The sequence below is a fragment of the Achromobacter sp. EB05 genome (genome assembly GCF_044232075.1).
GTDB lineage: Bacteria > Pseudomonadota > Gammaproteobacteria > Burkholderiales > Burkholderiaceae_B > Achromobacter > Achromobacter dolens.
In genome coordinates this window covers 4,533,905-4,756,903 of record NZ_CP155917.1, presented here as the reverse complement: position 1 = coordinate 4,756,903, position 222,999 = coordinate 4,533,905, and the positions used below count along the sequence as shown (strand labels likewise).

The window sequence follows — 222,999 nt, the reverse complement described above, 5'->3', positions numbered from 1 at the left end:
TCTGAAATGAGAGTCGAGCCCGCATCGAGTTTGGCGAGTTGGGGAAAGATGGCCGGCGCCGCCCAGGCCGCGCATCCCGACTGGACGTTGCTATCGTTCACCGCGCCTTACGCCTCACGCTTCGCCGCAAGGGCGTTGATGCGCACGCCGCAGGGCGAACAGCGGTTTGTGTGGGTGGATCCTTACCGGGCGGTCGTGACGGGCGACACGTCCTGGTTCAACATCCAGCGCTGGTTGCGCAACACGCACCGGCATCTGTTCTTGCCGACCCAATGGGGGGTGCCGTTGGTGTCGGCGCTTTCGCTGTTGCTGATCGCGCTGGTGGTCACCGGCCTAGTCATCTACAAGCGCTGGTGGCGCGGCTTTCTGGCGTGGCCGCGCTGGGGAAAGCGCCGGTTGGCCTGGGCCGACGTGCATCGGCTGGTTGCGGTCTGGAGCTTGTGGTTCACCTTGCTCATCGCCGTGACGGGCCTGTGGTACTTGATCGAGTCCCTGGGAGGGCATGCGCCGCCGTTGCCGGCGCTGTCGTCCAAGGAACCCCGCTCTGCATCTGCGCCGCTACACCCAAGCGAGATTGACGCGGCCGTGGACGAAGCGCAACGTGCGTGGCCCGGGCTGACCATCCGCGTCCTGCGTCTGGAGGCGGGGGGCAGGGCGGTGCAGCTTGAAGGGCAGACAGACGCCTGGCTGGTGCGTGACCGCGCCAACGCCATTCGCATTTCTTTGCCTAGCGGGGCGTCCACCCGCCGCAGCGCGGACGAGCTCGACGTGCATCAGCGCATTTCAGAGCTGGCCGACCCGCTGCATTTCGGTGCTTTTGGCCCCTGGCCCGTACGCGCCATCTGGTTCCTGTTCGGTTCCATGCTGACCGCGCTGAGCGTGACGGGTGCCTATCTCTATGGGCTGCGCATCGCGGGCGCCAGCGCCAAGATCCGCGCCAAGGCGGGGCATGACGGGCCGCCGGCCTTGCCGCTGCGCGAAGCCTGGGCGGGCATGCGGCAATGGCGGTGGGTGGCCGTGATCCTGCTGGTGATGTCGCAAGGCTTGTTTCTGGGGGAGGCGATGGGCTGGCTGCATCTTTTCTGACCGCCGGAATTTGAAGGGCTGCGACGCGCGCGGTGGGGCAAGCGCCAAGGTTTCCAGTATTATTAACGGCTCTCATTCGCAATTAGATTTGTTTGCAGATCCTGGTGCCATGTCTCAATCTTGCGCGTCCCGTCCTTCGGCCTTGAACGGTCTGTATGTCGATCATCATCAATGGCTGTGTGGCTGGTTGCGTAAACGGCTGGGCAACGCATGGGATGCCGCGGATCTCGCGCATGACACGTTTCTTCGCGTGTACGCCAGCAACCGCTCGCTGGAAATGCCGGAACCCCGGGCATTCCTGACCCATGTAGCCAAGGGGCTGGTGGTGGATCTGTGGCGGCATCGCAATGTTGAAAAAGCCTATGCCGAATCGATCGCGGCCTTGCCTGCCGACACCGTTCCCTGCGCAGAAAAGCGCGCCCTTATTCTGGAAGCGCTGTCCAGCATCGACCGCATGCTGGACGCCATGCCCGTGCGGGTGCGCAATGTGTTCCTGCTGGCGCAGCTGGACGGCTTGAACTACGCCGATATTGCCGCTGAGCTGGGCGTGTCCGTGCGCACGGTCAACCGCCACATGCAGCAGGCCTACCTGGCGTGCCTGACCGCCATCGATGCATGACGGCCGGACACATTCCTGATGCGCTGCTGGCCGAAGCGGCAGGCTGGATGGCCCGGTTGCACGACGCGCCGGACGATGAAGCCAACTTGCGCGCCTTGCATCGCTGGATGGCAAGTAGTCCCGCGCATGCCCAGGCGTGGGAGAAGGCCGAGCGTGTCATGGGCACCTTCGGCCAGGTGCCGCCGGCCATGCGCGCACAAGCGCTGCAAGGGCTGGCCCGGCCGGACCGCCGCCGGATGGCGCTACGGCTGCTGGGTCTGATCGCCGTTGCGCCCGTATCGTATCTGGCCTGGCGTACCCAGCAGTCCGATCTGGAAAGCGGCACCGGCCAGATCCGCCAGGACACGCTGGCGGATGGCACGACGTTGACGCTGGATACCGGCACACGTCTGGACATCCGGTACACCGACACCCTGCGCGCCGTCTGGCTGCGGGCAGGGCGCGTGTATGCCGCCACGGCGGCAGACGCCGGCGGGCGCGCACGACCCTTCATCGTCCAGACGCCGATGGGCGCCGTGCAGGCGCTGGGCACGCAATTCACGGTCAGCCTGCAAGATGACGGCGTGGGGGTGAACGTGTATGACGGCGCCGTACGGGTGAGCCCCAGCGGCAGCGCTGGCAGCCAGATCGTGCCCGCCGGACGACGGGTCCGTTTCAATGCGGGGGGCATGCTCAGCGAGGCGGGCTTGTCCGAGTCGGCGCCTGCTTGGACTTCTGGCGTGCTGACGGCCGATGACATGCGGCTGACGGACTGGGCAGCGGCCATGGCGCGATATCGCGCGGGCGTCATCCGATGCGCGCGCGACGTTGCGGACCTGCGCGTATTCGGCTCGTTTTCGGTGTTGGATACCGATACCAGCCTGGCGCTGTTGGCGCGGACATTGCCGGTGCAGATCGTGTTCAGGACCCGCTATTGGGTGGAGATTCAGGGGCGCAGCGCTTGACGCGCGCATAGGACCGCCGCAAGCCGTGTTGCCGCCATGGCATGTTTTCCGGCGTCCTACGGTGTACAGGATATAGGCCTTGAAACCGCATCGGTATCAGGCCGGGTCCTACCCGGACCATTACCTGCCTTCTCCCTGATATTTCTCTCTTGCGGCGTCTTCCTCATGTCCCATTCCCGTTCCTTCGTGGTTCGCACCACCACGATGCTTTGTCTTTCCGTCCTGCTGCCGTTGACCGGCACCGCCGCGCATGCGCAGCCCGCCGCTGAACAGGCGGCCACGCGCGACTTCCGGCTGGCGCCGGGCACGCTTGGGTCGGTGCTGGCGCAGTTTGCGACGCAGGCGGGCGTGCGCTTGTCGTTTGGCGGCGGCATGGTGCAAGGCTTGCAGTCGCCCGGCTTGAATGGCAGCTACACCGTGGAAGCGGGCTTTGCCGCGCTGCTGTCCGGCACCGGTTTGAGCGCCGTGCGCGCGGGCGCCAATGAATACACCTTGTCTGCGGCCGCTGCGCCGGTCGCGCAGCTGGAAGCGGTGACGGTCACGGCGGCCTACTCGGGCGGGCTGATGCCGGCCTTCGCGGGCAACCAGGTGGCCAGCGGCGCCAGCGCGGGCATGCTGGGCGAAAAAAGCATCATGGACACGCCGTTTTCCATCACCGCCTACACCAGCGCGCTGATGCAGCAACAGCAGGCGCAAAGCGTGGCGGATGTCGTGTCCAACGATGCGTCGGTGCAGAACACCAACCCGCGCACCAGCCGCTTCGATCAGTTCTCAATTCGTGGCTTTCCCGTGTTGAACAGCGACATCGCGCTCAATGGGCTGTACAGCGTATTGCCGACCTACGCCCTGGCCGTGGAAAGCCTGGAACGCGTTGAAGTGCTGAAAGGCCCCAACGCGCTGTTGAACGGCATGCCGCCCTCTGGCGGCGTGGGCGGCGCCATCAACGTCGTGCCCAAGCGCGCAGGCGATACGCCGACCCGGCAGGTGACGGCCAGTTATGGCACTGACGATGTCGCGGGTGGCCACGTTGACCTGGGCCAGCGTTTTGGGGACAAGGGCGAGCTGGGCATCCGCGTCAACGGCGCGTACAAAGGCGGCGACACGGGCGTGGGGTCGCAGCATACGACGCGCGGCCTGATGACGCTGGGCATGGACTATCGCGGCGAACGCACGCGCTGGTCCGTCGATGTCGGCCATCAGGACCGCAAGGTGGACGCGCCGCAGGAGCGTGTGGGCGTGGCAGCCGCCGCACCCGTGCCTGACGCACGCCGCGTGGATCGCGGCTACGCGCCTGACTGGACGTATTCCAACTCGCGAGACAGCTACATTGCGCTGCGCGCAGAATACGACGTGACCGACAGCACGATGGTGTACGGCGCATTCGGTGCGCGCGATGGCGACTACAAATTCCTGCGCATGAACGTCACCGTGCGCGATGCGGCCGGCAACTTTGGGTCCAGCCCCAGCTACTTCCTGCGCGACGAAAACGTGCAGACGGGCGAAATCGGTGCGCGGACGCGCTTTGCCACGGGCGCGATCTCGCATTCGGTGGCGTTCAGCGCCACGCAGTTCGAAAAGACCTTCGGCAACCTCAGCTACGATTTCGCGCCGGTTCAATCCAACCTTTTCTCGCCCTTGCCGACGACGGCGCCGTCGCTGGCGGGCTTGAGTTCTGACATCCCCCGGTCCGGCAAGTCTCGCCTGACCAGCATCGCGCTGGCCGATACCTTGTCCGCGTGGGACGAGCGCGTGCAGCTGACGGTAGGCGGGCGTTCGCAGCGGGTCGTGACGGATCAATACGATGAAAGCGGCAGCCTGACCAGCCGCTATGACGAGCGCAAGATCACCCCGGCCATCGCGCTGCTGGGCAAGCCGTCGCAGCACGTTTCCCTGTACGCGAACTACGTCGAAGGACTCAGCGAAGGACCCACGGCGCCGTTGACCGCCGTGAACGCCAACACGGTGTTTGCGCCGATCAAGTCCAAGCAGATCGAAGCCGGCGTGAAGGTGGAATACGGTGACGTGGGCGCGACCCTCAGCGCTTTCCAGATCCGGCGTCCCAGCGGGCTGACCGATCCGGTGACCGGCATCTACTCCGTGAACGGCATGCAGCGCAATCGCGGGCTGGAACTCAACGTGTTTGGCGAACCCGTGTCCAATGTGCGCCTGCTGGCGGGCCTGATGTATCTGGATGGCCGACTGACGAAGACAGGCAATGCGCTGACGGAAGGCAATGTGGCGCCGGGCACGCCGCGCTACAGCATGAACGCGGGCGTGGAATGGGATACGCCGTTCCTCCCCGGGTTGACGGTGACGGCGCGCGCCTTGCGCACCACCTCGCAGTATCTGGACGCTGCGAACAACAAAGAGATTCCTGGCTGGACGCGGGTTGACGTCGGCGCGCGTTATGCGTTCCGCGCAGGCAACACGCCGGTCACACTGCGCGCCACGGTGGAAAACGTCTTCAACAAGGCTTACTGGGCCTCAGCATCTTCCAATGGACTGACGATCGGTGCGCCGCGTACGGTGCTGTTGTCTGCGACCGTGGACTTCTGACTGACGAGAGTTTCCAGGCCGGATCGGGGGGGGCACGAACGCTGATCTCGGTGGCGGTAATCAGCATGGGCAGAAGGAAAAGGGCGTAAATGGTGGGACATCGTGGTCCGCCGCGCGAAGTTAAATTTGCATCGCTGGTGACAGTCCACTTCTGGCGCGAGCTCCCGTTGATGACGGGCCCTTCCCGTGCGGCGCAGTCGGGCCGAAGAAAGGTAAGAAGGTCGAGAAGCAGCCAGCATTCCCGGGCAAAGGAAAGGAGCGCGAGGGTTTTCTCACTGCCGGTCAGTGGGACGCGCTCGCTTCAGGCGGCCGAGCATGAGCACTGGCTCCGTGTGGTGGGCTCCAGATAATTGCCATTGGCCATTGACCAGAACTAACAGCGCATGGTGACGCCAGTCTCGCCACCTTCCGATGTTGACGACTGATCGCCATTGAGTTGGTAGGCGATCATCGCTTTGGGAGAGAGCAATGCAACTAAGTTTCAGTAGTGCGTGGGCAGGAGAAAGGCGGATGCAGGACGACGTCCAAGACGCACCGGTGGTACGTGAGGTGGGCGGCCTCTATCGAGCCGCTACCCCCCAAGAGTTGCTACGCGCGGCTGCGCATCAATTGGAGGGGGCGCTGAATAGGCGGTTGCCAGTGGCCAAACCATCGGCCGCGATCGACTATATCGTGACGCGGCTGGCGCTGTCGGACGTCGAGGTGTTCGGCGTAATGTTCCTTGATGCGCAGTTGAGAATGATCGCCTTCGAAGAAATGTTCAGAGGCACGCTGTCTGAGACGAGCGTGTATCCACGCGAGGTCGTCAAGGCGGCTATTCGGCACAACGCGCATTCCATCTTGATTGCCCACAACCATCCTTCGGGTTCGTCACAGCCAAGCAAGGCGGACGTTGAGGTTACGCGGCGCTTGAAGGAAGCCGTGGCTCTGGTGAATGTCACATTGGTCGATCACGTGATCGTGGCGGCAGGTAGCGGCCACTCTATGGCGAAGATGGGCTGGATCTAGACTTGCCTGTATGCGTCCAACAGCCGAAGACCGAACGGTCTTCGGCTGTTTTTTTACGCGGCTAGTAGCTGCTTGGCGGTTAGCCTCTTTTGAAGCTCCGCCGGCGCCACGGCTCCCGAAAGCAGTCTTTCCAAATATTCGCCCAGCTTCGCCCATGCTGCTTGTTTCTCGTCGGCGTAGTCGTAGAGCTGGTAGTGCCGCCTGACTCGGTTCTTGCCCGTGTGAATAACGTGATTTTGGCAGCGGTCGATGATGTTTGGATCGATTCCTAGCGACTCCATGATCGTCGACCCCGTCCGCCGTAAATCATGAGGCGTCCAATTGCCGTTTTGGCCTTTGCCGAGAACCAGGGAGTTGTCCGAAGCGCGACGTGCTTTGGGCTTTCCGTTGAACATGGCTTGCCGATCTTTGATTTGCTTAGTAAAGGCCTGCTTGTACATCGGTTGGTCCACCTCCGCGTCATCATTGTCGCGCGAAGGTAGGAGCCAGCGGGATGATCCTGCCAGGCTAACAAGGGTCTTGAAATGCTTGACTGCGAAGGGTGAAAGGAAAACCAGATGGTCGCGCTTCTGTGATTTTCTGCCCTTTACGTTCGCCTTGGGAATGAACCACGTGCCTTCTCGGAGATCGAGATGAGTAATTTCAGTTAAGTGCAATTCCCCTATCCGGCATAGCGTGCTCAAACAGATCCAGGAGACTGCCTGCAACGCCTTGGACGGAGGCTTCCTCTTTCGCTTGTCATCCGAAGCGAGATACTGCTCCTCCAACTCGCGGTATCGAGTCTGGAGCTCGACAATCTCGATGGGAGGGAGAACGCGTTCGCGCGCGTTATCCGGGTCGTAATCGTCCGCCAGGAGCACCCCGAGTTCAACCAGCTCAACCGGATTTCCTTCCGAAAGCAGCTTTCGCCATGGTTGGCGCTTCTCTGCCCAATGGAACATCTGACCCAGTATTTGGTAGGTCACCTCGGCAAGCCGATTGCAGCCGCGACCGACAATCGAGCGGATTACTCGCTCAATATCCTTCTCGCGAATTGATCGCACGGGAGTATCACCGATCAAAGGAAGCACGTCTTTTTCAATGATGCGCTTCACTTCGGTGTTGCCATCTGCTCGCTTCACTCCCGATTCCAGCCACCTTTTATACATCTCATGGAACAAAAGGGCGTCGGTCGTGGCCTCTTGTTCAGCGGCGGTTACCGCGGCAGATTCCGCTGCCATAGCTTCCTGCACCTGGGCTTTTTCCAAGTCGCGGACGGCCGACGGATTGCGGCCCGCCTTGATGTCCGCCCGCGCTTTGTTCCTGGCGGAGCGGATCTCGTCGAGGGTGCGTTCTGGCCATGAGCCGCAGTAGAATCTCTTTACCTTGTCGCCCATGCGGTAGGCGTATCGCCACACCACGGCCATCGTGCCGCGCTGAATGCGGATCTCCCCAGTCAGGCCGTCTCCATCGGCCAGGTGATCACCGGCCCATTCCGCCGGCACCGCTTCCAGTTCTTTGACGGTCCACCGCGCACCTTTTCCGCGTTTTGGGTATCTCGTCATATTTCCTCGAATCTCTCCATTCTTCTGTCTCAAGCGCCATATGGGACAACATATGGGACAACATTTTTGCGGCTGTCAGCGTACATTAGCGAACGTCGACGAACAAGGAGATTTGTATAAATCCTTATGAATCAGTTGGTTATTCGTTCGCTGACGTTCGCTGACGTTCGTGCGTTTCTAATTTGGGAGCAGAGGGTCGCGAGTTCGAATCCCGCCGCCCCGACCATATTCAAGTGATGCCAGCCGTCCGGGCATCTTTCCCACCATGCAACGGGTGGGCCGGCGGAGGATCCACGGCAAAAATGCCCTCTCATGTGTCGCATGAGAGGGTTTTTTTGCGCCATCTCATGGTGGGGATGATCCGGCATCGCGGCGCCGCGAATGGCCCGCGTCAGCCTGGCGCGCCGACCCATCTTCAAACCTGGATGCACAAGTCACATTTTGACGGGTGGCTAACGGTCAGGCGTCGGTAGAATTTCAGGGTCACATTGAATTCGCGGTGTTGCCATGGCCGAATCCCCGTCCTCTTCTTCGCAGGAAACCGTGCGCCCCTGGCGCAGCGGCGATGTCACCGTCATCGATAACACCAAGCTGAAAAAGGCGGTGACGGCCGCGGCGCTGGGCAATGCGATGGAGTGGTTCGATTTCGGCGTCTATGGCTTTGTCGCCTTCGCGCTGGGCAAGGTGTTCTTCCCCGACGCCTCGCCGGCCGTGCAGACCATCGCGGCGCTGGGCACGTTCTCGGTGCCCTTTCTGGTGCGGCCGCTGGGCGGGGTGTTCTTCGGGGTGATGGGAGACAAGTTCGGACGGCAGAAGGTCCTGTCGCTGACGATCATCATCATGGCCATCAGCACATTCTGCATCGGCTTGATTCCGTCCTATGACTCCATTGGTCTCTGGGCCCCGTTGCTGTTGCTGCTGTGCAAGTTGGCGCAGGGTTTCTCGGTGGGCGGGGAATACACCGGCGCCGCGATTTTCGTCGCCGAGTATGCGCCCGATCGTCAACGAGGATTCCTGGGAAGCTGGCTCGACTTCGGATCGATTGCCGGTTTCGTGTTGGGGGCCGGCCTGGTGCTGCTGCTGCAGACCGCGATGTCCGAACAAGCCTTCCTGGACTGGGGCTGGCGCGCGCCGTTCTTCATCGCCGGTCCGCTGGGCCTGCTGGGCCTGTATCTGCGCCACGCCGCCGAAGAAACGCCGGCCTTCACGCAACAGCTCGAGAAAATGGAGCAGGACGACCGTGATGCGGTGCAGGAACGGCCGAAGGTCTCGGTGCGCGAGATCTTCGCCAAATACCGCAAGGCACTCCTGGTCTGCATCGGCATGGTGCTGACGACCAACATCACCTATTACATGCTGCTGACCTACATGCCGACCTATCTGTCGGGCAGCCTGCACTATCCGGAGCAGCACGGCGTGTTGATCGTGGTCGTTGTGATGGTCGGCATGCTGTTCGTGCAGCCGGGCGTGGGCTTCGTCAGCGACAAGATCGGCCGCAAACCGTTCTTCATCACCGGCTGCCTGGGGTTGATGGTGGTGGCCATTCCGGCCTTCATGCTCCTGGGTAGCGACAATATCGGACTTATCTTCCTTGGCCTGCTGTTGATCGCGATCGTGCTGAACTGCATGATCGGCGTGATGGCCGCCACCCTGCCGGCGCTGTTTCCCACCCGCATCCGCTACAGCGCGCTGGCGGCCTCATTCAACGTGGCCATCATCATCGCCGGCCTGACGCCGACCGCCGCCGCCTGGATCGTCGAGGAAACCGACAATCTCATGATGCCGGCGTATTACCTGATGGCGGCCGCGGTCGTGGGCCTGATCACGGCCGTATTCATGCCCGAGACGGCCAACCGGCCTTTGCGCGGGGACACGCCGAACGCCGCGAACAAGGGCGAGGTGAAGGCGCTGCTGCAACAGGCCTACGATCACATCGAACAGAGCGTGCAGGACGTGGATGCCGAGATTGCCGACCTGGAAGAGAAACTGGAAGCGTTGAAGCAGAAGCGGCAGCGCCTGGCGGATCGGCATCCGCACATCGAATGACCCGCGTGGCAGGCGCACATGGCCCAATCCGGAACCCGCTTCTTGGCCCTTCCGGAATAAACCGCGCCGGCGCAACATGGAGTCTTCGACAGCCATCTATCAGGACTCTTTCATCATGAGCCAGCGCATCGACTATGCCCGCGCCGCGCCCGAAGGCTACAAGGCTTTTGGCGCCGTTCACGCCTACCTGCGCCAGTGCGGCCTGCCGGAGGCGCTAGTCAATCTCGTGTACTTGCGGGTTTCGCAGATCAACGGTTGCGCCTACTGTATCGACATGCATTCACGCGACCTGCTCAAGCAGGGCGTGACGGTGGACAAGCTGGTGCTGGTGCCGGTGTGGCGCGAAGGCGGCGCGTTGTTCAGCGCCCGCGAGCAGGCCGCGCTCGCCTGGGCCGAGTGCGTGACGCGGGTGGCCGAAACGGGCGTGCCGGATGCCGATTATGCCGCCGCCGCGGCCGAGTTCAGCGACAAGGAACTGGCGGACCTGACCTACGCGATCGGGCTGATGAACGCCTTCAACCGCTTGGGCGTCACGTTCCGCAATATGCCGGCCGCCGTCAGGGCCGGAGCAGCTTGACCGCGATTGCCAGCATGACCAGCCCGACCAGTGCGTCCAGCACCCGCCAGGCGGCCTGACTGGCGAACACCGGCCGCAGCAGCCGGGCGCCGAAGCCCAGCGTGAAGAAGAAGACGAACGAGGCCGCCATGGCGCCGAGCGCGAAGGCGACCTTGCGGCCCTCGTACTGGCTGGAGATCGAGCCGAGCAGGACCACGGTGTCCAGGTAGACGTGCGGATTGAGCCAGGTCAAGGCCAGGCAGGTCGCCAGCGTGGCGCCCAGCCCGGCGGCCTGGCTCGAGGACGGCGTCAGGCCGCCGTGGTTGCGCAACGCCGAGCGGAAACTGCGCGCCGCGTAAATCAGCAGGAACAGCGCGCCGCCGTAGCGCAGCACCGGCTCCAGCCAGGGCAGGGCGTTTGATGCCAGGCCGAATCCGGCAACCCCCGCGGCGATCAAAACGGCATCCGACAACGCGCACGTCATGCAGACGGCAAAGACGTGTTCCTGGCGCAGGCCTTGCCGCAGCACGAAGGCATTCTGCGCGCCGATCGCGAGGATCAGGCTGAGGCTGAGGAAAAAACCGGGGAAAAAGGCGCTGGTCATGTCGTACCCTGAGTCAAGGGCGACAGACTAGCGGTTGCAGCCTGATTAGAGAATCTAAAGATCCTAATCCATCTTTAGAAATGCTGAATATTTTCCGGCGGCGTCATGGCGCCGCCCCGCCTCAATGGCGCGGACCGTCTTGGCCGGGTTGCAGCTTGGCCAACTGCGCCTGCAGCGAATCGAGCAGCAACTGCAGTTGCTCGGACGTCACGGCATAGACGCGGCCTCGTTCGCTGCGCGTGGCCGCCGCGGGCGACGGGGCGGCCAGGAAGTCCAGCCGCAGCAGCAACGAATCGTGTTCCACCAACGGCATCATGGCCCAGCCTGTCACCGGCGAGACGGCCTCGCCGGCCTTGAAATCTCTGTCTTGCACCTTTGCATCCTGTTCACGCGGTCGGCAGGCGACCGTATCCCGGGATTTTATTTATTCAGCTTATTGTCAGCAAGTGCGTTGAAAAGGAGACTTCCGCGGACTGGTGATCGAAACTCGGACCGAAAGATAGGCGCCTGTGCGGAAAGCGGGCAACAAAAAGGCGCCCCGGAGAGGGCGCCTGTTGTCAGGCGAGTGCGTGAAACCCGCCTAGCCGGCGTTCTGGTCCGCCGCGCGCAGCAGGCTGTACAGCTTGTCCTTGAGCAGCAGTTTTTCCTTTTTCAGGACTTCGACGCTGGTGTCCGAGGCCGGCACGATGCCCGCCTCCATATTCTTGATTTCCTGGTCCAGGTCGTTGTGACGCTGGAACAGGGCGGAGAAATGTCCGTTTTCGGCTTTCAGGCGGGTAATCAGTTGGCGGTACTCAGGGAACATGACGGCCTCTTGCGTGATCCGGTTGAAGGGGGGCTGCGCGGGGCCGGCGGGCCGGCCCGTAAATGAGCTGTCGGTTCCATGACAGCCCAATGGCCTGCCAAAGTCAACCCGCCAGGTGCCGCGCCGCAGGGCGGACTTGATGCCACGCAAAAGGCGCGTCAAGAGGAGCGCCGCGGGGGAGTTGCTTGGTCTTATCTTTTCACGTTTATTTACATGGACCCTTTTGGGCCGGGGATACACTCGCTTCCCCGTGGTCTGCCATAAAAGTGACATGAATCAGCGCGCGCCCATCTATCGCCGAGTCCTGGCGTTGTTCCAGCAGGAGGGCCGTATTCATCCGGGCACCGGAATGATCACCGGCGTGATTGCGCTATTCCTCGCGATCCTGTCGGTGCTCGGCGTACTGGCATTTCACTTTCCGGCGTATCTGACGACGCCCGAACTGCGTACTTTCTACACCGTCGACGCGATGCGCACGTTGCTGTTCGCCGCCTTGCTGGCGTCCGGCACCATCGCCCTGACCAACATCGTGTTCGGCCGCCAGCGCTGGCTCAACATCGCCGCGTTCGTGCTGGTGTGCGGCGCGGTCGCCGCCGGCGGCAGCCAGGTGGTGGTGACGACGTCCAACACCGGCCATCATCCCTACCTGGGGCTGGACTGGTTCATCCTCGACCTGCTGGCCTCCAGCACCGTTTTCATCATCTTCGAAAAGCTGTTTCCGCTATACCCGGGCCAGCCGGTGTTCCGCGGCGAATGGCAGGTGGACATGAAGCACTTCCTCTTCAACCACCTGTCGGTGGGCGCGGTGCTGCTGTGCATCAACTTCTTCGTGCACCGCTTGTTCTCGTGGGCCGCGTACGAACCGCTGCAGCAGGCGATCCAGTCGCTGCCTTACCTGGTGGAGTTGTTCGTGGCGGTGCTGGTGGCGGACCTGGTGCAGTACGCCGCGCATCGGGCGTATCACGAGGTGCCCTTCCTGTGGCGCATCCACGCGGTGCACCACAGCACCCGCACGCTCGACTGGCTGGCCGGTTCGCGCCTGCACATCGTCGAACTGCTGATCACGCGGGTGGCGGTGCTGGGCGTGCTGTTCGCGCTGGGCTTTTCCAAGCCGGTGCTGGATGCCTACATCATCATCGTCGGCTTCCAGGCGGTGCTGATCCATTCCAACGTCAAGCTGCCGTGGGGCTGGCTGCGCTATATCATCGTGACGCCGGACTTCCACCACTGGCATCACTCGTCCGACACCGAGGCGATCGACAAGAACTATGCTGCGCACCTGTCGTTCATCGACTACCTGTTCGGCACGGCGGTGCGCGGCACGGGCAAGCGCCTGCCGGAAAACTACGGCATTCTCGATAACGACATGCCCGGCACGTTCCTGGCGCAGCAGGCCTACCCCTTCCGCAAGAAGTAGGCCGTCCGGCGCTACATCATCTTGACCGCGCGGCCGATGAACTGGATCGGTCCGGTAGGCCTGCCGATGGGAGACCCGGTGGCGGGCTCCAGCGTCAGTTCGAACAACTGATTGGGCTCCAGCGGCGGCAAGGCATCCAGCGGGATGCGCACCGGTTCGCCGGGCTTGACCAGGCCCAGGGACACCGGAGCGGACCAGCCGTCGGCCTTGGTCCAGAATTCCAGGGCGCGGTCCGGCGGCACCTGTACCGCGGCAATCGGGACGAGCTGCACGTCGTGGCTTCCTGCCTGGGCCTGTATCACCCAACCGGGCGCCTGCGACTGCGGCGCCACCAGCACCACCATGTATTGCGTGGCCGCGGGCGTCGACACCGGACGCAGCGACAGGGCGACCGCCAGGGTCAGCGCCGCGGCCAGGCCGCAAGCGGCTGCGCCGCGCCAGAACGGCAGGCTATCCCAGAGCGTGGCGCGCGTTTGCCGGGGCTTGGGCGCGGGCGCGGCCTGGCCCGCGTCCAGCGTGGCCGCGATGCGCGGCCAGAGGCCGGGCGACGGGTCGATCGGGGTGGCCAGATCGGCCAGCGGCAGCAGTCGCGCTTCCCAGCGGTCGACGGCGGCGCGCAGCGCGGCGTCGTGCTCCAGGCGGGCCTCGACTTCGCGCCGGCGGGCGCCGGGCAAGATGCCCAGCACGTATTCGCCGGCCAGTTCGTCCAGGCCTTCCGGGGTCGTCGGCAGCGCGCTCATGCCAGACATTCCTTCAGCGCTTTGAGGCTGCGCTTGATCCAGGCTTTGACGGTGCCCAGGGGGGCGCCGATACGTTGCGCGATCTCGCTTTGCGACAGGCCCTCGACGTAAGCGTGCAGCAGGCAGTTGCGACGCACCGGCTCCAGTTGTTCGAGGCACGGGCCGATGCGGCCGGCGCTGTCACGCCATTCGAAAGCGTCGCGGGTGTCGTGCCAGGCCTGCATCGAGTCACGGATATCCAGGGCCGCGGCGGTGTCTTCGTCCATGCCGGTTTCGTGGCGGCTGTCGCGCACGGCGTTCAGGGCGAGGTTGCGGGCGATGCGGTAGAGCCAGCCGCGCGCCGAGCCCCGCGTGGCGTCGAAGCCGCCGGCCTGCTTCCAGATATTGACGAAGGCGTCGTGCACGATGTCTTCGGCGCGGGCGCGGTCGCGCAGGATGCGCTGGGCCACCCCCAGCAGGCGTGGCCCTTCTTGCCGATACAGCGCCTCGAGCGCCGCGCGGCGGCCCGCCGCGCACTCCTTGAGAGCCGCTTCGTAATCGAAATCCGGGGCGGGGCGTTGCGGCATGTGCGCGGGCCTGGCGACGGTGGGTGCGGACCCGGGCCGGGCCCGGGCGGGTGACAGCATATTACCGGAGTCCGCCCGCCCGCCAAGCCCCGCCGTGTCAGTCCGCCTTCCAGAAAATGTAGTCGGCCTGGTAGGCGACCTGGCTGCGCTGGCCCAGGGTCGCGGTCGTGCACGGCGTCTGTGGCGCCACGCCGCCCTTGAGCGCCGTGCGCTGGATATAGGCCACGCCCGTCAAGGCGCCCGCGCCCATGGCGGGATTGGCCTTGACCAATTGATAGGGCAGGTTGCCCGCCCCGGCCGGCGCCACGGCGACCTGGGTGCCGGTCAGCTTGGAGCCGTCCGCCGCTTCCCAGGTGGCGGGAGGCCCGTAGTACGTGCCGACCTGCTTGCCCTGGCGGTCGTTCAGGACGGCCTTGGGACCGGCGAAGACCCATTCAGCCTGGTCTTTCGCGTCGGCCTTGGCGCGGCACTCGTAGGTGATTTCACCCTTGCCTACGGTTTCCCAGGCCACTTTGTGGCCGCCGGGCACGCGGACGTCGGCGGGCAGCGCGTCTTGCGAGTACGCCATGGCCTGGAAGGCGCCAAGCGTGCCGCACGCGGCCAGCATGGCGGTGGCGAACAGGCCGGCGCCAGGGCGGCGGAGGGGGAGGCGAGTATTCATGAGCGGTCTCCTGCGGGTAGAGGGGATCTGTCTGCAACGACACACGGAATGCGCGCCGTTGCAGGTACTACACGCGAGAGATGGATTTGGATGCAGGGCGAACTGGCGCCGCAATGGCGGCGGCCGCGCGTCGGAGGATCAGGCAGTTGCCAGCGCCTCGTCCTTCCAGCGTCGCTTGTCGCGCAGGGGCGGGGTGCCGAACAGGCGGCTGTATTCGCGGCTGAACTGCGACGAGCTTTCGTAGCCCACGGCATGGGCCGCCAGCGCCACGCCTGCATCGTCGGTCAGCATCAGCCGCCGCGCCTCCTGCAACCGCAGGTGCTTCTGGTATTGCAGCGGGCTCATGGCCGTGGCCTGTTTGAAGTGATGGTGCAGCGACGATACGCTCATGTGGACGTCGCGGGCGATTTCCTCGACCCGCAGCGGCTGGGCGTAGTTGTCGCGCAGGATGCGGATGGCCTTGGCGACGCGGTTGAGCTGGCTGTCCTGCAGCACGGTCTGGCGCAGCACCACGCCCTGGCCGTTCATCAGCAGGCGGTACAGCAGCTCACGCTTGATCATGGGCGCCAGGATCGGGATATCGCGCGGCGTGTCCAGCAGCCGCAGCAGGCGCAGCATCACGTCCAGCAGCGTGCCGCCCAGCGGGTTGATGCACAGCGCGCGCGAAGATTCGGCCGGCACCAACGGCGGCAGGTTCTCGTCGCTGATCAGCTCGGTGATCTCCTCCGGGTTCAGGTCCAGCCGCAGGCCCAGGTAGGGCAGGGTCGGGCTGGCCACGGACACCTTGGCCACCACCGGCAGGTCGACCGACGAGATCAGGTAGTGGAAGGGATCGTACTCGTAGGTCTCCTCGCCGATCAGCAGCCGCTTGGAGCCTTGGGCGATGACCGCCAGCGCGGCCTTCTGCAGGCCGGGCTTGGGGCCGGTCGGCTGTGACAGGCGATGCAGGTACAGGCCCTCGACGGGGGTGTCGATGGATCCTTCCTGCGTGCCGGTCATGCGTTCCAGCAGGCACAGCAGTTCGTGCCGTGCGGGCTCGAAGACGGGGTTGGGGGTGTGGTCGGCGGGAGGCATGGACGGGCTCCGGGCAAGGCGGCCTTGCGCGCGCGTGGCGCGGGCCGCTGGAGAATCAGGCGATGTCCAGTGTAGACCCAGTCAGCACACGTTCGGGGGCATGCCGGAGGGGGGGGCGGAGAAATAGGCAAAAAATGCGGAGGATCGGGCGCGTCTCCCGCTGTCGGGTGCGATGGCCAGAGAATCGGGCAAAGAAAGGGCAGGATCGAGCATCCATCCCCCGGCGCTGGCGACGCATACTGTTTTCACCCCGGCCATGCCGGCGCCGTCCATCCCGGGACGGCCGCCGCGCCGCGCCCAGGAAGGAGTGCAATGATGCGGTACAAGAAATTCGGTAGCACCGGCCTGTTCGTCTCGGAACTGTGCCTGGGCACAATGACCTTCGGTGGCGAAGGCGAGCTGTGGAGCAAGATCGGCGCCTTGCAGCAGGAAGACGCCAACCGCCTGGTGGGACGCGCGCTTGAAGCGGGCGTCAACTTCATCGACACGGCGGACGTGTATTCGGAGGGCCGTTCCGAGGTCATCACCGGCCAGGCGCTGCGCGACCTCAAGGTGGCGCGCGACGACGTCGTCATCGCCACCAAGGTGTTCGGCCAGACCGGCGCCGGCGTCAACGCCCGGGGCAATTCGCGGGTCCACATCATGGAGGGCGTCAAGAAGAGCCTGGCGCGCCTGCAACTGGACCATATCGACCTCTACCAGATCCACGGCTTCGATCCGGCCACGCCGATCGAGGAAACCGTTCGCGCGCTCGACAACCTGGTGCAGCATGGCCACGTGCGCTACGTCGGCGTGTCCAATTGGGCGGCCTGGCAGATCATGAAGGCGCTGGGCATCGCCGAGCGGCTGGGACTGGCCCGCTTCGAATCGCTGCAGGCCTACTACACCATCGCCGGGCGCGACCTGGAGCGCGAGCTCGTGCCCATGCTGCAAAGCGAGGGCGTAGGCCTGATGGTGTGGAGCCCGCTGGCGGGCGGCCTGCTCAGCGGCAAGTACAGCCGCGATGGCCAGGCCGCCGCGGGTGATCGTCGCGCCCAATTCGACTTTCCGCCGGTCAACCGCGAGCGCGCCTTCGACAGCATTGACGCCTTGCGCCAGGTGGCCGACGCGCGCGGCGTCTCTGTGGCGCAGGTGGCATTGGCCTGGCTGCTGCACCAGAAGGCGGTCACCAGCGTCATCATCGGCGCCAAGCGCGTCGATCAGCTTGACGACAACCTGGCGGCCACGGATATCCGCCTGACGGCCGAAGAGCTGGCGGCGTTGGACCAGGTCAGCGCCCTGCCGCCCGAGTACCCGGGCTGGATGTTCACGCGCCAGGGCGAGTTTCGCCGCAAGCAGTTGAGCGAGTCCGACGCCGCGTGAGCGGGCAGGGACTTGGACCGGGAATGGACGGCGGTGGCGGCAAACCCCGCCGGCCAGGGCGATGAGGCGGGTAGAATCCAGGAACCGGGCGCGGCCCGTTCGCCGGCCGCGCTGCCCTTTTTCCGGGAGTTCCCGCTATGAAGCGCTATGCGCGCGCCGCCGGCCTGGCGGTCGTCATGCTGGTTGCAGGCGTGGGCGCCGCCTCTGCGGCGGCCCGGCCCTCTTTCGATAGCGCCCGCGCCAAGAGCGGCGCCGAGAAAGCCATTTGCGGCGATCCAACGCTGGCCTTGGCGGCGGAGCCCTACAACGCCCGCTGGCTGTGCGATATGTCGGGCAAGGCCGAGGCGCGCGGCGCTACCCTGGTGGTCCAAGAAAAGGACGCGCCCGGCTGGACGCTGGTGCTGCGCCGCAAGGGCGCGGGCCTGGTCGCCCAGGAGGCGCGGCCGCCGGGCGGCAAAAGCGGTGACTCCACGCCCAACTGCGGCTCGGGCGGCTCCATGGACGGCTTCTATTTCGCCGTGCACTAGCGCGCCGCCATGACCATTCCCTTCCTGCGCCAGCTCACCGCGGTCAGCCGCACGCCGCAGGCCAACCGGCGGCTGGCGTATTTCCTGACTTTCATCGCGGGGGCCGTCAACGCGGGCGGTTTCCTGGCCGTGCAGCAGTACACCTCGCACATGTCGGGCATTGTCTCGATGATCGCCGACCACATGGTGCTGGGCGGCCTGGCCGTGGTGGTGCAGGGGCTGGCCGCTTTGCTGTCGTTCGTGGCGGGGGCGGCCACCTCGGCCTCGCTGATCAATTTCGGCCGGCGCACGCACCTGGCCAGCGAGTTCGCCCTGCCGCTGATGGTCGAGGCGGTATTGCTGCTGGCCTTCGGCCTGCTGGGGGCGAACCTCGAGAACCTGCGCTGGTTCTACGTGCCCGGCACCGTGATGCTGCTGTGCTACATCATGGGCCTGCAGAACGCGATGATCACCAAGGTGTCCAAGTCCGAGATCCGCACGACCCACGTGACCGGCATGGTCACCGACATCGGCATCGAACTGGGCAAGCTGTTCTACTGGAACCTGGCGCACGAAGACAGGGCCGGCGCGGCCCCGGTGCGGGCAGACCGCGGCAAGCTGATCGTGCTGAGCACGATGGTCACGCTGTTTTTCGCCGGCGGCGTGACGGGCGCCTATTCCTTTTTCCACTACGGCTTCGGTTCGACCGTGCCGCTGGCGCTGTTCCTGATGGTGCTGGCGGCGGTGCCGGTGGCCGACGACATCCGCCATTTCTTCGCGCGTCCTTAGCGCGCCCGCTTCGGCGCGCGGTTCAGGTCTTGGCGTGCGCCAGCACGACCTGCAACGCCGCCGCCGTCTGCCAGTGCAGTTTTTCCAGGCGGGAATCCGTGGCGGGATCGGTGATGGCACGGCCATTGGCGCCCACTGGATAGGGTTTGCCTAGCAGTTGCGCCATGTCGATCTGGTAGTGGCTGCTGTCGCCATACGGGCGCTTGCCGTCGATGAAGGGCATCGGCCAGAAGGCGTCGCCTTCGCGCAGCACGGCTTCCAACTCGCCCTTGCCGGCCTCGCGCCAGTTCGCCGCGCGCAGCAGGGTCAGGTGTTCGGGGCGAAGCTGGAAAAACCCCTGCGCATCCACCCCGCTGTCGGGAAAATCGAACGCCTCGCGCCGCGGCGCCGGCAGGGCGTAGCGGCCGGGCGCCAGGCGTGCGATGTCGCGCACGTAGGTCGGCACCAACCGGCATGTCTCGGCCAGTCGTCGCGTCGCCAGCGGCCTGTCTGACGTGCCCAGCAACGTCATCGCCGCCGCAACGGTGTCCCTGCCGCCCAGCGGATGTTCGAACTCGATGCCCGGCGCGCCGGACTCCACCGGAATCCAGATCACTCCCAGCCCGCCCATCAATTTGGCGTGGTCCTTGCCATAGCGAATGCCCGCCAGGTCCGTCTGGAAGACCTGGCGGATGATGGCGTTCCGGTCCGTCGGCGCCGTGGCGTTGGCGGCCGCCGCAAGGCGCAGCGGCGCGCAGGCCAGGGCCGTCAGGCCCAGCGCCAGCGCCCGCCGGGGCGGCGATGCGAGAGGCGCTTGCATGTCGGGCGGCAGAATCGGTTCGGACGGCATGCGGGGCATGGGGGTGGCTCCTCTGGTGGATTTCCTTGTCGGGGCAGAGCCGGGCGACAAGCATAGGAAAGAACGCCGCTATCGCGGTAACGATGCCAGTTCGGCCTGCGCTCGGGAGTAGCCCGGCTGCAGTCGCAGTGCCGCCTCGTAGCTGGCGCGGGCCTCGGCCTGGCGCCCGAGCCGACGCAGCAGCATGCCGTGGTTGGTCAGGATCTGGGCGCTGGGCGGCGTTGCCGCCGCCGCCCGTTCATAGGCCTTGAGGGCCTCCTGGGGGCGCTCCAGGCCGTCCAGCAGGGCGGCTTCCAGGTTCCAGCCGATGCTCCATTGCGGATAGCGCTGGGTCAGGGCGCGCGCCGTGGCCAGCGCATTGGGCAGGTCCCGCTGTTCGGCCTGGATGCCGGCCTTGTTCACATAGAACCAGGGATTGTCCGGATTCAGCGCGATCGCTTCGTCGAACAGCTTGGCGGCCGCCGCCGGCTGGCCGTTGACGGATTGCAGCTTGCCCAGGAAGTTCTTGACGTCGGCATTGCCGGGATCGCGTTGCGACAGGGCCTCGGCGATGAGCTGCGCCTGCGCCGGATCGTTGGCGCGCAGCGCGGCGGATATCTGCTGGTTCATCTCCCGCAGCGGGGCCGGCCATTGCTGGATGCGGGCGCGCAGGGCCGCGCTTTCAGTGGCCAACTCGGCCTTGTAGGCGTTGTCGAACTCCAGCGGCGCCTGCGCTTGCGCGCTTGCGGCGGGGCCCGTCAGCAGCAGAACGGCAAGCAGGCCGCGGGACAGGGTGCCGGAGAGCCCTGCGTGTTGGCGCTGACCGGGCGCGGCGCCGGCAGTGGGGGCGCGCAAGCCGAACATCACTCGAACAAGGCGGGATAGCGTTGCGGTCATGAGGGGGGACGCAGGGGCTGGAGCCCCTACGATATCCCGAAACCGCGCCGGCGGCCCTTAGATGGAAAGAGCTCGCCGGCGCCGGGCCGTTCCAGGCCTCCAGGTGCACGGGCGGCACGCGCAGCGGCTGGAACTACTTGGGCATCAGCACGCTGTCGATCACGTGGATCACGCCATTGGACTGGTAGACGTCGTAGGTGCTGATGTTGGCGACGCCGCCTTTCTCGTCCTTGACGATGAGGTTGTGCTTGCCATTCATCATCACCCACAATTTGCCGCCGCTGGCGGTGGCCAGCTCGGTGACCCCGCCTTTCCTGGCCTTGGCCGCCAGCGCATCGAAGTCCAGCTTGCCCGGCACGACGTGGTACGTCAGGATCTTGGTCAGGGTGGCCTTGTTCTCGGGCTTGACCAGGGTGTCGACCGTGCCCGCCGGCAGCTTGGCGAAGGCGGCATTGGTGGGGGCGAACACCGTGAACGGACCCTTGCCCTGCAGCGTGTCCACCAGGCCGGCGGCCTTGACCGCGGCCACCAGGGTGGTGTGGTCGGCGGAGTTGACCGCGTTTGCGACGATGGTCTTGGCGGGCATCATCGGTTGGCCCCCGACCATCACGTCGGCCGCATAGGTGGGCGCCAGGGTCAAGGCGGAGCTGGCGATGGCAATCGAAGCTAGCAATTTCATGACGATCTCCTTTTTGGTTGGCCGTCGCTAGCAGATACGGGACGGGGTGGGGGTTGGATGCAGCCTGCGCGCTGGGATAAACCCTGAGAGGCAGTCGTCGACGCCTCGGGTATGCCGCGCCGCCCGGGGCCCATGGCGGTCGCATCACTACAATGGACCCAGCCGAGTCAGGCGGTGGCGTTGACACAGCCCGACGCCGGTATGCACGCCTTTCGGGCGCTTGTTCGCAACGTTGGTCCGGCAGCGCACGAGTAGTATCGGAAGGCGTGATCAGCAGGCCGCGCACCGGCGCGCGGCTTCCCCGCGAATCACGCGATTTGCTATTTTCCGGAGGACAAGAACAAACATGGACGCGGAATTCTGGTTGGAACGCTGGCGCGACGGGCGCACGCATTTTCATCAAACACGAGTGACGCCGCTGCTGCAGAAATACTGGCCGACACTCTCGGTGCCCGCGGGCGGCAAGGTGCTGGTGCCGCTGTGCGGCAAATCCCTCGACATGGTCTGGCTGGCGGCGCAAGGCTTCCAGGTGCTGGGCGTGGAACTGTCGCAACTGGCGGTCGAGCAGTTCTTCGTCGAGAACGAGCTCAAGCCGGTGATCCAGGAAAGCGTTTATGGCAGGCACTACGTGGCCGGCAACATCGAGATCATCTGCGGCGACATCTTCAAGCTGGACGCGCCGCTGCTGTCGCACTGCGTCGGCGCGTATGACCGCGCGGCCCTGGTCGCCCTGCCGGCGCAGATGCGCGGCGAGTACGTGCGCCACGTCTACGGGCAACTGTCGCCCCGCTATCGTGGTCTGCTGATCACGCTGGACTATCCGCAGGAAGAGATGGACGGACCGCCGTTCGCGGTGGTGGATGCCGAGATGCGGACGTTGTTCAGCGGCGTCTCGCCGGCGGTCATCATCGACCGGCGCGATATCCTGTCCAAGGAGCCCAAGTTCGCGGAGCGCGGCGTGAGCCGGCTCGACACGGTCGTCTACCGGCTGGGCGCGCAGGGCTGAGACGGGGGCGGGCCGCGCGTCGATCCCGCCGGGGCCGCTTCCGGGACACCGGTTCAGAAGAACCAGCCGCCGCGGGTCAGGTCCTTTTCGCAGCTCTTGTACTGGCTGGCGAATTTGTCGGCGCGCGCCTGCACCTTCTTTGACACCGTCTTGAGCCACGCCTTGCGGTCATAGCTGCGGTTGCGGTAGCCGGTCCAGCCCTCGTGGTAGTTCAGGTACTGGCCGTAGGCGTCGGACTTGGAGATGCCGTTCAGGCGCTGGGTCTTGTTCATGTACCAGCCCATGAAATCCAGTGCGTCGGCGAAGTTGTCGCGGCTGGAGCCCCAGCCGCCGGCGTCCTTCTTGTAGTCGGCCCAGGTCTCGTCCTTGGCCTGCGCGTAGCCGTAGGCGGAGCTGACGCGGCCCCACGGGATGATGCCCAGGAAGTAATAGCGCGGCGGCACCGCGTCCTGCTTGAAGCTGGACTCCTGGTACATCATCGCCATCGGCACTGGCACCGGGGCGCCCCATTTTTTTTGCACCTTGAGCGCGGCATCGTGCCAGTCCGGCTTTTCGCGGAAAATGGCGCAGATGTTTTCCGGGTTCGAGGGCGGGGCGGTGGCGCAGCCGGCAAGCGCGGCCAGCAGCGGCAGCGGCAGCAAGAGCCGTGTCATGGGCGGTCTTCTCCTGGTGCCGGCGGGCGGCGGTTACGTTTTGCATGTCACGATTTGCAGTGATTGTATGAAAACGTATCGATGGAAAAGTTCCGCCCCCGATTTTTCCCCGGCGTCGCGCCGGTCACGCCCGGGCGCGCTGGCGGCTTGCCGCCATGGCGCCACAAATGAAAACGGCCCCGGATCGCTCCGGGGCCGTGTCGCAGGCGAGCCTACGTGGCGAGGTTTACACCTCGATCACGTCCGCCACGTCCTTGTAGTCGGCGATCTTGTCGAAGTTCAGGTACTGGTAGATCTGGTCGCCGCTCTTGTTGATGACGCCCATGTCGGCCATGTACTCGTCCTTGGTCGGGATGCGGCCGAGTTTCGAGCAGATCGCGGCCAGTTCGGCCGAACCCAGGTACACGTTGGTGTTCTTGCCCAGGCGGTTCGGGAAGTTGCGGGTGCTGGTGGACATCACCGTCGCGCCTTCGCGGACCTGGGCCTGGTTGCCCATGCACAGCGAGCAGCCCGGCATTTCGGTGCGGGCGCCGGCGGTGCCGAACACGCCGTAGTGGCCTTCCTCGGTCAGTTGCGTGGCATCCATCTTGGTGGGCGGGGCCACCCACAGCTTGACGGGGATGTCGCGCTTGCCTTCGAGCAGCTTGGATGCGGCGCGGAAGTGACCGATGTTGGTCATGCAGCTACCGATGAACACTTCGTCGATCTTGGCGCCGGCGACTTCCGACAGCGTCTTGACGTCGTCCGGGTCGTTCGGGCAGGCCACGATGGGCTCGTGCACGTCGGCCAGGTCGATTTCAATGACGGCGGCGTACTCGGCGTCGGCGTCCGGCTCCAGCAGTTGAGGATTGGCCAGCCAGGCTTCCATTGCCTTGATGCGGCGGCCCAGCGTGCGCTCGTCTTCGTAGCCGTTGGCGATCATCCACTTGAGCATCACAATGTTGCTGTTGATGTACTCGATGATCGGTTCTTTGTTCAGGCGCACCGAGCAGCCGGCGGCCGAACGTTCGGCCGAGGCGTCCGACAGTTCGAAGGCTTGTTCGACCTTCAGGTCGGGCAGGCCTTCGATTTCGAGGATGCGGCCGGAGAAGATGTTCTTCTTGCCTTGCTTGGCGACCGTCAGCAGGCCCTGCTTGATGGCGTACAGCGGGATCGCGTTGACCAGGTCACGCAGGGTGACGCCGGGCTGCAGCTTGCCCTTGAAGCGGACCAGCACCGATTCCGGCATGTCCAGCGGCATCACGCCGGTGGCGGCGGCGAAGGCGACCAGGCCCGAGCCGGCCGGGAACGAGATGCCGATGGGGAAGCGGGTGTGCGAGTCGCCGCCGGTGCCGACGGTGTCGGGCAGCAGCATGCGGTTCAGCCACGAGTGGATCACGCCGTCGCCCGGACGCAGCGAGACGCCGCCGCGGGTGCTGATGAACTCGGGCAGCGTGTGGTGCGTCTTGACGTCCACGGGCTTGGGGTAGGCCGCGGTGTGGCAGAACGACTGCATCACCAGGTCGGCCGAGAAGCCCAGGCAGGCCAGGTCCTTGAGTTCGTCGCGGGTCATGGGGCCGGTGGTGTCCTGGCTGCCGACCGAGGTCATCTTCGGTTCGCAGTAGGTGCCCGGGCGGATGCCGCGGCCTTCCGGCAGGCCGCAGGCGCGGCCGACCATCTTCTGGGCCAGCGAGAAGCCCTTGCCGGTGTCGGCCGGGTCCTTGGGCAGGCGGAACAGCGTCGACGGCGCCAGGCCCAGCGCTTCGCGCGCCTTGGCGGTCAGGCCGCGGCCGATGATCAGCGGAATGCGGCCGCCGGCGCGCACTTCGTCGAACAGCACGTCGGACTTCACTTCGAATTCGGCGATGACTTCGCCATTCTTGATGGCCTTGCCTTCATAGGGGCGCAGTTCGACCACGTCGCCCATTTCCATCTTGGAAACGTCGAGTTCGATCGGCAGGGCGCCGGCGTCTTCCATGGTGTTGTAGAAGATCGGGGCAATCTTGTTGCCCAGGCACACGCCGCCGAAACGCTTGTTCGGGACGAAGGGGATGTCTTCGCCGGTGAACCACAGCACCGAGTTGGTGGCCGACTTGCGCGAGGAGCCGGTGCCGACCACGTCGCCGACGTAGGCGACCAAGTGACCCTTTTCCTTGAGCGACTCGATGAACTTCACGGGACCGCGCTTGCCGTCTTCTTCCGGTTGGAAGGCGGCGCCGTCGCGCTTGTTCTTGAGCATCGCCAGGGCGTGCATCGGGATGTCGGGGCGGGTGGTGGCGTCCGGGGCCGGCGACAGGTCGTCGGTGTTGGTTTCGCCGGGCACCTTGAAGACCGTGATGGTCAGGCTTTCGGGCAGTTCCGGGCGGCTGGTGAACCATTCGGCGTCGGCCCAGCTCTGCATCACGGCCTTGGCGTTGGCGTTGCCCTTGTCGGCCTTTTCCTTCACGTCGTGGAAGGCGTCGAACATCAGCAGGGTCTTTTTCAGGGCGTCGGCGGCGATGGTGCCGATTTCCTTGTCGTCGAGCAGTTGGACCAGCGGGCCAATGTTGTAGCCGCCCAGCATGGTGCCGAGCAGTTCGGTCGCCTTGGCGCGGCTGATCAGGGCACAAGCTTCGGTGCCCAGGGCCACGGCGGCCAGATACGAGGCCTTGACCTTGGCGGCATCGTCCACGCCGGCCGGAACACGGTGGGTCAGCAGATCGACCAGGTTCTGCTCTTCGCCCGCGAGCGGGTTCTTCAGCAGTTCGATCAGTTCAGCGGTTTGTTTTGCCGTCAGGGGCAGCGGGGGAATCCCCAGGGCCGCGCGTTCGGCAACGTGTTGGCGGTAAGTATCCAGCATGTGAGGCCTGCTCAAAGTCGGGTTGGAAGAAGGGTTGTCGCCGGAATTGTAGAGGGAAGAGGGGGGCGCAAGCAAATGTCTTATATCTTATATAAGACTTGGGTTGATAGCCGTTGCCTGCGGGCCACGCCGGGCGAGGGGCGATGTGGAGCGGGGCGGTCCATCAGGGGTAAAAACGGGGTCGATTCAGGTCTCGGCACGCCGGTGCGAGACTGCGGCAGGGCAGTCGCGGGCGGGGCTGCCAGCCCCGCATCCGCGCTCGCGCTTGGGTGAAGCAAGCCTGCGCTGATAAATGAGAAGGCTCTGGCGGCGGACCGCCGGGCGCGCGATCAGTTGGCCTTGGCGTCGTACACCACGCCCACCCGGGCGAAGTTGGCGCCGTACTGCTTGACGTCCAACTGGAACGGGGCGCTTTCACCCGGCTTGAGCTTGGGCAGGCGCAGCTCCGAATAGCGCGCGCCGGTCAGCTTGTCCTGGGCGTCGTAGAGGCTGACCCAGACCTTGACGTTGTCGATTTCGGCGCTGTCGTTGTTGCGCACCCGGCCATGCACCGTGACGTACTTGTAGCGATAGCGATAGGTGAAGTTCAGGGTGCCGGTGCCGATGCCGGCCTCGGTGTTCTCGACGCTGATGTCCAGCGCCGGGCGCGAGCCAGGCAGGGCCGCGCGCTTGGCCGGCTTCCAGTGGGTCTTGACCTCGGAATAGCGCTCGAAATTCTCGCCGTTCAACAGTACCGGAATGCGCTCGCCGGGATAGAGCATGGCCGGCAGCGACCATTCCTGGCGCAGACGCAGGGGGCGCGATCCGTCGAACACCGAGATCTCCATACCCGGCGACAACGCTACGTACTTGTCGCTGCGGTTGACCACCTCGGCCAGCAGCAGCGGGCGTTCGATCTCGTCGAGCAGGCGGCGCGGCGGCGACAAGGTCAGCGCCGCCGGATCAAAGAGGGCGAAGTCAGGATCGAGCAGTTCGGCCGTGGTCAATCGCACGTCGTCAATGATGCGCGGGTTGGCGGGGCTGACACGCACGATGCGGCTGGCGGGGCCTGCGGGAACCGGCTCCGAGGCGGCAGGCGCCGGCGCGGCCTGGGCGGATTTGGGCGCGTCCCAGGGCAGCAGGCCGTTGTATTTGGCCAGGGCATAACCGCCGGCGGCGAGGATGATCAGCACCAGGCCGGCCCGGGCGGGCCGCGACATGGGCCGCGCGGGAGAACGGTCAGCCTTCACTTTGCACCATGTAATCGTAGGATCCGACCTTGCCTTCGGCCAGCATGTCGCAGCGCACGTCGAACGAGGTCAGAGCGCCGGGGGCGAGCGGACTGGCCGAGCCGTAACCGTTGCCCGTGCCGATCAGCTTGCCATCCTCGCCGTACAGCATCACCGTGACCTGCGTGCTGCTGGCAGCGACCGCGCCCTTGTTGCGCAGCAGGCCGACCAGCCGGTAGGCGCCGTCGTTGCGCACCAGTTGCACCTTGTCCGCGGCCACGTCGCGGGCGGCGCTGTGCGCCAGCGACGGCGTGGCCGGCTTCAGGACGTAGCGGCTGTAGGCGGTGTCGGGCAGCGAAATCGTCACCGGCGTGTATTCGCCCGGCAGCAGCGTGCGAGCCATCGGCGAGCCCGAGCTGGACGACAGTGTCAGTTCGCCCTGGTAGAAGGTGGCGGTGACCCGCGGCGCATCGATCTTCTTGCCGGTCTCGTTGCGCATCAGCATCACCAGTTGGCTGCGGCCGCGCGAACGCACTTCCTGCACGTCGGTCAGCTTGACCAATGCCGCGTCGATGGGAGGAGGCGCGGGGCGCGAAGGCGAGCGCGTCGAGGAGCCACTCGTGAACAGCGAGGCGGTGATCGGCACCAGGATGGCGGCAAGCACCACCAGGACGATTGCGACGACCGCGCCCGGCTGCAGCTTGGCGGCGGGAGCCGGCTGCTGCATGCCGCGCAGAATCTTCTCCAGGCGCTGGGCGACGTTGTCCTCGACCAGCGTGACGGCGTGGCAATGGCCGCACTGGTACTCGTTGGTGTCCAGCTTGGTGAACTGCGCGCTGCCGCAGGTCGAGCAGGTCAGCGTCACCGTGTTGATCGTGGTCTGTTTGGGCGTCATGCGAGGGGACGGTGCCGCTTTCGGGTGGGGCGCCGGGATGGCGCTGCCTGGCCGGGCGCGGCGGGCATACTGGGCGGCAAGGATAGCGGCCGGGCGCGGGCGCCGGGGTGCATGAGCGCATCTGATTATTACAAAATGTAGACGAAAGCCCCGACCCCTCCCGAGCCCGGTGCTATGATCGCCGCCGTCGAACGCCTCTCTTGATACGCCGTTTCCCCCAGTCGTTCCGCTCCAGGCCCGCGAGACTTCGCGGCGGGGCCGAGCCGAGGCAGGTCAGGCTCTCCCCCAGCATGAGCATTCTCCAACACCTGTTGTTTCTCGCCTGCGTGGCGCTGGCAACCTACGCCCAGACCATGACCGGCTTCGCCTTCGGACTGGTGCTGCTGGGCCTGTCGGGCGTGTTCCAACTGGCGTCCGTGCCGGAGGTGGCCAATGTGGTCAGCGTCCTGTCGCTGGTGAACGCCGCCGTGACGCTGGCCCGCGCCAAGCCGCAGGTCAACTGGCCGTTGATGGCGCCGGCGCTGGTCAGCAGCCTTGCCGGCGTGGCCGTCGGCGTGACCGCACTCGCCTGGATCAGCGGCGCCATGGCGGTGTTGCTGCAATTGCTGCTGGGGGTCACCATCATGGCCTGCGCCGTGTTGCTGGTGGCGCGTACCCAGCCCCTGGCGCGCCTGTCGTCGCGCGCGTCCTTCCTGTTCTTCGGCGGGGTTTCGGGCGTGCTGGGCGGCTTGTTTTCGAGCGCCGGTCCCCCCATGGTCTATCACCTGTACCGTCAGCCGCTGCCGCTGGCTTCCATCCGCAACAGCCTGTTGGTGCTGTTTTCGCTGAATGCCGTGGTGCGCCTGGCGCTCGTGACGGGCCAGGGCGCCTTCATGGCGAGCTCGTTCTGGCTGAGCCTGCAGGCGCTGCCCGTGGTGATCGGGGTGACGTGGGTGGCGCGCCGCTATGCCACCGCCGGGTCGATGAAGACTGTCAAGCGGATGGTGTTCGTGCTGCTGCTGGCGGCCGGGCTGGGCCTGGTGGTGCCGGCGTCGCGGCTCCTCGCGGCGGGTTAGCCGCGAGGGATCCTCCGCCGCTGCCGCGGGCGCTCAGCCGTGTTCGCCCGAGATGTAGCGCTCGAGTTCGGTGATGATGAACTTCTGTTCGCTCATGACGTCCTTGACCAGGTCGCCGATGGACACCAGGCCGACCAGTTTCTTGTCCTGGATGACGGGGAGGTGGCGGAAGTGGCGCTCGGTCATCAGCGCCATGCAGTGTTCGCGCGTGTCTTCCGGACGCACGTAGAAGACCGAATCGGTCATGATCTCGCGGACCTTGGTGGTGCGCGACGAGCGATCCTGCAGCACGATCTTGCGGGCGTAGTCGCGCTCGGTGAGCATGCCCAGCACCTCGTCGCCGTCCGCCACCACCACGGCGCCGATACTGCGCTCGGCCATGGTCTTGATGGCGTCGTACACGGACGAGTCCGGCGAGACGGTCACGACGGGCGGGTTGGCCTTTTCCCTCAGAATCTCAGCAACTTTCTTCACGATGTGCTCCCGAATCGCTGGCAAGGTTCAAGCGCCGGCTAGAGCCCGCGCCCGACGCCTGGCGCCGGCGCACGGTCTGGCCGTGACTCCATCCTAAGCCCGGCGGCGGGATTGCCGCAAGTTTCCGGTGGGTTCTCAGGCGGTATGGCCTGGCAGGTTCGTGGAGCAGGTGGCTATAGTCGCGGCCGCCATAGAACACGCCCATAATGGTCACGGACCCGTCATCGTTCACGGAGTAGGCGATGGTGCATCGCTTCTGATGATGGAGGAAGCGAAGATTGGGGTTGGCGGCATGGCGCCGCGCTCCGCGTCTTGGAAAATGGGCCAAATCCAGGCAGGCTTGGATCACGCCGTCGACATAGCCGTCCGCTCTTGCGGAAGTTCCGGCCGGGCTGAAATACCGTTGCATGTTGACGATGTCGCGGAGCGCGTCCGGCGTGAACACGACGCGGAACATGTCAGCGGCCTGAAGGTCGTCTGGCGCGCTCCGCGGCGAGCGCGGCCAGAACCTCGCCAGGGGTGAGCAGGCGGGATGGATCCGCCTTGCTGGCCCGGCTTATCGCTTCGAGCCGCTTGAGCCAGGCGTTTTCGTCCCGCTGATCGACGCTGGGTAGATAGGGAGGCGGCAGCTCCGGGGCAGGATCCGATTGGCAGTGTTCCCGTATGGCGGGCCGTTGGGGTGGCGTTGGACGGCGTGGCATGTAGAGGATTCCAAAGACGTGGGCGACCTGGATAGCCTATGTGCGGCACGACGACGCGACAAGTCCTTTAGGCCATTCCTCTCGTCCTATCTTTCGCCAAGCGCGCGCCGGTGGTCGGCGGCCAGCCCACGCCGGCCGCCGCACCTTCTCAGCGGATCAGGAACCCGGCGCCCACCGGATCATTCTTGTCGATCACCCAGCGCGCCGTGCCCAGGATGCTGGCCGTGCCCTTCACCGTCGGCCGCACCGCGCGGGTGCCGTTCAGGTCGACCTCGCCCAGCAGGCAGCCCTCGAAGGTGCCGCTGCCCAGCAGGCCCTCGGACTTGATCGGCTGGTTCAGCCCCATCTTGCCGCGGGCTTCGAACATGGCCATCATCGCGCTGGTGCCGGTGCCGCCGGGCGAGCGGTCGAGCTGGCCGGCGCTGAACACGTGCACGTTCTTGTAGAACGCGCCCTCGATCGTCGGCTGGTGCCAGAACGTGATGAAGTTCAGGTTGTTGATGTGCGCTTCGGTCGGATGCTGGATGCGCTGGCGCGCGTTGAGTTGGTCGCGCACGATCAGGCCCATGCGCGACAGCTCGGTGCCGTTGTCCGGCGAGATGCGCAGTTCGCAGTTCGACAGATCGACGATGCCGAAGTAGTTGCCGCCCCAGACGATGTCGGCCGACAGCTTGCCGTAGCCCGGCAGCTCCACCGGGATGTCCTGCGCCGCGACATACGCCGGCACGTTCTCGAAGCGCGTCCACAGCACGTTGTCGCCTTCCGAGGCCACTTCCGACACCACCAGGCCGGCGGTGGTCTCGAAGCGGATTCGGGTGATGCCGTCCTTGCCGCGCGGCACCAGGCCGTTGGCCACCATGGCCATGCTGACCGCGATGGTGCCGTGGCCGCACATGTGCGAATACTCGGTGCCGTCGATGTAGATCAGGCCGGCGTCGTACTCGGGGCTGGACGGCGGCGTCAGGAACACGCCGAACATGTCCTTGTGGCCGCGCGGCTCGCGCATCAGTGCCTTGCGCAGCCAGTCGTAGTGCTGCTCCAGGAACGCGCGCTTTTCCAGGATGCTGGAACCGGCGGGGTACGGAATGCCGCTGTGGACGATACACAGGGGCTCGCCTTCCGTATGGGTATAGATGACATCGAACGCGTCTTGCTTGCGCATGACAGTGACTCCAGGCGGTAGATAGGGGGAAGAGGAAAGTTATTTGCCGCGTTCGGACAGCATGTCCAGCCCGACGGTCAAATCCAGGATCACGATGGCGACGACCGCAGCCACGATCGTGGCGCCCGATACGGCTGCGATGGTCGGATCAATCGTGTATTGCACGTAGTTGAAAAGCTTCACGGGGATGGTGTTCAGGTCCGCCGTGGTGTTGAAAATCGACAGCTCCACATTGATCCATGACGAGATGAAGGCGAAGATCGAACCGGTCACGATGCCCGGACGGATCTGCGGCAGCACCACCAGGAAGAACGTGGTCCAGGGGTTGGCGCCCAGGTCGGCCGAGGCTTCCTCCAGCGCGCGCTGTTCCGGCGTCAGCAGCGTCAGGGTGGAGCGCAGCACGAACGGCGCGATGATCACGACGTGGCCGATCAGGAGCGAGAGGAAGCTGCGGGTCAGGCCGAAGTACGCGCCGAATTGCAGCAGCGCCGCGCCCAGCACGATGTGCGGCAGCACCAGCGGCGACATCAGTACCGAGGTCAGCGCGGCCTTGCCCGGAAACGCGTAGCGCGCCAGCGCCAGCGCCGCCGGCACCGTCAGCAGCACCGCGGCCACCGTGGCGGCCAGCGCCAGCACCGTGCTGGTGGTGAACGCGGCCACATAGCCGGCCTCGACCAGCAAGGTGCGGTACCACTCCAGCGTCCAGCCTTGCGGCGGGAACGCGAGATACGGCGTGGCGGTGAACGACGCGCCCAGGATCACCACGAGCGGCAGCGCCAGGTAGGCCAGCACGGCCAGCGCGGTCAGGCGGATCAGGTGGCGGGCGATCATCGCGCGGCTCCCGGCAAGGTGGCGGCGCGGTTGGCCAGCGCCACCAGGATCAGGGTGAAGACCAGCAGCACCATGCTCAGCGCGCCGCCGTAGTGGAAATCGAACACCGTGCTGTACTGCTGGAAGATCAGCATCGACAGCACCGTGACGCGGCCGCCCGACAGCAGCGCCGGCGTCACATAGGCGCTGACCGCCAGCGTGAAGACGATGATGGCGCCCGACACCACGCCGGGCAGCGTCAGCGGCCAGGTCACGTGCAGGAAGGTCGCCGCCGGGCTCGCGCCCAGGTCGGCCGAAGCCTGCTCGCAGGCCGGATCGACCCGCGCCAGCGCATTGCCCACCGCCAGCACCACGAACGGCAGCAGCACGTAGACCATGCCGATCAGGATGCCGAGTTCGGTGCCGATGAAGCGCATCGGCCGGTCCACCGCGCCGGTCGCCATCAAGCCCTGGTTGACCAGGCCGTTGCGGCCCAGCAGCACCATCCAGCCGAAGGCGCGCACGATGTTGCTGGTGAACAGCGGCACCACCAGCAGGATCACGCAGGCGCGGCGCCAGGCCTGCCAGCGCACCACGCGCACCAGGTACCAGGCCAGCGGATAGCCCAGCACCAGGCAGGCGAGGGTGGTGAACAGGGCCAGCCGGAATGTCACCAGGATCACGTCCCAGTGGTACTGGTCGGCCAGCACCTTGGTGTACTGCGCGAGCGTCGGCGTCAGGCCGTCCGGCCCGCCGGTGGCGCTGGCCAGCGCCACCACCGCCAGCGGCGCCAGGAAGAAGGCCGCGAAGAACAGCACCGGGGCCGCCAGCAGCAGGCCGGGGGGGAGCCAGGCGCGCCGCGTCATGGCTGGCCGCCGATCAGGTGCAGGTGTTCGGGTGCAAACGCCAGCGTCACCTCGCCGCCGGCATGCAGGCCGCCGGGCGCGAGGCCGCCGTGGCGCGCCACCAGCGTCTGGCCGCCGATGTCGACGTGGATCATGCAGTGGCTGCCCACATTGATCACGTCGCTCACGGTGCCGGTCAGCATGGCGTCGGCGCGCTCGCACAGCTTCAGGTCCTCGGGCCGCAGCACGGCCAGGCCGCGCGCCGTCGCCGGACGTTGGGCGAGCGGCACGCGCAGACCCTGGGCATCCAGCATCAAGGCGCCGTCATCGGCCACCGTATAGGCGATGAAGTTGGCATCGCCGATGAACTCGGCGACGAAGCGCGTGGCCGGCTGGCGGTAGATGTCGGCGCCAGCGCCGACCTGCTCGATGCGACCGGCGTGCATGACCACGACGCGGTCCGCCATGGTCATCGCTTCTTCCTGGTCGTGGGTGACGAAGATGAAGGCGATGCCGAGGCGGGCCTGCAGATGCTTGAGTTCGAGCTGCATGCGCTTGCGCAGCTTCAGGTCCAGCGCCGACAGCGGCTCGTCCAGCAACAGCAGCTTGGGCTGGTTGACGATGGCGCGCGCCAGCGCCACGCGCTGCTGCTGGCCGCCCGACATTTCGCGGGGATAGCGCGGGCCGAAGTCGGCCAGGCCGACCATGTCCAGCGCATCCCGGGCGCGTTCCGCCGCCTGCGCCTTCGAGGCGCCCTGGCGCCGCGGACCATAGGCGACGTTCTCCAGCACCGTCATGTGCGGGAACAGCGCATAGTTCTGGAACACGGTATTGAGCGGGCGGCGATGCGCCGGCAACCGGCTGACGTCCTGGCCGTCGATCAGGATGCGGCCAGATTCCGGCTGCAGGAAACCGGCGATCGACTTGAGCAGCGTGGTCTTGCCGCAGCCGCTGGGGCCCAGCAGCGCCACGAACTCTCCCTGCTGGATCGCCAGGTCGATGCGATCCAGCGCCTGGTAGGCGCCGAAGCGCATCGACACGCCTTCGATGGTGAGCAAAGCGGACATGGGGAACGGACCTTGCTCAGCGCTTGCGGGCGACCTGCCGGTTCCACGCGTCGGTGACCTCGGCGCGGCGGGCGTTGATGATGTTCCAGTCGAACAGGCTCAGGTTCTTGACCGAGCCTTCCGCGCCCCAGGGCAGCTTGCGGGCCACGTCCTTGGAGACCTGCACGTCCTTGACCGCCGGGCCCAGGTACAGCTTGGTCGCCAGGCAGGCGGCCGCGTCCGGCGTCAATGCGGTGTCGATGAACTTCTGCGCCGCGGCCTTGTTGGGCGCGCCCTTGACCAGGTGCAGGCGGGCGTCGGTGGCCCACACGCCTTCCTTGGGCACGCTGAAGCCGATGGGCAGGCCCTTGTCGATCAGGTCCCAGGCGCCGACGTTGAAGTGCGCCCCGATCACCGCTTCGCCGCTCTGGAAGGCGTTGGTGGCCGCGCCCGAGCTGTCGAAGAACAGCGCGGTGTCCAGCGAGGCCAGCTTGGCATAGAGCGGGGCCAGGTTCGACGGATCGATCGCCCACACCCGCGCCAGGAAGAAGATGAACGGCACGCCCGACGAGTTGGCGGGCGAGGGCACCGCCACCGCGCCGGCATACTCGGGCTTCCACAGGTCCTTCCAACTGGTCGGCGGCTGCGTCACTTCCTTGGTGCTGTAGGTGATGCCGAGCGAGTAATAGCCGGTGCTGACCGCGAAGGCGGCATTGCCGTCGCGGTACACGCCCTGCTCGATGACGTTCTTCAGGTTGGGAATGGCGCCGCCGTCCAGCGCATCCAGCACGCCGGCCTGCTGCGCCAGCTCGCTGATGCCGCCGTCCATCCAGGCCACGTCAATGGTGGGCGCGCCCTTCTGCTGCTGCAGCTTGGCCAGCGTGGTGGTGGAGGTGCCGACTTCCGGCACCACGGTGACGCCGGTGGCTTTGGTGAAGGGCTCGGCCACGCAGGCGCGGAACGCGTCGCCCCAGTTGCCGCCGTACCAGGCGACGGTGATTTTCTGCTGTTGCGCCAGCGCCGCGTGCGAAGCCAGGAGCAGCCCCGCGCCGAGCGCAGCCGCGCCCAGCGCGCTGCGGGTGTTTGTTGCCATGTCGGATTCCCCTTGTAGATTTGTCGATCCGCGATTCATTGACTCAAGTACCACAGGCGCATCTTGGGCGATGCTCGGGAAAACGAGCTTGAAGGCGCGGGACATAAACTTGAATAATTGCGTCATGTCCGCCGTCGCGCCACCCTTGTCCTCGCCGCTCTCCTATGAAGACGGCGACGTGCTCCTGCCTCAGGGAAAACCCGCCCTGACTGTCGGCATCGTGCTGCTGGACCAGTTCACGCTTGCGGCGTTCGCCGGTTTCGTCGACGTGTTGCGGCTGGCTGGCGACCATGGTGGCCGCAGCCGCCAGATCCACACCGCGTGGCGGGTGATGAGCTGGGACGGCAAACCGCGCTGCTCCAGCGCCGGCCTGACGATCGAGGTGGAGGCCGGGCTGCCCGACGACCCGGCGCAGTTCGACTACATCGCCATCTGCGGCGGCAACGACTATTCCAGCGGGCGCATGCCCGAACCGCTGCGCGATTGGCTGCGGCGGGCGGCGGCGCTGCGGGTGCGGCTGCTCGGCATCTGCACGGGCACCTTCGCGCTGGCGCAGGCCGACGTGATCGGACCGCGCACGGTGTGCGTGCACTGGAATGTGCTGGAAACCTTCCGCGAGCGCTTTCCCGCGACCCGCGCGGTGGTCGACCGCCTGTTCGTCGACGAAGGCGACCTGATTTCGTGCGCCGGTTCCACCGCCGCCATCGACCTGGGACTGTATCTGGTGGCGCGCCATTGCGGCCGCGACAAGGCGCAGCAGGCCATGCGCCACATGATGCTGCAGGGCGCGCGGCCGGGGCGCGTGCCGCAGGCGCATTTCCGCACCGACCTGTCCGGCATCCAGGATTTGCGGGTGAGGCAGGCGGCACATTTCATCGAGCAGCGCATCGATAACCCGCCGCCGCTGGATGCCATCGCGCGTTATGTCGGCGTCGGTCGGCGCCAACTCGAAAGGGCTTTCCGTGTGGCCACGGGCATGTCGCCAATGGCGTTCCAGCGGCAATTGCGGCTGGAATATGGCAGTTGGTTGTTGCTTAATAATGCCTGCAGCATCACGCAAATCGCGCTGGATTGCGGATTTGCCGACGGCGCGCATTTTTCACGCGACTTCCGCGCGCATTTCGGACTATCTCCGCGCCAGTATCAGCAGAGCCATGGGCAGCACGCCGCGCGGCACGAGGGCGAGATCAGCGTCTTTCCCGCGTAGTCTTGCCCCGGCAAGGAGAACGCATGACATACGACCTTTGGTATTGGGACGGCATCCCCGGCCGCGGAGAATTCGTGCGCCTGGCCCTGGAAGCGGGCGGCATTGCCTACCGCGAGCGTGCCCGCGAGCCGGGCGTCGGCGAAGACGCGCTGATCCAGGACATGCTTTCGGACCGCAAGCAGCCGCCCTTCGCGCCGCCTTATCTGGTGGCCGGGAAAATGACCCTGGCGCAGACCGCCAACATCCTGCTGTTCCTCGGAGAAAAACATGGCCTGGCGCCCGCCACGGTATCGGGACGCCTGTGGGTGAACCAATTGCAGTTGACCATCGCCGACATGGTGGCCGAGGCGCACGATACCCATCACCCGATTTCGGCCAGTGATTATTACGAGGACCAGAAGGAAGAGGCGGCGCGGCGCGCCCGCAGTTTTCGCGAGGAACGCATTCCGAAATTCCTGGGATATTTCGAGCGGGTGCTGGCAGGGCCCGATGCGTGGCTGGCCGGTGGCAAACGCTGGAGTTATGCCGACCTGTCTTTGTTCCATCTGGTCGACGGGCTGCTGTTCGCCTTTCCCCGGCGCATGGGCACACAAGCCGTGAAATTCCCCAAGGTCATGGCCTTGCACCGGCGCGTCGCGGAACTGCCGGCATTGCAACCGTATTTCGCCAGCGGCAGGCGCCTGCCGTTCGGCCAGGGCATATTCCGCCATTATCGCGAGCTCGACGCGGAATAGAGGCCACGCGGAGAAGAGGTTGGCGCATCGGATGCTCGGGATCCGGTACGCATTTTTTGTCTTGTTAAATAAATTGGGGTCGTCGCCAATGCGGGCCCATTATTGCTTCGCCTCATTTATGAAAATAAGGGGGCGGATTCGTATTAACCCTGATTAATAACGAAATTCACGCTCGCGTTATTCCTGGAGCGCGCTGAGGTATCCGTCGCCGCGTTTTTTTTATGGGTTTCCTCAATGAATATATTGAGCGCGGCTCATTTTTAGGATTAAATATTTTCGAATGGATACATTCTTCCGTTTTTCTTATTCCTGACCTGCCGTCGCTACCCGGGCGACGGAACTGCAGGCAAGCGTGTGCATGCGGCGCGGCATGCGACGTTTGATTCCTGGGGCGCGCCAAAGCAACTGCTTCAGACAAGCCAAGGTTTCTCCATCGGTTTTCAGCACACTCGTCCCAATCCCTGCGGGAGACGTCAACATGCAATGGCTTACCCTCAAACGCCTGCTGCGCGGCGAGCGCGGCATGCAGAAAGCGGATCTATACGGACAGATCGCGGCCATCCATAAAGCGCAGGCGGTTATCGAGTTCGATCTCGAAGGCCATGTGCTGATGGCCAATCAGAATTTCCTCGACACCATGGGTTATGAACTGGACGAGGTGCTGGGGCAGCATCACCGCATGTTCGTGGTGCCCGAGGACCGGGAATCGGCCGAATATCTCGCCTTCTGGGACAAACTGGCCCAGGGCGCGCACGATGCGGGCCGTTACCGCCGCATTCGCAGGGATGGCGGCGACGTCTGGCTGCAGGCCAGCTACAACCCCATCTTTGATAAACACGGCCGTCCCTTCAAGGTGATCAAGTACGCCATCGACATTACCGAGCAGCAGCGGCGCCAGGCGGATACCGAGGGCCAGCTCGAGGCTATTTCCAAAGTGCAGGCCATTATCGAGTTCGAGCTGGACGGCACCATCATCCGCGCCAACGACCTGTTCCTGAATGCGGTCGGTTATCGCGAGGACGAAGTGCGCGGCCGCCATCACAGCATGTTCGTGCTGCCCGAAGAGGCGCGCAGCGGCGCCTATGCGGAATTCTGGCGCAAACTGCGCGGCGGCCAGCACGACACCGGCCAATACCTGCGCATCGGCAAGAATGGCCGGCATGTCTGGATCGAGGCCAGCTATAACCCGATCTTCGATGCCGAGGGCCGGCCCTTCAAGGTGGTGAAGTTCGCCACCGACATCACCAAGCGGTTTACCGCGGCGCAGACGCTGCGGGTGGCGGTGCAGGGCCTGACCGAGAACGCCGAGCGCGCCAGCCAGGCCAATTCCCTGGCGCAGGACGCCTGCCGCGTGGCCGAAGAGGGTGGCAAGACCGTCGCGGGCGTGGTTCGCACCATGGGCGCCATCACAGACAGCTCCAAGCGCATTTCGGAGATCATCGGCGTGATGGACGGCATCGCGTTCCAGACCAATATCCTGGCGCTCAATGCCGCGGTGGAGGCGGCGCGCGCCGGCGCGCATGGCAAGGGCTTCGCCGTGGTGGCGGCGGAAGTGCGCAGCCTGGCGCAGAACAGCGCCGCCGCGGCCAAGGAGATCAAGGGGCTGATCACCACGTCGGTCGAGCAGATCGGCAGCGGCGCCCGCCAGGTGCAGTCGGCCGGGACCACCATGGAAGACATCGTCGCGTCGTCGCGGCGGGTCACCGAGATCATGGGCGAAGTGGTGGAGGTCTCGCTGGCCCAGTCGGCCAAGCTGGGCGAAGTCACCGAGGACATCACCCAGATGACGGCCGAGGCGGCGTCCGCGCTGCAGGCCGCGCATGAATTGCACGGGGGCAGCCCCACGCTCAGGCCGGCGCTCAAGCCGGTGGCGCCGTCGGTGCGGACCCGTCCAGCCGCCAATACGCCGTTGCCGCCCAAGCCGGTGCTGGAGTACGTGCGCTATTGAGGCTCGGGCGGCGACGCGCCCGCCGCCCGAGTGCGCTATAAATACGGTCTTGTACGAACCCGTCGGCCCTGGCAGGAAGTTTCCGGCCCGGGCCGTGTTTTTTGCGGCAATTCTCCATGACCGAATCCGAAGCCCTGGCCCTGGCCACCCATCGCCATTACAAGGGCGGCCTGTATCGCTACATTGATACCGCCCGCCATTCCGAGACCGAGGAATCCATGGTGGTCTACGAGCACCTGTGGCCGCATGCGCGCGGCCTGTGGGTGCGCCCGGCCGACCTGTTCTTCGGCCAACTGGCCGACGGCTCGCCGCGGTTCGCACCGCTGCCTGCGGCGCGGTAAGGCCATGGCCTTCTACTATCGACGTGCGCGGCCGGCCAGCGCGGCGCCACGCGCTGCTTCCGCCCGGCCGTCCGCGGCCGTTTCCGCCGCCCTGAACGCCCTGCGCGGCCCGTTCGTCGTGGCCGACCTGGAAACCACCGGGCTGTCGACCGCGTCGTGCGAGATCCTGGAATTCGCCGCGGTGCGCGTTGGCGAGGGTGGCGCGGCCGAGCAGGAGTACGCGCAGGTGGTGCGCACCCGCGCCTCGGTGCCGCCCTTCATCACTCGCCTCACCGGCATCACCCAGTCCGAGGTCGACCGCCAGGGCGTGCCCGTGGCGCAGGCCTTCGCGGCGTTCCTGGCGTTCGTCGGGGACCTGCCGGTGTTTTTCCACAATGCCTCGTTCGACCGCCGCTTCCTGGACGCCGCCGCGCTTCAGACCGGCCTGTCGTTCGCCAACGCCACGCATTGCACGCTGGTCCTGGCGCGACGCGCCTGGCCCGAGTTGCCCTCGCACAAGCTGGATGTGCTGGCGCGGCACGTGGGCGCATCGGAGCCCACCCACCGCGCGCTGGCCGACGTGCGCACCACGGTGGCCGTCGCGTTGGCGGCCAGTTCGAGGTTGGCCGCGGTCTGAGGGCCGCGCCACATTTCAACGGAGCCCTCATGTCCGACCTGGAGCATATCCGGCAGGTGGTGCGGGCCTTCGCCGCCGAACGCGAGTGGCAGCGGTTCCATTCGCCCCGGAACCTGGCGATGTCGCCGACGTGCACAGGTACCTGGTGGCGCTGGCGGATCAATTGGGCCTGGACATCGCGGCCGCGGTCCAGGCCAAGATGGCATGGAACGCGGCGAGATATCCCGCGGATCGCTTTCGCGGCGGGGCGCGCAAGTATGACGACCCGCCGGATGCGGCCTGAACCTCAGACCACCTTTTGCTCGTGGTGCACCTGGGGCGGCTCGACGAAGAAGCCCGCCACGAGTTTGCGCCACTCCTGAAAATCGGAAGATTCCCGGAAATCCACCATATGGTTTTCGACGGTTTCCCAATCCACCACAAGCGTATAGCGCTGCGGCTGCTCGATGCTGCGGTACAGTTCCATGCCGTGGCAGCCGCGGGCCCGCAGGAACAGCGGCCTGGCTTGCGCCACGCCGGCCTCGAACAGGGCTTCCTGTCCTTCGCGGACATGGATGCTGGCAATCTCCTGGATCATGATGGTGTCTCCGGATAAAGAGGCCGGGCAGGGGCCGGCCGGGCGGAGTAGTATGGCCCAAAACTCAGCCCCGATGAACCGCCCCGTCCTTTCGCTGCCGCGCCTCGTCGCCGCCCGCCTGCTCTGGTACATCGGCGTTGCCGCGCTCGCCCTCATGGCGCTGGCCTCGCCGACCCAGTTCAGCGTGGTTGCGGTGCTGTCGGCCATTGCGATCTACATTCCGCTGTCCATGCTGGGCCTGCCGCTCATCGCCTGGCTGGTGCTGCGCCAGGCCAGCGTCGCCGCGCCCGCCGCCTTGCCGCCAGCCTGGCCCTGCTTGCTGGCGGGCGCTGCCGGCATCGCGCTGTTGGCCTGCTATCACCTGTGGGCCGAGATGGAGCTGGCCGAACTCGGCGTGCTGCTGCTGCTCGTCGCGGTGGATCTGGCGCTGGCGCGCTGGGAGTCGGCGCGTCTGCTCGAACGTATCGTCGCGCATCGTCCGCGTTGAACCCGCGCCGCGCGCGTCGGCCGCCACGCTCTCCTGACAGTCAGCCTAAAGGTTGCCTCCCTGTCGCCCGCCGCCGTGCGCGCTAGGTAAATCGCGCGAGAGCGGGCCTCGCCGCCCCATCCCATGAGCTGAGATGCGGCGCAGCAATTCCGCCCGACGCGCGTGGCGTCTCCCCCATACGCATGGCCCGCGCGGCGGTGCTCGCAGATTCCACGCCAACTTTTACGTCTTCGCGCTCCCACTCTGGGAGGCGGTCGCCCGTTTAACCGATATCGACGTCCGTAGTCCGGAGCAATCATTCCGTACCAATACGAAAGTCCCAAACGCCACGTTGCCGTATGGGCGTACTGCGTCGGGGTGGTAAAGGTCCGCGCCGGTCGGCCACCGGCACCTGTCCATCCGCATCGAGCGGATCAGGAGGAGCTCAAATGAAAAAGCTCGCAGCAGTCGCAACGTTGTCCCTCGTCGCGGTTTCGGCCGCTTACGCGAGCGGACCCGGCCAGCCCAGCATTTCCGCGTCTGGCCATGTCGGCACCATCACCGGGACGGTGTCCTCGGTCTCCACGGGCACTTCCGTGGTCTCGACTCAGATCAACGGCTATGGCTCGTCGAGCCAGACGTCGTTCGGTGAAACGGGGGGCGTCGCCACCGCCGGCGGATCGTTCAGCCGGGATGGCACCACGGTGGTCACGAGCACGCGTCAATACGCCACCAGCGAAACCTACGGCCATATCCATGGCAACGCGCCGATCATGGTGGGCGACAGCATCGCCAACGGCGGCGCCACGTTCGGCAGCACCACCACCAACGCGACGGCCACCGGCACGTTCAACGCCGGTGCGATCGGCGCGACCGCGTCGATCCATGGCATCGGCCCGGTGGGCGGTTTTGGTCACTGAGCAGCACGCAATCCGGACGGCTTCGGCCGTCCGGTCGAGAGGACATCATGAAAACCCTTGCGCTTGCCTTATCCCTGTCGCTGGTGGCCTTTTCCGCGGGCGCCCAGACCAGTTCTTCCGCCGCGACCACCTCTGCGTCGTCGGGGTCCACCAACGCCGGCAACAACCAGGGCATCACGCTCAATTCCAACAACAGTGGATCGAGCACCCTGCGGACCGCGCCGCCGATCGGCGCACAGAGCTTCTACGGTTCGTTCTCCTCCGACAGTTGCATGGTGTCGGCGGGCGGGGGCGGCTCGGTGGTCGGCTTCGGCATGAACGTGGCGTTTCCGGTCGAGGACCAGAAGTGCAGCCTGCGGCGCAATTTCGAGCGCACCATGCAGGCAGCCGCCTCCACCAAGGATCCGGACCGGTCGCGCCGGCTGGAAACGGCCGCCGTGGACATCCTGTGCCAGACCGATGATCGGACCAAGGCGGCGCTCACCGCGCAGGGCCTGTGCACCAATCCCTCGCTGACCACGGCGGATCACCGCTTCGAGAATCCCTCGCAGAATGTCGCCCAGACCGCGCCAGTCGCGCCACCGCAAGCGCAGTACGCGCCCGCCCAGCCGCAGTCGCCCAGCGCCCAGTACATGGCGCCGGCGCCGGTCGCGCAGGCCTACCCGGTGATGTCGGGGCAGAACGCCATGGTCAACGCGCCGACGCTGCGTAATCCGCGCATGGACCGGCAGGGCCTGGCCGATTTCTATTCGCCGGGCTGACGGATCGTGCGCGGCGATCGCGGTTGCTGGCGTTCAGGGCGTTGTGGGGGGCGAGGACGCGGCGCTCGGCCCCTCGGCCGCGCCAGGCTGCTGCAAGGCGGAGGCCTGGGGCGCGGATGCCAGCAGCATCGTGGGCGGCGACGACACCTCCAGCCCGGCGTCGTGCAGCCTCTGCAGCAGCGTGAACAACAACGCGCTGCGCACGCTGTACGCCGAGCGCGGCGACGAGACATAGCCCTTGGCGTTGAACATCAGGTTGCCGCCTTCGATGCCGTCCAGGAACACATTCGGCGCCGGCGTGTCCAGCACATCCTCATGGTCGGCGAAGGCCTGCAGGATCAGCTCGCGCACCCGTTGCGCATCGGTTGACAGCGGCAACGGCAACTTGATCTGCACCAGCCCCAGCGGGTTGGAGCGCGTGACGTTTCGTACCGTCTTGGTCACGAACTCCGAATTCGGCACGATCACCGTGGAGCGGTCGCCCATCTGGATTTCGGTGGCGCGCACGTTGATGCGCAGGATGTCCCCTTCGACGCCGCCCAGCGACACCCAGTCGCCCACCTTGACCGGTCGCTCGGCCAGCAGGATCAGGCCCGAGACGAAGTTCTGCACCACCGCCTGCAGGCCGAAACCGATACCCACGGACAACGCGCTGGCGATCCATGCCACCCGTTCCAGTCCGATGCCGGCGGCCGACAGCGACAGCGCCACCGCCAGCACGAAGCCGGCATAGCCGAACAGCGTCGCGGCCGAGAGCTGCATGCCCGGATCCAGTTCCGTCGTCGGCAGATAACGGTTCGCCAGCCAGCGCTTGAGCATCTTCACGCCCAGCAGCGACAGGCCCAGCACCAGCAGCGCCTGCAGCACCGCGCCCGGCCGGATCTGCGCCTCGCCGATGGCCAGGCCCTTGCGCAACTGGTCGAAGCGCTGAAGCAGGTCCATCGGTCCTTCGCCGAACGGCGCCAGCAGCAGGATCAGTGCCAGCAGGCCCACCGCCACGCGGCCCACGCCGGACAGCAGCACGGCGGCCTGGTCGCGCAGGCTGGGGCCTTCGCTGTCTTCGCGGTGCGACGTGCCCAGCAAGGTGCTGAAGCCGTCCTCGATCAGCACGGCCAGCAGATAGGCCGATGCCAGGATGATCACGACCCACAGTATTTGCTTGGTCAGGAAACTGCCGAAAGCCACATAGCCCGCCAGCAGGCTGGCCAGGCTGATCACCAGGACCGTGCCGGTCGCGGTCAGCAGCAGCGAGGTCCAGAAGGGCGGGGGCGGGCCGTCTTCCCGCAGCGCGCGGCGCCGCAGCCGACGGCCGATCGACAACGCCACCGCCATCGTCACCATCACAAACACGGCCACGATGCCGGTCAGGGTGATGGTGGTGGTCAGGCTGGCGTTCAGCAGCACCGGCAGCCGCTCGGCCAGCCAGATCAGCACGACGATCACGCCCAGCACGCCGGGCAGCCAGCGCAGGCGGTGCGCCACCTTATCGGACACCGGTGGCAGGCGCCAGGACGGCCGGTTGGCCGACAGCAGCGCGTAGCCCAGGCCCGACACGTAGCCGCCGAAACAGACCGTGGCCACCAGATTGGCCAGCAGGGCGCTGGTGTTCTCCGACAATTGGGAATTCCAGTCCAGGCCGATGTGGATCAGCAGGGCGATGACGCCGGGCGTGGCGACCGCCAGCGTCAACAACGCCACCGCCAGGAACGAGCGGCGCAGTCGTCCGGGCGGCACGCGCGTAGCCGTGAGCCGCAGCAGCACCCGGCCGATCCAGACGCGCAGCGCGATCACCAGCGCCGCCGCCGCGGCCAGCAGCAGCCAGCCCCATGTCGGCGTCTGGCCGACCGCGGTGACCAGATCGTCACGAAGCGCCACCAGGCGCTCCAGGTCGCCCGGGAATTCCTCGCGGAATTCGGCCCAGAATTGGCCGGACAGGAATGAGTCGCGCCGTTCGCCCAGCCGCGCCTGGAATTGTGTGCGGCGCAATCCCGATATCTGCTCCGCGGTCTGCGCGGCGTCGACCGACAGCAGCCGCGCCAGTTTGATCTGCGCATCCAGCGCGCGGCTGTTCTTTTCCAGTTGCATGCGTTGCGCCGCCACGTCGGGCGCTTCCTTGACGCCCTCGGGCGGCGCGCCCAGTTCGCTCAGGCGCGCCGTCACGCTGGTCAATTGCGGCGTCAGGGCATCGGCGGTGGCGTCTGCCTTGGCCTGGATGTCGAGGGCATCGCCGCGCTGCTTGAGCAGATCGGCGTCGTCCGTCTCGTCCGGGACGCGTTTGCGGATGTCGTCGAGCTGCTTGCGGGCGCTGGCCAGCATGGCATCGGTTTCGGCGGGCGAAGCGGGCGCGGCGGCGAACGCGGGCGCCAGGCACAGCGCCAGCAGCAGGCCGGCGATCAGCGCGACAAAAGAGCGGCGGCGCGGCAGGGCGCGCAAAAGCGGATGTTGCGGGTTCGGGATCATGAGTCTTGGGGCGATGGAATCGCGTCGAGGCGGCAGCATAACAAGCCGCGGCCCGGTCCGTTGCAACAAAAACTCAGCTATGTCCCCCGTTAGATTCCGGCTGTCGCTGGAGGCGATCGAGGGGCGCCAGAAACAAAAAATGGGGGCGGATTTGATCCGGAATTCCGGCCACGGTCGTCGGACGGGCGGCGCCCGCGGCCGAGGCTTCAGGGCTGTTGCGCGCGTTTCTCAGCCCGGGCTCGCCGGGGGACGCCCAGCACCGCGTCGCAGACCTCCAGCCATGCGCGGGCGGCGTACGACAGATAACCCGATTGCTGCCAGATGTGGCCGACCTCCCATTGCAAGCCGGATTTGGCCAGCTTGGCAGTGCTGAGTCCGCGCGTCTTCATCCGCTGCATCAGCGGTTCGGGCAGCAGCGCCACGCCGAGCCCGGCCGATGCCATCGCCACCAGGAAATCCCAGTGCGCGCTCTGCGCCGCGATCCCGGGTTGCAGCCCGGCATCGGCAAACGCCTGGCGCAGCCGCCGCGTCATGGCGAAGTCGTCCGTGGGAATCAGCAGACGGGTGTCGCGCAGCGCACTCAAGGGCAGCGAGGTCTTGCCCGCCCAGGCCGCGTCGGGCGGCCCGATCACCCAGATGGGATAGCTGCCGAAGGCCTGCGTCGCCAGGCCGCTGTCGGGCGCGATCGGCAGGATGGTTGCGCCCACCTCCAGTTCGCCTCCCGCCACCAGGTCCTCGACCGCGCGGCCGGTGCCCTCCCTCAGGGTCAGGTGGATGCCGGGGTGCAGTTCGCGAAAGCGCTTCACCACTGGCGTGAACAGCAGGTTGATCATGGGCGGGATGCCCACCTCCAGCGAACCGCGTTGCAGTTCTGCCGTCTGGCGCATTTCCTCGCTCAACTGGCGCATGGTCTCCAGCACCTGCAGGCCGCGCTGATACATCACGCGGCCGGTATCGGTGGGGCGGGCCGTGTGGCCGTCGCGCACCAGCAGCGGCGTGCCGGCTTCCTCTTCCAACTGGCGGATCATCTTGCTGACGGTGGACTGCGTCACGAACAGCGCCCTGGCCGCCTGCGTAAAGCTGGCATGGCGGACCGTTTCGACGAAGTACCGCAAGGCGCGCACGTCCAAGGCTCATCTCCTGCGCAAGGCGCGGAACATTCAAATAATGAAAAAAACGAATTGATTGGATGATTTTAAGTCATTACGAGATTTTGCTCGCGCTTCCTATACTGCGGAAAATTCGTCCCGAGGCCAGCCTGCCAGGCCTCTCGGGCGTAAGGAAACGCCGCGCTAGACGGCGCCTGGATGCGAGCGGCGGCGCCGCCACGTCCGGCCGCGAGCCGCCGGCTTTTGAATCTGGAGACACCATGCATACCGACCGTATCCGCCATCCCGGGCTACGCGCCAAGATTACGTCCGCTGAACAGGCGGCCCTGCTGGTGCAGGACGGCATGACCGTCGGCATGAGCGGCTTCACCCGCGCCGGCGACTGTAAGTCGGTGCCTGCCGCGCTGGCCGAGCGGGCCGGGCGCGAACCGCTCGCCATCACCCTCATCACGGGTGCCTCGCTGGGCCACGACACCGACAAGATGCTGGCGCAGGCCAACGCGCTGGCGCGCCGCATGCCGTTTCAGGTCGACACGACCTTGCGGCGCAAGATCAACCAGGGCGAGATCGCCTTCATCGACCAGCATCTGTCGGAGACGGCAGAGCAATTGCGCGCCGGCCACATCGGCCCGGTCGACGTGGCCATCATCGAAGCCGCCGCCATCACGGAGACCGGCGCGATCGTCCCGACCATGTCGGTGGGCAACTCGGCCTCGTTCGCGCAACAGGCGCGCTGCGTCATCATCGAGCTGAACCTGGGCGTGCCGGCCGCGATCGAAGGCCTGCACGACATCTACGTGCCGGCCGATCGCCCCAACCGCGAGCCCATGGGCCTGGTGTCGCCCGACCAGCGAATCGGCCAGCCGTTCATCGAGGTGGATCCCGACAAGATCGCCGCCATCGTTATCACGCACGAGCCCGACAGCCCCTCGAACGCCTTGCCCCCGGACGCCGAGACCAACGCCATCGCCGCGCACATCAATGCGTTCCTGCGCCGCGAAGTGGACGCCGGCCGCCTGACCAATTCGCTGCTGCCGCTGCAGGCCGGTATCGGCACCATTGCCAACGCCGTGCTGCATGGTTTTGAATCGTCCGATTTCGACGGGTTGACGATGTACTCCGAGGTGCTCCAGGACAGCGCCATCGAGCTGCTCGACCAGGGCAAGCTGGCCTTCGCCTCGGCCTCGTCCATCACGGTATCCAAGCCGGTGTACGAGAAGATCCTCGCCAACATCGATCACTACCGCGAACGCATCCTGCTGCGTCCGCAGGAAATCAGCAACGCCCCGGAGATCGTGCGCCGCCTTGGCATCATCGCCATCAATACCGCGCTGGAGTTCGACATCTATGGCAACGTCAATTCCACCCATGTCGGCGGCACGCACATGATGAACGGCATCGGGGGCTCCGGCGACTTCGCCCGCAATGCGCACCTGGCGATCTTCGTGTCGAAGTCCATGGCCAAGAACGGGGACATCTCCAGCGTCGTGCCGATGGTGTCCCACGTGGACCACACCGAGCATGACGTGGACGTGCTCGTCACCGAGTGCGGGCTGGCCGACTTGCGCGGTCTGGCGCCGCGCGAACGCGCCCGCGCCATCATCCAGCATTGTGTGCACCCGTCCTATCGCCAGGCCTTGCAGGACTATTTTGACCGGGCCTGCGAGCGCGGCGGCCAGACCCCCCATCTGCTGGAAGAGGCGTTCGCGTGGCACCAGCGCTTCAACGAGACCGACACCATGCGCGCGGTTTCCCCCGCGACCCGCAAGGTCGCCTGACCTTGCGCCTGTCCGCCGCCGGACGCTCATGCCGGCGGCAGCCTACGCCCGCTCGTCCCGCGCCGCCTTGACCGCGTCATGGCGCGCGGCGGTCACCAGGCCCTTGCTGGAGCGTTCCAGTTCGTCGCGCAGCCATTGTTTCAGCGCCACCAGTGGCGCCCAGTCGCGCAGGCTCGGTCGGTAGACCAGGTGATAGGTCTGGGCCTGCTCATAATGGACCGTTACGGGCGAAACCTGCACCAGCCGTCCGGCACAGATCGCGTCCGCGGCCAGCAACTCGCGGCCGAGGGTGATGCCCAGGCCCTGCTCGGCCGCCTGCAGCATCATCCCCGCATCATTGAATGTGGCGACCGGCGTCACCGGCACGCTCAGTCCGGCCGCGTTGAACCAGTGTTGCCACATATCGCGTTCGCCCAGCAGGGGCTGCCGCGCCAGCGTCTCGGGCGTGTTGTCGGGCAATGCAGCCGCCGTTTCCGGCGAGGCCAGCGCGATCAGCGGCAACGGCATGTCGAACAACGGCTCGGACTCGACGCCCGGCCACGGGCCGCGGCCGAATCGCAGCGCCGCGTGGAAGCCGTCGCGCAGCAGGTCCACGACCTGTTGCGAGGTCTCGATCTGCAGCGACAGGTCCGGGTGGCGCTTGTGCCAGCGCGTCATGCGCGGCAATAGCCAGCGCTGCGCGAACGAGGGCAGCACCGATACGCGCAGCCGCTGCGCGCTGCCGGTCGCGGCGGCCGACGCCGCCATCAGGCCCTCGTCCAGCAACGCCATGGCGCTCTGCACACTGCACAACAGCGCGGCGCCGGCGGGGTTCAGCACGATGCCCCGCCCGCTGCGCTCGAACAAGGCGAAGCCCAGTTGTTCTTCCAATCCCTTGATCTGTTGGCTGACCGCGCTGTGGGTCAGGTGCAGGCGCTCGGCCGCGGCGCGCAGATTCTGTAGTTCGGCGACGGCGCGGAAGGCGGGCAGGGTATTCAGGGGCAGGCGCATGGGAAAGGGGGCGGGACGCCAGGGAGTTTCACGGGCACTCCGTCCAGGAAGGCGAGTCCGCCCCACGGAGGGAATGATTCGATTGGTTAGCTTAGCTGACCGTCCTGGGTAAAACAATTCGATTTTCAGCGCCGGTTTGGGCGAATACGCTTACCAAAACGGACTGAATCGAGGAGCCAAGCCATGTCCGCCCAAACCTGCATCCAGACCTCTCCCGCTTTCGGCGCCGCTTGCCCGGCGCCTACGCGGACTCACGCGCCCGAGATCACGCCGTCCGTGGCGCCGGCTATCCCGGTTCCCCAACCGGTGGCGCGCAACCTGCAACCCCCCGTCGCCGCCCTCAACGGCGCGACCGCGCCGTCGAGCGGCTTCATTGCCCGCCTCTGGCACGCCTATCGCGCACGGCGCGCCGACCGGATCCTGCGCAATCTCGCGGACGAGATGGACGTCCACATGCTGAAGGACGTGGGCGCGCCGGAATGGCTGGTGAATCAGGCCACGGTTGAGCAATCGCTCAAGCGGATCACGCGCATCGACAGCCTGCGCTGGTGATGTGGACGCCTGGCCGGGAAGGGGGCGATGAGACCATCAGCCCCGATTCCCGGCCTTATATCTATATAGAGAGGCGGTCCCCATGGCGGATGGCCGCCGCCAAGAGATGAAGCATGAGTGAGACACCCACAAAGAGCGCGCAGGTGTCTTCGAAGGGAGCGAGACGTCTGTCTCCGGGCGCCATTGCCCCGCCCCAGCCATCTGAACGTATCGCGCCCTTCCCTATATAGAGAGAAGAGAGCTTTCTCTAGAGAGGAGATAGCTCTCTCCATATATAGAGGAAGGCGAGGGGGGAGCCGTTCCCCTCCAGGCTGCCGTGGCCGGCAACCCTTTCGCATTCTCGTAGGAGAGGGAGGGGATCAGGGCCATACCCCTTCGCCACGGGGGATCCCCGGGCCTTGCCGCGTGGAAATCATCATCTTTCTGCAAAATGGCTGTCATGCCGGCGTGACAGCCCAAAATTCTGTGCTATAGTCTCGCTCCTTCGCAGTTCACGCAGTCTTGTGAGCCGCGAAGCCAGGCAAGTGCAACGGATTTGACGCCACGGCGACGAATCTGCCGCAGGGCAGCAAGGTGGTGAGTCAGCGATGATTCTCTCGAACCGGCGGTCAGCGAATTTTGCGTAAGTCGGTGCAAATCAGGCAGAAGCCAGTTGCACGATCTGCAAAAATTGTGCTATAGTCTTGGGCTTGGCTGGTGGCGGCGAATCAGGGTTTACCCGATAGGGTGGTCTGAGCAGCGTTGCAAGCCGACTGGGCGGTAACCAACCTCTGGAGCGATCTGGAGCTGCTGCGAAGTGAAGTGATTCACAAAGCGGCGGGGTTGCAAGATAGGATGCAAATTAGGCAAAAGCCGGTTGCATAATCTGCAAAAGTTGTGTTATAGTTTCAGGCTTGGCAGTTACCGAAAACTTAGGGTTAACCCTGATATTTCGATAGCTGCTAAAGAGAAAGCCGGGTGCGAACCTGGTGAGACCTGAAGAGGTCGTAGGCAAGGCAGCGAAGTGAAGCAAGCAACGCTGACTTGACAAACGATAAAAACTTCTTCATAATCTCGTTTCTCTGCTGCTGACACAGCGATCGACGCGAAAGCGAAATCGCCGAAGAAAGCAGAAGATGCAGTAAGTAGTACAGAATTTGGCAGTACCGCTCTTTAACAATTAAACAACCGATAAGTGTGGGCGCTTGATGCGAGTGCACAGTGGCTGGTTTTTAAAACCCGTCACAAGCACAATGAAATCAAGTGCTCACTAGAAGTGAAGTACCTTAGATGTCAAGTCTAAGCACATACCTCACTTCCTTTGAGTAGCGACGTATGACTCGGTTCTTCGGAACTAAGAAATACGAAACAAATACAGAGATTAAACTGAAGAGTTTGATCCTGGCTCAGATTGAACGCTAGCGGGATGCCTTACACATGCAAGTCGAACGGCAGCACGGACTTCGGTCTGGTGGCGAGTGGCGAACGGGTGAGTAATGTATCGGAACGTGCCCAGTAGCGGGGGATAACTACGCGAAAGCGTAGCTAATACCGCATACGCCCTACGGGGGAAAGCAGGGGATCGCAAGACCTTGCACTATTGGAGCGGCCGATATCGGATTAGCTAGTTGGTGGGGTAACGGCTCACCAAGGCGACGATCCGTAGCTGGTTTGAGAGGACGACCAGCCACACTGGGACTGAGACACGGCCCAGACTCCTACGGGAGGCAGCAGTGGGGAATTTTGGACAATGGGGGAAACCCTGATCCAGCCATCCCGCGTGTGCGATGAAGGCCTTCGGGTTGTAAAGCACTTTTGGCAGGAAAGAAACGTCGTGGGTTAATACCCCGCGAAACTGACGGTACCTGCAGAATAAGCACCGGCTAACTACGTGCCAGCAGCCGCGGTAATACGTAGGGTGCAAGCGTTAATCGGAATTACTGGGCGTAAAGCGTGCGCAGGCGGTTCGGAAAGAAAGATGTGAAATCCCAGAGCTTAACTTTGGAACTGCATTTTTAACTACCGGGCTAGAGTGTGTCAGAGGGAGGTGGAATTCCGCGTGTAGCAGTGAAATGCGTAGATATGCGGAGGAACACCGATGGCGAAGGCAGCCTCCTGGGATAACACTGACGCTCATGCACGAAAGCGTGGGGAGCAAACAGGATTAGATACCCTGGTAGTCCACGCCCTAAACGATGTCAACTAGCTGTTGGGGCCTTCGGGCCTTGGTAGCGCAGCTAACGCGTGAAGTTGACCGCCTGGGGAGTACGGTCGCAAGATTAAAACTCAAAGGAATTGACGGGGACCCGCACAAGCGGTGGATGATGTGGATTAATTCGATGCAACGCGAAAAACCTTACCTACCCTTGACATGTCTGGAATGCCGAAGAGATTTGGCAGTGCTCGCAAGAGAACCGGAACACAGGTGCTGCATGGCTGTCGTCAGCTCGTGTCGTGAGATGTTGGGTTAAGTCCCGCAACGAGCGCAACCCTTGTCATTAGTTGCTACGAAAGGGCACTCTAATGAGACTGCCGGTGACAAACCGGAGGAAGGTGGGGATGACGTCAAGTCCTCATGGCCCTTATGGGTAGGGCTTCACACGTCATACAATGGTCGGGACAGAGGGTCGCCAACCCGCGAGGGGGAGCCAATCCCAGAAACCCGATCGTAGTCCGGATCGCAGTCTGCAACTCGACTGCGTGAAGTCGGAATCGCTAGTAATCGCGGATCAGCATGTCGCGGTGAATACGTTCCCGGGTCTTGTACACACCGCCCGTCACACCATGGGAGTGGGTTTTACCAGAAGTAGTTAGCCTAACCGCAAGGGGGGCGATTACCACGGTAGGATTCATGACTGGGGTGAAGTCGTAACAAGGTAGCCGTATCGGAAGGTGCGGCTGGATCACCTCCTTTCAGAGCTTAGTGCTCGTGTTAAGCGTCCACTCTTATCGGTTGTTTGATATAGCTGGGATCGGTTGTGGGCTTGGGTAGAGGGACTCCTCCCTGTGTCCATGACTTCTGACTACTGATCCGAGAAGGTTTTGGGTCTGTAGCTCAGTCGGTTAGAGCACCGTCTTGATAAGGCGGGGGTCGTTGGTTCGAATCCAACCAGACCCACCAAGTATTCGCAGGTAGAGATGCCGTGAATATGGGGGTGTAGCTCAGCTGGGAGAGCGCCTGCTTTGCAAGCAGGATGTCATCGGTTCGATCCCGTTCACCTCCACCAAGACCTGTGCCTGGTGGGATGTAGAGGCTAACTCATAGCGTCGTGCGGATAATATCTGCCCGGTCTTATGAGTTGGGTTTTACTCAACAGCTATATTCGTTCTTTAACAATCTGGAAGAAGCACAACGAAATGTGCTCATCGAGTAATCAGCTTGCTGATGAAGATGGGTACGGGTTGTGATTGCATTAATTTTGTTCCAAGTTCTCAAGACTGGGGTGAATAACCTCAGACTGCTTTGAAACTTATGAACGGCACAAACGCTAATACTCAGGTCCTATAGCCTACAGCGTTATAGGATCAAGCGACTAAGTGCATATGGTGGATGCCTTGGCGATCACAGGCGATGAAGGACGTAGTAGCCTGCGAAAAGCTGCGGGGAGCTGGCAAACAAGCTTTGATCCGCAGATATCCGAATGGGGAAACCCACTCCGCAAGGAGTATCCCTGACTGAATACATAGGTCAGTGGAAGCGAACCGGGTGAACTGAAACATCTCAGTAGCTCGAGGAAAAGAAATCAACCGAGATTCCGAAAGTAGTGGCGAGCGAAATCGGAAGAGCCTTCACGTTTTAGCATGCAAGATAGTCGAACGGAATGGAAAGTCCGGCCGTAGCAGGTGATAGCCCTGTAGACGAAATTTTGTGTGTGGAACTAAGCGTGAGAAAAGTAGGGCGGGACACGTGAAATCCTGTTTGAAGATGGGGGGACCATCCTCCAAGGCTAAATACTCGTGATCGACCGATAGTGAACCAGTACCGTGAGGGAAAGGCGAAAAGAACCCCGGAAGGGGAGTGAAATAGATCCTGAAACCGTATGCATACAAACAGTAGGAGCCTCCTTGTGGGGTGACTGCGTACCTTTTGTATAATGGGTCAGCGACTTACATTCAGTGGCAAGGTTAACCGAATAGGGAAGCCGTAGCGAAAGCGAGTCCGAATAGGGCGATTCAGTCGCTGGGTGTAGACCCGAAACCAGATGATCTATCCATGGCCAGGTTGAAGGCACGGTAACACGTGCTGGAGGACCGAACCCACTAATGTTGAAAAATTAGGGGATGAGCTGTGGATAGGGGTGAAAGGCTAAACAAATCTGGAAATAGCTGGTTCTCTCCGAAAACTATTTAGGTAGTGCCTCAAGTATTACTGCGGGGGGTAGAGCACTGTTATAGCTAGGGGGTCATGGCGACTTACCAAACTATGGCAAACTCCGAATACCCGCAAGTACAGCTTGGGAGACAGAGCACCGGGTGCTAACGTCCGGACTCAAGAGGGAAACAACCCAGACCGCCAGCTAAGGTCCCAAATTATCGCTAAGTGGGAAACGAAGTGGGAAGGCATAGACAGTCAGGAGGTTGGCTTAGAAGCAGCCATCCTTTAAAGAAAGCGTAATAGCTCACTGATCGAGTCGTCCTGCGCGGAAGATGTAACGGGGCTAAGCGATAAACCGAAGCTGCGGGTGTGCACTTTGTGCACGCGGTAGGAGAGCGTTCTGTAAGCCTGCGAAGGTGGCTTGTAAAGGCTGCTGGAGGTATCAGAAGTGCGAATGCTGACATGAGTAGCGATAAAGGGGGTGAAAAGCCCCCTCGCCGTAAGTCCAAGGTTTCCTGCGCAACGTTCATCGGCGCAGGGTGAGTCGGCCCCTAAGGCGAGGCAGAGATGCGTAGCTGATGGGAAGCTGGTTAATATTCCAGCACCATCGTACAGTGCGATGGGGGGACGGATCGCGGAAGATCATCAGGGTGTTGGATGTCCCTGTTGACGTATCGAAGATGGCGCTTAGGCAAATCCGGGCGCGTAAATCAAGGGTACGGCACGAGCGAGCATTGCTTGCGAAGTGATTGGAAGTGGTTCCAAGAAAAGCCTCTAAGCTTCAGCTGTACGAGACCGTACCGCAAACCGACACAGGTGGACGGGATGAATATTCCAAGGCGCTTGAGAGAACTCAGGAGAAGGAACTCGGCAAATTGATACCGTAACTTCGGGAGAAGGTATACCCCGGTAGTGTGAAGCGCCTGCGCGCTTAGCATGATGGGGTCGCAGAGAATCGGTGGCTGCGACTGTTTATTAAAAACACAGCACTCTGCAAAGACGAAAGTCGACGTATAGGGTGTGACGCCTGCCCGGTGCCGGAAGGTTAAGTGATGGGGTGCAAGCTCTTGATCGAAGCCCCGGTAAACGGCGGCCGTAACTATAACGGTCCTAAGGTAGCGAAATTCCTTGTCGGGTAAGTTCCGACCTGCACGAATGGCGTAACGATGGCCACACTGTCTCCTCCTGAGACTCAGCGAAGTTGAAGTGTTTGTGATGATGCAATCTACCCGCGGCTAGACGGAAAGACCCCATGAACCTTTACTGTAGCTTTGCATTGGACTGTGAACCGGCCTGTGTAGGATAGGTGGGAGGCTTTGAAGCGTGGTCGCTAGATCACGTGGAGCCATCCTTGAAATACCACCCTGGTTTGTTTGCGGTTCTAACCTTGGTCCGTTATCCGGATCGGGGACAGTGCATGGTGGGCAGTTTGACTGGGGCGGTCTCCTCCCAAAGTGTAACGGAGGAGTTCGAAGGTACGCTAGGTACGGTCGGAAATCGTGCTGATAGTGCAATGGCATAAGCGTGCTTGACTGTGAGACTGACAAGTCGAACAGGTGCGAAAGCAGGACATAGTGATCCGGTGGTTCTGAATGGAAGGGCCATCGCTCAACGGATAAAAGGTACTCTGGGGATAACAGGCTGATACCGCCCAAGAGTTCATATCGACGGCGGTGTTTGGCACCTCGATGTCGGCTCATCTCATCCTGGGGCTGTAGCCGGTCCCAAGGGTATGGCTGTTCGCCATTTAAAGAGGTACGTGAGCTGGGTTTAAAACGTCGTGAGACAGTTTGGTCCCTATCTGCCGTGGGCGTTGGATACTTGACGGAGCCTGCTCCTAGTACGAGAGGACCGGAGTGGACGTACCTCTGGTGTACCGGTTGTCATGCCAATGGCATTGCCGGGTAGCTAAGTACGGAAGAGATAACCGCTGAAGGCATCTAAGCGGGAAACTCGTCTGAAGATTAGGTATCCCGGGGACTTGATCCCCCTGAAGAGTCGTTCGAGACCAGGACGTTGATAGGTCGGGTGTGGAAGCGCAGTAATGCGTTAAGCTAACCGATACTAATTGCTCGTGAGGCTTGATCCTATAACACTGATGGTTATGACCTGGTGGTATAGTGTTCCAAGTGTCGTTCAATACAAAATCTGGCTGCCCCGTCAGCAGCCAGCCAACACCAATTACACCCACTGTGCGTTGATCATCGAGTCATACTCTGATCACCACACGTTGCGCTTCTTCCAAGATTGGAGCGGTTGTCGTCAAAGACAATCTCTCAACCAGTTACGCCTGACGACCATAGCAAGGTGGTACCACTCCTTCCCATCCCGAACAGGACAGTGAAACGCCTTTGCGCCGATGATAGTGGACGGACGTCTGTGAAAGTAGGTCATCGTCAGGCTTTTATTGCTCAAAACCCCGCAGGCTAACGCCTGTGGGGTTTTGTCTTTGTATGAAAGGCCCGCTTTTGCGCGTGGCACGATCATTGAGCCTGGCTCTGATCGTGGCCAGCCATGCGGTCCATGCAGTGCACAGGATTGGAGCGTTCGCCCTCGTAGCGGAATGCTCGGCAGGTCAAGCCTGATACCCATAGCAAGGTGGTACCACTCCTTCCCATCCCGAACAGGACAGTGAAACGCCTTCGCGCCGATGATAGTGGACGGACGTCTGTGAAAGTAGGTCAGTATCAGGCAGTTATTCGAAAAGAAAACCCCGCAGGCTAGCGCCTGCGGGGTTTTTTGTTTTATCCGGGGTTACAGCGCCTTGGTGCAACGCGTGGATGCAGATCTTGGCAGCGACGTCATCGCGGGTGGAGCATCTGCGTCAGGCCGCTGGCGGCGCATGCAGACATCAACTGGCCTGGCGTTGTGCGGTATCGGGCAGTTGGCGCCGCAGTGCGGCGAAGAACAATTCCGACTGCAGGCGTTCGCTCTGGATCTGCTCAGCGACCTTGGCGGCGATTTTCGGATCCACCGGTGCCATTGGTCGGCCAGTGGATTGCGCCAGCACCTGGGCGGTACAGGCGCGCTCGAGGAAGAACAGGTCATCGTAGGCGTAGTCGAGGCGCTCGCCGCAGACCACCACGCCGTGATTGCCGAGAAATGCGATGTCGGCGCCTTGCATGGCGTGAGCGATGCGTTCGCCTTCGCTGGCATCCAGGGCCAGCCCGTTGTATTCCGCATCGACGGCGATGCGGCCGTGAAAGCGCATGGCATTCTGTGACAGCGTGGTATCCAGCGTCCGATCGACCGTCAGCGTCAGGGCCGTGGCGTATGGCATGTGGGTGTGCAGCACACAGGCCTTGCCGGCGACGCGGTGGATCGCGGCGTGAATGAACATGGCCGTCGGCTCGACTTCATGGCGTCCGGCGAGCTTCTGGCCCTGGGCGTCGACCAGCACGATGTCGTCTGCCTGGACCTCGTTCCACATCAGGCCGCGGGGATTCAGCAGGAAATGATCGCTGTCGCCGGGCAGCGCCACGCTGAAGTGGTTGCAGACGCCTTCGCCGAGGCCGTGCGCGGCGGCCGCGCGCAGGGCCAGGGCCAGGTCGGCGCGCAGGGCGGCAACACGATCGGCGTGGAAGAGCGCATCCGCGAAGTGGGGATCTTTGTTCATGGGCAACCCGAGGTCAGAGGTCAGCGTTCAGATCCAGCCAGCCTGCTGGAACAGGCCGGGGACTTTGTCCAAACTCGATACAGTAGCGTCGGGGCGATAGTCCGGCAAGGGCTGGCGGCCGGTGCCGCGGTCGATCCAGACGCAACGGAAGCCGATGTCGCGGGCGGCGGCGTGGTCCAGATGCGGACTGGCGCAGATGTGCACGACCTCGTCGGGCGTGATGCCCAAGCTGTCGTGGGCGTGGGCGAAGATGCGCCGTGACGGCTTGTAGGCGCCGGCCTGCTCGGCCGTGATGACGCGGTCGATGTGGCCGCCCAACTGCGCCACGTTGCCCGCGATGATGGCGTCGTCGGTGTTGGAGATGATGCAAAGGCGGAATCCGGCGCGCTTGAGGGCGGCCAGGGTATCGACCACTTCCGGAAATGGCGGCATCGCCGAAATACTGCCGGTCAGCAGCTCGGCGTCCTGCGGCCGGTAGTCCAAGTCGAGGTCGCGCATGGTAAGCCGCAACGACTCGCGGGTGACGTCGACAAAGCGCATATGGGGCGGCGTCCGTTCCAGCCGGTGTTCATGCTCGTCGTAGACGCGCAGGAATTGTGCGGGTGTCGGCATATGCTGACGCGCTTCGTCCCCTGCCAGGATACGGGCGACCGCGGTTTGCAGGCCTTCGTCCCATTGGATCAGCGTGCCGTAGCAGTCGAAAGTGAGCCATTGCGGGCGTGGGAGGTGGTCCAGGGGCATGGGATTCCTTGTCGGAAGTCGAGGGGGATGAAGCCAGCTTAGGGCTGAGCCGCCTGAGTCGTAAAATTAATAATTAAACTCCTCTTAGTGGAATAATAAATATCCACGTTCATACCACACAGTCACACAACCCAGGACACGCCATGCTTGATCTCGAACTGTTGAAGACTCTCGTCTGCGTGGTTGACGAGGGCAGCTTCACGCGCGCTGCCGGACGGGTGCATCGGACCCAGTCAACGGTGAGCCAGCAGGTGCGCAAACTGGAGCAGACGGTCGGCAAGACGCTCTTGCTGCGCGACCGGGCCGGCAACCAGGTGCAGGCCACCGAAGAGGGGGAGCTGATGCTGGCCTATGCGCGCAAGCTGCTGGCAATGGCGGACGAAGCCGAGTTGGTATTGTCGGCGCCGCGTCGGGTGCAGGTGATCCGCCTGGGCATTCCGGAGGATTTTGACGTGGCGCGCCTGACGACGCTGTTGGCCGGCTTCGCCGCCAGCCATCCGGATATCCGCCTGGAGACCGGCAGCGGCATGAGCACGGATCTCAAAGCGGGGCTGGCCGCGGGCGAATTGGACTTGGCGCTGATCAAGCGCGAACCGGGCGACGGGCCCTGCCTGGCGTCATGGCCCGAACGCCTGGCGTGGGTGGGAGACCGGGCGCTACTGAAGGGCTCGGAGCCGGTTCCGCTGGTGCTGTTTCCGCAAGGCTGCATCTATCGCAAGCGGATGATCTACGCGCTGGAAAGCGCCGGGCGGCCGTGGCGCGCGGCGTATCACAGCCAGAGTCTGGCAGGCGTGCAGGCGGCCGTGTCGGCGGGGCTGGGCATCTCGCTGCTGCCGGCGTTTGCCTGTCTGCCGGGGCATGGCCTGCTGGGACAGGCGCAAGGCCTGGCGCCGGCGCCGGCCACGGAGCTGGCGATCGTGGGGGATGCGCGAGGCGCGGCCCGCGAGGCCGTGGCAAGTCTGGTCGCGGTGCTCAAGCGGGCCGTCGGCGAGGACGGCGATACGCCGCGCCGCCGGCTGGCGTCAGCTTAGGTCGCCGTCCAGGTAGTACCAGCGTCCGCCTTCGCGCACGAAACGGCTGACCTCATGCATGCGGCTGGCGCGTCCGGCCAGGCGGCTGCGCGCGACGAATTCGACCGTGGCGTGATCGGCATCCTGTAAGCGCGCCTGCTTGACCGTCAGCCCCAGCCATTTCAGCCCGGGCGGATTGGGGTCGAGCGAAGCCGGCCGGGTGCTGGGATGCCAGGTGTCGAGCAGGTAGGCGAGCCTGTCCAGCACGAAGGCGCTGTAGCGCGAGCGCATCAGGTCTTGCGCGGTAGGGGCCTGCAAGGCCTGCGAGCCCTGGTGCCAGCGGCCGCAACAGGTGGCGTAGGGCTTGGCCGTGCCGCAGGGACAGGCAATCGGGTCTGGCGTGGTCACGATGGCAATCAGGCGAGCAGGTCGTTGTATTCGGGATGGCGGCGCATGTAGACATCGGCGTAGGAGCACTGCGGGCGCACCTTCCAGCCCTGCGCGCGGGCCGTCTCCAGCGCGACGCGGGTCAGTTCGGCGGCGATGCCGCGGCCGCCGACCTGGCCGGGCACGCCGGTGTGCGTAATGGTCATCACGCCGTCGCGCAGATGGTAGTCGAGCACGCACAGCACGCCGTCGACGGTGGCGGTGTAGCGCGAGTGCTCGGTATCGTGGATGACGGAAACCATGGGGGCATTCCTGCGTGAATGAGTGGGGAGAGCCTGCGCGGCAGGCTATCGACATAGGATACCAGTGGCGGCAGGCGCTTCTGGTCAGCGCTGCAGGATCTTCAGCAGCGCCGTCAGTTGCGCGTCGCGTGTCTCGACCAGGTCGGCGATGCCGCGCGCGCCCGCCTCGGCGTTGACGCCGTCGATCAGGCGGCGTTGCAGTTCGGGCGTGACCTCGGGCGAGCCGAGGTCGTCCCACCAGGTCTGCACCGGGCCCAGCAGGTGGTCCATGAAATGGGCCAGGCCGCCGGCGCCACCGCCCAGGTTGAAGGTCATGTGTGGCCCGAACAGGGCCCAGCGCAGGCCGGGGCCTTGCGATACGGCGGCGTCGATGTCGGCCACGCTGGCGACGTTGTCGGCGGCCAGGTGGATCGCTTCGCGCCAGAGAGCGGCCTGCAGGCGGTTGGCGATGTGGCCGGGGACCTCTTTGTTCAGGCGGATCGGGTATTTGCCCAACTGGCGGTAGAAGGCGATGCAGCGTTCGATGGTGGCCGCCGAGGTCTGCTTGCCGCCGACCACTTCCACCAGCGGGATCAGGTGCGGCGGATTGAACGGGTGGCCGATGACGAAGCGCGATGCATGCTGGCAACGCGATTGCAGCCGGGTCATGATGAGTCCGGACGAGCTGGAGGCGACGATGGCGTGGGGCGCGAGCAGCGCATCCATGCGCGCGAACAGGTCGGTCTTGAAGTCCTCGCGTTCGGGCGCGTTTTCCTGGACGAAATCGACGCCTTGCAGCGCGGCGGCCAGATCGGGCTCGAAGCGCAGGGCATCGGGCGTGGCGCCGGCGGCGACGCGTCCGAGTTCCGCGAGCACCGGCCAGGCAGCGGCGACGCGCGCGCGCGTCAGCGATTCGGCGTCGGCGGCGGGATCGCAGACCACGACGTCGAGCCCATGCGCGAGGAACAACGCGGCCCAGCTAGCGCCGATGGTGCCAGCGCCGACAATCGCAACGCGGCGGATGGCTGGATGGGGGGACGAGTCGGTCATGCGGCGCTCCGGAGGATGTCGATGGGAGGGCCCATTGTGAAGCAAAGCGGGCGGGGTTGCCACGCGCGGGGTCGGCGGGCAAGATAGCGAGGCCTTGCGTCATCGAGGCCGCTGCGCGGCCTGTTTTTCCGCATCGCGGCTCGGCGCGGGCTGGCCGCGCGTATCCTCACTGCTGATTGGAGAGCTTCATGGAGTCGTCCCGATCCGGCGAACGGCGAGCGGTGCCGTACTTCTGCCAATGGGAATCGGCGCATCGGGCGGGCGAGATCATCCGCAAGGAACTGCGCCTCGAGGATGACCCGGCGTGGCGCGCATCGGGCGCGCGTGACGTTGAGGAATATGCGCGCTGGACCAGCCATGTCTGTGGCATGGCCTGCCTGAAGATGGTGCTGGCCGCCGAGACTGGGCAGGTCCATCCGACGCTGGAACTGGCGCGCCGCAGCCTGCCTTATGGCGCCTATACAGAGAATTCCGAGGGGCACATCAAGGGAATGATCTATGCGCCGTTCGTGCGCTTCGTGGGCGAGCAATTCGGGCTGCGGGCGCAAGTGCGGGTGGACCTGCGCGCGGACGAATTGCCGGCGCTGCTGGGCGACGCGGCTTATTTCATGGCGTCGGTGCATCCGTGGATCCGCTGGCCGGACCGGGAGCCGCCGGCCAAGGGCGGGCACCTGGTGCTGGTGACGCGGGCCACGCCGGAGCATGTGACCTTCCACAATCCTTCCGGCGAGCCTGGCGCGCAGGCCGATGCTTGTGTGCCGATGGCGGCGTTCGATCGCGCGTTCGCCGGGCGTGGCGTCGCGATCCTGCGAGCGGCCTGAGGGCCTCGGGGGCTCAGGCGTTGCGCGCGCGGCGCAGATAGCGCCACACCAGCGCCGCGGCGCCGAGGTAGCCCGCCGCAATGATGGCGTAGGCGGCGGGCAGGCTGGCGTGCCAGTCGGGCAGCAGGTGCAGGACGGTGCCCATCAACGCCACGCCGACCAGCGCGCCCGATTGGCGGTTGGCGTTCAGCGCGGCCGCGGCGCTGTTGGCGTGGTGCTTGCCCGAGACCTGCATCACCACGCTGGTCATGGCGGGCACCGCGATGCCGACGCCGAGGTTGGCCAGCGCCACGATCACCGCGAATGGCCAATAGCGCATGTCGGGCGCGAAGCTGAACAGGCCGACCGCGCTCATTGCGGTGGCCAGGCAGATGCCGCCCAGCAACGCGGCCGAGACGTTCCAGCGCGCCGACAAGCGGCTCGACAGCAGATTGCCGATCGAAAACACGGCCAGCATCGGCACCAACTGGATGCCGGTCTGCAGCGCGTCTGCGCCGCGCGCATGCTGCAGGAACAGGCTGAGCAGGAATAGCTGGCCGTAGGCCGCGAGGTTGATCAGGAAGCCCACGCCGTTGGCGGCCGCGAATTGCGGGGTCTGGAACAGCGGACGCGGCAGGATCGGCTCGGCATGGCGCCGCTCGCGCCGCACCAGCGCCAGCGTGGCCGCCGCACACAAGGCGATCGCGCCCAGGATGGGCGCCGACGACCAGCCGTAGGCGTTGCCCTGTATCAGCGCGAAACACAGCGCGGACAGCGCCACCACGCCGAGCGCGTGGCTCAACGGGTTGAGCGCGCGCGGCCGGCGCGGCGCGGCCTGGATACGGCGCCGCGCCAGCCACAGGCCGGCCAGGCCCAGCGGCAGGTTGATCAGGAAGATGCCGCGCCAGCCGAATTGGTGGATCAGCACGCCCCCCAGCAGGGGGCCCGCGGCGCCGGCCACCGCCACGATGGCCGACCATGCGGCGAGCATGCGGTTGCGCACCTGCTCGTCTTCGTAGGCGTGGGCCAGCAGGCTGAGCGAGCTTGGCATGAACAGCGCCGCGCCCAATCCCTGCAGCATGCGGGCGGCGATCAGCAGGTCGCCGCCGGGCGCGATGCCGCAAAGCAGCGAGGCCAGCGTGAAGACGCCCAGCCCGGCCAGGTAGATGGTCTTGGCGCCATAGCGGTCGGCCAAGGCTCCAGCCACCAGCAGCAGCGCGGCGAAAGTCAGCGTGTAGCCGTCGACGATCCAGACCAGATCGGTGAGCGGCACGGTGAATTGCTGCGCGATGCTGGGCAGGGCGACGTTGACGACGGTGACGTCCAGCATCGCCATGACGAAGCCAATGGCCAGCGTGACGAGGGGCAGCAGGCCGGTGACGGCGGGACGCGGGACGGGATCCGCCGGGGCGGGCGGGAGGGGAGCGGTGGGGCAGGCGGTGCGCATGGCGGGGACTTCCGGGGACTATCCGAGGCGCACAGCTTAGGAGGTTTCCGTGATGCAAAAAATAGGAGAAACTGCTCTATAGTGATGCAAAATTGCATCGCATCGACGAGCTACGCTCTGATGGTTTCCTGAGGGCATTCGCGGCCATGGATTGGGACAACGCGCGCATTTTCCTGGCGATCTACCGCAACGGCACCCTGCGCGGCGCCGCCGCGCTGTTGCAGATTGACCAGGCCACGGCCGGCCGCCGGCTGGCGGCGTTGGAAACCTCGCTGGATGCCCGGCTGTTCCTGCGCACCCCGTCGGGCTACGTGCCGACCGCCGCAGGCGAGCAGGCCTTCGCCGCCGCCGAGCGCATGGAGCAGGCCGCCGACCAACTGCAGCGGCAGATGCAGGGGCTGGATCACCGGTTGTCGGGCGTGGTGCGGGTGGCGACGTCGGAGACGGTCGCCAGCTATTTCATCATGGAGGCGGTGCGCCGCCTGCATCGGCAGCATCCCGATATCCGCATCGCGCTGTCGACTTCAATTCAAATCAGCAACCTGACGCGGCGCGAGGCCGACCTGGCGATCCGCAACGTCAAGCCGGACAACCCCGATCTGATCCTCCGTCACCTGGCCCGCAGGGATGTCGGCTTGTTTGCATCGAAGTCGTATATCGCCGCGCGCGGCGAGCCACGGCAGGGCACGGCGTTTGCCGGCCACACGCTGGTCACCTATCAGCAATCGGTGCTGCCGGGATGGTCGGATACCTTTTGCGGCGAGCCGACGGGCAATGGCCATATCGCGATGGAAGTGAATTCGGGGCTGATGATCATCGAGGCGGTGGCGGCGGGACTGGGCATCGGCGAATTGCCGGTCCACATGGCGTCGAAATATCCCGACCTGGTGCGCATATGGCCGCATCGCAGCGAACCCTATGACCTGTGGCTGGTGATGCACGGCGACCTGAACCGCACGGCGCGGGTGCGGGCGGTGGCGGACGCCATCGTCGAGGTGTTTGAAGAGGACTGAGACGCGGGCCCTGGCGCAAACCGCAGCTTGTAGCGGCGGGCCGGCGGCGCTAAGGTTGACCGTCCGGCGGCGCTGGCGCGCCGGCTCTGTTCCATGACCTGAACGAGGAGTTCCGCGTGTCCGATCTTTGGCGTTTGTCCGCAGTTGAACTTGCCGCGCGTGTCCGCCGGCGCGAGGTATCCGCGGTCGAGGCCGCGCAAAGCGCGCTGGCGCGCCTGGATGCGGTGAATCCCCGCATCAACGCCGTGGTCGACCATCGCGCCGAAGACGCGCTGGCGCAGGCCGCCCGCGTCGACGCGGCGCTGGCGCGCGGCGAGGATCCCGGCGCGCTGGCGGGCGTGCCGGTGACGGTCAAGGTCAATGTGGACCAGGCGGGCTTTGCCACCACCAACGGCGTGACGCTGCAGAAGGACGTGATAGCCGCCGTCGACAATCCGGTGGTGGCCAACCTGCGCAAGGCCGGCGCGGTGATCGTCGGGCGCACCAACACGCCTGCGTTTTCGTTGCGTTGGTTCACCGGCAATCTGCTGCACGGCGATACGTTGAACCCGCGCAATCCGGCGTTGACGCCCGGTGGATCCTCCGGCGGCGCGGCGTCGGCCGTGGCGGCCGGCATTGGCCATCTGGCGCACGGCACCGACATCGCCGGTTCCATCCGCTATCCCGCCTATGCTTGCGGCGTGCACGGTCTGCGGCCGTCGCTGGGCCGTGTGCCGGCCTACAACGCGTCCCTGCCCGAGCGCACCATCGGCGGGCAGATCACGGCGGTGTCGGGGCCGCTGGGCCGCAGCATCGCCGACTTGCGGCTGGGCCTGGCGGCGATGGCCGCGCCCGATCCGCGCGATCCTTGGTGGGTGCCGGCGCCATTGGAAGGTCCGGCCGCGCCGCGCCGCGCGGCGCTGTGCCTGAACCCGGATGGCATGCAGACCGAGCCCGCGGTGGTCAAGGCCCTGCAGGATGCCGCCCGACGCCTGAGCGAGGCCGGCTGGTCGGTGGATACGGTCGACACCCTGCCGCCATTGCGCGAAGCCGCCGACCTGCAGATCCGCATGTGGATGGCCGACGGCTACGAGGGCATGGTCGAGGCCGCGCGTAAAGAGGGCGACCGCGGCGCGCTGGCGGCGCTGGAAGGCCAGCGCGAGCACGTCGCCGGCATGGACCTGGCGAAATTCTCGGCGGTGCTGACGCGCCGCGCCACGCTGACGCGCCTGTGGGAGCTGTTCCTGGCCGACTATCCGGTGCTGCTGCTGCCGGTGTCGGCGGAACTGCCGTTCGAGGACAACCTGGACTTGCAGGGCGAGGCCGCCTACCGCCGCGTGTGGCGCGCGCAGATGACCCAGATCGGGCTGCCCTTCATGGGCCTGCCGGGGCTGACGGTGGCAATGGGCAGCGCGGGCGGCAGCCCCGTCGGCGTGCAGGTCGTGGCCGGACGTTATCGTGAAGACCTCTGCCTGGCGGCCGGCGAGGTGATCGAAGCGGCCGGGCCCGCGGTCGAGATCGCGGAGCCGGTCGCGCGCTAGGCGCGGCGCGGTCCGATGCCCGGCTGGCTGAAGGGCCGGATCGTGAACGGAATCACGGTCCGGGCCGCGCAGCGGCAAGTCACCCCGCGTTCGGCCGCCATTCGGCCCGCAGCAGTCCCATCATGCCGGTATCCCAGCGCGCCTCGCCGGCACGGGTGGACGACCGGCGCACGCCTTCGAGCGTGAAGCCCAGCGCCTCGTAGGTGCGGATCGCGGGCGTATTGAACATGTAGACGTTCAGCTCCAGGCGCTCGATGCCGGGCGTGCGGAAGGCCTCGTCGATCATCAGCGCCACCATCGGCCGCGCCAGGCCCTGACCGCGCGCGTCGGGTGCGATGGCGACACGGCCCAGGCGGGCATTGCCGTCGCGCCATTCGTAGGCCAGTTGGGCGTGGCCCACTGGCGCGCCGTCGCGGCAGGCCATCCAGCAGCGCCGCGAGGGCGGTTGCGACAGGCCCTCGCGCAGCATGGCGTCCATGTCGGCCGCGGTCAGCGGATACGACACATGCGAACCGCCCCATTGCACGACCTCGGGCAGGCTGTTGAACCAGCTGGCGAGCAGCGGATAGTCCGGGGTCGAGAAGGGGCGCAGGGTGAGCATGGAAAGGGCCGCGGCAGTGAACGGCCCCCAGCTTAACCGGCGCGGCTGCGACGTTTCAAGGCGCCTTTGCGCTGTGGCTGAAGCGCACTTTGAGGACGCCGAGATCGCCATAGGCGAGTTCGAGGTCGCGATCGGCCGGTACGTCCAGGAATCCGGCGTACGAGCCGGTGATGACATGCTGGCCCGCGGTCAGGCCCATGCCCTGCTCGCGCAGGAAATTGGCGAGCCAGTAAAGACCGGCCTTGGCGTGGCCGTTGGGATGGATGCCGGCATGTTGTTCGACCTCGGCGGCGTCGACCGACAGCGTGATAGCCATGCTGGCGGGGGCGGCGTCCGGCGAAGCGATGCGCGGTCCGAGCACCAGGCCGGCATTGAACATGTGGTCGGCCAGCAGCTCGGGCAGGCTGGCGTGCTCGGGCGCGGCGTAGCGGCAACCCAGCACTTCCAGCGCCAGCCGCGCGCCGCCGATGGCGGCGTCGATCTCGGCGTGGGTGTAGGGCTCGTCGCGCGCGGGCAGGTCATGCGCCAGCTCGAAGGCGATCTCGGGTTCGATGCGGACCACGGGCGTGGCCGTCGGCAGCGTGCCGGCCAGCGCCACGGTCGAGGCATAGATGGGCGCGACCACGGTCTTTTCGGGCGACGGCAGCGCGCTCTTCCAGGCGCCGATACCGTCGCGGCGCGTCTCGCGCAGCAGCCGAGCGGTGCATTGCTGGACGGCGAACGCCTGTCCCAGCGTCTGCGGGCGGCTGGCCGCGGGCAGACGCGGTCCGGCCACGCCGGAATCACGGGCCGCGATCAGCGTGCGGGCCGCGTCGACGCAGCCGGGATAGTCTTCGATCCGAATCTGCATGCGCGTCAGGCTCCCAGGAACAGCAGGGTCCACAGCACGATCATGGCGATAAGGCCGAGCCAGCACGAGCCCCAGAAACCGACGATCGGCCATTTGAGGGCCAGCGGCGTCTTCTTGGGATCGACGTGGCCCAGCAGGTCATTGGCGTTGCCGATGAGCCAGAAACGGGTGCCGGGGAACATCAGGCGGAAGAAATAATCCAGCATGATGGCGGCCTTGATCGCCAGCGGATAGCGCTCGAAGGGACGATGCTGCAGATAGGGGTGCTTGAGCGCGGCGTTGATCTGCCTGCTCTTGAAGAAGAACAGCACCAGGCCGCTCAGCGAACAGGTGATGAAGCACAGCACGAAAAGGCTGAAGGCCATGGCCATGGCGGGTGAATGCATGGAAATCCCGGTAAGGCGCGGTGTGGTCGCGAATAGAAGGTTGTAGGAAAAGGCGGTCAGCCGCGGGTCTGGCCTTCGCCGGTCAGCACCCATTTGAGCGTGGTCAGGCCTTCCAGGCCGACCGGGCCGCGGGCGTGCAGGCGGTTGGTGGAGATGCCGATTTCAGCGCCCAGGCCGTATTCGAAGCCGTCCGCGAAGCAGGTCGGCAGGTTGACGTAGACCGAGCTGGAGTCGACTTCGCGCTGGAAGCGCTGGGCCGATGACAGGTCTTCGGTGACGATCGCGTCGGTGTGGCCGGAGCCCCAGCGGGCAATATGCTCGATGGCGTCGTCGAGCGAGTCGACGATCCGGATCGCCAGGATCGGCCCGAGGTATTCGGTGCCCCAGTCTTCCTCGGTGGCCGGCTTGGCGTGCGGCAGCAGCGCCAGCGTGCGCGGGCAGCCGCGCAGTTCGACGCCGTGTTCGGTCAGCGCGGCCGCCAGGCGCGGCAGGATCGAGACGGCCGCGACGGCGTCGACCAGCAGCGTTTCCATGGCGCCGCAGATGCCGTAGCGGTAGGTCTTGGCGTTGAAGGCGATGGCGTGGGCCTTGTCGGGATCGGCGGCGGCGTCGATGTAGATGTGGCAGTTGCCGTCCAGATGCTTGATGAGCGGCACGCGGGCTTCCTGCGCCAGGCGCGCGATCAGTCCCTTGCCGCCGCGCGGCACGATGACGTCGATGTGCTCGGTCATGGTGATGAGCTTGCCGACCGCGGCGCGATCGGCCGTGGCGACGACCTGCACGGCGTCTTGCGGCAGGCCGGCGGCCGCCAGTCCCTGCTGGACGATGCGGCCCAGCGCCACGTTGGAATGCAGGGCCTCGCTGCCGCCGCGCAGGATGGCGGCGTTGCCGGACTTCAGGCAAAGCGCCGCGGCGTCGATGGTGACGTTGGGGCGCGATTCGTAAATGATGCCGATGACGCCGAGCGGCACGCGCATCTGCGCCACGCGCATGCCGTTGGGGCGCACGCTGGTGGCGGTGACGCTGCCGATCGGGTCGGGCAGGGCGGCGATCTGGCGCAGGCCCTCGGCCATGTGCGCCAGCGTCTTTTCCGAGAGGGTCAGGCGGTCGAGCAGGGCCGGCTCCAGGCCGTTGGCGCGCGCGGCGGCGACATCCTTGGCATTGGCGGCGAGCAGTTCGGCCTGGTTGGCGGCGAGCGCATCGGCCATGGCCAGCAGGGCCTGGTTCTTGGCGGCGCTGTTGGCGCGCATCATGGCGCGCGAAGCCCGGCGCGCATTGTCGCCAAGGGTCAGCATGGCTTGTTCGATGGAGGACGAGGACATGGCGGCGTCGATCATGGTGAGGGGGCGGCCAGGGCGCCGCGTGCGATTGGGATAGTTTATCCGGCCAGGGGCCGGGAGGATCAGGAGGCGGCCGGGGCCGCCTTCACGGTCGGTTGCCGGCAGCGGCGACGCGCAGGGCCAGGCGGGTCATTTCTTCCCAGGGGTCGGACAGCCGACCCGGGACGGACAGCCCCTTGATGAGGCGGTCCACTTCGTGCGCGTGTTGCACCGCGGCGGGCCAGACGTCGGGGCGGACCCGGCCCAGCGCCTGCAGCGCGAGGCGTTCGCGCGCGCCGAAAATGCGCAGGCGGCGCATCAGGCCGTTGGCGTCCTGGCCCAGGCTGCGGGCCTCGGCCACGCGCGCCAGCAGGCGGATTTCCTCGCCCACCGCCCATAGCACCAGCGGCAGGGCTTCGCCCTCGGCGCGCAGGCCGTCGATCATGCGGATGGTGCGGGCGATGTCGCCGGCCAGCATGGCATCGCGCAGGCCGAATACATCGTAGCGGGCGACGTTGAGCACGGCGCGCTCGACGTCTTCCGGCGCCAACTGTCCCTCGGGATAGAGCAGGCCCAGTTTCTGGATTTCCTGGTGCGCGGCCAGCAGGTTGCCTTCGACCTTGTCGGCCATCCATTGCAGGGTGGCGTTGTCGGTGCGCTGGTTCTGGCGCGCCAGGCGCTGGCCGACCCAGGCGGGGAGACGGCCGCGTTCGATGCTGGGGATGTCGACCGTCGTGCCGGCACGGCCCAGGGCCTGCATCCAGCGGCTTTCGCGGGTGGCCTTGTCCAGGCGCGGCAGCGCCACCAGGATGAGGGTATCCGGGTTGTCTGCCTGCTTTTCGGCCTGTTCGGCCAGGCGCGCCAAGGTATCGGCGCCGGACTTGCCGGGCTTGCCGGTGGGAATCTTGAGTTCGAGGATGCGGCGGTCGCCGAACAGCGACACGCTCTGGGTCGCGGCGATGACCGCGCTCCAGTCGCTGCGCGCGTCCATCACCATCGACAGGCGTTCGGTATAACCGGCGCCGCGCCCGGCGGCGCGCAGCGCATCCACTGCCTCGGTCACCAGGAGGGGCTCGTCACCGGACACCGTATACAGCGGGGCCAGGCGGCTGCCGGCCCGCTGCAGGTGATCGGCCAGGCGATCCGCGTCCAGGACTTGTGCCATCGGTCAGCGCGTGTAGGCAGGGTCGGTGGTGGACGGCGTCTGCCACGGGGTCGGCGTGCGGTGAGGCTGCGGTGCGGTGGGATCGTATAGCGGCGTCTCGCCGTCTTCCGCCCGCTGTTCGCGGTTTTCGAAGGCCTTGCGCACTTCAGGAGCCGTCATGCGGCGGAGCAAGCGCGAAACCAGATCACGCTGCATGGCGAGGTACAGTGTTTCGATCTGCCCTTGCTTGGCCTGGACGATCTGGTCGTCGTACGGCATTTCGCGGTAGATCGACAGGGTCGTGTCCGGGATCAGGGCGCGGCCCTTCGCATCGATCAGGCGGAAGGTGTAGTTGATGCCCAGTTCGTATTCCTCGACACGGCCCTGGGCGTTCAGCGACACCTCGCGCAAGGCGCGCGTGTTGGAGACCTCCTGCAGGATCGCCTGCGCGTCCTTGGGCGAGGTGACCAGCTTGGTGTCGGGCGAGGCCGCGCGCAGCGCGCGGCGCACGTCGGCGCCGAATTGGGTGTTGTCGGCAATGCCGACATACAACGTTTCGAACGGCAGCGGGGTGACCCCGCGCAGCGTGAAGCCGCAAGCCGAGATCAGCATGAACAGCGCCAGGCAGGCGCCGCGCAGCAGCCAGGATTGGCGGGGGGATTGCGTGTGTTGCCCGGCGAAGTACATGCTTGACCTCATCAGCCTACGACGTTGACCAGTTTGCCCGGAACCACGATGACCCGCTTGGGCGGGCGGCCTTCCAGGTAGCGGGCGACTTCATCCTGGGCGGCGGCGAGTTTCTCGATGTCTTCCTTGGCGGCCTTGGCGGCGACGCGGATCGAGCCGCGCAGCTTGCCGTTGACCTGCAGCATCAGTTCGATTTCGTCCGCCACCAGCGCGGCTTCGTCGACGTGCGGCCACGGCGCGTCGAGCAGGTCGCCCAGCTCGTGCGCGTAGCCGAGGTCGCGCCACAGGTGCCAGGTGATGTGCGGCACCACCGGGTACAGCACGCGCAGCAGCACGCCCAGCGTTTCGGCGTAGGCGGCGTCGGCGTGCTTGCCTTCGGGCAGCTTGGCGTCGTCGATGGCGTTGAGCATCTTCATGCACGCCGACACGACGGTGTTGTACTGGATGCGCTGGTAGTCGTAGTCGGCCTGCTTGAGCAGGTTGTAGACCTCGCGGCGCAGATCCTTGACGGCGGCGGGCGCGTCGGTCCAGTCGGCGCCGGCGGCCAGGCCGCGGGCGACGGTGTCGCGCTGCGCGTAGCTGATCGACCACAGGCGGCGCAGGAAGCGGTTCGAGCCTTCGACGCCGGAATCGGACCATTCGAGGGTCTGCTCGGGCGGGCTGGCGAACATCACGAACAGGCGCGCGGTGTCGGCGCCCAGCGTGTCGATCAGCGATTGCGGATCGACGCCGTTGTTCTTGGACTTGGACATCGTGCCGACGCCGCCGTAGGTCACGTCCGAGCCGTCGGACTTGAGCTTGGCGCCGATGATGGCGCCGCGCGCGTCGTAGACGTTCTCGACTTCCTCGGGCCAGAAATACTCGACGCCGCCCTGGGCGTTCTTGCGCGAGTAGATGTGGTTCAGCACCATGCCCTGGCACAGCAGCTTGGTGAAGGGCTCGTCGAAGTTGAGCAGGCCCATGTCGCGCATGACCTTGGTCCAGAAGCGCGCGTACAGCAGGTGCAGGACCGCGTGCTCGATGCCGCCGATGTACTGGTCCATCGGCATCCAGTAGTCATTGCGCGCGTCGACCATGGCAGTGTTGTTGCCCGGCGAGGTGTAGCGCATGAAGTACCAGGACGAGTCCACGAAGGTGTCCATCGTGTCCGTCTCGCGGCGCGCCGGCTTGCCGCAACTGGGGCAGGCGCACGACAGGAAGGCTTCGTTCTTGGCCAGCGGGTTGCCGCTGCCGTCCGGGATCAGGTCGTCCGGCAGCACCACCGGCAGGTCCTTTTCGGGGACCGGCACCGGGCCGCAGTCCGCGCAGTGGATGATGGGGATCGGGGTGCCCCAATAGCGCTGGCGCGAGATGCCCCAGTCGCGCAGGCGCCAGGTCGTCTGCTTTTCGCCCAGGCCTTGCGCGCCCAGGTCGGCGGCGATGGCGTCCACGGCTTCCTTGTGCGACAGGCCGTCGTACTTGCCGGAGTTGATGGTGCGGCCGCTCTGCTTGTCGCCGTACCATTCCTGCCAGGCGTCGGTGGAGTAGGCCTTGCCGGCCACGTCCACGACCTGGCGGATCGGCAGGTCATACTTCCTGGCGAAGGCGAAGTCGCGTTCGTCGTGCGCGGGCACGCCCATCACGGCGCCGTCGCCGTAGGTCATGAGCACGTAGTTGCCGACCCAGACTTCGACCTGGTCGCCGGTGATCGGGTGGGTCACGAACAGGCCGGTGGGCAGGCCTTCCTTTTCGCGCGTGGCCAGTTCGGCCTCGGTGGTGCCGCCCAGCTTGCACTGTTCGATGAAGGCGGCCAGGGCCGGGTTCGACTGCGCGGCGTGGGTGGCCAGGGGATGTTCCGGCGCCACGGCGCAGAAGGTCACGCCCATGATGGTGTCGGCGCGGGTGGTGAAGACGTACAGCTTGCCGTCCTGGATCAACTGGCCGTCCTGGCCGGCGATCTGGTGCGGGAAGGCGAAGCGCAGGCCCTCGGACTTGCCGATCCAGTTTTCCTGCATCAGGCGCACGCGCTCGGGCCAGCCGGGCAGGTCGTTCTGCACCGCGCCCAGCAGTTCGTCGGCGTAATCGGTGATGCGCAGGTAGTAGCCGGGGATCTCGCGTTTTTCGACCGGGGCGCCCGAGCGCCAGCCGCGGCCGTCGATGACCTGTTCGTTGGCCAGCACGGTCTGGTCGACCGGGTCCCAGTTCACGACCTGGGTCTTGCGGTAGGCGACGCCCTTTTCGAGCATTTTCAGGAACAGCCACTGGTTCCACTTGTAGTACTCGGGGTCGCAGGCGCACATTTCGCGCGACCAGTCGATCGCCAGGCCCATCGCCTTCATCTGCTTCTTCATGTAGGCGATGTTGTCGTAGGTCCACTTGGCGGGCGGCACCTTGGACTTGATGGCGGCGTTCTCGGCCGGCATGCCGAAGGCGTCCCAGCCCATCGGCATCAGCACGTTGTAGCCCCGCATGCGCAACTGGCGCGCCATCATGTCGTTGATGGTGTAGTTGCGCACGTGGCCCATGTGCAGCTTGCCGCTGGGATAGGGCAGCATCGAGCAGGCGTAGAACTTCGGCTTCTCGGAGCCGTCCGGGTTCTTCGCGTGTTCATGGACCAGATAGGCGTCGCGTGCCTGCCAGTCTTGGTGGGCGGCCGCTTCGACGGTAGTGGGGAGGTAACGTTCCTGCATGGGCTCGTGCGCGATGGCGAAAAATGGGTGAACCGCCCCCGCGCGCCAGGCGCGGGGGCGGTCAAAACCCCTGATTATAGGAGGTGCTAGGCGCGGATAGGGGGCGGGGCGGTTTCCGGGATGCGGGCGCTGGCCCCGAGCATGCCGTAGGCCAGGGTTATGGCCGCCAGAACCGCGCCCGCGGTGACCACGCCGGGCCAGCCGTAATGGGAGTACAGCCAGGACGATACCAGCGATCCGGTCGCCCCGCCGATGAAGTAGCTGGTCATGTAACCGGCCGTCAGGCGGCTGCGGGCTTCGGGACGGGTGCGGTACAGCGAGCTGGTATTGGTGACGTGGACGCCCTGGATCGCCAGGTCCTGGATCAGGATGCCGGCCAGCAGCGCGATGACCGAGGCCTGGCCGAAGGCCATCAGGCCCCACGACGCCAGCAGCAGCAGCAGGCCGATGCGGGTGGCCTGGTTGCCCAGGCCGCGGTCGGCCAGCCTGCCGAACCGGTTGGCGGCGTAGGCGCCGGCCGCGCCGGCCAGCCCGAACAGGCCGATGGTGGTGTTGTTGAAACCGTAGTCCGGGCCCGACAGCAGGAAGGTCAGCGGCGTCCACAGCATGCTGAAGGCGGCGAACAGCAGGCCGCCCAGCAGCGAGCGGCCGCGCAGCAACGGTTCCTCGGCAAACAGGCGGAAGATCGAGCCGAGCAGACGCGGATAGCTCATCGCGGCCTGGCTCTTGTGGCGCGGCAGCACCCGCCAGAGCGCGCACGACATGCAGAGCATCAGGATCGCGGCGACCCAGTAGACGGTGCGCCAACTGCCCAGGTCGGCCAGCACGCCGGCCGCGGTGCGGGCCAGCAGGATGCCCAGCAGCAGGCCGCTCATGACGGTGCCGACCGCCTTGCCGCGCTCGTGCGGCGCCGCCAGGGTGGCCGCGAACGGCACCAGCACCTGTGCCACCACCGACAGCATGCCGGTCACCGCGGTGCCCAGCATCAGCATCTGGATGTTGCGGGCGAAGGCCGACACCAGCAGGCCGCCGGACGACAACAGGGTCATCAGCACGATCAGGCCGCGGCGTTCGAACAGATCGCCCAGCGGCACCAGCAGGATCAGGCCGAGCGCGTAGCTCAACTGCGCGATCATGACGATGCTGCCGGCGGTGGCGTTGGACAGCGTGAATTGCTGGCTGATGGTGTGCAGCAGCGGCTGCGCGTAATAGTTGCTGGCGACCGCCAGGCCGGTGGCGACGGACATCAGCAGGATGACGGGCGCGGTCAGCGGAGCGGGTTGGGCAGGTGCGGCGTTCATGTGAGGCGGGGCGTGGAAGTGTGGCGAAAGGAAGACTCAGGCGGCGATGCCGCCGGGCGTTTCCCGGTCGTGCGGAATCAGCAGTTTCTTCAGCAGGCCGGCCATCTGGCGGCGTTCGGTGGCGTTCAAGGGGGCGAGCAGCGATTCCAGTTCGCGCAGGTAATCCTTGAGCACCTGCTTGATGACGCGCAGGCCTTCGGCGGTCAGCGCCACGATGACGCCGCGACGGTCGTCGGGGTTGGGCGTGCGCGCCAGCAGGCCGGCCTGTTCCAGGCGGTCCAGCCGGTTGGTCATGGCGCCCGAGGTCAGCAGCAGCGCCGCGACCAGCTTCTGCGGATTCATGGCGTATGGCGCGCCGGTGCGGTACAGCGTCGCGAGCACGTCGAATTCGCCCTGGTGCAGGTGGTGGCGCTTGAACGCCTGGCCCACGTCACGCGCGGCGAAGGCGTGGAAGCGGAACACGCGGCTGAGGACGCTCATCGGCGAGATATCCAGGTTGGGACATTCCTGCTCCCACTGCGACAGCACCAGGTCGACCAGATCATTCATGATGTTTTTATATAAAGTATCTTTATATAAAGATAAATTCTAGCAGGCCGTCCCGGGATCATGCAAGGCGCGCCCGCCGGCGGGTGCGGACCGCGCCGGAAAGCGCGGGCGCGCAAAAAAGAAAGGGCCCGCCCCTTGCGGGGCAGGCCCTTTCCGGCTTGACCGGATAACCGTGCGGAATTACTGCGCGGCGTCCTTCAGCTTCTTGAGCGGGCGAACCTTCACCTTGACCGAAGCCGGCTTGGCGGGGAACCAGCGCTCTTCGCCGGTGAACGGATCCTTGCCGAAGCGCTTGGCCTTGGCGGGAACCTTCTGCACGGCAACCTTGAACAGACCGGGCAGCGTGAATTCGCCAGCGCCCTTCTTGTCCACGGAGCTCAGCACCGAGGTTTCCAGGCTGGCCAGGACGGCCTTGACCGCCTTGGCTTCAACGCCGGACTGCTCGACGATGTAGGCGATCAGCTGGGTCTTGTTCAGAGCAGCCTTGATAGCCTTGGGGGCGGCAGCGACCTTCTTGGCGGCGACGGCCTTCTTGGCTGCCGGCTTCACAGCGGGTTTGGCGGCGGTAGCCTTCTTTGCGGGCGCCTTGGCGGCGGGCTTGGTGACTTTCTTGGCAGGAGCTTTAGCTTTCGTGGCCATGGTCAAAATCCGTATGTTGAGGACATGGGGCAGCGCGCGCGCCGGGTATCGGCGTTTAACGCTACGCGCCCGATGATAGCGGAAGAGTGGCGGTTGTAGCCGGTTTCGCAAGGCCTTTCGCGCAATCTTTGTTGTTTTCCAGGCAGAAAAACCCCTTCTACAAGGGGTTCTGCAAAATGCAGTGACAATCGCTGCGATTTTTTCAGTGGCACGCGCGGCATCGGAACGCGCGCGCCAGACCATTGCGCGGCAGCAGACGTTGCGCGCGCCGGGCCGTTTTGAACCATCCGGGCCAAGCGTGTTCCAATGCTTCGCGCCGCGCGTCGGCGGGCGCGGGCGGGTGGCGGTGTGGCCGCCTGCCGGCGCTGGCCCGCGTGCCATCCTTACCCCGCATGGAAGTGAAGCACCCTATGTTGATGAAGAAGTTGGCGGCGAGCCTGCTCGTTGCGACCGCGTGTATGTCAGGCGCCCTGGCGCAATCGATGCCCCAGCCAGACCTGTCGGCCAAGGCCTGGTTGCTGCTGGACGAGACCAGCGGCCAGGTGATCGCGTCGCACGCGGCCACCGCCCGGATCGAGCCGGCCTCGCTCACCAAGATCATGACGGCGTACGTGGTGTTCGGCGCTATCCACAACAAGGAGCTGTCGCCGGACCAGAAGGTGACCATCTCGACGCGCGCCTGGAAAGTGCCGCCCGGCAGTTCCAAGATGTTCCTGGAGCCGGGCTCCAAGGTGTCCGTGGACCAGTTGCTGCGCGGCCTGATGATCCAGTCCGGCAATGACGCGGCGATCGCGCTCGCCGAAGCGCTGTCGGGCAGCGTCGAGGCGTTCGTGGCGCGCATGAATGACACCGCCGTGCAACTCGGCCTGCATGGCACGCACTTCGCCAGTCCCCACGGGCTGCCGGATCCGGGCACGTATTCCACGGTCAGCGACCTGTCGATCCTGGCCACGCGCTTCATCCGCGATTACCCCGAGCTGTACAAGGCCTACGATTCGGCCAAGACCTTCACCTATAACAACATCACGCAACCCAACCGCAACCGGCTGCTGTGGCTCGATCCCAGCGTCGACGGCCTGAAGACGGGCCATACCGACGCGGCCGGTTACTGCATCGTGGCGACCGCGCACCGGCCCAACGGCCGCGACCAGCGCCGCCTGATCACGGTGGTGGTCGGCACGGCCTCGGACAAACTGCGCACCCAGGAGAGCCGCGAGTTGCTGGAATGGGGCTTCCAGGGGTTCAATACCATCAAGTTATATGCGAAGGGCCAGGCGGTGGCCACGCCCGAGGTCTGGAAGGGCCAGACCGACACGCTCAAGGCCGGTTTCGCGCGCGACGCCTACGTCACGGTGCCGGCCGGCGCCAAGGTCGAGCCGGTCTGGACGCCGCAGGATCCGCTGGTGGCGCCGATCGCGGCCCAGGCCACGGTCGGCTCGCTGCGCGTGATGGTCGACGGCAAGCCCGCCATGCAGTTTCCGGTGGTGGCGCTGGAGCCGGTGGCCGAGGCCGGATTCGCCGGCCGCGCCTGGGATTCCATCCGCTTGTGGTGGCGCGGGCATTCCTGATCCGACGGGAGGGGACATGGCGGTGAGTTTTCCGGGTGGGCCGGCCGCGGCGCCGACCACCGATGATCCTCTTGGGCTGCTGTCCGCCTGTCATGGACGCATTGCGCGGCAATGCGCAACCTTGCGGCGCCTGGCCGCGCATCTGCCTGCGCATGGCAGCGATGACGCGGCCCGGGTCGCGGCGGCGGGCGTCGCGCGTTATTTCCAGACGGCCGCGATCCACCACCACGAAGACGAGGAAGAGGACCTGTTCCCGGCTCTGATCGAGTCCATGGCGGGTTCCGACGCCGTCTGCCTGCGCGCGCTGGTCGATGGATTGATTGCCGATCATGCGCGGCTGGCAGCGCTGTGGGCGCCGTTGCGGCAAATCCTGGGCGAGATCGCGGCGGGCCGCCCGGCGGCGCTGCCGCCGGCGCAGGTTGAGGCGTTCGCGGCGGCCTATGCGGCGCATATCCAGCGCGAAGAGGATGAACTGCTGCCGCTGGCCGCGCGCCTGATCGGCGATGACGCCCTGGCCGCGCTCAGCCGGGCGATGAAGGCGCGGCGCGGCGGCGAGGCTGGCTGAACCTCGTCGCGCGCCAGGCGGCCGCCCGGCGCTTCTTTTAGTGTTAAATGGTCGCAGCCGGGGCAATCCGCGCCGGATCTCGGATCGCCACGCCATGCACCGCAACGCACGCTTTCGCCGGAAACTGCAGGATCCCGCCCTGATGCACGCCATGTCGGCGCACAATCCGCTGGCCGCCCGGCTGGCGATGGAGGCCGGGTTCGACGCGATCTGGGGCAGTGGCTTTGAATTGTCGGCCAGCTACGCCGTGCCGGACGCGAATATCCTGTCGGCCGGGGTGCACCTGGACATGATGCGCGCCATGGCCGCCACGGTCGACGTGCCGGTCATCGCCGATATCGACACCGGGTTCGGCAACGCCATCAACGTTTCCTACGTCGTGCCGCAATACGAGGCCGCGGGCGTGTCGGCGGTCGTGATGGAAGACAAGACCTTTCCCAAGGACACCAGCCTGCGGACCGATGGCCGCCAGGAACTGGTGCGCGTGGAGGAATTCCAGGGCAAGATCGAAGCGGCCTGTGCCGCCCGTCGCGATCCCGATTTCTGCGTCATCGCGCGGACCGAAGCGCTGATCGCGGGACTTGGACAGGCCGAGGCCCTGGCGCGCGCCGCGGCCTATGAGGCGGCCGGCGCCGACGCCATCCTGATCCATTCCAGGCAGGCCACCCCCGACGAGGTGCTGGCCTTCGTCGCGGCCTGGTCCGGCGGCGTGCCGCTGGTGCTGGTGCCCACCGCGTACCCGCAACTGCGCGAGCGCGACATCCAGGCGCTGGGCAAGGTGGGGCTGGTGATCTACGGCAACCACGCGATCCGAGCAGCCGTGGGCGCGATGCGCAAGGTCTTCGCCCGCATCCGCGAGGACGGCGGCATCCATGCCGTCGATGCCGGCCTGCCGACCGTGCGCGATATCATCGGTCTCCAGGGCGACGCGGACATGCGCGAGCTGGAACGCAGGTTCCTGCGCTGAGCGCGCGGGAATGCAGAAGAGAGAGACGGGGCAGGGGAGCGATGGCGGCGGGATGGAAAGCGCGGTTGGCGCGGGTGTTGGGCGATTGGGTGCCGGAAGTCGGGCCCGCGACCCTGCGCGCGGACCTGACGGCCGGGCTGCTCGGCGCGCTGCTGGTGCTGCCGCAGGGCGTGGCCTTCGCCACGCTGGCCGGGCTGCCGGCGCAATATGGCCTGTATTCGGCCATCGTGCCCTGTATCGTGGCGGCGCTGTTCGGTTCCAGCCGCCATGTCATGTCCGGCCCCACCAATGCCAATTCGCTGGCGCTGTTCGCGGTGCTGACGCCGCTGGCGGTGGCGGGCAGTCCGGGCTACATCGAACTGGCCCTGGCGGTGACGGTGCTGGTCGGCCTGATGCAATGGCTGGTGGGCGCCCTGAGGCTGGGTTCGCTGGCGCACTTCATTTCACCATCGGCGCTGTTCGGCTTCACTAGCGGCGCGGCCCTGCTGATCGCGGTGCATGCGCTCAAGGATGCGCTGGGCCTGCCTGCGCCGGATTCGCATGGCGCCGGCGCGTTGCTGGCCAGCCTGGCCGGCCATTGGGACCAGTCGCTGGCGGGCGCGCTGCTGGTGACTGCCGTGACGATCGCCGCGGCCCTGTTGCTCAGGCGGCTGGACAGGCGCAGGCCCTACATGCTGGCCGGATTGGTGGCGGGGGCGCTGGCCGCGGCGGTGTTCAATGCGCTGGCGGCGCGCCTTGGCGCCGCGCCGGTGCCGCTCCTGGGAGATCTGGCGCAGCCGTGGCCGCCCTTCCACGTGCCCAGCATCGACTGGCGCGCCTTGCCCGATCTGCTCAGCCTGGCGTTCGCATTGACCATCGTGGCGCTGGCGCAATCGATTTCCATCGCCAAGGCGGTGGCGACGCGTTCGGGACAGCGCATCGACGCCAATCGTGAATTCGTCGGGCAGGGGCTCTCCAACGTCGTGGGCGGTTTCTTTTCCTGTTATCTGTCCTGCGGCTCGCTCAACCGTTCCATCCCCAACTACGAGGCGGGCGCAAAGACGCCGCTGGCGGCGGTGTTCTCGGCGCTGCTGCTGATGGCGCTGGTGGCGCTGAGCGGCCCCCTGCTGGCGCGGATTCCGCAAGCGGCCATCGCGGGCCTGTTGCTGCTGGTGGCCTGGACCCTGCTGGACGTGCCCCGCTGGCGCCAGTTGATCCGCACCCAGCCGGGCGAAAGCGCGATCGCCGCGGCCACGCTGGCGGCCACCGTCACCATCCGCATGGAGGTGGCGATCCTGCTGGGCACCGTGCTGTCGCTGATGGCGTACCTGCATCGCACCTCGCGGCCGGCGATGCGCACCATGGGGTTCGATTCGCGCGGCCTGGACCGCCGCTTCGTGGTGCTGGCGCAGCAGCCCGAGGCTTTGCCGGAATGCCCCCAGCTCAAGCTGCTGCGCATGGAAGGGTCGGTGTATTTCGGCGCAGCCGCGCACGTGGCGCAGCGCCTGCAGGAACTGCGCGCGGGTGCGGATGCGCCGCGCCATTTGCTGGTGATGGCCAAGAGCATGAACTTCATCGACCTGGCCGGCGCCCAGGTCTGGGAGGACGAACTGGTAGCGCGCCGCGCCATGGGAGGCGACCTTTATTTCCACCGGCCGCGTCCCGAGGTGCTGGCGATGTGGCGCCGCACCAGCTTCCTGGAGCGGCTGGGCGCGGACCACGTGTTTCCTGACAAGGCGACCGCGCTGCACGCCATCTACGCCAGGCTGGACCGGGGCATCTGCGCGGGCTGCCAGGCCAGGGTGTTCTGGGAATGCCAGCCGGATAGCCCGCAGGCCGGCCACTGATCCGGTCTCAGGGGGGCGGCGCGTCGGTGCCGAGATAGGCGGCCTGGACGCGTGCGTCGGCCGCGATCCGGTCTGGCGGGCCCTCGGCCAGCAGGCGGCCGCGCACCAGCACGGCGATGCGGTCGGCATGTTTGAAGACCACGTCCAGGCTGTGCTCGGTGAACAGTACGGCCATGCGCTGCGTGTCGGCCAGTTCACGCGTCAGGCGCATGAGCGCGTGGCGTTCGTTGGTGGCCATGCCGGCGGTGGGTTCGTCCATCAGCAGCAGCTTCGGCCGGTGCGCCAACGCCATGGCCAGCTCGACCCGCTTGACGTCGCCGTAGGCCAGGGCGCCGCAGTGCGCGCCGGCCTGGGCGGCCATCCGCACCTGTTCCAGCAGCGCCATGGCCTCGTCGGCGCGGTGCAATGCGGCGCGGCGCCAGGGACGGAACAACAGGCGGTCGCGCGACAGCAGGGCCGTCTGCACGTTTTCAAGCACCGTCATCGAGCGGAAGGTGGCGGCGGTCTGGAAGGTGCGCCCAACGCCCAGGCGGCAGATCTTGCCCGCCGTCAGGCCCACCAGCTCGCGGCCGTCCAGCCGCACCGATCCGGTATCGGGTCGCAACTGGCCGCCCAGCACGTTGAAGCAGGTGGACTTGCCGGCGCCGTTCGGGCCGATCAACGCCAGCATCTGGCCGGCCTCGAGCTGGAACGAGACATCCGCCAGCGCGTCGATGCCGCCGAATGATTTGCGCAGTCCCTCGACCGTCAGCAAGGCGTTGGCGGTCATGCGCGCCTCCGCGTCCAGCGCGCGGCGGCGCCCGCCAGGCCCGACGGGAACGCCATCACCAGCGCCAGGATGGCGAGCCCCAGCACCGCGTGCCAGTAGTCCGTGCTGCGTGCCGCGACATCCTGCAGCCAGGTGTAGGCGGCCGCGCCGACCAGCGGGCCGGCCAGCGTCTGCAGGCCGCCCAGCAGCACCATCACCAGCCCATCCACCGACCGGCTCACGCCGAGCACGTCGGGAGCGATGCTGCCCTTGGAGAACGCGTACAGCGCCCCGGCCATGCCCGCGGCCAGCGACGACGCCACGAAGCCGGCCCACTGGATGCGGCGGATGTCCATGCCCTGCGCTTCGGCCCGCAAGGCCGAATCGCGCGCGCCGCGCAGTGCGTAGCCCAGCGGCGAGAACGCCAGGCGCCGCAGCCAGGCGATGCCGAGCGCGCAAAGCGCCAGCGTCAGGTAGTAGAACCAGGGCCCCTGCGTCAGCCAGCGCGACGGCCACAGGCCGGTCAGGCCGTTGCTGCCGCCGGTCATCGCATCCCATTGATAGGCCAGCGCCCACAGGATCTGCGCCACGGCCAGGGTCAGCATCGCCAGGTACACGCCGGACAGGCGCACGCAGAACCAGCCGAACAGCGCCGCGCCAAGCCCGGCGGCCAGCGGGCCCAGCAGCAACGCGGCTTCCATCGGCAGGGCCGCCAGTTTCAGCAGCAGCGCCGCGCCGTAGGCGCCCAGGCCGAACCAGGCGGCGTGGCCGAATGTGGTCATGCCGGCCAGGCCGGTCAGGAAATGCAGGCTCGCGGCGAACAGGGCGGCGATCAGCACTTCGGTCAGCAGGATGCCCAGATACGGCCACTGCGCGGTCGCCAGGGGCGCCAGGACCAGCAATGCCAGCAACGCGCCGTAGGCCAGCCGCAGACGGCGGCCGGCGGGGGCGATGGGCGCCTCGGCCGCCAGCGCATGCGAGGAGGGCGCCGGCGGCTGGCCCAGCAGGCCCCAGGGACGCGCCACCAGCACGACGGCCATCACGGCGAATTCGGCCAGCAGGGTGAGCTTGGACAGGTTGAACAGCCAGGGGCCGATCTGCACTTGCCCCAGGAAGACGAAGACGGCCTTGACGCAGCAGATCAGCACCGCCGCCAGGAAGGCGCCGGGAATCGAGCCCAGGCCGCCGACGACAACGACTACGAAGGCGCTGGCGATGATCTCCAGATCGAGCCCGAGCGTGGCGGGCACGCGCGGCGCGGCCAGCGCGCCGCCGAGCCCGGCCAGGAACGCGCCCAGCGTGAAGGCCGAGGTGAACAGCCAGGCCTGGTTGACGCCGAGCGCGGCCAGCATGTCGCGGTTCTCGGCGGCGGCGCGCAGCAGCCGGCCCCAGCGGGTGCGCATCAGCAGCAGCCACAGCAGGCCCAGCACCACCGGGCCGGCCACGATCAGCAGCAGGTCATATTGGGGAAAGCGCCTGCCCAGGATTTCGACCGCGCCGGAGAGGCCGGGCGCGCGGGCCGCGAACAGGTCTTCCGGGCCCCAGATCGCCAGAGCGGCGTCGCCGATGATCAGCACCAGCGCGAAGGTCGCCAGCAACTGGAACAGTTCCGGCGCGCGGTATAGCCGCTTGAGCACCAGCAGTTCAGCCGCGGCGCCGATCAGGCCGGTGGCCAGCGCCGCCAGCAGCAGCCCGGCCCAGTAGCCCGGGCCGTCACCGAAATACCGGGTGAAGCTCCAGGCGAGGTATATCCCCAGCATGTAGAAGGAGCCGTGCGCGAAATTGACGACCCGCGTGACGCCGAAGATCAGCGACAGGCCGGCGGCCACCAGGAACAGCGCGCTGGCATCCGCCAGGCCGTTGAGCAACTGCGACAGCAGCCCGGACAGGCTCATCAGTGCGGGCGCATCTTGCGAACTTGTTCGTCCGGCGGTTGCAGGCGCGCGCCGTCGATGTAGGCGAAGTCCTTCATGATGCCCTTGCCGTCCTCGACCGCGGTGACGCCGATGTAGACGCCCATGGTCGACTGGTGGTCGATCTTGCGGTACTGGATCGGGCCGTAGGGCGTGTCCACTTTCAGCCCGGCGAAGGCGTCGACGAGTTTTTCGGTGTCGACCTCGCCGGCCGCCTTCAGGCCCTGGGCGATCGACATGAGCGACGCGTAGCCGACCACCGAGCCGACCTTGGGCGTCTCGTTGTAGCGCTTGCGGTAGGCCTCGACGAAGGCTTTGTTGGCCGGGGTGTCGATGGCGTACCAGGGGTAGCCGGTGACGATCCAGCCCGACGGCGTGTCGGCGCCCAGCGGCTCCAGGTACTCCGGTTCGCCGGACAGCACCGAGACCACGGCGCGGTTCTCGAACAGGCCGCGGGTGTTGCCCTCGCGCACGAAGCGCGTCAGGTCGGCGGCGAACAGCACGTTGAAGATGGCGTCCGGCTTGGCGTCGGCCAGGGCCTGGACCACCGCGCCGGCGTCGACCTTGCCCAGCGGCACGGCCTGCTCGGCGACGAATTCGACGTCGGACTGGAACGACTTCATCATGGCCTTGAAGGTGGCCACGGCCGATTGGCCGTACTCGTAATTGGGGTAGACGATGGCCCAGCGCTTCTTGCGCAGCGCCAGCGCCTTGGGCGCCAGCGCGGCCACGTGCATCCAGGTCGAAGGCCGCAGGCGCCAGGTATAGCGGTTGCCTTCCTGCCAGGTGATCTTGTCGGTCAGCGGCTCGGCGGCCAGGAAGAACACCTGCTGCTGCTTGGCGAAATCGGTCAGCGCCAGGCCGGTGTTGGACAGGAAGCCGCCGAACAGCAGATCCACCTTTTCGCGGGCCAGCAGTTCCTGGGCGGCGCGGACCGAATCGCCTGGGTTGCCGTTGTCGTCGCGCGAAATCACCTCGAGCTTGCGGCCCAGCACGCCGCCGGACGCGTTGACTTCTTCCAGCGCCAGTTGCCAGCCCTTCTTGTACGGGCCCAGGAAGGCGGGAATCGCCTTGTAGCTGTTGATCTCGCCGATGCGGATCGGCGGTTCCTTGTCTTTGGTGTCTTTGGCGGACGCGACGGGGGTCAGCGCCAGGGCCAGGAGCGCGGGGGCGAGCGCGCGGCGCAGCAGGGTCAGGCAGGGACGGAGCATGGCGGATATCGCAGGCGGGAAAGGGCCCGGGCAGGCCGGGCCGTGTCGGACACGGGTTCGGTTCGGCCCAATTGAAGCATGCTCGCCTGCCTGGCGCCAGGAAAAATGGCCCGCCGCGGGCCTGCAGGCGGACCCCAATGGTTTGCGTCCGGTGCGTCTGGCCGGCGCGCCAATGAAAAAGGCCCCGTCATGCAGGGCCCATCAATGAAAAAGCCCCGCGAGAGCAGGGCCTTTTCGACTTTCCGGAGACCGGCTGAATTACTTCAGCTTGGTTTCCTTGTAGTCAACGTGCTTGCGAGCGACCGGATCAAACTTCTTGATCAGCATCTTCTCGGGCATGTTGCGCTTGTTCTTGGTGGTCGTGTAGAAATGACCCGTGCCGGCAGTCGACTCGAGCTTGATCTTTTCGCGGATACCTTTGGCCATGTCGTGCTCCTAGTATGTCAGATTGGCGGGGGGCCGATTAGGCCAGTTCGCCGCGGGCACGCAGGTCGGCCAGCACGGCGTCGATGCCGTTCTTGTCGATCGTGCGGATGGCCTTGGCCGAGACGCGCAGACGCACCCAGCGGTTTTCGCTTTCAACCCAGAACCGGCGCGATTGCAGGTTGGGCAGGAAGCGACGCTTGGTCTTGTTGTTCGCGTGCGAAACGTTGTTGCCCACCATCGGGCCTTTGCCGGTCACTTGGCATACGCGTGCCATGGATGCACCTCATTTATTCTTGCGCATCGCCGGGGGGAGACAGGGTTTCAGCCGCCGGGCTAAGAAATATCAGAGGCTGGGATCGTCGTGGTCTTGCCACGAGGTCTTGCCATCTTGCCGGCCACCCAGTCTTAGTGGATGAGGGGGGAATCTTTGGAATCCCGCCCAGTGCTTATACCCGCTGCCTGCCATCCGCAAAAAAATGCGCTTGGGGGTCAGAGTGTTGAACTACAAAGCATAGTAGTCCAGCACGGGAAACTTCATGTGAAGACGTAGATTCTAATACGAAAAATCCAGGAAAATCAAGTGTCGAGGCGGCGACACATGGAAAAGCGTGGCGCTCTAGCCGCGACGGGCGCCGCTGGCGGCGCCCGTCGGGCTCGATTTCGGCAGGCATATTCCGCTGCGCGGCGCGTGCGGGCTTCCGTCCCCGTGCCAGCGGCGTTATGTCCCTGCGCTCAGGCCGGGTGCGATTGCGCCACGCGTCCCGACAGCCAGGACAGGCAGGCGCAGGTCGCCAGCGTGGTCGTCAGGGGCAGGGCGCTGTCGGTCTGCCAGGCGCTGACGGCGAAACCGGCCAGCGCGCCGCACGACAGTTGAAGCGTCCCCAATAGCGCCGACGCCGCGCCCAGGCGCTTGCCCTGATCCGACAGCGCCAGCGCCGCCGAGTTGGGATTGACGAAGCCCTGGCTGCCCATGTAGCAGATCAGGCAGGCCATCAACAGCGGCAGCGTCATCCAGCCCCCCAGCGTCAGCGCCACCGCCGCCAGGCTGGCGCAGGCCAGCGCGGTCAGGGCGCGGCGCTGCAGTTGGCGCGGGGTATAGGTGCGCAGCAGGCGGGCGCTGATCTGCGAGCAGACGATGAGCGACAGCGCGTTGGTGCCGAACAGCAGGCCGTAATACTTGGGGTCGACGCCGTATAGTTCGATGAACACCCGCGGCGAGCCGATGATGTAGGCGAACATGCCCGCCTGGCCGAAGCCGCCGGCCAGGCTGTGCGCCATGAACCCGCGGTGCGCGAACAGCGCGCGATAGTTCTGCAAGATGGTGTGCCAGCGCAGCGGCACCACCCGTTCGGGCGCCAGCGATTCCTTCATGATGAGCACGACGGCCGTCATCAGCATGGCGCCGCCGGTCAGCATCACCCAGAACAGGCTGCGCCAGCTGGCGATGCCCAGCAATTGCCCGCCGGCCAGCGGGGCGAGGATCGGCGCGAGACCCATGATCAGCATCAGCAGCGACATGGCGCGCGCCGCTTCGTGGGTTTCGTAATGGTCGCGGATGACGGCGCGCGGGATCACGATGCCGGCCGCGCCGCCCATCGCCTGCACCACGCGCCAGCCGGTCAGCGCCTCGACGGAGCCGGCCAGGGCGCAACCCAGCGACGCGATCATGAATAGCGCCAGGCCCACCAGCAGCGGCGGCTTGCGGCCGAAGCGGTCGGCCATCGGACCATAGAACACCTGCGCCAGCGCCAGGCCGATCAGGTAGGCGGCCAGCGTGCGCTCGACATCGCCGCGCGGCACGCCGAGGTTGGCGGCGATCGTCGGGAACGCCGGCAGGTACATGTCGATGGCGAAAGGACCGATCGCCGTCAGCGCGCCCATGAGGATGAGCCAGCCCGGCAGCGCGCCGCGGGAAGAATGGGTAGGGGGCATGTGGATCGCGACGGGATCGCGCAATTGACAGGGTGCGTCGCGCGGCATTGCGCGTTTTGCACCAAGCCAATGACTGTATCACGCGTCGCCTTACACGCAAATTGCAAGTGATTTCCGATACAGTCTGTCCGTGTCCGTACGTATTCCAGAGGAGATGCTGTGAGTCCTTTGCTGTCTGTTGTGGAACGCAAGCTCCAGGCTTTGCCCGTCACTGTCCAGTTGGTGCTGCCCGATGGCACCGTGGTCGGGCCGCCGGATCCCCGCGTGCGGTTCGTGACGCATGACAAGACCGCGCTGGCTCACCTGGCCGAGGGCGCCGTGGGCGTGCTGGGGCAGGACTACGTCGAGGGCCGCATCGATATCGAAGGTTCGATGCGCGACGTGATGGCCGCGGCCGCGGCGCTGTTGCCGGGTTCGCCGGTGGACGCGGCGCGCGGCGGCTGGCTGACCGAGCTGGTGCGCAAGGTGATGTCGGTGTGGCGCCACTCGATGGAGCGCGATGCCCGCCAGATCGAATTCCATTACGACCTGTCCGACGATTTCTACGCCTTGTGGCTCGATCCGCGCCGGGTCTATTCCTGCGCCTACTACCGCGAGCCGGGCATGAACCTGGCCCAGGCCCAGGAAGCCAAGCTCGACCACATCTGCCGCAAGCTGCGGCTGCGGCCGGGCGAGCGATTCCTCGATGTGGGCGCGGGCTGGGGTGGGCTGCTGCTGTGGGCCGCCGAGCACTACGGCGTGGACGCCACCGGCATCACGTTGTCGCGCAACCAGCACGCGCACGTCACTCGGCTGATCCAGGAAAAGGGCCTGGGCGACCGCGTGCGGGTGGAGCTGCTGGACTATCGCAAGCTCGACGAGGCCACGCCCTATGACAAGATCGCCTCGGTCGGCATGTTCGAGCACGTCGGCCGGGCCCAGTTGGAAGGCTACTTCGCCAAGCTGCGCCGGCTGCTCAAGCCGGGCGGGCTGATCATGAACCATGGCATCACCGCGGCCGGCGTCTACAACGCCGAACTGGGCAGCGGCATGGGCGAATTCATCGAGAAGTACATCTTCCCCGGCGGCGAGCTGACCCACATCAGCGTTGTCATGGAGGCCATGACCAACGGCGGCCTGGAAGAGGTGGACGTGGAGAATCTGCGGCCGCACTATGCCCGAACCCTGTGGGCGTGGAGCGACGCGCTCGAGGCCAACCTGGCCGAGGCCGCCCGGATCCTGGGCGGCGAGCAGGGCGAGCGTTCGCTGCGCGCCTATCGTCTCTACCTGGCGGGTTGCGCCATGGGCTTCGAGCACGGCTGGATCGCGTTGCACCAGATCTTGGGCCAATACCCGGCCACGGGGCGTCCGGACGAGCTCGACAATCCGCCCGACCTGGCCTACCCGTGGCGGCGCGATTACATGTACCGGGACGCCGATCCAAGGCCCTGAAACCGGGTTTTGGAAGCGTCAAATGTATTTATAAGAACAAAATATTAACTAAATGTATCTATGTTTTCGAGGGGCGATTCCCCAGGGGAAAACGGGGAATCGCCTCTTGGGAATAAGGGTTTTTCCGAACGCTTTTCGGCGTGAATGTATCTGATTCGTTCAGGTGCGGGCTTGGGCTATGCATTAATTTCGGTTAAGATGCTGGCTTCTTCTTTCAGTTTGTTCACTATCTGTGGGTTCTCGAAAACTCTGTTTTTCGAGGCTCCTGTCTTGCAAGACCCCGCACCCTGCGGATCCTCTTGTTGCTAGTGTCGGTTTGTATTGGCGGTTCTGCCCGTCTTCCGCACAACCCCCTTAGCTCCATGGCACGGCCGGACCAGCGCCGCCGTGTCCCTGAACCTATGGAGGCAAAAGCCAATGCGTTTCACCCCCGTCAAGACCCTGGCCGCCGCGGCCATCTTGTTCGCCTTCGCCGGTTCGGCCCAAGCCGCCGATGCGCCGCAATGCGAACTCAAGCGTCCGATCAACTTCGGCGCCATGAACTGGGAATCCAATCTGGTCCTGGTCGATGTCGAACGTTTCATCATGGAAAAGGGCTACGGTTGCAAGACCGAAACCCTGCCTACCGAGACCCTGCCGGCCCTGGCCGCGCTCGAGCGCGGTGACCTGGACATCAACACCGAGATCTGGCTGAACAGCGTCGCCGACCCCTGGGAACGCGCCGAAAAGACCGGCCGCGTCAAACGGATCGGCGATCTCTACATGGGCGGCGAGGCCTGGTACATCCCGCGCTACACCGCCGAGCGCCTGCCCGAGCTGAAGTCCGCGGCCGACCTGCCGAAGTTCAAGGACAAGTTCAAGGACCCCGAGGAACCCGGCAAGGGCCGTTTCTACGGCTGCCCGGCGGGCTGGGGTTGCGAAGTCACCAGCACCAACCTGTTCCACGCCCTCAAGCTGGACGACACCTACACGCTGTACTCGCCGGGCACCGGCGCGGCGCAGAAGGCGGCCCTGATGTCGGCCTACAAGCGCAAGCAGAACGTGGTCTTCTACTACTGGTCGCCCACGCCGCTGGTGGGCGCCATGGACCTGGTCAAGCTGGAAATGCCGCCCTACGATGCCGACAAGCACAAGTGCCTGACGTCGCCCAAGTGCGCCAAGCCCGAGGCCAGCGCCTATCCCGACAATCCCGTCTTCACCGCGGTGAACACCAAGTTCTCGCAGGAAGCGCCGGTGCTGACCGAGTTCCTGTCGAAGGTCTCGGTGCCGCTGCCCGTGATGAACGAGACCCTGGCCCACATGGAGGAAACCGGCGACGAGTCCGGCGCCGTGGCCAAGTGGTTCCTGAAGAACAAGCCCGACGTCTGGACCAAGTGGGTCCCCGCCGACGTCGCCGGGCGCGTGCAAAGCGCGCTGTAACCCGCGCCGCCTTTCCGGCGGCGGGCCGCTCCGGCTTGCCGGGACGGCCCGCCGGGTTGGACTTTTTCCCCTTGGGATGACCCCAAGGGGAAAAAGCCCTCCGGCAGGCGGACTGCCCGCCATGCGGGCAATGCGCGGGAGGTATTGCTCCCGCGCCGGACTGTAAGCGTGTTTCGCCCTTGCCGACGGCCGCTCCCCGCGAGGGGCGCCGCCGCCGGCCTCCGTGCCGGATGCCGTGCTGGCGCACGGCGCGGCGCGTGGCGAACGCGCTGAAATGGAGTCAAAAACATGTTTCCTGAAATCATTCCCGCGCGTCAGGTGCGCGGGGCCATCGACGGATTCGTCGATCATCTGGTCACCAATTACGCCGACACCCTGGAGACGCTGTCCCAGCCCGTGCTGCACGCCCTGGTGTGGCTGGAGCAGGTGCTGCGCAGCTCGCCCTGGTGGGCCGTGGTCGGCGTCACCATCGTCATCGCCTGGCTGGTCAGCCGTCGCATCGGCCTGAGCCTGGCCATGGGCGCGCTGCTGTGCGTGATCGGCGTGCTCGGCCTGTGGGACGCCGGCATGCAGACGCTGGCGCTGATGATCATGGCGGCGGGGCTGTCGGTGATCATCGGCATTCCGCTGGGCGTGCTGATGGCGCGCGTCAACTGGCTGCGCTCGATCATGCTGCCGGTGCTGGACGTGATGCAGACCATGCCCAGCTTCGTGTACCTGATCCCGGTCGTGATGCTGTTCGGCCTGGGCAAGATCCCGGCCATCATCGCCACCGTGATCTACGCCGTGCCGCCGCTGATCCGCCTGACCGACCTGGGCATCCGCCTGGTCGACCGCGAGGTGCTGGAAGCGTCGCGCGCCTTCGGCGCCAATCCGCGCCAGCAGTTGTTCGGCGTTCAGTTGCCGCTGGCCTTGCCCAACATCATGGCCGGCATCAACCAGACCACGATGATGGCGCTGTCGATGGTGGTGATCGCCTCCATGATCGGCGCGCGCGGCCTGGGGTATGAAGTGCTGCTCGGGATCAACCGCCTGGAAGTGGGCCGCGGCCTGCTGGCGGGCCTGGGCATCGTGGTGCTGGCCGTGCTGTTCGACCGGATCACGCAATCGTATGGACAGCGCATGCGCATGGGAGGCCAGCGATGAGCAAGATCGAAGTCAAGAACATCTACAAGATTTTCGGGCCGCATCCGAAGAAATGGCTGGAAGCCGCCCAGGGCGGCATGAGCAAGGAAGCGCTGCTGGCCGAAAGCGGCCACACGCTGGGCCTGCGCGACATCAGCCTGTCGATCGAAGAGGGCAGCATCTACGTCATCATGGGCCTGTCGGGTTCCGGCAAGTCGACGCTGATCCGCCACTTCAACCGCCTGATCGAGCCCAGCGCGGGCCACATCCTGGTCGACGGCGTCGACGTGGTCAGCCTGAACAAGCGCGACCTGGAGACCTTCCGCCAGAAGAAGATGAGCATGGTGTTCCAGCGCTTCGGCCTGTTCCCGCACCGCACCGTGCTGGACAACGCCGCCTACGGTCTGGCCGTGCAGGGCGTGGGCCGCGCCGAGCGCGAGCAGCGCGCCCGCGAATGGCTGGAGCAGGTCGGCCTGTCGGGCTTCGAACAGCAGTATCCGCACCAGTTGTCGGGCGGCATGCAGCAGCGCGTCGGCCTGGCGCGCGCGCTCGCCACCGACGCGGAGATCCTGCTGATGGACGAGGCCTTCTCGGCGCTCGATCCGCTGATCCGTCGCGAAATGCAGGACCAGTTGCTGCAACTGCAATCCAAGCTCAACAAGACCATTGTCTTCATCACCCATGACCTGGACGAGGCGCTGCGCCTGGGCAACCGCATCGCCATCCTGAAGGACGGCGAACTGGTGCAGGAAGGCACGCCGGAAGACATCCTGTTGAACCCGGCCAACGATTACGTGCAGTCGTTCCTGCAGGACGTGAACCGCACCAAGGTGCTGAACGCGACCCATGCGGTGAACCCGGCGCGCCTGACGCTGACCATGCGGTCGCGTCCGGCCCACGCGGTGGACCGCATGCGCGCGCTCAACTACGAATACGCGCCGGTGCTGGACGGCAAGCGGCTGGCTGGCGTGCTGACGCTGGTCGCGGCCGAGCAGGCCGTGCGCGAGGGCGGGCGCGACGTGTCGCGCTTCGTCGAGGATCTGGCCTCGGTGCCGGCCACGGCGGGCCTGGGCGAGGTGCTGGCGCAACTGGTGCACAGCGACCAGCCGGTGGCGGTGACGGGCGAGAACGACGAGTTCATCGGCATGCTGTCGCGCAAGAAGGTGGTCGAACTGGTTACGCCGGTGCTGGCCGAGACGGCGCCGACGGACCCGTCCGCCGAGACGCCTGCGGAGGACGGCCAGGCGGCGCAGGCCGAATTGCAGGGCCAGCCGCAACCGGCGCCGCGAGGCGAGGCGGCCTGAGGCCCGATCGCCGCCAGGCAAGGCGGGCGGCGGGTGCCGCCCGTCATGACGAGCCGATTCCGGCGCGGCCAGGCTTGCGCCTCGGGCCAGTCCGGATATGATGGCTGGCCGGCGCCGACTGCCGGCGTGCCACTATTCGGAATATCGGAATCCGTCATGCCAATCTTGAATGTCCAGATCATGCAGGGCCATTCGGCCGCCCAGAAGACCACGTTGCTGAAGGCGGCCTCGCAGGCGGTCGTGGAAAGCATTGCCGCGCCGCTGTCCAGCGTGCGCATCGTGCTGCAGGAAATCCCGGCCGAACACGTCATCGTGGCGGGCGAAATCGGCAAGGCCATGGCGCGCGTCGACGCGGCGCTGATCGAGGGCCGTGACGAAGCCAAGAAGTCGGCGCTGATCGCGGCGCTGAACCAGGCCGTCTGCGACAGCATCGGCATTTCGGGCGAAGACGTGCGGGTGCTGATCCGCGACGTGCCCAAGACCGACATGGGCGTGGCCAACGGCCTGAGCGCCAAGGCCGCGGGCCGCTGAGCGGGGCCCCGGCATGGCGACCGGCAAGGACAGGGGATCCGTCACCGTCGATGACGTGGCGGCCCAAGCGGGCGTGTCGATCAAGACCGTCTCGCGGGTGCTGAACAACGAGCCGAACACCAGCGAGAAGACGCGCGCCAAGGTCATGGCCGCGATCGAGTTGCTGAAGTACCAGCCCAATCCCTCGGCCCGCCGGCTGGCCAGCAAGCGCTCGGATCTGATCATGCTGGTCTACGACAACCCCAGCGACAACTACCTGATCAATATCCAGCACGGCGCGCTCGACGCCTGCAAGCGCTATTTCTACAGCCTGCTGCTGCATCCGTGCTACTATCGCGCACCCGACCTGGCGGCGCAGATCGTGCAGGCGGCGCGGCAGCACGCCTGCGCCGGGCTGGTGCTGACGCCGCCGTTGTCCGACGTGCGCGCGCTGATCGAGGCGTTGGACCATGGCGACGTGCCCTACGTGCGGCTGGCGCCGGGTTCGCCCAGCGCCCGGGGGCTGGAAGTCAGCACCGACGATCGCGCCGCGGCGCGCGACATGACCCGTTACCTGCTCGGCCTGGGCCATCGCCGGATCGGCTTCGTGGCCGGGCATCCCGACCACGGCGCGGTGGGCGAGCGCCTGCATGGCTACCGCGATGCGCTGGCGGAGCTGGGTGTGGCCTACGATCCGGCGCTGGTGGAGCAGGGCCTGCATTCGTTCGATTCGGGGATGCAGTGCGGCCAGCGTCTGCTGGACCGCGCGCAGCGCCCGACCGCGATCTTCGCGGCCAATGACGACATGGCGGCCGGCGTGCTCTACACGGCGCACGCGCGCGGCCTCAAGGTGCCGCAAGAGTTGTCGGTCGCGGGCTACGACGATACGCCGCTGTCACGCCAGACCTGGCCCAAGCTGACCACGCTGCGCCAGCCCATCCGCGAGATGGCCTATGCGGCGGTCGAGCAGTTGGCCTCGCGCGAACCGCAGGCGCGGGTGCGCACGCTCGGCTATGAGCTGGTGGTGCGCGATTCGACCCGCTCGCCCGGCTGAGCCCGGCGCGCGGGCGCTCAGCGCAGGCGCTTCTGCACGTCATCCTGCGGCGCGTAACCAATGCTGTCGCGGGCCTCGGCCACGTCCCAGGCGCTGCCCTGGTTGGCCGACACGCCGTTGACGGTCACGCTGCCGTCCGGCCAGTTCGACGCATCCGCGGTCAGCGCGGCAAGCAACAGCCGTTCGAAATCCCCATTGGATAGCCACATATCGTGGAACCACGCCAGCGCGCGGCGGGCCGGCTCGTCCCGCGCGGGGGGCGCCGGCGCGCGCCGATGCGCCACGCCGGAATAGGTCATGTCGCGCGGATCGTTGTCGTCCGGCAGAATCCAGCCGATGCGCGCGATCACGGTGGACAGCTTGCCGTGCGTGACGGCGGAAAAGGCGCGGCACAGCCGCTCGCCCATCACCTTCGAGGTGCCGTAGGCCAGCGAATGCACCTCGCGCTCGCCGTCGAACCAGCGGGTGCCGGGCGCGGGCTCCGTGCGCGCGGTGAGCTTGCCCGGCCCGATCGTGGCGGCCAGCGGCAGGTCCTTGTAGCCGCCCATGGCGTGATTCGATGACGAGAATAGCAGCCGGCGCACGCCCTGCGTGGCGGCGGCCGTCAGGACGTTCAGCGTCATGTCGTAAGAGCCCAGCGCCTCTTCCCAACTGGCGTCGGGCGTCGAGTGGCGTGCCGCCAGGTGCAATACCGCGTCGGCGCCGGCGAAGTGGCGGGTCCAGCCGGGATCGGGCCGTTGCAGGTCGGCGGCCACCAGGGTCAGGCGGTCGCGCAGCTCCGGGCTGAAGACGCTGGCGTCCGCCTGCAGGTCGATGCCGGTCAGGTGCTCGCACCAGGGCTGGCGCGCCAGGATGGCCAGGGCCTTGCGGCCGAGCTGGCCGGTGGCGCCGGTGACGATGATGCGGGTGGGGGGCAGGGTAGAGGTCACGGTGGATGTTTCCGGTTCAAGGCAGAGGGCACAGGCAGGCGGGAGAGCGCAGCGGGTAGGGGGCGCCGTGCGACTGCGCCAGGCCGGTGGCCGGATCGATGCGCACGGCGCGAAGGAGGTGATCGTCCTGGGCGGCCAGCAGCAGGAATTCGCCATCGGGCGTGAAGGCGATGTCGCGCGGCGTGCGGCCACCGACGGCGATGAAACCGAGCGGTTCGAGCCACGGCGCCGCGCGGCGCAGCCGGAAGACCGCGATGCTGTCGTGGCCCCGGTTGGCGGCATACAGCAGGTCGCCGCGCGGATGCAGGCGCAGCGCCGACGTGGTGTTGGCGCCGCGCCAATCGGGCGGCAGCGTGCTGGCGCGGGCCAGGGCGTCGCCGGCGCCGTCCAGCGCGTACAGCGCCAGGGTGTTGGACAGTTCTTCCACCACCACCGCCAGCGTGTCGCCGGCCGCCAGCACGAGATGGCGCGGTCCGGCGCCGGGCGGCGTGCGCCATTGGCGTATCGGCATGGCCTCCAGGCCGTCGGGCAGGACGCGGTGGCAGGCAATCGTGTCGGTGCCCAGATCGCAGAGGTAGACCCGCGTGCCGTCGGCCCCGGGGGCCGCGTAATGCACGTGCGGACCTTCCTGGCGGTCGGCGCGCGGCCCGGAGCCGCTTCGCGTGATGACCTGGGGCGCGGCGCTTGGCAGGCCGTCGGCGTCGAGGGCGTAGCACAGCAGTTCGCCGGAGCCGTAGTTCGACACGTACAGTTGCCGCGCCGCCCGGTTGATGCTGACGTGGCAGGGCGCGGCGCCGGGTATGGCGACGCGCCCGATGGGGCGCAGGGCCGCGGCGCCGTCCTCGATCTCGAAGACCTCCAGCGCCGCGTCCCGCTCCTGTTCGCTGACGCTGTAGAGGCGGCCGGCCGTCGCGCACAAATAGGAGGGGTTGACCGGGCCGGACAGCACCTGGCGTTGCCGGAACGATGCCGTCGCGCCATCGAACGCGAGCAGGTGGATGCCCTGGCCGCGGCCCTGCACGTGGGGCAGGATTTCGGTATAGGTGCCGACGGCGAGCACGCAGGCGCCGGGTACGCGGGAAAGGATGTCGTTATGCACGTTCGGACCTCGTCGCCACGTCGATCCACACCGCCAGCACCAGCACGGCGCCCTTGACGATCATCTGCCAGGAGGCGTCGACGTTCATCTGCTGCATGCCGTTGTCCAGGCTGGCCATGACCAGCGCGCCGATCAGCGCGCCGTACACCGTGCCGGAGCCGCCGCGCATCGAGGTGCCGCCGATGAAGCAGGCGGCGATCGCGTCGAGTTCGCCGCCCACGCCGGCCGACGGCGAGCCGGCCGCAGAACGCGCGGTGGTGACAATGCCGGCGAACGCGCACATCAACCCCATCAGCATGAACACCATCAGCTTGACGCGCTGGACGTTGACGCCGGACAGGCGGCTGGCCTCGACGTTGCCGCCAACCGCGTAGACGTGGCGGCCGAACACGGTCTGCGTGGCGATCCACGAGAACGCGCCCAGCAGGGCCAGCAGGATCAGCACCGGCAGCGGCACGCCGTGGGCCTGGTTCAGCACCAGGACGAAGCCGACGGCGGTGGCGGTGATGGCGCCGATGCGCAGCGCGTCGATCCAGCGCGGCGCCACGGCCAGGCCCAGGCGGCGATGGCGCCGCCGGCGCGCCAGCGTCAGGCCGCAGGTCAGCGCGACGATCAACGCGGCGAACAGCCAGGACAGGGCGGGCGGCACGAACGCCTGGGCGATGGCGCCCAGGTCGTCGGGCACGGGCGCGATGGTGACGCTGTCGGTGCTCAACTGCAGCAGGCCGCGGTAGGCCAGCATGCCGCCCAGGCCGACGATGAACGACGGCACCCGCAGCCGGGTCGTGAGATAGCCATTGACCAGGCCGAGCGCGGCGCCGGCCGCCAGCACCACGGCGACCGACAACCAGGTGTTCCAGCCCAGGTTGACCGTCAGGATGGCGACCAGGCCGCCGAGCAGCCCGAGCAGCGAGCCGACCGACAGGTCGATCTCTCCGGCGATGATGACCAGCACCATGCCGCAGGCCAGCATGCCGGTCACCGACATCTGCAGCAGCAGGTTGGAGATGCTGTTGGGCCGCAGGAAGCTGCCATGGGTCTGATGCCAGAAGAACAGCCAGATCAGGGCGAGCGCCAGCAGCATGGCCAGCAGCTTGTGGCGCGCGAACAGTTGCCGCAGCGGCGGATGTCCGCCGCGCCGGCGCGGTTCTGAAGAGGAGGAGGCGAGTATCTGGGTCATGGCGTTCAGGCGGCGTGCCGCAGCGGGTCGGTGTTGAGGGCGGCGGCGAGCACGCGTTCCGGCGTCAGGCCCTGGATGGGAAAGTCTGCCGCGATGCGGCCGGCATTCATGACCAGCACGCGATCGCTCATGCCGAGGATCTCCGGCAGTTCCGACGACACCATGATGATGGCCACGCCGCGGTCGGCGAGATCGAAGATCATCTTGTAGATGTCGTACTTGGCGCCGATGTCGACGCCGCGCGTCGGTTCGTCCAGGATCAGGACTTTGGGTTGCCTGAGCGCCATCTTCGCCAGCACCACTTTCTGCTGGTTGCCGCCTGACAGGCTGGCGACCGGCAGGCCGGGGCTGGCCGTCTTGATGCGCAGGCGCGCGATTTCGCGCTCGACCGTGGCCAGTTCCGAATCGCCATCCACCCGCGTGGCGCGGGCATGGTCGGCCAGGCTGGCCAGCGTGATGTTCTCGGCCACGCTCATCAGCGGCACGATGCCGTGGCGCTTGCGGTCCTCGGGCACCAGGCACAGGCCGTGCGCGATGGCGTCGGCCGGGGATGTGATGCGCACCGGCTGGCCGGCCACCTGCACCCGCGCCTGGTAGCGGCCGGCGTAGGCGCCGTAGATGGCCGAGACCAGTTCGGTGCGGCCCGCGCCCACCAGGCCGGCGATGCCGAGGATCTCGCCGGCGCGCACCTGCAGCGCGACGTCGTCGACCCGCTTGCGCCGCGGATTGGTGACGTCCCAGCAGGTCACGCCGCGCGCCTGCAGCACCACCGCCCCCGGTTGGCGTTCGGTGCGCGGAAAGCGCGATTCGAGCGCGCGTCCCACCATCAGGCCGATGATGCTGTCTTCGTCGAGCGCGTCCGCCGGCTGGGTGGCGATGTGCTGGCCGTCGCGGATCACGGTGATGGTGTCACAGAGGCGTTTGACCTCGTCGAGCTTGTGCGAGATGTAGATGCAGGCCACGCCGGCGCGCTTGAGGTCTTCGATGATGGCCAGCAGCACCTCGATCTCCCTGGCGCTGAGCGAGGAGGTCGGCTCGTCGAAGATCAGCAGGCGCGCTTCCTTGGCCAGCGCCTTGGCGATCTCGAACAACTGCTGGTGGCCGTTGCCGTAGTTCATGACGGGTGCGGCCACGTTGACATCGGTGAGCTTGAGCCGGGCCAGCAGCTCGGCGGCGCGGCGGTGCATGGACGGGTAGTCCATGCGCCCGCCCGGCAGGCGCATTTCGTTGCCCAGGAAGATGTTCTCGGTGACGCTCAGTTGCTGCACCAGCATCAGTTCCTGGTGCAGGATGACAATGCCGGCTTCCTCGCTGTCCCGGGTCGAGCGTGCGCGCAGCTCGCGCCCTTGCCACAGGATCTGGCCCTGGTAGCTGCCGTGGGGGTAGACCCCCGACAGCACCTTCATCAGGGTCGATTTGCCGGCGCCGTTTTCGCCGCACAGTCCGAGGCATTCGCCGGGCCGCACGCTCAGGCTGACGCCCGAGAGCGCGCGCACGCCGGCGAATTCCTTGACGATGCCGCGCATTTCGAACAGCGGTTGCTGTTGGTCCATGGTGCGCCTCCCGGCTACTTGCCCGCGATCTGGTCTGCCGTATAGAACCCGTCCTTGACCAGGATATCCAGATTGTCGCGCGTGACCAGCGTGGGCTTGATGAGGAGGGCGTTGACCTCGCCCTTGCCGTTGTCGAGCTTGGCGTTGAAAGCGGGCGTCTTGCCCTGCACCAGGTTGACCGCCATCTGCGCGGCCGCCTCGGCGATGGCCTTGATCGGCTTGTAGACCGTCATGGTCTGCGTGCCCGCCGCCACCCGGCGCACGCCGGCCAGGTCGGCGTCCTGGCCGGATACCGCGACCTTGCCCGCCAGCTTCTGGCTCGTCAGCGCCTGGATCGCACCGCCGGCGGTGCCGTCGTTGGAGGCGACGATGGCCTGGATGTCGTTGTCGTTGGCGTTCAGGGCGTTCTCGATGATGGTCTGGGCCTTGGACGGATCCCATTCGGGCGTCCATTGCTCGCCGACGATGGTGATGTCGCCCTTGGCGACCAGCGGCTTGAGCACGTTCATCTGGCCCTCGCGGAACATGCGCGAGTTGTTGTCGGTCGAGGCGCCGCCCAGCAGGTAGTAGCGGCCCTTGGGCACGGCGTCGACCATGCCCTGGGCCTGCATTTCGCCCACCTTGATGTTGTCGAACGACACGTAGCCGTCCAGCGGCGCGCCAAGGATCAGGCGGTCGTAGGCGATCACCTTGATGCCGTTGCGGTGCGCCTTGGCGATGGCGCTGCCCAGCACCTTGGAATTGAACGGCACGATGACCAGCGCGTCCACGCCCTCGGCGATCAGGTTCTCGACCTGGGCGATCTGGCGCGATTCGCTGGCGTTGGCCGACTGCACGTTGACCTTGGCGCCCAGCGCGGTGGCGGCCTCGACGAAATAGTTGCGGTCGCGGGTCCAGCGTTCGACCCGCAAGTCGTCGATGGAAAAGCCGATCACCGGCGCGTCCTTGCTGGCGTGGACGGCGGGGCTGGCGAGCAGCGCCGCGGGCAGGGCCAGCGCGCAGGCCAGGCGGCGAAAGAATGGGGTCATGTCGGTCTCCTAGTGGCGCGTCGCGCTCAGAATGTGATGCCGGTCTTCAAGCCTGCGATGAAGGCGTCGTGGTTGGCGCTGGTGCCGCCAGGATGCCTGATGTACTGCAGATTGGGGCGCAGGTAAACGGACGGGATCGGCGACCAACTGTAGTAGGCCTCGGCCACGTACTCGTAGCCGTCGCCCACCTTGGTGCTGGTGCCCAGGCGCTGGTCCTGCTGGCGCGCGTAGTCGGCATAGCGGCCGTTGTTGTGGGTCGCGCCGATCGCCACGCCGATGACGTCGCGCGCCAGGCCGAACGGTCCTTTGTACTGCAGCCCGAGCGCGATCTGGTGATCCTGCGCGGCGGTGGCGCGGTCGGCCTGCGACACGTTCAGGAACACCGAGGCGCCGCGGCCGCCGGCGGCGCCGCTGACCTGCTGCTCGAAGTTGATGTAGAAGCCGTACTGGCCGTTGCGTTCCCGCGGCGCGAGCCCGGTCTGGCCGCGCGGCGCGTGGTTGATGTCCTGGTACAGATCCTTGCCATCGGAGGTGTTGTACCAGGCGCCGAACTTGTACGAACCGGGCAGGCCGTTCCAGGCCGGCAGCCAGCCGACTTCGAGCGGGATCAGGGCGCCGGTGGTGCCGTCGGGATTGTCCAGCGACAGGCCGTGGCGGCGCGCATAGCCGTCGTCCACGTAGTTCGGATTGACCTGGTAGACGCCTGCCTGCACGTAGGTCTGCTCGGACATGTTGACCTTCAGGCGCGTGGCCCACTGGCTGGTCGGCCAGTTGACCCAGTAGCTGCCCACCAGGTTGCCGGGCTGCGAGCCGCAGAAGGTCAGGTTCTGGAAGTCGCAGGAAAAGCTGGCGAAGTCCTCGCCCACGGTGAGGCGGCCGATCTTCCACTGCACCCGGTTGTCCAGGAAGGCCTGGTTCAACCAGAACTGCGTCATGTGCCAGGTCTGGCCCCGGCCGTAGACCTCCTGGATCAGCATGTTGTTGCCGATGCCCGCGTCGGCGCCCAGGTTGCGGCCGTTGCGGTCGGTGATGGTCATCTGGAACGTGCCGCCATGCCAGCCGAGCAGCTTGTCCAGATCCATCGTGGCGCCGATGACCCACTGGTCGGTGTAGCGCGTCAGTTTGTCCTGGCCGCCGCTGAAGTTGTGCGCGGCCTCGCCGGTGTAGCCCAGATTCAGCGTCACGCCGCTTTCGGCCAGGCGGGTGCGCAGGCCGCCCCAGTCGCCCAGCAGGTAGGGGCTGGTCTGCAGGTCGTAGGCCCGGGCCGCGCCGGCGGCCGACAGCAGGCCGGCCATCAGCAGCCAGGGCAGCCAGGGCAGCCAGCGGTTGGATCGCGCGGGGTGGGACGGGAAACGCAGGGGCCGCAGGTGCACGCCGGTCCCTGCCGCTGCCGCGAGGCAGGGAGGTATTGCCATGACTTTGTCTCCTGATGCCGCCCGTGCCGAGGGCCGTCGCGGCTTGTTTTTCGTTGACCGGCAGATACCGGCGAAGCTAGTGTCTGCAAAAATGACAGCGCTGTCAATTGTGGTCGCGATTAGGGATTGCCCGGGGAGCGCGGGGTTTTTTACGGCGCCGGCAAGGCGACTTTCGCCTGGCGAGAAGGGCGCGCCGAGGGGCGGCGGGAGGCGCCGGGCGCGCGAGTATGATGGACAGATAACCAGGAGGAAACATCATGAATGAAGTCATCGTCGCGTCCGCCGTCCGTACCGCCATCGGCGACTTTGGCGGCGCGCTGAAAGACGTGCCGCCCTGCGATCTGGGCGCCACGGTCATCAAGGCGGCGTTGGAGCGCGCGGGCGTCAAGGGCGACGAGGTCGGCCACGTCGCCGTGGGCCACGTCATCAATACGGAACCGCGCGACATGTACCTGTCGCGCGTGGCCGCGATGAACGCGGGCATTGCCAAGGAGACGCCGGCCTTCAACGTCAACCGCCTGTGCGGCTCGGGACTGCAGGCCATCGTCTCGGCGGCGCAGACCATCCTGCTGGGCGACGCCGAGATCGCCATCGGCGCGGGCGCCGAGAGCATGAGCCGCGCGCCCTACATCGCGCCGGCGCAGCGCTGGGGCGCGCGCATGGGCGACAGCGTGATGCAGGACATGATGACCGGCGCGTTGTCGGATCCGTTCGGCCGCATGCACATGGGCGTGACCGCCGAGAACGTCGCGGCCCGGTTCGGCGTCAGCCGCCAGGACCAGGACGCGCTGGCCGCCGAATCGCACCGTCGCGCCGCCAACGCCATCGAGGCCGGCTATTTCCGCGACCAGATCGTGCCGATCGTGCAGAAGACCCGCAAGGGCGAAGTGGTGTTCGACACCGACGAGCACGTGCGCCGCGATGTCACGGCCGACAGCCTGGCCGCGCTCAAGCCGGTATTCCAGAAGGAAAACGGCACCGTCACCGCCGGCAATGCTTCGGGGCTGAACGACGGCGCCGGCGCGCTGGTGCTGATGAACGCCTCGGTGGCGGCCAAGCGCGGCGTCAAGCCGCTGGCGCGCCTGGTGGCATACGCCCATGCGGGCGTTGATCCGACCATCATGGGCATCGGTCCCGTGCCGGCCACGCAGGCCGCGCTCAAGCGCGCCGGCCTGACGGTGGATCAACTCGACGTGATCGAGGCCAACGAGGCCTTCGCCGCGCAGGCGTGCGCCGTGACCCGCGAACTGAAGCTGGACCCGGCCAAGGTCAACCCCAACGGCAGCGGCATCGGCCTGGGCCACCCGATCGGCGCCACCGGCGCCATCATCACGGTCAAGGCGCTGCATGAACTGCAGCGCGTGCAGGGCCGCTACGCGCTGGTGACCATGTGCATCGGCGGCGGCCAGGGCATCGCGGCGATCTTCGAGCGCATCTGAGCGACGCCTCATCGAGGCGCCGTCATCGACGCGCCGTCGACGGCGCATCGGTGCCCCGGGGGCGGGCCGCAAGGGTCCGCCCGCGGCGGCCCTACAATCGCGCCATGTACAAATCCAAATTCCCCTCCGAACTCGACCAGCCGACCCTGTCGGAAGTGGACGGCGTGCGCTATCTGCACTTCAACACCGAATGGGTCCAGGGCGCCATGCGCATCAAGAACCCGGCGGAACTGGTACTGGAATACACCAGCCAGATGATGGCCTGGCTGCTGTTCCTGGAGCCGCCCAAGGACGAGGCCATCGGCATGTTCGGCCTGGGCGCCGGTTCGCTGGCGCGGTTCTGCGCCAAGCAGACGCGCGCGCCGCTGCTGGCGGTGGAATGGAACCCGCGCGTCACCGCCGCCTGCCACATGTTCTTCCGCCTGCCGGGCGAGAACCGGCTGCTCGTCGAGCACGCCGACGCCGCCGAATGGGCCGCCGATCCGCTCAACGCGGGGCGCTGCCCGGTGCTGATGGTCGACCTGTACGACGCCTCGGCGCAGGGGCCGGTGCGCGACAGCGTCAAGTTCTACCGCGACTGCCGCCGCGTGCTGGGCGAGGTCGGGGTGGTGGCGGTGAACCTGTTCGGCCGCCATGAGAGCTTCGGCAAGAATATCGACAATCTGTCCAAGGCCTTTGACGACCGCATCGTGCTGCTGCCCGAGATCGACGCCGGCAACCAGATCGTGCTGGCGTTTTCCGGTCCGCGCCTTGCCGTCACGCCGGCCGACCTGCTGGCGCGGGCCGAGGCGGTCGAATCCCGGTATGGACTGCCGGCGCGCCGCTGGGCCCGTTCGCTGACCCGCCACGCGGTCGACGGCATCCTGCATTTTTAGGCGTCCCTGTTTTCCCGCGGCCACGTGGCCGCGGCGGCATGCCCGTTCGCACGCTGCCGAGGCGCGAAGGGGACCCTGGGGCAAGTCCCTACGACATCCGACTAGTCTGATTCATTGGGACAGCGCTATGATGGGCTTCTTCATAATTATAAATTACGGCGCTGTCAGGCCGTCTGCCCATGACCTCACCCATCGTCCGGCAAGCCCTGTACCTGGAAGTCGCGGACCGTCTTCGCGCCATGATCCATGCGCGCGCGCTGCGCAACGGCGAATGGATCGATGAGCTGCGCCTGGCGGGCGAGCTGGGCATCTCGCGCACGCCCTTGCGCGAGGCGCTGAAAGTACTGGCCACCGAGGGCCTGGTGCGGCTGGAGCCGCGCCGCGGCTGCTTCGTCAATGAACTGTCGGCGCAGGACCTGGAAGACATCTTTCCGTTGATGGCCATGCTGGAAGGCCGCTGCGCCCACGAGGCCGCCCGCAAGTCGTCGGATGCGCAACTCGAGGCGCTGGCGCCCTTGCACGAGGCGCTGGCCGGCCATGCCGCCGCCGGCCGCATCGATGCGTATTACCAGACCAATTACCTGATCCACGAAGCGGTGCAGGCGCTCGCCGGTAACCAGTGGCTGGTCGACATGGTGGGCAACCTGCGCAAGGTGCTGAGCCTGTCGCGCCACCGCAGCCTGGCCTGGCCCGGCCGCATCGAGGAATCCTGCGCCGAGCACCTGGCCATCTTCGAAGCGCTGAAGGCGCGCGATCCCGAACGCGCCGAGGCGCTGGCGCGCCATCACCTGATGCGCCAGCTCGAAGTGCTGCGCGCCCTGGCGGCCGATGACCAGGCGCCATCGCTTTCCGATCTTCCCGTTGCAGAGGAGCCCGTCCATGAACGCACCCGTCCATCTCGAGTCCGCGCGCGGCGCACGCACGCCTGACACCGACGTCGAGTCGGGCGATGCCGCCGCACAGGTCGGCGACAGCCTGATCACGCGCCTGGGCCGCCTGTGGGAACGCGGCCGGCTGCCGAGCGAATCCGAAGTGCGGCGGCTGTTCGAGGCCCGCCTGACCGACGTGGCCGCCAACAAGCTGGCGCGGCGCTGGCGCGAGCTCTATGCGGCGGCCGACGGCAAGGACCGTCGGCTGATGCTGGCCGCGCTGACGCAGGTGCGCGGCACCTTCGCCGGCGATGGCGGCGAGGGCGTGCGCTTCTTCAAGCGCCTGAACGCGCAGCCCGCGGGCCTGCGCTTCCTGGTGGAACTGCGCGCCGACATGCTGCGCTGGCGCAAGCAGGTGGCCGGCGTCCAGGCGCTCGACAAAGACCTGGAAGGCCTGCTGTCGGCCTGGTTCGACGTCGGCCTGCTGGAGCTGCGGCCGCTGACCTGGGACTCGCCGGCCTCGCTGCTGGAGAAGCTGATCATCTACGAGGCGGTGCACGAGATCCAGTCGTGGGACGACCTGCGCCACCGGGTGGCGCCGGATCGCCGCTGCTACGCCTATTTCCATCCGCAGATGCCCGACGTGCCGCTGATCTTCGTCGAGGTGGCGTTCGCCGGCAGCATGGCCGACAACGTGCAGGCGGTGCTGGACAGCGCCGCGCCGCGGCAGGATTTGGGCAAGGCGCGCTGGGCGATCTTCTATTCGATCTCGAACACGCAGGCGGGGCTCAAGGGCATCAGCTTCGGCAATTTCCTGCTCAAGCGCGTGGTCGAGCAATTGCTGGAAGAACTGCCGCAGCTCAAGTCGTTCGCGACCCTGTCGCCGATTCCGGGGTTCGCCGATTGGCTTGGCAAGCTCGACGCCGACGCGGTCGAGGCCATCGTGCGCGAGGACAAGTCGCGCGCCAAGACGCGCCAGCGCGCCGGCGTGCCGGACGGCCAGCGCTGGGCAGCGCGGCTGGCGCGCGCCGCGCAGGGCAAGGCGACGCCCGACGTGGTCAAGCGCGCCGCCTTCCGCCTGGCCGCGCACTATCTGCAGGCCATGAAGAACGGTCTGCCGCTGGACGCGGTGGCGCGCTTCCACCTGGGCAACGGCGCGCGTATCGAGCGCCTGAACTGGGCGGCGGACACCTCGGCCAAGGGACTCAAGCAGTCCTGCGGCCTGATGGTCAATTATCTGTACGACCTGGATGAACTGGACGGCAACCTGGCGCGCCTGCATGAAGGCAAGCCGCAAGTGAGCCGCAGCGTGTTACGCGCGGCCTGAGCGGCGGCGCGTCGCCACATAAAAACCGATAACCAGCGAGGGGACATGACGGACAACACGGCAGGCCGTGTGCTGCTGCAACGCGACGGGCAACTGGCCTGGGTGACACTGTCGCACCCGGGGCGCCTGAACGCCATCACCGTGCGCATGTGGCGCGAACTGCGCGACGTGTTCACGCGCATCGCCGCCGACGACGCGCTGCGCTGCGTGATCGTGCGCGGCGAGGGCGGCAATTTCGCCGCGGGCGCGGACATCCGCGAGTTTCCGGCCGAGCGCGCCGACGCCGCGGGCGTGCAGCGCTACCACCGCGAGATACTGGCGCCCGCATTGATGGCCGTGGCGCAATGCCCGCAGCCGGTGGTGGCGCAGATCGAAGGCGTGTGCGTCGGCGGCGGGCTGGAGATCGCCTGCCAGTGCGACCTGCGCATCGCCGGCGAATCGGCGCGCTTTGGCGTGCCGATCAACCGGCTGGGCTTTCCCATGGCGCCCGACGAGATGCGCGGCCTGCTGGCATTGGCCGGCCGCGCCGCGACGCTGGCCATCCTGCTCGAAGGCCGCGTGTTCGGCGCCGCCGAGGCGCGCGACCTGGGATTGCTGACGCGCATCGTGGCCGATGCCGAGGTGGCCGCGCAGGCCCGGCGCAGCGCCGAACGCATCTGCCAGGGCGCGCCGCTGGCCGCCCGCATCAACAAGCGCCTGTCGGCGCGCCTGGCGCAGGGCGGCGCCTTGACCGAAGCCGAATACCAGGATTATTTCTCCTACGCCGACAGCCGGGACCACAAGGAGGGCGTGCGCGCTTTCCTGGCCGGCGTAGACCCCCACTTCTCCGGAGACTGAAAACGGTGAGCAACGCCAATCTATACGCTGTGCTGGAGGGCGGATTCCCCGCCGATCGCAAACAGGTCGCGCTCGAAACCCCCGAGCTGGCCTACACCTGGGACGACATCGACCGCGCCACGGCCTGCCTGGCCAATCTGCTGGCCTCGCTCAAGCTGCCCGAGGGCGCGCGGGTCGCGGTGCAGGTCGAGAAATCGCCCGAAGCCCTGTTGCTGTACCTGGCCACGCTGCGCGCCGGCCTGGTGTACCTGCCGCTGAACACCGCTTATCGCGAAGCCGAGATCGAGTATTTCCTGGGCAACGCCGAGCCGGCCGTGGTGGTCTGCGCCGGCAAGAACCGCGACTGGGTCCAGCGCGCCGCCGACAAGGCCGGCTGCGCGCATGTCTACACGCTCGACGAAGACCGCACCGGCACGCTGCTTGAGGCCGCTGGCGGCCTGTCGCAGACCTTCAGGACCGTCAAGCGCAAGCCGGACGACCTGGCCGCGATTCTCTACACGTCCGGCACCACCGGCCGCAGCAAGGGCGCGATGCTGTCGCATGGCAATCTGGCGTCCAACGCGCAGGTGCTGCACAAGTACTGGGGCTGGCGCTCGGACGACGTGCTGCTGCACATGCTGCCGATCTTCCACGTGCACGGCCTGTTCGTCGCCTCGCACGGCGCGCTGCTGGCCGGCGCGAAGATGATCTGGCTGCCCAAGCTGGACGCCGACCAGGCGCTGCGCTACCTGCCGCAAAGCACCGTGATGATGGGCGTGCCGACCTATTACGTGCGGCTGCTGGCCGACAAGCGCTTCAACCGCGAGGTCTGCGCCAACATGCGCCTGTTCATCTCGGGCTCGGCGCCGCTGCTGTCCGAGACCTTCAACGATTTCCGCGAGCGCAGCGGCCACGCCATCCTGGAACGCTACGGCATGAGCGAGACCGTCATGCTGACCTCCAATCCGTATGACGCGGCTGATGGCGAACGCCTGGCCGGCACCGTGGGCCGGGCGTTGCCGGGCGTGCAGGTGCGGGTAGTGGACGATGCCGGCATCGCGCTGGCGCCGGGCGAGATCGGCAACGTGCAGGTGCGCGGGCCCAACGTGTTCTCGGGCTACTGGCGCATGCCGGAAAAGACGCGCGAGGAATTCACGCAGGATGGCTGGTTCAAGACCGGCGACGTGGGCCGCTGGGGCGGCGAATCCGCTGGCCGCGACGTGCCTGCCGACTATCTGTCGATCGTCGGCCGCAGCAAGGACCTGATCATCTCCGGTGGCTTCAATGTCTATCCGAAAGAGATCGAGACGCTGATCGACGACATGCCGGGCGTGGCCGAATCGGCCGTCATCGGCGTGCCGCATGCCGATTTCGGCGAAGCGGTGGTGGCGGTGGTGGTGCCCAAGGACGGCGCCACGCTGGACGCCGCCGCGATGCAGGCCGAGCTGAAGGCGCGCATCGCCAACTTCAAGGTGCCCAAGCGCGTGCACATCGTTGACCAACTGCCGCGCAACACCATGGGCAAGGTGCAGAAGAACGTGCTGCGCGAAACCTATCAGGCGCTGTAGCGTCGTCATGACAGGCCGGTCCACGCAGACCGGCCATTTTTTTCCAAGGAGCCCGCCCCCTTTCCAGAACGATTCCCGAACCAGGCAGCATCCCAACCCAAGAACACAAGAGACGAGACGCGGGAAACGCGCCGTCCCCACGCTGCAGCAAGAGGAGACAATATGAAATACCGCATGTTCGCCGCGACCCTGCTGGCCACGCTGGCCGCCGGTTTCGCTGGCACCGCCAGCGCCGCGTCCTGGCCGGAACGGCCCATCACGCTCATCGTGCCCTTTCCCGCCGGGGGCGGCACCGATACCTTCGCCCGGCCGCTGGCCCAGCAGTTGACGATGCAACTGGGCCAGTCGGTGGTGATCGACAACAAGGGCGGCGCCGGCGGCACCGTCGGCGCGGGCGTGGCCGCCAAGGCGCGGCCGGACGGCTACACCTTCTTCATGGGGGGCGCGCACCATGCGCTGGCGCCGTCGCTGTACAAGAGCCTGAACTACAACATCCAGAAGGACTTCGTGCCGGTGGCGCTGGTGGCGCAGCCGCCGCAGGTGGTGGTCATCAATGCCACCAAGCTGCCCGTCAAGACGCTGCAGGAATTCATCGCCTACGCCAAGCAGCATCCCGGCGACATCAACTTCGGCACGGCCGGCAAGGGCAGCACCCACCACCTGGCCGGCGAACTGTTCGCCATGCAGACCGGCATCAAGCTGGTCGACGTGCCGTACCAGGGCGCCGGGCCGATGCTGACCGCGTTGATCGGCGGGCAGGTGGACCTGGCGTTCGACGGCCTGGGTTCGTCATCGGGCCATATCCGCTCGGGCGCGATCAAGCCGCTGGCGGTGGCCGCCGACAAGCGCTCGCCGTCGCTGCCGGATGTGCCGACCGCGGCCGAGGCCGGGGTGCCGAACTACGTGGTGTCGACCTGGTACGCGATCTGGGCGCCCGCGGGCACGCCGCAGGAGGCGGTGGACCGTATGACGGCGGAAATCACCAAGGCCCTGAACACGCCGAAGATCAAGGAGACCTGGGAGAGCAACGGCACCGCCATTCCGACCCTGACCGGGCCGGCCTTCGGCAAGTTCGTCGACAGCGAGGTGTCGCGCTGGGCCAAGGTGGTGTCGGACTCGGGCGTCAAGCTGGATTGACGCCCGTGGCGTTGGCGCGGGCGCGTGTCAACGCCAGTCGCTGGCCAGGCTGAGCCTGGCCAGTTGGTCGCGCGTCAGCGTCAGGCTGGCGGCCTTGACCAGTTCGTCCAACTGCGCCAGCGACGTGGCGCTGACGATCGGCGAGGTGATGCCGGGCTGCGCGATCTGCCAGGCCAGCGCGGCCTGGGCGGGCGTACAGCCGGCGTCCTCGGCGACTTCATCCAGCGCCTTGAGGATGCGGTAGCCGCGGTCGTTCAGGTAAGTGTCGACGATCTTCTTGCCGCGCGCGCTCTTGCCGACGTCGGCCGGGCCGCGGTACTTGCCGCTGAGAAAGCCGCTGGCCAGCGCGTAGTAGTTGATAGTGCCCAGATCCTGCGCCTTGACCAGCGCCTGCAGGTGCGCCTCGAACGGCTCCCGGCTGTACAGGTTGTATTCCGGCTGGATGCTCTCGTAGCGCGGCAGGTTGTGGCGTTCGCTGGCGATCAGCGCTTCGGACAGCCGCACCGCGGTGTAGTTGGAGGCGCCGATGGCGCGCACCTTGCCGGCCTCGATCAGCTTGGCGTATTCGCCCAGCGTGTCGGTCAGCGGCGTGTCGGGGTCGTCCTTGTGCGACTGGTACAGGTCGACGTGGTCGGTCTGCAGCCGCGCCAGCGACGCCTCCAGCGCGCGCCGGATGTAGGCCGGCGCCAGGCCCTTGGCGTCCGGACCCATCTCCATGCCGACCTTGGTGGCGATCAGCACGCGGTCGCGCTTGCCCGAGCGCTTGAGCCACTTGCCGATCAGGGTTTCGGATTCACCGCCCTGGTTGCCGGGCACCCAGCGCGAATAGACGTCGGCGGTGTCGATGAAATTCAGGCCGGCGTCGACCAGCGCGTCCAGCAGCGAGAACGTGCCGGCCTCGTCGACGGTCCAGCCGAAGACGTTGCCGCCGAAGGTGAGGGGAGGGATCTGCAGGCCGGAGCGGCCCAATGCGCGTTTGATCATGATGTGGCCCTTTGGATGTCGCGGATGTCGTGTCGCGCGGGCGCGGCGCTTTTAGTATATTGGCGCCGCCCGCCCCGGCATGGGGCAGTCGCGCCGCGCATGCACCATTTCAGGGATTCCCCCCAAGTGAATTTGTGTTGCGACACGTTAGACTATACGGCTTTACGGCTGTCCGGACCGTGGGGAAGCCCGCGGAACAGCCGTAATAATGAACAAATACCAAGGGTTCAAGGAGCTTACCTATGCTGATCGGAAAAAAACATTTTCTGACGGTTGGCGCAATGGCGCTGGCGATGGCGATCGCCGCGCCGGTGGCGGCGCAGCAGAAGTCGGTGGCGGTCACCGCCATCGTCGAGCACCCGGCGCTGGACGCCGTGCGTGACGGGGTGCAGGACGCCCTCAAGCAAGCCGGCTACGAGCCGGGCAAGAACCTGAAGTGGCAGTACCAGAGCGCCCAGGGCAACACCGGCACCGCCGCCCAGATCGCGCGCAAGTTCGTCGGCGACAAGCCCGACGCCATCGTCGCCATCGCCACCCCGTCGGCCCAGGCCGTCGTGGCCGCCACCAAGGACGTGCCGGTGGTGTATTCCGCCGTGACCGACCCGGTCGCCGCCCAGTTGGTCGCCAGCATGGACGCCTCGGGCACCAACGTCACCGGCGTGTCGGACCTGCTGGCGCTGGACAAGCAGGTCGAGCTGATCAAGAAGATCGTGCCCAATGCCAAGCGCGTCGGCATGGTCTACAACCCGGGCGAGGCCAACTCGGTCGTGGTGGTCAAGAAACTGCAGGAAATCCTGCCCAAGTCGGGCATGAGCCTGGTCGAGGCCGCCGCCCCGCGTTCGGTCGACGTGGCGTCCGCCGCGCGCAGCCTGATCGGCAAGGTCGACGTCATCTACACCAACACCGACAACAACGTGGTCTCGGCCTACGAGTCGCTGGTGAAGGTCGGCAACGACGCCAAGATCCCGCTGATCGCCTCGGACACCGACAGCGTCAAGCGCGGCGGCATCGCCGCCCTGGGCATCAATTACCGTGACCTGGGCGTGCAGACCGGCAAGGTCGTGGTGCGCATCCTCAAGGGCGAGAAGCCCGGCGCGATTCCGTCCGAAACCATCTCCAAGCTGGAGCTCTATGTGAACCCGGGCGCCGCCGCCAAGCAAGGCGTGACGCTGTCCGACGCGATCATCAAGTCGGCCGCGGTGGTGGTAAAGTAAAGCGCAAGTCGTTCGGCCCCGCCCGTGCCTACCCGGCATGAGCGGGGTTTTGTTTTATCTTGTTTTCTTGTGTTTGCCCCGCGCCGGTACGCGGGGTCCACAGGGCGGCAGCATCCACAAGGTGCGCGCGGCCCGGCGCGATGGCGTTGGCCTTGAACGGCAGGTTGGTCACGGACCACATGCCGCGTTTTGCTCCCCGGAGCGTCCCTCAAGCAGCCCGCTTGCGGCCCTGGCCGCCAAGCCCGGCAACGCCTTGGCAGGAATCGAGAGAAAATCGCACGGCAGGAAACGTTTATTGCGAAAGCTCGGGTAAAACTGATCCCGAAACGCAAGAAGTTGGACGTTCCTAATCTCTAATATGCTCGTTCCCTACCTGATTGGATTTGACCCATGTCATTGTTCTCGTTGTTAGGCGCACTGGAGATCGGCCTGATCTTCAGCCTGGTGGCCTTGGGCGTATTTATCTCCTTTCGCCTGCTGCGCTTTCCGGACCTGACCGTTGATGGCAGTTTCCCGCTGGGCGGCGCCGTCTGTGCCACGCTGATCGCCTCGGGCACCGACCCGTTCGTGGCCACCATCGCCGCCACCTTCGCCGGCGCCGCCGCCGGGCTGGTCACCGGCTGGCTCAACGTCAAGCTCAAGATCATGGATCTGCTGGCCAGCATCCTGATGATGATCGCGCTGTATTCCGTGAACCTGCGCATCATGGGCAAGCCCAACGTGCCGCTCATCACCGAACCCACCGTCTTCACCATCCTGCAGCCGGGCTGGCTGTCGGACTACGTGGCGCGGCCGCTGATCCTGGTGGTCATCGTGATCCTGGCCAAGCTGGCGCTGGACTGGTTCTTCGCCACCCAGACCGGCCTGGCGGTGCGCGCCACCGGCTCGAACGGCCGCATGGCCCGCGCGCAGGGCGTGAACACCGGCCGCATGATCCTGGGCGGCATGGCGCTGTCGAACGCGCTGGTCGCCATGGCGGGCGCGCTGTTCGCGCAGACCCAGGGCGGTTCCGACATCTCCATGGGCATCGGCACCATCGTCATCGGCCTGGCCGCCGTGATCGTCGGCGAAAGCATCCTGCCGTCGCGCAAGCTGGTGCTGGCCACGCTGGCCGTCATCATCGGCGCCATCGTCTACCGCTTCTTCATCGCGCTGGCGCTGAACAGCGATTTCATCGGCCTGAAGGCGCAGGACCTGAACCTCGTCACCGCGGTGCTGGTCACGATCGCCCTGGTCATTCCCATGCTCAAGCGCCGGCTGGTCGGCAAGAAGGGGCGCTGATATGTTGTCCGCAAAAGACCTCAAGATCACTTTCAACGCCGGCACGCCGATCGAGACGCGGGCGCTGCGCGGGCTGTCGCTGGACATCCCGTCGGGCCAGTTCGTCACCGTCATCGGTTCCAACGGCGCGGGCAAGTCGACCTTCCTGAATGCCGTGTCGGGCGACCTGCCGGTCGATTCCGGCCGCATCGAGATCGACGGCGCCGACGTCACGCGTCAGCCGGTCTGGGCCCGCGCCTCGCGCGTGGCGCGCGTGTTCCAGGATCCGATGGCCGGCACCTGCGAAGACCTGACCATCGAAGAGAACATGGCGCTGGCGCAGTTGCGCGGCGCGCGCCGCGGCTATGGCCGCGCGGTCAAGACTTCGATGAAGGAAGGTTTCCGCGAACGCCTGGCCACGCTCGGGCTGGGCCTGGAAAACCGCCTGACCGACCGCATCGGCCTGCTCTCGGGCGGCCAGCGCCAGGCCGTGAGCCTGCTGATGGCGGCGCTGCAGCCGTCGCGCATCCTGCTGCTGGACGAGCACACCGCCGCGCTCGACCCGCGCACCGCCGACTTCGTGCTGCAACTGACGGCGCGCATCGTGGCCGAAAGCAAGCTGACCACCATGATGGTCACGCACAGCATGCGCCAGGCGTTGGACGTGGGCGACCGCACGGTGATGCTGCACCAGGGCCAGGTGGTGCTGGACGTATCCGGCGACGAGCGTCGCGGCATGGACGTGCCCGACCTGCTGGCCATGTTCGAGCGCGTGCGCGGCGAGAAACTGTCGGACGACGCCTTGCTGCTGGGCTGAACGGACGCTCCGCGCGCCGCCAGGCGCAAGACCCGGCGCGGCTCCCTCGGGATCGCGCCGGGTTTTTTCATGCCGGCGCGCGGCGCCCGCGCGGATCTGCGGTCAGGCTGCCAGCGCGCGCCAGGTGCGCAGCAGCAGCGTCTCGATGTCGTGCACTGGCAGGCCGGTGACGCGCGCCACGGCCTCGCGGTAGGGCGGCATGTTGGTGCATTCGAGCACGATGTCGGTCAGGTCCGGGGCGCGCCGCGCCAGCCGTTCGGCCGCCTCGACCACGTCGCGTTCGACCCGCGCCAGATCCATGTCCGGCGCGTTTTCCAGGATGCGCGCCTGCATCTCGCAGCCGGGCGCCAGGCCTTCGACCACGGCGTTGGCGGGCACGCCGGCCGCATCCAGCAAGGCGCGATCGAGCGAGGCCGCATCGAAGGTGACGATGCCCACCCGTGCCAGGCCATGGCATTGCAGCAGGCTGGACGACACGACTGGCACCGGCACTGCAGCCTGCAAGGCGTCCTGGTAGCGCGCCAGGAAACCGCAACTGGTGGAGATCAGCGCCGCGCCGTCGCGCGCCAGACCCACGGCGGCATCGATGAACGGCCGCAGGAAGGCCGGGTCGGCTTCCTGCACGATCTTGCGTGGCGAGGCGCCCGGCACCGTGGCGAAGCGCGCCGGGATGCCGGCGCGGGCGTAGGTCTCGGGGTTGCCGACGTCGCCGGGCGGGCGCGGAAAGCGCGTGTCCAGCATCAGCAGGCCGAGAAAGGCGCCGGGGGCCGCGGGCGCGGCCGGGAGGGTTGCATCGTTCGTGGCCATGCGAGGCTCCCGTGAATGTCGATACGCCCTAGAGGAATCGTCCCGGACGGAAGGCGTCGTGGCGGCCGGTGGCGTCGCCGTCGGTCATCAATTCCCCTAGTATCTGCGCGGTGCCGGGCGCCGTGCTGAAACCGATGTGCTGGTGTCCCAGCGCCAGCCACAGGCCCGGATGGCGCGGCGCCTGGCCGATCATCGGGCGGCTGTCCGGCAGCGTCGGGCGGCGGCCGAGCCAGGCCCGCGGGTCCAGCCGCTCGCCCAGGTCGATGGCCTCGCGCGCCCGGGTTTCCGCCAGGTCCAACTGGATGGGACGCGCAGGCGCGTCGCAGTCGTCCAGCTCGACGCCGGTGGTCAGCCGCAGGCCGCGTGCCATCGGCGACAGCACGTAGCCGCCGCCGGTGTCGTAGATGGGGCGGCCCAGCGCCGGGCCGCCGGCGGCGCCGTAATGCATGTGATAGCCGCGCTCGAACGCCAGCGGCAGGTCGATGCCGGTGGTCTTGAGCAGGGCCTTGGACCACGGGCCCAGCGCCACCACCAGGTCGGGCGCCGTCAGCGTTTCCGTGCCGGCATCGCCTTGCACGATCCAGCCGCGTCCGCCATCGCGGCGGATGGCGGCGGCTTGCAGTGTGCGGAAGACGCCGCCCGAGCGCTGGAACAGGTCGGCGTAGGCCGTGGTCACGGCGCCGGGATCGTCCACCGAATAGGACCCCTGGATCCACAGCGCGCGCGGGAAGATCGGCGCCAGGGCCGGCTCCAGTTGCGCCAGTTCGGCCGGGGCCAGCGCCTGGGTCGGCACCTGGTGGCGGGCGTAGGCCTGGCGCGCCAGGGCGCCGCCCTGCCACGCCTGTTCGCTGCGGAACAGGAAGATCCAGCCGCTGTCGCGCAGGCGGTGGCGCGCGCCGGCCGCGTCCAGCAGGCGCAGGTGTTCGGCGGCGGAGCGCCGGATCAGGCCGTCGAGCGCCGCCGTGGTTTCGCCGAACACCGACGGCCGGGCGCGCGCCAGGAAGCCCGCCGCCCAGCCCAGATTGCGGGCCAGGTACGCGGCGCGATAGCGGAATTGGACGGTGTCGTTGCGCAGCAGCCGGGGCAACTGGCGCCACAGGCCGGGATGGTTGAAGGGCATGAGGGAGCTGCGGGCCAGGACGCCGGCGTTGCCGAATGAGGTCTCCCGGCCGGGGTCCTGGCGGTCGACCAGGGTGACCTGCATGCCGCGCCGCTGCAGTTCCAGCGCGCAGCAGACGCCGACGATGCCGGCGCCGAGCACTATGACTTGCTTTCCCATCGTCGCTGTCGCTGCTTGAGTCGGTATGGAACCAAGGGAGGTGAGCGGCCGATTGTAGGGCAGCAGGCGGGCGCCAGCGAGAGCGGGCAATCCATGATTGTGACGCCGCACCGGGCGGCCGCCAGGCGGGTGTGCCGGCGCCGGTCAGGCGGGCGGCCGTTGCCCCAGGATGCGGCCGGCCGCCGCCACGCCCCACCACGCGGCTTCTTCGAACACCGAATAGCCGGACAGGTCGGCATGGGCGAACAGCACCGGGCCGTCCACCTCGCGCAACGCCGCCAGGCCGGCGTTGGATAGATAGCCGCAATAGGGCGAGGCCATGGCATGGCCGCGCACCGTGATCTCCAACTGCCGGGCGCGACGCCAGAACTCGTCGCCATAGGCGGCGACCAGATCGGCGGCGGCCTCGTCGCGCAGCGCCTCGGGGCGGGCGTCGGCGAGCCATTGCCGCGCGGCCTGCGGCGTCCGGTTGCTGAGAGCGTGATAGGCAGTGAACACCGTGCGCGGGGAACGCGCCACGCGCAGCAATTGGTGGGTCGAGACCACGTAGCCCAGGGCCTGGCCCTGGTAGACCACGTTGTCCCACGACAGCGGCTCGCCCGGCGCTTCGCGCGGATAGCCGTCCATGACGAAGTTCGACACCAGCCAGGGCGCGTGCGGCGACGCGTGCGTGACCGGATCGTAGCCGTAGGCGCGGATGTCGGGCAGCAGGCGCTGGGCCACGAACAGCGGCATGGCGCAGACCGCGCGTTGCGCTTGCAGCGTAAAGACGCGGGCGGCGGGCCCCGGCGCCAGGCAATCGATGCGCGGGCCGGCCGCGCTTTCCTGCAACCGCGCGGCGGTGCCGGGCAGCAGCCAGCCCTCATGGCCGAGACGGGCGCTGATGGCGTTGCGCAGCCGTTGCACCAGCGGCGCCAGGCCGCCGGGCCAGGTCAGCACGGCGCCCTCGGCGGCGTTGGCGGCATGGCCGTCGCGGCTGGCGAAGTAGTGCAGCCCGGCCCAGGCCGAGACCCGGTCGTAGGGCGCGCCGTAGTCGTCGCGGCAGCAGTAGTTCAGGTACCAGTGCAGGGCGGGGGAGGTGTAGCCTTCGCGGTCCAGCCACTGCTTGAATGTGAGCGCGTCCAGCGCCCGCCAGGCCGGGTCGCGCGAGGACAGCACGATGGGAATACAGAAGACCTTGCGGCCGTCGTTGCCGATCGCGCCGTGCAGCCGGTCCACCAGCGCCAGGAACTTGCGGTGCTGTTCGATATCGGCCTCGGGCAGCCCGTGCATCGGCAAGAGGCCGTCTTCCCAGCGGCCGTCGCGCAGCAGCCGTTCCTGCGGCGAGTGCGCCAGGATGGCCTCGTCGTAATAGGGCCGCTCGCCGAAGTCGTCGCGCTCGGCGATGCCGAAATCGGCCAGCATCTCGCGCACGTGGGTGGACTGCATCGACGGCAGCGGCAGGTAGTGCGCGCCGAGCGGGTAGTCGAGCCCGTCGCGGGCGCCGGCGGCGGCATTGCCGCCGTACTCGGGGCCCTGGACCACGACGAAATCGGTGAAGCCTTCGCGCGCCAGCTTCCAGGCGCACGACAGGCCGGCCACGCCGGACCCCAGGATCGCCACCTGGCAGCGCCGGGCGCCGGACGATGGCGGCAGCGCCGCGCCATCGCGCAGCGCGTGGCCGGCCTGCATGCCCGGGTAGCGCACCTCGGGCGTGGTCTCGACCACGCGCGAACGGTAGTAGCCCGCCGTGCCGGCGGCGGCGGCGGTGGCGACGCCCAGCAGGAAGGTGCGGCGCCGCATCAGCGGATGACCTTGCGCCAGTCCTCGTCGAAGTACCGCACGAGCGATTGTTCGTTCAGGCGGTTCGGCGGCATGGCCAGCGCCGGCATGTCGGCGGGAAAGTGGAACAGCTCGCGCAGGGTGGCGGGGTCGAGGTAGCGGGTGGGCACGGTGACGGCGTCCGGCGGCGTGTAGTCGCGGCGCTTGCCGGCCAGGATGAAGCCCCAGTCGCCGAACGACGGCACGTAGGCGTGGTACGGCCAGGTGTTCAGGCCGGCTTCCTTGAGCGTGGCGTCCACGCTCCAGAACGAGCGCGGCGCGAAGTAGGGCGAGGTCGACTGGATCACCATGTAGCCGTTCTCGGCCAGGTGCCGCGCCATCAGGTGGTAGACCGGCACCGAGTACAGCCGGCCCAGGCCGAAGTTGGACGGATCCGGAAAGTCCACCACGATGAAGTCGTAGACCTCGGCGTGGCTTTCGAGCCAGCGGCCGGCGTCGTCGTTGATGACGGTGACGCGCGGATCGGTCAGCGAGCCCTGGTTCAGCTTCGTCAGCGGTTCGGAGCGCGAGAACAGGCCGGTCATGGCCGGGTCCAGGTCCACCAGCGTGACGTGCTCAACGTGCTTGAATTTGAGGATTTCGCGCACCGCCAGGCCGTCGCCGCCGCCCAGCACCAGCACGTTGCGGGCCCAGGGCAGGGCCTGCAGGCCAGGGATCACCAACGACTCGTGGTAGCGGTGTTCGTCGCGTGACGAGAATTGCAGGTTGCCGTTGATGTACAGCCGCAGGTCGTCGTGCCAGCGCGTCACGATCAGGCGCTGGTAGGGCGTGGTCTCGGCGTGCACCACGTCGTCGCCGTACAGGCCCTTCTCGGCCCAGGCCGTCATCTGGCCGGAAAACAGGAAGCCCAGCGCCAGCAGCCCCAGCACCACGCCGCCGCGTATGGCGCGTTCGGCAGGGCGCCGAATCTCGCCACGGAACAGCCAGGTGGTCCACAGCGCCACGCCGGCGTTGAGCATGCCGAACAGGAAACTGGTGCGCAGCAGGCCCAGCTTGGGCGCCAGCAGCAGCGGAAAGATCAGCGACACGGCCAGCGCGCCGAGATAATCGAAAGTCAGCACGCGGCTGACGATCTCGCGGAACTCGGCCTTGCGCTGGTTGAAGACGCGCATCACGAGCGGGATCTCCATGCCGACCATCAGTCCGATGATGAAGACGCCCGCGTACAGCGCCGCGCGAAACGGCGCCGACAGCCAGGCGAACACCAGGAACAGCACCGCGGCGGAAACCCCGCCCAACAAGGCGACGGCCAGTTCGACGTCGATGAATCGATTCAAAACGTCGTCGTCTCTTACATATTTTGACAACCACGATCCGATGCCCATCGCGAACAGATAGCAGCCGATGACGGACGAGAACTGGAGGATGGAATCGCCCAGCAAATAGCTGGCCAGCGCGCTGCTGATGAGCTCGTAGCCCAGGCCGCAGGAAGCGACGATCAATACCGACAGGATGAGGACGCGGTCGCGCATGAGGGTTCCGACTCGAAAAATGCGTTCGCAGTATATCGAAGGCGGCGTATATACTGCGCGCAATCAGGGCCTGGAGGGGCGATTATGGGAGAAGCGATGCATCCGGCGGTGACCTATCTGATCTACATTGTTTCGGCGCTGGTCATGCTGGGCATTTTCACCGCGGTCTACACCACGGTGACGCGCTACAAGGAATTCGAACTGATCCGCCAGGGCAACATTGCCGCGGTGCTCTCATACAGCGGCGCGCTGGTCGGCTTTTCGTTCACGCTCTGCTCCAGCATCGCCATCCATGCGAGCTTCGTCATGTTCCTGGTCTGGGGCGTGGCCGCCATGGTGGTGCAACTGGTCGTCTATGCCGTCGTGTCGCGCGCCATCCAGGGCCTGCACGAGGCCATCGAGGAAAACAACATCGCCATGGGCGGCCTGATCGGATCGATCTCGCTGGCCGCCGGCGTGGTCAACGCCGCCTGCCTGACCTGAGCGGCCGCGCGCGTCGACCCATCTCTGACACAGGAGAACTAGCCATGAGTCTCGGTTCATTTATCCGCAAACAGTTCATCGACATCCTGCAATGGAACGAGGACGGCGACGGCGTGCTGGCCTGGCGTCATCCGATGCAGGATTTCGAAATCCAGTACGGCGCCAGCCTGACCGTGCGCGAGTCGCAGATGGCGGTGTTCGTCAACGAAGGCAAGGTGGCCGACGTGTTTGGCCCCGGCATGTACAAGCTGACCACCCAGACGCTGCCGGTGCTGACGTACCTGAAGAACTGGGACAAGCTGTTCGAGTCGCCCTTCAAGTCGGACGTGATCTTCTTCAGCACCCGCCTGCAACTGGGCCGGCGCTGGGGCACGGCGCAGCCGGTGACGCTGCGCGACAGCGAATTCGGCATGGTGCGGCTGCGCGCCTTCGGCGTGTATTCGTACCAGATCACCGATCCGGCCAAGTTCTACCGCGAGATCAGCGGCACGCGCGACGTCTACACCGTCGATGACCTGGAAGCGCAGTTGCGCAACATGGTGGTCGCGGCCATGACCACCGCGCTGGGCGGCTCCAAGGTGCCGTTCCTGGACATCGCCGGCAACCAGGGCCTGATGTCGCAGAGCATCGGCGAGCAGCTCGGCCCGGTGTTCGAGCGCTATGGCGTCAAGCTCGACAACTTCACGGTCGAGAACGTGTCGCTGCCGGAAGAACTGCAAAAGGCGCTGGACACGCGGATCTCGATGGGCATGGCGGGCGACCTGGGCAAGTTCACCCAGTACCAGACCGCCACCTCGATCCCGCTGGCGGCGCAGAACGAAGGCGGCATCGCCGGCATCGGCGCGGGCCTGGCGGCCGGCGCGGCGCTGGGCCAGACCATGGCGGCCGGACTGGGCGTGGCCGCGGGGCAACCGGCGGCGGGCGCCCAGGCGGCGGCCGGCACGGCGGCCGGCACGGCGGCCGCTTCGGGCGCCGACCCGGTGCAGCGCCTGCAGCAGCTCAAGGATCTGCTCGACAAGGGCCTGATCACGCCGGCCGACTACGACGCGGCCAAGGCCGAGGTCCTGAAGAAACTCACTAGCTGAACGCCGCCCGCCCATGCAGCAGGTCCTGTGTCCGCAGTGCGGAGCACCCGTCAAGTTCACTTCCACGGCATCGGTCATGGCGGTCTGCGGCGCCTGCCGCAGCACGCTGCTCAAGGACGCCGAGTCGGTCAAGCGCATCGGCGAGACCGCCGATGTCCTGGAAGACTATTCGCCGCTGTGCCTGGGCGCCGCCGGCCAGTTCGAAGGCAAGCGCTTCGACCTGATCGGCCGCATCCAGTTGCGCTACGAGGACGGCTTCTGGAACGAGTGGTACCTGTGGTTCGAAGACGGCTCGGACGGCTGGCTGTCGGACGCCTCCGGCCAATACGCCATTACCCGCCGCCGCAAGGCCAAGACCGTGCAGGGCCTGCCTGCCTTCGCCGACATCGCGCCCGGCGACGACATGAAACTGGATGGCCAGCGTTTCACGGCTTCCGACGTGCGGCGCTGCCGCGCTGGCGGCGCGCAGGGGGAACTGCCGTTCGTGCCGGGCGATGGCTGGGAAGCCAAGGTGGCCGATTTCCGCAGCCTGGATGCGTTCCTGACGCTGGACTTTTCCGACGGTCCCGAACCCGAGCTCTACATCGGCAAGGCCTTCGACCTGGCGGGCATGCAGGCGGCGACGCTGCGTTCGAACGAACAGGTCGAGGAAACCGCCGGGCGCTTCCGCGGCCAGATCAAGGCGCTGGACTGCCCCAACTGCGGCGCGCCGATCAGCTTCGTCGCCGCCATGGCGACGCAGGTGGTGTGCCCGTCGTGCGCGGCCACGGTCGACTGCGCCGGCGAGACCGCCGAAGTCATCGGCAAGGCGCGCAAGATCAACGCCATCAAGACCACGCTGGCGCTGGGCGCCACCGCCAAGATCGATGGCGCCGCCTACACCCTGATCGGCCTGATGAAATGCGCCGATCCGGACCCCGAAGAGCCCTCGGACTGGATCGAATACCTGTTGTTCAACCCCGCCAAGGGCTTCATCTGGCTGGTGGAGACGGACGAGGGCTGGGAGCGCGTGCAGGTCTGCGATACCTGGCCCAGCTACAACAACGCCACCAGCGTGCGCTGGCGCTCCAAGCTGTACCAGAAGCTGTACGACTACACCTCGCGCGTCGACCTGGCGCTTGGCGCTTTCAACTGGCGCGTCAGGGTCGGCGACAGCACCAAGATCACCGACTACAAGGCCGGCAACCTCAAGCTCACCCGCGAACAGGGGCCGGCCGAGGTGGGCTGGTCGGCCGCCGCGCCGGTGGCGCCGGCGCAACTGGCCCAGTGGTTCGACAATCCCGAACTGGCCAGGCAGAAGGCGATGCCGCGCTCGCCCTCGCTGGGCGGTTATCGCAAATGGGCCTGGTTCGCCACCATCGCCATGGGATTCCTCAACATGGGCAACATCTTCAGCGGCCGCATCCTGCCGATCCTGATCGGCCTGGCCTTCCTGTGGCTGCCGGCCAGCCTCGCGGACAAGATGTCGGCAAAGGACGACTGAGGCATGGGCAAGTTCTTCTACGCCATCTACGCCCTGATCGTGGTCATCGCAGCCACCGGCGCCAGCTCGCCCGGCGCCCGCTTCACCAGTGGTGGCAGCGGCGGCAGCAGCAGCAGTTGGGGCGGCGGATCGTCGGGCAGCTCGGGCTGGTCGTCGGGCGGATCGCACAAGTGACGCCGCACGCGACGCCCGGCCGCCACATCCTGGCCGACTTCCGTGGCGTGGACGCCGGCCTGCTGGCCGACGCCCGGGCGCTCGAGCGCGAGCTGCTGGGGGCCGCCGAGGCCGCCGGCGCGCGCGTGCTGGGCGCCCACTTCCACCATTTTGGAGAAGGCGCGGGCGTGACGGGCGTGGTCATGCTGAGCGAATCGCACATCAGCGTGCATTCCTGGCCCGAGCACCGGTTCGCGGCGCTGGACATCTTCATGTGCGGGGCCGCCCGGCCCGAACTGGCGCTCGAGCGGCTGCGGGCCGCGCTGGCCCCCGACACGGTGCGCGTCACCACGGTCGACCGCGGCTGAGCGGGCTCCAGGCCGATTTCCTCCCTTCGTTGATCGGGCGCAAGTCGGCCCCGGGCACAAATTGACGAGCGTTATATACCTATATATATTTCGATACCGAGATTGATCTTGTCCGAGGAGAGATGCATGTTCCGCAAACACCCGGTCCTGGCGCTGTCGCTGGTCCTGGCCGCCGCCTGGGGCCCCTGCGCCCACGCTGGCGACCTGGTCGTGTCCGCCGCCGCCAGCCTGACCAACGCGTTCAAGGACGTGGCCCAGGCGTATGAGAAGGAGCATGCCGGCACCAAGGTCATCCTGAACTTCGGCGCTTCCGACGTGCTGCTGCAGCAGATCGTCAAGGGCGCGCCCGCCGACGTATTCGCGTCCGCCGACCAGAAGGCGATGGACAAGGCGGTCGAGGAAAAGGCCGTCAAGCCCGAGTCGCGGGTGGATTTCGCCGCCAATCAGATCGTGCTGATCGTGCCGACGGACAGCAAGGCCAACATCACCGCGCTCAAGGACCTGACGCGCGACGACATCAAGCGCATCGCCTACGGCAACCCGGCCTCGGTGCCGGTGGGCCGCTACACGCAGGGCGCGCTGCAGGCCGCCGGCCTGTGGGACGCGGTGCAGGCCAAGAGCGTGCTGGCGCAGAATGTGCGCCAGAGCCTGGATTACGTGTCGCGCGGCGAAGTGGACGCGGGCTTCGTGTTCGCCACCGACGCGGCAATCATGCCGGACAAGGTCAAGGTGGCGGTGCGCGTGCCGTCGCAGACGCCGGTCACCTATCCCATCGCCGTGACGGCGCGTGATGCCGCCGCCCAGGAAGCCAAGCGCTTCGTGGCCTACGTGATGTCGCCCGCCGGGCAGGAAATCCTGTCACGCTACGGCTTCCAGAAGCCTTGAGGGCGCGGGCGGTAGCCAACGCGGTCTGTGATGAGTGATCCGGTATGGGTGCCCCTGCTGCTTACCCTGAAAGTGGCGGGTTGGGCAACGCTGCTGGCCGCCGTGGCCGGCACCGCGGCCGCCTATGGCCTGTCGCGCTGGCGCTGGCCGGGCCGCGACCTGCTGGATGCCGTCCTGACCCTGCCGCTGGTGCTGCCGCCCACGGTGCTGGGCTACTACCTGCTGGTGCTGCTGGGCCGGCGCGGCGTGCTGGGCGAGAAGCTGGCGGCGCTGGGCATCGAACTGGTGTTCACCTGGCAGGGCGCGGTCATTGCCGCGTCGGTGGTGGCCTTTCCGCTGGTGTTCAAGTCGGCCCGCGCCGCCTTCGAAGACGTCGATCCTCAACTGGAAAGCGCGGCCCGCGTGCTGGGCGTGCGCGAGGCCGGCGTGTTCTTTCGCGTGACCTTGCCGCTGGCGGCGCGCGGCATCGTGGCCGGCGTGCTGCTGGCCTTTGCCCGCGCGCTGGGCGAGTTTGGCGCCACCCTGATGATTGCCGGCAACCTGCCCGGCCGCACCCAGACGCTGTCAGTCGCCATCTACGAGGCGGTGCAGGCGGGCGATGACGCCACCGCCAATTTCCTGGTGCTGGTGACCTCCATCACCTGCGTGGTCGTGCTGCTGGCGGCCGGCAAGCTGGTGCCGATCCGCTCCAGCCGTCGCGGAGGCGGGCGATGAGCGTCGACCTGCGCATCCGCAAGGACATGGTGTCGGGCGACCGCCACTTTTCCCTGGACGTGGCGTTCTCCTCCAAGTCCAGGCGCATCGCGCTGTTCGGCCCGTCGGGCGCCGGCAAGAGCCTGACGCTGCGGGCGGTGGCCGGCCTGCTGCGGCCGGACGCCGGCCGCATTGAGATCAACGGACGGGTGCTGTTCGATTCCGATGCGCGCCTGAGCGTCGCGCCGCAGGCCCGCCGCGTGGCCTATCTGTTCCAGGACTACGCATTGTTCCCGCATCTGACGGTGGCGCAGAACATCGCCTTCGGCTCGCGCCGAGGCTGGCTCAATCCGCCGCGGCGGGCCGTGTCGGCCGAGGCGCGGCGCTGGGTCGACGCCTTTGAACTGGGCGCCATCGTGGGCAGCTATCCGCACGAGATCTCGGGAGGACAGAAGCAGCGCGTGGCGCTGGCGCGCGCGCTGATGGTCAAGCCGGAAATCCTGCTGCTGGACGAGCCGTTCTCGGCGCTGGACTCGCAGTTGCGCGGCAAGATGCGCCAGGAGCTGAGCGCGCTGCAACGCCAGTTGGACGTGCCGATGCTGCTGATCACGCACGATCCGGCCGACGTCGAAGCGCTGGCCGACGAGGTCTTCGAGGTCCGCGACGGCAAGGTGCATCGCCGCGACGAGGACGTGGGCGTGTGACGGGCAGGGCGGCATTCAAAGCGTGAATGCCGCTGCCTGTAAGCGCCGCGGCCGCCCGGGGCCGACCGCGGTGGCGGCAAGCGCCTGGCCGCAACGGAGCGAAGTCAGTCCAGCACGCCCAGGATCACGCTCGAGGCCTTGAACACGGCGACCGCGCCCGCGCCCTCGCCCAGTCCCAGGTCCTGCGCGCTTTCGTTGGTGACGATGGCCGCCAGCGTGGCGCCGCCTTCCAGTTCGATCAGGATCTCGCTGTTGACCGCGCCGGCGCGCACCGCCGTCACGGTGCCTGGCAATTGGTTGCGGGCCGACAGCCGCAGGCCGGCGCCGGGCGCGCCGACGATCACCGACGAGGCCTTGACCAGCGCCAGCGCTTCCTTGCCGGGCGCCAGTTCGAGTTCCTGGGTGCTCTCGCGGGTGATGGTGGCCGTGATGACCTGGCCGCCGGCGATGCGCAGCAGGACTTCGTCGTTGACGGCGCCCGTGCGGACCTCCATCACGGTGCCCATGAGTTTGTTGCGTGCGCTGGTTTTCAGCATGAAGCGTCTCATCAGGTCGATGTCGCCGCTGGCGTCCAGGCCGGCGCGCGCCAGGTTTTCCATGAATTTGCGGTGCTCGGCTTCCAGCACCCGGAACGTCGCGATCAGGCCGCGCGCCCGGTCGGTCAGGCGCGTGCCGCCGCCGCCCTTGCCGCCGGCCGCCCGCAACACCAGCGGTTCGCCCGCCAGGTTGTTCATGGCGTCGATGGCGTCCCAGGCGCCCTTGTAGCTCATGCCGACCGCGCGCGCGGCGGCCGTGATCGAGCCGGTGGCGTCGATCTGCGCCAGCAGGTCTATGCGGTTCTTGCCGCCCCAGTTCTGGGCGCCGGAACGAAACCAAATCGAGCCGTCGAGTTCCAACATCGGTATCGGGTGTGGTCAGCGTGATGAAAGTACCGCGAGTGTAATGGAGCCCGCGCCGCCGGCATTCGGGAGGGATCGGATGAGAATGAGATGCTGTTGAAACTTTATCCGCTTCGCGGCACTATGAGTGCGCTCAGGATGTGTTGAGGTGTGTTGACATCGGGGGCCGGCTCGCGGCCCCGCTTCTTGGAGATCGACATGAAAGCGCTGAAAATGCTGGCATCGGGTTCCATGGTGACACTACTGGCGGCCTGCGCTTCCGGCCCCACCATCAAAAGCGATTACGACCATCAGGCGGATTTCTCGCGCTACCGGACCTTCGGCTACATGTCGCCGCTGGGCACCGACAAGGCCGGCTACAGCACCCTGCTGACCGAACGCCTCAAGGACGCGACCCGCGGCCAGATGGAAATGCGCGGTTATGTCTACGACGCCGCCAATCCCGACCTTCTGGTCAATTTCAACGGCAAACTGCAGCAGAAGACCGAGGTGACCCAGGCGCCGCCGCCTCCGCCGATGGGGCCGTACTACGGCTATCGCGCCGGGTTCTACGGCGGCTGGCCCGGCTACGGCTGGGGCGACACCGTCTACCAATACACCGAGGGCACCCTCAACATCGACCTGGTCGACCCGCGCCGCAAACAGTTGGTGTGGGAGGGCGTCGCAGTCGGCGAAGTCCGCGATCCCGAGGCCGCGACCTCGCCGCAGAGCATAGAGAAGGCCGTGGCCCAGGTCTTCGCCCAGTATCCGTTCCGCGCCGGCGTCGCCGCGCCGCAGCGGCCGGACAAGCGCACACCGTAGCGTCATCCAAAGGAACCCCGCATGAGCACCCGCCGCAAATCCTCGTCTACCGATACCGGCGCCACGCCGTCCTATGACACCGTCGCCCTGGTGCTGCAGGGCGGCGGCGCCCTCGGCTCGTACCAGGCGGGGGTGTACCAGGGCCTGCACGAGGCCGGCATCCGCCCGAACTGGATCTCCGGCATCTCGATCGGTTCGATCAACGCGGCGATCATTGCCGGTTCGCGCGAGGACGAGCGCATCGAACGGCTGCGCGGGTTCTGGGAAAGCATCTGCCGGCCGGCGGGGTTCGCCTCCGTCCCCTGGGGCGATACGCTGGCCGGCATGTTCGAGGGCATTCCATTCGGCTTCGGCTCGCCCGCCATGAATGGCCAGTTGTCGGCCTTCCAGGCGCTGTTCTCGGGGCAGCCGGGCTTTTTCAAGCCGCGCTTTCCGCCGCCTTACTGGGTGCACGGCAAGGGCGCGGCGTCCACCAGCTTCTACGACACCACGCCGCTGGCGGCGACGTTGCGCGAGTACGTGGATTTCGATCTGCTCAATTCCGGCGCGGTGCGCGCCAGCTTTGGCGTGGTCAATGTGCGCAGCGGCAATTTCGCCTATTTCGACAGCCTCAAGGACACCCTGCGGCCCGAGCACATCATGGCCTCCGGCGCCTTGCCGCCCGGCTTCCCGTCAGTGGAGATCGACGGCGAGCACTACTGGGACGGGGGCGTGGTGTCCAACACGCCGCTGGCGCAGGTCCTGACCAGCGACACGATGCGCGACACGCTGGCCTTCCAGGTCGACCTGTGGCCCGCGCGCGGCGGGCTGCCGACCACGCTCGAGGAAGTGGCCGAGCGCCAGAAGGACATCCAGTACTCCAGCCGGACCCGCATGGTCACCGACCAGCTACGCCGCGTGCTCAAGCTGCGCCATGGCCTGCAGCAACTGCTGGAGCGCCTGCCCGAAAAAGAGCGGGGCGCGCCCGAGCTGGCCGAGATCCGCCGCCTGGCCAAGACCCCGGCCACCAACATCATCAACCTGATCTACGAGTCCAAGCACCGCGAGCGCTTCTCCAAGGACTATGAGTTCGGCACCGAGGCCATGCGCGAGCACTGGGAGTCGGGCCTGGCCGACATCCGCCAGACGCTGGCCAAGCCGGGTATCCTGGCGCGCCCGACGCAGGACAGTTGCTTCGTGGCCCACGACATCCACCGTAATGGCAAGCACACCTCCTGAGGTTCCGCGCGGCGGTCTGGGATCCGTCTGATTCCAGGGAAACTTCGCCGCACAACGGCGTCAGCAACGGTAGTCTTTCGGCAAGACTTGAAACCTTGTTCCGGGTCCGGGCCGCCGTCTTCCGCGCCGCGCCCGCGCCCGCTGGAGACGCCAACATGACTATCGCTTTCCCCGTTCCCCCTGTCCGCGGCCCGCAGTCCGCGCCTGCGGTTCCGGGCGCCGCCACGCCGGCCCCGCCGCCGGCCGCCGCGGCCGAATCGGCCGAGGGCCCCTTCCCGGTGCGGCTCGACGGCTGGTGGAGCCTGCTGTACCACGGCTGGACCTTGCTGACTCCGCAAGGCACGCGGCTGGACCTGACCGAGGTCGAGCGGGCCTGCTTCCAGTGCCTGCTGCGCAACCCGCGCAAGGAACTGTTGCGCGAGGAACTCGCCTTGCTGCGCGAGGAATTGATGCTGCCGCGCCAGAGCACCAACCTTCGCGCCCTGAATGTGGCGATCTGCCGCCTGCGGCGCAAGGTGCGCGAGGCTGGCGGGCGCCTGCCGTTGCATACGGTGCATGGCGTGGGCTATGTTTTCCTGGGCAACCTGCAAGAGGTTGCCGACGTCTGATCGCGGCGGGCGGATTCCCCCCGGATCCGTTTGTTTTTCGCCGCTTCCCATGTCGCGCGCCGTCGTGAAAATCAGTGATTTCCCCAATAACTGAGTTACATTAACGGGCTATTCACGTGTCAGTGGCGGAGCGCGGGATTTTGTTTTGATCGCAATCACATATTGCGGTCAAATACGGCGGTCGGACACGGCCGCGCAAGCCCGCGGCCGTCCTTCGGCAACCGGACACGGCGCTCAGCTAACGCCGTTACATTGTTGCGGTCGCTTGACGCGGTTAACTTCGCGGGGGTTTCAATGCGGTTTTCGCCTAAACGTGTATCAAGTCTGGCTTTTTCCGGCGGCGTCCTCGCGCTGTTGTTGGCGGGTTGCGGTGAAAAGCCGCAGATGAACCCCGGCATGCCGCAGGTCAGCGTCATCACGGTGCAGCCGCAACGCACACCCATCGTCTCCGAACTGCCCGGCCGCGTCGACGCGGTGCGCGACGCCCAGATCCGCTCGCGGGTCACCGGCATCGTCCAGAAGATCGCCTTCGAGCAGGGGGGCGACGTTAAGGAAAACCAGTTGCTGTTCAAGATCGATCCGGCGCCCTACAAGGCCGCCTACGATCAGGCGACCGCGCAGCTCAAGCAGGCGCAGGCCAACCTGTTCAGCGCCAAGCTGCTGGCCGACCGCTACGCGCCGCTGGTCAAGGCCAACGCCGTCAGCAAGCAGGAATACGACAATGCCGTGGCGGCCTACCGCCAGGCCGATGCCACCGTGGCCGCCGCCAAGGCGGCGCAGGACAACGCGTCCATCAACCTCGGCTACACCGATGTCACCTCGCCGATCACGGGCCGCATCGGCAAGCCGCTGGTGACCGAGGGCGCGCTGGTCGAGGCCACCTCCGCCACGCAGATGGCCACCGTGCAGCAGCTCGACCCGATCTACGTTGACTTCACCCAGTCCACCGCCGACCTGGCCGCGCTGCGTCGCGCCTTCGCCAGCGGCAAGCTGCAGCAGGTCGGCAAGGATGCCGCCCGCGCCACCGTGGTGCTGGAAGACGGGTCCGAATACGACAAGCCGGGCAAGCTGCTCTTCACCGGCATCACGGTCGATCCCAGCACCGGCCAGGTCAACCTGCGCGCCGAGGTGCCCAACCCCGACGGCATCCTGTTGCCCGGCATGTACGTGCGCGTGCGCCTGGAGCAGGGCGTGGACGACCAGGCCCTGCTGGTGCCGCAGCAGGCGCTGCAGCGCACGGCCGACGGTTCGCAGAGCCTGATGCTGGTCAAGGACAACAAGATCGAACAGTTGCCCGTCACCACCGGCGGCGCCATCAAGAACAACTGGATCGTCACCAGCGGCCTGAAGGCCGGCGACGTGGTCGTGGTCGAAGGCTTCCAGAAGATCCGTCCCGGCGCCCCGGTGCAGGCCAGCCCCTGGAACAAGGACAAGGCGGGGGGCGGCGCGCCCGCCGCGGGCGGCCAGCCGCCGGCACAGCCTGGCGCCAAGCCGGCGGATCCCGCGGCGGGCGCTCCCGCGGCCAAGCCCGCGGACCCCGCCAAGCCGGCGCAGCAGGCCCCGGCCGCCGGCCAGAAATCGTAAGCGGCTCGCAGCGCAACGCGCTGCGTTCCTCTTTGGTGAGCATCGCTTTCAGAGTCAGCCCACATGCCGCAATTTTTTATTGATCGACCAATTTTCGCCTGGGTAGTCGCCCTGTTCATCCTGCTGGCGGGGGTGCTGGCCATCCCCAACATGCCGGTATCGCAGTATCCCGACGTGGCGCCCCCGGCCATCACCATCACCGCGACCTATCCGGGCGCGTCGGCCAAGGAAGTGGCCGAGTCGGTCACCAGTATCATCGAGGACAAGCTCAACGGCGCCAAGGGCCTGATCTACTACGAGTCGGTCAGCGATTCCTACGGCACCTCGACCATCACCGCCACCTTCGCGCCCGGGCGAGATCCCGACCTGGCGCAGGTGGACGTGCAGAACCGCGTGTCCAACGTGATCGCGCAACTGCCGTCCGCGGTGCAGCAACAGGGCCTGAAGTACGAGCAGACCAGCACCGGCTTCCTGATGATCGTGACGCTGTCGTCCACCGACGGCTCGCTCGACCAGACGGCGCTGGCCGACTACATCACCCGCAACGTCCAGAACCCGGTGTCGCGGGTGTCGGGCGTGGGCCAGTTCCAGCTATTCGCGGCGCCGCGCGCCATGCGCATCTGGGTCGACCCGGCCAAGCTGGTCGGCTTCAGCCTGAGCATGGCCGAGGTCAACCAGGCCATCGCCGCGCAGAACGTGCTGGTGTCGGGCGGCAGCATCGGCGCGCCGCCCAACCCTGATTCGCAGCGCATCACGGCCACCGTGGTGGCCAACGGCCAGCTCAGCACCGTCGATGGTTTCGGCAAGATCGTCCTGCGCGCCAACAGCGATGGCTCCAAGGTGCTGCTGCGCGACGTCGCCCGCATCGAGGTCGGCGCCGACAACTACCAGTTCGGCGCCCGCCTGAACGGCAAGCCGACGGCGGCCTTCGCCATCGTGCTGTCGCCGGACGCCAACGCGCTGGCCACCGCCCAGGGCGTGCGCCAGCAGATGGACCAACTGTCCAAGTACTTCCCCGGCAACATCACCTACGCCATTCCCTACGACACCGCGCCGTACGTCAAGGTCTCGATCGAGCAGGTGCTGCACACCCTGGCCGAAGCCATGGTGCTGGTGTTCCTGGTGATGTACCTGTTCCTGCAGAACGTGCGATATACCCTGATCCCGGCGCTGGTGGTGCCGGTGGCCATGCTGGGGTCGTTCGCGGTCATGCTGGGGCTGGGCTTCTCGATCAACGTGCTGACCATGTTCGCCATGGTGCTGGCTATCGGCATCCTGGTGGACGACGCCATCGTGGTGGTCGAGAACGTCGAGCGGATCATGGCGACCGAAGGCCTGCCGCCCAAGGAGGCCACCAAGAAGGCCATGCCGCAGATCAGCGGCGCCATCATCGGCATCACGCTGGTGCTGGTGACGGTGTTCCTGCCGCTGGCCTTCATGAGCGGGTCGGTGGGCGTGATCTACCGCCAGTTCTCGGTGGCGATGGCCGTGTCGATCTTCTTCTCGGCGCTGCTGGCGCTGACCTTCACGCCGGCGCTGTGCGCGACCATCCTGAAGCCGGTGCCCAAGGGACACCACAACGACAAGAAGGGTTTCTTCGGCTGGTTCAACCGCAAGTTCGACGCCACCACGCACGGCTACCAGAACTGGGTCTCGCGCATCCTGCACAAGGGCGGCCGCATGATGCTGGCGTTCCTGGTGCTGGTGATCCTGCTGGGCTGGCTGTACCTGCGCCTGCCGTCGTCATTCCTGCCGGAAGAAGACCAGGGCTACGTCATCAGCAACATCGAGCTGCCCACGGGCGCCAGCGCCAACCGCACGGTGCAGGTGATCGAGGAGGTCGAGGCCTATTTCCGCCAGATCCCCGCGGTCGAGAACATCATCACCGTGCAGGGCTACAGCTTCAACGGCAACGGCCTGAACGCGGCCATCGCCTTCACCACGCTCAAGGACTTCAAGGACCGCAAGGGCAAGGGCGATTCGGCCGGCGCGATCGCGTTCAATGCGTTCCAGAAGCAGCTCATGGGCATCCACGACGCCCAGGTGTTCACGCTGGTGCCGCCGGCCATCTCGTCGCTGGGCAACGCCACCGGTTTCGACCTGCGCCTGCAGGACCGCGGCGCGGCCGGCACCGAGGCGCTTGCCGCGGCCACCGGGCAACTGATGGGCATGGCCATGAAGAGCCCGGTGCTGTCGCAGGTGCGCATCACCGGCCTGTCGGCCGGCACGCAACTGACGCTGGACATCGACCGCGACAAGGCAGCGGCGCTGGGGGTGAACTTCGACGAGGCCGCCTCGCTGATCTCCACCGCCGTCGGTTCCGCCTACCTGAGCAAGTTCCCCAACCTGGGCCGGATGCAGAACATCTGGGTGCAGGCGGACGCGCCGTACCGCATGCAGTTGTCGGACGTGCTCAAGCTGAACGCCCGCAACACCCAGGGCGGCATGGTGCCGCTGTCGTCGTTCGTGACGGCCAAGTGGTCGCAGGGCCCGGTGCAGGTGGTGCGCTACAACAGCTACGAATCCATGCGCATCGGCGGCAGCGCCGCGGCCGGCTACACGACCGGCCAGGCCATGGAGGAAATGGAAAAACTGGTGGCCCAGTTGCCACAGGGCTTCGGCTACGAATGGACCGGGCTGTCCTACCAGGAACGCCAGGCCGGCAACCAGGCCCCGATCCTGATGGGCCTGTCGCTGCTGGTGGTGTTCCTGGTGCTGGCCGCGCTGTATGAAAGCTGGGCCATCCCGATCTCCGTGATGCTGGTGGTGCCGCTGGGCATGCTGGGCGCGGTGGCGCTGGTCAGCGCGCTGGGCATGTCCAACGACGTGTACTTCCAGGTGGGCATGGTGACCGTGATCGGGCTGGCGGCCAAGAACGCCATCCTGATCGTGGAATTCGCCAAGGACCAGTACGCGCGCGGCATGGGGCTTTATGAAGCGGCGGTGGAAGCCGCGCGCCTGCGGTTCCGGCCGATCCTGATGACCTCGCTGGCGTTCATCCTGGGCGTGGTGCCGCTGGCCATGGCCACCGGCGCCGGCGCCGCCAGCCAGCGCGCGGTGGGCCTGGGCGTGCTGGGCGGCATGCTGGCCGCGACGCCGTTCGCGGTGATTTTCGTGCCGACCTTCTTCGTGGTGGTGCTGGGACTGTTCAAGACCAAGCCGCGCCTGCTGGGCGCCGAGCTGCGCGCCTTCGAGGAAGAACAGGCGGCCAAGAAGGCGGCGGCGGGGCAGACCCCGCCGGACGCTCCCGCACAACCCAACGGTGGCCAGGAGGGCAAGGAATGAGCGCCCTGATGTTCAAACAGACCGCCTTGTCCGCCTTCGTGGCGGTGGCGTTGGCCGGCTGCTCGCTGGCGCCCGACTACAAGCGCCCTGACGCGCCGGTCTCCGGCAACTGGCCGGACCAGCCCAAGGTGCAGTACGGCGCGTACGCCAATCCGATGTCGCTGGGCACGCAGCCCGCGTCGGCGGTGGCGCCGCAGGCGGGCACGCCCGCGGCCGACCTGGGCTGGCGCGAGTTCTTCCACGATCCGCGCCTGCAGCGCCTGATCGAGCTGGCGCTGGTCAACAACCGCGACCTGCGCGTGGCGGTGCAGCGCGTCGAAGAGGCGCGCGCCCAGTACGGCGTGCAGCGCGGCGCGCAGTGGCCCAGCATCGGCGCCGGCATCCAGGGCCAACGCCAGCGCTTGCCCGAGAACATGCGCCAGCCGGGCGCCGGTTCGATCAGCAGTTCGTACCAGGCCGGCATCGGCCTGACCACGTTCGAGATCGACCTGTTCGGCCGCCTGCGCAGCCTGTCGGAAGCGGCGTACCAGCAGTACCTGTCGACCGAGCAGGCGCAAAAGAGCACCCACATCACGCTGATCGGCGCGGTGGCGCAGTCGTACTTCAACCTGCGCGCCGCCCAGGTGCAACTCGAACTGACCCAGCGCACCCTCGCCTCGCGCCAGGAGTCGTACAACCTGGTCAAGCGCCGCTTCGACGGTGGCGTGGCGTCCGAACTCGACCTGAACCAGTCCAAGTCGCTGCTGGACACGGCATCGGCCGACCTGGCGCAACTGGCCCGGGCCCAGGCTCAGGCCGTCAACGCGCTGGTGCTGCTGCTGGGCACGCCGTTGCCCGATGATCTGCCGGCGCCGGCGCCGTTCGGCCGCGACCAGTTGCTGGCGAGCGTGCCGGCCGGGTTGCCGTCCGACCTGCTGGAGCGCCGTCCGGACATCCTGGCCGCCGAGAACAACCTGAAGTCGGCCAACGCCAACATCGGCGCGGCGCGCGCGGCGTTCTTCCCGACCATCTCGCTGACCGGGCTGTTCGGCGTGGCCAGCCCCTCGCTGGATACGCTGTTCAAGGGCGGCCAGGGCTACTGGAGCTTTTCGCCGTCGATCACCACGCCGCTGTTCGCCGGCGGCAGCATCCGCGAAGGCTTGAACCTGGCCAAGGCGCGCGACAATATCGCCGTGGCGCAGTACGAGCAGACCATCCAGCAGGCGTTCCGCGAGGTCTCGGACGCGCTGGCGGGCGAAGCCACCTATGGCGCGCAGTTGGACGCCCAGCGCGCGTTGCAGGATTCGTCGGCGCGCACCCTGGAACTGTCGAACCTGCGTTATACCAATGGCATCGACAGCTACCTGCAGGTGCAGACCGCGCAAGTGGACTTTTTCAATGCCCAGCTCGCGCTGGTGCAAACCGGCCTGGCCGCGCTGATCAACCGTGTGGAACTCTACAAGGCGTTGGGCGGCGGCTGGGAAGAAACAACGAAAGTGCAATGATAGAACTTGGTGTAAACATCGATCACGTCGCGACCCTGCGGCAGCAGCGTCACACGACCTATCCCGACCCGGTGGCCGCGGCGCTGCGCGCCGAGGACGCCGGCGCCGACCTGATCACGCTGCATCTGCGCGAAGACCGCCGCCACATCCAGGACGCCGACGTCTACGCGATCCGGCCGCAACTGCGCACGCGCATGAACCTGGAGTGCGCGGTCACGCCCGAGATGCTGGAGATCGCCTGCGCGGTCAAGCCCAATGACGTCTGCCTGGTGCCGGAAAAACGCACCGAGCTGACCACCGAAGGCGGGCTCGAAGTGGCCGGCGCGCTGTCGGCGGTGACGGACGCGGTCGGCCTGCTGACCGAGACCGGCATCCGCGTGTCGCTGTTCATCGATCCCGATCCGGCGCAGATCGCCGCCGCCGCCCGCGCGGGCGCGCCGGTCATCGAACTGCACACCGGCGCCTATGCCGAAGCCGAGGGCGACGCCGCCCTGGCCGAGCTGGAGCGCATCCGCGTGGCGGTGGCCGAAGGGCTGCGCCATGGCCTGCGCGTCAACGCCGGCCATGGACTGCACTATGGCAACGTCAAGCCGGTGGCGGCGCTGGACGGCATTTCCGAACTCAACATCGGCCATGCCATCGTGGCGCAGGCGGTGTTCGACGGCTGGGAAAAGGCCGTGCGCGACATGAAGGCGCTGATGGTGCAGGCCCGCCTGGAAGCGCTGCGCGGCCGTTGAGCCCGGGCCCGATCCCCTTGAACGGCGCCGCAGCGATGTCCCAGCCCGAAGCCCCTCTCGCCGTCCCCGCGCCGGCCGCCATCGGCGGCATCGGCATGGACCTGCTGCGCATCGATCGCATCGAGCGCGCGCTGGCGCGCCACGGCGACCGTTTCGCCGAGAAGATCCTGGGGCCCGAGGAACTGGCCAAGTTCCATGCGCGCCGCGCCCGCGACCCGGTGCGCGGCGTGCGCTTCCTGGCGACGCGCTTTGCCGCCAAGGAAGCCTTTTCCAAGGCGGTGGGGCTGGGCATGCGCATGCCCATGACCTGGCGCCGGGTGCAGACCCTGAACGCGCCCGGGGGGCGGCCCGTGCTGGTGATCGCCCCCGAACTGCTGGAATGGTACATGCAGCGCTTCGGCGCCGCGCACGTTTCCATTACCGATGAATCCGACATGGCCGCCGCCTACGTGGTGGTCGAACGCAAGCCGTGAGCCCGCGGGGCCGGCTAGCAACACAGAAGGACACGCCGATGGCCAAGAAGAAATCCCGGGCGCTGCTGCCCGGTCCCGTAATGGTCGATGTGGCCGGCACCGTGCTGACCAAGGAAGAAAAGAAGCGCCTGCGCCACCCGCTGGTGGGGGGCGTGATCCTGTTCGCGCGCAATTTCGAGAACCGCCGCCAGTTGACCGAGCTGACCCGCCAGATCCACAAGGCGCGCAAGGAGCGCCTGCTGATCCTGGTCGACCACGAGGGCGGCCGGGTGCAGCGCTTCCGCGAGGACGGCTTCACGCCGCTGCCCGCGATGCGCGACCTGGGCGCGCTGTGGGACCGCGATCCGCTGACCGCCATGCGCCTGGCGACCGAGGCCGGCTACGTGCTGGCCGCCGAGCTGCGCGCCTGCGGCGTGGACATGAGCTTCACGCCGGTGCTGGACCTGGATTACGGCGTCAGCAAGGTGATCGGCAACCGCGCTTTCCATCATGACGCGCGGGTGGTGACGATGCTGTCGCGCGCGTTGATCCAGGGCCTGGCGCTGGCCGGCATGTCGGCCTGCGGCAAGCATTTCCCGGGACACGGCTTCGTCGGCGCGGATTCGCACCACGAGATCCCGGTCGATCCGCGTCCGCTCGAACGCATCCTCAAGGACGACGCCGCGCCCTACGCCTGGCTGGGCGACGCGGTGCTGCCGTCGGTGATGCCGGCGCACGTGATCTACCCCAAGGTCGACAAGCATCCGGCCGGCTTCTCCAGGCGCTGGGTGCAGGACATCCTGCGCACCCGCCTGGGCTACGATGGCGTGGTGTTCTCGGATGACCTGACCATGGAAGGCGCGTCCGTCGCCGGCGACATCCTGGCGCGCGCCCAGGCCGCGCTGGGCGCCGGCTGCGACATGGTGCTGGTGTGCAACCGGCCCGACCTGGCCGACGAGCTGCTGGCGCGGCTCGAATTCGACCACGCGCCCGAGTCCGTGGCCCGCATCCGCCGGTTGATGCCGCGTTTCGACGCGCTCGACTGGGACTCCCTGCAGGCCGAAAGCCGTTACCAGAATGCCCGACGACTTCAATCTCAAATCGTTCCTGGCTGACCTGCCGCATCTGCCGGGTGTCTACCGACACCTGGATGCGGCCGGCGAGGTCATGTATGTCGGCAAGGCGCGCGACCTGAAAAAGCGCGTCTCGTCGTATTTCCAGAAGAACCTGTCCAGCCCGCGCATCGCCCAGATGGTGGCGAAGGTGGCGCGGCTGGAGGTCACCGTCACGCGCTCCGAGGCCGAAGCGCTGATCCTGGAAAACAACCTCATCAAGAGCCTGAAGCCGCGTTACAACATCCTGTTCCGCGACGACAAGTCCTACCCGTACCTGCTGATCACCGGCCACGACTGGCCGCGCATCGCCTATTACCGCGGCGCCACCAACAAGCGCGGCCAATACTTCGGCCCGTTCCCCAACGCCTGGGCGGTGCGCGAGACCATCCAGATCCTGCAGAAGGTGTTCCGCCTGCGCACCTGTGAGGACACCGTCTTCGCCAACCGTTCGCGGCCCTGTCTGTTGCATCAGATCGGGCGCTGTTCGGCGCCCTGTGTGGGCGCCATCCAGGCGCAGGACTACGCTTCGGACGTGCAGCGCGCGGTGCGCTTCTTGAACGGCGAGGCCAAGGATGTGATGGGCGAGATCGAGGCCCGCATGCTGGAGGCCGCCGAGGCGCTGCGCTTCGAGGAAGCCGCCGCGCTGCGCGACCAGATGGGCTCGCTGGCGCGGGTGCTGCACCAGCAGACCATGGAAAACGTCAGCGGCGAGGACACCGACATCGTCGCGGTCGCCATCGCCGGCGGCAAGGTCTGCGTCAACCTCGCCATGGTGCGGGGCGGGCGCCACCTGGGCGACAAGCCGTTCTTCCCGACCCACGCCGAAGGCGAGGCCGCGCCGCAGGTGCTGGAAGCCTTCGTGGCCCAGCACTACACCGACAACGCGCTGCCGCCAGTGCTGGTCTGTTCGCACGCGCTGCCCGACGCCGGCCTGATCGACCTGCTGGTGGAGCAGGCCGGCGGCCGTCCGTCGCGCGTGCTGACGCGGCCGCAGGGCGCGCGCCGCGCCTGGCTGGAGCAGGCGCTCAAGAACGCCGAGATGGCATTGGCCCGCGCCCTGACCGAATCCGGCGCCCGCGCCGCCCGCACCCTGGCGCTGGCCGAGGCGCTGGACCTGGATACCGACGAGGCGGCGCTGGACGCGCTGCGCATCGAGTGCTTCGACATCAGCCATACCGCCGGCGAGGCCACCCAGGCCTCCTGCGTGGTGTTCGAGCACCATGACATGCAGCCGTCGCTGTACCGCCGCTACAACATCGCGGGCATCACCCCGGGCGACGACTACGCCGCCATGCGCCAGGTGCTGACGCGGCGCTTCGCCAAGGTGGCCGACGGCGAGGCGCAGATGCCCGGATTGGTGCTGATCGACGGCGGCAAGGGCCAGGTCGAGGTGGCGCGCCAAGTGTTCGCCGAGCTGGGCCTGGACATCCAGGCGCTGGTGGGCGTGGCCAAGGGGGAAGGGCGCAAGGTCGGCCTGGAAACCCTGGTGTTCGCCGACGGCCGCCCGCCGGTGGCGCTGGGCGGCGAATCGGCCGCCCTGATGCTGATCGCGCAGGTGCGCGACGAGGCCCACCGTTTCGCCATCACCGGCATGCGCGCGCGCCGCGCCAAGACCCGCAATGTGTCGCGGCTGGAGGAGATCGAAGGGGTCGGGGCGCGCCGCCGCCAGCGCCTGCTGGCCCGTTTCGGCGGTTTTTCGGGGGTGGCCTCGGCCAGCATCGAGGACCTGGCGTCGGTGGACGGCATTTCCGAGGAGCTGGCCGAACGGATCTATGAGGCGCTGCGCGGATAAGGCTCCGGACGGCCGGGTGGCGGCCGCCCGGCGGCCCCGGGACAGCCAGTGCAACCCGGCTGATGTAGCATACGGACACTATGCCAATTAACGTACCCATAATTCTGACGTGGCTGCGTATCGCCATGATTCCGCTGGTGGTAGGGCTGTTCTACCTGCCTGAAAGCTGGTTGTCCGTGCCGGTGCGCGACACCTTTGCCGCCTGGGCGTTCATCATCGCCGCCCTGACCGACTGGTTCGATGGCTGGCTGGCGCGCCGCTGGAACCAGACGTCGGCGTTCGGGGCGTTCCTGGATCCGGTGGCCGACAAGCTGATGGTCTGCGCCGCGCTGATCGTGCTGCTGGATCTGAGCCGCGTCGATGCCTTCATTTCGCTCATCATCATCGGCCGCGAAATCACCATTTCGGCGCTGCGCGAATGGATGGCCAAGATCGGCGCCAGCGCCAGCGTGGCGGTGCACCGGCTGGGCAAGTTCAAGACCGCCGCGCAGATGGTGGCGATTCCGTGCCTGCTGTACAACCAGCCGATCCACGGCATCTCCACCAAGATGCTGGGCGACGTGCTGATCATCGTGGCCGCGGTGCTGACGGTCTGGTCGATGCTGTATTACCTGCAGCGCGCCTGGCCCGCGATCCGCGAGAAGGCGCAGTAAACCGCGGCGGCCCGGCTCGCGCCCGGGGCCGTCCTGACAGATCAAGAGCGAAGCCGGCGGGGCGAGGACCGCGACCGGCCCGGCCATGCGCCGCATTCGCCATTGGGACAACGCCGGCCTGGCCGGACGTTGCTGGAGACAACCCGCGAGCCGCCCCGGGGCGGCCGCCTTTCGCCGCTGCCCGCGGCCTTGCGCAATGACCACCGCTGCATCCCCCCTTGCCTCGGACGCCGCCGTCCGCCGCCGCGACTGGCAGATCATCCTCTTGATCGGCGTGGCGCATGCCTCGTCGCACTTCTTCCAATTGGTCCTGCCGTCGCTGTACGTGTCGCTCGGCAACGAGTTCGGACTGGACTTCGCCCGCCTCGGCCTGCTGGTGTCGACCTTCTATGTGGTCTCGGGCATCGGCCAGGCCTCGTCCGGGTTCGTGGTGGACCGCATCGGCGCGCGGCCGGTGTTGTGGTTCGGCCTGGCCTGTTTCGTGCTGTCCGGCCTGCTGATCGGCTCGGCCACCGGCTACCCCATGCTGATGGCGGCCGCGGTGGTCGGCGGCATCGGCAATTCGGTGTTCCACCCGGCGGACTATTCCATCATCAACCACCGCATCACGGCGCCGCGCCTTGGCCATGCCTTTTCCACCCATGGCCTGACCGGCAACCTGGGCTGGGCCCTGACGCCCGTGTTCATGACCTCGATCACGCTGCTGGCCAACTGGCGCGTGGCGGCCTACAGCGCCGCGGCGCTGGTGGCCTTCGTGCTGCTGCTGACCGTGCTGGGCCGCGACCTGCTGGGCGGCGCGGAGCCGGCCCAGGCCGACGGTGCCAAGGCCGGCGCGCGCGCCGCGCCCAAGCCGCAGGAAGGCGTGCTGACGACCCTGGCCACGCTGCTGTCCAAGCCGGCGCTATGGGGCGCGTTCCTGTTCTTCGCCTGCACCTCGATCGCGCTGTCGTCGGTGCAGAACTACACCATTCCGCTGCTGGGCCAACTGTACGACCTGTCCAAGGTGGCGGCCAGCTCGGCGCTGTCCGGCTACATGGTGGCGTCGGCGGTGGGCATGGCGGCCGGCGGCTTCCTGGTGTCGGCCAACCCGCGCACCGAGCGCACGGTGATGGTGGCGCTGATCCTGGCCGGCCTGACGCTGGTGGTGCTGGCGCTGGGCCTGGTGCCGGCGCTGTTCGCCGCGCCGGTGGTTGCGCTGGCCGGCTTCTGCTCGGGCGTGGCCGCGCCGTCGCGCGACATGCTGATCCGGCGCGTGACGCCCAAGGGCTCGACCGGCTCGGTCTACGGCCTGGTGTATTCCGGCATGGACGTCGGTTCGGCGCTGGGGCCGCTGGCTTTCGGCCTGCTGCTGGACGCGGGATTGCGCCAGGGACCGTGGATCGGCGCGGGCGTGGCGTTCGCCGCCGCCGCGCTGCTGGCGCAGTGGATCGCGGTGCAGGCGCGCCGGGCCGATCCCGCCGCCGCGGTGCCGGCGCGTTCCTGACGCGTCCGCCATCGCAGCAGGCAGAACGCCGCCCTCGGGCGGCGTTCTGTTTTGGGGCCGGCGGATTTGCCGCCGTCTTGGGAAGGAGAGCGCTTGCCGCCCGGGATCAGCCTTGCGCCTCGATATGGGCGGCAATGGCGCGGCCGATGTCCTCGGTGCGGGCCTGGCCGCCCAGGTCGGGCGTGCGCGGGCCGTTCTTCAGGCAGTGTTCGATGGCGGCCAGGATGGTGTCGTGTGCGTCCTGGCTGCCCAGGAACTGCAGCATCAGCGCGCCCGACCAGATCATGGCGATGGGGTTGGCGATGCCCTTGCCGTAGATGTCCGGCGCCGAGCCGTGCACGGGCTCGAACAGCGACGGGAAGGCGCGCTCCGGGTTCAGGTTGGCCGACGGCGCGATGCCGATGGTGCCGGTGCAGGCCGGACCCAGGTCCGACAGGATGTCGCCGAACAGGTTGGAGGCCACCACCACGTCGAAGCGCTGGGGCTGCAGCACGAAGCGCGCGGCCAGGATGTCGATGTGCTGCTTGTCGGTCTTGACGTCGGGGTACTGCTGGCCGACGGCGTCGGCGCGCTCGTCCCACCAGGGCATGCTGATGGCGATGCCGTTGCTCTTGGTGGCGATCGTGAGCTGCTTGCGCTGGCGCTGGCTGGCCAGCTCGAAGGCATAGCGCATGACGCGGTCGGTGCCGTGGCGGGTGAAGACCGATTCCTGGATCACGATCTCGCGCTCGGTGCCGGGGAACAGGCGGCCGCCCAGGTTGGTGTATTCGCCTTCGGTGTTCTCGCGCACGATGAAGAAATCGATGTCGCCCGGGCGCTGGCCGCCCAGCGGGCACGGCACGCCTTCAAACAATCGGACCGGACGCAGGTTGATGTACTGGTCGAACTCGCGTCGGAATTTCAGCAGCGAACCCCACAGCGACACGTGGTCCGGCACCGTGGCGGGCCAGCCGACCGCGCCGAAGAAGATGGCGTCGTAGCCCTGCAATTGTTCCTTCCAGTCGGGCGGCATCATTTCGCCGTGCTGCGCGTAGTACTCGCAGTTGGCCCAGGGGAAGGTGTCGATCTGCAGCGCCAGGCCGAAGCGGCGGGCGGCGGCCTGAACGGCGCGCAGGCCTTCGGGCAGGACTTCATTGCCGATGCCGTCGCCGGCGATGGCTGCGATTTTGTGGACGTGGGACATGCGGAACCTGAAAAGAAAAGGGGAAGGGCGTCCCGCGCCGCGCCGTCGGGCGCGTTGCAGGGGATGGCAGCCATGGTAGGTGTCCCCACAGTCCATCTACAATGGGCTACTGCGTGAAATTACCCTGCACGAATCGTGAATAATGACCTGCTCCCCGCCGACCTGCGCGTATTCAACGCGGTGGTGCGCGCCTCCAGCTTTTCGCGCGCTGCCGAAGACCTGGGCATGTCGGCCGCCTACGTCACCAAGCGCATCCGGCTGCTCGAGGCCAGCCTCGGCACGCCGCTGTTCCATCGCACCACGCGGCGCGTGGTCGTCAGCGAGGCGGGCGAGCGCGTCTACCACTGGGCCCAGCGCATTCTTGACGACGTCGAGCACCTGGTCGAAGAAGTCGGCGTCACGCGCCGCGAACCGCGCGGCCTGCTGCGCATCTGCAGCAGTTTCGGCTTCGGGCGGCGGGTGGTGGCGCCGGCGCTGTCGGCGTTCGTGTCGCGCCATCCCGCCGTGCAGGTGCGCTTCGAGGTGTTCGACCGCCTGGTCGACGTGGCCGCCGAGGGCTACGACCTGGACGTGCGGGTCGGCGACGATATCGCGCCGCACGTGATCGCGCGCAAGCTCGCCGCCAACCACAGGCTGCTTTGCGCGGCGCCGTCATACCTGGCCGAACGCGGCGCGCCGCGCAAGCTGGACGACCTGGCCGCGCACGACTGCCTGGTGATCAAGGAGCGCGATCATCCCTTCGGCGTCTGGCGCATGCGGCGCGGCGAGCGCGAGCACACCGTCAAGGTGCGCGGACCGCTGTCGGCCAACAATGGCGAGATGGTGGTGCAGTGGGCGGTGGACGGCCGCGGCATCATCCTGCGCTCGGCCTGGGACGTGGGCCCGCTGATCGCCGCCGGCAAGCTGGTGCCGGTGCTGCCGCAGTACCGCCAGGAGGCCAACATCTGGGCGGTGTACCCGGCGCGGCTGAACGCCTCGGCCAAGGTGCGGGTGTGCGTGGATTTCCTGGAGGCGCATCTGCGCCAGCTCGACGCCAACGACTGACGCGATCGGGTCGCGCGGCCCGCCGGCCTGGCGGATCGAGGCAGTCAATTCGGATTGCGTCAGGTCAAGCCGCCGTTGCGGGGCGCGCCGACGCGCCGGCGCCCTTGACGCATCGCAAGTCGCCCGCCGGCCGGCTCCGATGTAATGACCTTTGTATGGATAAGGTTATTCAACAGGAGAAAGCCATGAGAAAGAAGCACGCGATGCTCGCGGCGGGTGTCGTCATTGCGCTGTGGGCGGGCCAGGCGTCGGGCGCGCCTCGCCAGGAACCGATCCAGCCGATCGAGGCGGCGGTGGTCAAGGACCCGGCCAAGGTGGAACTGGGCAAGAAGCTGTTCTTCGACCCGCGCCTGTCGCGCTCGGGCGCGATCTCCTGTAATTCCTGCCACAACCTGGGCATGGGCGGCGCGGACAACCTGAAGGCGTCGATCGGCCACAAGTGGCAGCAGGGTTCGATCAACTCGCCCACGGTGCTCAATTCCAGCCTGAACATCGCCCAGTTCTGGGACGGCCGCGCCAAGGACCTGCGCGAGCAGGCCGGCGGCCCGATCGCCAATCCGATGGAAATGGCCTCCACCCACGAACTGGCGGTGCAGGTGCTCAATTCCATTCCGGGCTACCGCGCCGAGTTCAAGCAGGTGTTCGGCAAGGACGGCATCACCATTGACGAGGTGACGGGCGCGCTGGCCGCCTTCGAGGAAACGCTGGTGACGCCGAACTCGCGCTTCGACCAGTGGCTCAAGGGCGACGACAAGGCGCTGACCGTCCAGGAACTGGCCGGCTACACGTTGTTCAAGAACAGCGGCTGCGTGGCGTGCCACAACGGCGTGGCGGTGGGCGGCAACTCGTTCCAGAAGATGGGGCTGGTGGCGCCGTACCAGACCGACAACAAGGCCGAGGGCCGCGCCGCCGTCACCGGCAAGGACGCCGACCGCTTCAACTTCAAGGTGCCGACGCTGCGCAACGTGGCGTTGACCTATCCGTATTTCCATGACGGCGAGGCCGCCACCCTGACGCAGGCGGTGGACGTGATGGGCCGCCTGCAATTGGGCCGCACCTTCACGCCGGACGAGAACGCGCAGATCGTGGCGTTCCTGAAGACCCTGACGGGCGACCAGCCGGCGATCCAGTACCCGCTGCTGCCGCCTTCGGCGGACGACACGCCGCGGCCGGCGCCGTTCGTGAAGTAGGGAGGCGGGCGGCGCCGTCGGGGGCGCCGCCTGTGAAGGGCGTCTTTCGCCTCGGGGCGGACGACGACCGTTTTTACTGGCGCACCGTGCGCACGTCGGCCGGCGGCGCCGTCTCGACGTTGCTGCGCCACGGGTTGATGTCCAGCCCGCCGCGCCGCGTGTAGCGCGCATAGACCGTCAGTTGCTCGGGCGCGCAGGCCTGCATGATGTCGGTGAAGATGCGTTCCACGCAGTGCTCGTGGAACTCGGCGTGCTGGCGGAATGAGATCACGTAGCGCAGCAGCGACTCGCGGTCGATCGGCTTGCCGCGGTAGCGGACCTGCACGCTGGCCCAGTCGGGCTGGCCGGTCACCGGGCAGTTGGATTTGAGCAGGCGCGAGCACAGGGTTTCCTCGACCACGTCGCCGGCGCGCGTGCGCAGCAGCTCGGGCGCCGGCTCGTAGGTGTCGATCTCGATGTCGAGCTTGTCTATATAGATACCGTCCAATTCGCCCATGCGCAGTTCGCCAAAGCGCTGCGGCAGGATGAAGTCCAGCCCCACGGGCGCGCCGGCGGCGGCGCTCAGGTCGCGTTCCAGGCGGCCGCGCAGGGCGGCCGAGTTGACCAGCCGGGTCTGGTTGAACGAGTTCAGGTACAGCTTGAACGACTTGGACTCGATGATGTTGGGACTGTCGGCCGGCACCGAGAACGTGGCCATCGCCACCCGCGGCTTGCCCTTGGCGTCGAGCCATGACAACTCATAGGCGTTCCACAGGTCCACCCCGGTGAACGGCAGCGGGCCGCTCGCCAGGTTGAGCGCCTCGCGGTTGTGGGCGCGGGCGATGGGGAACAGCAGCGAGGGGTCGTATTGCGAGACGTAGGTCACGCTCTGGCCCAGCGGGCCGTGAGACAGCGTCATGGAAAGGTCGTCGGAAAACGTGGAGATGACCGCATTGTAGGCGCTCTCAAACCCGTCATTTTTCGCATCATGAAACGCCGCTCCCGGCATGTGAAAGTTCGTGCTGCGCCGCCGCGCAAGCGCATTTCACGGATGACAATTGCCTTCCGTAATGCGGAACGATCCATATAACCTATTGATTTTTATGAATAATATTTTTCATCTTATATAAGAGGCATGGCCACATTGCTCCGCAGCACAGGCATAGACTTTCTCCAACGATTCACGCAATGCAACCCCGAAGTTTTCTTGCCTTTTCAGCCATAGACCAAGGAGCATGACCATGAGCCACCGCGAAACCGAAATCCGCAATCTGCAGAAAGACTGGGCCGAGAACAGCCGCTGGCAGGGCATCAAGCGCGACTACAGCGCCGAGGATGTCATCCGCCTGCGCGGCTCGATCGCCGTCGAGCACACCCTGGCCCGCCGCGGCGCGACCCGCCTGTGGGAGCAACTGCACAGCGAGCCTTTCGTCAATTCGCTGGGCGCCCTGACCGGCAACCAGGCCATGCAGCAGGTCAAGGCCGGCCTCAAGGCCATCTACCTGTCGGGCTGGCAGGTGGCCGGCGACGCCAACCTGGCCGGCGAGATGTACCCCGACCAGTCGCTGTACCCCGCCAACTCGGTGCCGCAGGTCGTGCGCCGCATCAATAACTCGCTGACCCGCTGCGACCAGATCCAGTGGATGGAAGGCAAGAACCCGGGCGACGAGGGCTACATCGATTTCTTCGCGCCCATCGTGGCCGATGCCGAAGCCGGTTTCGGCGGCGTGCTGAACGCCTTCGAGCTGATGAAGGCCATGATCGAGGCCGGCGCCTCGGGCGTGCACTTCGAGGACCAGTTGGCGTCCGTGAAGAAGTGCGGCCACATGGGCGGCAAGGTGCTGGTGCCGACCCGCGAAGCCGTGGCCAAGCTGGTCTCGGCGCGCCTGGCGGCCGACGTGATGGGCACGCCCACCGTGCTGCTGGCCCGCACCGACGCCGATGCCGCCGACCTGGTGACCAGCGACGTCGACGAGAACGACCGTCCTTTCATCACCGGCGAGCGCACGGTGGAAGGCTTTTTCCGCACCCGCGCCGGCATTGACCAGGCGATCTCGCGCGGCCTGGCCTACGCGCCGTACGCCGACCTGATCTGGTGCGAAACGTCCACGCCCAACCTGGAATACGCCCGCAAGTTCGCCGACGCGATCCATCGCCAGTTCCCGGGCAAGCTGCTGGCGTACAACTGCTCGCCGTCGTTCAACTGGAAGAAGAACCTGGACGACGCCACCATCGCCAAGTTCCAGCGCGAGCTGGGCGCCATGGGCTACAAGTTCCAGTTCATCACGCTGGCCGGCTTCCACGCGCTGAACTACGGCATGTTCGAGCTGGCCCACGGCTACGCCCGCCGCCAGATGAGCGCCTTCGTCGAATTGCAGCAGAAGGAATTCGCCGCCGCCGACCTGGGCTTTACCGCGGTCAAGCACCAGCGCGAAGTGGGCACCGGCTACTTCGACGCCGTGACCCAGACCATCGAGGGCGGCCAGTCCTCGACCACCGCGCTGACCGGCTCGACCGAAGAGGCGCAGTTCGAGCACGGCAAGGAGCAGAAGGCCGCCTGAGCCGGACGGGCTTGATTGTGCAGTTGCAGTTGTAGTGCTGTTGTAGGGTGGATTCAGGGTGCCTTCGGGCACCCTCTTTTTTGGGCGGGCGCCGTCGCGCGATGGGAGCGGCGTCCTACGGCCCGGCTGCTGCCGCGTTACCCGCTTCTTGCCTTAGCCATTCGGTGAACGCCTGGATAGGGGGCGGGCTCAGGGTGAACGGTTCGGGGAGGACCAGACAGAAGGCCTTGGAGACGGTTTTTGCCTGGGGCCATGGCGCTACCAGCCGGCCCATGGCGATTTCGGTTTCCACGTAGAGGCGCGGCACCAGCGCCACGCCCAGTCCGGCCAATGCCGCTTCGATCAGCATGGCATGCAGGTCGTAGCGCACGCCCAGCGCCGCGTTGGCCAGGGGGATGCCGGTTTCCCGCGCATACCGCTGCCAGGCGTCCGGATTCTGCCGCCGATGCAGTCGCGGCAGGGCGTCCAGGGCCATCGGGCCGGCGTCGCCTTCCACCAGCGCGGGATGGCACACGGGGATCAGCACTTCGTCGAGCAAATGCTGCGTATGCATTCCAGTCCAGGCCGGATGCGCGAAATGGATCGCGGCGTCGAACCCGCTGCCGGCCAGGGCGAACGGCTCCAGGCGCTCGGCCAGATGCACGGCGATGTTCGGGTGCTGCCGCTGGAATCGCGGCAGGCGCGGAATCAACCAACGCATGGCGAAGGTGGGCACCGTGGCGATGTCAAGGTTGGCGCTGTCCTGCCGTTGCCCGATCAGGTATTGGCTGTCGCGATCCAGGCGGTCGAGCAGTTCGCGCACCTGGGTTGCGTAGCGCGCGCCGTTGGGCAGCAGCCGGACGCGGTTACCGATCCGCTCGAACAATGGAACGCCGAGAAAGGCTTCCAGCCGGCCGATCTGGCGGCTGATGGCGCCTTCGGTGACGGCCAGTTCGTCGGCCGCGCGGGCGAAGCTGCCATGGCGGGCGGCCGCCTCGAAGGCCATTAAGGAAGTATTGCTGGGAATCCTGCGGCGCATGGGGCGAGTTCCGGTTTGCCTTGATGTTTGCTCACTGAAGCATACCGAAAAATCGTTTTATGGCGTCTTTTTCAGGCCATACCATGATGAAACCTCAACCAAGGCGCCGGGCACGAAATATGGCCGGCCGCGACCGAACCCATGATCTACACCGTCGAATGCAGTTTCTCGGACCCCGCCAGCGAAGGGGCCTGGAATGATTTCTACAGCCTGAAAAAGCTGCCCGCGCTCATTTCCGTAAGCGGTTTCCAGACCTCGCAGCGCTTTCAGGCGCTGAGCGCGGGTTGCCCGACCTACCTCGCCGTGCATTCGATCGACGGGCTCGAGGTGTTGCTCGGCGAGGAATATCGGCAGAAGGGCGGCGGCAACTTCGCCCGCTGGCAGCCGCACATCACGGACTGGCACCGCAATCTCTATGCCGGCCTGGCGCGAGCCCCCGCCATTGCCGCGGACGAAACCCTGCTGGTGAGTGACGTCGGCGCCGAGCCGCTGGTCGCGCTGGGCCTGACGCCCGCCGCCATGCACGCCGTGGCGCTGGACAAATCGCGCGGGCACCGGTGGCTGGCGAAGTGCCCGCGCGGCGCGGATGGCCAAGCCCCCGCACTGCCGTCCGGCGTGCACCGCTATGCGCCGATGACGGCGCAGTTGGCGAATGCGCGCGGGGCCGGCCGCGATGCGTCGAAGTAGCGCCGCCATGCCCAACGTGACATTTTTCTTCGCGGCGCCATGCATGCCGGCCGACCGCGATCTGGCGGAGTTGGCCGAGGCATGCACGGGGCTGTGCGTTGACGTGCTCGGCGCGGCGCTGGAGAACGTGCACATCATCAACCTGGCGGTTCACCCCGGGCGCGGGCTTCCGGCATTCGCGGAAGTCCAATTCCGGCTCGAACCGTTCCGCCCGCCCGCCGTGATGGAGGCCTTCATGGCGGGGTTGGATGAGGCCATCCTGCGCATCACGGGGCTGACCGCGCGCATCCGCTGCTTCGGCCATGCGGCAGGAGCCATCCATGCGCGCCATTGAGCATTCTGGAGGATCGCCATGCAACCTATGACCTTGCCAAGCCTGCGGATCGGTGAGTTCTCGATCACCGCCATCAGTGACGGATACCTGTCCGCCGCCCTTGAATCGCTCTCCAACATCGACCCGGAGGATGCCGCCAAGCTGCAGCGCGACGCGGGCGTCTCCGACCCCGGCGCCATCCATATCAATGGCTATCTGGTCCGGGGCAGGGGCCGCACGCTGCTGATCGATGCGGGCGCGGGCGGATTCAAGCAATGGGGCGGCAAGCTCCTGGCCAACCTGGCGTTGGTCGGCGTGCAACCCGGCGACGTCGATACGGTGCTGCTGACCCACGCGCATCCCGATCACATTGGCGGATTGCTGGATGGCGCGGGGCGGGAAGTCTTTGCGCGGGCCGAGCTGGTTGTACATGCGCGGGAGGTGGCGTTCTGGCAAGACGATGGCAATCTCGCGCGGGCCAGCGAGCGCGCACGCGGCAACTTCCAGTTCGCCCGCGAGGTGTTCGGCGCGTATCGAGCCAGGATGCGCACGTTCACGGGCCGCGAGGTCCTGCCCGGCATCGACGCGGTGCCCCTGCCGGGGCATACCGCCGGGCACTCCGGCTTCCGTATCGAGTCCGACGGACGGAGTGTGCTGGTCTGGGGGGACATCGTGCATTTTCCGCAGATCCAGATCGCGCGCCCCGATGTGTCGATCGCCTTCGACCAGGATCCGACCCTGGCCGCCGACACGCGCTCGGCGCTGCTGGACATCGTCAGCGCGGACGGGCTCCTGGTTGCCGGCATGCATCTCGGCGAACCCGGCTTTGCCCGTATCGCGCGCCAGGGCGACGGCTACCGCATCGCCTACGAGACCTGAGCGGGACGGCCCCGGTTATCTCAGGCGGGGCGGCCGTTCGAGGCCAGGTAGGCACTGGGCGCCTGGCCCAGCGCGCGCCGGAACGCGCTGGTGAAGGCGCTCGCGCTGGCGTAGCCCAGGTCCAGCGCGACGCGGGTCACGGGCTGGCCCTGGCTCAGGCGCTCGATCGCGGCCAGCAGGCAGGCCTGCTGGCGCCAGGCGCCGAAGCTGATGCCGGCTTCGGCGCGGAACTGGCGGGTGAAGGTGCGCCGGCTCATGCCGGCCGCGGCCGCCATCGTGTCCAGGTCCGTCGTGATCGACGGCGCCGCCCATAGCGCGCGGCAGGCGCGCGCCAGGCGCGGGTCGGCGGGCAGCGGCGCGTGCAGCGACAGCGCCGGCATGGCGGCGATTTCGGCCGCCAGCAGCGCCATCAGCTTGCCGGCGCGGCCGTCCAGGTCGTAGAGCGCGGGCAGGTCGATGGCTTCATCGAGCAGGTGGCGCAGCAGCGGCGAGACGGCGTGGACCCGGCATTCGGCGGGCAGGCCCAGGGCCTGCGCGGCGCGCGCGGTGAGAAAGGTGTTGAGCATGGTCACCGCGCCGCTCATGGTCATCTGGTGATCCATGCCCGCCGGCACCCAGCAGGCGCGTTGCGGCGGCACCAGCCAGCGGCCCGTCGGCGTGGCCACGCTGATGGCGCCGCGCGCGGCGTAGGCGAACTGGCCGCGGCGGTGGGCGTGCAGCGGGAAGGTCAGGCCGGCCGGGTAGTCGCAGGCCGTCACCACCACGTCGCGCGGAATGTCCTCGTAGGGATCGACCAGGGTATTGCGCATGGCCTGGATTCTACAGTGAATGACCCGATATCGAAGGCGGGCCGCCGGCGCCCGGCCTACGATGCCGCCATTGTCCATCGCGTTCGCTGCCCTGCGGCGCATCGCCACACTCCAGGAGCCGACATGGCCAACACTTTCCATCGCGTGGGCCACGGCCCGCATCCCGTCATCGTGCTGCACGGCTGGTTCGGCGACGCGCACGCCTTCGAGCCGATCGAACCCTGGCTGTCGGGCGCGGACTTCAGCTATGTCTTCATGGACTACCGCGGCTATGGCGGCATGCGCGAGGCGGCCGGCGAACATTCGATCGACGAGATCGCCGCCGACGCGCTGGCGCTGGCCGACGCGTTGGGGTTCGAGCGCTTCAGCCTGGTGGGCCATTCGATGGGCGGCATGGCGATCGAGCGGGTCGCGGCGCTGGCGCCCGAGCGGGTGCGCGCGCTGGTGGCGGTGGCCCCGGTGCCGTGCGGCGGCGTGGCCATGGCGCCGGCCACGCGCGCGCTGTTCGACGGCGCGGCCGCGGACCTGGCCGCGCGTCGCGCCATCATCGACCGCAGCACCGGCGGGCGCCTGCCGGCGGCATGGGTGGCGTGGAAGGCCGACTATTCCGCCGCGCATTCGTCGGCGGCCGCGTTCGCCGCGTACCTGCCCGCCTGGGTCGGCACCGATTTCAGCGACCGCATCGACGGCCGCCATCCGGTGCTGGCCCTGGTGGGCGAGCACGATCCGGTGTTCACGCCGGCGCTGATGGCCGCGACCTATGCGCGGCGCTATCCGCGCACGACAGTCGAGGTGCTGGCCAATGCCGGGCACTATCCGATGAATGAAACGCCGCTGGCGCTGGCGGCGGCCATCGAGCGCTTCCTGCGGACCTCCGCCGGGGACTGAGCGCGGCGCACGCGGCGCTGCGGTCAGCCCGTTGCCGTCAACCGGCGGCGCGCATCGCCGCCAGGCATTCCGCCAGCGGCGGCACGGCGCGCGCCAGCGCCTCGACGGCGGCCGCGTCGACCCGGTCCTGCGGCGGGATCTCGGCCAGCACCCGCACATTGCCGAAGCGTTCGATCGCCTCGCGGTTGCCGGCCGACAGCGGGCCGCTCATGATCACGCCCAGCACCGGGATGGCGCGGCGGCGCAGCGCCTCCAGGCTGAGCAGGGTGTGGTTGATGGTGCCCAGGCCGCTGCGCGCGGCCAGCACCACCGGCATGCCCAGGCGCGCGATCAGGTCGATCATCATGTGGCTGTCGTCGATCGGCACGTACAGGCCGCCGGCCCCTTCGACAATCAGGGGCGCGGTCGTGGCGGGCGGCACGATGGCGGTGGCGTCGATCACCGCGTCTTCCAGCGGCGCGGCGGCCCACGGCGACAGCGGCGCCTGCAGCACGTAGGCCGGCAGGTGCAGGCGCTCGGGCGGCAGTTGCGCCAGGCGCGCGACAGTCTCGGTGTCACCCGGCTCCTCGGCCACGCCGGTCTGCACCGGCTTCCAGTAGTCGGCCTGCCAGGCGCGCGCCAGGATGGCCGAGACCAGGGTCTTGCCGATGCCGGTGTCGGTGCCGGTGACGAATACGCCGTGGGCGCGGGTGTCAGTCATGTTTCTTCCAGATTCCATAGGCCAGGTGATAGGTCACCGTGGCGCCTTGTTTGTCGAACTGCGCCAGCACCCGCCGCAATGCGGCCGGGCCCAGCGGCGCGGTGCCGGGCGCGGGCGTGGTGGCGCCGATGCCCTTGAGCGCCTTGAGGAAATGCAGGCCGTCAGGATGATCTTGTATCAGCCGTTCGCTGTGCACGCCACCGGCCAGATCGGCCATGGCCGGACGGATGGCGCCGCTCGGCGGATAGCGTGGCGTGGCGGCGGCCAGGCCGACGGCGTCATGGGCGGCGCGCCATTCCTCGAACGTGCCTTCGGCCAGCGTCGCCACCGCCAGGTGACCGCCGGGCGCGAGCAGGCCGGCCAGGCGGCCCAGGCCGCCGTTCAGGTCGGCGAACCACTGCACCGCCAGGCTGGAGCAGATCAGGTCATACCTGCCCGGCAGGTCCTGGGGGTGCTCGCCGTCCAGCACTTGATAGCGGGCGGTGCCGGGCAGCGCCGGACCTTGTTGCGCCCGAGCCAGCATGGCGGGCGAGATGTCGGTCACGGTCCAGTCCGCCGGCCCCAGCCGGGCGGCCAGCGCCCGCGTCAGCAGGCCCGTGCCGCAGCCGATCTCCAGGATGCGCGGATGCGGCGGCAGCGGCAGCCGGCCGATCGCGTCGGCCAGCCGCCCGGCGGTGATGCGCTGGGCGGGGGCATGGTCGTCGTAGCGCGCGGCGGCGGCGCCGAAGCGCGCGCCGACCCGGGCATTGCGCAGGTGGGCGCTCATGCGGCGGGCGCCACGCCGGCCAGGAAGGCGCGGATGCGCTGCGCGCACCAGTCGGTGTCGGTCAGTGGCAGCAGATGGCCGCCGTGCTCGCGCCAGTGGATTTCGATGGCGGTGCCGAAGCCCGCCGTCGTCATCGGCGCGGTGGCGATCGGGTCGGCCGCGCCCGCCAGCGCCAGCAGCGGCATCGGCAGCGCCGCCAGCGCGGCGCGCTGGTCGGCGTCGCGCAGGAACCGCAGGTCGCGCGCCAGCGGTTCGACCTGGGGGACGCCGATGGCGCTGGTGTCGCCGCAGCGCTGGCGGAAATCGCGCAGCACGGTTTCCGGCTGCGCCGCCAGGCGGTTCAACATGCGGTCCAGCATGCGCGCCGGCACGCCTTCGGGGAAGTCGTCGGCCGCGCCGAAGCGGGCAAAGCCGTTGATCGCCACCAGGCCGAGGCAGCCGGGCGGCGGTTCGCCCAGCAGCCGCAGGGCGCCCAGCGAGTGGCCGATGGCCAGCACCGGGCCGGCGGGCGCGGGCGTATGGGCCGGCCCGAAATAGCCGGCGTCGGCCACGGCCTGCGGCCAGTCGGCCAGCGCGGCGGCCAGCGGGCCCCAGAATGCGGCGTCGAAGGTCCAGCCATGCACGAACAGCAGGGTGGGGCGGACAGGAGCGGTGGCCAGCATCAGGCGAGCGCGGCCGTCAGGCCGTCGATCAGTTGGTCGACATCGGCGTCGCGGTGCGCCGCGCTCAGGGCGATGCGCAGGCGGCTGGTGCCGGCCGGCACGGTGGGCGGGCGGATCGCCACGGCCAGCAGGCCGCGTTGTTCCAGCGCCGCCGCCAGCGCCAGGGCGCGGGCCTCGTCGCCGACGATGGCGGGCACGATCTGCGTGGACGAGTCGCCGCTGTCCACGCCCAGGCCGCGGAGCGCCGCCCGCAGGCGTTCGCCCGAGGCGGCCAGCCGGGCGCGTTCGGCGTCCAGCGTGGGCACCAGGTCGAGCGCGGCGTCCATCGCGCCCAGCACGGCAGGCGGCAGGGCGGTGGTGTAGATGAAGCCGGAACAGGCGTTGACCAGGTAGTCGCAGAGCGCGCGCGAGCCGGCCACATAGGCGCCGAAGCCGCCCAGCGCCTTGCTGAAGGTGCCCATGGCCAGGTCGATGCCGCCCGGCGCCAGCCCGGCCAGCCCCATGCCGCCCGGTCCCAGCACGCCGGTGGCATGGGCTTCGTCCAGGTAAACAAAGGCCTGGTAGCGCTCGGCCAGCGCCGCCAGCCGCGCCACGTCGGTGCGGTCGCCGTCCATGCTGAAGACGCTTTCGGTGACGATGAAGCGCGCGGCGGGCGGCGCTGACGGGTCGGCGCGCGCCGCCAGCAAGGCTTCCAGGTGGTCCAGGTCATTGTGGCGGAAGCGGATCTGCCGCACGCCCGCCGCCTGGCAGCCGTGGTGCAGGCTGGCGTGGTTGAGCTTGTCGGCGTAGACCTGCACCTCGCCCTGGCCGGCGGCCGCGCGCAGCAGCGCGGGCAGCACGGCGGCGTTGGCCTGCCAGCCGGAGGCCAGCAGCAGCGCGGCCTCGGTGCCCTTCAGGCGGGCCAGCTTGGCCTCGACCTGCTCGTGCAGGTCGAGATTGCCGCACACCAGCCGCGAGGCCTGCGCGCCGGCGCCGTGGCGGGCGGCCCATTCGCGCGAGCGCTCGATCAGCAGCGGGTGCTTGGACAGGCCCAGGTAGTCGTTGCTGGAGAAGTTCAGCGCCGGGACGCCGTCCAGCGCGATGCGGCCGGCGGGCGCGGCGGCGGCGGTGCGCAGCCGGCGGCGCACGCGGCGCGATTCGGCTTGCGCCAGTTCGGAAGAAAAGAGGGGATCCAGCTTGGACATGACGATTTCCTGCGGCGGCCGTCGGCGGGGGCGTCCCGCAATCGGGCCGCGGCCGTTAACAGCGCCGTCAGGCCCCCGGCCGTAGAATGCGAGCCATTGTAGTGGAGGTGAAACATGCAGACGCCTGACTGGATGGCCCGGGGCCAGCCGCATATCTGGCAGCCCTACGCCCAGATGAAGACCGCGACGCCGCCGCTGCCGGTGGTGCGCAGCCACGGCAGCCGCCTGGAGCTGGCCGACGGCCGCCAATTGATCGACGGCGTGGCGTCCTGGTGGACCGCCTGCCACGGCTACAACCACCCGCATATCGCCCAGGCGGTGCGGGCGCAGTTGGACGCCATGCCGCACGTCATGTTCGGCGGCCTGACGCACGAACCCGCGCTGACCCTGGCGCGGCGCCTGGCGGCCCTGCTGGGACCGGGGCTGGACCGCGTGTTCTATACGGACTCCGGCTCGGTGGCGGTGGAAGTCGCGATGAAGATGGCGGTGCAGTTCTGGCTCAACCAGGGCGAGCGCGGCCGCAGCCGCTTCCTGGCCTTCCGCGGCGGCTACCACGGCGACACCTTCGGCACCATGGCGGTGTGCGACCCCGACGAGGGCATGCACAGCCTGTTCCGCGGCATGCTGGCCGAGCACGACATCGTCGACCTGCCGCGCGACGACGCCGCCATGGCCCGGCTCGACGCCTTCCTGGAGACGCGCGGCCCGCAACTGGCCGGCATCCTGGTCGAACCGCTGGTGCAGGGCGCCGGCGGCATGCTGCTGCACGACCCCGAGGTGCTGCGGCGGCTGCGCCGGCTGGCCGACCGCCACGGCCTGCTGCTGATCTTCGACGAGATTTTCACCGGCTTCGGCCGCACCGGCACCCTGTTCGCGTTCGAGCAGGCCGGCATCCGCCCCGACATCATCACGCTGTCCAAGGCGCTGACCGGCGGCACGCTGCCGCTGGCCGCCACGGTGGCCAGCGGCCGGGTGTTCGACGCCTTCTGGTCGGACGATCCCTCGCACGCCCTGATGCACGGTCCCACCTTCATGGGCAACGCCCTGGCCTGCGCCGCCGCCAATGCCTCGCTCGATCTGTTCGAGAGCGAGCCGCGCCTGGCGCAGGCGCGGGCGCTGTCGTCCGCCCTGGCGGCGGGGCTGGCGCCATGCCGCGAGCTGGCCTGGGTGCGCGACGTGCGGGTGCTGGGCGCGATCGGCGTGGTCGAGCTGGACCGCATCGACGACCGCGAGGCCCTGAAGCGCCGTCTGGTCGAGGCCGGCGTCTGGGTGCGGCCGTTCGGCAATGTGGTGTATTTGACGCCGGCGCTGACCATCGCCCCGGACGAGCTGGACACGCTGATGCGGGCGGTGATCGCCGTGCTGCGCGCCCAACGGCCCTGAAGGCGGGCGCCAGCGGGCGGCCCCGCGGGCCAGAGGAGCTTTCGCGGATCCTCTGGCAATGCCGCGCCTGCGCTTGTGGGACGGCAATTCTGCAAGGCCGCCGCGCGCCGTGCCCGGGCAAATCGCCCGGCGTGCCTTGATCCAGGTCAAGGCGAGCGCCGGCGGCGCTGGGTAGCATCGGCGCATGCGAGCAAAATCCATCTTCGCCGTCCCGCCATCCCTGTCCGACGCCGAGCGCCAGCAGCGCCGGCATGCGCTGGTGCGCCTGTCGCTGGCGTGGCTGGCGATGATGCAGGTGATGATGTTCGCCTGGCCCGGCTACCTGCGCCACGAGGGCATCCCCAAGGACGCCCTTGATACGCTCGACTGGGCCATCGTGCTGATGAACTGGGCCAGCCTGGCCCTGACGGTGCCGGTGGTGCTGTATTCGGCCTGGCCGATCTGGCGCCACGCCGGCGCCAACCTGCGCCAGGGCCGCGCCGGCATGGACGTGCCGGTGGCGCTGGGCATCGTCGCCGCCTTCATTCCCAGCGTGCATGCCACCTACACCGGCCACGGCGAGGTCTATTTCGATTCGGTCACCATGTTCGTGGCCTTCCTGCTGACGGCGCGCTACCTGGAACTGTGCGCGCGCCAGTCGTTCGGCGGCAGCGCCAGCGGCCAGCGCCACGCCCGGGTCGAGGCGCAACGCCAACTGCTGGGCGCCGGCGCCGACCGGCTGGCCTCGCGCTTCGTCATGGCGCAGGTGGCGCTGGCGCTGGGCGCGGCGGCGGTCTGGGCCTGGATCGACCCGGCCCACAGTATCCCGGTGATGGTGGCGCTGCTGGTGATGAGCTGTCCCTGTGCCATGTCGATGGCGGTGCCCACCGCCATGGCGTCGGCCCATGCGGCGCTGGCGGCGCATCCGTCCATGCCCGACGCGGCGCTGGACGCGCTGCTGGCCGAGGCGCAACGCAAGGCGCGCCAGAACCTGCATGGCTCGCTGGCCTGGCACCTGTTGATGACGCCGCTGGCGCTGGTCGGCTGGGTCACGCCCTGGCTGGCGGCCATCACCATGCTGCTGTCGTCGCTGGCGGTGGCCTACAACTCGTGGCGGCTGTCGCGCCGCGACTGGTCCGGCAGCCCGGCGCCCGACGGCGCGCTGGAAGCCGCGCCATGACCATCCTCTACCTGTTGCTGCCCCTGTCGCTGCTGTTCGTGCTGGCGATCGGCGTGTCGCTGTGGTGGGCCGTGTTCAACGGCCAATACGACGACACTGACAACGCCGGCACCGCCATCCTGCGCGACGACGATAGCGGGCCGGCCTCGCGCGGCTAGGATCGCGCGATCTCCCCAGGCGTCTCGCGGCGGCCATTCGCTGGCCGCCCGCCCGGCCTTGGCCGGCGTCCGCGCCAGCGACGTTGCCGCCGCGCCGCGGGTTCCCCTGCGCGAGCAATGGGGTTTGATGCACATCAACCCCGGTTTACCCGCGACCCCCCATCATTGAAACCTGGAGCTACTTGTTTCTTTTTGTTTTGGGGGAAGGGTGATGAACGATTGCGCCGCAATCGCAAGCAAGGCCGACACCTTCAACTACAGGATCGTGAGGCAGTTCGCGCTCATGACCGTGGTCTGGGGCATCGTCGGCATGGCTGTGGGCGTTTTTCTCGCCGCGCAGCTGATTTGGCCTCAGTTGAATTTCGACACCGCCTGGCTCAGCTACGGCCGCCTGCGTCCGCTGCACACCAACGCCGTGATCTTCGCCTTCGGCGGCAGCGCGCTGTTCGCGACCTCGTACTACGTGGTCCAGCGCACCTGTCAGACCCGCATTTTCTGTGACAAGCTGGCCGCGTTCACGTTCTGGGGCTGGCAGGCGGTCATCGTGGCCGCCGCCATCACCCTGCCGCTGGGCTACACCAGCAGCAAGGAATACGCCGAACTCGAATGGCCCATCGACATCCTGATCACGCTGGTCTGGGTGGCCTATGCCATCGTGTTCTTCGGCACCATCATCAAGCGCCGCTCCAAGCACATCTACGTGGCCAACTGGTTCTTCGGCTCGTACATCCTGACCATCGCCATCCTGCACATCTTCAACAACATCGAGATGCCGGTGACGCTGTGGAAGTCCTACTCGGCCTACGCCGGCGTGCAGGACGCCATGGTGCAGTGGTGGTACGGCCACAACGCGGTCGGCTTCTTCCTGACCACCAGCTTCCTGGGCATGATGTATTACTTCGTGCCCAAGCAGGCCGGCCGTCCGATCTATTCGTACCGCCTGTCCATCGTCCACTTCTGGGCGCTGGCCTTCACCTACATGTGGGCCGGTCCGCACCACCTGCTGTACACCTCGCTGCCCGACTGGACCCAGTCGCTGGGCATGACGTTCTCGCTGATCCTGCTGGCGCCGTCGTGGGGCGGCATGATCAACGGCATCATGACGCTGCAGGGCGCCTGGTACAAGCTGCGCACCGATCCGATCCTGAAGTTCATGGTGACCGCGCTGTCGTTCTACGGCATGGCCACGTTCGAAGGCTCGATGATGTCGATCCGCACCGTGAACGCCCTGTCGCACTACACCGACTGGACCATCGGCCACGTGCACTCCGGCGCGCTGGGCTGGGTCGCGATGATCTCGTTCGGCTCGCTCTACTACCTGATCCCGCGCCTGTATGGCCGCGAGAAGATGTACAGCGTCAAGGCCATCGAGCTGCACTTCTGGATCGCCACCATCGGCGTGGTGCTGTACATCGCCGCGATGTGGATCGCCGGGGTGCAGCAGGGCCTGATGTGGCGCGACACCGCCGCCGACGGCACGCTGGTCTACAGCTTCGTCGAGGAACTCAAGACGCGGGTGCCGTACTACCTGATCCGTCTGCTGGGCGGGGCGCTGTTCCTGTCGGGCGTGCTGGTCATGGCCTGGAACGTGTGGAAGACGGTGCGCGGCGCGCAGGCGGTCAACCCCGCCATCCCGCAGGACGATCCCCACACCACCCGCGCGCCGGCTGTCGCCGCGCCCGCGCCGGCCACCGTTTGACGAGGACATCATGGCCAACAAGCAACAAGGCTTTTTCTCTCACCAGACACTCGAGAAGAACATCGGCTGGATGATCATCGCCAGCATCCTGGTGGTGTCCTTCGCCGGCCTGGTGCAGATCGTGCCGCTGTTTTTCCAGCACAGCACCACGCAGCCGGTGGCGGGGGTCGAACCCTACAGCCCGCTGCGCCTGATGGGGCGCGACGTCTACATCCGCGAAGGCTGTGTCGGCTGCCACTCGCAGCAGGTGCGCCTGCTGGCCGCCGAAGTGCAGCGCTACGGCTCGTACTCGCTGGCCTCGGAGTCGGTGTTCGACCATCCCTTCCTGTGGGGATCCAAGCGCACCGGCCCGGATCTGGCCCGCGTGGGCGAGCGTTATTCCGACGACTGGCACCGCATCCACCTGCGCAATCCGCGCCAGGTGGTGCCGGAATCCAACATGCCGGCCTATCCGTGGCTGGAAAAGACCGTGATCACCGGCCAGAACGTCGAGCAGCGCATGCGCGCGCTGCGCGCCCTGGGCGTGCCCTACACCGACGAGGAGATCGCCGCGGCGCCCAAGGCCATCGAGGGCAAGACCGAAGAGGACGCGCTGGTGGCCTACCTGCAGGGGCTGGGCGTGGGCGTGCGCAAGGCGCAGCAGGCCAAAAAGGCGGAAGAAGCCAAGAAGGCCGAAGAAGCCCGCAAGGCCGCGCAGCCGGCGCCCGCCGCTGCGCAACCCGCGGCGTCGGGAGGCTGATCATGGCTTTGCTGAGCGCAATCGTCACCGCCATTTCGATGGCAACCTTTTTCGGCATCGTCTGGTGGGCCTGCTCGCGCGGCCGCCAGCATGCCAACAGCGAATCGGCCATGCTGCCGTTCGCGCTGCCCGATGAGTTCGGGCCGGCACAACAAGATGGAGCGGATCGGTCATGAGCGATTTCGTCAATGGCTTCTGGGGATATTTCATCTCGATCGTCGCCGTGGGCGGCGTGGTGTGGTGTGTGTGGCTGCTGTACACGCAGCGCCGCTGGCTCAAAACCAAGCCGGCCAACGGCCAGGTCGAGGACACGGGCCACGTCTGGGACGGCGACCTCACCGAACTGAACAACCCGGTGCCCGGCTGGTGGACCTGGATGTACCTGCTGGCCTGCGCCTTCGCGCTGGGCTACCTGTTCTTCATGCCGGGCCTGGGTTCGTACAAGGGCCAATTGGGCTACAGCAGCGCCAACGAGGTGGCGCAGCAACAGGCCAAAATGGCCGAGGCCGTGCGCCCGATCTACGCGCGTTTCGAGACCATGACGGTGCCGCAGATCGCCGCGGATCCGGGCGCCCGTGAAATCGGCCAGCGCCTGTTCCTGAACACCTGCTCGCAGTGCCATGGTTCGGACGCCAAGGGCGGCCCCAGCTTCCCCAACCTGACCGACAGCGACTGGCTGCACGGCGGCTCGCCCGAGGCCATCATGCAGACCATCACCCATGGCCGCATCGGCGTGATGCCGCCCTGGAAAGCCGCCATCGACCCCAAGACCGCCGGCGACATCGCGCAGTACGTGCGTTCGCTGTCGGGCCTGACGGCCGACCCGGTCCGGGTGTTCCGCGGCAAGCGCGAGTTCGCCAATTTCTGCGTGGCCTGTCACGGTGTCGACGGCAAGGGCAACCAGGCGCTGGGCGCGCCCAACCTTACCGATGACGTCTGGCTCTATGGCAGTTCGGAAGCCACCATCGTCAAGACCATCCTGGATGGGCGCGAAAACCGCATGCCGGCGCACGGCGACATCCTGACCCCGGAACAGATCAAGATCCTGACGGCATGGGTCTGGGGCCTGTCGAACAAGCCGGACGCGCAACCGCAACCGGCCTCGGCCGCCGCCTCGGCCAACTAGGCATCGCCACATAGGTGGGGGCGCGCCGCGACGGCAGCCCCCATATCGCATGGACTTACCGCACGGAGCAGCACATGGATGATGGGTCAACCGCAAGCGTCAGCAGTCCGCCTGGCGGCGACCCGCCGCCCTGGCGGCCGCACGTGCGGCCGCCGCGTCCTGGCCAGGAAACGCTGGAGCAGACCCTGGCCGACGTGCGCGGCAAGATCTATCCGCGCTCGGTCAGCGGCATTTTCGCGCGCTGGCGCATCGCCTTCGTCTTCCTTACCCAACTGATCTTCTACGGCCTGCCGTGGCTGCAATGGAACGGCCGCCAGGCGGTGCTGTTCGACCTGGGCGCGCGCAAGTTCTACCTGTTCGGCCTGGTGCTGTGGCCGCAGGACGTGGTCTACCTGGCGGTGCTGCTGGTGATCTCGGCGCTGGCGCTGTTCCTGTTCACCGCGGTGGCGGGGCGGCTGTTCTGCGGCTACGCCTGTCCGCAGACGGTCTACACCGAGATCTTCATGTGGATCGAGCGCAAGGTCGAAGGCGACCGCGTCGCCCGCATCCGGCTCGATGAATCGCCCTGGACCTGGCGCAAGGCGCGCCTGAAGGTCACCAAGCACTTCCTGTGGATCGCGCTGGCCTGGTGGACGGGCTCCACCTTCATCGGCTACTTCGCGCCGATCCGCGAGCTGGGCCACGAGCTGTTCACGCTGCAGCTCGGGCCGTGGCAGTGGTTCTGGATGGTGTTCTACGGCTTCGCCACCTGGGGCAATGCCGGCTTCATGCGCGAGTCGGTGTGCAAGTACATGTGTCCGTACGCGCGCTTCCAGAGCGTGATGGTCGATCCCGATACCTTCGTCGTGACCTACGACAAGCGCCGCGGCGATCCGCGCGGCGGCCGTTCGCGCAAGGTCGACCACAAGGCCGCGGGACTGGGCGACTGTGTCGATTGCAGCCTGTGCGTGCAGGTCTGTCCGACCGGCATCGACATCCGCGAGGGCCTGCAATACATGTGCATCGGCTGCGGCGCCTGTATCGATGCCTGCGAACAGGTGATGGACAAGATGCAATATCCGTCCGGGCTGATCCGCTACACGTCCGAGCGCGCCATGCTGGACGGACTGTCGACGCAAAGCGCGCGCTCGCACCTGTTGCGGCCGCGGGTGCTGATCTACGGCTCGCTGATCCTGGTGCTGGCGGTGGCGTTCGTGACCTCGCTGGCGATGCGCAACCCGCTGCGGGTGGACGTGATCCGCGATCGCGGCGCGCTGGGTCGAGAGGTGGCGGGCGGCATGATCGAGAACGTGTACCGGCTGCAGATCATCAATACCTCGGATTCGCGGCTGCGGCTGCGGCTGTCGGCCGACGGCATGCCTGGGCTGGCGGTGCGCGCCGGGCAAAGCGAGTCGGACGTGGTGGACGTGGAGCCGGCGGCCAACAAGCTGGTGCCGATGGTGATCCGCGCCCCGGCCGGCGCCGAGCCGGGCGCGCACCCGATCACGCTGCGGGCCCGCGCCCACGATCAGGAGAACCGGCCGGTCGAGACCGATGAAGCCGCGAGTTTTTATGTCCCCGAGTGATTCCGAATAAAGGATGCCGACGATGAATACTGCCTATGTAGCCGCGCCGATGCCGGTGAAACCCTGGTACCGCGAATTCTGGCCCTGGTTCCTGATGGCGGGGCCGTTCCTGGCGGTGATCGGTTGCGCCATCACGATCTACCTGGCCTATACGCAGTTCGCCAATCAGCCGATCCAGGAAGGCGTGGTCAAGCGCGGCCTGGTGATCGAGCCGGCGGACACGGTGCCGACGCCGCCGCCCGCGATCGGTGTTCGTTGACGATTCCCGGAGGCGCGGCATGGGGTTGAGATCGCTGATGTGGATACTGTGGCCGTCGTTCCTGGCGGCGGCCGTGGGCAGCGCGATTGTCTTTGCGCTGATCGATCCGTTGGACGTGGCGGTGTTCGGGTATGTGCCGACGGGGCGGGTGGGGTTTTATACGGTGTCGTTCTTTTTGCTTTGGGGGATGGCGGGGGCGTCGAGTGCGTTGACGGCTTATTTGATGCCTAAGGTGGAGGAGGATCCGGATCTTTAGGTGGGTCTTTTTGGGTGCTTCGTGGGGGCGTTGTTGGGGATTCGCTTCGTAGGTCGCCCCTCGCGGCGGGCGAGTCGGTGGCGGGCGCCCACGATTGCGGTCCGGAGCGTTCGCTCCGGACTGCCCCGTTGTCATCCTCGTCCTCGCCTTCGGCGACTCCTCTCAAGAAACTCCACTTAAGTCATTGATACCTCATTGGTTTCTCCTGAGGCGGTTAACGGCACCAAGCTGTAGCCCATGGTCTCTGCACGTTTTGTCAGGTGATGCAGGACGCGTTGGCGGTGGCGTTCTTCGTAGTACAGCTCACCTTGGTCGACGTATTCGGACCCTTTGGTCAGTAGGGTGTAAATCAGTCGAGCCAGTTTGTGCGCGGCTGCGGTGATGGCGCGCCGCTTGTCCAGGCGAGCGCACAGCCTTCGGTAGTAGGCGCCTAAAGCGGACTGGCTGTGACGTAGCGCCATTGCCGCCAGACGCAGGGCCTGTGCGGCGCGGTTGGGTGAGCGTTTGGTGGCGCCGTTCAGAACCTTGCCTCCGGAGATGCGTGTGCCCGGGCACAAGCCTAACCACGAAGCGAAGTGCTTGGCCGAAGGGAAGCGGTTCATGTCCGGACCGACCTCGGCCAGGACGGTAAAGGCAGTCATCTCGTCGATGCCGTTGATGCGGGTCAGGTCCACGCCGCACATGGCAAATAGATGCGTGCGCAGATCGAAGGCCATGGCCTTTTTGGGCCAGCGGCGCTGCGACTTGCCCGGATCGCCGTCATGGCGGTGCAGTTTGTGCAGTTCGGCTTGGATGTGCTGATCGCAATCGTTGAGCAGTTGTTGATAGGTGTCGTACAGGGCCAGCGCTTGCCGCAGCGCGAACAAGTGCTCGTGACGCCAGTTGCCTTGCAGCGCGGCAGCGATATCGTCCTCGCTGGCCTTGACCTGGCGCTTCTTCAGGCGGGCCAGTGCATGCGGGTCGCGCTCGCCACCGACGATGGCGCGGATGATGGCCTGACCGGTGACCCCGACCACGTCCGACAGCACTTGCGTGAGCTGAATGTTCATCTGGGCAAGTGCCTTCTGCATGTGCTGCACGTGGCGCACCTGCGAGGCAAGCAGCATCTCGCGCTGGCGCGAGAACTCGCGCAAGACGCAAATCTCGTCAGAGGGACGGAAGGCGCCGGCCAACAGGCCATAGCTCATGAGCTGTTGCAGCCACTGGCAGTCCAGGACATCGGACTTGCGGCCCGAGACGTTCTTCACGTGACGGGCGTTGACCAGGTAAACGGTGAAACCCTGGCTATCGAGCAGCTCATAAAGCGGGATCCAGTAAACGCCGGTGGACTCCATGGCCACGGCGGTAACGCCGCAGTCCTTGAGCCATTGCGCTAGGCGATACAAATCGGCCGTAAAGCTCTTGAACTCGCGGACAGGTTGGTCGTCGCGGTCATGAGGCACGGCAACGAAGTGGCTGGCCGACCCGATGTCGATGCCCGCGGCATCGGGATGGGCCAGGCTTAGGGTTGCATCGGACTTGCGAGGTGACATGGCTTGCTCCATCATCGCTAACGGAATGCCGCCAGGCATGGGTACGTCGTTGTACTCACTCTCTCAAACGGGATGCACGCGCTAAGCGTGTGCTCGCCAATGTCGGTGACGTCACCCGGGGCCATGCTTCAGTACGGGCGTGGGCAAACACGCACCATTGGAAGGTCGGTCTTTACCTGAGCGGCATTCCACCTTGCCACAGGTGCAGCCACGAAGACAGTTTCTTCGTCACGGGCGTCGTGAATGACGACTATTGGGCTTCGGATTCCCTCGGGCGCATCGAGGTTGCCCGCCACCGACTCGCCCGCCGCGAGGGGCTGCGAGCGTCTTGGAGTGTCGCGTTGTCAGATCGGCGGGGGCATGGAGAGGTTTGCGGGGCCCGCCCCAGGTCGGCCGCGCGGGCGGCCTTTTGGGGCTTACGCGGTGTGTTGCGTCGGGGCGGTGTTGGGGGGGCGGCTGGGGGGGGCGCGCGCGCGCTCTGCGCCGGGGCCGGTGGTATTTGCCCTGGGTGTCTTGTGCGTTTATTCCGTGTCGTGCAGCAGGTCCACGAAGTGTCGGGCGGGCGCGCTTAGCGGGCGGTCCTTGGGGATGATGCTGCCGAAGGCGGTCAGGGTGTGCTGGAGTTGGTAGGGGATGATGGCGAGCAGGCCGTGGCGGGCGTAGCGGCTGGCGACGGAGTCGGGGATGACGCCGAGCATGTCGGACTTCATGGCCAGGTTGGTGGTGGTTAGGATCGAGGCCGATTCGATCAGGCCCTTGGGCAGGGCGGTGTCGTGGGCGCGGAATTCCTGTTCCAGGACGTCGCGCATGGGGCTGCCGTGGGGTTGCAGGATCCAGGGGTAGGCCTGCAGCGCGTCGAAGCTGATGCGCTTGCGGCGGGTCAGGGGGTGGTCGACGGCGGCGATGACGGAGAGGGCCTCGTCGCCGATGGGGCGGAAGACGTAATGGCGTTCGGACAGGGTCAGCATGCGGCCGATGACGACGTCGAGTTTGCCCTCGTTCAGCCGTTCGATCAGCAGGTCGCTGGTGCCGGTGGAGATCTCCACGGCCAGTAGCGGATAGGTCTGTTTCAGGCGCAGCAGGGCGTCGGTCAGGTGGCCCGGCGAGGCGGCCATGATGCTGCCGATGAAAAGTTTGCCGGCGCTGCCCAGGCGCAATTCCTCCAGCTCGCGCGCCAGCGACGAGACCGTGCCGCGCATGCCGCGGAAATACCCCATCACGCATTCCCCGGCGGCGGTCAGCGCCAGGCCGCGACCGACCCGTTCGAACAGCGGCTGGCCGATGGCCAGTTCCAGTTCGTGCAGCATCTTGCTGGCGGCGGACTGGGTCATGTTGAGCTGGGCGGCGGCGGCGCGGAGGGTGCCGCGTTCCTCGATGGCCAGCAGCAGCACGATCTGCCGCATGCGCAGGCGCGACAGCAGCGCGGGGACGTTCGGGACGCGTTCCATGATTGATCGCCTGTAGTGAACGGTTGGTGCAAAAGTTTCATTTTACGGAAACAGCGGTTGTTTCTAAGATGCAGGCATAACAAAGCCCGCTACGGGCCATAAGCCCCCAAGGAGACAACCATGAAGACTCGGCTTTATGCCGCATTGGCGGCGGGCGTGCTGTGCCTGTCCGCCGCCGCACCCGCCCCGGCGCAGGGCGCCGATTGGCCGACCCGGCCGCTGCGCCTGCTGGTGGGCTCGGCCCCCGGCGGCGGCACCGACGCCATGGCGCGCGCCGTGGCCGACAAGCTTGGGCCAATGCTCAAGCAGACCGTGGTGGTGGAGAACAAGCCGGGCGCGTCCAACACGCTGGCGGCGGACCTGGCGGCCAAGTCGGGCGACGGCCACACCATGGTGATGGGCGTGTCCACCGCGCATGCGATCGCGCCGCACCTGCTCAAGCTGGGCTACGACAACGACCGCGACCTGACGCCGGTGGTGTTCGTGGGCGCGGTGCCGAACATTCTGGTGGTCAACAACCAGTTGCCGGCGCAATCGGTGCAGGAGCTGATCGCGCTGCTCAAGCGCAAGCCGGGCGAATACAACTTCGCCAGCAGCGGCTCGGGCAGCACCCAGCACATCGCCGCCGAGCTGTTCAAGGACGCCACCGGCGTGCAGATGACGCACATTCCCTATCGCGGCAGCGGTCCGGCGATGGTCGACCTGATGGGCGGCCAGGTGCAGATCGCCTTCGAGACCGCATCGTCTGTCATCCCGCACATCAAGAGCGGCAAGGTGCGCGCCCTGGCGGTGCTGAGCGCCAGGCGCAACCCGCAGCTGCCCGACGTGCCGACCATGGCCGAGGCCGGCGTCAGCGGCGTCGAGATGAGCGCCTGGTACGGCATCTACATGCCCAGCGGCACGCCGGCGGCGGTGCAGCGGCGCGTGCATGACTCGGTCAATGCGGTATTGGCCATGCCCGAGACCCAGACGCGCCTGCAGGCGATCGGCGCCGACATCAATCCGATGAGCCAGGCGCAATTCGCGCAGTTTCACCAGGCCGAGAACCAGCGCTACGCCGGCATCATCAAGAAGAACCATATCTCCGTGGAATGAAGCACAGCATGAGCAACGACCGCAACGCCGCCAAACCCGTCATCGCCCTCACGCTGGGCGATCCCGCCGGCATCGGCCCCGAACTGATCGCGCGCCTGTTGGCGCGGCCCGAGGCGGCGCAACTGGCCAACATCGTGCTGGTGGGCGATGAATGGTTGTGGCGCGAAGGCCAGCGGGTGGCCGGGGTGCAGGTGGCCACGCAGGCCGTGGCCGGCTTCGACGCCGTGCGGACGCGGCCGGATACCGGCGTGCCGGCGTGGCTGGCGATGGACACCGTGCGGCGCGAGGACGTCAACCTGGGCCAGGCGCAGGCGCCCGGCGGCGCCTCGGTGCTGCGGGTGCTGGACGCCTGCATGGACGCGGCGCTGGCCGGCCACATCGACGCCATCTGCTTCGCGCCGCTGAACAAGCACGCGATGAAGCAGGGCGGGCTGCGCCACGATGACGAGTTGCACCACTTCGCGCAGTACCTGGGCGTGACGGGCTACTTCTGCGAGTTCAACACGCTGGGCGAGCTGTGGACCTCGCGCGTGTCCTCGCACATTCCGCTCAAGGACGCCGCCGCCGCGCTCAGCATCGACGGCATCAAGGCCGCCACGCGGCTGATCTACCAGTCCTTGCAGGCCAACGGCGTGGCCGCGCCGCGGGTGGCGGTGGCGGCGTTCAATCCGCATGGCGGCGATGGCGGCACCTGCGGCCGCGAAGAAGTCGACATCATCGCCCCGGCCGTGCGCCAACTGAACCAGGAAGGGCTGCCGGTGCAGGGCCCGTTCCCGGCCGACACCATCTTCCTGAAGGCGCAGGCGGGCGAGTTCCAGGCCATCGTCACCATGTACCACGACCAGGGCCAGATCGCGATCAAGCTGCTGGGCTTCTCGCGGGGCGTGACGGTGCAGGGCGGCCTGCCGATCCCGATCACCACGCCGGCCCACGGCACCGCCTACGACATCGCCGGCCAGGGACGCGCCAGCGTCGACGCCACCTGGCAGGCCTTCCGCATCGCCTGCCGCATGGGCCTGTCGCACCGCGCCGCGCGCGCGGCGGCCTGAGGCGGCAGTTCCTTCCGATTCATCGCATCGTTCGATCCTTTTTTTGCAGGAATCCCCATGAAGATCAAATCCGTCCACGCGCGCGTCTTTGAATGGACCGGCAAGACCGTGCCGCCGCAAGGCAACTTCTGCTCCAACGCCATGGACCTGCTGTATTCGCCGCAGGAAACCATGAGCACCTTCCGCTTCCATGGCTGGACCGTGGTCGAGGTCGAGACCGACGACGGCATCGTCGGGCTGGGCAACGTGGCGCTGGCGCCGCGGGTGGCCAAGGCCATCATCGACCAGTACCTGGCGCCGCTGGTGATCGGCCAGGACCCGTGGGACTACGAATACCTGTGGCAGCGCATGTACCGCGCCACCCACGCCTGGGGCCGCAAGGGCGTGACCATGGCGGCGATCTCGGGCGTGGACCTGGCGATCTGGGACATCCTGGGCAAGTCGGTCGGCAAGCCGGTCTTCAAGCTGCTGGGCGGACGCACCAAGGAGAAGATTCCGGTCTATTACTCCAAGCTCTACCGCACTGATCTCAAGGCCATGCAGGAAGAGGCCCAGACCTACCTGGACCAGGGCTTCACTGCCTTCAAGATGCGCTTCGGCTACGGCCCGGCGCACCTGCAGCGCGGCGTGTCGGAGAACCTGAAGTCGGTCGAGGCGGTGCGCGAGGTGATCGGCTACGACACCGACCTGATGCTCGAATGCTACATGGGCTGGAACCTGGAATACGCCAAGCGCATGCTGCCCAAGCTGGAGAAGTTCGAGCCGCGCTGGCTGGAGGAACCGGTCATCGCCGACGACATCGACGGCTATGCCGAACTGAACCAGCTCACCTCGATCCCGATCTCGGGCGGCGAGCACGAGTTCTCGCTGTATGGCTTCAAGCAACTGCTGGACCGCAAGGCGGTGTCGGTGGTGCAGTACGACACCAACCGCGTCGGCGGCATCACCGCCGCCCACAAGATCAATGCCCTGTGCGAAGCCTACAGCGTGCCGGTCATCCCGCACGCCGGCCAGATGCACAACTACCACCTGACCATGAGCACGCTGGCCTCGCCCATGAGCGAGTACTTCCCGATGTTCGACGTGGAAGTGGGCAATGAACTCTTCTACTACATCTTCGACGGCGAGCCGGTGGCCAGGGAAGGCTTCATCGACCTGGACGACAACCGGCCGGGCCTGGGCCTGAGCCTGAAGACCGAATACCTGAAAGACTTCAACATCATCGAGTGAGCGCCATGACCACGACGACTGTGCCGGCGCCGCGCTATCGCGGCATCTTTCCGGTGGTGCCCACCATCTTCACCGAAGCGGGCGAGCTGGACCTGGCGGGCCAGAAGCGCGCCGTCGATTTCATGATCGACTGCGGCGTCGACGGCCTGTGCATCCTGGCCAACTTCTCCGAGCAGTTCTCGCTGTCGGACGACGAGCGCGAAGTGCTGACGCGCACCTTGCTGGAACACGTGGCCGGCCGGGTGCCGGTGATCGTCACCACCACGCACTACGGCACCCGGGTGTGCGCGGCGCGCAGCCGCCGGGCGCAGGCGCAGGGCGCGGCCATGGTGATGATCATGCCGCCGTACCACGGGGCCACCATCCGCGTTGCCGAGGAGCAGGTGGTCGGGTTCTTCCAGCAGGTGTCGGACGCCATCGACATCCCCATCATGATCCAGGACGCGCCGGTCGCCGGCACGCCGCTGCCCGCCGCGCTGCTGGCGCGCATGGCGCGCGAGATCGCGCAGGTGTCGTACTTCAAGATCGAGACCGCCGGCGCGGCCAGCAAGCTGCGCGACCTGATCGCGCTGGGCGGCGCGGCGGTGGAAGGGCCGTGGGATGGCGAAGAGGCCATCACGCTGCTGCCGGACCTGGACGCCGGCGCCACCGGCTCCATGACGGGCGGCGGTTTCGCCGACGGCATCCGGCCGATCATCGAGGCGCATCGCGCAGGCCGCGCCGACGACGCCTACCGCCTGTATGAGCGCTGGCTGCCGCTCATCAACTACGAGAACCGCCAGGGCGGCATCCTGACCGCCAAGGCGCTGATGAAGGCCGGCGGCGTGATCGCCTGCGACGCGCCGCGCCATCCGTTCCCGGCCATGCGGCCGGAAGTGCGGCAGGGCCTGCTGGAGGTGGCGCGGCGGCTGGATCCGCTGGTGCTGCGCTGGGCGCGCTAAGGCGCCCGGCCGGGGACGGGCGCGGGCGTCAAGGCACCAGCGACAAACCGATGCGGAACTGCGATTCGTTGCGCTGGTTGTAGCCCAGCAGCGTTTCGCCGTAGCCGTTGAAGTACTGCAGGTGCAGGTAGCCGTTCATGTTCAGCCAGGTGCGCTGCAGCGGCCAGGCGAAGTCAAGCTGCGTGGTGCGGCGGCGCTGGTCGCCCTGGCGGTACATGGCCGAGACCACCGCGCCGTTGTCCTGCGCCCAGCGCAGGTTCCAGTCCACGCGGCCGGCATAGTCGGCGTAGTCGGAGTTCTCGCTGGCCACGCCGAAGTAGGCCTTGACCTTGGGCGCGAAGGTCAGCGTGCTGCCGCCGTCGAAACGGTAGTTGAACTGCGGCTGGATGTAGGCGTCGTTGACCGAGCGCGAGTCGTCGCCGGCCTTGCCGTTGGAGTTGTGCTCGACGCCGGTGTTCATGCCCAGGCGCCAATTCTGGTTTGCCGACTGCCACATGTTGTCGGACAGCCAGAACAGGCTGGGGTTGAAGGTGGTGTCGATGAAGGGCATGGAATCGCCCTGCAGGTCCCACAGCGAGGTCTGGGTGTAGCCCAGGTAGAAATTCTCGCCCCAGGTCGCCGGGCGGTTGCCGGACGGGCTGAACAGGCGGTACTTGGCGCTGATCTGGAAGCGCGCGGTGGTCTGGCCGCGGGTGCCGATGTCGAAGTACACCGGCTTGTATTCCGAGATCGCGCTGCGGAAATGATCGAAGGCCGATTGCTGGTAGGACGAGACGGCCACGGTGTCCGGCGCCGGTCCGCCCTCGGGCGACGCGCCGGCCGCGGTGACCACTGCCGGCGGCACGGGCTGGCCGGTGCGCGGATCGACCACGGGGCCTTGCGCGGGCGTGCTGGCCAGCGTGCCGCTGTCGCGGCCGGTGGCGTCCAGCGCCATCATCGCCGGCTGGCCTTCGATGGCGATCGCCTGCAAGCCGCGCGCCGTGGCGGGCACGACGGCCGTCCACGCCATCCGCGCGAAATTGTTGACCGGCACGCTGTAATTGGCCTTGTCGCCCTGCAGCTTGGCCAGGCTGCGCACGATCTGGCCGTCCTGGCCGCGCCATTGCAGCACCAGCTCTGGCGGGGCCTCCCAGGTGGCGCGGGCATTGCCTTCATTGAAATACACCGCCTCGATGGTGACGGTGTCGCCGGGCGCGGCCGAAGGACGGTCGAGCCGGTAGGACACGCCGGCGGCGGCGGTGCCGGCGAGGCCCAGCGCCAGGGCGGCGGTCAGGGTGCGCAGGGGAAGGGCGATGCGTCGGGACGAAGTCATGGGAGGCGGGTGGAATCTGTGACGATGCAATGTAGCATCGGCCCGGCCTACATTTTGTAAGCCAGGCTAATCGGATGTAGGACTTGCAACATGAGCGAGGCCCGCGCATCGCCTGCGACGCGCGGGCCTCATGTCACCCGCCTTGCGGCCTATTCGCCGAACTTGATGCCCTGCGCCAGCGGCAGGTTGCGCGAGTAGTTGATGGTGTTGGTGGCGCGGCGCATGTAGTTGCGCCAGGCGTCCGAGCCCGACTCGCGGCCGCCGCCGGTTTCCTTTTCCCCGCCGAAGGCGCCGCCGATCTCGGCGCCCGAGGTGCCGATGTTGACGTTGGCGATGCCGCAGTCCGAACCCGCGGCCGACAGGAAGGTCTCGGCTTCGCGCAGGTCGTTGGTGAAGATGGCCGACGACAGGCCCTGCGGCACGCCATTCTGCAGCGCCAGCGCCTGGTTGAAATCGCTGTAGCGCATCGCGTACAGGATCGGCGCGAAGGTCTCGTGGCAGACCACGTCGGTCTGGCCCGGCATCTCGGCGATGGCGGGGCGCACGTACCAGGCGTCCGGGTACTGGTCGGCCAGCACGCGTTCGCCGCCGGTGACCTTGCCGCCTTGTTCGCCGGCGGCCTTGAGCGCGGCCTGCATGGCGTCGAACGAGGCGCGGTCGATCAGCGGACCGACCAGGTTCTTGCCGTCCAGCGGGTTGCCGATGGGCGCGCTGGCGTAGGCCTTGTGCAGGCGTTGCAGCAGATCGTCGGCCACGCTTTCGTGCACGATCAGGCGGCGCGTGGTGGTGCAGCGCTGGCCCGCGGTGCCGATGGCGCCGAAGACGATGCCGCGCGCGGCCATGTCCAGGTCGGCGGTGGGGCCGACGATGATGGCGTTGTTGCCGCCCAGTTCCAGCAGCACGCGGCCGAAGCGTTGCGCCACGCGCGGACCCACCTGGCGGCCCATGCGGGTCGAGCCGGTGGCCGACACCAGCGCCACGGCGTGCGAATCCACCAGCGCCTCGCCGATGTCGCGGCCGCCGATCAGCACTTCCGACAGGCCGGCCGGCGCGTCGCCAAAGCGCTGCAGCGCCTGCGCGAACAGCGCCTGGCAGGCCAGCGCCGTCAACGGCGTCTTTTCCGACGGCTTCCAGACCACCGCGTTGCCGCACACCAGCGCCAGCGCGGCATTCCACGACCACACCGCCACCGGGAAGTTGAAGGCGCTGATGACGCCCACCACGCCCAGCGGATGCCAGGTTTCCATCATGCGGTGGCCGGGGCGCTCGGAGGCGATGGTCAGGCCGTACAGTTGGCGCGACAGGCCCACGGCGAAGTCGCAGATGTCGATCATTTCCTGGACCTCGCCTTCGCCCTCGGCCAGGATCTTGCCGGCTTCCAGGCTGACCAGGCGGCCCAGTTCGCGCTTGTGCTGGCGCAGCACTTCGCCGAACAGGCGCAGCAGCTCGCCGCGGCGCGGCGCCGGCACGTCGCGCCAGGCCAGGCTGGCCTGGCGGGCGCGGGTGATGGCCGCGTGGGCCTGCGCCACCGTGTGCTCGTGGACCTGGGCCAGCTCGGCGCCGTCGATCGGGCTGCGGGCGACGAGCGTGCCGCCGGTCAGGGTCGCGGGGTTGAGGCCGAGTGCGCGCAGGATGTCTTGGGGCGTGTCCATACCGGTTCCTTGGAGATGCCGGCGAAGGGGCGAGCCTTCGCTTAAGGGTTATGCCTAAGTGGCGATTCTGGAAATAAATTTACTATACGAAACTCCAGCGCGAAATGCGAAACCTTTTTTGAAGGCGATGCGCGTGTCAGAACCCCTGCTGCTAGTCGAGTCGGTCACCAAGACCTACCAGCGCGAATGCCAGCCCGACCATCTGGCGCTGGCGGGCATCGACTGCCGCCTGGAGCGTGGCGAGGTGCTGGTGGTGGTGGGGCCGTCGGGCTCGGGCAAGAGCACCTTCCTGCGCACCCTCAACGGGCTGGAGCGCATCGACAGCGGCACCATCCGCGTCGATGGCGTCTCGCTGACCGACCCGGCCACCGACGTCAACCGCTGGCGCACCGAGGTCGGCATGGTGTTCCAGCACTTCAACCTGTTCCAGCATCGCACCGCGCTCGACAATGTGGCCCTGCCGCAACGCGTAGTGCGCGGCCGCGACCGCGCCCAGGCCGAGCGCTACGCCCTGGAACTGCTGGACCGGGTCGGCATGGCCGACTTCGGCCCGCGCTATCCCAGCCAGTTGTCCGGCGGCCAGCAGCAGCGCGTGGCGATCGCCCGCGCCCTGGCGATGGACCCGAAACTGATGCTGTTCGACGAGGCCACCTCGGCGCTCGACCCGGAAACCGTTGGCGGCATCCTGGAATTGATGCGCGCGCTGGCGCGCGACGGCATGACCATGGCGGTGGTGACGCACGAGATGGGCTTTGCCCGCGACGTGGGCGACCGCGCCCTGTTCATGGACGCCGGCCGCGTCGTCGAGTCCGGCACGCCGGCTGAAGTCTTCGGCCAGCCGAAAGAGGCGCGTACCCGGGCTTTCCTGGAAAAGATCCTGTAGCGGGCCGGCGGCGCCGTCGGCGCCGGCCCGCATGGCCGTTCGTATTTGCGCATCACGCAGTCTTCGCTTCACGCAGCACGCCGCATCCGCATCACGCAGCAATCGCAGTACGCAGCAAGCAGGGCCGGCCCGGCCTGACCGGGCGCCGCCGGCACCAGGTGTACGCCCGGAACGACACATGTCATCCATCTTGAAGGGGAAGCAAATGCTGAAAATCAAACAATGGCTGGGCGCCGCCGGCGTCGCGCTGGCCGTTACCGCGATGGCGCAGCCTGCCCGCGCCGACGAGCTGTCGGACATCATCAAGCGCGGCGAGCTGCGGGTGGCGGTGCAGACCTCCGGCCCGCTGATGAGCTTCATGGACAAGAGCGGCAAGCGCACCGGCCTGGCGGTCGAAGTCGCCAAGCGCATGGCCGACGACCTGGGCGTCAAGCTGGTGCTGCAGGACTACGAGTGGAAGGGCCTGATCCCGGCGCTGTTGTCGGGCAAGGCCGACATGGTGGCCGCCGACATGACGCCGACGCCGCAGCGCGCCGCCCAGGTGCTGTTCTCGGCGCCCATGTTCTACGCCGACACCGTGGCCGTGGTGCCCAAGGACTCGCCCTACAAGTCGTACGCGGAACTGGACAAGGACGGGGTGACCGTCGGCGCGCTGGGCGCCAGCACCTACGCCGAGGTCGGCAAGAAGATGCTGCCCAAGGCCACCCTCAAGGAATTCTCCGGCGGCAGCGCGCCGGTCGGCCAGGCGCTGTCCACCGGCCGCCTGGACGCCGGCATCATGTCCCTGTCCACCGCCAACCAGTTCCTGGTGGACTTCGGCAACCTGCGGGTGCTGGACGGCATCATGGTGCGCGAACCGCTGGCCTTCGCCGTCGGCCCCAATGCCTTCCGCCTGAAGTTCTGGCTCGACAACTGGCAGACGCTCAAGACCGCCGACAACACATTGCCGGAACAGGTCAAGTACTGGTATTCGACCGACTGGAAGAAAGACCACTGATCGCGCGCCTTCGCCACCACCGACCGACAGGACCCGCATGGACTGGCTGATCGACTACTACAACTGGCGCATCGTCAGCCAGTACACGGGCCAGTTCGCCACCGGCCTGGCCAATACCCTGATCGCGGCCGGCGCCAGCCTGGTGCTGTCGGTGCTGGCTGGCGTGCCGCTGGCGCTGGCGCGCATGTCGCCGCGCGCCGCGGTCTGGCGGCCGGTGGCGGGCTACGTGCAGTTCATCCGCTCGACCCCGCTGCTGGTGCAGATCTACCTGGTGTATTACGCCGTGCCGATGCTGGTGCCCGGCGCCAAGGGCTGGAGCGAGATGCTGCTGGGCATCCTGGCGATGACGCTGCACCACGCCGCCTACATGAGCGAGATCATCCGCGTCGGCATCGAGTCGGTGCCGCGCGGCCAGATCGAAGGCGCCAAGGCCTGCGGCATGAACTACCACCAGCGCCTGCGCTACGTGGTGCTGCCGCAGGCCTTCGCCAACACGCTGCCGCCGCTGCTGGGACAGACCGCGGTGTTGATCAAGGACACCTCGCTGCTGTCGCTGATCACGGTGTTCGAACTGGTGGCCGCGGGCGTGCAGATGAACAGCGACCGTATCGTGCCGACCGAGAGCTTCCTGACCATTGCCGCCGGCTATCTGCTGATCTACGCCGTGATGCTGATGCTGTCGCGGGGCGTGAGCCTGTGGCTGGCCGGTCCGGCCTGGAACGCGAGGTAAGCATGCTGGATTCCTACCTGTCCACCGCCGGCGTCGTGCTGCCGTTCCTGCTCAAGGGCTTCTGGGAGACGCTCAAGATCTCGTTCCTGGCGATCATTGCCGGCTCGCTGCTGGGCTTCGTGATCGGCGTGATCCGCAGCTACCGCATCCGTGGCCTGCATCAACTGCTGGGGCTGTACATCCACGTGCTGCGCGGCACGCCGTTCCTGGTGCAGCTCTATATCTTCTATTTCGTGCTGCCCAGCACCGGCATCGAGCTGCTGCACTGGGACTCGGGCACGGCGGCGTTCGTGTCGCTGTCGGTCTACACATCCTGCTATGTGGCAGAGATCGTCACCGGCGCCATCCGCGCCGTGCCGCGCGGCCAGACCGAGGGCGCCATGACGCTGGGCCTGCGGCCGCTGCAGATCCTGCGGCTGGTGATCCTGCCGCAGGCCATGCGTTTGATCGTGCAGCCCATGAGCGGCGTCTACGTCATGCTGATCAAGAGCACCGCCATCCTGTCGGTGGTCGGCATCACCGAGCTGACGCGGCAGGGCGAGGTATTCATCATCACCTTCCCGGCGAAATCGCTGTTCATCTACGGCATGATCGCCGCCATCTATTTCCTGTACTGCTACCCGCTGCTGCGCCTGGCCACCTGGCTGGAGAAGCGCCTGACCGGCGGGCTGCAGGGCGCCGGGCTGAACTAGGCCCGCCCACATCGACGAGAGTCCCGCACGGGCCCTGACCCACGACCATGGCTACCGAGTACATCGACACCTACTACAAGCGCACGCTGGGCGATGCGCAGACCTGCTACCCGCCGCTGGCGGGCGCGGCCGAGACCGACGTCTGCGTCGTCGGCGGCGGGCTGGCCGGCCTGACCACCGCGCTGGAACTGGCCCGCCGCGGCCGCGCCGTGACGCTGCTGGAGGGGCGCCGCGTCGCCTGGGGCGCCTCGGGCCGCAATGGCGGCTCGGTGTCGCCGGCGTTCTCGGCGGGCGCCGACGCCATCCGCAAGCACGTCGACGAGGATCACTACCGCCAACTGTACCGGCTGTCGATGGAGGGCGTGGAGATCATCCGCGACAACATCCGCGACCTGAGCATCGATGACGCCCACAAGGTCGACGGCCGCCTGCGGGTGGTGCGCTACGAGGCCAGCGACGCGCTGCGGCGTTATTGCGAGGACCAGTGGCGCGACTTCGGCCGCGACGTGCGGCTATTGAGCCGCGCCGAGGTGCGCGAGCGGCTGGTATCCGACGTCTACTTCCAGGGCATCGAGGATCTGTCCTCGTTCCACTTCCATCCGCTGAACTACGCCCGCGCCCTGGCGCGCGAGTGCGCGCGGCTGGGGGTGCGCATCCACGAGGATTCCTCGGTCACCCAGGCCCGCCTGGAAGGGGCCGCCAAGCAATTGCGCACCGCCGCTGGCGAGATCAACGCGCGCACCGTGGTGCTGGCCACCGGCGGCTATACCGATGGGGTGGTGCCGGCGTTGCGGCGCGCCATGCTGCCGATCGCCACCTACATCATGCTGACCGAGCCGCTGGGCGAACGGGTGCGCGAAGCCATCCGCACCCAGGCCGCCATCGGCGACGACCGCCGCGCCGGCAACTACTACCGTGTGCTGGAAGGCGGACGCATCGGCTGGGGCAGTAGAATCACCACCCGTGTCGACGATCCGCCCGACCTGGCCGAGTCCCTGCGCCGCGAATTGCTCAGCGTCTATCCCCAGTTGCAGGGGCTGCGCGTCGAGACCGCGTGGTCCGGGCGCATGGCCTACGCGCGGCACCTGATGCCGCAGATCGGCAGGCTGGCGCCCGACGTCTGGTATTGCACGGCCTTTGGCGGGCACGGCATGAACACCACCGCCATCGGCGGCCGTGTCGTGGCCGAAGGAATCTCCGGTGACAGCCAGCGTTACCGGCTGTTCGAGCCCTTCGGACTGGCGTGGAACGGCGGGGCGCTGGGCACGGCGGCGGTTCAACTCACATATTGGTCTTACCAGGCGCGCGATTGGTGGCGGGAGCGGCAGTCGCGGGCATGACAGGGTGTACAGATGCAAGGCAACAAACAGAGCGTGTTGGCACAACGGCTGCGAGCCCTGCGCCAGGCGCGCGATTGGACGCTCAAGCAGGCGGCGCAGGCCACCGGCGTGTCCACCTCCACGCTCTCGAAAATCGAGAACGGCCTGCTCTCGCCCACCTATGACAACCTGATCAAGATCGCCGCGGGCCTGGAGCTGGACGTGGCCGAACTGTTCACCGCGTCGGACGCCCACATGGGCACCGGCCGCCGCAGCCTCAGCCGTCAGGGCGAGGGGCGCCAGTACGAAACCCCGTATTACGACCACCGCCTGCTCTGTACCGCGCTGTCGCACAAGCGCATGATGCCGTTCCATACCCGCGTCAAGGCGCGCTCCTTCGATGAATTCCAGGACTGGAGCCGCCACGGCGGGGAAGAATTCGTCTACGTGCTGGAGGGCGAGGTCGAGCTGTACACCGAGTTCTACGAACCGGCCCGGCTGAAGGCGGGCGAAAGCTTCTATATCGACAGCCGCATGGGCCACCGGGTGATCAGCCTGAGCAAGCAGGACGCGCTGGTGCTGTGGGTGTCCACCCACGCCGATTTGGGCGAGGAATGAACCGTTCCCGCGACTGATAAACCGGAGCGCGCGGCCCGGCGGCGCCACGGGCCGTCCGCAACAGGGTAAAATGCGCCGCCCGGACCGGTTCCGGGCAGTCACACACCGCGCGGCAGTAGCTCAGCTGGATAGAGCACGGGCCTTCTAAGCCTGAGGTCGGGGGTTCGAGCCCCTCCTGCCGCGCCAGGATCATCCGTAGTATCAAGCGCTTACGCCGGGCTGCGGGTCGCTAACATGGCAATTATTAGAATGATTGAGCCGACGTTAGCACTTACTCGGTAGCGTAAGCACGTCTGACGCCCGCCTGTCATTGTGTCGATGGCTTGCCGCCGTGTTGGCGTGCGCGGCCCATCGCACGCGGTAACGACAAATCCGGGCCTATAGCGGCCGGTTGTAGCGCCACCAAGGCCGCGCCCGTCACGGTTGATGGTCGAACAGCGTTCCCAGGAAGCGGATAAGGGCAGCGAACATGGTCGGGCTCCATATATGTCGTTGAGAAAATTGGGAAAGTCCCAGGTTTCGGCATGGCAGTTGCTTTCACCGTTCCGGCCCGGCCAATGGAGGACGGGAAATCGGGAGATGACCATGTTTGCTCACAACAAACGCTTGCAGTACACCGTGCGCGTCGCGCAGACGAATCCTGGGCTGGCCAACTTGCTGTTGGAGCAGTTCGGGGGGCCGCAGGGGGAATTGGCGGCTGCCTGTCGATACTTCACTCAGGCCCTGGCGGAGGACGATCCGGGACGAAAAGACATGCTGCTTGATATCGCCACCGAGGAACTGAGCCATCTGGAAGTTATCGGTACGATGGTGGCCATGCTCAACAAGGGCGCGAAGGGCGTACTGGCCGAGGCCACCGAATCGGAAGCCGAGATCTATCGCCGCCTGAACGGGCCGGGCAACGATTCGCACGTGACGCAGCTTTTGTTCGGCGGTGGCCCGGCCCTGGTGAACTCCGGCGGCCAGCTATGGAACGCCGGCTATATCGATACCATCGGCGACCCTTCCGCGGACCTGCGTTCGAACATTGCCGCCGAGGCGCGGGCCAAGATCATCTACGAACGGCTGATCAATGCGACCGACGATCCAGGCGTCAAGGAGGCGCTGGGCTTTCTGATGACGCGTGAAGTGTCGCATCAGCGCTCGTTCGAGAAGGCGCTGTACTCGATGGAGCCGAACTTCCCTCCTGGCAAGCTGCCGGGCGATCCGAGCTTTGCGAACGTCTATTTCAATATGTCGCAGGGCGAGGGCGATATGCGTGGGTCGTGGAATAGCGACGAGAACTTCACCTTCGTGTCTGAGCGCGAGGCGCAATGCGCAATCGACGGAGACGGGCTTGCATCGGTAGGTCTTACCGAGGATGAAACGATGGCGTTGCAGGCCATGGTCGCCCGTACCGCGTCGGATCCCGCTGCCGACCCGGTGACGGGTACTGAACTGGGCGACGGTAGCGTGATGACGGATCGCCGCGAGGAATGATCAGAGCCGTCATTGCTGCACGCCGCAGGCGCGGTGCCCGAATCCGCCAAGGCGGGTGGGCCCGGTGCCTGGGCCATGATCCGCCCAGCGACTCTTGGAGTTCGCCATGAAGAACAGAAAATTCCTGATGTGGCTATTGGCCGCCGTTTTACTGATCGGGGTGTTCCTGATGTTTCCGCCCTGGTAGTCCAGATCGTCAGGCGCCGGCGATACCCCGCACCACCGCCGCAAGCTGGCCTTCATGGGCGGGGTGAAGATCAGCGTTTTGCCAATGCGTCTGGATTGTTGGCGCGGGCCAGACGACCGCAGCCCTGACGCGGCGGCCGTGGGCGAAAACTCGGACGCCTGGACGTGGCGTATCCTTCACAGCATGACGCCTGGTACAAAAATCAAGCAAACGCCGCGGGTTTGCCTGCGCTTGCGGCGGCGTTGGATCCGCCCGCTGCTATCGGCCGCCGCCGCCCTGGCCGCCTGCCTGCCCGTCCACGCCCAATTGCTCGAGCAGGGCCGCTTGCCGCGCCCCGACGGCTCGTCGATCGCCTATTACCTGCAGCAGCGAGATCCGGCGCGGACCGCCGACAGCCTGCTGGTGGTGATGCAGGGATCCGACTGCAACAGCGTGCGCCACAACCGCGCGATCCGCGAGCAGTTGTGGCGGGCGCTGCCGGCGGCCGATGTGTTGACGGTCGACAAGTACGGCATCGATGCCGCCTTGCCGTATCAGCAGGACGACGGCGAGAACCGCGCGGATTGCCCGCAGGCGTACCTGCAGCATGACGACTTCGACCAGCGCGTGCGCGACTACGAGGCCGTGATCGCTTTGCTCCGCCGCCATGGCGCGTACCGGCGCGTGGTGGCGCTGGGCGGCAGCGAAGGCGCGGTGGTGGCCAACCTGCTGGCCGCGCGCGGCGGGTCGGTCGATGCCAGCATCGCCTTCAACGGCGGCGGGCGCTGGTTCCTCGACGACGTGCTGCACACCATCGAGGCCGCCGATACGCCCGCCGAGGCCAAGGCGGACTCGGCGGCGGGGTTCCGGGAGTTCGCCGCGTTCCTGCGCGAGACGCCGTCGTCTGACCTGGTCGCCAGCAGCCACGGCCATGCGTGGTGGCGGCAGGCGCTGGCGCTGGATCAACAGGCGGTGCTCGCGCGCGTGCGCACGCCGTTGCTGATCGTGCAGGGCGGACGGGACGCCTCGGTGTCGCCGGGGGCGGTCGAACGCATGGTCGAGGAACTGCGGCGCGCGGGGCAGCGCCATATCGCCTATCGCGCCTATCCGCGGCTGGACCATGGCCTGCGCGACGCGGACGGCGTCAGCCGCATGGGCGAAGTGGCCGATGACATGGCGGCGTGGCTGGACGGCCTGCCCGCGCGCTGACGCGGGCTTCCTACAATAGCGGTTCGTTATTCAAGGACTCGCAATGCCCACGCCTGAAGACATCATGCGGCACTACGACTCGGATCCGGACGAGGATCCATGGGTGCGCGGCAAGCCGGCGCCGGAGGCGGTGACCGTGGCGCCGTACGACCCGGACTGGCCCGCGCGCTATGCGCGCCTTGCCGCCGAGATCTCGGCGGCGCTGGGGCCGGCGGCGCTGCGCATCGATCATGTGGGCTCGACGGCGGTGCCGGGGTTGCCGGCCAAGCCGGTGGTGGATATCGACGTGGCGGTGGCCGACCCCGCCGACGAGGCCGCGTACGTGCCGGCGCTGGAGGCGCGGGGCTACGTGCTTACGATCCGCGAGCCGTCCTGGCACCAGCATCGCTGCCTGCAATTGGCGGCGCCGCGCGTCAACCTGCATGTGTTCGCCCCGGACTGCCCCGAGAACATCCGCCATCGCATGTTCCGCGACTGGCTGCGCGCGCATGACGAGGACCGTGACCGCTATGCCCAGGCCAAGCACGCCGCGGCGCGGGGCGTGGACCGGGTGGCCGACTACAACCTGCGCAAGCAGGCGGTCATCCGCGAGATCTACGAACGCATGTTCCGGGCGGCCGGCTTCATCTAGCGCGCCGCGCAAAGGGGGCGGACGCCGCTGCGGTCAGGCCGTAGCGGCCGGGATGGGCCAGATGCGCAGGCGGGAATGGCGGTTGCTGACCTTGTGTCGTTCATTGATGCGATACCAGGAGAAACGCCATGGATGACGCCATGAAAGAATGCATCGACGCCTGCCTGAACTGTTACCGAACCTGCCTGGAAGAGGCGATGGGGCACTGCCTGGAGGCGGGAGGACAACACATCGCGCCGGGCCATTTCCGTAGCATGATGGCCTGCGCGGAAATGTGCCGCACATCGGCGCACATGATGCTGTTGGGCGCGGAAAATCATGCGCAGGTGTGTAAGGTCTGCGCCGCCGTATGCCGGGACTGCGCGGCCAGTTGTGACGCCATCGACGGGATGCGGGCCTGCGCCGACACTTGCCGCGCGTGTGCCCAGGCCTGCGAAAGCATGAGAGGCTGAGGCGCTCGGCAGGCGCGCGGCTCAGCCGCCCGGGCTGCGCGCCATGGCGCGCGCATAAGCCTCCAGCGTGCGCTGCATCTGGCCGGCCAGGCGGAAGTGCGATTCGGCGTAGCCGCGCGCATGGGCGACGGCGGCGGCGGTGGCGGCGGGGTCGGCGCGGATCTGCATGATGCGGTCGGCGAAGCCGGCGATGTCGCCCGGCTCGGCCAGCCAGCCGGTGTCGCCGGGCCGCACGATCTCGGGCAGGCCGCCGACATTGCTGGCCACCACTGGGCAGCGCACCGCGAACGACTCCGGCACCACCCGCGACCAGGCTTCGGTGGCGGACGGCACCAGCACCACGTCGGAGGCATGGATCAGGTCGGCCACGTCGGCGCGGTGGCCGGCACGGCGTTGCGGCGCAGCCGCAGCACCACGCGCAGCAGGTCGGCCTGGCGTTTCTCGGGGCGCAGCATGCCGATTGTCGAGACCACGTAATCGTGCGGGCCCATTGCCAGCTCGCGCCGCACCTGGCGGCGCACGCCCTGCTTGTCGGTGGCGCGGAAGAATTCGTCGCCGGCCCACTCGCCCACCACGCTGATGCGGCCGGCCGGCGCCAGCCGGGCGTCCAGCAGCGCGTCGCGGCCGGCCGCGCTGGTGGCGATCACGTGGTCGCAGCCCAGTTTCCATTCCAGGCGACGGCGTGCGCTGCTGCGCATGGGCTTGGCGAAATGGCGTGTGCGCACCACGGCGCACAGGTCGCGGCACAGCGCGCCGGTCTTGCCGTCGGCGCGGCTGTGGCTGTCGATGACGTCGATGTGCAGGCGCCGCACGGCGCGCCGCAGCCGCAGCACGGTGACCGGCGAATAGGGCGCGTCGAAGTTGATGTCGACGGTGGCGATGCCGCGCTGCCGCGCCGCCAGGTTGATGGCGCTGCCGGCGGGGGCGGCGATGGCCGCGTCATGGCCGTGGCGCGCCAGCCAGCAGGCCTGGTCGAGCGTGCGGAATTCGAGTCCGCCCAGGCTTTTTTCGCCGAGAGTATGCAGGATCCGCATGGTGTGACCTGATGGGTAAGGACGGCCGCGCGTCAGGCGCGGGCCGCGGGCGCGTGCGACAGCACGCGAGCACAGGCGTGCGCGACCTGGTCCGGGGTGATCGAGTTGATGCCGTCGCGCGGATGCCGCGGCACGACGTCGGTGGCGTTGCGACGGCGCCAGAACCATTCCGGATTGGCGCTGTTGAAGATGCCGACGTAGGGCACGCCTGTAGCCTGCGCCACGTGGGACGGGCCGCAGTCGTTGGCCACCACCAGGCGCGCGCGCAACATGATCGCGCTCAGCTCGGACAGCGGACGGCAATAGGCCACCTCGATGTCGGCGCGCCGCAGGGCGTCCAGCTCGGCGCGCTCGCGCGCTTCCTGCTGGCCCAGCACGAAGGTGTAGCGGGTGTCGGCGCCCAGCAGCGGCTTGAGCCGGTCGGCCAGCCGCAGGTAGTGCGCCAGGCTCCAGCGCTTGAAGGGACCCGAGCCGCCGCCGGGAATGAACACCACGTCCGCGCCGAGCGGGGTGTGCCGGTGCGCGCGGGCCAGTTCGGTGAAGCAGCGGCGAGCCGCCTCCTCGGCGTTCAGCGGACGGTACGCGGCCAGCAGGCGCAGGTTGGCCAGGCCGATGTACTCGGCCTCGTCCTTGCGATGGCAATGGGTCCACACCAGGTCGCTGAAGCGGGCATTGCGAAAGCCCAGTCGGATGGCGGGCAGCCGCAGCAGGTTGATGAGGCCGAAGCGTTCGCTGCTGTGGTGCAGGCTGACCGACACCTGGGTCCGCGCGGTCAGGCTGCGGGCGTAATCCAGCAGGCTGCGGGCGCGCACGAATTCATCGACCCATGGCAGGCCGCGGTAGATGTGGCCGACGTCGTCGCGCGCGACGACCTTGACCTGCCGCGCGGGCCACCAGGCCTTGAGCTGGTAGAGCGTCGCGAAGGCGACGATCTGGTCGCCCAACTGGGGCTGGCTTCTGACGTAGACGACGATGTCCGACACGCTTTGCCTCTCCTCGGTAGCCATGTGTGATGGCTACGCAATCTAAAGGAGCGGGCGGCCAAACCTTCTTCGATACATTTAAGGAATGTGAAAATTTAACGGGGGCGGCTTCATAGAAATACATATCTGTGCCGCCGGCCGGGGCCACCCCATCTTCTGCCCGACGGTCAGGAAAGGCCGTACAAGCTTCCCGATGTATGGACGCAAGCGGAGTTTGTCGCCATACTGTCTGGCCCTTGTATCCCCATATGTTGCGGCATTTTGGCGCAATAGAACCAATGCATAACGACGACATGTATGCATCCTGGCCGCTGAAATTCGTCCGCGGCGCCGGCCCCCGCTACCGCCAGATCGCCGATTTCATCGAGACCTCGGTGGCCGCCAACCGCATGCAGCCGGGCGACCGCCTGCCGCCGCAGCGGGGCCTGGCGCGGCACCTGGGGGTGGACCTGACGACCGTGACGCGCGCCTACGCCGAGGCGGGGCAGCGCGGCCTGCTCGAGGCGCGCGGGCCGCTCGGCACGTTCATCGCGCGACCGGCCGAGCAGCCGCTCTTGCAGATGCTGGACCTGGGCATGAACATGCCGCCGCTGCCGCTCGACTGCGACCTGCAGGACCTGCTGCGGCGTGGCCTGGCCAAGGCCATGGAACGCCACGACGTGGGGGTGATGATGACCTATCACCAGGCCGGCGGCGGTCCCGCCGAGCGCGAGGCCGGGGCGCAATGGCTGTCGCAGTCGGTCGAGCGGGTCGATCCGGACCGCGTGCTGGTGTGTCCCGGCGCGCAGGCCGCGCTGGCCGCGGTGATGCTGGCCTACAGCCAGCCGGGCGACGGCATCGTCGCCGAGCCGTTGGTGTACCCGGGCCTCCTGACCGCCGCGCGGCAACTGGGCCGCCGCGTGCTGGTGGCCGAGACCGATGCCGACGGCATGACCCCCGCCGGGCTGGAGCGCGCCTGCCGCGAGGGCGGCCGGCTGGTCTACCTGAATCCCACGTTGCAGAACCCTACCGCCCACACCATGAGCGCGGCGCGCCGCCGCGACCTGGTGCGCGCGGCCGTGGCCTGTGGCGCCCGCATCATCGAGGACGATCCCTATTCGCTGTTCCTGGACGGCGCGCCGCCGGCGCTGGCCAGCCTGGCGCCGGCCTCGGTGTTCTACATCGCCACGCTGGCCAAGACGCTGACGCCGGGGCTGCGCACCGCGTTCGTGCTGAGTCCCGACCAGGACAGCCGCCGCAACGTGCTGGCGGCAATGCGGTCCTTCGCGGTGATGGCCGCGCCGCTGATGGGCGCGTTGACCACGCAGTGGATCACCAGCGGCGCCGCGCAGCAGATCCTGGACGGCGTGCGCGCCGAGTCCCTTGCGCGCCAGCGGCTGGCGCGCCGGCTGTTGCCGGGGCCCTTTCCGGCCGCGGCGGCCGGCATCCACCTGTGGCAGCCGCTGCCCGATCGTTGGACCGCGGCCGACCTGGAGCGGGTGGCGCGCGACGAGGGCTTGAGCGTGACCTCGTCGGAAGCCTTCCACCAGGGCCCCGGCACGCCCAATGCCATCCGTATTTCGCTCGGCAGCATTCCCGAACGCGGGGCATTGGGGCTGGCGCTGGAGCGGCTGGCCGGCCTGGTGCTGCGGCGGCCGCGCGACCCGCGCGACCTCGTCGTCTGAGGCGCGGGCCGCATACTATGGACCTGATGCCTGTCTGGTGCTGACGCCGCATGCTGTTCGAGACGTTCCATTCCCTGCAGGAGACCCTGGTCGATTTCGCCCGGACCCACGCCGACTGGCTGGCGCCGCTGGGCTTCGCGTTCGCGTTCCTGAAGTCGCTGCCGCTGGTGGCGCTGGTGATTCCCGGGACCGCGCTGCTGCTGTCGATCGGCGCCATCCTGGGGCTGGGCGATAGCGGCTTCGTGCCGGTATGGCTGGCGATCGCGGTGGGCGCGGCGCTGGGCGACTGGGTGCAGTATGCCTGCGGCGTATGGTTCGGGCCGAGCCTGACGCAATCGAAGCCGCTGCGCAAACGTCCCGAACTGCTGCATCGCAGCGCGCGGTTCATCCAGAAGTGGGGCGTGCTGAGCATCGTGCTGTGCCGCTTCTTCGGTCCCCTGCGCGCCACCGTGCCGATGATCGCCGGCATCTGCGGCATGCGCGCCGCCGCGTTCCAGGTCGCCAATTGGGCCTCGGCTTTCCTGTGGGCGGCGGCGCTGCTGCTGCCCGGGTGGTGGGGCACGCGCGCGTTCCTGTGAGCGCGCGGCGGTGTGGATCAAAGACCGCCCGCGCGGCTGCTCGCTTCAATGGGAAGCGCGCACCTCCCGGACCGTCCACCCTTCATCACGCACCAGGAAATCCTGCAGCGAGTCGACGGTGACGGTCATGATGCGGCCGGCGTAACGCAGCTTGTCGGGATGGTCATCGAAGGCGATGTTCGCTTTGAACATGCGCCCACCCAGGCGCGTCAACGCGCCAATGCGCAGTTCCGATGGCTGATAACCCGCCAGCTTCAACCATGCCTGTGATTGTTCACGGTTGCGCAGGCGTGCATCCTTGGACAGCACGCTGGCGATGGTCTCCAGCACCCAGGCATTGGAATTCTGATGGCGCGTGGAAAAGGGGAACGCAATCATGTTGTAGCTGGGATCGAACAGCGACCGCAGGGCCTGCGGCTGCTGCAGTCGCGCGAGCAGGCCGTCGGCGATCGGCTTGGGCGGGATCAGCATCAGCGTGTCGAACCTGAACATGTCGTCCAGGAAGAAGTTGCCCAGGCCTTCATACCAGAGGTCGGATTTGGCTGTGCCGCATTCGTTGAGCAGGTGGGCGATGCGCCAAGGTGCGCCCGCCTCGGCGCGGTAGGCGAAGCCGGCGTGGCTGTAGCGAAGGTGGTACTCGGAAAGGTCCTGCCCCATTCGCCCCAACACGACGACATTCACCGGCAGCTTATCCAGCAAGTCGGATACGCGTTGCGCGGTATCCATGGCGGTGATCAGGGTGGCGGCGCTGACCGCCGTGTCGGAACAACCCTGGCCGGCGTGGGCCGACAGGGTCGGCACGCCGCAAAGCGCGCCCCAGGTGGCCACGGCGCACAAGGCGTGGCGCAGACGGAAGGTGGCGCAGCGCTTCATCCGGGCACCCGTTCGTGATGCAGCAGGGCCTGGCCGAGCGTGTTTGGAATGAACGCCAGAACCTTGCCCGAGATCACCAGCACCGTGCCGGTCGAGGCCGCCACGGCCTGCACGGCGGCGCCGGTCGAGACGCCCAGGCCGCGCACCACGGATGAGGCGACCTGTACCGAGATCTTGGCAGCCTTGCCCGCGGATTCCAGGATGATCTCGGTGGTGTCGGCCGAAAGCTGGGCGATGCCGGCCACGACGAACGACGAGCCCGTGATCGCGACGGCAGCGCCGAGGCTGGCGTCGCCGTCGGCGCTGCCGCCAACACTTGTGACGGGCGAGGCCAGGATGGACGCCGTGCCCAAGGACACTTTCTGCGACGCGTCCATTGAGCCGACGGACTGGGGGTGAGCCACATTGGTGCCCATCAGCAGGGCGAGTCCCAGCATGGGGGCGCCGATGCGCGGTAGTCGAATGGAATGCATGCAGCCTCTCGGAATCCCCCGGCGCGATCGTCGGCGGATATGTTGAAAACTCCGACAAGCGTATTGGGGGATCCGGGCGCGGTAAATTAGATGAGTCCGATATTCAGACCATGGCGTTCAATCTGACATCAAATGGTCCCGCGCGTCAGAACTGATGCCGGATGCCGACCGAGCTTTGCAGCGTGTGCGACTCGCGGATATCCAGGCGATTGACGTAGGCATACAGGTTGGTGCGCCTGGACAGGTCGTACTGATAGCCCAGGGCCCAGCCGGTAATGTCCGAGCCGGTGCCGCGCTGGTACGAGGCCATCACCGAACCGGCCTTGCTCGTCGGCACCGTCACGCCCGCGATGTACGAATTGACCCGGCCATAGCCCGCCGACGGGCCGGTGTTGGCGTTGCGCAGGTTGCCGTAGGTGCCGTGCAGCTTGATCCACTCGAAATCGTACGAGCCCGCCAACTGCAGGTTGCCCGCGGTCTTCTTGTTCGGCAGTTGCGAATTCGGGTTGAGCCGTTCGTAGGTCAGCGCCGCCGCCACCGGACCACCGTTGTAGCGCAGGCCGGCGGTCAGCACGCGGTCATGGGCGTTGGTGGCGAAGGCCTCGCCGTCGTGGGCCTCGAAGCTGTAGCCCAGGCCCGCCTGCCAGCCGCCCAGGCGCGGCGTGGCGTAGAACACGGCGTTGTTGACGCGGCCGCCGGCGCCGAAGTCGCCGTCGTTGTAGCCCAGGCTGGCGTTGTTGGACGACTGGCCCCAGCCGGTGCCGAACGGCGAGCCGACGCCGGCCCACTCGAAGCCGTAGACCCACTGCCGTCCCAGCCGCACTTCGCCGAAGCCGCCGGCCAGGCCGACGTAGGCCCAGCGGCCGAACAGGCGGCCCTGCGCCTGCGTGCCGTTGTTGGCGTTGAAGCCGCTTTCAAGGCGGAACACGGCCTTGTAGCCGTTGCCCAGGTCCTCCGAGCCACGCAGGCCCCAGCGCGAGCCCGACTGGTTGCCGCTCTTTTGCCGCAGGCTGGACTGGCCGTCCTTGCGTTCATAGGTGGTGCCCAGGTCGACGATCCCGTACAGCGTCACGCTGCTGGTCTCGGCCGCCTGCGCCGGATTCAGGCAGCTCAGGGCCAGGGCGGCGCCCAGCGTGCTGCGGTGGCGGATGATTCTTTTCATGGTGTGATCCCCTCGATTGGTATGGCGTTGGACAAAAGAAGCCCCTGCCGCCGGCGCGCCGGCGGCAAAGGGTGAAGCATGCGGAGGTGTCGGCGCGGGCGCTAGCGGGTCATGTCACGGCCCCGTGCGCGGGCAGCGGCGTCAGGTCCCGTGGCGCGGCCACGCACAGCGTGACGCTGGACGGATGGGCGGCCGACAGATGCACTGTGTTCAGCGCAATGCGCTTTTCGCGGGCGTCGGCGGCCGATTCGCCGCTGTTCGGGTTGACGTCGTACTTCGGGAAGTTGCTGCTGGAAATGTCCAGGCGGATGCGGTGCCCGCGCTGGAACAGGTTGCAGGTGGCGAACGGCTCGATGGTGATCTCGTAGACCTTGCCCGGCGCCAGCGGCCGCGCCTCGTCCCAGGTCTCGTGGAAGCGGCAGCGGAAGATGCCGTCGGTCAGGTTCAGCGCGTAGCCCTGCGGGTAGTCGGCGCTGGGCGGGTAGACGTCGATCAGCTTGGCGGTGAAGTCGGTGTCGGGGCAGTCCGACGAAATGTGCAGCCGGACCGTCACCGGCCCGGCCACCGCCAGGTCCTCTGGCAGCGGCTCGGTCTGGAACACCAGCACGTCGTCGCGCGCGGCCAGCGGCAGGCCGGGCTGGCGCACGCCGAAGAAGCGCGCGTCCTCGCGCTGGTCGAAGCCGCCGCCCTCGAACACCGGCTGGCCCGAGGTCAGCGCGCCGCCGATCGTCGGCACTGGATTGCGCGGGTCGTACTGGTAGCGCAGCCGGTCCGCCTCGCCCGTCGGCGCGCGTTGGTCCAGGCGGCCGTCGGCGTGCAGGTAGAAGGCGGTGGCGCGGGCCTGCGGCACCGGCCAGGCGTCGGCCTGGATCCAGGCGCCGCCGTGGTCGAAGCGGCCCTGCGCGTCGCGCGCGCCGCTGCCGCCGCCCATCAGGAACAGGCGCGCGACCGGGTCCGGCGCGGCGCCCGCCGGCGCATCCTGCAGCCAGCGCTGGAACCACGCCAGCCGGAAGCCCAGCCAGTGCCGCGCCAGGTTGCCGTCGAAGGCGGCGCGCGGACCGAACTCGGCGTCGCCGCTGTGGGTGGTGTTGCGGTCGCCATGCAGCCACGGGCCCATGATGAGCCGCACCGGCGACTGCCGGCCCTGCGTCAGGCCGGCGTAGTTCTCCAGGGTGGTGCGCACGTAGGCGTCGTACCAACTGGACATCAGCGCCACCGGGATGTCGGGAATCGCGTCGTAGTAGCCCTGGGCGTAGATGCCCAGTTGCCGCCAGGATTCGTCGAAGGTGTCGGCGCGCCATTGCTCGAACAGGTAGTCCTCGTACTCGGGCACGCTGGCCAGCGGCGAATGGCCGGGACGCCACGGCATGCGCGTGAACCACTGGCGGATGTCCTCGGCCTCGAGCGCGGCCAGCACCAGCGGGTCCTGCTGCGCGGCCGGGCTCAGCTTGGCCTGCTTGTAGGCCCAGGTGGCCTGCTTCAGCTCGAACGCGCCCGACTGGCGGATGCCGCACTGGTAGCCGTTGGAAAAGCCGCCCGAGTCCAGCACCATGCAGGCCAGGCCCGGCGGGTTCAGGCAGGCCAGCGCCATCTGCGTGTGCGCGGCATACGACAGGCCCATGGTGCCGATGCGGCCGTTGCTCCACGGCTGCTGCACGATCCAGGCCAGCGTGTCGAAGCCGTCCGGGCCTTCCGACAGGTACTTGGTGAAGTGGCCTTCCGAGCCGTAGCGGCCGCGGCAGTCCTGGAACACCACGGCAAAGCCGCGCGCGGTGAAATAGCGCGCCACCTCGGGTCGCGGCACGCCGAGCCGGCCGTCGATCTGTTCCGAGCGCGACACCTCGGCCTTGCCGTAGGGCGTGCGCTCCAGGATCACGGGCAGCGGCGCGTCCTGGCCGGGGCGATAGCCGGGCGGCAGGTGCACGTCGGTGGCCAGGCGCACGCCGTCGCGCATGCGCACCATCTGGTCCGCCAGCAGCACGGCGGGAGAAACTTCGGGGGCGGTCATTTTGCTTCCTGTATGTACAGCATTGAGGTGCGTTCGAGCTTGTTGGCGCGCATCACGGTGCCGTCGCGCGCGGCCCAGAAGGCCACCGGGAAATACAGCGGCACGATGCCGACGTCGTTGAAGGCGGTTTCCGCCGCCTGGCGCAGCAGGGCGTCGCGCTGCGCCGGGTCGAACTCCACCGCGGCCCGCGCCAGCAGGCGGTCCACGGCCGGGTTGGAATAGCGCGCGCGGTTGAAGGCGCCGGTGCCGGCGGCCTTGTCGTAGGTGGCCAGCACGTTGGTCAGGCCATTGGACGAATCGCCGGTGCTGTTGCCGTACGAGAAGATGAAGGCGCTGTACTGCTGCTTGCCGCTGGCGCCGGCGTAGACGTTGTAGGGCTGGGTCACCACGCCGTTGATGCGCAGGCCGGCGCGCGCCATCATCTGCGCCAGCGCCTGGGCCAGGTCGCTGTCGCCGGCGAAGCGGTCGTTCGATGAATGCAGGGTCAGGCCGAAGCCGTGCGGATAGCCGGCCTCGGCCAGCAGGGCGCGCGCGCCCTCCAGGTCGTAGGCGGGCGCCGGCAGGTTGGGGCTGTAGCCGCCCAGGCCCTCGGGCACCATCTGGCCGGCCGGCACGCCGGCGCCGCTGAGCAGGCGCTCGGTGATCGGGCCGCGCATGAACATCTTTGAGATCGCCAGGCGCACCCGCACGTCCTTGAGCGGGTTCACCGTCATCGGCTTGCCCTGCGCGTCGGTGACGAACGGGCTGACATCGCGCGCCGAGTCCAGCGCCAGGTAGATCAGGCGCGCCGACGGCGAGCGATAAAGCGTGTAGCCGGCCTTGGCCGTGAGCGTCTTGGCGTCGGTCGGCGGCACGCTGTCGATCAGGTCGACCGTGCCCGACAGCAGCGCCGAGATGCGCGCCGCGTCGTTGGCGATGTAGCGGATCACCACGCGCTCGAAGTCCGGCCGCGCGCCCCAGTAGGCGTCGTTGCGCGCCAGCTCCAGGCTGTCGCCCGGCTGCCAGCGCACGAACTTGTAGGGGCCGGTGCCGATGGTCGCCACGCCGCTGTTGAAGTCTTCCGAGCGCTTGTCCTGCGCCGCGTGGCGCGACAGGATGTAGACCAGCCCGATCTGCTCCATGAAGTCGGGCGTGGGCTCCTTGGTGCGGATGCGCAGCGTCAGCGCATCGACCAACTCGACCGCGGCGATCGAACGCACCGCGCCGCTGAACGGCGCCGGGCTGTTCGGCACCTTGGGCGCGCGCGCCAGCGAAAAGACCACGTCGTCGGCGCTGAACGGCGTGCCGTCATGGAAGCGCACGCCGGGCCGCAATTTGATCTCCCAGGTATCGGGCCCCAGCGCCCGCCACGACAGGGCCAGGCCCGGCCGCATCTGCATGTTCTCGTCGGTCGACACCAGCCGCTCGAAGATGTTCTCGGCGGCGGCTTGGTTGTTGCCGGTGCGCGAGAACAGCGGGTCCATCGACGACGGTTCGCTGGAATGGCCGATGGTCAGCAGCGGCCGCGCCAGGGCGGGCGCGGCGCCGGCCAGCAGCGCCAGCAGGGCCAGCGCGGCGACGCCGCGGCGGATCGGAGTGGAAAAGCGGTTCATGCGGCGGGAGTTCCTTGAAGGGGCGCGGCGCCATCGAGCAGGTGACAGGCGGCCTGGTGGCCGTCGGCCGTGACGCGCAGCAAGGGCTGCTCGGTCTTGCAGCGCGCCATGGCCTGCGGGCAGCGCGGATGGAAATGGCAGCCGGCCGGCGGGTTCAGCGGCGACGGGATCTCGCCCTTGATGGCGTGGAAGCGTCGCTTGCGGTTCGACAGCCGCGGCACTTCCTCCAGCAGCGCCTGGGTGTAGGGGTGGCGCGGCGCGGCGAACACCTCGGCGGTGGGGCCGGATTCGACCACGCGGCCCAGGTACATGATGACGGTGCGGTCGCTGATGCGCCGCACCACGCCCAGGTCGTGGCTGATGAAGAGATAGGTCAGGCCCAGATCCTGCCGCAGGTCCATGAAGAGGTTCAGGATCTGTGCCTGGATCGACACGTCCAGCGCCGCGATCGACTCGTCGCAGATCAGGAAGCCCGGCTTGACCGCCAAGGCCCGGCCGATGCCCACGCGTTGGCGCTGTCCGCCCGAGAACTGGTGCGGAAAGCGGTTGCGGTAGTCGGGGTCCAGCCCCACGCGCCGCATCACCTGCGCCACGTAGTCGTCGTAGTCGCGGCGCGCGATGATGCCGTTGGCCAGCGGCGCCTCGCCGATGATGTCGCGCACCCGCTTGCGCGGATTGAGCGAGGACATCGGGTCCTGGAAGATCATCTGCGTGGCCATGCGCTGTGCGTGCGCGGCGCGGCCGGTCAGGGTGGACAGCTCGCCGGCGGGCGTCTGGATGCTGCCCGAGGTGGCCGGCAGGATGCCCGCCAGCACCCGGCCCAGCGTCGACTTGCCGCAGCCGGATTCGCCCACCAGGCCGACCACTTCGCCCTGGTGGATGGTCAGGTCGACGCGGTCGACCGCGTGCACGGTGTGAGAGGCCACCTTGGCGCCCAGGAGGCCGGCCAGGCGTTCGGCGTAGTCGGGCCGCTTCACGAACAGGCGCGACACCTGGTTGGCCTGCATCAGGATCGTCGGGCTCACGAAAGCACTCCAGTCTGGGGATGGAAGCAGCGCAGGCCACGGACGCCCGTGGTCTCCAGCGGCGGTTGCTCGGCGCGGCAGCGCTCGGTGGCGTGGCCGCAGCGCGGGTTGAAGGCGCAGCCGGCCGGCAGCGCCAGCGGCGACGGCGCCATGCCGGGGATCTGGTACAGGCGGTCGCCGGTGTGCTCATTGCTCGGCACCGAGCCGATCAGGCCGATGGTGTACGGGTGGCGTGGACGGTCGAGAATGTCGTCGGTGCTGCCGGACTCGACCACGCGGCCGGCGTACATCACACAGACGCGGTCGGCCAGGCCCGCCACCACCGCCAGGTCGTGGCTGACCCACACCATGGCGGTGCCGGTCTCGGCGCACAGCTTCTGCATTTCGGCCAGGATCTGCGCCTGGATGGTGACATCCAGCGCGGTGGTCGGTTCGTCGGCGATGATCAGGTCGGGCTTGTGCAGCATGGCGATGGCGATCGCCACGCGCTGACGCATGCCGCCCGACAGTTGGTGCGGGTAGGCCTTCAGGCGTTCGGCCGGCGAGGGGATGCCGACCGCCGCCAGCGTGTCGCGGGCCCGGTCCCGGGCCGCCTTGCGGCTGCAGCGCTCGTGGCTCAACACCGTCTCGACCATCTGGGTCTCGATGCGGAACACCGGGTTCAGCGTCATCATCGGATCCTGGAACACCATGGCGATGCGGTTGCCGCGCAACTGGCGCAGTTCCTCGCGCGACAGCGTCGCCAGGTCGGTGCCCTTGAACAGGATCTGGCCGCCGTCGATGCGCCCTGGCGGGTCGATCAGGCCGAGGATGGAAAAGCCGGTGATGGACTTGCCCGAGCCGGACTCGCCCACCAGGCCGAGGATCTCGCCGGGATGGACATCGAAGCTGACGTCGTCCACCGCCCGCACCAGGCCGGCGCGGGTGTGGAACCAGGTGCGCAGGTTGCGCACGGAAAGAGTGGGGGTTGCCGATTGCATGGCGCTTCCTATTTCTGCAGGCGCGGATTGAGCGCCTCGCGGACGCGGTCGCCGACGATGTTCATGGTGAAAACCACGGTCAGCAGCAGCACGCCGGGGAACACGCTGATCCAGTACAGGCCGGCCAGCATCTGCTGGTAGCCGTTGGCGATCAGCAGGCCCAGCGACGGCTCGGTGACCGGCAGGCCGATGCCCAGGAAGCTGAGCGTGGCCTCGGCGGCGATGGCGTTGGCGGTCTGGATCATGGCGATGACGATGACCGGCGGGATGCAGTTCGGCAGTAGCTGGCTGAACAGCGCGCGCCGGTGGCTCAGCCCCAGGCACAGGGCCGCCTCCATGTATTCCTTGCGGCGCTCGACCACCGCGGTGGCGCGCACCGCGCGGGCGAAGTAGGCCCACTGCACCACCACCAGCGCCAGGATCACCTTGTCCACGCCCTGGCCCAGGATGGCCAGCATCATCAGCGCCACCAGGATGGTCGGGAACCCCAGCATCAGGTCCACCAGGCGCATGATCAGCGCGTCGATGCGGCCGCCGAAGTACGCCGCCGTCAGGCCCAGCACCGTGCCCACGGCCATGGCGAACAGGCCGCTCAGCACGCCCACGGAAAGGCTGGTGCGCAGGCCATACATCATGGCCGACAGCATGTCGCGGCCCTGGGCGTCGGTGCCGGCCCAGTAGATGTCGCCATAGACGCCCTGGCTGCCCGGCGGCATGCGGCCGTCCAGGATGGTGATGGCGGCCAGGTCATACGGGTTCTGCGGCGCGATCCACGGCGCCAGCAGCGCGGCCAGCACCAGCAGCAGGAAGATGATCGCGGCGAGGGTCGCGGGGCGGCTGTCGAGCACGCCGTGCAGCGCCTGGCCGAAAGTGGTGTCGCGGCCGGGCAGCCATTTTTTGGCAAGCAATGTCATTCTGAGGCTCCCACGCGGACACGGGGATCCAGCACGGAATAGATGATGTCCACCAGCAGGTTGAGCACGATGAACATGGTGACCACGATCAGCAGGTAGGCGACCACCACCGGGCGGTCCAGCTTCATGATGCTGTCGATGATGAGCTTGCCCACGCCGGGCCAGGCGAAGATGGTCTCGGTGACGGTGGCGAAGGCGATCAGCGAGCCGAACTCCATGCCGACCACGGTGACGATCGGGATCAGGATGTTCTTGAGCACGTGCATATAGATCACGCGCGATTCGCGCAGGCCCTTGGCGCGGGCGAATTTCACGTAGTCCAGCGGCATCGTCTCGCGCACGCCGCTGCGGGTCAGGCGCACGATCAGCGCGATCTTGAACAGCGCCAGGTTCAGCGCCGGCAGGATCAGGTGGCGGATGCCGTCCCACGACGCCAGGCTGGTGTGGATGCCGAGGATCTCGCCGGTGGGACCGCGGCCGGTGGACGGCAGCCAGCCCAGCGTCACCGAGAAGATCAGCACCAGCATGATGCCCTGCCAGAAGTTGGGCAGGCTGAAACCCAGGATCGAGCCGGTCATGATGCCGCGGTCCAGCGCCGAATCCGGCTTCAGGCCGGCCACCAGGCCGAGCGGCAGGCCGATGGCCAGGGCCAGCAGCAGCGCCACGCAGGCCAGCTCCAGCGTGGCCGGCACGCGTTGCAGGATCAACTGGATGGCGGGCTGGTTGAAGACGAACGAGTTGCCCAGGTCGCCGTGCAGCGCGTTGCCGACGAACTTCAGGTACTGCTGGTACAGCGGCAGGTCCAGGCCCAGCGACCGCACCGCCTGCGCGATCTCGGCCTGCGTGGCGTCGGCCGGCACCAGGATCTCGATCGGGTCGCCGATGGCGTAGACGCCGGCGAACACGATCAGCGAGGTCAGCGCCAGGATCACCAGGCTCTGGCACAGCCGGCGGATAATGAACGCGGTCATGGCGCCTCGCGGCGACAGGAAGCGGGAAACGGAACGGCGCGCATCGGTGGGGCTCCTTGCCGGACAATATCGGCGATATCGCGTATTGATTGCGGATTCGTGAATGGCGAGAATCCGGATGGGCGGAATGTTCGATCCATCGCGCCAGGCTGGCAACCGTATGCGAAGGCGGCATACGGCTATGTGAATGACGAGAAATTTGGTGTTAACCCTAGGCCCTGCGCGTCGATTCGCCGCGCGGGGCCGGCATCGAGAACCCCGCGGGACAGGATGAACTTCAAGCAGCTAGAGGCTTTCCTCGCCTTCATGACCACCGGCTCGACCATCGAGGCCGCGCAGCGGCTGGGCTCGTCGCAGCCGGCCGTCAGCCGCCTGCTGAGCCAGTTCGAGACCGACCTGGGCGTGCCGCTGTTCGTGCGCCGCAAGGGCCGCCTGCATCCCACCGCCGAGGCCGAATCGCTGCTGCCCGACGTGCAGAACATGATCTCGGACGCCGAGTCGCTGCAGCGCCACGTCAACCAGTTGCGGCTGGGCGGACAGCGGCGCACGCTGATCCGCGTGCAGTTGCCCAGCACGGTGGCGCAGTCGGTCATGCCCGCCGTGGTCGAGTCGTTCCTGGCCGATCACCCCGACGTCGCGCTGGAAGTGCTGGTGGGCACCTACGAAACCAGCGAAGTGGCGGTGCTGGGCCGCGAGGCCGACCTGGCGCTGGTGCGTTCGCCGCCCATGAATTCGGGCCTGTCCATGATGCGGCGGCTGGCGACCGAGGCGGTCTGCATCATGCCGCCCGGCCATCCGTTGGAGGCGCTGGACGAGATCGGCCCGGCCGACCTGATCGGCGTCGACCTGGTGCTGCTGGGCCGGCAGCGATCGCTGCGCCTGCAGATCGACCAGGCGTTCCGCCAGGGCCGCATGATGCCGCAGATCAAGGCCGAGGTGCATTCGGTGGAAATGGCCTGCCGCCTGGCGGCGCAGGGCATCGGCGTGTCGATCGTCAACGGCCTGTTCGCGCGCCTGTGCCTGGACATGGGCATCGCCTGCCGGCCGTTCCGGCCGCGCATCGACTACTGCGTGGGCATGGCCACGCTGGCCGGCCAGCCGCCGCACCCGCTGGTGCCCGAACTGGTCCAGCGCATCCTCGACGCGATGGCGCGGCGGGCGGGACCGGACGCGTTCACGCTGCTGGCGCCGGACGACGCCGCCGCGCCTGCCGCGCCGGCCTGAGGCGCGCGCCGCCGCCGGCTCGGACGCGGGATACAGTACGACGCAAAAGCGGCGGTCTTGCGACACAGGCGGGATACAGCGCCTTGGTGCAATGCGGGTTCCTCAATTCCGATACCAGGAGCCATCATGTCCCAAGCGCTGGAAACCGTGCTGTACACCGCCCACACCCACACCACCGGGGGCCGCGACGGCGCCGGCCGCAGCGACGACGGCGCGCTGTTGCTGCCGCTCAGCCCGCCGGGCTCGGGCCGGCCCGGCACCAACCCCGAGCAACTGTTCGGCATCGGCTATTCCGCCTGCTTCATCGGCGCCATGCAACTGGCCGGCGCCAAGCTCGGCATCGCCGTGCCGCGCGACGTGGCGGTCGATGCCGAGGTCTCGCTGGGCAAGACCGACGGCGGCGCGCGCTACGCGCTGGCGGTCAGGCTGAACATTTCGCTGCCGGGACTGTCGGACGAACAGCGGCGCCAACTGGTCGACACCGCGCACCAGACCTGCCCCTACTCGGGGGCGATCCGGGGCAACATCGACGTGGAACTGGCGATCGTCTGAATCCCCCCAACGCCAAGCGCAACGCCCCGCGATGACACATCGCGGGGCGTTTTTCGTGCAGCCGGGAACCGGGGCGGGCGGGCGCAGGGCGCGCCGATGCGCCGTTCGGCGCGCAGGCTCAGGCGCCGGGCCGCAACAGCACTTGCGCCTCCAGCCCGCCGCCCTCGCGGTTGCGCAGCCGCAGTTCGCCGTCGATCACATCGGCCAGTTGCCGCGCGATCGCCAGCCCCAGGCCAGTGCCGCCGCTGTCGCGGTTGCGCGAGCCTTCCAGCCGGTAGAACGGCTGCAGCACCGCCTGCAATTCCTGTTCGGGAATGCCGGGACCGCGGTCCAGTACGCGGATCGACACGCCGCGGCCATCGTCGGCCGCGCCGACCTCGACCTCGGCGGCGCCGCCGAATTTCAGCGCGTTGTCGATCAGGTTGCCGAGGATGCGCCGCAGCGCGCGCGGGCGTGTCTGCCAGGGACCGGGGCAGTGTCCTTGCAGCGTCACCGGCTTGCCGATGTCGGTGTAGTCGCACACCAGGCTGTCCAGGAACGCGTCCAGGTCGATTCGCGCCGGCGGCTCGGTGGCCGCGCCGGCGCTGCGCGCGTAGGCCAGGCCGTCGCGCACCAATTGTTCGACCTCTTGCAGGTCATGCGCCAGCTTGTCGCGGTCGGTCGAATCGTCCATGAATTCCGAGCGCAGCTTCATGCGCGTGATCGGCGTCTGCAGGTCGTGCGAAATCGCGCCCAGGATCTGCATGCGTTCGGCCAGGTGCGCGGCGATGCGGTCCTGCATGGCGTTGAAGGCGGCCGAGGCCTGCGCCACTTCGGCCGGCCCGTCCTCGGCCAGGCGCGGGCTGCGGCGGTCGGGGCTCATCGCGTCGGCCGCGCCGGCCAACCGCGTCAGCGGGCGGATCGCCAGCCGCACCGCCAGCCAGGCGCACAGGATCAGCAGCGCCAGTTGCGCCAGCAGCACCACCGGCAGCCACATCGCCAGCGGCATCACGGTCATGTGGATGTCGAGCGTGACCGGCTGGCCATCGGCCAGCGTGGCGCGCGCCTGGATGTGCTTGGGATCGTCGCCGACGGTGCCGAACGCCAGCGGGTAGGCGTTGCCGAGCGCCGCCTGGATCGAGTCGCGCACCGCCTCGGCGGCGGGCGTTTGCAGCGGGCGGTCGATGTCGCCGGGGCCGAGCAGGTATTGACGGTTGTTGCCGCTCAGGCGCGGCAGCCAGGCCGCGCGTTCGTCGGCCGGCAGGCGGTTCAGGATCGCCAGCGCCACCACCACGTCGCGCTCCAGGTTGTCGAGCATGACGCTCTTGGCGGACTGGTAGCGTTCGTAGAACTGCAGCCCGAACGACAGCCCGTGCGCCAGCACCAGGCCCACCAGGAAGATCAGGAACAGCCGGCTCGCCAGGGTGCGCGGCCAGCGGCGCAGCGCCGGAACCAGCGTGGCCATCTACGTCGCCTCGGACACGTCGACCTGCGCGGCGAACACATAGCCTTCGCTGCGCACGGTCTTGATGTACATCGGCTCGCGCGCGTCCTCGCGCAGCCGCTGGCGCAGCCGGCTGACCAGCAGGTCGATCGAGCGGCCGAAGAAATCGGCGTCGCGGCCCTGCGTCAGGTTGAGCAACTGGTCGCGGTTCAGCACCCGCTGCGGGTGGTCCAGGAACACCCGCAGCAGCCGGTACTCGGCGCCGCTGAGCGACACGATGGTGCCTTCGGCGTCGACCAGGTGGCGCGCGGTGGTGTCCAGCGTCCAGGCGCCGAACCGCACGGCGCGGCCCGGTTCGGTGACCTGGAAGTTGGGCGGCAGCATGCGGGTGCGGCGCAGGATCGCCTTGATCCGCGCCAGCAGTTCGCGCGCCACGAACGGCTTGACCAGGTAGTCGTCGGCGCCCATCTCCAGTCCCAGCACGCGGTCCATGTCCTCGTCGCGCGCGGTCAGCAGCAGGATCGGGGTGCGGCGGTGCTTGCCGGCGCGCAGTTCGCGGCACAGCACCAGGCCGTCGTCGCCGGGCATCATGATGTCCAGCACGATCAGGTCGACGGTCAGCGTTTCGAGCAGCGTGCGCATCTGCCGGCCGTCGGCGGCCAGGGTGACGTTCAGGCCGTTCTTCTTGAGGAAGTTGCCGGCCAGTTCGCGGATCTCGCGGTCGTCGTCGACGATCAGGATGTGGTCTGGATTGTCCATGGCGCATTCTACTCAGCGGGCTGCGCGCGGCGGCGCGTCTGGCTGTTGACGATCAACTGGCAGGGGCCGGGCTGGACGGCTTCGGCGCCCAGGCCGCCGGCCAGCAGCGCCAGCACGGCCAGCAGGCGCCGCCAGGAAAGGCGGGGGCGGGGAAGGGGAACGGTGTTCATGCGCGGGCTCCGGCAACGGGTGTCCGGCAGTTTATAGCGCCGCCCGCGCCGCCAAGTGTGTCGTAGTGTATGCGGGGCCGGACACGATACAAAAGCCGGGTAAAAACCCGCTTTCCGGGCACAGGACGGATACCCGGCGCGCGTCCAATGCGGTCATCGAGACACAAACGGACCGCCGCGCCATGACCACCTTCATCGACACCCCCCTTGCCCTGGCCGCCGGCATGCTGACGGTGGCCTCGCCCTGCGTGCTGCCGCTGCTGCCCATCCTGCTGGGCAGCGCGGTCGAGCGCGGCGGCCGGCTCCGGCCCTTGTTCATTGTGCTGGGCTTCGTGGCGGCGTTTTCCGGGCTGGGCATCGCGCTCAGCCTGTTGTCGGGCGCGGTCGAGTCGGCCCACGAGGCGGTGCGTTCGGTGTCGGTGGCGGCGCTGGCGCTGTTCGGCCTGGCGCGCATCTGGCCGCGGCCCTACGACTGGCTCGCGGCGCGCTTGAGCGGTCCGCTGCAAGGGGTGATCGGCCTGGGCGACAAAGGCGGTTCGGGCAATGCCGGCGGCTTCCTGCTGGGCATGTCGCTGGGCGCCGTCTGGACCCCCTGCGCGGGCCCGGTGCTGGCCTCGATCCTGATCCTGGCCGCGCGCGCCGACAACCTGACCCATTCCAGCCTGCTGCTGCTCGTCTACGGGCTGGGCGCGGGCATCCCGATGCTGGCCATCGCCTACGGCGGCGGCTTTGCCGCGCGCCGGGTCGGCGCCATCGCCCGCCACGCCGTGCGCCTGCAGCGCGCCTTCGGCGTGCTGCTGGTGGCTTCGGCCGTCGCCATCCATTTCCAATACGACGTGCTGGCCTATGCCTGGATCAGCCGCCTGTTTTCCTGAGCCGTTTATCCGCAACCTGAAGGAGCGCACCATGCCATCCATCCGCCTGCCGGCCCGCCGGGCCCTCATCTCCGCCAAACTGGCCCTGGCCGGCCTGCTGCTCGGCGCCGCCGCGCACGCCGCCGCGCCCGCGCCGGCCCCCGCGCCGGAATTCACCGGCATCCAGACCTGGCTCAACAGCGAGCCGCTGACCTTGGCCGGCCTGCGCGGCAAGGTCGTGCTGGTCGATTTCTGGACCTACACCTGCATCAATTGCATCAACACCCTGCCGTACGTGAAGCAGTGGAACCAGAAGTACAAGGACCAGGGCCTGGTCGTGGTCGGCGTGCACACGCCGGAATTCCCGTTCGAGCGCACCACCCGTAACGTGGCGGACGCCATCAAGCGCTTCGGCATCGAATATCCGGTGGCGCAGGACAACCAGTACAAGACCTGGGACGCCTACCGCAACCAGTACTGGCCCGCGTTCTACCTGATCGACAAGGGCGGCAACATCGTCTACCGCCACTTCGGCGAGGGGCGCTATGCCGAGACCGAGGCCGAGATCCAGCGGCTGCTGGCGCAGCCCCAGTCTTGACCCCTGCGCGCGGCGCCGCCATCGCGACGGACCGCCGCTGGGCACGCCAGAGGGCGTGCGACGGCACGCGGGAGCGGCGCGTGACGCGGCCGCGGGCTGTCAGCCGCCGGCCAGCGCCAGCATCAGCAGCGCGCCCAGCAGGGCCGGCGGCATCACCCACGCGCCCAGCTTGAGAAAGCGCAGCGCGCCGACGTGCTGGCCCTCGCGCCGCACGGCGATCAGCCACAGCAGCGTCGCCAGCGAGCCGGTGATCGACAGGTTGGGGCCCAGGTCCACGCCGATCAGCAGCGCGCCGGCGGTCTGTGCCGGCAGGTCGGCGATCTGGCCGACCGAGCCGGCGATCAGGCCGGCCGGCAGGTTGTTGATGACATTGCTGGCCAATGCCGCCACGATGCCCGCGCCCCACAGCGCGCCGCCGGCCGAGTCGCCTGCCAGCCGCAGCAGTGCCCGCGCCAGCGCGTCGATGGCGCCGCTGAGCGCCAGGCCCTCGACCAGCACGAACAGGCCGGCCACCATCGGCAGCACGCCCCAGGCCACGTGGCGCAGCACCGGCAGCGGGCTGAGCCGCTGCTTCAGGTGGATCAGGCCGGCGGTGGCCAGCCCGGCGATGAAGGTCGGCAGGCCCAGGTCGGCGTGCAGCGCCGAGGCCAGCATCAGCACCGCCGCCGTCAGCAGGATGCCGATGCCGGTCAGGCGCGCGCCCGCGGCCAGCGGTTGCGGCACGATGTCGGTGCGCAGCGGCTGGCGCAGCGCCTCGCGCTGGCTGAAGCGCAGGGCCAGATAGGTCAGGCCGATGGCCGCCAGCGACGGCAGGGTGAAGCGTTGCAGCCAGTCCAGCAGCGGCGGCATCTGGCTGCCGTACACCACCAGGTTGGCGGGGTTGGAGATCGGCAGCACGAAGCTGGCGGCGTTGGCGATGAATGCGCAGATGAACAAATAGGGCAGCGGCCGCGCGCCGGCGGCCCGCGCCGCGGCGTACACCGCCGGTGTCAGCACCACGGCGGTGGCGTCGTTCGACAGGAAGACGGTGACCAGGATACCCACCAGGAACACCAGGTCGAACAGCCGCCGCGCCGACCCGCGCGCATGACGCGCCGCCACCATCGCCAGCCAGTCGAACAGCCCCTGCTGGCGCGCCAGCTCGGCCAGCACCATCATGCCGATCAGGAACAGGTACACGTCCAGCCCCTTGCCGACCGCGCCCAGCGCCGCCTGCCACGGGATCAGCCCGGTCGCCGTCAGCAGCAGCGCGGCGCCGCCGGCCCAGACGTATTCGGGCAGCTTCCAGGGGCGCAGCAGGATGCCGACGATCGCCAGGGCGGAAATGCCCCAGAGGGCGAGGGAGGGTGCGGGAAAGGACATGGGCGGCGACGGCGAGAATCCAGGGCGGGAAGCATTATCGCCGGTTCGGCGCGCCTACTGGATCTGCAAGGTATACATCGCCCGGCCGCGCACCAGCGTCAGCAGCAGCGGCTGCCCCGGCGCGGCGCCGGCCAGCAGGCCGCGCAGGTCGGCCAGCCGGCTGACCGGGCGCTGGTTGACGCCGATGATGACGTCGCCGCGCTGCATCCGCGCCGCCACCGCGCCGCGCTCGGGATAGGTGGCGCTGACCGCCACGCCATCGTTGCCCTTCAGGCGCTGTTCGCGGCCGATCTCGGCGAATTCCACGCCGTTCAGGCGCGCATCCAGCGAACCGCCGTGCAGCCGCTCGTTCTTCTCGGGTTCGATGCGCAGCGTCACCTCCGAGCGCTGGCCGCCGCGCGACAGCGTCAGCCGCACCTGCTTGCCCACCGGCAGCAGGCCCTCGGCGTTGCGCAGTTGCGCGCTGCTGCCGATCGGCTTGCCATCCAGCGCCACGATCAGGTCGCGCGCCTGCACCCCCGCCTGTTGCGCCGGCGAGCCGTCCGCCACGCGCGCCACCACCACCCCCGTGGCGTTGGGCGCCATGCCCAACTGGCGCGCGTTGCGCGGCGTGACGTCGATGGTGTCCAGTCCCAGGCCGCCGCGCTGCACCTGGCCGTGCTGCAGCAGTTGGCGCATGACCTCGCCCGCCAGGTTCGACGGAATCGCGAAACCGATGCCGACGTTGCCGCCCGAGGGCGTGTAGATCATGGTGTTGATGCCGACCAGCTCGCCATTCAGGTTGACCAGCGCGCCGCCCGAGTTGCCCGGATTGATGGAAGCGTCGGTCTGGATGAAGTTCTGGTAGCCGGCCGCGCGCAGGCTTGAGCGCTCCAGCGCTGACACAATGCCCGACGAGGCCGATTGCCCCAGGCCGTAGGGATCGCCGATGGCGACCACGAAATCGCCCACCCGCAGGTCGCTGGAATCGGACAGGGTCAGGGCCTGCAGCCTGTCGGGCGGAATGCGCAGCACCGCCAGGTCGGTGTCCGGATCGCTGCCGACCACCGTCGCGGTGAAGCTGCGGCCGTCCTGCAGCGACACGCGGATGGAGGTGGCGCCGCGCACCACATGGTGATTGGTCAGGATGTTGCCCTGGGCCGCGTCGACGATCACGCCCGAGCCGATGCTCTGGCGTCCGCCGGCGCGGGCCGGGCCGAAGGCGGGCGCCTGCCCGCCGTCGCCCTGGGCGGAAATGTTGACCACCGCCGGCGTCACGCGTTCGAGCATCGGCGCCAGCGAGGGCAACGGCTGGCCGTCCACGGCCATCGGCAGCGCGGCCAGCGCGCGGCAGGGCAGGGCGGACGGGATTGCCAGGGAGGCGGCCAGGGCCGCGGCGGACAGGATTCGGTTCATGGGGGGCCTTGCTGAGTCTGCACGGCAGTATCGCCGCGCCCGGCGTCGCCCATATGACCGATCAAGCCCCTTTCCGGCGGCGTGTTCCGCCGCCGCGCCCGGCGCGCCTAGAAACCGACCGCCTGACCGTCGCGGCGGGAATCGGACGCCGCCACATATCCGCCCTGCGGCAGCCGGCGGATCAGTTGCGCCGAACCGAACTCCAGGCTGTCGACCGGCGCCACCGCCACGTTGTGGCCGCGCTGGCGCAGCGTGTCGACCACGTCTGCGGGCAGGTGCGATTCGACGTTCACCACCGGACCCTTTTCCACCCGGAAGCGCGGCGCGTCGCTCATGGCCTGGGGATTCTGGCCGAAGGCCGCCAGCCGCGTCATCATCTGCAGGTGACCCTGCGCCTGCATCGAGCCGCCCATCACGCCGAACGACATCACCGGCTCGCCGCCGCGGGTGACGAAGGCCGGGATGATGGTGTGCATCGGCTTCTTGCGCGGCGCCACCTGATTGACGTGGCCGGGCGTCAGCACGAAGTTCAGGCCGCGGTTGTGCAGGCTGATGCCGGTGCCCGGCACCACCACGCCCGAACCGAAGCCGTGGTAGTTGGACTGGATGAACGACACCATGGTGCCGGCCGCGTCGGCGGCGGTCAGGTAGACCGTGCCGCCGGTCGCGGGCGTGCCGGCCACCGGCACGGCGGCGCGATCCATCGAGATCAGCCGCGCGCGCTCGGCCAGGTAGGCCGGGTCGAGCAGGGCGCGGGCGTCGGTGCGCATGTGGCGCGGGTCGGCCACGTGGTGATGCAGGTCGGCGAAGGCCAGCTTCATGGCCTCGATGCTGACGTGGTAGTAATCGGCGCTGTCGCGGCCCATCGATTCCAGGTCGAACTGTTCCAGCATGCCCAGCGCCATCAGCGCCGAGATGCCCTGGCCGCTGGGCGGGATTTCATGCAGTTGGTAGCCGCGGAACGATTGCGAGATCGGCTCGACCCACTCGGGGCGATGCTGGTCCAGGTCGGCCGCGCTCAGCGCGCCGCCGGTGCGGGCGGCGAAATCGGCGATCCTGTTGGCCAGCGCGCCGCGGTAGAAGCTGTCGCCGCCGCTCTCGGCGATCTCGCGCAGGGTGCGCGCCTGGTCCGGAAAGCGCCACCATTCACCCGCCTGCGGCGCGCGGCCTTGCGGCAGGAAGGCCTGCGCGAAGCCCGGCTCCTGCGCCAGCTTGGACGCCTGGTTGGCCCATTGGCGCGCGATCGTCGGGCTCACCGCGAAGCCATTCTCGGCGTAGGCGATGGCCGGCTCGAACAACTGCGCGAACGGCAGCTTGCCGAAGCGGTCGGACAGCGCCTTCCAGCCCGCCACCTGGCCGGGCACGGTGACCGTGCCCCAGCCGGTGCCCGGCATCGCCTCGCGGCCGGCGAAGTACGCCGGCGTCCACGCCGCCGGCGAGCAGCCGCTGGAGTTCAGGCCATGCAGTCTTCCTTCGTGCCACACCAGCGCGAACATGTCGCCGCCGATGCCGTTCATCACGGGCTCGACCACGGTCAGCGCGATGGCGGTGGCGATGGCGCTGTCCACGGCGTTGCCGCCGGCCAGCAGCATGCGCAGCCCGGCCTGCGCCGCCAGCGGCTGGCTGGTCGCGACCGCGTTGGCGGCCAGCACCGGCATTTTTCGGGAAGCGTACGGAAAAGACCAATCGAAGGAAGAAGACATGGTGGCGTGGGGACTCTGTGGAAAATTACTGCGGGGTGATGCCGGCCTGGTCGATCAACTGCTTGGTGCGGGGAATCTCGGCCTTGATGAAGGCGGCGAATTCCTCGCGGCTGCCGCCACGCGGCTCGGCGCCGGCTTCGGCCAGCTTACCGCGCAAGGCGGGATCGGCCAGCACCTTGTTGACGGCGCGGTTGAGCTTGTCCAGGATCGGCGCGGGCGTGCCTTCCGGCGCCACCAGCCCGTACCAGGGGGCGATGTCGTAGCCGGCATAGCCCTGCTCGGCGATGGTGGGGATGTCCGGCGCCAGCGACGAGCGCTGCGAATTGGACATGCCCAGCGCCAGCAGCGCGCCGCTCTTGACCTGCGGCAGGCCGGTCATGATGGTGTCGAAGTACATCGACACCTGGCCGCTCAGCAGCGCCGGAATCGCTTCGCCGGCGCCCTTGTAGGGCACGTGCAGGATGTCGATGCCGGCCACCGACTTGAGCATTTCGCCCGCCATGTGCGAGGTGGTGCCGGTGCCGAACGAGGCGTAGGTCAGCTTGCCGGGATTGGCGCGGGCGTACGCGATCATCTCGGGCAGGGTCTTGAACGGCTGCTGCGGATTGGCCAGCAGGATGTTGGGCGTATACGCCACCATCGACACCAGCTCGAACTTGTCCGGATCGTAGGCCAGGCGCTTTTGCAGGAATCGGTTGGTGACGACGGCGGCCGGGCCGCCCATCAGCAGTGTGTAGCCATCGGGCGCCGAGCGCGCCACCGAGGCGCTGCCGATCGCGGCGGCGGCGCCCGGGCGGGCCTCCACCACGAAGGGCTGGCCCAGTTCGGTCGACAGCGCCGCGCCAAGCTGGCGCGAAATCAGGTCGGTGGCCGAACCAGCCTGGAACGGCACCACGATGCGCACCGGATGCTGCGGCCAATCGGTGGCCTGGGCGCCGGCTTGCGCGGCGAAGGCCACGGCGGCGGCGCCCGCCAGGGCGCGGATGAGACGGAAAGGCATGGATTCCCCTTGAATGCGTTGTATCGATGGAGCGCCAGGCGGGTCTATCGCCCGTTGCGGTCCCGGCGGACGCGCAAGGTCGGCGCGCCAGTCACGGATTTGACGCGAGCGCCGGCGATCCGAACATAGGTATTTGCATCCATGGATCACTGGATCCAATTTGTGTTATTTTTGCGTTTATCTATCATGGCGGCTTTGAAAACCCCGGGGACGAGAATGCTGCAGTTTCAGAAGACAGCCGTCAGCGCCGAAGAAGAGGCCTACCAGCACCTGCAGCGCGAAATCCGGCTGGGCAACTACCCGCCCGGCCACCGCCTGGTGCCCGAGGTCATCGCCAGCGAGATCGGCACCAGCCGCATGCCGGTGCGCGGCGCGCTGCGCCGGCTCGCCTCCGAGGGCCTGGTCGAGATCCGCGCCAATCGCGGCGCCGTGGTGCGCGGCCTGAACCAGCAGGAAATGCGCGAAGTCTTCGAAATGCGCTCGGTGCTCGAAGGGCTGGCCGTGCGCAACGCCGTGCGTCACATGAGCGCCGAACACATCCGCCGCCTGGCCAACATGCTGGACCAGCTCGAACAGGGCTCCGGCGATTACCTGGACTGGACCAGCGCCCATCGCGACTTCCACGAATACCTTTGCAGTTTCTGCCAGCAGCCGCGCCTGTTGCGGCAGATCTCCGAACTGCACTCGGTGGTCGAGCCCTACATGCGCCTGTGGGCCGCCCAGCCGGGACGCGTGCTGCGGGTGCGCGAATCGCACCAGGAACTGATCGACGCGCTGCTCACCGGCGACGCCGACCGCTGCGAGGCGGCGATGCGCCAGCACGTGCTGAACACGGTGCCGGCGTTGCAGGCCTTCCTCGAACGGGCAAACTGAGGTCCGGCGGTCAGGCCTCGCGCGGCAGCGGCTTCGGTTTGCGCTTGAACTTGATCTCGCTGGCCAGGACCCCGGCCACGATCAGCGCCGCGCCCACCAGCGCCACGCCCGGCAGGCGTTCCCCGGCCAGCCGGCCGACGATGCCGCCCCACACCGGCTCGCCGGCATAGATCACCGTGGCGCGGGTTGGCGACACCGACTTCTGCGCCCAGTTCATGGTCAACTGGATCACCGCGCTGGCCAGGCCCAGCCCGATCGCTCCGCCGGCCCATCGCCACGAGAACGCCGGCACGGGCTCGCCCAGCAGCGGCATCAGCGCGAACGACACCAGCCCCGCCGTCAGCAACTGCACCGCCGTGACACGGCGGCTGTCCACCGAGCTGGCGAAATGGCCGATCAGGATGATCTCGGCGGCAATCGCCGCCGCGCCCGCCAGCGTCGCGACCTCGCCCGGACTGAAATGCAGCGCGCCCGCCTCGGGCCCCGCCAGCAGCACCAGCCCGGTGAACGCCAGCGCCACGCCGACCCAGCTCATCAGGCCCGGCGGGCGCTTGAGCACCGCCCATTGCAGCAACGGCACGATCGGCACGTACAGCGCGGTGATGAAGGCCGACTGGCTGCTGGTGATGGTGCGCAGGCCGTAGGTCTGCAGGTAATACCCCAGGAACAGGGCGCAGCCGATCGCCACCCCCGCCCCGGTCTCGCGCCGCGTCAGCCCCGCCATGTGCCGGCGGAACAGCAGCATCGACCCCACCCCCGCCAGGGTGAACCGCACGCCCACGAAGAACAGCGGTCCGCTATGCTGCATGGCGATATGGATAATGAGGAAAGTGCTTCCCCACAGCATGGTGACCAGCACCAGGGCGATTTCCTGGCGCGACAGGGCAAACATCGATTCGGATTTCACGGCGGACTTCAGGTGTCACTAATTTGAGCAATATACTGCACATTACCAATTCCGACAGTGATGTCCTCACGCACGTGGGGGCCAATCTGAAACGCCTGCGCAAGCTGGCCGGCCTGAGCCAGTCGGCGCTGGCCGACGCCTCCGGCATCAGCCGCCGCATGATCGCCGGCCTGGAAGCGGGCAACGCCAACATCAGCCTGTCCAGTCTGGACAAGCTGGCGCAGGCGCTGGATGTGGGGTTTGTCGACCTGGTCAGCGATCCGGCGCGCGAACGGCGCCGCATCGAGGCCCGCGCCTGGCGCGGCAAGCGCCCCGGCAGCCAGGCCGTGCTGCTGGGCGCGGCGCCCGCCAGTTGCGAGGCGCAGCTCTGGATCTGGTCGCTGGGACCGGGCGAAACCTACGTGGCCGAGCCCGACCCGCAAGGCTGGCACGAAATGATCTACGTCATCGAGGGCACGCTGCTGCTGGAGCTGTCGGGCGTGACGCAGCCGGTGCGGGCCAACGACTTCGCCATCTACAGCAGCGCGCAGCCGTATTCCTATCGCAACGACGCCGACGCGCCGCTGCGCTTCGTGCGCAACGTGTTGCGCTAGGTCCGCATTGGCGGGGCGCCCGCCGCCCCGGGACGTCGGTTTGCCGCCACGGCCCGGATTTTCTTGCGCCACGGCGTCGCGGCGGTCGGCTAGAATCGAGAATAATATTCATTCCTAGGCCGCTCGGTTGCATGGGCGTCAAGTGCGTTCCATGTCCGATCAGGCTCCCGCTCCCACCCTCGAAGCGCTGTACAGCGACCACCATCCCTGGCTGGTGGGCATGTTGCGCCGCAAGCTCGGCGACGGCGACAGCGCCGCCGATCTGGCCCAGGACACCTTCCTGCGCGTGCTCGCCAACCGCAACGTCGAGGCGATCCTGCGGCCGCGCGAGTATCTCGCCACCATCGCCCGCGGCCTGGTCACCGATGCCTACCGCCGCCAGGCCATCGAGCGCGCCTACCTCGAAACCCTGGCGGCTCGGCCCGAGCCGGTCGCCATCTCGCCCGAGACCCGCGCCATCCTGCTCGAAACCGTGCTGGCCATCGACCGCATGCTGGATCAATTGGGCCCGCGCACCCGCGAGATCTTCCTGCTGGCGCAGTTCGAGGAATTGACCTACGCCCAGGTGGGCGCGCGGCTGGGCGTGTCCGTCACCACCGTCAAGAAGCACATGGTGCGCGCGCTGACGCAGTGCCTGTTGCTGGCCGCCGACTGATGCGGCCCGCGCCGGAACTGCTGGAGGCCGCCGCGCACTGGTACGTCGCCCTGCGCGACGCCGATGCCGACGATCCCGCCCGGACCGCCTGGCGCCGCTGGCTGGAGGCCGACGCGCGCCACCGCCAGGCCTGGGAGCGCATGCTGGCGCTGCAGCAACGGCTGGGCAGCGTGCCCGGCGACCTGCTGTTGCCGACCCTGCGCGGCGCGCGCCGGCAGCAGCGCCGCCGCCTGCTGGCGCTGGCGCTGCTGGCCGGCGGCGGCGCCACCTTCGGCTGGGTCGCCGCGCCGCCCTGGCGCGTCCTGACCGCCGGATTGCGCACCGCCACCGGCGAGCGCCGCACCGTCACGCTGCCCGACGGCGGCACCCTGTATCTCAACACCGCCTCCGCCGTCGATATCGACTATGGGCCTGAACGCCGCCTGCTGCGCCTGCATCAGGGCGAAGTGCTGGTGCAGACCGCGCCCGACCCCGCCGGCCAGCGGCCGTTCGAGGTCTGGACCGAGGACGGCGGCGCGCGCGCGCTCGGCACCCGCTACAGCGTGCGGCGCGAGGCCGGCGGCACGCGCGTCGCGGTGTTCCAGGACGCGGTGCTGCTGCAACCCGCCGATCCGGCGGCGCCATCGCGGCGCCTGGAGGCCGGCCACCAGAGCCTGCTGACCACCCGCGCCGCCGCCGCGCCCGAACCGGTGGCGGCGGGCCAGGCGGACTGGGTCGAGGGCCGGCTGGTCGCCATCGACCAGCCGCTGGGCGACTTCATCGCCGAACTGGCGCGCTATCGCCAGGGCAGCCTGAGCTGCGATCCCGCGGTGGCGCACCTGCGCCTGTCGGGCGCCTTCCGCCTGGCCGACACCGACGCGGTGCTGGAGAACATCGCCGCATCGCTGCCGGTGGCCTTGCGCAGCCGCACCCGCTATTGGGTGCGGGTCGTCCCGCGTTGAATTTTTTTCGTCGCGGGGGTTGCTCTTTTTGATTCTCATCCGGCCTATCAGGGAAGGCCGCCGGGTCAGGACCTGGCGGCGTCCCGTGTCCCGTCCGTGAGAGCCACCGTGTCCCGCAAGCCGCCAGCCGCCGTCCCCCGTTTCGCTTCCCCTCATCGTCGACCGACGGTCGCGCGCCCGCTCGTCCGGGCCAGGCCGCGCCTGCTGCCGGCGCTGGTCGCCGCCGCCGTCTGCGCCGCCATCTCCGCTGGACCGCTGACCCCCGTGGCGCAGGCCCAGGCCGTGTCCGCGACGCGCAGCTACGACATCGCCGCCGGGCCGCTGGACGTGGTGCTGAGCCGCTACGCCGCGGCCGCCGATATCACCCTGTCGTTCAACGCCGACCAGACCCGCGGACGCCAGTCCGCCGGCATCCGCGGCGCCTATGGCGTCGAGGCCGGCCTGGCCCACCTGCTGGCCGGCAGCGGGCTGGAGGCGCGCCATCGCGGCGGCGGCAACTACGTGCTGCGCGCGCTGCCCGCCGCCGGCGTCGCCACCCTGGATGCCGTGACCGTCACCGGCGAGACCGCCTTCGGTCCGGTGCCGGGCTATGCCGCCAGCCGCACCGCCACCGCCACCAAGACCGACACCCCGATCCTGGAGGTGCCGCAATCGGTCTCGGTGATCGGCCGCGAGGAAATGGAGGCGCGCGGCGCCCTCGACGTGATGGACGCCATCCAGTACACCCCGGGCGTGTCCGTCAACACCTACGGTCCCGACAACCGCGGCTGGGAATACATCAGCCTGCGCGGCTTCATGACCTACAACGTCACCATGCGCGACGGCCTGGCGCAGAGTCCGGCCGGCGTCACCTACTACTCCACCGAGCCCTACGGCCTGGAGCGCATCGAGGTGCTGCGCGGCCCGTCGTCGATGACCTTCGGCCAGAGCGATGCCGGCGGCCTGCTCAACCGCGTCAGCAAGCTGCCCAGCGGTGACCGCATCCGGGAAGTCGAGGTGCAGTACGGCAGCTTCGAGCGCAAGCAGTTGGCGTTCGACCTGGGCGATGCGTTCGGCCCCGGCGACGCCCTCAGCTACCGCCTGGTGGGCGTGGGGCTGGACAGCGATGACCAGGACAAATATCCCAACGGCGACAAGATCAACCGCAAGCGCCTGTACCTGGCGCCGTCGCTGCGCTGGCAACCCAGCGCCGCTACCTCGCTGACGCTGCTGGGCGAATACATCAAGGACAAGTCCGGCGAGGATCCGTACTACTTCGCCAAGGACTACAAGCTCACCGACGTCAAGATGGGCGATCCGGGCTTCAGCCGCATCAGTCGCGAGCAGGCCTCGGTCGGCTATCAGTTCGAGCATCGCTTCAACGACGCCTGGACCTTCCGCCAGAATTTCCGCTACAGCCATCTGTCGCTGGATCGGCGCGTGGTCTGGACCGACGAGGTCAATGAAGACGTCACTGCCATCACCCGCGTGGCCCGCACTTGGGACGATCCGCTGAGCCAGTCCGTGCTGGATACGCAGATGCTGGGCAAGCTGCGGCTGGCCGGCGCCGAGCACACGGTGCTGTTCGGCCTCGACTGGAACGACCAGCGCGCCAGGGCCAACCGCTATATCGGCCCCGCGCCCGGCCTGGATCTGCTCAATCCGGTCTATGGCGTGCCGATCCCCACGCCCACCCAGCCTCTCGCCAACTACCGCCAGACCATCCGCCAGGCCGGCCTCTACCTGCAGGACCAGATCAAGCTCGACGATCATTGGATCGTGACCCTGGGAGGACGCCAGGACCGCGTCACCGCCACCACCGACGACCGTCTCAACGGCACCTACACACGGGTCCGCGACAACGCCTTCAGCGGCCGCGCCGGGCTGACCTACGTGGCCGCCAATGGCGTGGCCCCGTATGTCAGCTACTCGGAATCGTTCCTGCCCAGCAGCGGCGTGGATGGCGACGGCAATCCCTTCAAGCCCAGCCGCGGCAAGCAGGTGGAAGTCGGCGTCAAGTACCAGCCGGCTGGATCGCGCAGCCTTTACACCGTGGCCGTGTTCGATCTGAACAAGACCAACATCGTCAGCTACAACCCCATCACCAACGAACAGCGCCAGATCGGCAAGCAGCGCGCCCGCGGCATCGAGTTCGAGGCCAAGGGCGAGCTGGCGCGCGGCCTGAACCTGGCGGCTTCCTACACCTGGCTCGACATCACCGTGCGCAACAGCGGCGACGCGCTGGAAGTGGGCAAGATCCCGATTGGCGTCCCCAAGCAGACCGCGGCGCTGTGGCTGGACTACACGCTGGCCGAGGGCCTGGGCGTGGGCGGCGGCCTGCGCTATATCGGCCGGCGCCAGGATGACGAGCACAACACCACCAGCCGGCCCGGCGTGACGCTCGCCGACGCCGTCGTCCACTACGAAAAAGGCCCGTGGCGGCTGGCGCTCAACGCCACCAACCTGTTCAACCGCGACTACTACTCGATCTGCTACGTGGGCGAGTGCTATCGCGGCGCGGAGCGCACCGTGGTGCTCACGGCGCGCTATCGCTGGTAGGGATGCGCGCTGCCGGGCACCCGGCCGGCACCGCCGCCGCGTCGCGCCGCGTCCGTCGCGGCGCTCCCGCCGCGGCTCCCGTTATGCGGCTCCCGTTATGCGGTGCCCGTTGCGCGGCGCCCGTTGCGCGGCGCCCGTTACGCGGCGCCCGCTACGCGGAGCCCGTTACGTGGCTCCCGTTACGCCAGTTCGGGCCGCGCGAAGCGGCGGTTTTTCAGCACCGGCAGCACGTCGCGCGCATGCGCGATGCGCGCCGGATCCAGGTCGGCGAACACCAGTGCCTCCTGCTCGCCGGCCTGCGCGATCGCCACGCCCAGCGGATCCACCACCAGGCTGGCGCCGATGTTGCGCGGGCCGCATTCGCCCACCGCCGCCACATAGCAGGTGTTCTCCAGCGCCCGCGCCGTGCTCAGCACCGACCAGTGCGCTTCCTTGAGCGGTCCCTTTACCCAGGCCGACGGCGCCACCAGCACGTCGGCGCCATCCAGCGCCAGGCGGCGCGCCAGCTCGGGAAAGCGCAGGTCGTAGCAGGTCATCATGCCGACCCGCATGCCGGCCACCGGCACCAGCGGCGGCACCTCGTCGCCCGGCACCACGTTGACCGACTCCTGCATCGAGAACGCGTCGTACAGGTGCAGCTTGCGGTACTGCGCCACGATCTCGCCGCGGCGCAGCGCCACCTGCGTGTTCCAGACGCGCTCGCCCGCGGCGGGCGTGTGCACGGTCATGATGACCGTCAGGTCGAGCCCGCGCGACAGCGCCTGCAACTGCGTCATGAACGGGCCGTCCAGCGGCTGGGCGGCGCGCCGCACCAGGTCGGGGTCGGCGATGTCGCGCGCCAGGATGCCCTCGGGCAGCACCAGCAGGTCGGCGCCGGCCTCGGCGGCGCGGCGCATCAGGTCCAGGCAGACGCGGGCGTTGTCTTCCCAGACCGGGCGGACGGCGAATTGCCCCATGGCGATTTTCATAATGGATTCCTCGGTGTTCAGTGCGCGTGCGGAAACAGCTCGGTCGGCGTCATGACGCGGTCGGCCAGTTGCTGGGCGTGCAGCTCGGCGGCGAAGTCGCCGATCATCTTCAGGTTCGGTTCCAGGCCGTTGCGGTTCCAGGCCTCGGGCAGGTCGCGCGAGGTCTGGATCAGTTCGTCCAGGATCCACGGCGTGGTGTCGGCATACTTGCGGCGCTTGTCCAGCCACAGCGCGGCTGATGCGTCCAGCGCCTCGCTCAGCGCCTGCGCCACCCAGGGATGGGCGTTGGCCAGCGCCGGCTTGAGCCCCAGCAGGTGGATGCCCGGCACGTAGCCGACCTGACGGAAGTAGTCGACCTCGCTGTCGCGGCAAGAGGGCAGCAGTTGACGCAGGTCCGACCCGGCGTCGAAGAAGCCGTCCGGCATGAAGGGCGTGAACACCGCCTCCAGTTCGCCGGCGCGCAGCAGGTCCACCAGCGGGCGCTCGTCGGCCACCGCCTCGATCACGCCGGGCCGGCCGAAGCCGCCCAGCCGGTCGGTGATCGGGTGCGCGCCGGTCAGGCGTCCCACCTTCCACACCGCGTCCTCCACGCCGATGCCCTCGCGCCGCAGCAGCGCGCGGGTCCAGGTATTGCCGGAGTCCTGCCAGCCGGTCATGCCGATGCGGGCGCCGGCCAGTTGGTCCAGCCGCGTGATGCCGCTGCCGCGCGTGGTGATGATGCAGCGGTGGCGAAAGCCGCGCATCAGGAAGTGCGGCACGCCGACGATGTCGTCGCGACCCCGGGCGCGGCCCAGGCAATAGCGGCTCATCGACATTTCACCGGCGTCGAAGCGCGGGTCGCTGGCCAGGTCGTCGGGCAGGGCGCCGACCCGGTGGATCTCCAGGTCAATGCCGCGGGCGGTCACATCGCCGAGGGCGAGCGGGACGATGTAGTCCCAGTCGCGCACGGCGAATCGGATCTTGATGCTCATGGATGGTGTCCTCGCGGCCGGACGGCCGCGGTGGGGGGAGGGAAGGGAATTGCCGGCCCGCGCCTAGTCCAGGCGGATGCCGCGCGCCTTGACGACGTCGCGCCAGAAGTCCTGCATGCCGACCTGCATCTTGAGCAGGTCGTCGCCGTACAGGTCCAGGATGTCGTTGCCCGAGTTCAGGATGAACTCGCGCAGCGCGGGCGTCCTGAGCGCCTGGCGCAGCGCTTCGCGCAGCTTGGCCAACGCCGCGGGCGGCGTGGCGGCCGGCGCGTACAGCGCGGTCCAGCCGTACAGCGTCAGGCTCGGATAGCCCAGCTCGGCCACCGTGGGCACCTCGGGCGCATCGGCCACGCGCTTGTCGCTGGTGGCGGCAATGGCCACGGTCTTGCCGGCCTTCACGTACGGCAGCGCCGAGGACGGCGTATCGAACAGGATGTCGATGGTGCCGCCGATCAGGTCGGACTCGGCGGCGGCCGGCCCCTTGTACGGAATGTGCGACAGTTGGATGCCGGCCAACTGGCTCAGCAGCTCGCCCAGCAGGTGCGGGTTGGTGCCGGGGCCGGCGCTGCCGTAGGTCAGCTTGCCCGGCTCGGCCTTGGCGCGCGCGATCAGGTCCTGCACGCTGCGGATGCCCGAGGCCTTGCTGGCCACCAGCACGAACGGCGAGCGCGAGATCACGCCGATGGGCGCGAAGTCCTTGTTCTCGTCATACGGCAGCTTGCGGCTCAGCACGATCGGCAGCATCACCATGGCGCTGGAGGCGCCGGCCAGCAGCGTATAGCCGTCCGGCGCCGCCTTGGCCACGGCGTCCACGCCGATGGCGCCGCCCGCGCCCGAGCGATTCTCGACCACGAAGGACTGCCCGAGCTGCTCGCCCATCGTCTTGCTGACGGCGCGCGCCAGCACGTCGGACGACGCGCCCGGCAGCGTGTGCACGATGACCTTGATGGGTTTGGACGGATAGGCGTCCTGCGCCTGGGCCGGGCCGGCCAGGGCCAGGCCCAGCGTCGCGGCGACGGCCAGGCGGTGGATAGCGTTCATGGATTTTCCCCTTGCTGTTCTGGTCCGGGCGCCCGCGTCGGGCGCCATCGGCAGGGCCATTGTCGGCAGGCGGGCTAATATGCGTCAATGTCGAAATTCGGCGTGATACTTGCATAACGCACAACTGTTTGGAGGCCCGCCATGAACTTCATGGCCTTGGAGGCGCTGCGCGCCTTCGTCGAAGGCGGCAGCATCGCCGAAGCGTCCCTGCGCATCCATCGCAGCCCGTCGCAGGTCAGCCGGCTGCTGGCCATGCTGGAGGACGAGGCCGGCTTTCCGCTGCTGCTCAAGGAAGGGCGGCGGCTATCGCTGACCGAACAGGGGCAGGGCTTCTACCAGCGCATCGACGAGATGCTGCGGGCCGGTGACGCCGTGCGCGAATACGCTCGCGGCGCCCGGCGCAAGAACCGCACCCATGTCAACGTGCTGGTGGCCCAGCACCTGATCGAGGGCCTGCTGGTCGACGCCGTGGCCCGCGCCGTGCAGGAGGACAATGCCTTCGGCGTCACCATCAATGCGCGCATGCCGCCCAATGTCGATGCCTGGATCAGCCAGCAGCAGTTCGACCTGGCGCTGGCGCAACTGCCGGTCGAGCATCCGCTGCTGACCACCGAGATCCTGGCCGAATCGCGCGCCGTCGCCGTCCTCAGCGGCGCCGACGCGCGCGCCGCGCAGGCCGTCATCACGCCGCGGATCCTGGGCCAGGGCCGCTTCATCGGCCTGCCGCAGCGCGGCGCCCTGCATCACCGCTATGCGCGCGCCTTCGCCCAGGCCGGCTACGAGCCCGATGCGCAGTTCGATGTCTCGTTTGGCTTCATCGCCTGCCAGTTGGCGGTGCGCGGTTGCGGCGCGGCCCTGAGCGACCCGCTGTCGGCCCTGTCGCAGATCCACCTGGGCGCGCAGATCCGCCGCTTCGAGCCGGAAACGCCGCTGCAATATGGCCTGATCTACCCCAAGGCGCGCCCGCCGTCGCCGGCCGCGCAACTGCTGATCCGGCACCTGCGCGCCGTCGCGGCCGAAAAGCTGCGCCACGTCGAGACGCTGGTCGCCACGCCGGCTGACGGCGCGCCCAGGCCGCGCCGTCGCAAGCCGCGCGCCGCCTGACCGCTCACCGGACAGGATTTCATCGCCGCCGCGCCGCCCACATATAGCCGGGAGTAATATGGCGCGTCTGGCGGCCGGCTTCCGTCTCCTCGCATCCCTCGCGGTGTCCGTACTGAAGCGCCCCAGCGCGACAAGAAGACACAAGGAGAGAGGCAAGTGGAGAAGCAAGAATCGGCCGGCTGGTATTTCGGCTGGAACATCGTCGGCGCCGCAACGGTGCTGACGCTGCTCACGGTGGGCCTGCGCATGGGCATCGGCCCGTTTTTCCTGCCCATGGCGGACGGCCTGGGTTTTTCGCGCAGCCTGCTGTCGGGCATCGTCGCGGCCGGCATGCTGTGCTATGGCCTGGCGATGCCGCTGGCCGGCTACCTGGTCAGCACCCGCGGCACCCGCTTCGTGCTGCTGACCGGCGCCGCCATCGTGGTGGCCTCGTCCATCTGGACCGTCTTCGCGCGCGGCCCGATCGAATTCCTGCTGTCCTCCGGCGTGGCGTTGTCGGTCGGCCTTGCCTTCACCAGCCCGGTGGCGCTGACCCCGGTCATCAGCCGCTGGTTCACGCGCCAGCGCGGCATGGCGCTGTTCTTCCTGTCCACCGGGTCCATGGCGGGCATCGCCCTGATGACGCCCACGCTCACCTTTGCCATCGGCGCCGTCGGCTGGCGCGAAACCCTGCTGGCCTTTGCCACCCTGTTCGCGTTGCTGACCGTGCCGGTGGCCTTGTTCGTGATGCGCGACCAGGCGCCCGAGCACACCGACCTGCTGCCGCACCAGATCGTCGAGAAAAAATCCGCGTCGCGGCCCGCCGCCAAGGGGCCCGAGCCGCGCGTCAAGGACGCCGTGCGCACGCTGCCGTTCTGGCAGGTGGCGCTGGGCCTGTTCGCCTGTGGCTTCAGCATGAACCTGCTGGGCACGCACGGCATGCCCATGTTGATGGACCATGGCTTTGACGCCACCACCAGTTCGCTGGGCATCGGCCTGATCGGCCTGGTGGCGATCTTCAGCACGCTGGTGCTGGGCCGCATGTCGGATCAGGTCGAACGGCGCAATATCCTGGCCGTCATCTATCTGGTGCGCGGGCTGGGGTTCTTCGCGCTGGTCATGGTCGGCGCGCATTGGGAACTGTACGCGGCCGCCACCATCGGCGGCATCGTCTGGGCCGGCAGCATCGCGCTGTCGTCGGCCATCCTGGCCGACGTCTACGGCGTGCGCCTGGTGGGCGTGCTGTACGGGCTGACCTACCTGGGCCACCAGGTCGGCGGCATGATCAGTTCATGGCTGGGCGGCTGGGCCTTCGAGGCCTTCCAGACCCACTGGGTGGCGTTCGGCGCGGCCGGCGCCCTGCTGCTGCTGGCCGCGGCCATCTCCCTGCAACTGCCGCGGCGCGGCGCCTTGCGCGCCGTGCCGGCGATGGCGGCGGGCGGGCGCTGAGCCCGCGCCGCCATCCGGCTCAGCGGTCCTTCAGCAGCGACACCAGCTCGGGCACGTAGCGCTCGCCGCCGCCCTGGCTGACCGCCTGGTCATAGGTGTGCAGCACGGCCGCGCCGATCTCGCGCACCGCGCCGGTCTCGGCCGCCATGGTGTTGTAGTAGGAAAGATCCTTCTGCGCATTCGACATGAAAAAGCGCAGCGACGACGGGTCCTGTTCCAGCAGATACGGCTTGAGGCGCTCCAGCGCCACGCCGCCGCCGCCGCCCTTGGTCAGCACCTCGGCGAACACCGCCGGGTCGATATCGGCGCGCAGCGCGCAGGCGGCCGCTTCCGACAGCAGCGCGATCGCGCCCAGCGACACGTAGTTGTGCAACAGCTTCATGCGGTGGCCCGCGCCCACCGGACCGGCGTGCGCGATATTCTCGGCAAAGCACGCCAGGATCGGTTTGCATTCCTCGAACAGGGACTTGTCGCCGCCCACCAGCAGGTTCAGGCGGCCTTCGGCGGCTTCCTTCGGCGTGCGCGTCATGGGGGCGTCGAGGAAACGGCCGCCCTTTTCGGTGACGGCCTCAGCCACCTTGACGGTGGAGGAGGGAATGGCGGTCGAGCAGTCGATGATCACCGTGCCGGGCCGCAGGCCTTCCAGCACGCCGCCGGGCGACAGCAGCACCGCCTCGACCTGCGGACTGCCCGTGACGCACAGGATGATCACGTCGGACTGCGCCGCCAGCGTCGCGCCGTCGGCGCAACTGGTGGCGCCCGCCGCCTTCAGCGCGTCCAGCGGCTGGTTGCCCGGATGTTCCAGCACCGTCAGCGCGTGACCATGCTTGACCAGATTGCTTGCGATGCCATGGCCCATCAGGCCGATGCCCACCATACCGATTTTTGCCATCTTCCACTGCTCCTGCCACACGGGCTGTTTGTTATGGCATAAATCTTACTCTCAGATCCGCGAGGATCCGGACGCCGCACCGCCGTGGGGCACGGCGCCGCGGTCCTTGCCGGACGGCCTTACGGCGCCCCGCCGCATGCCGGGCGGCGAGGCGCCAAGACCAGGCTGGCGCCGGGGAGGGCGGCAGGGCCAGCCGGCGCCGCGCATCACACGATGCGGATGCTCAGTTCCGGCAGGCCGTCCACGTGCGCCACGATCACATCGCCGCGCACCACCGGGCCGACGTTCTCCGGCGTGCCCGAATAGATCAGGTCGCCGGGAAACAGCTCGAACGCCTGCGACAGCCGCGAGATCTGCTCGGCCACCGACCAGATCATGTGCGACAGCGTGGCCTGCTGCTTGCGCTCGCCGTTGACCGCCAGCCAGATGTCGCCTTCCTTGTAGTGACCGGTCTGGGCTACAGGATGGATCGGGCCGATCGGCGCAGCGTGATCGAAGCTCTTGCCGATCTCCCACGGCTTCTTCTGGTCGCCCATGCCGCGTTGCAGGTCGCGCCGCGTCATGTCCAGCCCCAGCGCGTAGCCGTAGACGCAGTCCAGCGCCTTGTCCAGAGGAATGTCGCGGCCGCCCTGGGACAGCGCCGCGACCAGCTCCACCTCGTAGTGGTAATTCTGCGTCAGCGGCGGGTAGGGATGGTCGGTCACCGTGTCCGGCAACACCACCTGGATCGCGTCCGTCGGCTTCTGGAAGAAGAACGGCGGCTCGCGGCTCGGGTCCGAACCCATCTCGATGGCGTGGGCGGCGTAGTTGCGGCCGATGCAGTAGATGCGGCGCACCGGAAAGCGCAGCGCGCTGCCGGCGATCGGCACGGTGGTCTGCGCCACGGTAAACGGGGTTTGGACGGCCTGGGTCATCGCGGGTCTCCTGAAGGTTGCGAGGGTTGCCGCCAGCTTAGGTCGGCCTGGCCTGCCCGGCCTGGAGACGATTACGCAATCCGTGGACGATTCCACGCATTTCGCCGCGCGTCCTGTCGTGTCCTTTTTGCGCGGCTTGTGGCGGGTAGTCGCCCAGGGTGGGGGCTTCGCAGCGGGTCGACCTTACCGCCGGCGGCCTCACCGCGCCTCACTGGGCATCGGCCCTGCCGCGCCTCGGCTTCACCGCGCCTCCGCCTCGCCGCCGCGCAGGCGCTCGCGGTAGCCGGTCGGGCTGACCCCTTCCAGTTGGCGGAAGCGGCGCGAGAAATAGGCCTCGTCCGCGAACCCCGCCGCATGCGCCACCTGCGCCACCGTGCGCGCCGTGTGCGCCAGCAGGTCGCGCGCCAGCGCCATGCGGCGCTCGGCCACCAGCTCGGTGAAGGTCTTGCCGGTCTCTTTCTTGAGCAGGTGCGCCAGGTAATTGGGCGACAGGAATGCCGCCGCCGCCGCGTCGTTCAGCGTCAGGTTCTCGGCCAGGTGCGCGCCGATGTAGGCCAGCACCCGCCGCACGCTCTCGCGCCGGCTGCTGCCGGCATGGTGCCGCGCCAGGTGCAGCAGGTCGGCCTCGTAGCGGCCGCAAACCAGCCCGATCAGTTGCAGCATCAGGCCGCGGATGACCGTCGTCGACCCGAACCCGCGGCGCCGGTTCTGGTCCGTCAGGCGTCCGATCAGCGTCTCGGCCTCGGCCAGCCCGTCCGCGTCCAGCGCGAAATCCAGGTACTCCTGGAACAGGAACGGCGCCAGCGCCGGCGCCTGCGCCATCGGCACGTCCTCCAGGTCCAGCGGATCGACCGCCAGCTCCGGCCACAGGAAGCGCTGCGCGAAATTGATGATGACGTAGCGCGCGCCCGGCGGATGCGGCACCAGGTGCACCCGGTACGGCAGCACGAAACTCAGCCCCCCGCGCGGAAACGGCCGCGTGGTGCCGCTGATGGTCTGGCGCGTGTCGCCCTCCAGGTTCACCTGGATCTGGAAATACTCGTGCCGGTGCGGCTGCTCCAGCGGTTCGCGCACCTGCTGCGCGCGGATATCGAAATCGAAATAGTCCGCGCGCTCGGCCATGCCGTAGGTCTTGATGCGGTTCATGCGGGCGGTGAAGAAAGGGGCAATTGCATGGGAAGACTGTAGCGCCGGCGCGACGCCGGCGCCAGTTGCGCCGGATATTGTCCGTTCACCGGTCGCCAGGCGCCGCCGCTGGCGCGCGCCCGGCGGTTTGCGCTACCGTGGGGCATTGCGCAGCGCACCTTTCCCTCGCCATGACAGACACCATTCCCGCCGGCTTCGCACCCTGGCTTCCCAGCAGCCAATTCATGCGCCACCTGGCGGACCTGGGCGGCTTTTACCGGCGCGACGCCGACGACGTGCTGGCCATGCGCATTGGCACGGCCCACGGCAACATGCATGGCATGGCCCACGGCGGCCTGCTCGCCACCCTGGCCGACAGCGCGCTCGGCTTCGTCATCGCTCACCAGTGCCAGGCGTCGGTCGTCACCGCGCAGATGTCGGTCGAATACCTC

General features: G+C 67.5%; 209 protein-coding genes, 3 tRNA genes, 4 rRNA genes and 2 pseudogenes (2 of these 218 only partly in view). 120 read left to right on the top strand and 98 right to left on the bottom strand.

Annotation, left to right across the window (positions count from 1 at the left end; genetic code table 11):
• The 5 genes from AAID08_RS21685 to AAID08_RS21665 form a co-directional block, all read left to right on the top strand.
• Positions 1–1,086: the 3' portion of a PepSY domain-containing protein gene (locus tag AAID08_RS21685; RefSeq protein WP_006383847.1), read on the top strand. 183 nt of this gene lie to the left of the window's left edge; only the last 1,086 of its 1,269 coding nucleotides appear in the window; its start codon lies off the left edge, out of view; the stop codon is at positions 1,084–1,086.
• A 109-nt stretch (positions 1,087–1,195) separates the two neighbouring features.
• Complete coding sequence (locus AAID08_RS21680) at positions 1,196–1,705, top strand: sigma-70 family RNA polymerase sigma factor (RefSeq protein ID WP_006383848.1); 510 nt, start codon at positions 1,196–1,198, stop codon at positions 1,703–1,705.
• Positions 1,702–2,649: a FecR domain-containing protein gene (locus AAID08_RS21675; RefSeq protein ID WP_006383849.1), complete on the top strand. Its 948-nt coding sequence runs from the start codon at positions 1,702–1,704 to the stop codon at positions 2,647–2,649. The genes AAID08_RS21680 and AAID08_RS21675 overlap by 4 nt, the downstream gene beginning before the upstream one ends.
• A 36-nt stretch (positions 2,650–2,685) precedes the next feature.
• Entirely contained in the window at positions 2,686–5,205 is a 2,520-nt protein-coding gene (locus AAID08_RS21670; protein ID WP_232295935.1) for a TonB-dependent receptor, read from the top strand.
• Between the two features lie 510 nt (positions 5,206–5,715).
• Positions 5,716–6,213 (top strand): JAB domain-containing protein, encoded by a 498-nt coding sequence (locus AAID08_RS21665; RefSeq protein ID WP_006383851.1) that lies wholly within the window; start codon positions 5,716–5,718, stop codon positions 6,211–6,213.
• A 53-nt stretch (positions 6,214–6,266) separates the two neighbouring features.
• Here the strand turns inward: AAID08_RS21665 and AAID08_RS21660 are convergent, their stop codons facing one another.
• A complete protein-coding gene (locus tag AAID08_RS21660; RefSeq protein WP_263911543.1) occupies positions 6,267–7,757 on the bottom strand; it encodes a tyrosine-type recombinase/integrase in 1,491 nt (496 codons plus the stop codon).
• 507 nt (positions 7,758–8,264) lie between these two features.
• Between AAID08_RS21660 and proP the strand changes: the two genes are divergently transcribed.
• On the top strand, positions 8,265–9,803 hold the full coding sequence (proP, locus tag AAID08_RS21655; protein WP_175142508.1) for a glycine betaine/L-proline transporter ProP: 1,539 nt from the start codon (positions 8,265–8,267) through the stop codon (positions 9,801–9,803).
• A 115-nt stretch (positions 9,804–9,918) separates the two neighbouring features.
• Positions 9,919–10,380, top strand: coding sequence for a carboxymuconolactone decarboxylase family protein (locus AAID08_RS21650; RefSeq protein ID WP_054501242.1), 462 nt, complete (start codon positions 9,919–9,921; stop codon positions 10,378–10,380).
• Here AAID08_RS21650 and AAID08_RS21645 read toward each other — a convergent pair.
• The 3 genes from AAID08_RS21645 to AAID08_RS21635 all read right to left on the bottom strand — a co-directional run bounded on the left by AAID08_RS21645 (position 10,361) and on the right by AAID08_RS21635 (position 11,768).
• Entirely contained in the window at positions 10,361–10,963 is a 603-nt protein-coding gene (locus tag AAID08_RS21645) for a LysE/ArgO family amino acid transporter (RefSeq protein WP_395756892.1), read from the bottom strand. The genes AAID08_RS21650 and AAID08_RS21645 overlap by 20 nt on opposite strands.
• Positions 10,964–11,084: 121 nt before the next feature.
• A complete protein-coding gene (locus AAID08_RS21640; protein WP_054501140.1) occupies positions 11,085–11,336 on the bottom strand; it encodes a hypothetical protein in 252 nt (83 codons plus the stop codon).
• A gap of 207 nt (positions 11,337–11,543) precedes the next feature.
• On the bottom strand, positions 11,544–11,768 hold the full coding sequence (locus AAID08_RS21635) for a YdcH family protein (protein ID WP_049075356.1): 225 nt from the start codon (positions 11,766–11,768) through the stop codon (positions 11,544–11,546).
• Positions 11,769–12,039: 271 nt separating this feature from the next.
• Between AAID08_RS21635 and AAID08_RS21630 the strand changes: the two genes are divergently transcribed.
• On the top strand, positions 12,040–13,185 hold the full coding sequence (locus AAID08_RS21630) for a sterol desaturase family protein (RefSeq protein ID WP_054501141.1): 1,146 nt from the start codon (positions 12,040–12,042) through the stop codon (positions 13,183–13,185).
• A gap of 11 nt (positions 13,186–13,196) precedes the next feature.
• On the opposite strand, the gene AAID08_RS21625 is transcribed toward AAID08_RS21630, so the two are convergent.
• The 4 genes from AAID08_RS21625 to AAID08_RS21610 form a co-directional block, all read right to left on the bottom strand.
• The gene (locus AAID08_RS21625; RefSeq protein WP_155755494.1) at positions 13,197–13,925 is read right to left on the bottom strand and encodes an anti-sigma factor domain-containing protein; all 729 of its coding nucleotides are present in this window, start codon (positions 13,923–13,925) and stop codon (positions 13,197–13,199) included.
• Positions 13,922–14,491, bottom strand: coding sequence for a sigma-70 family RNA polymerase sigma factor (locus AAID08_RS21620; RefSeq protein ID WP_054501143.1), 570 nt, complete (start codon positions 14,489–14,491; stop codon positions 13,922–13,924). The genes AAID08_RS21625 and AAID08_RS21620 overlap by 4 nt, the downstream gene beginning before the upstream one ends.
• Positions 14,492–14,588: 97 nt before the next feature.
• Positions 14,589–15,152, bottom strand: coding sequence for a DUF3455 domain-containing protein (locus AAID08_RS21615; protein WP_064524082.1), 564 nt, complete (start codon positions 15,150–15,152; stop codon positions 14,589–14,591).
• A gap of 138 nt (positions 15,153–15,290) precedes the next feature.
• Positions 15,291–16,226 (bottom strand): AraC family transcriptional regulator, encoded by a 936-nt coding sequence (locus AAID08_RS21610; RefSeq protein ID WP_064524084.1) that lies wholly within the window; start codon positions 16,224–16,226, stop codon positions 15,291–15,293.
• Positions 16,227–16,541: 315 nt separating this feature from the next.
• Between AAID08_RS21610 and AAID08_RS21605 the strand changes: the two genes are divergently transcribed.
• From AAID08_RS21605 to AAID08_RS21595, 3 genes are all read left to right on the top strand, one after another.
• Complete coding sequence (locus AAID08_RS21605; RefSeq protein ID WP_054501243.1) at positions 16,542–17,588, top strand: aldo/keto reductase; 1,047 nt, start codon at positions 16,542–16,544, stop codon at positions 17,586–17,588.
• Between the two features lie 137 nt (positions 17,589–17,725).
• Positions 17,726–18,115, top strand: coding sequence for a hypothetical protein (locus AAID08_RS21600; RefSeq protein WP_175142506.1), 390 nt, complete (start codon positions 17,726–17,728; stop codon positions 18,113–18,115).
• A 9-nt stretch (positions 18,116–18,124) separates the two neighbouring features.
• The gene (locus AAID08_RS21595; protein ID WP_054501147.1) at positions 18,125–18,883 is read left to right on the top strand and encodes a YoaK family protein; all 759 of its coding nucleotides are present in this window, start codon (positions 18,125–18,127) and stop codon (positions 18,881–18,883) included.
• A gap of 22 nt (positions 18,884–18,905) precedes the next feature.
• On the opposite strand, the gene AAID08_RS21590 is transcribed toward AAID08_RS21595, so the two are convergent.
• From AAID08_RS21590 to AAID08_RS21580, 3 genes are all read right to left on the bottom strand, one after another.
• A complete protein-coding gene (locus tag AAID08_RS21590; RefSeq protein WP_144655291.1) occupies positions 18,906–19,721 on the bottom strand; it encodes a hypothetical protein in 816 nt (271 codons plus the stop codon).
• Positions 19,722–19,790: 69 nt separating this feature from the next.
• Positions 19,791–20,555 (bottom strand): tetratricopeptide repeat protein, encoded by a 765-nt coding sequence (locus AAID08_RS21585; RefSeq protein WP_254607559.1) that lies wholly within the window; start codon positions 20,553–20,555, stop codon positions 19,791–19,793.
• A gap of 175 nt (positions 20,556–20,730) precedes the next feature.
• Entirely contained in the window at positions 20,731–21,276 is a 546-nt protein-coding gene (locus tag AAID08_RS21580) for a fasciclin domain-containing protein (RefSeq protein ID WP_054501148.1), read from the bottom strand.
• A gap of 346 nt (positions 21,277–21,622) precedes the next feature.
• Between AAID08_RS21580 and AAID08_RS21575 the strand changes: the two genes are divergently transcribed.
• Positions 21,623–22,282, top strand: a complete 660-nt coding sequence (locus AAID08_RS21575) for a thiopurine S-methyltransferase (RefSeq protein ID WP_116792820.1) — start codon at positions 21,623–21,625, stop codon at positions 22,280–22,282.
• A 53-nt stretch (positions 22,283–22,335) separates the two neighbouring features.
• Here AAID08_RS21575 and AAID08_RS21570 read toward each other — a convergent pair whose 3' ends face one another.
• The 4 genes from AAID08_RS21570 to AAID08_RS21555 all read right to left on the bottom strand — a co-directional run bounded on the left by AAID08_RS21570 (position 22,336) and on the right by AAID08_RS21555 (position 27,856).
• Complete coding sequence (locus AAID08_RS21570; RefSeq protein ID WP_054501150.1) at positions 22,336–22,935, bottom strand: hypothetical protein; 600 nt, start codon at positions 22,933–22,935, stop codon at positions 22,336–22,338.
• A gap of 226 nt (positions 22,936–23,161) precedes the next feature.
• Positions 23,162–25,753: a bifunctional aconitate hydratase 2/2-methylisocitrate dehydratase gene (acnB, locus tag AAID08_RS21565; RefSeq protein ID WP_395756891.1), complete on the bottom strand. Its 2,592-nt coding sequence runs from the start codon at positions 25,751–25,753 to the stop codon at positions 23,162–23,164.
• Positions 25,754–26,082: 329 nt separating this feature from the next.
• The gene (locus AAID08_RS21560; RefSeq protein ID WP_240806427.1) at positions 26,083–26,952 is read right to left on the bottom strand and encodes an FxLYD domain-containing protein; all 870 of its coding nucleotides are present in this window, start codon (positions 26,950–26,952) and stop codon (positions 26,083–26,085) included.
• A 19-nt stretch (positions 26,953–26,971) separates the two neighbouring features.
• Entirely contained in the window at positions 26,972–27,856 is an 885-nt protein-coding gene (locus AAID08_RS21555; RefSeq protein ID WP_175167557.1) for an FxLYD domain-containing protein, read from the bottom strand.
• Between the two features lie 290 nt (positions 27,857–28,146).
• On the opposite strand from AAID08_RS21555, the gene AAID08_RS21550 reads away from it, so the two are divergent.
• Positions 28,147–28,911 carry a TSUP family transporter gene (locus tag AAID08_RS21550; RefSeq protein ID WP_054501153.1) on the top strand — a complete coding sequence of 255 codons (765 nt, stop codon included), beginning with the start codon at positions 28,147–28,149 and terminating at the stop codon, positions 28,909–28,911.
• A gap of 33 nt (positions 28,912–28,944) precedes the next feature.
• On the opposite strand, the gene AAID08_RS21545 is transcribed toward AAID08_RS21550, so the two are convergent.
• The 7 genes from AAID08_RS21545 to AAID08_RS21515 form a co-directional block, all read right to left on the bottom strand.
• A complete protein-coding gene (locus AAID08_RS21545) occupies positions 28,945–29,385 on the bottom strand; it encodes a CBS domain-containing protein (RefSeq protein WP_054418651.1) in 441 nt (146 codons plus the stop codon).
• Positions 29,369–29,842 (bottom strand): type II toxin-antitoxin system RelE/ParE family toxin, encoded by a 474-nt coding sequence (locus AAID08_RS21540; RefSeq protein ID WP_081273415.1) that lies wholly within the window; start codon positions 29,840–29,842, stop codon positions 29,369–29,371. The genes AAID08_RS21545 and AAID08_RS21540 overlap by 17 nt, the downstream gene beginning before the upstream one ends.
• A gap of 392 nt (positions 29,843–30,234) precedes the next feature.
• A complete protein-coding gene (locus tag AAID08_RS21535; RefSeq protein ID WP_175167560.1) occupies positions 30,235–31,248 on the bottom strand; it encodes a proline racemase family protein in 1,014 nt (337 codons plus the stop codon).
• Positions 31,249–31,287: 39 nt separating this feature from the next.
• A complete protein-coding gene (locus AAID08_RS21530) occupies positions 31,288–32,079 on the bottom strand; it encodes an ABC transporter permease (protein WP_054418647.1) in 792 nt (263 codons plus the stop codon).
• The gene (locus AAID08_RS21525; RefSeq protein WP_064524092.1) at positions 32,076–32,924 is read right to left on the bottom strand and encodes an ABC transporter permease; all 849 of its coding nucleotides are present in this window, start codon (positions 32,922–32,924) and stop codon (positions 32,076–32,078) included. The genes AAID08_RS21530 and AAID08_RS21525 overlap by 4 nt, the downstream gene beginning before the upstream one ends.
• Positions 32,921–33,970 (bottom strand): ABC transporter ATP-binding protein, encoded by a 1,050-nt coding sequence (locus AAID08_RS21520; RefSeq protein WP_372416616.1) that lies wholly within the window; start codon positions 33,968–33,970, stop codon positions 32,921–32,923. Before AAID08_RS21520 ends, AAID08_RS21525 begins: the two co-directional genes overlap by 4 nt.
• A gap of 16 nt (positions 33,971–33,986) precedes the next feature.
• Positions 33,987–35,042: an ABC transporter substrate-binding protein gene (locus AAID08_RS21515; RefSeq protein ID WP_054501156.1), complete on the bottom strand. Its 1,056-nt coding sequence runs from the start codon at positions 35,040–35,042 to the stop codon at positions 33,987–33,989.
• Here AAID08_RS21515 and AAID08_RS21510 point away from each other — a divergent pair.
• The 6 genes and pseudogenes from AAID08_RS21510 to AAID08_RS21485 all read left to right on the top strand — a co-directional run bounded on the left by AAID08_RS21510 (position 35,041) and on the right by AAID08_RS21485 (position 40,171).
• Positions 35,041–36,249, top strand: a complete 1,209-nt coding sequence (locus AAID08_RS21510; protein WP_395756890.1) for a GlxA family transcriptional regulator — start codon at positions 35,041–35,043, stop codon at positions 36,247–36,249. The two genes, AAID08_RS21515 and AAID08_RS21510, sit on opposite strands and share 2 nt — an antisense overlap.
• A gap of 23 nt (positions 36,250–36,272) precedes the next feature.
• The gene (locus AAID08_RS21505; protein ID WP_054501157.1) at positions 36,273–36,983 is read left to right on the top strand and encodes a glutathione S-transferase; all 711 of its coding nucleotides are present in this window, start codon (positions 36,273–36,275) and stop codon (positions 36,981–36,983) included.
• A 478-nt stretch (positions 36,984–37,461) separates the two neighbouring features.
• Complete coding sequence (locus AAID08_RS21500) at positions 37,462–38,931, top strand: methyl-accepting chemotaxis protein (RefSeq protein WP_336236322.1); 1,470 nt, start codon at positions 37,462–37,464, stop codon at positions 38,929–38,931.
• Between the two features lie 116 nt (positions 38,932–39,047).
• Complete coding sequence (locus AAID08_RS21495; protein WP_006390643.1) at positions 39,048–39,272, top strand: DUF1653 domain-containing protein; 225 nt, start codon at positions 39,048–39,050, stop codon at positions 39,270–39,272.
• Positions 39,273–39,276: 4 nt separating this feature from the next.
• Complete coding sequence (locus tag AAID08_RS21490) at positions 39,277–39,888, top strand: 3'-5' exonuclease (protein WP_343719283.1); 612 nt, start codon at positions 39,277–39,279, stop codon at positions 39,886–39,888.
• Between the two features lie 29 nt (positions 39,889–39,917).
• A pseudogene (locus AAID08_RS21485) lies at positions 39,918–40,171 on the top strand (nucleotide pyrophosphohydrolase).
• A 3-nt stretch (positions 40,172–40,174) separates the two neighbouring features.
• On the opposite strand, the gene AAID08_RS21480 reads toward AAID08_RS21485, so the two are convergent.
• Positions 40,175–40,465: an antibiotic biosynthesis monooxygenase gene (locus AAID08_RS21480; RefSeq protein WP_054501159.1), complete on the bottom strand. Its 291-nt coding sequence runs from the start codon at positions 40,463–40,465 to the stop codon at positions 40,175–40,177.
• Between the two features lie 73 nt (positions 40,466–40,538).
• Between AAID08_RS21480 and AAID08_RS21475 the strand changes: the two genes are divergently transcribed.
• The 3 genes from AAID08_RS21475 to AAID08_RS21465 all read left to right on the top strand — a co-directional run bounded on the left by AAID08_RS21475 (position 40,539) and on the right by AAID08_RS21465 (position 42,612).
• Positions 40,539–40,952 (top strand): hypothetical protein, encoded by a 414-nt coding sequence (locus AAID08_RS21475; RefSeq protein WP_054501160.1) that lies wholly within the window; start codon positions 40,539–40,541, stop codon positions 40,950–40,952.
• 428 nt (positions 40,953–41,380) lie between these two features.
• A complete protein-coding gene (locus tag AAID08_RS21470) occupies positions 41,381–41,851 on the top strand; it encodes a hypothetical protein (RefSeq protein ID WP_054501161.1) in 471 nt (156 codons plus the stop codon).
• 47 nt (positions 41,852–41,898) lie between these two features.
• Positions 41,899–42,612, top strand: a complete 714-nt coding sequence (locus AAID08_RS21465; protein WP_054501162.1) for a hypothetical protein — start codon at positions 41,899–41,901, stop codon at positions 42,610–42,612.
• Positions 42,613–42,645: 33 nt separating this feature from the next.
• Here AAID08_RS21465 and AAID08_RS21460 read toward each other — a convergent pair whose 3' ends face one another.
• Together AAID08_RS21460 and AAID08_RS21455 are read right to left on the bottom strand one after the other, a co-directional pair.
• On the bottom strand, positions 42,646–45,072 hold the full coding sequence (locus AAID08_RS21460; protein WP_336236323.1) for a DUF3772 domain-containing protein: 2,427 nt from the start codon (positions 45,070–45,072) through the stop codon (positions 42,646–42,648).
• Positions 45,073–45,278: 206 nt separating this feature from the next.
• The gene (locus AAID08_RS21455) at positions 45,279–46,202 is read right to left on the bottom strand and encodes a LysR family transcriptional regulator (RefSeq protein WP_054501164.1); all 924 of its coding nucleotides are present in this window, start codon (positions 46,200–46,202) and stop codon (positions 45,279–45,281) included.
• 239 nt (positions 46,203–46,441) lie between these two features.
• Between AAID08_RS21455 and AAID08_RS21450 the strand changes: the two genes are divergently transcribed.
• Positions 46,442–47,959, top strand: coding sequence for an acetyl-CoA hydrolase/transferase family protein (locus AAID08_RS21450; RefSeq protein ID WP_054501165.1), 1,518 nt, complete (start codon positions 46,442–46,444; stop codon positions 47,957–47,959).
• Between the two features lie 42 nt (positions 47,960–48,001).
• Here the strand turns inward: AAID08_RS21450 and AAID08_RS21445 are convergent, their stop codons facing one another.
• Complete coding sequence (locus tag AAID08_RS21445) at positions 48,002–48,949, bottom strand: LysR substrate-binding domain-containing protein (RefSeq protein ID WP_064524106.1); 948 nt, start codon at positions 48,947–48,949, stop codon at positions 48,002–48,004.
• A gap of 183 nt (positions 48,950–49,132) precedes the next feature.
• On the opposite strand from AAID08_RS21445, the gene AAID08_RS21440 reads away from it, so the two are divergent.
• From AAID08_RS21440 to rrf (AAID08_RS21410), 7 genes are all read left to right on the top strand, one after another.
• Entirely contained in the window at positions 49,133–49,501 is a 369-nt protein-coding gene (locus AAID08_RS21440; protein WP_254603892.1) for a hypothetical protein, read from the top strand.
• Positions 49,502–50,863: 1,362 nt separating this feature from the next.
• Positions 50,864–52,394, top strand: a 16S ribosomal RNA gene (locus tag AAID08_RS21435).
• A 130-nt stretch (positions 52,395–52,524) separates the two neighbouring features.
• Positions 52,525–52,601, top strand: a tRNA-Ile gene (locus tag AAID08_RS21430).
• A gap of 30 nt (positions 52,602–52,631) precedes the next feature.
• Positions 52,632–52,707, top strand: a tRNA-Ala gene (locus AAID08_RS21425).
• Between the two features lie 296 nt (positions 52,708–53,003).
• Positions 53,004–55,884, top strand: a 23S ribosomal RNA gene (locus AAID08_RS21420).
• Positions 55,885–56,084: 200 nt separating this feature from the next.
• A 5S ribosomal RNA gene (gene rrf / locus AAID08_RS21415) occupies positions 56,085–56,197 on the top strand.
• A gap of 178 nt (positions 56,198–56,375) precedes the next feature.
• A 5S ribosomal RNA gene (gene rrf / locus AAID08_RS21410) occupies positions 56,376–56,488 on the top strand.
• Together the 16S, 23S and 5S rRNA genes with 2 tRNA genes alongside form the textbook arrangement of a ribosomal RNA operon.
• Positions 56,489–56,646: 158 nt before the next feature.
• On the opposite strand, the gene AAID08_RS21405 is transcribed toward rrf (AAID08_RS21410), so the two are convergent.
• Together AAID08_RS21405 and AAID08_RS21400 are read right to left on the bottom strand one after the other, a co-directional pair.
• Positions 56,647–57,411 carry an aldolase gene (locus AAID08_RS21405; RefSeq protein ID WP_175143963.1) on the bottom strand — a complete coding sequence of 255 codons (765 nt, stop codon included), beginning with the start codon at positions 57,409–57,411 and terminating at the stop codon, positions 56,647–56,649.
• 27 nt (positions 57,412–57,438) lie between these two features.
• Complete coding sequence (locus AAID08_RS21400; RefSeq protein ID WP_372416849.1) at positions 57,439–58,152, bottom strand: haloacid dehalogenase type II; 714 nt, start codon at positions 58,150–58,152, stop codon at positions 57,439–57,441.
• Between the two features lie 143 nt (positions 58,153–58,295).
• On the opposite strand from AAID08_RS21400, the gene AAID08_RS21395 reads away from it, so the two are divergent.
• Positions 58,296–59,183 carry a LysR substrate-binding domain-containing protein gene (locus tag AAID08_RS21395; RefSeq protein WP_116793570.1) on the top strand — a complete coding sequence of 296 codons (888 nt, stop codon included), beginning with the start codon at positions 58,296–58,298 and terminating at the stop codon, positions 59,181–59,183.
• On the opposite strand, the gene AAID08_RS21390 is transcribed toward AAID08_RS21395, so the two are convergent.
• From AAID08_RS21390 to AAID08_RS21380, 3 genes are all read right to left on the bottom strand, one after another.
• On the bottom strand, positions 59,175–59,570 hold the full coding sequence (locus AAID08_RS21390) for a YchJ family protein (protein WP_054503276.1): 396 nt from the start codon (positions 59,568–59,570) through the stop codon (positions 59,175–59,177). The genes AAID08_RS21395 and AAID08_RS21390 overlap by 9 nt on opposite strands.
• An 8-nt stretch (positions 59,571–59,578) precedes the next feature.
• On the bottom strand, positions 59,579–59,851 hold the full coding sequence (locus AAID08_RS21385) for a GNAT family N-acetyltransferase (RefSeq protein ID WP_054503275.1): 273 nt from the start codon (positions 59,849–59,851) through the stop codon (positions 59,579–59,581).
• Positions 59,852–59,935: 84 nt separating this feature from the next.
• Positions 59,936–60,880, bottom strand: a complete 945-nt coding sequence (locus AAID08_RS21380; RefSeq protein WP_054503274.1) for a 3-hydroxyacyl-CoA dehydrogenase NAD-binding domain-containing protein — start codon at positions 60,878–60,880, stop codon at positions 59,936–59,938.
• 188 nt (positions 60,881–61,068) lie between these two features.
• Between AAID08_RS21380 and AAID08_RS21375 the strand changes: the two genes are divergently transcribed.
• The gene (locus AAID08_RS21375; protein ID WP_175166544.1) at positions 61,069–61,701 is read left to right on the top strand and encodes a hypothetical protein; all 633 of its coding nucleotides are present in this window, start codon (positions 61,069–61,071) and stop codon (positions 61,699–61,701) included.
• Between the two features lie 13 nt (positions 61,702–61,714).
• On the opposite strand, the gene AAID08_RS21370 is transcribed toward AAID08_RS21375, so the two are convergent.
• On the bottom strand, positions 61,715–63,127 hold the full coding sequence (locus tag AAID08_RS21370; protein WP_144654571.1) for an MFS transporter: 1,413 nt from the start codon (positions 63,125–63,127) through the stop codon (positions 61,715–61,717).
• Positions 63,128–63,273: 146 nt separating this feature from the next.
• Here AAID08_RS21370 and AAID08_RS21365 point away from each other — a divergent pair, with 146 nt between their 5' ends.
• Positions 63,274–64,140 (top strand): LysR family transcriptional regulator, encoded by an 867-nt coding sequence (locus AAID08_RS21365; protein ID WP_064523410.1) that lies wholly within the window; start codon positions 63,274–63,276, stop codon positions 64,138–64,140.
• 116 nt (positions 64,141–64,256) lie between these two features.
• Positions 64,257–65,660, top strand: a complete 1,404-nt coding sequence (locus tag AAID08_RS21360; RefSeq protein ID WP_054503271.1) for an amidase family protein — start codon at positions 64,257–64,259, stop codon at positions 65,658–65,660.
• 79 nt (positions 65,661–65,739) lie between these two features.
• Here the strand turns inward: AAID08_RS21360 and AAID08_RS21355 are convergent, their stop codons facing one another.
• The 10 genes from AAID08_RS21355 to AAID08_RS21310 form a co-directional block, all read right to left on the bottom strand.
• Complete coding sequence (locus AAID08_RS21355; protein WP_054503270.1) at positions 65,740–66,261, bottom strand: GNAT family N-acetyltransferase; 522 nt, start codon at positions 66,259–66,261, stop codon at positions 65,740–65,742.
• Positions 66,262–66,316: 55 nt separating this feature from the next.
• Positions 66,317–67,111, bottom strand: a complete 795-nt coding sequence (locus tag AAID08_RS21350) for a 2-keto-4-pentenoate hydratase (RefSeq protein WP_175143967.1) — start codon at positions 67,109–67,111, stop codon at positions 66,317–66,319.
• Positions 67,112–67,116: 5 nt separating this feature from the next.
• Entirely contained in the window at positions 67,117–67,497 is a 381-nt protein-coding gene (locus tag AAID08_RS21345; protein ID WP_175143968.1) for a hypothetical protein, read from the bottom strand.
• A 56-nt stretch (positions 67,498–67,553) separates the two neighbouring features.
• Complete coding sequence (locus AAID08_RS21340; RefSeq protein WP_061073719.1) at positions 67,554–68,834, bottom strand: glutamate-5-semialdehyde dehydrogenase; 1,281 nt, start codon at positions 68,832–68,834, stop codon at positions 67,554–67,556.
• Between the two features lie 88 nt (positions 68,835–68,922).
• On the bottom strand, positions 68,923–69,981 hold the full coding sequence (gene holA, locus AAID08_RS21335; RefSeq protein WP_395756889.1) for a DNA polymerase III subunit delta: 1,059 nt from the start codon (positions 69,979–69,981) through the stop codon (positions 68,923–68,925).
• Positions 69,982–69,984: 3 nt separating this feature from the next.
• Positions 69,985–70,647 (bottom strand): LPS assembly lipoprotein LptE, encoded by a 663-nt coding sequence (lptE, locus tag AAID08_RS21330; RefSeq protein WP_175143969.1) that lies wholly within the window; start codon positions 70,645–70,647, stop codon positions 69,985–69,987.
• A gap of 11 nt (positions 70,648–70,658) precedes the next feature.
• The gene (gene leuS / locus AAID08_RS21325) at positions 70,659–73,316 is read right to left on the bottom strand and encodes a leucine--tRNA ligase (RefSeq protein ID WP_395756888.1); all 2,658 of its coding nucleotides are present in this window, start codon (positions 73,314–73,316) and stop codon (positions 70,659–70,661) included.
• An 86-nt stretch (positions 73,317–73,402) separates the two neighbouring features.
• Positions 73,403–74,617 (bottom strand): MFS transporter, encoded by a 1,215-nt coding sequence (locus AAID08_RS21320; RefSeq protein WP_054503263.1) that lies wholly within the window; start codon positions 74,615–74,617, stop codon positions 73,403–73,405.
• Between the two features lie 36 nt (positions 74,618–74,653).
• A complete protein-coding gene (locus AAID08_RS21315; RefSeq protein WP_064523429.1) occupies positions 74,654–75,166 on the bottom strand; it encodes a MarR family winged helix-turn-helix transcriptional regulator in 513 nt (170 codons plus the stop codon).
• A gap of 180 nt (positions 75,167–75,346) precedes the next feature.
• Positions 75,347–75,805: an HU family DNA-binding protein gene (locus tag AAID08_RS21310; RefSeq protein ID WP_054503261.1), complete on the bottom strand. Its 459-nt coding sequence runs from the start codon at positions 75,803–75,805 to the stop codon at positions 75,347–75,349.
• A gap of 410 nt (positions 75,806–76,215) precedes the next feature.
• Between AAID08_RS21310 and AAID08_RS21305 the strand changes: the two genes are divergently transcribed.
• The 4 genes from AAID08_RS21305 to AAID08_RS21290 all read left to right on the top strand — a co-directional run bounded on the left by AAID08_RS21305 (position 76,216) and on the right by AAID08_RS21290 (position 80,731).
• Positions 76,216–77,373, top strand: a complete 1,158-nt coding sequence (locus AAID08_RS21305) for a D-alanyl-D-alanine carboxypeptidase family protein (RefSeq protein WP_081273386.1) — start codon at positions 76,216–76,218, stop codon at positions 77,371–77,373.
• A 16-nt stretch (positions 77,374–77,389) separates the two neighbouring features.
• The gene (locus AAID08_RS21300; RefSeq protein WP_064523432.1) at positions 77,390–77,938 is read left to right on the top strand and encodes a hemerythrin domain-containing protein; all 549 of its coding nucleotides are present in this window, start codon (positions 77,390–77,392) and stop codon (positions 77,936–77,938) included.
• 94 nt (positions 77,939–78,032) lie between these two features.
• Positions 78,033–78,905 carry a phosphonopyruvate hydrolase gene (locus AAID08_RS21295; RefSeq protein ID WP_175189784.1) on the top strand — a complete coding sequence of 291 codons (873 nt, stop codon included), beginning with the start codon at positions 78,033–78,035 and terminating at the stop codon, positions 78,903–78,905.
• Between the two features lie 41 nt (positions 78,906–78,946).
• Positions 78,947–80,731: a SulP family inorganic anion transporter gene (locus AAID08_RS21290; RefSeq protein WP_395756887.1), complete on the top strand. Its 1,785-nt coding sequence runs from the start codon at positions 78,947–78,949 to the stop codon at positions 80,729–80,731.
• Between the two features lie 7 nt (positions 80,732–80,738).
• Here the strand turns inward: AAID08_RS21290 and AAID08_RS21285 are convergent, their stop codons facing one another.
• From AAID08_RS21285 to AAID08_RS21260, 6 genes are all read right to left on the bottom strand, one after another.
• Complete coding sequence (locus AAID08_RS21285) at positions 80,739–81,500, bottom strand: ABC transporter ATP-binding protein (protein ID WP_064523437.1); 762 nt, start codon at positions 81,498–81,500, stop codon at positions 80,739–80,741.
• Positions 81,497–83,374 (bottom strand): ABC transporter permease, encoded by a 1,878-nt coding sequence (locus tag AAID08_RS21280; protein ID WP_336235558.1) that lies wholly within the window; start codon positions 83,372–83,374, stop codon positions 81,497–81,499. Before AAID08_RS21280 ends, AAID08_RS21285 begins: the two co-directional genes overlap by 4 nt.
• Positions 83,374–84,603, bottom strand: coding sequence for an ABC transporter substrate-binding protein (locus AAID08_RS21275; RefSeq protein ID WP_082401958.1), 1,230 nt, complete (start codon positions 84,601–84,603; stop codon positions 83,374–83,376). The genes AAID08_RS21280 and AAID08_RS21275 overlap by 1 nt, the downstream gene beginning before the upstream one ends.
• A 258-nt stretch (positions 84,604–84,861) precedes the next feature.
• On the bottom strand, positions 84,862–85,029 hold the full coding sequence (gene rpmG / locus AAID08_RS21270) for a 50S ribosomal protein L33 (protein WP_003810296.1): 168 nt from the start codon (positions 85,027–85,029) through the stop codon (positions 84,862–84,864).
• A gap of 37 nt (positions 85,030–85,066) precedes the next feature.
• Positions 85,067–85,303, bottom strand: a complete 237-nt coding sequence (gene rpmB / locus AAID08_RS21265; protein WP_054503255.1) for a 50S ribosomal protein L28 — start codon at positions 85,301–85,303, stop codon at positions 85,067–85,069.
• Positions 85,304–85,761: 458 nt separating this feature from the next.
• Positions 85,762–86,910: a Bcr/CflA family multidrug efflux MFS transporter gene (locus tag AAID08_RS21260; RefSeq protein ID WP_054503254.1), complete on the bottom strand. Its 1,149-nt coding sequence runs from the start codon at positions 86,908–86,910 to the stop codon at positions 85,762–85,764.
• A gap of 210 nt (positions 86,911–87,120) precedes the next feature.
• Here AAID08_RS21260 and AAID08_RS21255 point away from each other — a divergent pair, with 210 nt between their 5' ends.
• From AAID08_RS21255 to AAID08_RS21230, 6 genes are all read left to right on the top strand, one after another.
• The gene (locus AAID08_RS21255; RefSeq protein ID WP_372414904.1) at positions 87,121–88,392 is read left to right on the top strand and encodes a class I SAM-dependent methyltransferase; all 1,272 of its coding nucleotides are present in this window, start codon (positions 87,121–87,123) and stop codon (positions 88,390–88,392) included.
• 417 nt (positions 88,393–88,809) lie between these two features.
• Entirely contained in the window at positions 88,810–89,811 is a 1,002-nt protein-coding gene (locus AAID08_RS21250; RefSeq protein ID WP_054438691.1) for an ABC transporter substrate-binding protein, read from the top strand.
• A 288-nt stretch (positions 89,812–90,099) separates the two neighbouring features.
• Positions 90,100–90,957 (top strand): proline/glycine betaine ABC transporter permease, encoded by an 858-nt coding sequence (locus AAID08_RS21245; protein WP_049072699.1) that lies wholly within the window; start codon positions 90,100–90,102, stop codon positions 90,955–90,957.
• The gene (locus AAID08_RS21240) at positions 90,954–92,240 is read left to right on the top strand and encodes a glycine betaine/L-proline ABC transporter ATP-binding protein (RefSeq protein WP_054503252.1); all 1,287 of its coding nucleotides are present in this window, start codon (positions 90,954–90,956) and stop codon (positions 92,238–92,240) included. The genes AAID08_RS21245 and AAID08_RS21240 overlap by 4 nt, the downstream gene beginning before the upstream one ends.
• 156 nt (positions 92,241–92,396) lie before the next feature.
• Positions 92,397–92,771 carry a tautomerase family protein gene (locus tag AAID08_RS21235; protein ID WP_054503251.1) on the top strand — a complete coding sequence of 125 codons (375 nt, stop codon included), beginning with the start codon at positions 92,397–92,399 and terminating at the stop codon, positions 92,769–92,771.
• A 13-nt stretch (positions 92,772–92,784) separates the two neighbouring features.
• Positions 92,785–93,804: a LacI family DNA-binding transcriptional regulator gene (locus AAID08_RS21230; protein ID WP_395756886.1), complete on the top strand. Its 1,020-nt coding sequence runs from the start codon at positions 92,785–92,787 to the stop codon at positions 93,802–93,804.
• Positions 93,805–93,821: 17 nt separating this feature from the next.
• Here the strand turns inward: AAID08_RS21230 and AAID08_RS21225 are convergent, their stop codons facing one another.
• From AAID08_RS21225 to AAID08_RS21200, 6 genes are read right to left on the bottom strand one after another with little or no spacing between them, the layout of a single operon-like run.
• A complete protein-coding gene (locus AAID08_RS21225) occupies positions 93,822–94,733 on the bottom strand; it encodes an NAD-dependent epimerase/dehydratase family protein (protein ID WP_395756885.1) in 912 nt (303 codons plus the stop codon).
• A 16-nt stretch (positions 94,734–94,749) separates the two neighbouring features.
• Positions 94,750–95,832, bottom strand: a complete 1,083-nt coding sequence (locus AAID08_RS21220) for a lactonase family protein (RefSeq protein ID WP_395756884.1) — start codon at positions 95,830–95,832, stop codon at positions 94,750–94,752.
• Positions 95,825–97,012, bottom strand: a complete 1,188-nt coding sequence (locus AAID08_RS21215; protein ID WP_395756883.1) for a sugar ABC transporter permease — start codon at positions 97,010–97,012, stop codon at positions 95,825–95,827. Before AAID08_RS21215 ends, AAID08_RS21220 begins: the two co-directional genes overlap by 8 nt.
• 5 nt (positions 97,013–97,017) lie before the next feature.
• Positions 97,018–98,565 (bottom strand): xylose ABC transporter ATP-binding protein, encoded by a 1,548-nt coding sequence (locus tag AAID08_RS21210; protein ID WP_395756882.1) that lies wholly within the window; start codon positions 98,563–98,565, stop codon positions 97,018–97,020.
• A gap of 14 nt (positions 98,566–98,579) precedes the next feature.
• Entirely contained in the window at positions 98,580–99,593 is a 1,014-nt protein-coding gene (gene xylF, locus AAID08_RS21205) for a D-xylose ABC transporter substrate-binding protein (RefSeq protein ID WP_054503246.1), read from the bottom strand.
• A 26-nt stretch (positions 99,594–99,619) separates the two neighbouring features.
• The gene (locus AAID08_RS21200; protein WP_064523543.1) at positions 99,620–100,888 is read right to left on the bottom strand and encodes a carbohydrate porin; all 1,269 of its coding nucleotides are present in this window, start codon (positions 100,886–100,888) and stop codon (positions 99,620–99,622) included.
• Between the two features lie 377 nt (positions 100,889–101,265).
• Between AAID08_RS21200 and bktB the strand changes: the two genes are divergently transcribed.
• The 7 genes from bktB (at position 101,266) to AAID08_RS21165 (ending at position 109,039) form a co-directional block, all read left to right on the top strand.
• Positions 101,266–102,447: a beta-ketothiolase BktB gene (gene bktB / locus AAID08_RS21195; protein WP_054503245.1), complete on the top strand. Its 1,182-nt coding sequence runs from the start codon at positions 101,266–101,268 to the stop codon at positions 102,445–102,447.
• 104 nt (positions 102,448–102,551) lie between these two features.
• Positions 102,552–103,322 (top strand): spermidine synthase, encoded by a 771-nt coding sequence (locus tag AAID08_RS21190; RefSeq protein ID WP_054503244.1) that lies wholly within the window; start codon positions 102,552–102,554, stop codon positions 103,320–103,322.
• 179 nt (positions 103,323–103,501) lie between these two features.
• The gene (locus AAID08_RS21185; protein WP_395756881.1) at positions 103,502–104,251 is read left to right on the top strand and encodes a GntR family transcriptional regulator; all 750 of its coding nucleotides are present in this window, start codon (positions 103,502–103,504) and stop codon (positions 104,249–104,251) included.
• On the top strand, positions 104,202–105,518 hold the full coding sequence (locus tag AAID08_RS21180; protein ID WP_054503242.1) for a malonyl-CoA decarboxylase domain-containing protein: 1,317 nt from the start codon (positions 104,202–104,204) through the stop codon (positions 105,516–105,518). Before AAID08_RS21185 ends, AAID08_RS21180 begins: the two co-directional genes overlap by 50 nt.
• Before the next feature lie 45 nt (positions 105,519–105,563).
• A complete protein-coding gene (locus AAID08_RS21175; RefSeq protein WP_116792140.1) occupies positions 105,564–106,355 on the top strand; it encodes an enoyl-CoA hydratase/isomerase family protein in 792 nt (263 codons plus the stop codon).
• 5 nt (positions 106,356–106,360) lie between these two features.
• Positions 106,361–107,902: a malonyl-CoA synthase gene (locus AAID08_RS21170; RefSeq protein ID WP_175189790.1), complete on the top strand. Its 1,542-nt coding sequence runs from the start codon at positions 106,361–106,363 to the stop codon at positions 107,900–107,902.
• Positions 107,903–108,064: 162 nt separating this feature from the next.
• On the top strand, positions 108,065–109,039 hold the full coding sequence (locus tag AAID08_RS21165) for a tripartite tricarboxylate transporter substrate binding protein (RefSeq protein WP_049072725.1): 975 nt from the start codon (positions 108,065–108,067) through the stop codon (positions 109,037–109,039).
• A 27-nt stretch (positions 109,040–109,066) separates the two neighbouring features.
• On the opposite strand, the gene AAID08_RS21160 is transcribed toward AAID08_RS21165, so the two are convergent.
• On the bottom strand, positions 109,067–110,023 hold the full coding sequence (locus AAID08_RS21160; RefSeq protein ID WP_175166552.1) for an aldo/keto reductase: 957 nt from the start codon (positions 110,021–110,023) through the stop codon (positions 109,067–109,069).
• A gap of 242 nt (positions 110,024–110,265) precedes the next feature.
• Here AAID08_RS21160 and AAID08_RS21155 point away from each other — a divergent pair, with 242 nt between their 5' ends.
• A complete protein-coding gene (locus AAID08_RS21155) occupies positions 110,266–111,237 on the top strand; it encodes an ABC transporter substrate-binding protein (protein ID WP_049072728.1) in 972 nt (323 codons plus the stop codon).
• 28 nt (positions 111,238–111,265) lie between these two features.
• Here the strand turns inward: AAID08_RS21155 and AAID08_RS21150 are convergent, their stop codons facing one another.
• On the bottom strand, positions 111,266–111,418 hold the full coding sequence (locus tag AAID08_RS21150) for a hypothetical protein (protein ID WP_156326857.1): 153 nt from the start codon (positions 111,416–111,418) through the stop codon (positions 111,266–111,268).
• A gap of 209 nt (positions 111,419–111,627) precedes the next feature.
• Between AAID08_RS21150 and AAID08_RS21145 the strand changes: the two genes are divergently transcribed.
• Both AAID08_RS21145 and AAID08_RS21140 read left to right on the top strand, forming a co-directional pair.
• Positions 111,628–112,518: an ABC transporter permease gene (locus tag AAID08_RS21145; RefSeq protein WP_049072730.1), complete on the top strand. Its 891-nt coding sequence runs from the start codon at positions 111,628–111,630 to the stop codon at positions 112,516–112,518.
• A gap of 1 nt (position 112,519) precedes the next feature.
• Positions 112,520–113,314, top strand: a complete 795-nt coding sequence (locus AAID08_RS21140; RefSeq protein WP_054503238.1) for an ABC transporter ATP-binding protein — start codon at positions 112,520–112,522, stop codon at positions 113,312–113,314.
• 102 nt (positions 113,315–113,416) lie between these two features.
• Here AAID08_RS21140 and AAID08_RS21135 read toward each other — a convergent pair whose 3' ends face one another.
• The 4 genes from AAID08_RS21135 to AAID08_RS21120 form a co-directional block, all read right to left on the bottom strand.
• Positions 113,417–114,121 (bottom strand): aspartate/glutamate racemase family protein, encoded by a 705-nt coding sequence (locus AAID08_RS21135; protein WP_175143980.1) that lies wholly within the window; start codon positions 114,119–114,121, stop codon positions 113,417–113,419.
• A 28-nt stretch (positions 114,122–114,149) separates the two neighbouring features.
• Complete coding sequence (locus tag AAID08_RS21130) at positions 114,150–115,400, bottom strand: NAD(P)/FAD-dependent oxidoreductase (RefSeq protein WP_395756880.1); 1,251 nt, start codon at positions 115,398–115,400, stop codon at positions 114,150–114,152.
• Positions 115,401–115,544: 144 nt separating this feature from the next.
• Entirely contained in the window at positions 115,545–117,182 is a 1,638-nt protein-coding gene (locus AAID08_RS21125; protein WP_395756879.1) for an NAD(P)-binding protein, read from the bottom strand.
• Entirely contained in the window at positions 117,182–118,693 is a 1,512-nt protein-coding gene (locus tag AAID08_RS21120) for a polyamine aminopropyltransferase (RefSeq protein WP_054416382.1), read from the bottom strand. Before AAID08_RS21120 ends, AAID08_RS21125 begins: the two co-directional genes overlap by 1 nt.
• 96 nt (positions 118,694–118,789) lie before the next feature.
• On the opposite strand from AAID08_RS21120, the gene AAID08_RS21115 reads away from it, so the two are divergent.
• The 8 genes from AAID08_RS21115 (at position 118,790) to AAID08_RS21080 (ending at position 124,547) form a co-directional block, all read left to right on the top strand.
• Entirely contained in the window at positions 118,790–119,176 is a 387-nt protein-coding gene (locus AAID08_RS21115; protein ID WP_049072739.1) for a DUF350 domain-containing protein, read from the top strand.
• 44 nt (positions 119,177–119,220) lie between these two features.
• Complete coding sequence (locus AAID08_RS21110) at positions 119,221–120,261, top strand: SPFH domain-containing protein (protein WP_372414877.1); 1,041 nt, start codon at positions 119,221–119,223, stop codon at positions 120,259–120,261.
• Between the two features lie 13 nt (positions 120,262–120,274).
• Positions 120,275–121,744: a DUF4178 domain-containing protein gene (locus tag AAID08_RS21105; RefSeq protein ID WP_395756878.1), complete on the top strand. Its 1,470-nt coding sequence runs from the start codon at positions 120,275–120,277 to the stop codon at positions 121,742–121,744.
• A 3-nt stretch (positions 121,745–121,747) separates the two neighbouring features.
• Positions 121,748–121,918 carry a hypothetical protein gene (locus tag AAID08_RS21100; RefSeq protein WP_162876642.1) on the top strand — a complete coding sequence of 57 codons (171 nt, stop codon included), beginning with the start codon at positions 121,748–121,750 and terminating at the stop codon, positions 121,916–121,918.
• Positions 121,915–122,265 (top strand): adenosylmethionine decarboxylase, encoded by a 351-nt coding sequence (gene speD / locus AAID08_RS21095; protein WP_395756877.1) that lies wholly within the window; start codon positions 121,915–121,917, stop codon positions 122,263–122,265. Before AAID08_RS21100 ends, speD begins: the two co-directional genes overlap by 4 nt.
• Positions 122,266–122,391: 126 nt before the next feature.
• On the top strand, positions 122,392–123,150 hold the full coding sequence (gene modA, locus AAID08_RS21090) for a molybdate ABC transporter substrate-binding protein (protein WP_395756876.1): 759 nt from the start codon (positions 122,392–122,394) through the stop codon (positions 123,148–123,150).
• A 30-nt stretch (positions 123,151–123,180) separates the two neighbouring features.
• Complete coding sequence (modB, locus tag AAID08_RS21085; protein ID WP_064523489.1) at positions 123,181–123,864, top strand: molybdate ABC transporter permease subunit; 684 nt, start codon at positions 123,181–123,183, stop codon at positions 123,862–123,864.
• Positions 123,861–124,547 carry a sulfate/molybdate ABC transporter ATP-binding protein gene (locus AAID08_RS21080; protein WP_116792130.1) on the top strand — a complete coding sequence of 229 codons (687 nt, stop codon included), beginning with the start codon at positions 123,861–123,863 and terminating at the stop codon, positions 124,545–124,547. The genes modB and AAID08_RS21080 overlap by 4 nt, the downstream gene beginning before the upstream one ends.
• Positions 124,548–124,651: 104 nt before the next feature.
• On the opposite strand, the gene AAID08_RS21075 is transcribed toward AAID08_RS21080, so the two are convergent.
• On the bottom strand, positions 124,652–125,446 hold the full coding sequence (locus tag AAID08_RS21075; protein WP_054503230.1) for a TOBE domain-containing protein: 795 nt from the start codon (positions 125,444–125,446) through the stop codon (positions 124,652–124,654).
• A 198-nt stretch (positions 125,447–125,644) separates the two neighbouring features.
• Here AAID08_RS21075 and AAID08_RS21070 point away from each other — a divergent pair, with 198 nt between their 5' ends.
• The 12 genes from AAID08_RS21070 (at position 125,645) to AAID08_RS21015 (ending at position 140,658) form a co-directional block, all read left to right on the top strand.
• Complete coding sequence (locus tag AAID08_RS21070) at positions 125,645–126,247, top strand: DUF4136 domain-containing protein (protein WP_395756875.1); 603 nt, start codon at positions 125,645–125,647, stop codon at positions 126,245–126,247.
• A gap of 21 nt (positions 126,248–126,268) precedes the next feature.
• Positions 126,269–127,465, top strand: a complete 1,197-nt coding sequence (locus AAID08_RS21065) for a patatin-like phospholipase family protein (RefSeq protein ID WP_064523494.1) — start codon at positions 126,269–126,271, stop codon at positions 127,463–127,465.
• Positions 127,466–127,620: 155 nt separating this feature from the next.
• On the top strand, positions 127,621–128,073 hold the full coding sequence (locus AAID08_RS21060; RefSeq protein ID WP_395756874.1) for a helix-turn-helix domain-containing protein: 453 nt from the start codon (positions 127,621–127,623) through the stop codon (positions 128,071–128,073).
• A gap of 294 nt (positions 128,074–128,367) precedes the next feature.
• Positions 128,368–129,657, top strand: a complete 1,290-nt coding sequence (locus AAID08_RS21055) for an efflux RND transporter periplasmic adaptor subunit (RefSeq protein ID WP_269873501.1) — start codon at positions 128,368–128,370, stop codon at positions 129,655–129,657.
• 63 nt (positions 129,658–129,720) lie between these two features.
• A complete protein-coding gene (locus tag AAID08_RS21050; protein WP_395756873.1) occupies positions 129,721–132,942 on the top strand; it encodes an efflux RND transporter permease subunit in 3,222 nt (1,073 codons plus the stop codon).
• Positions 132,939–134,426: an efflux transporter outer membrane subunit gene (locus AAID08_RS21045; protein ID WP_054503225.1), complete on the top strand. Its 1,488-nt coding sequence runs from the start codon at positions 132,939–132,941 to the stop codon at positions 134,424–134,426. The genes AAID08_RS21050 and AAID08_RS21045 overlap by 4 nt, the downstream gene beginning before the upstream one ends.
• On the top strand, positions 134,423–135,163 hold the full coding sequence (gene pdxJ, locus AAID08_RS21040) for a pyridoxine 5'-phosphate synthase (RefSeq protein WP_054503224.1): 741 nt from the start codon (positions 134,423–134,425) through the stop codon (positions 135,161–135,163). The genes AAID08_RS21045 and pdxJ overlap by 4 nt, the downstream gene beginning before the upstream one ends.
• Positions 135,164–135,198: 35 nt before the next feature.
• Complete coding sequence (gene acpS, locus AAID08_RS21035) at positions 135,199–135,636, top strand: holo-ACP synthase (protein ID WP_395756872.1); 438 nt, start codon at positions 135,199–135,201, stop codon at positions 135,634–135,636.
• 38 nt (positions 135,637–135,674) lie between these two features.
• Positions 135,675–136,730 carry a beta-N-acetylhexosaminidase gene (gene nagZ / locus AAID08_RS21030; RefSeq protein ID WP_395756871.1) on the top strand — a complete coding sequence of 352 codons (1,056 nt, stop codon included), beginning with the start codon at positions 135,675–135,677 and terminating at the stop codon, positions 136,728–136,730.
• Positions 136,693–138,522 carry an excinuclease ABC subunit UvrC gene (gene uvrC, locus AAID08_RS21025; RefSeq protein WP_049072758.1) on the top strand — a complete coding sequence of 610 codons (1,830 nt, stop codon included), beginning with the start codon at positions 136,693–136,695 and terminating at the stop codon, positions 138,520–138,522. The genes nagZ and uvrC overlap by 38 nt, the downstream gene beginning before the upstream one ends.
• Positions 138,523–138,602: 80 nt before the next feature.
• The gene (gene pgsA / locus AAID08_RS21020; protein WP_006390551.1) at positions 138,603–139,175 is read left to right on the top strand and encodes a CDP-diacylglycerol--glycerol-3-phosphate 3-phosphatidyltransferase; all 573 of its coding nucleotides are present in this window, start codon (positions 138,603–138,605) and stop codon (positions 139,173–139,175) included.
• 196 nt (positions 139,176–139,371) lie between these two features.
• Positions 139,372–140,658, top strand: coding sequence for an MFS transporter (locus tag AAID08_RS21015; protein ID WP_116792124.1), 1,287 nt, complete (start codon positions 139,372–139,374; stop codon positions 140,656–140,658).
• A gap of 106 nt (positions 140,659–140,764) precedes the next feature.
• On the opposite strand, the gene AAID08_RS21010 is transcribed toward AAID08_RS21015, so the two are convergent.
• Positions 140,765–141,841, bottom strand: a complete 1,077-nt coding sequence (locus AAID08_RS21010; protein WP_395756870.1) for a tartrate dehydrogenase — start codon at positions 141,839–141,841, stop codon at positions 140,765–140,767.
• Positions 141,842–141,976: 135 nt separating this feature from the next.
• Here AAID08_RS21010 and AAID08_RS21005 point away from each other — a divergent pair, with 135 nt between their 5' ends.
• Both AAID08_RS21005 and AAID08_RS21000 read left to right on the top strand, forming a co-directional pair.
• A complete protein-coding gene (locus AAID08_RS21005) occupies positions 141,977–142,885 on the top strand; it encodes a LysR substrate-binding domain-containing protein (RefSeq protein ID WP_006384814.1) in 909 nt (302 codons plus the stop codon).
• Positions 142,886–143,070: 185 nt separating this feature from the next.
• Complete coding sequence (locus AAID08_RS21000; protein WP_054503220.1) at positions 143,071–144,075, top strand: cytochrome-c peroxidase; 1,005 nt, start codon at positions 143,071–143,073, stop codon at positions 144,073–144,075.
• Positions 144,076–144,148: 73 nt separating this feature from the next.
• On the opposite strand, the gene queF is transcribed toward AAID08_RS21000, so the two are convergent.
• A complete protein-coding gene (gene queF, locus AAID08_RS20995) occupies positions 144,149–144,973 on the bottom strand; it encodes an NADPH-dependent 7-cyano-7-deazaguanine reductase QueF (RefSeq protein WP_054503219.1) in 825 nt (274 codons plus the stop codon).
• 322 nt (positions 144,974–145,295) lie between these two features.
• Between queF and aceA the strand changes: the two genes are divergently transcribed.
• Positions 145,296–146,615, top strand: a complete 1,320-nt coding sequence (aceA, locus tag AAID08_RS20990; protein ID WP_020929020.1) for an isocitrate lyase — start codon at positions 145,296–145,298, stop codon at positions 146,613–146,615.
• Positions 146,616–146,730: 115 nt separating this feature from the next.
• On the opposite strand, the gene AAID08_RS20985 is transcribed toward aceA, so the two are convergent.
• Positions 146,731–147,633, bottom strand: coding sequence for a LysR substrate-binding domain-containing protein (locus AAID08_RS20985; protein ID WP_054503218.1), 903 nt, complete (start codon positions 147,631–147,633; stop codon positions 146,731–146,733).
• A gap of 141 nt (positions 147,634–147,774) precedes the next feature.
• On the opposite strand from AAID08_RS20985, the gene AAID08_RS20980 reads away from it, so the two are divergent.
• The 3 genes from AAID08_RS20980 to AAID08_RS20970 are packed head-to-tail and all read left to right on the top strand — an operon-like array spanning position 147,775 to position 149,512.
• Positions 147,775–148,320 carry a sugar ABC transporter gene (locus AAID08_RS20980; protein WP_395756869.1) on the top strand — a complete coding sequence of 182 codons (546 nt, stop codon included), beginning with the start codon at positions 147,775–147,777 and terminating at the stop codon, positions 148,318–148,320.
• 7 nt (positions 148,321–148,327) lie between these two features.
• The gene (locus AAID08_RS20975) at positions 148,328–148,654 is read left to right on the top strand and encodes a hypothetical protein (RefSeq protein WP_063581311.1); all 327 of its coding nucleotides are present in this window, start codon (positions 148,328–148,330) and stop codon (positions 148,652–148,654) included.
• An 18-nt stretch (positions 148,655–148,672) separates the two neighbouring features.
• Positions 148,673–149,512, top strand: coding sequence for an MBL fold metallo-hydrolase (locus AAID08_RS20970; RefSeq protein ID WP_395756868.1), 840 nt, complete (start codon positions 148,673–148,675; stop codon positions 149,510–149,512).
• A 20-nt stretch (positions 149,513–149,532) separates the two neighbouring features.
• Here the strand turns inward: AAID08_RS20970 and AAID08_RS20965 are convergent, their stop codons facing one another.
• Entirely contained in the window at positions 149,533–150,321 is a 789-nt protein-coding gene (locus AAID08_RS20965; RefSeq protein ID WP_116792118.1) for a helix-turn-helix domain-containing protein, read from the bottom strand.
• A 123-nt stretch (positions 150,322–150,444) separates the two neighbouring features.
• Here AAID08_RS20965 and AAID08_RS20960 point away from each other — a divergent pair, with 123 nt between their 5' ends.
• A complete protein-coding gene (locus AAID08_RS20960) occupies positions 150,445–151,209 on the top strand; it encodes an alpha/beta fold hydrolase (protein ID WP_054503213.1) in 765 nt (254 codons plus the stop codon).
• A gap of 37 nt (positions 151,210–151,246) precedes the next feature.
• Here the strand turns inward: AAID08_RS20960 and bioD are convergent.
• From bioD to bioF, 3 genes and pseudogenes are all read right to left on the bottom strand, one after another.
• Positions 151,247–152,675: pseudogene (gene bioD, locus AAID08_RS20955) on the bottom strand (dethiobiotin synthase).
• On the bottom strand, positions 152,672–153,337 hold the full coding sequence (locus tag AAID08_RS20950) for an alpha/beta fold hydrolase (RefSeq protein ID WP_395756867.1): 666 nt from the start codon (positions 153,335–153,337) through the stop codon (positions 152,672–152,674). Before AAID08_RS20950 ends, bioD begins: the two are co-directional and overlap by 4 nt.
• The gene (gene bioF / locus AAID08_RS20945) at positions 153,337–154,521 is read right to left on the bottom strand and encodes an 8-amino-7-oxononanoate synthase (RefSeq protein ID WP_064523526.1); all 1,185 of its coding nucleotides are present in this window, start codon (positions 154,519–154,521) and stop codon (positions 153,337–153,339) included. Before bioF ends, AAID08_RS20950 begins: the two co-directional genes overlap by 1 nt.
• Positions 154,522–154,635: 114 nt before the next feature.
• Here bioF and AAID08_RS20940 point away from each other — a divergent pair, with 114 nt between their 5' ends.
• The 10 genes from AAID08_RS20940 (at position 154,636) to AAID08_RS20895 (ending at position 162,865) form a co-directional block, all read left to right on the top strand.
• Positions 154,636–155,904 carry an adenosylmethionine--8-amino-7-oxononanoate transaminase gene (locus tag AAID08_RS20940; RefSeq protein WP_395756866.1) on the top strand — a complete coding sequence of 423 codons (1,269 nt, stop codon included), beginning with the start codon at positions 154,636–154,638 and terminating at the stop codon, positions 155,902–155,904.
• Between the two features lie 184 nt (positions 155,905–156,088).
• Positions 156,089–157,063: a hypothetical protein gene (locus tag AAID08_RS20935; RefSeq protein WP_395756865.1), complete on the top strand. Its 975-nt coding sequence runs from the start codon at positions 156,089–156,091 to the stop codon at positions 157,061–157,063.
• Complete coding sequence (gene ccoS / locus AAID08_RS20930) at positions 157,060–157,221, top strand: cbb3-type cytochrome oxidase assembly protein CcoS (RefSeq protein ID WP_006390533.1); 162 nt, start codon at positions 157,060–157,062, stop codon at positions 157,219–157,221. Before AAID08_RS20935 ends, ccoS begins: the two co-directional genes overlap by 4 nt.
• Positions 157,222–157,432: 211 nt before the next feature.
• Entirely contained in the window at positions 157,433–158,920 is a 1,488-nt protein-coding gene (gene ccoN, locus AAID08_RS20925; RefSeq protein ID WP_049072779.1) for a cytochrome-c oxidase, cbb3-type subunit I, read from the top strand.
• Between the two features lie 10 nt (positions 158,921–158,930).
• Positions 158,931–159,659 (top strand): cytochrome-c oxidase, cbb3-type subunit II, encoded by a 729-nt coding sequence (ccoO, locus tag AAID08_RS20920; RefSeq protein WP_054503208.1) that lies wholly within the window; start codon positions 158,931–158,933, stop codon positions 159,657–159,659.
• Complete coding sequence (locus AAID08_RS20915; protein WP_080977556.1) at positions 159,659–159,835, top strand: cytochrome oxidase; 177 nt, start codon at positions 159,659–159,661, stop codon at positions 159,833–159,835. Before ccoO ends, AAID08_RS20915 begins: the two co-directional genes overlap by 1 nt.
• A complete protein-coding gene (ccoP, locus tag AAID08_RS20910; protein WP_054503207.1) occupies positions 159,832–160,785 on the top strand; it encodes a cytochrome-c oxidase, cbb3-type subunit III in 954 nt (317 codons plus the stop codon). The genes AAID08_RS20915 and ccoP overlap by 4 nt, the downstream gene beginning before the upstream one ends.
• Before the next feature lie 74 nt (positions 160,786–160,859).
• On the top strand, positions 160,860–162,350 hold the full coding sequence (gene ccoG, locus AAID08_RS20905; protein ID WP_175143996.1) for a cytochrome c oxidase accessory protein CcoG: 1,491 nt from the start codon (positions 160,860–160,862) through the stop codon (positions 162,348–162,350).
• Between the two features lie 22 nt (positions 162,351–162,372).
• Complete coding sequence (locus tag AAID08_RS20900) at positions 162,373–162,609, top strand: FixH family protein (protein ID WP_254607728.1); 237 nt, start codon at positions 162,373–162,375, stop codon at positions 162,607–162,609.
• Positions 162,610–162,628: 19 nt separating this feature from the next.
• Positions 162,629–162,865 carry a hypothetical protein gene (locus AAID08_RS20895; protein ID WP_026383281.1) on the top strand — a complete coding sequence of 79 codons (237 nt, stop codon included), beginning with the start codon at positions 162,629–162,631 and terminating at the stop codon, positions 162,863–162,865.
• Between the two features lie 176 nt (positions 162,866–163,041).
• Here AAID08_RS20895 and AAID08_RS20890 read toward each other — a convergent pair whose 3' ends face one another.
• Positions 163,042–164,397, bottom strand: coding sequence for an IS110 family transposase (locus AAID08_RS20890; protein ID WP_049073553.1), 1,356 nt, complete (start codon positions 164,395–164,397; stop codon positions 163,042–163,044).
• A 521-nt stretch (positions 164,398–164,918) separates the two neighbouring features.
• Positions 164,919–165,845: a LysR family transcriptional regulator gene (locus AAID08_RS20885; protein ID WP_064527261.1), complete on the bottom strand. Its 927-nt coding sequence runs from the start codon at positions 165,843–165,845 to the stop codon at positions 164,919–164,921.
• A gap of 120 nt (positions 165,846–165,965) precedes the next feature.
• Between AAID08_RS20885 and AAID08_RS20880 the strand changes: the two genes are divergently transcribed.
• The 4 genes from AAID08_RS20880 to AAID08_RS20865 are packed head-to-tail and all read left to right on the top strand — an operon-like array spanning position 165,966 to position 170,160.
• On the top strand, positions 165,966–166,940 hold the full coding sequence (locus AAID08_RS20880) for a Bug family tripartite tricarboxylate transporter substrate binding protein (protein WP_395756864.1): 975 nt from the start codon (positions 165,966–165,968) through the stop codon (positions 166,938–166,940).
• A gap of 8 nt (positions 166,941–166,948) precedes the next feature.
• Positions 166,949–167,989, top strand: coding sequence for a 4-hydroxythreonine-4-phosphate dehydrogenase PdxA (locus AAID08_RS20875; RefSeq protein ID WP_116791949.1), 1,041 nt, complete (start codon positions 166,949–166,951; stop codon positions 167,987–167,989).
• 57 nt (positions 167,990–168,046) lie between these two features.
• Positions 168,047–169,219, top strand: coding sequence for an L-rhamnonate dehydratase (locus tag AAID08_RS20870; protein WP_395756863.1), 1,173 nt, complete (start codon positions 168,047–168,049; stop codon positions 169,217–169,219).
• A gap of 5 nt (positions 169,220–169,224) precedes the next feature.
• Positions 169,225–170,160: a dihydrodipicolinate synthase family protein gene (locus AAID08_RS20865; RefSeq protein ID WP_395756862.1), complete on the top strand. Its 936-nt coding sequence runs from the start codon at positions 169,225–169,227 to the stop codon at positions 170,158–170,160.
• Between the two features lie 28 nt (positions 170,161–170,188).
• Here the strand turns inward: AAID08_RS20865 and AAID08_RS20860 are convergent, their stop codons facing one another.
• Together AAID08_RS20860 and AAID08_RS20855 are read right to left on the bottom strand one after the other, a co-directional pair.
• On the bottom strand, positions 170,189–171,472 hold the full coding sequence (locus AAID08_RS20860) for a phospholipase A (protein ID WP_395756861.1): 1,284 nt from the start codon (positions 171,470–171,472) through the stop codon (positions 170,189–170,191).
• Positions 171,473–171,621: 149 nt separating this feature from the next.
• Entirely contained in the window at positions 171,622–173,124 is a 1,503-nt protein-coding gene (locus tag AAID08_RS20855) for an aldehyde dehydrogenase family protein (RefSeq protein ID WP_395756860.1), read from the bottom strand.
• Between the two features lie 127 nt (positions 173,125–173,251).
• Here AAID08_RS20855 and AAID08_RS20850 point away from each other — a divergent pair, with 127 nt between their 5' ends.
• The 11 genes from AAID08_RS20850 (at position 173,252) to AAID08_RS20800 (ending at position 182,300) form a co-directional block, all read left to right on the top strand.
• Complete coding sequence (locus tag AAID08_RS20850) at positions 173,252–174,007, top strand: amino acid ABC transporter ATP-binding protein (RefSeq protein WP_395756859.1); 756 nt, start codon at positions 173,252–173,254, stop codon at positions 174,005–174,007.
• Between the two features lie 205 nt (positions 174,008–174,212).
• Entirely contained in the window at positions 174,213–175,004 is a 792-nt protein-coding gene (locus AAID08_RS20845) for an ABC transporter substrate-binding protein (protein WP_049072791.1), read from the top strand.
• Positions 175,005–175,041: 37 nt separating this feature from the next.
• The gene (locus AAID08_RS20840; protein ID WP_054503196.1) at positions 175,042–175,734 is read left to right on the top strand and encodes an amino acid ABC transporter permease; all 693 of its coding nucleotides are present in this window, start codon (positions 175,042–175,044) and stop codon (positions 175,732–175,734) included.
• A 2-nt stretch (positions 175,735–175,736) separates the two neighbouring features.
• Positions 175,737–176,426 (top strand): amino acid ABC transporter permease, encoded by a 690-nt coding sequence (locus AAID08_RS20835; protein WP_049072792.1) that lies wholly within the window; start codon positions 175,737–175,739, stop codon positions 176,424–176,426.
• Positions 176,427–176,473: 47 nt separating this feature from the next.
• On the top strand, positions 176,474–177,766 hold the full coding sequence (locus AAID08_RS20830; protein WP_395756858.1) for an NAD(P)/FAD-dependent oxidoreductase: 1,293 nt from the start codon (positions 176,474–176,476) through the stop codon (positions 177,764–177,766).
• Positions 177,767–177,778: 12 nt separating this feature from the next.
• Complete coding sequence (locus AAID08_RS20825; RefSeq protein WP_049072794.1) at positions 177,779–178,363, top strand: helix-turn-helix domain-containing protein; 585 nt, start codon at positions 177,779–177,781, stop codon at positions 178,361–178,363.
• A gap of 109 nt (positions 178,364–178,472) precedes the next feature.
• Positions 178,473–178,549: transfer RNA gene (locus AAID08_RS20820), tRNA-Arg, on the top strand.
• A gap of 399 nt (positions 178,550–178,948) precedes the next feature.
• Complete coding sequence (locus tag AAID08_RS20815; protein ID WP_343718983.1) at positions 178,949–179,842, top strand: manganese catalase family protein; 894 nt, start codon at positions 178,949–178,951, stop codon at positions 179,840–179,842.
• Positions 179,843–180,260: 418 nt separating this feature from the next.
• Positions 180,261–181,217, top strand: a complete 957-nt coding sequence (locus AAID08_RS20810) for an alpha/beta hydrolase family protein (protein WP_395756857.1) — start codon at positions 180,261–180,263, stop codon at positions 181,215–181,217.
• Between the two features lie 43 nt (positions 181,218–181,260).
• Entirely contained in the window at positions 181,261–181,848 is a 588-nt protein-coding gene (locus tag AAID08_RS20805) for a GrpB family protein (protein ID WP_395756856.1), read from the top strand.
• Between the two features lie 128 nt (positions 181,849–181,976).
• Entirely contained in the window at positions 181,977–182,300 is a 324-nt protein-coding gene (locus AAID08_RS20800) for a four-helix bundle copper-binding protein (protein ID WP_054503193.1), read from the top strand.
• Positions 182,301–182,321: 21 nt separating this feature from the next.
• On the opposite strand, the gene AAID08_RS20795 is transcribed toward AAID08_RS20800, so the two are convergent.
• The 3 genes from AAID08_RS20795 to AAID08_RS20785 are packed head-to-tail and all read right to left on the bottom strand — an operon-like array spanning position 182,322 to position 184,317.
• Positions 182,322–182,669, bottom strand: coding sequence for a glycosyltransferase (locus AAID08_RS20795; RefSeq protein ID WP_395756855.1), 348 nt, complete (start codon positions 182,667–182,669; stop codon positions 182,322–182,324).
• Complete coding sequence (locus AAID08_RS20790) at positions 182,657–183,334, bottom strand: glycosyltransferase (RefSeq protein WP_395756854.1); 678 nt, start codon at positions 183,332–183,334, stop codon at positions 182,657–182,659. The genes AAID08_RS20795 and AAID08_RS20790 overlap by 13 nt, the downstream gene beginning before the upstream one ends.
• A 32-nt stretch (positions 183,335–183,366) precedes the next feature.
• Entirely contained in the window at positions 183,367–184,317 is a 951-nt protein-coding gene (locus AAID08_RS20785) for a glycosyltransferase family 9 protein (protein ID WP_336235581.1), read from the bottom strand.
• Between the two features lie 278 nt (positions 184,318–184,595).
• Here AAID08_RS20785 and AAID08_RS20780 point away from each other — a divergent pair, with 278 nt between their 5' ends.
• Together AAID08_RS20780 and AAID08_RS20775 are read left to right on the top strand one after the other, a co-directional pair.
• The gene (locus tag AAID08_RS20780) at positions 184,596–185,981 is read left to right on the top strand and encodes a PLP-dependent aminotransferase family protein (protein ID WP_054503190.1); all 1,386 of its coding nucleotides are present in this window, start codon (positions 184,596–184,598) and stop codon (positions 185,979–185,981) included.
• 50 nt (positions 185,982–186,031) lie between these two features.
• Positions 186,032–186,559: a DedA family protein gene (locus AAID08_RS20775; RefSeq protein WP_116791957.1), complete on the top strand. Its 528-nt coding sequence runs from the start codon at positions 186,032–186,034 to the stop codon at positions 186,557–186,559.
• Positions 186,560–186,604: 45 nt separating this feature from the next.
• Here AAID08_RS20775 and AAID08_RS20770 read toward each other — a convergent pair whose 3' ends face one another.
• From AAID08_RS20770 to AAID08_RS20730, 9 genes are all read right to left on the bottom strand, one after another.
• Entirely contained in the window at positions 186,605–187,432 is an 828-nt protein-coding gene (locus tag AAID08_RS20770) for a DUF2145 domain-containing protein (RefSeq protein WP_064527282.1), read from the bottom strand.
• Positions 187,429–187,905, bottom strand: a complete 477-nt coding sequence (locus tag AAID08_RS20765; RefSeq protein ID WP_064527283.1) for a hypothetical protein — start codon at positions 187,903–187,905, stop codon at positions 187,429–187,431. The genes AAID08_RS20770 and AAID08_RS20765 overlap by 4 nt, the downstream gene beginning before the upstream one ends.
• A 145-nt stretch (positions 187,906–188,050) precedes the next feature.
• Positions 188,051–189,067: a porin gene (locus tag AAID08_RS20760; RefSeq protein WP_395756853.1), complete on the bottom strand. Its 1,017-nt coding sequence runs from the start codon at positions 189,065–189,067 to the stop codon at positions 188,051–188,053.
• A 109-nt stretch (positions 189,068–189,176) separates the two neighbouring features.
• Positions 189,177–191,075, bottom strand: a complete 1,899-nt coding sequence (locus AAID08_RS20755; RefSeq protein ID WP_395756852.1) for a CocE/NonD family hydrolase — start codon at positions 191,073–191,075, stop codon at positions 189,177–189,179.
• The gene (locus tag AAID08_RS20750) at positions 191,072–192,667 is read right to left on the bottom strand and encodes an ABC transporter substrate-binding protein (protein ID WP_395756851.1); all 1,596 of its coding nucleotides are present in this window, start codon (positions 192,665–192,667) and stop codon (positions 191,072–191,074) included. Before AAID08_RS20750 ends, AAID08_RS20755 begins: the two co-directional genes overlap by 4 nt.
• Complete coding sequence (locus AAID08_RS20745; RefSeq protein ID WP_395756850.1) at positions 192,664–193,692, bottom strand: ABC transporter ATP-binding protein; 1,029 nt, start codon at positions 193,690–193,692, stop codon at positions 192,664–192,666. Before AAID08_RS20745 ends, AAID08_RS20750 begins: the two co-directional genes overlap by 4 nt.
• Positions 193,689–194,672: an ABC transporter ATP-binding protein gene (locus AAID08_RS20740; protein ID WP_395756849.1), complete on the bottom strand. Its 984-nt coding sequence runs from the start codon at positions 194,670–194,672 to the stop codon at positions 193,689–193,691. Before AAID08_RS20740 ends, AAID08_RS20745 begins: the two co-directional genes overlap by 4 nt.
• 8 nt (positions 194,673–194,680) lie before the next feature.
• On the bottom strand, positions 194,681–195,586 hold the full coding sequence (locus AAID08_RS20735; RefSeq protein WP_313657476.1) for an ABC transporter permease: 906 nt from the start codon (positions 195,584–195,586) through the stop codon (positions 194,681–194,683).
• Positions 195,583–196,557: an ABC transporter permease gene (locus tag AAID08_RS20730; protein WP_395756848.1), complete on the bottom strand. Its 975-nt coding sequence runs from the start codon at positions 196,555–196,557 to the stop codon at positions 195,583–195,585. The genes AAID08_RS20735 and AAID08_RS20730 overlap by 4 nt, the downstream gene beginning before the upstream one ends.
• Positions 196,558–196,827: 270 nt before the next feature.
• On the opposite strand from AAID08_RS20730, the gene AAID08_RS20725 reads away from it, so the two are divergent.
• Both AAID08_RS20725 and AAID08_RS20720 read left to right on the top strand, forming a co-directional pair.
• On the top strand, positions 196,828–197,781 hold the full coding sequence (locus tag AAID08_RS20725; RefSeq protein ID WP_049072816.1) for a LysR family transcriptional regulator: 954 nt from the start codon (positions 196,828–196,830) through the stop codon (positions 197,779–197,781).
• Positions 197,782–197,907: 126 nt separating this feature from the next.
• Positions 197,908–198,333 (top strand): organic hydroperoxide resistance protein, encoded by a 426-nt coding sequence (locus tag AAID08_RS20720; RefSeq protein ID WP_049072817.1) that lies wholly within the window; start codon positions 197,908–197,910, stop codon positions 198,331–198,333.
• A gap of 118 nt (positions 198,334–198,451) precedes the next feature.
• Here the strand turns inward: AAID08_RS20720 and AAID08_RS20715 are convergent, their stop codons facing one another.
• From AAID08_RS20715 to AAID08_RS20705, 3 genes are read right to left on the bottom strand one after another with little or no spacing between them, the layout of a single operon-like run.
• Positions 198,452–199,777 (bottom strand): ATP-binding protein, encoded by a 1,326-nt coding sequence (locus tag AAID08_RS20715; protein WP_175189755.1) that lies wholly within the window; start codon positions 199,775–199,777, stop codon positions 198,452–198,454.
• Positions 199,778–200,515 carry a response regulator gene (locus AAID08_RS20710; RefSeq protein WP_054417700.1) on the bottom strand — a complete coding sequence of 246 codons (738 nt, stop codon included), beginning with the start codon at positions 200,513–200,515 and terminating at the stop codon, positions 199,778–199,780.
• Positions 200,516–200,523: 8 nt separating this feature from the next.
• Positions 200,524–200,685, bottom strand: a complete 162-nt coding sequence (locus tag AAID08_RS20705; RefSeq protein WP_175143311.1) for a hypothetical protein — start codon at positions 200,683–200,685, stop codon at positions 200,524–200,526.
• 182 nt (positions 200,686–200,867) lie between these two features.
• On the opposite strand from AAID08_RS20705, the gene AAID08_RS20700 reads away from it, so the two are divergent.
• Both AAID08_RS20700 and AAID08_RS20695 read left to right on the top strand, forming a co-directional pair.
• The gene (locus AAID08_RS20700) at positions 200,868–201,560 is read left to right on the top strand and encodes a cytochrome c biogenesis CcdA family protein (RefSeq protein ID WP_144654615.1); all 693 of its coding nucleotides are present in this window, start codon (positions 200,868–200,870) and stop codon (positions 201,558–201,560) included.
• A 31-nt stretch (positions 201,561–201,591) separates the two neighbouring features.
• A complete protein-coding gene (locus AAID08_RS20695; RefSeq protein ID WP_144654616.1) occupies positions 201,592–202,137 on the top strand; it encodes a thioredoxin family protein in 546 nt (181 codons plus the stop codon).
• Between the two features lie 99 nt (positions 202,138–202,236).
• Here AAID08_RS20695 and AAID08_RS20690 read toward each other — a convergent pair whose 3' ends face one another.
• From AAID08_RS20690 to AAID08_RS20675, 4 genes are all read right to left on the bottom strand, one after another.
• Positions 202,237–203,499 carry an arsenic transporter gene (locus tag AAID08_RS20690; RefSeq protein WP_049072821.1) on the bottom strand — a complete coding sequence of 421 codons (1,263 nt, stop codon included), beginning with the start codon at positions 203,497–203,499 and terminating at the stop codon, positions 202,237–202,239.
• Between the two features lie 54 nt (positions 203,500–203,553).
• Positions 203,554–204,894, bottom strand: a complete 1,341-nt coding sequence (locus AAID08_RS20685) for a trypsin-like peptidase domain-containing protein (protein ID WP_064527300.1) — start codon at positions 204,892–204,894, stop codon at positions 203,554–203,556.
• A 107-nt stretch (positions 204,895–205,001) separates the two neighbouring features.
• The gene (ggt, locus tag AAID08_RS20680; RefSeq protein ID WP_054503179.1) at positions 205,002–206,597 is read right to left on the bottom strand and encodes a gamma-glutamyltransferase; all 1,596 of its coding nucleotides are present in this window, start codon (positions 206,595–206,597) and stop codon (positions 205,002–205,004) included.
• 25 nt (positions 206,598–206,622) lie between these two features.
• The gene (locus AAID08_RS20675) at positions 206,623–207,597 is read right to left on the bottom strand and encodes a tripartite tricarboxylate transporter substrate binding protein (RefSeq protein WP_054503178.1); all 975 of its coding nucleotides are present in this window, start codon (positions 207,595–207,597) and stop codon (positions 206,623–206,625) included.
• Positions 207,598–207,813: 216 nt separating this feature from the next.
• Here AAID08_RS20675 and AAID08_RS20670 point away from each other — a divergent pair, with 216 nt between their 5' ends.
• Positions 207,814–208,470 (top strand): GntR family transcriptional regulator, encoded by a 657-nt coding sequence (locus tag AAID08_RS20670; protein WP_049072824.1) that lies wholly within the window; start codon positions 207,814–207,816, stop codon positions 208,468–208,470.
• A gap of 10 nt (positions 208,471–208,480) precedes the next feature.
• Here AAID08_RS20670 and AAID08_RS20665 read toward each other — a convergent pair whose 3' ends face one another.
• On the bottom strand, positions 208,481–209,362 hold the full coding sequence (locus AAID08_RS20665) for a DMT family transporter (protein ID WP_054503311.1): 882 nt from the start codon (positions 209,360–209,362) through the stop codon (positions 208,481–208,483).
• A 38-nt stretch (positions 209,363–209,400) separates the two neighbouring features.
• On the opposite strand from AAID08_RS20665, the gene AAID08_RS20660 reads away from it, so the two are divergent.
• From AAID08_RS20660 to AAID08_RS20645, 4 genes are all read left to right on the top strand, one after another.
• Entirely contained in the window at positions 209,401–209,970 is a 570-nt protein-coding gene (locus AAID08_RS20660; RefSeq protein ID WP_054503177.1) for an XRE family transcriptional regulator, read from the top strand.
• Positions 209,971–210,121: 151 nt separating this feature from the next.
• Complete coding sequence (locus tag AAID08_RS20655) at positions 210,122–210,625, top strand: sigma-70 family RNA polymerase sigma factor (protein WP_116791969.1); 504 nt, start codon at positions 210,122–210,124, stop codon at positions 210,623–210,625.
• Positions 210,625–211,566 carry a FecR domain-containing protein gene (locus tag AAID08_RS20650; RefSeq protein WP_175166576.1) on the top strand — a complete coding sequence of 314 codons (942 nt, stop codon included), beginning with the start codon at positions 210,625–210,627 and terminating at the stop codon, positions 211,564–211,566. The genes AAID08_RS20655 and AAID08_RS20650 overlap by 1 nt, the downstream gene beginning before the upstream one ends.
• Before the next feature lie 108 nt (positions 211,567–211,674).
• On the top strand, positions 211,675–214,104 hold the full coding sequence (locus AAID08_RS20645; RefSeq protein ID WP_395756847.1) for a TonB-dependent siderophore receptor: 2,430 nt from the start codon (positions 211,675–211,677) through the stop codon (positions 214,102–214,104).
• Between the two features lie 179 nt (positions 214,105–214,283).
• Here AAID08_RS20645 and AAID08_RS20640 read toward each other — a convergent pair whose 3' ends face one another.
• The 3 genes from AAID08_RS20640 to AAID08_RS20630 all read right to left on the bottom strand — a co-directional run bounded on the left by AAID08_RS20640 (position 214,284) and on the right by AAID08_RS20630 (position 217,084).
• Positions 214,284–215,072 (bottom strand): deaminated glutathione amidase, encoded by a 789-nt coding sequence (locus AAID08_RS20640; RefSeq protein ID WP_054503173.1) that lies wholly within the window; start codon positions 215,070–215,072, stop codon positions 214,284–214,286.
• 17 nt (positions 215,073–215,089) lie between these two features.
• On the bottom strand, positions 215,090–216,043 hold the full coding sequence (locus tag AAID08_RS20635; RefSeq protein ID WP_175166577.1) for a nitrate ABC transporter substrate-binding protein: 954 nt from the start codon (positions 216,041–216,043) through the stop codon (positions 215,090–215,092).
• 63 nt (positions 216,044–216,106) lie between these two features.
• On the bottom strand, positions 216,107–217,084 hold the full coding sequence (locus tag AAID08_RS20630; RefSeq protein WP_054503171.1) for a tripartite tricarboxylate transporter substrate binding protein: 978 nt from the start codon (positions 217,082–217,084) through the stop codon (positions 216,107–216,109).
• A gap of 141 nt (positions 217,085–217,225) precedes the next feature.
• Here AAID08_RS20630 and AAID08_RS20625 point away from each other — a divergent pair, with 141 nt between their 5' ends.
• Together AAID08_RS20625 and AAID08_RS20620 are read left to right on the top strand one after the other, a co-directional pair.
• The gene (locus AAID08_RS20625) at positions 217,226–218,188 is read left to right on the top strand and encodes a LysR family transcriptional regulator (protein ID WP_144654621.1); all 963 of its coding nucleotides are present in this window, start codon (positions 217,226–217,228) and stop codon (positions 218,186–218,188) included.
• A 156-nt stretch (positions 218,189–218,344) separates the two neighbouring features.
• Positions 218,345–219,616, top strand: coding sequence for an MFS transporter (locus AAID08_RS20620; protein ID WP_395756846.1), 1,272 nt, complete (start codon positions 218,345–218,347; stop codon positions 219,614–219,616).
• 19 nt (positions 219,617–219,635) lie between these two features.
• Here AAID08_RS20620 and AAID08_RS20615 read toward each other — a convergent pair whose 3' ends face one another.
• The 3 genes from AAID08_RS20615 to AAID08_RS20605 form a co-directional block, all read right to left on the bottom strand.
• Positions 219,636–220,508 (bottom strand): NAD(P)-dependent oxidoreductase, encoded by an 873-nt coding sequence (locus AAID08_RS20615; protein ID WP_049072832.1) that lies wholly within the window; start codon positions 220,506–220,508, stop codon positions 219,636–219,638.
• A 206-nt stretch (positions 220,509–220,714) separates the two neighbouring features.
• Positions 220,715–221,422, bottom strand: a complete 708-nt coding sequence (locus AAID08_RS20610) for a fumarylacetoacetate hydrolase family protein (protein WP_175166578.1) — start codon at positions 221,420–221,422, stop codon at positions 220,715–220,717.
• A 240-nt stretch (positions 221,423–221,662) separates the two neighbouring features.
• Entirely contained in the window at positions 221,663–222,568 is a 906-nt protein-coding gene (locus AAID08_RS20605) for an AraC family transcriptional regulator (RefSeq protein WP_144654623.1), read from the bottom strand.
• A 170-nt stretch (positions 222,569–222,738) separates the two neighbouring features.
• On the opposite strand from AAID08_RS20605, the gene AAID08_RS20600 reads away from it, so the two are divergent.
• A protein-coding gene (locus AAID08_RS20600) for a PaaI family thioesterase (RefSeq protein WP_054503166.1) crosses the window boundary here: on the top strand, positions 222,739–222,999 show its 5' portion. It continues 168 nt past the right edge of the window; 261 of the gene's 429 nt are visible here — the first part of the coding sequence; it begins with the start codon at positions 222,739–222,741; its stop codon lies off the right edge, out of view.

What these genes read in the sequence shown, in the direction of transcription:
- AAID08_RS21680 (WP_006383848.1), top strand. Translation starts at nt 1,196, where the DNA reads ATGTCTCAATCTTGCGCGTCCCGTCCTTCGGCCTTGAACGGTCTGTAT.
- AAID08_RS21675 (WP_006383849.1), top strand. Translation starts at nt 1,702, where the DNA reads ATGACGGCCGGACACATTCCTGATGCGCTGCTGGCCGAAGCGGCAGGC.
- AAID08_RS21670 (WP_232295935.1), top strand. Translation starts at nt 2,686, where the DNA reads ATGGCATGTTTTCCGGCGTCCTACGGTGTACAGGATATAGGCCTTGAA.
- AAID08_RS21665 (WP_006383851.1), top strand. Translation starts at nt 5,716, where the DNA reads ATGCAGGACGACGTCCAAGACGCACCGGTGGTACGTGAGGTGGGCGGC.
- AAID08_RS21660 (WP_263911543.1), bottom strand. Translation starts at nt 7,757, where the DNA reads ATGACGAGATACCCAAAACGCGGAAAAGGTGCGCGGTGGACCGTCAAA.
- proP (WP_175142508.1), top strand. Translation starts at nt 8,265, where the DNA reads ATGGCCGAATCCCCGTCCTCTTCTTCGCAGGAAACCGTGCGCCCCTGG.
- AAID08_RS21650 (WP_054501242.1), top strand. Translation starts at nt 9,919, where the DNA reads ATGAGCCAGCGCATCGACTATGCCCGCGCCGCGCCCGAAGGCTACAAG.
- AAID08_RS21645 (WP_395756892.1), bottom strand. Translation starts at nt 10,963, where the DNA reads ATGACCAGCGCCTTTTTCCCCGGTTTTTTCCTCAGCCTCAGCCTGATC.
- AAID08_RS21635 (WP_049075356.1), bottom strand. Translation starts at nt 11,768, where the DNA reads ATGTTCCCTGAGTACCGCCAACTGATTACCCGCCTGAAAGCCGAAAAC.
- AAID08_RS21630 (WP_054501141.1), top strand. Translation starts at nt 12,040, where the DNA reads ATGAATCAGCGCGCGCCCATCTATCGCCGAGTCCTGGCGTTGTTCCAG.
- AAID08_RS21625 (WP_155755494.1), bottom strand. Translation starts at nt 13,925, where the DNA reads ATGAGCGCGCTGCCGACGACCCCGGAAGGCCTGGACGAACTGGCCGGC.
- AAID08_RS21620 (WP_054501143.1), bottom strand. Translation starts at nt 14,491, where the DNA reads ATGCCGCAACGCCCCGCCCCGGATTTCGATTACGAAGCGGCTCTCAAG.
- AAID08_RS21615 (WP_064524082.1), bottom strand. Translation starts at nt 15,152, where the DNA reads ATGAATACTCGCCTCCCCCTCCGCCGCCCTGGCGCCGGCCTGTTCGCC.
- AAID08_RS21610 (WP_064524084.1), bottom strand. Translation starts at nt 16,226, where the DNA reads ATGCCTCCCGCCGACCACACCCCCAACCCCGTCTTCGAGCCCGCACGG.
- AAID08_RS21605 (WP_054501243.1), top strand. Translation starts at nt 16,542, where the DNA reads ATGCGGTACAAGAAATTCGGTAGCACCGGCCTGTTCGTCTCGGAACTG.
- AAID08_RS21600 (WP_175142506.1), top strand. Translation starts at nt 17,726, where the DNA reads ATGAAGCGCTATGCGCGCGCCGCCGGCCTGGCGGTCGTCATGCTGGTT.
- AAID08_RS21595 (WP_054501147.1), top strand. Translation starts at nt 18,125, where the DNA reads ATGACCATTCCCTTCCTGCGCCAGCTCACCGCGGTCAGCCGCACGCCG.
- AAID08_RS21590 (WP_144655291.1), bottom strand. Translation starts at nt 19,721, where the DNA reads ATGCCCCGCATGCCGTCCGAACCGATTCTGCCGCCCGACATGCAAGCG.
- AAID08_RS21580 (WP_054501148.1), bottom strand. Translation starts at nt 21,276, where the DNA reads ATGAAATTGCTAGCTTCGATTGCCATCGCCAGCTCCGCCTTGACCCTG.
- AAID08_RS21575 (WP_116792820.1), top strand. Translation starts at nt 21,623, where the DNA reads ATGGACGCGGAATTCTGGTTGGAACGCTGGCGCGACGGGCGCACGCAT.
- AAID08_RS21570 (WP_054501150.1), bottom strand. Translation starts at nt 22,935, where the DNA reads ATGACACGGCTCTTGCTGCCGCTGCCGCTGCTGGCCGCGCTTGCCGGC.
- acnB (WP_395756891.1), bottom strand. Translation starts at nt 25,753, where the DNA reads ATGCTGGATACTTACCGCCAACACGTTGCCGAACGCGCGGCCCTGGGG.
- AAID08_RS21560 (WP_240806427.1), bottom strand. Translation starts at nt 26,952, where the DNA reads ATGTCGCGGCCCGCCCGGGCCGGCCTGGTGCTGATCATCCTCGCCGCC.
- AAID08_RS21555 (WP_175167557.1), bottom strand. Translation starts at nt 27,856, where the DNA reads ATGACGCCCAAACAGACCACGATCAACACGGTGACGCTGACCTGCTCG.
- AAID08_RS21550 (WP_054501153.1), top strand. Translation starts at nt 28,147, where the DNA reads ATGAGCATTCTCCAACACCTGTTGTTTCTCGCCTGCGTGGCGCTGGCA.
- AAID08_RS21540 (WP_081273415.1), bottom strand. Translation starts at nt 29,842, where the DNA reads ATGTTCCGCGTCGTGTTCACGCCGGACGCGCTCCGCGACATCGTCAAC.
- AAID08_RS21535 (WP_175167560.1), bottom strand. Translation starts at nt 31,248, where the DNA reads ATGCGCAAGCAAGACGCGTTCGATGTCATCTATACCCATACGGAAGGC.
- AAID08_RS21530 (WP_054418647.1), bottom strand. Translation starts at nt 32,079, where the DNA reads ATGATCGCCCGCCACCTGATCCGCCTGACCGCGCTGGCCGTGCTGGCC.
- AAID08_RS21525 (WP_064524092.1), bottom strand. Translation starts at nt 32,924, where the DNA reads ATGACGCGGCGCGCCTGGCTCCCCCCCGGCCTGCTGCTGGCGGCCCCG.
- AAID08_RS21520 (WP_372416616.1), bottom strand. Translation starts at nt 33,970, where the DNA reads ATGTCCGCTTTGCTCACCATCGAAGGCGTGTCGATGCGCTTCGGCGCC.
- AAID08_RS21510 (WP_395756890.1), top strand. Translation starts at nt 35,041, where the DNA reads ATGTCGGATTCCCCTTGTAGATTTGTCGATCCGCGATTCATTGACTCA.
- AAID08_RS21515 (WP_054501156.1), bottom strand. Translation starts at nt 35,042, where the DNA reads ATGGCAACAAACACCCGCAGCGCGCTGGGCGCGGCTGCGCTCGGCGCG.
- AAID08_RS21505 (WP_054501157.1), top strand. Translation starts at nt 36,273, where the DNA reads ATGACATACGACCTTTGGTATTGGGACGGCATCCCCGGCCGCGGAGAA.
- AAID08_RS21500 (WP_336236322.1), top strand. Translation starts at nt 37,462, where the DNA reads ATGCAATGGCTTACCCTCAAACGCCTGCTGCGCGGCGAGCGCGGCATG.
- AAID08_RS21495 (WP_006390643.1), top strand. Translation starts at nt 39,048, where the DNA reads ATGACCGAATCCGAAGCCCTGGCCCTGGCCACCCATCGCCATTACAAG.
- AAID08_RS21490 (WP_343719283.1), top strand. Translation starts at nt 39,277, where the DNA reads ATGGCCTTCTACTATCGACGTGCGCGGCCGGCCAGCGCGGCGCCACGC.
- AAID08_RS21480 (WP_054501159.1), bottom strand. Translation starts at nt 40,465, where the DNA reads ATGATCCAGGAGATTGCCAGCATCCATGTCCGCGAAGGACAGGAAGCC.
- AAID08_RS21475 (WP_054501160.1), top strand. Translation starts at nt 40,539, where the DNA reads ATGAACCGCCCCGTCCTTTCGCTGCCGCGCCTCGTCGCCGCCCGCCTG.
- AAID08_RS21470 (WP_054501161.1), top strand. Translation starts at nt 41,381, where the DNA reads ATGAAAAAGCTCGCAGCAGTCGCAACGTTGTCCCTCGTCGCGGTTTCG.
- AAID08_RS21465 (WP_054501162.1), top strand. Translation starts at nt 41,899, where the DNA reads ATGAAAACCCTTGCGCTTGCCTTATCCCTGTCGCTGGTGGCCTTTTCC.
- AAID08_RS21460 (WP_336236323.1), bottom strand. Translation starts at nt 45,072, where the DNA reads ATGATCCCGAACCCGCAACATCCGCTTTTGCGCGCCCTGCCGCGCCGC.
- AAID08_RS21450 (WP_054501165.1), top strand. Translation starts at nt 46,442, where the DNA reads ATGCATACCGACCGTATCCGCCATCCCGGGCTACGCGCCAAGATTACG.
- AAID08_RS21445 (WP_064524106.1), bottom strand. Translation starts at nt 48,949, where the DNA reads ATGCGCCTGCCCCTGAATACCCTGCCCGCCTTCCGCGCCGTCGCCGAA.
- AAID08_RS21440 (WP_254603892.1), top strand. Translation starts at nt 49,133, where the DNA reads ATGTCCGCCCAAACCTGCATCCAGACCTCTCCCGCTTTCGGCGCCGCT.
- AAID08_RS21405 (WP_175143963.1), bottom strand. Translation starts at nt 57,411, where the DNA reads ATGAACAAAGATCCCCACTTCGCGGATGCGCTCTTCCACGCCGATCGT.
- AAID08_RS21400 (WP_372416849.1), bottom strand. Translation starts at nt 58,152, where the DNA reads ATGCCCCTGGACCACCTCCCACGCCCGCAATGGCTCACTTTCGACTGC.
- AAID08_RS21395 (WP_116793570.1), top strand. Translation starts at nt 58,296, where the DNA reads ATGCTTGATCTCGAACTGTTGAAGACTCTCGTCTGCGTGGTTGACGAG.
- AAID08_RS21385 (WP_054503275.1), bottom strand. Translation starts at nt 59,851, where the DNA reads ATGGTTTCCGTCATCCACGATACCGAGCACTCGCGCTACACCGCCACC.
- AAID08_RS21380 (WP_054503274.1), bottom strand. Translation starts at nt 60,880, where the DNA reads ATGACCGACTCGTCCCCCCATCCAGCCATCCGCCGCGTTGCGATTGTC.
- AAID08_RS21375 (WP_175166544.1), top strand. Translation starts at nt 61,069, where the DNA reads ATGGAGTCGTCCCGATCCGGCGAACGGCGAGCGGTGCCGTACTTCTGC.
- AAID08_RS21370 (WP_144654571.1), bottom strand. Translation starts at nt 63,127, where the DNA reads ATGCGCACCGCCTGCCCCACCGCTCCCCTCCCGCCCGCCCCGGCGGAT.
- AAID08_RS21365 (WP_064523410.1), top strand. Translation starts at nt 63,274, where the DNA reads ATGGATTGGGACAACGCGCGCATTTTCCTGGCGATCTACCGCAACGGC.
- AAID08_RS21355 (WP_054503270.1), bottom strand. Translation starts at nt 66,261, where the DNA reads ATGCTCACCCTGCGCCCCTTCTCGACCCCGGACTATCCGCTGCTCGCC.
- AAID08_RS21350 (WP_175143967.1), bottom strand. Translation starts at nt 67,111, where the DNA reads ATGCAGATTCGGATCGAAGACTATCCCGGCTGCGTCGACGCGGCCCGC.
- AAID08_RS21345 (WP_175143968.1), bottom strand. Translation starts at nt 67,497, where the DNA reads ATGCATTCACCCGCCATGGCCATGGCCTTCAGCCTTTTCGTGCTGTGC.
- AAID08_RS21340 (WP_061073719.1), bottom strand. Translation starts at nt 68,834, where the DNA reads ATGATCGACGCCGCCATGTCCTCGTCCTCCATCGAACAAGCCATGCTG.
- holA (WP_395756889.1), bottom strand. Translation starts at nt 69,981, where the DNA reads ATGGCACAAGTCCTGGACGCGGATCGCCTGGCCGATCACCTGCAGCGG.
- lptE (WP_175143969.1), bottom strand. Translation starts at nt 70,647, where the DNA reads ATGTACTTCGCCGGGCAACACACGCAATCCCCCCGCCAATCCTGGCTG.
- leuS (WP_395756888.1), bottom strand. Translation starts at nt 73,316, where the DNA reads ATGCAGGAACGTTACCTCCCCACTACCGTCGAAGCGGCCGCCCACCAA.
- AAID08_RS21320 (WP_054503263.1), bottom strand. Translation starts at nt 74,617, where the DNA reads ATGAACGCCGCACCTGCCCAACCCGCTCCGCTGACCGCGCCCGTCATC.
- AAID08_RS21315 (WP_064523429.1), bottom strand. Translation starts at nt 75,166, where the DNA reads ATGAATGATCTGGTCGACCTGGTGCTGTCGCAGTGGGAGCAGGAATGT.
- AAID08_RS21310 (WP_054503261.1), bottom strand. Translation starts at nt 75,805, where the DNA reads ATGGCCACGAAAGCTAAAGCTCCTGCCAAGAAAGTCACCAAGCCCGCC.
- AAID08_RS21305 (WP_081273386.1), top strand. Translation starts at nt 76,216, where the DNA reads ATGTTGATGAAGAAGTTGGCGGCGAGCCTGCTCGTTGCGACCGCGTGT.
- AAID08_RS21300 (WP_064523432.1), top strand. Translation starts at nt 77,390, where the DNA reads ATGGCGGTGAGTTTTCCGGGTGGGCCGGCCGCGGCGCCGACCACCGAT.
- AAID08_RS21295 (WP_175189784.1), top strand. Translation starts at nt 78,033, where the DNA reads ATGCACCGCAACGCACGCTTTCGCCGGAAACTGCAGGATCCCGCCCTG.
- AAID08_RS21290 (WP_395756887.1), top strand. Translation starts at nt 78,947, where the DNA reads ATGGCGGCGGGATGGAAAGCGCGGTTGGCGCGGGTGTTGGGCGATTGG.
- AAID08_RS21285 (WP_064523437.1), bottom strand. Translation starts at nt 81,500, where the DNA reads ATGACCGCCAACGCCTTGCTGACGGTCGAGGGACTGCGCAAATCATTC.
- AAID08_RS21280 (WP_336235558.1), bottom strand. Translation starts at nt 83,374, where the DNA reads ATGAGCCTGTCCGGGCTGCTGTCGCAGTTGCTCAACGGCCTGGCGGAT.
- AAID08_RS21275 (WP_082401958.1), bottom strand. Translation starts at nt 84,603, where the DNA reads ATGCTCCGTCCCTGCCTGACCCTGCTGCGCCGCGCGCTCGCCCCCGCG.
- rpmG (WP_003810296.1), bottom strand. Translation starts at nt 85,029, where the DNA reads ATGGCCAAAGGTATCCGCGAAAAGATCAAGCTCGAGTCGACTGCCGGC.
- rpmB (WP_054503255.1), bottom strand. Translation starts at nt 85,303, where the DNA reads ATGGCACGCGTATGCCAAGTGACCGGCAAAGGCCCGATGGTGGGCAAC.
- AAID08_RS21260 (WP_054503254.1), bottom strand. Translation starts at nt 86,910, where the DNA reads ATGGGCGCGCTGACGGCGATCGGTCCTTTCGCCATCGACATGTACCTG.
- AAID08_RS21250 (WP_054438691.1), top strand. Translation starts at nt 88,810, where the DNA reads ATGCGTTTCACCCCCGTCAAGACCCTGGCCGCCGCGGCCATCTTGTTC.
- AAID08_RS21245 (WP_049072699.1), top strand. Translation starts at nt 90,100, where the DNA reads ATGTTTCCTGAAATCATTCCCGCGCGTCAGGTGCGCGGGGCCATCGAC.
- AAID08_RS21240 (WP_054503252.1), top strand. Translation starts at nt 90,954, where the DNA reads ATGAGCAAGATCGAAGTCAAGAACATCTACAAGATTTTCGGGCCGCAT.
- AAID08_RS21235 (WP_054503251.1), top strand. Translation starts at nt 92,397, where the DNA reads ATGCCAATCTTGAATGTCCAGATCATGCAGGGCCATTCGGCCGCCCAG.
- AAID08_RS21230 (WP_395756886.1), top strand. Translation starts at nt 92,785, where the DNA reads ATGGCGACCGGCAAGGACAGGGGATCCGTCACCGTCGATGACGTGGCG.
- AAID08_RS21215 (WP_395756883.1), bottom strand. Translation starts at nt 97,012, where the DNA reads ATGACCCAGATACTCGCCTCCTCCTCTTCAGAACCGCGCCGGCGCGGC.
- AAID08_RS21210 (WP_395756882.1), bottom strand. Translation starts at nt 98,565, where the DNA reads ATGGACCAACAGCAACCGCTGTTCGAAATGCGCGGCATCGTCAAGGAA.
- xylF (WP_054503246.1), bottom strand. Translation starts at nt 99,593, where the DNA reads ATGACCCCATTCTTTCGCCGCCTGGCCTGCGCGCTGGCCCTGCCCGCG.
- AAID08_RS21200 (WP_064523543.1), bottom strand. Translation starts at nt 100,888, where the DNA reads ATGGCCGGCCTGCTGTCGGCCGCCGGCGCGGCCCGGGCCTACGACCTG.
- bktB (WP_054503245.1), top strand. Translation starts at nt 101,266, where the DNA reads ATGAATGAAGTCATCGTCGCGTCCGCCGTCCGTACCGCCATCGGCGAC.
- AAID08_RS21190 (WP_054503244.1), top strand. Translation starts at nt 102,552, where the DNA reads ATGTACAAATCCAAATTCCCCTCCGAACTCGACCAGCCGACCCTGTCG.
- AAID08_RS21185 (WP_395756881.1), top strand. Translation starts at nt 103,502, where the DNA reads ATGACCTCACCCATCGTCCGGCAAGCCCTGTACCTGGAAGTCGCGGAC.
- AAID08_RS21180 (WP_054503242.1), top strand. Translation starts at nt 104,202, where the DNA reads ATGAACGCACCCGTCCATCTCGAGTCCGCGCGCGGCGCACGCACGCCT.
- AAID08_RS21175 (WP_116792140.1), top strand. Translation starts at nt 105,564, where the DNA reads ATGACGGACAACACGGCAGGCCGTGTGCTGCTGCAACGCGACGGGCAA.
- AAID08_RS21165 (WP_049072725.1), top strand. Translation starts at nt 108,065, where the DNA reads ATGAAATACCGCATGTTCGCCGCGACCCTGCTGGCCACGCTGGCCGCC.
- AAID08_RS21160 (WP_175166552.1), bottom strand. Translation starts at nt 110,023, where the DNA reads ATGATCAAACGCGCATTGGGCCGCTCCGGCCTGCAGATCCCTCCCCTC.
- AAID08_RS21155 (WP_049072728.1), top strand. Translation starts at nt 110,266, where the DNA reads ATGCTGATCGGAAAAAAACATTTTCTGACGGTTGGCGCAATGGCGCTG.
- AAID08_RS21150 (WP_156326857.1), bottom strand. Translation starts at nt 111,418, where the DNA reads ATGTGGTCCGTGACCAACCTGCCGTTCAAGGCCAACGCCATCGCGCCG.
- AAID08_RS21145 (WP_049072730.1), top strand. Translation starts at nt 111,628, where the DNA reads ATGTCATTGTTCTCGTTGTTAGGCGCACTGGAGATCGGCCTGATCTTC.
- AAID08_RS21140 (WP_054503238.1), top strand. Translation starts at nt 112,520, where the DNA reads ATGTTGTCCGCAAAAGACCTCAAGATCACTTTCAACGCCGGCACGCCG.
- AAID08_RS21135 (WP_175143980.1), bottom strand. Translation starts at nt 114,121, where the DNA reads ATGGCCACGAACGATGCAACCCTCCCGGCCGCGCCCGCGGCCCCCGGC.
- AAID08_RS21130 (WP_395756880.1), bottom strand. Translation starts at nt 115,400, where the DNA reads ATGGGAAAGCAAGTCATAGTGCTCGGCGCCGGCATCGTCGGCGTCTGC.
- AAID08_RS21125 (WP_395756879.1), bottom strand. Translation starts at nt 117,182, where the DNA reads ATGCGGCGCCGCACCTTCCTGCTGGGCGTCGCCACCGCCGCCGCCGCC.
- AAID08_RS21120 (WP_054416382.1), bottom strand. Translation starts at nt 118,693, where the DNA reads ATGCGCGACCGCGTCCTCATCCTGTCGGTATTGATCGTCGCTTCCTGC.
- AAID08_RS21115 (WP_049072739.1), top strand. Translation starts at nt 118,790, where the DNA reads ATGCATCCGGCGGTGACCTATCTGATCTACATTGTTTCGGCGCTGGTC.
- AAID08_RS21110 (WP_372414877.1), top strand. Translation starts at nt 119,221, where the DNA reads ATGAGTCTCGGTTCATTTATCCGCAAACAGTTCATCGACATCCTGCAA.
- AAID08_RS21105 (WP_395756878.1), top strand. Translation starts at nt 120,275, where the DNA reads ATGCAGCAGGTCCTGTGTCCGCAGTGCGGAGCACCCGTCAAGTTCACT.
- AAID08_RS21100 (WP_162876642.1), top strand. Translation starts at nt 121,748, where the DNA reads ATGGGCAAGTTCTTCTACGCCATCTACGCCCTGATCGTGGTCATCGCA.
- modA (WP_395756876.1), top strand. Translation starts at nt 122,392, where the DNA reads ATGTTCCGCAAACACCCGGTCCTGGCGCTGTCGCTGGTCCTGGCCGCC.
- modB (WP_064523489.1), top strand. Translation starts at nt 123,181, where the DNA reads ATGAGTGATCCGGTATGGGTGCCCCTGCTGCTTACCCTGAAAGTGGCG.
- AAID08_RS21080 (WP_116792130.1), top strand. Translation starts at nt 123,861, where the DNA reads ATGAGCGTCGACCTGCGCATCCGCAAGGACATGGTGTCGGGCGACCGC.
- AAID08_RS21075 (WP_054503230.1), bottom strand. Translation starts at nt 125,446, where the DNA reads ATGTTGGAACTCGACGGCTCGATTTGGTTTCGTTCCGGCGCCCAGAAC.
- AAID08_RS21070 (WP_395756875.1), top strand. Translation starts at nt 125,645, where the DNA reads ATGAAAGCGCTGAAAATGCTGGCATCGGGTTCCATGGTGACACTACTG.
- AAID08_RS21065 (WP_064523494.1), top strand. Translation starts at nt 126,269, where the DNA reads ATGAGCACCCGCCGCAAATCCTCGTCTACCGATACCGGCGCCACGCCG.
- AAID08_RS21060 (WP_395756874.1), top strand. Translation starts at nt 127,621, where the DNA reads ATGACTATCGCTTTCCCCGTTCCCCCTGTCCGCGGCCCGCAGTCCGCG.
- AAID08_RS21055 (WP_269873501.1), top strand. Translation starts at nt 128,368, where the DNA reads ATGCGGTTTTCGCCTAAACGTGTATCAAGTCTGGCTTTTTCCGGCGGC.
- AAID08_RS21050 (WP_395756873.1), top strand. Translation starts at nt 129,721, where the DNA reads ATGCCGCAATTTTTTATTGATCGACCAATTTTCGCCTGGGTAGTCGCC.
- AAID08_RS21045 (WP_054503225.1), top strand. Translation starts at nt 132,939, where the DNA reads ATGAGCGCCCTGATGTTCAAACAGACCGCCTTGTCCGCCTTCGTGGCG.
- pdxJ (WP_054503224.1), top strand. Translation starts at nt 134,423, where the DNA reads ATGATAGAACTTGGTGTAAACATCGATCACGTCGCGACCCTGCGGCAG.
- acpS (WP_395756872.1), top strand. Translation starts at nt 135,199, where the DNA reads ATGTCCCAGCCCGAAGCCCCTCTCGCCGTCCCCGCGCCGGCCGCCATC.
- nagZ (WP_395756871.1), top strand. Translation starts at nt 135,675, where the DNA reads ATGGCCAAGAAGAAATCCCGGGCGCTGCTGCCCGGTCCCGTAATGGTC.
- uvrC (WP_049072758.1), top strand. Translation starts at nt 136,693, where the DNA reads ATGCCCGACGACTTCAATCTCAAATCGTTCCTGGCTGACCTGCCGCAT.
- pgsA (WP_006390551.1), top strand. Translation starts at nt 138,603, where the DNA reads ATGCCAATTAACGTACCCATAATTCTGACGTGGCTGCGTATCGCCATG.
- AAID08_RS21015 (WP_116792124.1), top strand. Translation starts at nt 139,372, where the DNA reads ATGACCACCGCTGCATCCCCCCTTGCCTCGGACGCCGCCGTCCGCCGC.
- AAID08_RS21010 (WP_395756870.1), bottom strand. Translation starts at nt 141,841, where the DNA reads ATGTCCCACGTCCACAAAATCGCAGCCATCGCCGGCGACGGCATCGGC.
- AAID08_RS21000 (WP_054503220.1), top strand. Translation starts at nt 143,071, where the DNA reads ATGAGAAAGAAGCACGCGATGCTCGCGGCGGGTGTCGTCATTGCGCTG.
- queF (WP_054503219.1), bottom strand. Translation starts at nt 144,973, where the DNA reads ATGACGCTGTCTCACGGCCCGCTGGGCCAGAGCGTGACCTACGTCTCG.
- aceA (WP_020929020.1), top strand. Translation starts at nt 145,296, where the DNA reads ATGAGCCACCGCGAAACCGAAATCCGCAATCTGCAGAAAGACTGGGCC.
- AAID08_RS20985 (WP_054503218.1), bottom strand. Translation starts at nt 147,633, where the DNA reads ATGCGCCGCAGGATTCCCAGCAATACTTCCTTAATGGCCTTCGAGGCG.
- AAID08_RS20980 (WP_395756869.1), top strand. Translation starts at nt 147,775, where the DNA reads ATGATCTACACCGTCGAATGCAGTTTCTCGGACCCCGCCAGCGAAGGG.
- AAID08_RS20975 (WP_063581311.1), top strand. Translation starts at nt 148,328, where the DNA reads ATGCCCAACGTGACATTTTTCTTCGCGGCGCCATGCATGCCGGCCGAC.
- AAID08_RS20970 (WP_395756868.1), top strand. Translation starts at nt 148,673, where the DNA reads ATGCAACCTATGACCTTGCCAAGCCTGCGGATCGGTGAGTTCTCGATC.
- AAID08_RS20965 (WP_116792118.1), bottom strand. Translation starts at nt 150,321, where the DNA reads ATGCGCAATACCCTGGTCGATCCCTACGAGGACATTCCGCGCGACGTG.
- AAID08_RS20960 (WP_054503213.1), top strand. Translation starts at nt 150,445, where the DNA reads ATGGCCAACACTTTCCATCGCGTGGGCCACGGCCCGCATCCCGTCATC.
- AAID08_RS20950 (WP_395756867.1), bottom strand. Translation starts at nt 153,337, where the DNA reads ATGCTGGCCACCGCTCCTGTCCGCCCCACCCTGCTGTTCGTGCATGGC.
- bioF (WP_064523526.1), bottom strand. Translation starts at nt 154,521, where the DNA reads ATGTCCAAGCTGGATCCCCTCTTTTCTTCCGAACTGGCGCAAGCCGAA.
- AAID08_RS20940 (WP_395756866.1), top strand. Translation starts at nt 154,636, where the DNA reads ATGCAGACGCCTGACTGGATGGCCCGGGGCCAGCCGCATATCTGGCAG.
- AAID08_RS20935 (WP_395756865.1), top strand. Translation starts at nt 156,089, where the DNA reads ATGCGAGCAAAATCCATCTTCGCCGTCCCGCCATCCCTGTCCGACGCC.
- ccoS (WP_006390533.1), top strand. Translation starts at nt 157,060, where the DNA reads ATGACCATCCTCTACCTGTTGCTGCCCCTGTCGCTGCTGTTCGTGCTG.
- ccoN (WP_049072779.1), top strand. Translation starts at nt 157,433, where the DNA reads ATGAACGATTGCGCCGCAATCGCAAGCAAGGCCGACACCTTCAACTAC.
- ccoO (WP_054503208.1), top strand. Translation starts at nt 158,931, where the DNA reads ATGGCCAACAAGCAACAAGGCTTTTTCTCTCACCAGACACTCGAGAAG.
- ccoP (WP_054503207.1), top strand. Translation starts at nt 159,832, where the DNA reads ATGAGCGATTTCGTCAATGGCTTCTGGGGATATTTCATCTCGATCGTC.
- ccoG (WP_175143996.1), top strand. Translation starts at nt 160,860, where the DNA reads ATGGATGATGGGTCAACCGCAAGCGTCAGCAGTCCGCCTGGCGGCGAC.
- AAID08_RS20900 (WP_254607728.1), top strand. Translation starts at nt 162,373, where the DNA reads ATGAATACTGCCTATGTAGCCGCGCCGATGCCGGTGAAACCCTGGTAC.
- AAID08_RS20895 (WP_026383281.1), top strand. Translation starts at nt 162,629, where the DNA reads ATGGGGTTGAGATCGCTGATGTGGATACTGTGGCCGTCGTTCCTGGCG.
- AAID08_RS20890 (WP_049073553.1), bottom strand. Translation starts at nt 164,397, where the DNA reads ATGTCACCTCGCAAGTCCGATGCAACCCTAAGCCTGGCCCATCCCGAT.
- AAID08_RS20885 (WP_064527261.1), bottom strand. Translation starts at nt 165,845, where the DNA reads ATGGAACGCGTCCCGAACGTCCCCGCGCTGCTGTCGCGCCTGCGCATG.
- AAID08_RS20880 (WP_395756864.1), top strand. Translation starts at nt 165,966, where the DNA reads ATGAAGACTCGGCTTTATGCCGCATTGGCGGCGGGCGTGCTGTGCCTG.
- AAID08_RS20875 (WP_116791949.1), top strand. Translation starts at nt 166,949, where the DNA reads ATGAGCAACGACCGCAACGCCGCCAAACCCGTCATCGCCCTCACGCTG.
- AAID08_RS20870 (WP_395756863.1), top strand. Translation starts at nt 168,047, where the DNA reads ATGAAGATCAAATCCGTCCACGCGCGCGTCTTTGAATGGACCGGCAAG.
- AAID08_RS20865 (WP_395756862.1), top strand. Translation starts at nt 169,225, where the DNA reads ATGACCACGACGACTGTGCCGGCGCCGCGCTATCGCGGCATCTTTCCG.
- AAID08_RS20860 (WP_395756861.1), bottom strand. Translation starts at nt 171,472, where the DNA reads ATGACTTCGTCCCGACGCATCGCCCTTCCCCTGCGCACCCTGACCGCC.
- AAID08_RS20855 (WP_395756860.1), bottom strand. Translation starts at nt 173,124, where the DNA reads ATGGACACGCCCCAAGACATCCTGCGCGCACTCGGCCTCAACCCCGCG.
- AAID08_RS20850 (WP_395756859.1), top strand. Translation starts at nt 173,252, where the DNA reads ATGCGCGTGTCAGAACCCCTGCTGCTAGTCGAGTCGGTCACCAAGACC.
- AAID08_RS20845 (WP_049072791.1), top strand. Translation starts at nt 174,213, where the DNA reads ATGCTGAAAATCAAACAATGGCTGGGCGCCGCCGGCGTCGCGCTGGCC.
- AAID08_RS20840 (WP_054503196.1), top strand. Translation starts at nt 175,042, where the DNA reads ATGGACTGGCTGATCGACTACTACAACTGGCGCATCGTCAGCCAGTAC.
- AAID08_RS20835 (WP_049072792.1), top strand. Translation starts at nt 175,737, where the DNA reads ATGCTGGATTCCTACCTGTCCACCGCCGGCGTCGTGCTGCCGTTCCTG.
- AAID08_RS20830 (WP_395756858.1), top strand. Translation starts at nt 176,474, where the DNA reads ATGGCTACCGAGTACATCGACACCTACTACAAGCGCACGCTGGGCGAT.
- AAID08_RS20825 (WP_049072794.1), top strand. Translation starts at nt 177,779, where the DNA reads ATGCAAGGCAACAAACAGAGCGTGTTGGCACAACGGCTGCGAGCCCTG.
- AAID08_RS20815 (WP_343718983.1), top strand. Translation starts at nt 178,949, where the DNA reads ATGTTTGCTCACAACAAACGCTTGCAGTACACCGTGCGCGTCGCGCAG.
- AAID08_RS20805 (WP_395756856.1), top strand. Translation starts at nt 181,261, where the DNA reads ATGCCCACGCCTGAAGACATCATGCGGCACTACGACTCGGATCCGGAC.
- AAID08_RS20800 (WP_054503193.1), top strand. Translation starts at nt 181,977, where the DNA reads ATGGATGACGCCATGAAAGAATGCATCGACGCCTGCCTGAACTGTTAC.
- AAID08_RS20790 (WP_395756854.1), bottom strand. Translation starts at nt 183,334, where the DNA reads ATGCGGATCCTGCATACTCTCGGCGAAAAAAGCCTGGGCGGACTCGAA.
- AAID08_RS20780 (WP_054503190.1), top strand. Translation starts at nt 184,596, where the DNA reads ATGCATAACGACGACATGTATGCATCCTGGCCGCTGAAATTCGTCCGC.
- AAID08_RS20775 (WP_116791957.1), top strand. Translation starts at nt 186,032, where the DNA reads ATGCTGTTCGAGACGTTCCATTCCCTGCAGGAGACCCTGGTCGATTTC.
- AAID08_RS20770 (WP_064527282.1), bottom strand. Translation starts at nt 187,432, where the DNA reads ATGAAGCGCTGCGCCACCTTCCGTCTGCGCCACGCCTTGTGCGCCGTG.
- AAID08_RS20765 (WP_064527283.1), bottom strand. Translation starts at nt 187,905, where the DNA reads ATGCATTCCATTCGACTACCGCGCATCGGCGCCCCCATGCTGGGACTC.
- AAID08_RS20760 (WP_395756853.1), bottom strand. Translation starts at nt 189,067, where the DNA reads ATGAAAAGAATCATCCGCCACCGCAGCACGCTGGGCGCCGCCCTGGCC.
- AAID08_RS20755 (WP_395756852.1), bottom strand. Translation starts at nt 191,075, where the DNA reads ATGACCGCCCCCGAAGTTTCTCCCGCCGTGCTGCTGGCGGACCAGATG.
- AAID08_RS20750 (WP_395756851.1), bottom strand. Translation starts at nt 192,667, where the DNA reads ATGAACCGCTTTTCCACTCCGATCCGCCGCGGCGTCGCCGCGCTGGCC.
- AAID08_RS20740 (WP_395756849.1), bottom strand. Translation starts at nt 194,672, where the DNA reads ATGCAATCGGCAACCCCCACTCTTTCCGTGCGCAACCTGCGCACCTGG.
- AAID08_RS20735 (WP_313657476.1), bottom strand. Translation starts at nt 195,586, where the DNA reads ATGACATTGCTTGCCAAAAAATGGCTGCCCGGCCGCGACACCACTTTC.
- AAID08_RS20730 (WP_395756848.1), bottom strand. Translation starts at nt 196,557, where the DNA reads ATGACCGCGTTCATTATCCGCCGGCTGTGCCAGAGCCTGGTGATCCTG.
- AAID08_RS20725 (WP_049072816.1), top strand. Translation starts at nt 196,828, where the DNA reads ATGAACTTCAAGCAGCTAGAGGCTTTCCTCGCCTTCATGACCACCGGC.
- AAID08_RS20720 (WP_049072817.1), top strand. Translation starts at nt 197,908, where the DNA reads ATGTCCCAAGCGCTGGAAACCGTGCTGTACACCGCCCACACCCACACC.
- AAID08_RS20715 (WP_175189755.1), bottom strand. Translation starts at nt 199,777, where the DNA reads ATGGCCACGCTGGTTCCGGCGCTGCGCCGCTGGCCGCGCACCCTGGCG.
- AAID08_RS20710 (WP_054417700.1), bottom strand. Translation starts at nt 200,515, where the DNA reads ATGGACAATCCAGACCACATCCTGATCGTCGACGACGACCGCGAGATC.
- AAID08_RS20705 (WP_175143311.1), bottom strand. Translation starts at nt 200,685, where the DNA reads ATGAACACCGTTCCCCTTCCCCGCCCCCGCCTTTCCTGGCGGCGCCTG.
- AAID08_RS20700 (WP_144654615.1), top strand. Translation starts at nt 200,868, where the DNA reads ATGACCACCTTCATCGACACCCCCCTTGCCCTGGCCGCCGGCATGCTG.
- AAID08_RS20695 (WP_144654616.1), top strand. Translation starts at nt 201,592, where the DNA reads ATGCCATCCATCCGCCTGCCGGCCCGCCGGGCCCTCATCTCCGCCAAA.
- AAID08_RS20690 (WP_049072821.1), bottom strand. Translation starts at nt 203,499, where the DNA reads ATGTCCTTTCCCGCACCCTCCCTCGCCCTCTGGGGCATTTCCGCCCTG.
- AAID08_RS20685 (WP_064527300.1), bottom strand. Translation starts at nt 204,894, where the DNA reads ATGAACCGAATCCTGTCCGCCGCGGCCCTGGCCGCCTCCCTGGCAATC.
- ggt (WP_054503179.1), bottom strand. Translation starts at nt 206,597, where the DNA reads ATGTCTTCTTCCTTCGATTGGTCTTTTCCGTACGCTTCCCGAAAAATG.
- AAID08_RS20675 (WP_054503178.1), bottom strand. Translation starts at nt 207,597, where the DNA reads ATGCCTTTCCGTCTCATCCGCGCCCTGGCGGGCGCCGCCGCCGTGGCC.
- AAID08_RS20670 (WP_049072824.1), top strand. Translation starts at nt 207,814, where the DNA reads ATGCTGCAGTTTCAGAAGACAGCCGTCAGCGCCGAAGAAGAGGCCTAC.
- AAID08_RS20665 (WP_054503311.1), bottom strand. Translation starts at nt 209,362, where the DNA reads ATGTTTGCCCTGTCGCGCCAGGAAATCGCCCTGGTGCTGGTCACCATG.
- AAID08_RS20655 (WP_116791969.1), top strand. Translation starts at nt 210,122, where the DNA reads ATGTCCGATCAGGCTCCCGCTCCCACCCTCGAAGCGCTGTACAGCGAC.
- AAID08_RS20650 (WP_175166576.1), top strand. Translation starts at nt 210,625, where the DNA reads ATGCGGCCCGCGCCGGAACTGCTGGAGGCCGCCGCGCACTGGTACGTC.
- AAID08_RS20640 (WP_054503173.1), bottom strand. Translation starts at nt 215,072, where the DNA reads ATGAAAATCGCCATGGGGCAATTCGCCGTCCGCCCGGTCTGGGAAGAC.
- AAID08_RS20635 (WP_175166577.1), bottom strand. Translation starts at nt 216,043, where the DNA reads ATGAGCATCAAGATCCGATTCGCCGTGCGCGACTGGGACTACATCGTC.
- AAID08_RS20630 (WP_054503171.1), bottom strand. Translation starts at nt 217,084, where the DNA reads ATGAACGCTATCCACCGCCTGGCCGTCGCCGCGACGCTGGGCCTGGCC.
- AAID08_RS20625 (WP_144654621.1), top strand. Translation starts at nt 217,226, where the DNA reads ATGAACTTCATGGCCTTGGAGGCGCTGCGCGCCTTCGTCGAAGGCGGC.
- AAID08_RS20615 (WP_049072832.1), bottom strand. Translation starts at nt 220,508, where the DNA reads ATGGCAAAAATCGGTATGGTGGGCATCGGCCTGATGGGCCATGGCATC.
- AAID08_RS20610 (WP_175166578.1), bottom strand. Translation starts at nt 221,422, where the DNA reads ATGACCCAGGCCGTCCAAACCCCGTTTACCGTGGCGCAGACCACCGTG.
- AAID08_RS20605 (WP_144654623.1), bottom strand. Translation starts at nt 222,568, where the DNA reads ATGAACCGCATCAAGACCTACGGCATGGCCGAGCGCGCGGACTATTTC.